The 225418-nt window shown below is 62.6% G+C and carries 221 protein-coding genes, 2 tRNA genes and 7 pseudogenes (2 of these 230 running past the window's edge); 114 read left to right on the plus strand and 116 right to left on the minus strand.

The annotated features are described in order from the left end of the window. The 4 genes from AC0L14_RS05855 to AC0L14_RS05870 form a co-directional block, all read right to left on the minus strand. Positions 1-183 carry the beginning of an SDR family oxidoreductase gene (locus tag AC0L14_RS05855; RefSeq protein ID WP_473748894.1) on the minus strand. 549 nt of this gene lie to the left of the window's left edge, so the window shows 183 of its 732 coding nt (coding positions 1-183); the start codon lies at positions 181-183; the stop codon falls past the left edge of the window. Between the two features lie 187 nt (positions 184-370). After that, positions 371-2743 carry an aldehyde dehydrogenase family protein gene (locus tag AC0L14_RS05860; RefSeq protein WP_473748895.1) on the minus strand — a complete coding sequence of 791 codons (2373 nt, stop codon included), beginning with the start codon at positions 2741-2743 and terminating at the stop codon, positions 371-373. A 232-nt stretch (positions 2744-2975) separates the two neighbouring features. Further along, the gene (gene deoC, locus AC0L14_RS05865; protein ID WP_473529317.1) at positions 2976-4040 is read right to left on the minus strand and encodes a deoxyribose-phosphate aldolase; all 1065 of its coding nucleotides are present in this window, start codon (positions 4038-4040) and stop codon (positions 2976-2978) included. A gap of 160 nt (positions 4041-4200) precedes the next feature. Then, the gene (locus tag AC0L14_RS05870) at positions 4201-5028 is read right to left on the minus strand and encodes a ferredoxin--NADP reductase (RefSeq protein ID WP_473529316.1); all 828 of its coding nucleotides are present in this window, start codon (positions 5026-5028) and stop codon (positions 4201-4203) included. 220 nt (positions 5029-5248) lie between these two features. Between AC0L14_RS05870 and AC0L14_RS05875 the strand changes: the two genes are divergently transcribed. The 9 genes from AC0L14_RS05875 (at position 5249) to AC0L14_RS05915 (ending at position 17287) form a co-directional block, all read left to right on the plus strand. Next, positions 5249-7333 carry a hydantoinase/oxoprolinase family protein gene (locus tag AC0L14_RS05875; RefSeq protein ID WP_473748896.1) on the plus strand — a complete coding sequence of 695 codons (2085 nt, stop codon included), beginning with the start codon at positions 5249-5251 and terminating at the stop codon, positions 7331-7333. A 1-nt stretch (position 7334) separates the two neighbouring features. Then, positions 7335-9080, plus strand: coding sequence for a hydantoinase B/oxoprolinase family protein (locus AC0L14_RS05880; RefSeq protein ID WP_473748897.1), 1746 nt, complete (start codon positions 7335-7337; stop codon positions 9078-9080). A gap of 211 nt (positions 9081-9291) precedes the next feature. After that, complete coding sequence (locus tag AC0L14_RS05885) at positions 9292-10419, plus strand: transporter substrate-binding protein (protein ID WP_473748898.1); 1128 nt, start codon at positions 9292-9294, stop codon at positions 10417-10419. Further along, complete coding sequence (locus AC0L14_RS05890; RefSeq protein WP_254022240.1) at positions 10416-11018, plus strand: ANTAR domain-containing response regulator; 603 nt, start codon at positions 10416-10418, stop codon at positions 11016-11018. Before AC0L14_RS05885 ends, AC0L14_RS05890 begins: the two co-directional genes overlap by 4 nt. Further along, complete coding sequence (locus tag AC0L14_RS05895; protein WP_473748899.1) at positions 10996-11904, plus strand: ABC transporter permease; 909 nt, start codon at positions 10996-10998, stop codon at positions 11902-11904. Before AC0L14_RS05890 ends, AC0L14_RS05895 begins: the two co-directional genes overlap by 23 nt. After that, positions 11901-12821, plus strand: a complete 921-nt coding sequence (locus AC0L14_RS05900) for an ABC transporter permease (protein ID WP_473748900.1) — start codon at positions 11901-11903, stop codon at positions 12819-12821. Before AC0L14_RS05895 ends, AC0L14_RS05900 begins: the two co-directional genes overlap by 4 nt. Positions 12822-12865: 44 nt before the next feature. After that, complete coding sequence (locus tag AC0L14_RS05905) at positions 12866-14509, plus strand: ABC transporter substrate-binding protein (RefSeq protein WP_473748901.1); 1644 nt, start codon at positions 12866-12868, stop codon at positions 14507-14509. Next, the gene (locus AC0L14_RS05910) at positions 14499-15443 is read left to right on the plus strand and encodes an acetamidase/formamidase family protein (RefSeq protein ID WP_473748902.1); all 945 of its coding nucleotides are present in this window, start codon (positions 14499-14501) and stop codon (positions 15441-15443) included. The genes AC0L14_RS05905 and AC0L14_RS05910 overlap by 11 nt, the downstream gene beginning before the upstream one ends. Beyond that, positions 15440-17287: an ABC transporter ATP-binding protein gene (locus AC0L14_RS05915; protein ID WP_473748903.1), complete on the plus strand. Its 1848-nt coding sequence runs from the start codon at positions 15440-15442 to the stop codon at positions 17285-17287. Before AC0L14_RS05910 ends, AC0L14_RS05915 begins: the two co-directional genes overlap by 4 nt. Before the next feature lie 117 nt (positions 17288-17404). Here AC0L14_RS05915 and AC0L14_RS05920 read toward each other — a convergent pair whose 3' ends face one another. The 7 genes from AC0L14_RS05920 to AC0L14_RS05950 form a co-directional block, all read right to left on the minus strand. Beyond that, positions 17405-18313 (minus strand): nitrilase-related carbon-nitrogen hydrolase, encoded by a 909-nt coding sequence (locus tag AC0L14_RS05920; protein ID WP_473748904.1) that lies wholly within the window; start codon positions 18311-18313, stop codon positions 17405-17407. 27 nt (positions 18314-18340) lie between these two features. Then, positions 18341-18688 (minus strand): RidA family protein, encoded by a 348-nt coding sequence (locus tag AC0L14_RS05925; protein ID WP_473748905.1) that lies wholly within the window; start codon positions 18686-18688, stop codon positions 18341-18343. 8 nt (positions 18689-18696) lie between these two features. Continuing rightward, positions 18697-19875 carry an NAD(P)/FAD-dependent oxidoreductase gene (locus AC0L14_RS05930; RefSeq protein ID WP_473748906.1) on the minus strand — a complete coding sequence of 393 codons (1179 nt, stop codon included), beginning with the start codon at positions 19873-19875 and terminating at the stop codon, positions 18697-18699. A 219-nt stretch (positions 19876-20094) separates the two neighbouring features. Beyond that, positions 20095-20382, minus strand: coding sequence for a GIY-YIG nuclease family protein (locus AC0L14_RS05935; protein ID WP_287350169.1), 288 nt, complete (start codon positions 20380-20382; stop codon positions 20095-20097). Positions 20383-20631: 249 nt separating this feature from the next. Continuing rightward, entirely contained in the window at positions 20632-21606 is a 975-nt protein-coding gene (locus tag AC0L14_RS05940; protein WP_473748907.1) for a D-2-hydroxyacid dehydrogenase, read from the minus strand. Beyond that, complete coding sequence (locus AC0L14_RS05945; RefSeq protein ID WP_473748908.1) at positions 21603-22400, minus strand: pyrroline-5-carboxylate reductase; 798 nt, start codon at positions 22398-22400, stop codon at positions 21603-21605. The genes AC0L14_RS05940 and AC0L14_RS05945 overlap by 4 nt, the downstream gene beginning before the upstream one ends. A 104-nt stretch (positions 22401-22504) precedes the next feature. Next, positions 22505-22999 carry a methyltransferase family protein gene (locus AC0L14_RS05950; protein WP_473748909.1) on the minus strand — a complete coding sequence of 165 codons (495 nt, stop codon included), beginning with the start codon at positions 22997-22999 and terminating at the stop codon, positions 22505-22507. A 130-nt stretch (positions 23000-23129) separates the two neighbouring features. On the opposite strand from AC0L14_RS05950, the gene AC0L14_RS05955 reads away from it, so the two are divergent. Together AC0L14_RS05955 and AC0L14_RS05960 are read left to right on the plus strand one after the other, a co-directional pair. Continuing rightward, complete coding sequence (locus AC0L14_RS05955) at positions 23130-23627, plus strand: MarR family winged helix-turn-helix transcriptional regulator (RefSeq protein ID WP_473748910.1); 498 nt, start codon at positions 23130-23132, stop codon at positions 23625-23627. Positions 23628-23833: 206 nt separating this feature from the next. Continuing rightward, positions 23834-24127 carry a hypothetical protein gene (locus tag AC0L14_RS05960; protein WP_473748911.1) on the plus strand — a complete coding sequence of 98 codons (294 nt, stop codon included), beginning with the start codon at positions 23834-23836 and terminating at the stop codon, positions 24125-24127. A 73-nt stretch (positions 24128-24200) separates the two neighbouring features. On the opposite strand, the gene AC0L14_RS05965 is transcribed toward AC0L14_RS05960, so the two are convergent. Then, on the minus strand, positions 24201-24434 hold the full coding sequence (locus tag AC0L14_RS05965) for a hypothetical protein (RefSeq protein WP_258121066.1): 234 nt from the start codon (positions 24432-24434) through the stop codon (positions 24201-24203). Positions 24435-24891: 457 nt separating this feature from the next. On the opposite strand from AC0L14_RS05965, the gene AC0L14_RS05970 reads away from it, so the two are divergent. Both AC0L14_RS05970 and AC0L14_RS05975 read left to right on the plus strand, forming a co-directional pair. After that, entirely contained in the window at positions 24892-25155 is a 264-nt protein-coding gene (locus AC0L14_RS05970; RefSeq protein WP_128169785.1) for a hypothetical protein, read from the plus strand. Between the two features lie 35 nt (positions 25156-25190). Then, positions 25191-26333: a M14 family metallopeptidase gene (locus AC0L14_RS05975; protein WP_473748912.1), complete on the plus strand. Its 1143-nt coding sequence runs from the start codon at positions 25191-25193 to the stop codon at positions 26331-26333. 680 nt (positions 26334-27013) lie between these two features. Here AC0L14_RS05975 and AC0L14_RS05980 read toward each other — a convergent pair. From AC0L14_RS05980 to AC0L14_RS06005, 6 genes are all read right to left on the minus strand, one after another. After that, complete coding sequence (locus tag AC0L14_RS05980; protein WP_473485625.1) at positions 27014-27469, minus strand: hypothetical protein; 456 nt, start codon at positions 27467-27469, stop codon at positions 27014-27016. Beyond that, on the minus strand, positions 27466-28080 hold the full coding sequence (locus AC0L14_RS05985; protein ID WP_244602598.1) for a hypothetical protein: 615 nt from the start codon (positions 28078-28080) through the stop codon (positions 27466-27468). Before AC0L14_RS05985 ends, AC0L14_RS05980 begins: the two co-directional genes overlap by 4 nt. A 719-nt stretch (positions 28081-28799) precedes the next feature. Then, positions 28800-29039, minus strand: a complete 240-nt coding sequence (locus tag AC0L14_RS05990) for a hypothetical protein (RefSeq protein WP_133254688.1) — start codon at positions 29037-29039, stop codon at positions 28800-28802. Further along, positions 29020-30114: a chymotrypsin family serine protease gene (locus AC0L14_RS05995; RefSeq protein ID WP_133254689.1), complete on the minus strand. Its 1095-nt coding sequence runs from the start codon at positions 30112-30114 to the stop codon at positions 29020-29022. The genes AC0L14_RS05990 and AC0L14_RS05995 overlap by 20 nt, the downstream gene beginning before the upstream one ends. Positions 30115-30145: 31 nt before the next feature. Then, a complete protein-coding gene (locus AC0L14_RS06000) occupies positions 30146-30559 on the minus strand; it encodes a hypothetical protein (RefSeq protein WP_123146086.1) in 414 nt (137 codons plus the stop codon). A gap of 430 nt (positions 30560-30989) precedes the next feature. After that, positions 30990-31556 (minus strand): NnrU family protein, encoded by a 567-nt coding sequence (locus AC0L14_RS06005; protein ID WP_352910979.1) that lies wholly within the window; start codon positions 31554-31556, stop codon positions 30990-30992. Between the two features lie 966 nt (positions 31557-32522). On the opposite strand from AC0L14_RS06005, the gene AC0L14_RS06010 reads away from it, so the two are divergent. Next, positions 32523-32816, plus strand: coding sequence for a GYD domain-containing protein (locus tag AC0L14_RS06010; protein WP_123146088.1), 294 nt, complete (start codon positions 32523-32525; stop codon positions 32814-32816). A 319-nt stretch (positions 32817-33135) separates the two neighbouring features. After that, positions 33136-33534: a VOC family protein gene (locus AC0L14_RS06015; protein ID WP_473748913.1), complete on the plus strand. Its 399-nt coding sequence runs from the start codon at positions 33136-33138 to the stop codon at positions 33532-33534. 288 nt (positions 33535-33822) lie between these two features. Here AC0L14_RS06015 and AC0L14_RS06020 read toward each other — a convergent pair whose 3' ends face one another. The 5 genes and pseudogenes from AC0L14_RS06020 to AC0L14_RS06040 form a co-directional block, all read right to left on the minus strand. Further along, a complete protein-coding gene (locus AC0L14_RS06020; protein WP_473527129.1) occupies positions 33823-34107 on the minus strand; it encodes a transposase in 285 nt (94 codons plus the stop codon). Between the two features lie 64 nt (positions 34108-34171). Next, positions 34172-34324 (minus strand): annotated as a pseudogene (locus AC0L14_RS06025) (IS6 family transposase); the annotation flags it as partial. Between the two features lie 181 nt (positions 34325-34505). Next, on the minus strand, positions 34506-36260 hold the full coding sequence (locus AC0L14_RS06030) for an adenylate/guanylate cyclase domain-containing protein (RefSeq protein WP_473748914.1): 1755 nt from the start codon (positions 36258-36260) through the stop codon (positions 34506-34508). 282 nt (positions 36261-36542) lie between these two features. Continuing rightward, a pseudogene (locus AC0L14_RS06035) lies at positions 36543-36878 on the minus strand (hypothetical protein); the annotation flags it as partial. A gap of 128 nt (positions 36879-37006) precedes the next feature. Next, on the minus strand, positions 37007-37501 hold the full coding sequence (locus AC0L14_RS06040; protein ID WP_473748915.1) for a methyltransferase family protein: 495 nt from the start codon (positions 37499-37501) through the stop codon (positions 37007-37009). Positions 37502-37715: 214 nt separating this feature from the next. Between AC0L14_RS06040 and AC0L14_RS06045 the strand changes: the two genes are divergently transcribed. Both AC0L14_RS06045 and AC0L14_RS06050 read left to right on the plus strand, forming a co-directional pair. Beyond that, on the plus strand, positions 37716-38135 hold the full coding sequence (locus tag AC0L14_RS06045; protein WP_473748916.1) for a MarR family winged helix-turn-helix transcriptional regulator: 420 nt from the start codon (positions 37716-37718) through the stop codon (positions 38133-38135). A gap of 206 nt (positions 38136-38341) precedes the next feature. Then, positions 38342-38650 carry a hypothetical protein gene (locus AC0L14_RS06050; protein ID WP_473748917.1) on the plus strand — a complete coding sequence of 103 codons (309 nt, stop codon included), beginning with the start codon at positions 38342-38344 and terminating at the stop codon, positions 38648-38650. Between the two features lie 73 nt (positions 38651-38723). On the opposite strand, the gene AC0L14_RS06055 is transcribed toward AC0L14_RS06050, so the two are convergent. The 7 genes from AC0L14_RS06055 to AC0L14_RS06085 all read right to left on the minus strand — a co-directional run bounded on the left by AC0L14_RS06055 (position 38724) and on the right by AC0L14_RS06085 (position 50107). Further along, entirely contained in the window at positions 38724-38957 is a 234-nt protein-coding gene (locus AC0L14_RS06055) for a hypothetical protein (protein WP_065009975.1), read from the minus strand. Between the two features lie 263 nt (positions 38958-39220). Then, the gene (locus tag AC0L14_RS06060; RefSeq protein ID WP_473748918.1) at positions 39221-42289 is read right to left on the minus strand and encodes a type III restriction-modification system endonuclease; all 3069 of its coding nucleotides are present in this window, start codon (positions 42287-42289) and stop codon (positions 39221-39223) included. 7 nt (positions 42290-42296) lie between these two features. Beyond that, a complete protein-coding gene (locus AC0L14_RS06065) occupies positions 42297-44315 on the minus strand; it encodes a site-specific DNA-methyltransferase (protein ID WP_473748919.1) in 2019 nt (672 codons plus the stop codon). A 10-nt stretch (positions 44316-44325) separates the two neighbouring features. Further along, positions 44326-45090, minus strand: coding sequence for a DUF4391 domain-containing protein (locus AC0L14_RS06070; RefSeq protein WP_473748920.1), 765 nt, complete (start codon positions 45088-45090; stop codon positions 44326-44328). Further along, on the minus strand, positions 45087-48359 hold the full coding sequence (locus AC0L14_RS06075; RefSeq protein WP_473748921.1) for a helicase-related protein: 3273 nt from the start codon (positions 48357-48359) through the stop codon (positions 45087-45089). The genes AC0L14_RS06070 and AC0L14_RS06075 overlap by 4 nt, the downstream gene beginning before the upstream one ends. 389 nt (positions 48360-48748) lie before the next feature. Beyond that, a tRNA-Arg gene (locus AC0L14_RS06080) sits at positions 48749-48825 on the minus strand. 394 nt (positions 48826-49219) lie between these two features. Further along, on the minus strand, positions 49220-50107 hold the full coding sequence (locus AC0L14_RS06085; RefSeq protein WP_473748922.1) for a D-alanyl-D-alanine carboxypeptidase family protein: 888 nt from the start codon (positions 50105-50107) through the stop codon (positions 49220-49222). Between the two features lie 410 nt (positions 50108-50517). Between AC0L14_RS06085 and AC0L14_RS06090 the strand changes: the two genes are divergently transcribed. Together AC0L14_RS06090 and AC0L14_RS06095 are read left to right on the plus strand one after the other, a co-directional pair. Next, positions 50518-51624, plus strand: coding sequence for a hypothetical protein (locus AC0L14_RS06090; protein WP_473748923.1), 1107 nt, complete (start codon positions 50518-50520; stop codon positions 51622-51624). Positions 51625-51982: 358 nt separating this feature from the next. Next, positions 51983-52603, plus strand: coding sequence for a nucleoside triphosphate hydrolase (locus AC0L14_RS06095; protein ID WP_473748924.1), 621 nt, complete (start codon positions 51983-51985; stop codon positions 52601-52603). Between the two features lie 26 nt (positions 52604-52629). Here the strand turns inward: AC0L14_RS06095 and AC0L14_RS06100 are convergent, their stop codons facing one another. The 4 genes from AC0L14_RS06100 to AC0L14_RS06115 form a co-directional block, all read right to left on the minus strand. Then, on the minus strand, positions 52630-53043 hold the full coding sequence (locus AC0L14_RS06100) for a hypothetical protein (RefSeq protein WP_473748925.1): 414 nt from the start codon (positions 53041-53043) through the stop codon (positions 52630-52632). Positions 53044-53118: 75 nt separating this feature from the next. Continuing rightward, positions 53119-53823, minus strand: a complete 705-nt coding sequence (locus AC0L14_RS06105; protein ID WP_473748926.1) for a glutathione S-transferase family protein — start codon at positions 53821-53823, stop codon at positions 53119-53121. A gap of 78 nt (positions 53824-53901) precedes the next feature. Beyond that, positions 53902-55110 carry a beta-ketoacyl-[acyl-carrier-protein] synthase family protein gene (locus tag AC0L14_RS06110; RefSeq protein WP_473748927.1) on the minus strand — a complete coding sequence of 403 codons (1209 nt, stop codon included), beginning with the start codon at positions 55108-55110 and terminating at the stop codon, positions 53902-53904. A gap of 4 nt (positions 55111-55114) precedes the next feature. Next, positions 55115-55369: an acyl carrier protein gene (locus tag AC0L14_RS06115; protein WP_010912831.1), complete on the minus strand. Its 255-nt coding sequence runs from the start codon at positions 55367-55369 to the stop codon at positions 55115-55117. A 203-nt stretch (positions 55370-55572) separates the two neighbouring features. Between AC0L14_RS06115 and AC0L14_RS06120 the strand changes: the two genes are divergently transcribed. The 4 genes from AC0L14_RS06120 to AC0L14_RS06135 all read left to right on the plus strand — a co-directional run bounded on the left by AC0L14_RS06120 (position 55573) and on the right by AC0L14_RS06135 (position 57455). After that, positions 55573-56415 carry an urease accessory protein UreD gene (locus tag AC0L14_RS06120; RefSeq protein ID WP_473749045.1) on the plus strand — a complete coding sequence of 281 codons (843 nt, stop codon included), beginning with the start codon at positions 55573-55575 and terminating at the stop codon, positions 56413-56415. Positions 56416-56458: 43 nt separating this feature from the next. Further along, the gene (locus AC0L14_RS06125; protein ID WP_023801505.1) at positions 56459-56761 is read left to right on the plus strand and encodes an urease subunit gamma; all 303 of its coding nucleotides are present in this window, start codon (positions 56459-56461) and stop codon (positions 56759-56761) included. Positions 56762-56771: 10 nt separating this feature from the next. Next, positions 56772-57029, plus strand: coding sequence for a DUF1272 domain-containing protein (locus AC0L14_RS06130; protein WP_473748928.1), 258 nt, complete (start codon positions 56772-56774; stop codon positions 57027-57029). Between the two features lie 120 nt (positions 57030-57149). After that, complete coding sequence (locus AC0L14_RS06135; protein WP_065011660.1) at positions 57150-57455, plus strand: urease subunit beta; 306 nt, start codon at positions 57150-57152, stop codon at positions 57453-57455. Positions 57456-57481: 26 nt separating this feature from the next. Here AC0L14_RS06135 and AC0L14_RS06140 read toward each other — a convergent pair whose 3' ends face one another. Next, positions 57482-57976, minus strand: a complete 495-nt coding sequence (locus AC0L14_RS06140; protein WP_473748929.1) for a hypothetical protein — start codon at positions 57974-57976, stop codon at positions 57482-57484. 126 nt (positions 57977-58102) lie between these two features. Continuing rightward, entirely contained in the window at positions 58103-58486 is a 384-nt protein-coding gene (locus AC0L14_RS06145; RefSeq protein ID WP_473748930.1) for a hypothetical protein, read from the minus strand. Positions 58487-58664: 178 nt separating this feature from the next. On the opposite strand from AC0L14_RS06145, the gene ureC reads away from it, so the two are divergent. From ureC to AC0L14_RS06175, 6 genes are all read left to right on the plus strand, one after another. After that, complete coding sequence (gene ureC, locus AC0L14_RS06150) at positions 58665-60377, plus strand: urease subunit alpha (protein ID WP_473748931.1); 1713 nt, start codon at positions 58665-58667, stop codon at positions 60375-60377. Between the two features lie 347 nt (positions 60378-60724). Further along, complete coding sequence (gene ureE, locus AC0L14_RS06155) at positions 60725-61303, plus strand: urease accessory protein UreE (RefSeq protein ID WP_473748932.1); 579 nt, start codon at positions 60725-60727, stop codon at positions 61301-61303. After that, positions 61296-61967 (plus strand): urease accessory protein UreF, encoded by a 672-nt coding sequence (locus AC0L14_RS06160; protein ID WP_473527021.1) that lies wholly within the window; start codon positions 61296-61298, stop codon positions 61965-61967. The genes ureE and AC0L14_RS06160 overlap by 8 nt, the downstream gene beginning before the upstream one ends. After that, the gene (locus AC0L14_RS06165; RefSeq protein WP_473748933.1) at positions 61964-62404 is read left to right on the plus strand and encodes a DUF3995 domain-containing protein; all 441 of its coding nucleotides are present in this window, start codon (positions 61964-61966) and stop codon (positions 62402-62404) included. The genes AC0L14_RS06160 and AC0L14_RS06165 overlap by 4 nt, the downstream gene beginning before the upstream one ends. Next, entirely contained in the window at positions 62401-63042 is a 642-nt protein-coding gene (gene ureG / locus AC0L14_RS06170; protein WP_473527023.1) for an urease accessory protein UreG, read from the plus strand. Before AC0L14_RS06165 ends, ureG begins: the two co-directional genes overlap by 4 nt. Positions 63043-63127: 85 nt before the next feature. After that, a complete protein-coding gene (locus tag AC0L14_RS06175; protein ID WP_123146120.1) occupies positions 63128-63895 on the plus strand; it encodes a class II aldolase and adducin N-terminal domain-containing protein in 768 nt (255 codons plus the stop codon). Positions 63896-64100: 205 nt separating this feature from the next. Here the strand turns inward: AC0L14_RS06175 and AC0L14_RS06180 are convergent, their stop codons facing one another. Then, the gene (locus tag AC0L14_RS06180) at positions 64101-64733 is read right to left on the minus strand and encodes an HAD family hydrolase (RefSeq protein WP_473748934.1); all 633 of its coding nucleotides are present in this window, start codon (positions 64731-64733) and stop codon (positions 64101-64103) included. 238 nt (positions 64734-64971) lie between these two features. Between AC0L14_RS06180 and AC0L14_RS06185 the strand changes: the two genes are divergently transcribed. After that, complete coding sequence (locus AC0L14_RS06185) at positions 64972-65928, plus strand: sugar-binding transcriptional regulator (RefSeq protein ID WP_473748935.1); 957 nt, start codon at positions 64972-64974, stop codon at positions 65926-65928. 21 nt (positions 65929-65949) lie between these two features. Here the strand turns inward: AC0L14_RS06185 and AC0L14_RS06190 are convergent, their stop codons facing one another. Then, entirely contained in the window at positions 65950-66135 is a 186-nt protein-coding gene (locus AC0L14_RS06190) for a hypothetical protein (protein ID WP_473638896.1), read from the minus strand. Positions 66136-66348: 213 nt separating this feature from the next. On the opposite strand from AC0L14_RS06190, the gene gcvA (AC0L14_RS06195) reads away from it, so the two are divergent. From gcvA (AC0L14_RS06195) to AC0L14_RS06235, 9 genes are all read left to right on the plus strand, one after another. Beyond that, on the plus strand, positions 66349-67257 hold the full coding sequence (gene gcvA, locus AC0L14_RS06195) for a transcriptional regulator GcvA (protein ID WP_473488385.1): 909 nt from the start codon (positions 66349-66351) through the stop codon (positions 67255-67257). Between the two features lie 189 nt (positions 67258-67446). Beyond that, positions 67447-68757 (plus strand): ABC transporter substrate-binding protein, encoded by a 1311-nt coding sequence (locus AC0L14_RS06200; RefSeq protein ID WP_473748936.1) that lies wholly within the window; start codon positions 67447-67449, stop codon positions 68755-68757. Between the two features lie 137 nt (positions 68758-68894). Continuing rightward, entirely contained in the window at positions 68895-69767 is an 873-nt protein-coding gene (locus AC0L14_RS06205) for a carbohydrate ABC transporter permease (RefSeq protein WP_123146126.1), read from the plus strand. A gap of 11 nt (positions 69768-69778) precedes the next feature. Next, positions 69779-70603, plus strand: a complete 825-nt coding sequence (locus AC0L14_RS06210) for a carbohydrate ABC transporter permease (RefSeq protein WP_473488388.1) — start codon at positions 69779-69781, stop codon at positions 70601-70603. A gap of 50 nt (positions 70604-70653) precedes the next feature. Then, the gene (locus tag AC0L14_RS06215; protein ID WP_473748937.1) at positions 70654-71658 is read left to right on the plus strand and encodes an ABC transporter ATP-binding protein; all 1005 of its coding nucleotides are present in this window, start codon (positions 70654-70656) and stop codon (positions 71656-71658) included. Beyond that, positions 71655-72425, plus strand: a complete 771-nt coding sequence (locus AC0L14_RS06220; protein WP_473748938.1) for an L-iditol 2-dehydrogenase — start codon at positions 71655-71657, stop codon at positions 72423-72425. The genes AC0L14_RS06215 and AC0L14_RS06220 overlap by 4 nt, the downstream gene beginning before the upstream one ends. A 71-nt stretch (positions 72426-72496) precedes the next feature. Then, positions 72497-73975, plus strand: a complete 1479-nt coding sequence (locus tag AC0L14_RS06225) for a mannitol dehydrogenase family protein (RefSeq protein WP_473748939.1) — start codon at positions 72497-72499, stop codon at positions 73973-73975. Continuing rightward, complete coding sequence (locus tag AC0L14_RS06230; RefSeq protein ID WP_473488392.1) at positions 73976-74659, plus strand: HAD-IA family hydrolase; 684 nt, start codon at positions 73976-73978, stop codon at positions 74657-74659. Continuing rightward, complete coding sequence (locus AC0L14_RS06235; protein ID WP_473527028.1) at positions 74656-76242, plus strand: FGGY-family carbohydrate kinase; 1587 nt, start codon at positions 74656-74658, stop codon at positions 76240-76242. Before AC0L14_RS06230 ends, AC0L14_RS06235 begins: the two co-directional genes overlap by 4 nt. Positions 76243-76273: 31 nt before the next feature. On the opposite strand, the gene AC0L14_RS06240 is transcribed toward AC0L14_RS06235, so the two are convergent. Next, on the minus strand, positions 76274-76852 hold the full coding sequence (locus tag AC0L14_RS06240) for a histidine phosphatase family protein (protein ID WP_473488394.1): 579 nt from the start codon (positions 76850-76852) through the stop codon (positions 76274-76276). Between the two features lie 303 nt (positions 76853-77155). On the opposite strand from AC0L14_RS06240, the gene AC0L14_RS06245 reads away from it, so the two are divergent. Next, positions 77156-78559 carry an MATE family efflux transporter gene (locus AC0L14_RS06245; RefSeq protein WP_123146133.1) on the plus strand — a complete coding sequence of 468 codons (1404 nt, stop codon included), beginning with the start codon at positions 77156-77158 and terminating at the stop codon, positions 78557-78559. 40 nt (positions 78560-78599) lie between these two features. Here AC0L14_RS06245 and AC0L14_RS06250 read toward each other — a convergent pair whose 3' ends face one another. The 3 genes and pseudogenes from AC0L14_RS06250 to AC0L14_RS06260 form a co-directional block, all read right to left on the minus strand. Continuing rightward, positions 78600-78965, minus strand: a complete 366-nt coding sequence (locus tag AC0L14_RS06250) for a hypothetical protein (protein ID WP_473488456.1) — start codon at positions 78963-78965, stop codon at positions 78600-78602. Positions 78966-79157: 192 nt separating this feature from the next. Next, positions 79158-79295, minus strand: a pseudogene (locus AC0L14_RS06255) (amino acid ABC transporter permease); the annotation flags it as partial. 602 nt (positions 79296-79897) lie between these two features. Further along, the gene (locus AC0L14_RS06260) at positions 79898-80185 is read right to left on the minus strand and encodes a hypothetical protein (protein ID WP_473527030.1); all 288 of its coding nucleotides are present in this window, start codon (positions 80183-80185) and stop codon (positions 79898-79900) included. A gap of 124 nt (positions 80186-80309) precedes the next feature. Here AC0L14_RS06260 and AC0L14_RS06265 point away from each other — a divergent pair, with 124 nt between their 5' ends. Further along, complete coding sequence (locus tag AC0L14_RS06265) at positions 80310-81854, plus strand: winged helix-turn-helix domain-containing protein (protein ID WP_473527031.1); 1545 nt, start codon at positions 80310-80312, stop codon at positions 81852-81854. Between the two features lie 159 nt (positions 81855-82013). Here the strand turns inward: AC0L14_RS06265 and AC0L14_RS06270 are convergent, their stop codons facing one another. The 4 genes from AC0L14_RS06270 to speB all read right to left on the minus strand — a co-directional run bounded on the left by AC0L14_RS06270 (position 82014) and on the right by speB (position 85302). Then, positions 82014-82661 carry an amino acid ABC transporter permease gene (locus tag AC0L14_RS06270; RefSeq protein ID WP_473488396.1) on the minus strand — a complete coding sequence of 216 codons (648 nt, stop codon included), beginning with the start codon at positions 82659-82661 and terminating at the stop codon, positions 82014-82016. Beyond that, the gene (locus AC0L14_RS06275) at positions 82658-83326 is read right to left on the minus strand and encodes an amino acid ABC transporter permease (protein WP_473488397.1); all 669 of its coding nucleotides are present in this window, start codon (positions 83324-83326) and stop codon (positions 82658-82660) included. The genes AC0L14_RS06270 and AC0L14_RS06275 overlap by 4 nt, the downstream gene beginning before the upstream one ends. Before the next feature lie 21 nt (positions 83327-83347). After that, positions 83348-84151 (minus strand): transporter substrate-binding domain-containing protein, encoded by an 804-nt coding sequence (locus tag AC0L14_RS06280; protein WP_254024590.1) that lies wholly within the window; start codon positions 84149-84151, stop codon positions 83348-83350. A gap of 89 nt (positions 84152-84240) precedes the next feature. Further along, a complete protein-coding gene (speB, locus tag AC0L14_RS06285) occupies positions 84241-85302 on the minus strand; it encodes an agmatinase (protein ID WP_473488398.1) in 1062 nt (353 codons plus the stop codon). Positions 85303-85537: 235 nt separating this feature from the next. On the opposite strand from speB, the gene gcvA (AC0L14_RS06290) reads away from it, so the two are divergent. From gcvA (AC0L14_RS06290) to AC0L14_RS06325, 8 genes are all read left to right on the plus strand, one after another. Next, a complete protein-coding gene (gene gcvA / locus AC0L14_RS06290) occupies positions 85538-86512 on the plus strand; it encodes a transcriptional regulator GcvA (protein ID WP_473748940.1) in 975 nt (324 codons plus the stop codon). Between the two features lie 137 nt (positions 86513-86649). Beyond that, complete coding sequence (gene pncB, locus AC0L14_RS06295) at positions 86650-87954, plus strand: nicotinate phosphoribosyltransferase (protein ID WP_473488399.1); 1305 nt, start codon at positions 86650-86652, stop codon at positions 87952-87954. Positions 87955-88156: 202 nt separating this feature from the next. Then, complete coding sequence (locus tag AC0L14_RS06300) at positions 88157-89647, plus strand: hypothetical protein (protein WP_473748941.1); 1491 nt, start codon at positions 88157-88159, stop codon at positions 89645-89647. A 168-nt stretch (positions 89648-89815) separates the two neighbouring features. After that, positions 89816-91120, plus strand: coding sequence for an ABC transporter substrate-binding protein (locus AC0L14_RS06305; RefSeq protein WP_287106027.1), 1305 nt, complete (start codon positions 89816-89818; stop codon positions 91118-91120). A 217-nt stretch (positions 91121-91337) separates the two neighbouring features. Then, a complete protein-coding gene (locus AC0L14_RS06310; protein ID WP_095491192.1) occupies positions 91338-92219 on the plus strand; it encodes a branched-chain amino acid ABC transporter permease in 882 nt (293 codons plus the stop codon). After that, complete coding sequence (locus AC0L14_RS06315) at positions 92216-93178, plus strand: branched-chain amino acid ABC transporter permease (RefSeq protein ID WP_473748942.1); 963 nt, start codon at positions 92216-92218, stop codon at positions 93176-93178. Before AC0L14_RS06310 ends, AC0L14_RS06315 begins: the two co-directional genes overlap by 4 nt. Next, positions 93175-93900 (plus strand): ABC transporter ATP-binding protein, encoded by a 726-nt coding sequence (locus AC0L14_RS06320; RefSeq protein ID WP_473488403.1) that lies wholly within the window; start codon positions 93175-93177, stop codon positions 93898-93900. Before AC0L14_RS06315 ends, AC0L14_RS06320 begins: the two co-directional genes overlap by 4 nt. Beyond that, entirely contained in the window at positions 93897-94616 is a 720-nt protein-coding gene (locus AC0L14_RS06325; protein ID WP_473748943.1) for an ABC transporter ATP-binding protein, read from the plus strand. Before AC0L14_RS06320 ends, AC0L14_RS06325 begins: the two co-directional genes overlap by 4 nt. On the opposite strand, the gene AC0L14_RS06330 is transcribed toward AC0L14_RS06325, so the two are convergent. Further along, a complete protein-coding gene (locus tag AC0L14_RS06330) occupies positions 94617-96047 on the minus strand; it encodes a sodium:proton antiporter (protein ID WP_473488405.1) in 1431 nt (476 codons plus the stop codon). Between the two features lie 41 nt (positions 96048-96088). Further along, positions 96089-96688 carry a bifunctional nicotinamidase/pyrazinamidase gene (pncA, locus tag AC0L14_RS06335; protein ID WP_473488406.1) on the minus strand — a complete coding sequence of 200 codons (600 nt, stop codon included), beginning with the start codon at positions 96686-96688 and terminating at the stop codon, positions 96089-96091. A gap of 313 nt (positions 96689-97001) precedes the next feature. Between pncA and AC0L14_RS06340 the strand changes: the two genes are divergently transcribed. From AC0L14_RS06340 to AC0L14_RS06365, 6 genes are read left to right on the plus strand one after another with little or no spacing between them, the layout of a single operon-like run. Next, entirely contained in the window at positions 97002-97865 is an 864-nt protein-coding gene (locus AC0L14_RS06340; RefSeq protein ID WP_473527036.1) for an FAD binding domain-containing protein, read from the plus strand. A 38-nt stretch (positions 97866-97903) separates the two neighbouring features. Continuing rightward, positions 97904-100843: a molybdopterin-dependent oxidoreductase gene (locus AC0L14_RS06345; protein WP_473749047.1), complete on the plus strand. Its 2940-nt coding sequence runs from the start codon at positions 97904-97906 to the stop codon at positions 100841-100843. Further along, a complete protein-coding gene (locus tag AC0L14_RS06350) occupies positions 100840-102381 on the plus strand; it encodes a 6-hydroxynicotinate reductase (protein ID WP_473748944.1) in 1542 nt (513 codons plus the stop codon). Before AC0L14_RS06345 ends, AC0L14_RS06350 begins: the two co-directional genes overlap by 4 nt. Continuing rightward, complete coding sequence (locus AC0L14_RS06355; RefSeq protein ID WP_473748945.1) at positions 102381-103262, plus strand: UPF0280 family protein; 882 nt, start codon at positions 102381-102383, stop codon at positions 103260-103262. The genes AC0L14_RS06350 and AC0L14_RS06355 overlap by 1 nt, the downstream gene beginning before the upstream one ends. Continuing rightward, positions 103255-103839, plus strand: a complete 585-nt coding sequence (locus AC0L14_RS06360) for an amino acid synthesis family protein (RefSeq protein WP_473748946.1) — start codon at positions 103255-103257, stop codon at positions 103837-103839. Before AC0L14_RS06355 ends, AC0L14_RS06360 begins: the two co-directional genes overlap by 8 nt. After that, a complete protein-coding gene (locus AC0L14_RS06365; protein WP_095491183.1) occupies positions 103836-104297 on the plus strand; it encodes a MarR family winged helix-turn-helix transcriptional regulator in 462 nt (153 codons plus the stop codon). Before AC0L14_RS06360 ends, AC0L14_RS06365 begins: the two co-directional genes overlap by 4 nt. Before the next feature lie 92 nt (positions 104298-104389). On the opposite strand, the gene AC0L14_RS06370 is transcribed toward AC0L14_RS06365, so the two are convergent. From AC0L14_RS06370 to AC0L14_RS06380, 3 genes are read right to left on the minus strand one after another with little or no spacing between them, the layout of a single operon-like run. After that, the gene (locus AC0L14_RS06370; RefSeq protein ID WP_473748947.1) at positions 104390-105358 is read right to left on the minus strand and encodes a substrate-binding domain-containing protein; all 969 of its coding nucleotides are present in this window, start codon (positions 105356-105358) and stop codon (positions 104390-104392) included. Beyond that, positions 105355-106683 carry an ABC transporter permease gene (locus AC0L14_RS06375; RefSeq protein WP_473748948.1) on the minus strand — a complete coding sequence of 443 codons (1329 nt, stop codon included), beginning with the start codon at positions 106681-106683 and terminating at the stop codon, positions 105355-105357. Before AC0L14_RS06375 ends, AC0L14_RS06370 begins: the two co-directional genes overlap by 4 nt. Next, positions 106680-108266: a sugar ABC transporter ATP-binding protein gene (locus tag AC0L14_RS06380; protein WP_473748949.1), complete on the minus strand. Its 1587-nt coding sequence runs from the start codon at positions 108264-108266 to the stop codon at positions 106680-106682. The genes AC0L14_RS06375 and AC0L14_RS06380 overlap by 4 nt, the downstream gene beginning before the upstream one ends. A 219-nt stretch (positions 108267-108485) precedes the next feature. Between AC0L14_RS06380 and AC0L14_RS06385 the strand changes: the two are divergent. Next, positions 108486-109478 (plus strand): annotated as a pseudogene (locus AC0L14_RS06385) (LacI family DNA-binding transcriptional regulator); the annotation flags it as partial. Positions 109479-109619: 141 nt separating this feature from the next. Here the strand turns inward: AC0L14_RS06385 and AC0L14_RS06390 are convergent. The 4 genes from AC0L14_RS06390 to AC0L14_RS06405 all read right to left on the minus strand — a co-directional run bounded on the left by AC0L14_RS06390 (position 109620) and on the right by AC0L14_RS06405 (position 113974). After that, positions 109620-110621: an LLM class flavin-dependent oxidoreductase gene (locus tag AC0L14_RS06390; protein WP_473748950.1), complete on the minus strand. Its 1002-nt coding sequence runs from the start codon at positions 110619-110621 to the stop codon at positions 109620-109622. A gap of 6 nt (positions 110622-110627) precedes the next feature. Beyond that, positions 110628-111455 (minus strand): arylamine N-acetyltransferase family protein, encoded by an 828-nt coding sequence (locus AC0L14_RS06395; RefSeq protein ID WP_473638873.1) that lies wholly within the window; start codon positions 111453-111455, stop codon positions 110628-110630. A gap of 38 nt (positions 111456-111493) precedes the next feature. Beyond that, a complete protein-coding gene (locus tag AC0L14_RS06400) occupies positions 111494-112690 on the minus strand; it encodes an AI-2E family transporter (RefSeq protein ID WP_473748951.1) in 1197 nt (398 codons plus the stop codon). Between the two features lie 222 nt (positions 112691-112912). Continuing rightward, a complete protein-coding gene (locus AC0L14_RS06405; protein WP_473749049.1) occupies positions 112913-113974 on the minus strand; it encodes an LLM class flavin-dependent oxidoreductase in 1062 nt (353 codons plus the stop codon). A gap of 231 nt (positions 113975-114205) precedes the next feature. Between AC0L14_RS06405 and AC0L14_RS06410 the strand changes: the two genes are divergently transcribed. Beyond that, entirely contained in the window at positions 114206-114634 is a 429-nt protein-coding gene (locus AC0L14_RS06410) for a DUF6481 family protein (RefSeq protein ID WP_023801556.1), read from the plus strand. A gap of 87 nt (positions 114635-114721) precedes the next feature. Here the strand turns inward: AC0L14_RS06410 and sugE are convergent, their stop codons facing one another. Next, positions 114722-115036, minus strand: a complete 315-nt coding sequence (gene sugE, locus AC0L14_RS06415; protein ID WP_123147326.1) for a quaternary ammonium compound efflux SMR transporter SugE — start codon at positions 115034-115036, stop codon at positions 114722-114724. 215 nt (positions 115037-115251) lie between these two features. Continuing rightward, positions 115252-115377, minus strand: coding sequence for a hypothetical protein (locus tag AC0L14_RS06420; protein WP_023801558.1), 126 nt, complete (start codon positions 115375-115377; stop codon positions 115252-115254). A gap of 212 nt (positions 115378-115589) precedes the next feature. On the opposite strand from AC0L14_RS06420, the gene AC0L14_RS06425 reads away from it, so the two are divergent. Beyond that, positions 115590-116420: a transglutaminase-like domain-containing protein gene (locus AC0L14_RS06425; protein WP_473748952.1), complete on the plus strand. Its 831-nt coding sequence runs from the start codon at positions 115590-115592 to the stop codon at positions 116418-116420. A gap of 99 nt (positions 116421-116519) precedes the next feature. Next, a complete protein-coding gene (locus AC0L14_RS06430) occupies positions 116520-116924 on the plus strand; it encodes a GFA family protein (RefSeq protein WP_123147327.1) in 405 nt (134 codons plus the stop codon). Positions 116925-116928: 4 nt separating this feature from the next. Here AC0L14_RS06430 and AC0L14_RS06435 read toward each other — a convergent pair whose 3' ends face one another. Further along, positions 116929-118188 (minus strand): DNA recombination protein RmuC, encoded by a 1260-nt coding sequence (locus AC0L14_RS06435; protein WP_123147328.1) that lies wholly within the window; start codon positions 118186-118188, stop codon positions 116929-116931. 105 nt (positions 118189-118293) lie between these two features. On the opposite strand from AC0L14_RS06435, the gene def reads away from it, so the two are divergent. From def to truA, 5 genes are all read left to right on the plus strand, one after another. Continuing rightward, entirely contained in the window at positions 118294-118824 is a 531-nt protein-coding gene (gene def / locus AC0L14_RS06440) for a peptide deformylase (protein WP_123146155.1), read from the plus strand. 94 nt (positions 118825-118918) lie between these two features. Next, positions 118919-119224, plus strand: coding sequence for a plasmid stabilization protein (locus AC0L14_RS06445; protein ID WP_473748953.1), 306 nt, complete (start codon positions 118919-118921; stop codon positions 119222-119224). Positions 119225-119255: 31 nt separating this feature from the next. Further along, positions 119256-120191 carry a methionyl-tRNA formyltransferase gene (gene fmt, locus AC0L14_RS06450; protein WP_473748954.1) on the plus strand — a complete coding sequence of 312 codons (936 nt, stop codon included), beginning with the start codon at positions 119256-119258 and terminating at the stop codon, positions 120189-120191. Then, the gene (locus AC0L14_RS06455; RefSeq protein ID WP_473488422.1) at positions 120188-120697 is read left to right on the plus strand and encodes a GNAT family N-acetyltransferase; all 510 of its coding nucleotides are present in this window, start codon (positions 120188-120190) and stop codon (positions 120695-120697) included. Before fmt ends, AC0L14_RS06455 begins: the two co-directional genes overlap by 4 nt. A 17-nt stretch (positions 120698-120714) precedes the next feature. Continuing rightward, a complete protein-coding gene (gene truA / locus AC0L14_RS06460; RefSeq protein ID WP_473748955.1) occupies positions 120715-121470 on the plus strand; it encodes a tRNA pseudouridine(38-40) synthase TruA in 756 nt (251 codons plus the stop codon). Here truA and AC0L14_RS06465 read toward each other — a convergent pair. The 6 genes from AC0L14_RS06465 to dapD form a co-directional block, all read right to left on the minus strand. Next, positions 121467-122060 (minus strand): transporter, encoded by a 594-nt coding sequence (locus AC0L14_RS06465; RefSeq protein ID WP_123146160.1) that lies wholly within the window; start codon positions 122058-122060, stop codon positions 121467-121469. The genes truA and AC0L14_RS06465 overlap by 4 nt on opposite strands. A 2-nt stretch (positions 122061-122062) precedes the next feature. Further along, a complete protein-coding gene (gene dapE, locus AC0L14_RS06470) occupies positions 122063-123262 on the minus strand; it encodes a succinyl-diaminopimelate desuccinylase (protein ID WP_473748956.1) in 1200 nt (399 codons plus the stop codon). Positions 123263-123494: 232 nt separating this feature from the next. Continuing rightward, entirely contained in the window at positions 123495-124664 is a 1170-nt protein-coding gene (locus tag AC0L14_RS06475) for a diguanylate cyclase domain-containing protein (protein WP_473748957.1), read from the minus strand. 84 nt (positions 124665-124748) lie between these two features. Further along, the gene (locus tag AC0L14_RS06480) at positions 124749-125471 is read right to left on the minus strand and encodes a hypothetical protein (protein WP_473748958.1); all 723 of its coding nucleotides are present in this window, start codon (positions 125469-125471) and stop codon (positions 124749-124751) included. A gap of 21 nt (positions 125472-125492) precedes the next feature. After that, a complete protein-coding gene (locus AC0L14_RS06485; RefSeq protein WP_473748959.1) occupies positions 125493-125894 on the minus strand; it encodes a DUF805 domain-containing protein in 402 nt (133 codons plus the stop codon). Next, the gene (gene dapD / locus AC0L14_RS06490) at positions 125891-126745 is read right to left on the minus strand and encodes a 2,3,4,5-tetrahydropyridine-2,6-dicarboxylate N-succinyltransferase (protein WP_473748960.1); all 855 of its coding nucleotides are present in this window, start codon (positions 126743-126745) and stop codon (positions 125891-125893) included. The genes AC0L14_RS06485 and dapD overlap by 4 nt, the downstream gene beginning before the upstream one ends. A gap of 159 nt (positions 126746-126904) precedes the next feature. Between dapD and AC0L14_RS06495 the strand changes: the two genes are divergently transcribed. Continuing rightward, a complete protein-coding gene (locus tag AC0L14_RS06495) occupies positions 126905-127744 on the plus strand; it encodes an LOG family protein (RefSeq protein ID WP_082982714.1) in 840 nt (279 codons plus the stop codon). Positions 127745-127784: 40 nt separating this feature from the next. On the opposite strand, the gene AC0L14_RS06500 is transcribed toward AC0L14_RS06495, so the two are convergent. After that, positions 127785-128492: a pyrimidine 5'-nucleotidase gene (locus AC0L14_RS06500; RefSeq protein ID WP_473748961.1), complete on the minus strand. Its 708-nt coding sequence runs from the start codon at positions 128490-128492 to the stop codon at positions 127785-127787. 161 nt (positions 128493-128653) lie between these two features. Between AC0L14_RS06500 and AC0L14_RS06505 the strand changes: the two genes are divergently transcribed. Beyond that, positions 128654-129415 carry a GGDEF domain-containing protein gene (locus tag AC0L14_RS06505; RefSeq protein WP_473748962.1) on the plus strand — a complete coding sequence of 254 codons (762 nt, stop codon included), beginning with the start codon at positions 128654-128656 and terminating at the stop codon, positions 129413-129415. A 247-nt stretch (positions 129416-129662) separates the two neighbouring features. Here AC0L14_RS06505 and phhA read toward each other — a convergent pair whose 3' ends face one another. After that, complete coding sequence (phhA, locus tag AC0L14_RS06510) at positions 129663-130499, minus strand: phenylalanine 4-monooxygenase (protein ID WP_473748963.1); 837 nt, start codon at positions 130497-130499, stop codon at positions 129663-129665. Positions 130500-130634: 135 nt separating this feature from the next. Here phhA and AC0L14_RS06515 point away from each other — a divergent pair, with 135 nt between their 5' ends. Together AC0L14_RS06515 and bchE are read left to right on the plus strand one after the other, a co-directional pair. Further along, complete coding sequence (locus tag AC0L14_RS06515) at positions 130635-131111, plus strand: Lrp/AsnC family transcriptional regulator (protein WP_029347288.1); 477 nt, start codon at positions 130635-130637, stop codon at positions 131109-131111. Between the two features lie 119 nt (positions 131112-131230). Further along, complete coding sequence (gene bchE / locus AC0L14_RS06520; RefSeq protein ID WP_473748964.1) at positions 131231-132778, plus strand: magnesium-protoporphyrin IX monomethyl ester anaerobic oxidative cyclase; 1548 nt, start codon at positions 131231-131233, stop codon at positions 132776-132778. A 34-nt stretch (positions 132779-132812) separates the two neighbouring features. On the opposite strand, the gene argB is transcribed toward bchE, so the two are convergent. Continuing rightward, positions 132813-133706 carry an acetylglutamate kinase gene (gene argB / locus AC0L14_RS06525; protein WP_095494100.1) on the minus strand — a complete coding sequence of 298 codons (894 nt, stop codon included), beginning with the start codon at positions 133704-133706 and terminating at the stop codon, positions 132813-132815. A 100-nt stretch (positions 133707-133806) separates the two neighbouring features. Further along, complete coding sequence (locus tag AC0L14_RS06530) at positions 133807-135303, minus strand: amidase (RefSeq protein ID WP_473748965.1); 1497 nt, start codon at positions 135301-135303, stop codon at positions 133807-133809. Between the two features lie 183 nt (positions 135304-135486). On the opposite strand from AC0L14_RS06530, the gene AC0L14_RS06535 reads away from it, so the two are divergent. From AC0L14_RS06535 to msrB, 4 genes are all read left to right on the plus strand, one after another. Then, on the plus strand, positions 135487-136026 hold the full coding sequence (locus AC0L14_RS06535; RefSeq protein ID WP_473488433.1) for a sigma-70 family RNA polymerase sigma factor: 540 nt from the start codon (positions 135487-135489) through the stop codon (positions 136024-136026). Beyond that, positions 136023-136721 carry an anti-sigma factor gene (locus AC0L14_RS06540; protein WP_473488460.1) on the plus strand — a complete coding sequence of 233 codons (699 nt, stop codon included), beginning with the start codon at positions 136023-136025 and terminating at the stop codon, positions 136719-136721. The genes AC0L14_RS06535 and AC0L14_RS06540 overlap by 4 nt, the downstream gene beginning before the upstream one ends. 219 nt (positions 136722-136940) lie before the next feature. Beyond that, on the plus strand, positions 136941-137498 hold the full coding sequence (locus tag AC0L14_RS06545; RefSeq protein ID WP_473638864.1) for a fasciclin domain-containing protein: 558 nt from the start codon (positions 136941-136943) through the stop codon (positions 137496-137498). Positions 137499-137714: 216 nt separating this feature from the next. Next, entirely contained in the window at positions 137715-138215 is a 501-nt protein-coding gene (gene msrB / locus AC0L14_RS06550) for a peptide-methionine (R)-S-oxide reductase MsrB (protein WP_095494149.1), read from the plus strand. Between the two features lie 144 nt (positions 138216-138359). Here the strand turns inward: msrB and AC0L14_RS06555 are convergent, their stop codons facing one another. After that, positions 138360-139892 (minus strand): DHA2 family efflux MFS transporter permease subunit, encoded by a 1533-nt coding sequence (locus AC0L14_RS06555; protein WP_473749050.1) that lies wholly within the window; start codon positions 139890-139892, stop codon positions 138360-138362. An 82-nt stretch (positions 139893-139974) separates the two neighbouring features. Beyond that, positions 139975-141156, minus strand: a complete 1182-nt coding sequence (locus AC0L14_RS06560) for an HlyD family secretion protein (RefSeq protein WP_473748966.1) — start codon at positions 141154-141156, stop codon at positions 139975-139977. Positions 141157-141317: 161 nt separating this feature from the next. Here AC0L14_RS06560 and AC0L14_RS06565 point away from each other — a divergent pair, with 161 nt between their 5' ends. Continuing rightward, complete coding sequence (locus AC0L14_RS06565) at positions 141318-142037, plus strand: TetR/AcrR family transcriptional regulator (protein ID WP_473488436.1); 720 nt, start codon at positions 141318-141320, stop codon at positions 142035-142037. 99 nt (positions 142038-142136) lie between these two features. On the opposite strand, the gene yihA is transcribed toward AC0L14_RS06565, so the two are convergent. From yihA to rpmH, 5 genes are all read right to left on the minus strand, one after another. Next, a complete protein-coding gene (gene yihA / locus AC0L14_RS06570) occupies positions 142137-142796 on the minus strand; it encodes a ribosome biogenesis GTP-binding protein YihA/YsxC (protein ID WP_473488437.1) in 660 nt (219 codons plus the stop codon). Continuing rightward, a complete protein-coding gene (locus AC0L14_RS06575; protein ID WP_473488438.1) occupies positions 142793-143431 on the minus strand; it encodes a CatB-related O-acetyltransferase in 639 nt (212 codons plus the stop codon). The genes yihA and AC0L14_RS06575 overlap by 4 nt, the downstream gene beginning before the upstream one ends. Before the next feature lie 202 nt (positions 143432-143633). Further along, entirely contained in the window at positions 143634-145448 is a 1815-nt protein-coding gene (gene yidC / locus AC0L14_RS06580; RefSeq protein WP_473488440.1) for a membrane protein insertase YidC, read from the minus strand. A gap of 13 nt (positions 145449-145461) precedes the next feature. Beyond that, positions 145462-145815 carry a ribonuclease P protein component gene (gene rnpA / locus AC0L14_RS06585; RefSeq protein WP_473488441.1) on the minus strand — a complete coding sequence of 118 codons (354 nt, stop codon included), beginning with the start codon at positions 145813-145815 and terminating at the stop codon, positions 145462-145464. Positions 145816-145831: 16 nt separating this feature from the next. Continuing rightward, the gene (rpmH, locus tag AC0L14_RS06590) at positions 145832-145966 is read right to left on the minus strand and encodes a 50S ribosomal protein L34 (RefSeq protein WP_008833937.1); all 135 of its coding nucleotides are present in this window, start codon (positions 145964-145966) and stop codon (positions 145832-145834) included. 112 nt (positions 145967-146078) lie between these two features. On the opposite strand from rpmH, the gene AC0L14_RS06595 reads away from it, so the two are divergent. From AC0L14_RS06595 to AC0L14_RS06620, 6 genes are all read left to right on the plus strand, one after another. Beyond that, a complete protein-coding gene (locus AC0L14_RS06595) occupies positions 146079-146264 on the plus strand; it encodes a hypothetical protein (protein WP_473488442.1) in 186 nt (61 codons plus the stop codon). Then, positions 146261-147745 carry an ATP-binding protein gene (locus AC0L14_RS06600; RefSeq protein WP_473488443.1) on the plus strand — a complete coding sequence of 495 codons (1485 nt, stop codon included), beginning with the start codon at positions 146261-146263 and terminating at the stop codon, positions 147743-147745. Before AC0L14_RS06595 ends, AC0L14_RS06600 begins: the two co-directional genes overlap by 4 nt. 151 nt (positions 147746-147896) lie before the next feature. Next, positions 147897-147973 (plus strand) — tRNA-Arg (locus AC0L14_RS06605). A gap of 424 nt (positions 147974-148397) precedes the next feature. Then, positions 148398-149216, plus strand: a complete 819-nt coding sequence (locus tag AC0L14_RS06610) for an oxidoreductase (protein ID WP_473527053.1) — start codon at positions 148398-148400, stop codon at positions 149214-149216. 240 nt (positions 149217-149456) lie between these two features. Further along, positions 149457-150047, plus strand: coding sequence for a TetR/AcrR family transcriptional regulator (locus AC0L14_RS06615; protein WP_473488484.1), 591 nt, complete (start codon positions 149457-149459; stop codon positions 150045-150047). A 221-nt stretch (positions 150048-150268) separates the two neighbouring features. Further along, complete coding sequence (locus AC0L14_RS06620; RefSeq protein WP_473749051.1) at positions 150269-151021, plus strand: alpha/beta hydrolase; 753 nt, start codon at positions 150269-150271, stop codon at positions 151019-151021. 272 nt (positions 151022-151293) lie between these two features. On the opposite strand, the pseudogene AC0L14_RS06625 reads toward AC0L14_RS06620, so the two are convergent. After that, positions 151294-151503: pseudogene (locus tag AC0L14_RS06625) on the minus strand (thioredoxin domain-containing protein); the annotation flags it as partial. Between the two features lie 45 nt (positions 151504-151548). Here AC0L14_RS06625 and AC0L14_RS06630 point away from each other — a divergent pair. Then, positions 151549-151911 carry a DUF1223 domain-containing protein gene (locus AC0L14_RS06630; protein WP_473488537.1) on the plus strand — a complete coding sequence of 121 codons (363 nt, stop codon included), beginning with the start codon at positions 151549-151551 and terminating at the stop codon, positions 151909-151911. Between the two features lie 247 nt (positions 151912-152158). On the opposite strand, the gene AC0L14_RS06635 is transcribed toward AC0L14_RS06630, so the two are convergent. Continuing rightward, positions 152159-153034, minus strand: a complete 876-nt coding sequence (locus tag AC0L14_RS06635; RefSeq protein ID WP_473488486.1) for a patatin-like phospholipase family protein — start codon at positions 153032-153034, stop codon at positions 152159-152161. Positions 153035-153047: 13 nt separating this feature from the next. After that, positions 153048-153509, minus strand: a complete 462-nt coding sequence (locus AC0L14_RS06640) for a GTP cyclohydrolase I (RefSeq protein WP_473748967.1) — start codon at positions 153507-153509, stop codon at positions 153048-153050. On the opposite strand from AC0L14_RS06640, the gene AC0L14_RS06645 reads away from it, so the two are divergent. The 10 genes from AC0L14_RS06645 (at position 153467) to AC0L14_RS06690 (ending at position 164183) form a co-directional block, all read left to right on the plus strand. Further along, positions 153467-153655 (plus strand): hypothetical protein, encoded by a 189-nt coding sequence (locus tag AC0L14_RS06645; protein ID WP_473749059.1) that lies wholly within the window; start codon positions 153467-153469, stop codon positions 153653-153655. The genes AC0L14_RS06640 and AC0L14_RS06645 overlap by 43 nt on opposite strands. Positions 153656-153725: 70 nt before the next feature. After that, positions 153726-154925, plus strand: coding sequence for an MFS transporter (locus tag AC0L14_RS06650; RefSeq protein WP_473488489.1), 1200 nt, complete (start codon positions 153726-153728; stop codon positions 154923-154925). A gap of 212 nt (positions 154926-155137) precedes the next feature. Beyond that, on the plus strand, positions 155138-155920 hold the full coding sequence (locus tag AC0L14_RS06655; protein WP_473748968.1) for a 3-hydroxybutyrate dehydrogenase: 783 nt from the start codon (positions 155138-155140) through the stop codon (positions 155918-155920). Between the two features lie 174 nt (positions 155921-156094). Next, on the plus strand, positions 156095-157195 hold the full coding sequence (locus AC0L14_RS06660) for a patatin-like phospholipase family protein (protein ID WP_473749052.1): 1101 nt from the start codon (positions 156095-156097) through the stop codon (positions 157193-157195). Positions 157196-157301: 106 nt separating this feature from the next. Further along, the gene (locus tag AC0L14_RS06665; RefSeq protein WP_473488540.1) at positions 157302-158636 is read left to right on the plus strand and encodes an NAD(P)/FAD-dependent oxidoreductase; all 1335 of its coding nucleotides are present in this window, start codon (positions 157302-157304) and stop codon (positions 158634-158636) included. 17 nt (positions 158637-158653) lie between these two features. Further along, positions 158654-160027, plus strand: a complete 1374-nt coding sequence (locus tag AC0L14_RS06670) for a cytochrome ubiquinol oxidase subunit I (protein ID WP_473488490.1) — start codon at positions 158654-158656, stop codon at positions 160025-160027. Between the two features lie 14 nt (positions 160028-160041). Continuing rightward, positions 160042-161040, plus strand: a complete 999-nt coding sequence (gene cydB, locus AC0L14_RS06675; RefSeq protein ID WP_473748969.1) for a cytochrome d ubiquinol oxidase subunit II — start codon at positions 160042-160044, stop codon at positions 161038-161040. 14 nt (positions 161041-161054) lie between these two features. Then, complete coding sequence (locus AC0L14_RS06680) at positions 161055-162380, plus strand: dihydrolipoyl dehydrogenase family protein (protein WP_473748970.1); 1326 nt, start codon at positions 161055-161057, stop codon at positions 162378-162380. Between the two features lie 138 nt (positions 162381-162518). Beyond that, on the plus strand, positions 162519-163226 hold the full coding sequence (locus tag AC0L14_RS06685) for a peroxiredoxin-like family protein (protein ID WP_473748971.1): 708 nt from the start codon (positions 162519-162521) through the stop codon (positions 163224-163226). A gap of 210 nt (positions 163227-163436) precedes the next feature. Then, the gene (locus AC0L14_RS06690; RefSeq protein ID WP_473488495.1) at positions 163437-164183 is read left to right on the plus strand and encodes a peroxiredoxin-like family protein; all 747 of its coding nucleotides are present in this window, start codon (positions 163437-163439) and stop codon (positions 164181-164183) included. Here the strand turns inward: AC0L14_RS06690 and AC0L14_RS06695 are convergent. Further along, positions 164125-165033, minus strand: coding sequence for a LysR family transcriptional regulator (locus AC0L14_RS06695; protein ID WP_473748972.1), 909 nt, complete (start codon positions 165031-165033; stop codon positions 164125-164127). The genes AC0L14_RS06690 and AC0L14_RS06695 overlap by 59 nt on opposite strands. 350 nt (positions 165034-165383) lie before the next feature. Between AC0L14_RS06695 and AC0L14_RS06700 the strand changes: the two genes are divergently transcribed. Further along, positions 165384-165800 carry a GNAT family N-acetyltransferase gene (locus tag AC0L14_RS06700; protein ID WP_473748973.1) on the plus strand — a complete coding sequence of 139 codons (417 nt, stop codon included), beginning with the start codon at positions 165384-165386 and terminating at the stop codon, positions 165798-165800. Positions 165801-165812: 12 nt separating this feature from the next. On the opposite strand, the pseudogene AC0L14_RS06705 reads toward AC0L14_RS06700, so the two are convergent. Next, a pseudogene (locus AC0L14_RS06705) lies at positions 165813-165970 on the minus strand (LysR substrate-binding domain-containing protein); the annotation flags it as partial. A 208-nt stretch (positions 165971-166178) separates the two neighbouring features. On the opposite strand from AC0L14_RS06705, the gene AC0L14_RS06710 reads away from it, so the two are divergent. Continuing rightward, on the plus strand, positions 166179-168050 hold the full coding sequence (locus AC0L14_RS06710; RefSeq protein WP_473748974.1) for a tetratricopeptide repeat protein: 1872 nt from the start codon (positions 166179-166181) through the stop codon (positions 168048-168050). Between the two features lie 346 nt (positions 168051-168396). Here the strand turns inward: AC0L14_RS06710 and AC0L14_RS06715 are convergent, their stop codons facing one another. After that, positions 168397-168819, minus strand: coding sequence for a RidA family protein (locus tag AC0L14_RS06715; protein WP_473488500.1), 423 nt, complete (start codon positions 168817-168819; stop codon positions 168397-168399). A 150-nt stretch (positions 168820-168969) separates the two neighbouring features. Between AC0L14_RS06715 and AC0L14_RS06720 the strand changes: the two genes are divergently transcribed. Together AC0L14_RS06720 and AC0L14_RS06725 are read left to right on the plus strand one after the other, a co-directional pair. Then, positions 168970-169872 (plus strand): LysR family transcriptional regulator, encoded by a 903-nt coding sequence (locus AC0L14_RS06720; RefSeq protein ID WP_473488501.1) that lies wholly within the window; start codon positions 168970-168972, stop codon positions 169870-169872. Positions 169873-170031: 159 nt separating this feature from the next. Next, a complete protein-coding gene (locus AC0L14_RS06725) occupies positions 170032-170562 on the plus strand; it encodes a dihydrofolate reductase family protein (protein ID WP_473488502.1) in 531 nt (176 codons plus the stop codon). A 52-nt stretch (positions 170563-170614) separates the two neighbouring features. Here AC0L14_RS06725 and AC0L14_RS06730 read toward each other — a convergent pair whose 3' ends face one another. Continuing rightward, on the minus strand, positions 170615-171499 hold the full coding sequence (locus AC0L14_RS06730; protein ID WP_473748975.1) for an alpha/beta fold hydrolase: 885 nt from the start codon (positions 171497-171499) through the stop codon (positions 170615-170617). Positions 171500-171698: 199 nt separating this feature from the next. Then, the gene (locus AC0L14_RS06735) at positions 171699-171950 is read right to left on the minus strand and encodes a DUF1127 domain-containing protein (protein ID WP_123147334.1); all 252 of its coding nucleotides are present in this window, start codon (positions 171948-171950) and stop codon (positions 171699-171701) included. 135 nt (positions 171951-172085) lie between these two features. Between AC0L14_RS06735 and AC0L14_RS06740 the strand changes: the two genes are divergently transcribed. Further along, the gene (locus AC0L14_RS06740) at positions 172086-173594 is read left to right on the plus strand and encodes a winged helix-turn-helix domain-containing tetratricopeptide repeat protein (RefSeq protein WP_473748976.1); all 1509 of its coding nucleotides are present in this window, start codon (positions 172086-172088) and stop codon (positions 173592-173594) included. Positions 173595-173639: 45 nt separating this feature from the next. Here AC0L14_RS06740 and AC0L14_RS06745 read toward each other — a convergent pair whose 3' ends face one another. After that, on the minus strand, positions 173640-174032 hold the full coding sequence (locus AC0L14_RS06745) for a GFA family protein (RefSeq protein WP_473748977.1): 393 nt from the start codon (positions 174030-174032) through the stop codon (positions 173640-173642). Positions 174033-174268: 236 nt separating this feature from the next. Here AC0L14_RS06745 and AC0L14_RS06750 point away from each other — a divergent pair, with 236 nt between their 5' ends. Further along, entirely contained in the window at positions 174269-174877 is a 609-nt protein-coding gene (locus AC0L14_RS06750) for an ArsR/SmtB family transcription factor (RefSeq protein ID WP_473748978.1), read from the plus strand. Then, positions 174868-175665, plus strand: a complete 798-nt coding sequence (locus AC0L14_RS06755) for an SRPBCC family protein (protein WP_473748979.1) — start codon at positions 174868-174870, stop codon at positions 175663-175665. Before AC0L14_RS06750 ends, AC0L14_RS06755 begins: the two co-directional genes overlap by 10 nt. A gap of 369 nt (positions 175666-176034) precedes the next feature. Here AC0L14_RS06755 and AC0L14_RS06760 read toward each other — a convergent pair whose 3' ends face one another. Beyond that, positions 176035-176520: a YbhB/YbcL family Raf kinase inhibitor-like protein gene (locus tag AC0L14_RS06760; protein ID WP_473748980.1), complete on the minus strand. Its 486-nt coding sequence runs from the start codon at positions 176518-176520 to the stop codon at positions 176035-176037. A 177-nt stretch (positions 176521-176697) separates the two neighbouring features. Between AC0L14_RS06760 and AC0L14_RS06765 the strand changes: the two genes are divergently transcribed. Continuing rightward, positions 176698-177369, plus strand: coding sequence for a hypothetical protein (locus tag AC0L14_RS06765; protein WP_473488510.1), 672 nt, complete (start codon positions 176698-176700; stop codon positions 177367-177369). An 89-nt stretch (positions 177370-177458) separates the two neighbouring features. Here the strand turns inward: AC0L14_RS06765 and AC0L14_RS06770 are convergent, their stop codons facing one another. After that, the gene (locus AC0L14_RS06770) at positions 177459-178286 is read right to left on the minus strand and encodes a nucleoside phosphorylase (RefSeq protein ID WP_473488511.1); all 828 of its coding nucleotides are present in this window, start codon (positions 178284-178286) and stop codon (positions 177459-177461) included. Between the two features lie 23 nt (positions 178287-178309). Next, complete coding sequence (locus AC0L14_RS06775) at positions 178310-178978, minus strand: ArsR/SmtB family transcription factor (RefSeq protein ID WP_473527072.1); 669 nt, start codon at positions 178976-178978, stop codon at positions 178310-178312. 37 nt (positions 178979-179015) lie between these two features. Here AC0L14_RS06775 and AC0L14_RS06780 point away from each other — a divergent pair, with 37 nt between their 5' ends. The 4 genes from AC0L14_RS06780 (at position 179016) to AC0L14_RS06795 (ending at position 182932) form a co-directional block, all read left to right on the plus strand. Beyond that, the gene (locus AC0L14_RS06780; protein ID WP_473488513.1) at positions 179016-179792 is read left to right on the plus strand and encodes an MBL fold metallo-hydrolase; all 777 of its coding nucleotides are present in this window, start codon (positions 179016-179018) and stop codon (positions 179790-179792) included. A 3-nt stretch (positions 179793-179795) separates the two neighbouring features. Continuing rightward, the gene (locus tag AC0L14_RS06785; protein WP_473488514.1) at positions 179796-181073 is read left to right on the plus strand and encodes an MFS transporter; all 1278 of its coding nucleotides are present in this window, start codon (positions 179796-179798) and stop codon (positions 181071-181073) included. A 190-nt stretch (positions 181074-181263) separates the two neighbouring features. After that, on the plus strand, positions 181264-181761 hold the full coding sequence (locus tag AC0L14_RS06790) for an EF-hand domain-containing protein (protein ID WP_473488515.1): 498 nt from the start codon (positions 181264-181266) through the stop codon (positions 181759-181761). Positions 181762-181810: 49 nt separating this feature from the next. Next, positions 181811-182932 (plus strand): cysteine desulfurase family protein, encoded by a 1122-nt coding sequence (locus AC0L14_RS06795; RefSeq protein ID WP_473488516.1) that lies wholly within the window; start codon positions 181811-181813, stop codon positions 182930-182932. Here the strand turns inward: AC0L14_RS06795 and secDF are convergent. After that, the gene (secDF, locus tag AC0L14_RS06800; protein WP_473488517.1) at positions 182927-185482 is read right to left on the minus strand and encodes a protein translocase subunit SecDF; all 2556 of its coding nucleotides are present in this window, start codon (positions 185480-185482) and stop codon (positions 182927-182929) included. The genes AC0L14_RS06795 and secDF overlap by 6 nt on opposite strands. 946 nt (positions 185483-186428) lie before the next feature. Here secDF and AC0L14_RS06805 point away from each other — a divergent pair. After that, positions 186429-187505 carry a D-alanine--D-alanine ligase family protein gene (locus AC0L14_RS06805; protein ID WP_473527073.1) on the plus strand — a complete coding sequence of 359 codons (1077 nt, stop codon included), beginning with the start codon at positions 186429-186431 and terminating at the stop codon, positions 187503-187505. Here the strand turns inward: AC0L14_RS06805 and AC0L14_RS06810 are convergent. Then, the gene (locus AC0L14_RS06810; RefSeq protein ID WP_473488519.1) at positions 187497-187865 is read right to left on the minus strand and encodes a hypothetical protein; all 369 of its coding nucleotides are present in this window, start codon (positions 187863-187865) and stop codon (positions 187497-187499) included. The genes AC0L14_RS06805 and AC0L14_RS06810 overlap by 9 nt on opposite strands. Positions 187866-187984: 119 nt before the next feature. Beyond that, positions 187985-188917: an NAD(P)-dependent oxidoreductase gene (locus tag AC0L14_RS06815; protein WP_473488520.1), complete on the minus strand. Its 933-nt coding sequence runs from the start codon at positions 188915-188917 to the stop codon at positions 187985-187987. A 137-nt stretch (positions 188918-189054) separates the two neighbouring features. Between AC0L14_RS06815 and AC0L14_RS06820 the strand changes: the two genes are divergently transcribed. Further along, positions 189055-189378: a winged helix-turn-helix transcriptional regulator gene (locus AC0L14_RS06820; protein ID WP_473488521.1), complete on the plus strand. Its 324-nt coding sequence runs from the start codon at positions 189055-189057 to the stop codon at positions 189376-189378. A 33-nt stretch (positions 189379-189411) separates the two neighbouring features. Here the strand turns inward: AC0L14_RS06820 and AC0L14_RS06825 are convergent, their stop codons facing one another. After that, complete coding sequence (locus AC0L14_RS06825; RefSeq protein WP_473488522.1) at positions 189412-190344, minus strand: polysaccharide deacetylase family protein; 933 nt, start codon at positions 190342-190344, stop codon at positions 189412-189414. 281 nt (positions 190345-190625) lie between these two features. Then, positions 190626-191765: a LacI family DNA-binding transcriptional regulator gene (locus AC0L14_RS06830; protein WP_473488523.1), complete on the minus strand. Its 1140-nt coding sequence runs from the start codon at positions 191763-191765 to the stop codon at positions 190626-190628. A 612-nt stretch (positions 191766-192377) separates the two neighbouring features. On the opposite strand from AC0L14_RS06830, the gene AC0L14_RS06835 reads away from it, so the two are divergent. From AC0L14_RS06835 to AC0L14_RS06845, 3 genes are all read left to right on the plus strand, one after another. Next, positions 192378-193340, plus strand: a complete 963-nt coding sequence (locus tag AC0L14_RS06835; protein ID WP_473488524.1) for a sugar-binding protein — start codon at positions 192378-192380, stop codon at positions 193338-193340. Between the two features lie 238 nt (positions 193341-193578). After that, positions 193579-195123 (plus strand): sugar ABC transporter ATP-binding protein, encoded by a 1545-nt coding sequence (locus AC0L14_RS06840; RefSeq protein ID WP_473748982.1) that lies wholly within the window; start codon positions 193579-193581, stop codon positions 195121-195123. A 24-nt stretch (positions 195124-195147) separates the two neighbouring features. Then, positions 195148-196143, plus strand: coding sequence for an ABC transporter permease (locus tag AC0L14_RS06845; RefSeq protein ID WP_095494041.1), 996 nt, complete (start codon positions 195148-195150; stop codon positions 196141-196143). 52 nt (positions 196144-196195) lie between these two features. Here the strand turns inward: AC0L14_RS06845 and phnN are convergent, their stop codons facing one another. The 9 genes from phnN to AC0L14_RS06890 form a co-directional block, all read right to left on the minus strand. Further along, a complete protein-coding gene (phnN, locus tag AC0L14_RS06850) occupies positions 196196-196825 on the minus strand; it encodes a phosphonate metabolism protein/1,5-bisphosphokinase (PRPP-forming) PhnN (RefSeq protein ID WP_473488526.1) in 630 nt (209 codons plus the stop codon). Further along, complete coding sequence (locus AC0L14_RS06855) at positions 196822-197961, minus strand: alpha-D-ribose 1-methylphosphonate 5-triphosphate diphosphatase (RefSeq protein ID WP_473488527.1); 1140 nt, start codon at positions 197959-197961, stop codon at positions 196822-196824. The genes phnN and AC0L14_RS06855 overlap by 4 nt, the downstream gene beginning before the upstream one ends. Positions 197962-198053: 92 nt before the next feature. Beyond that, positions 198054-198761, minus strand: a complete 708-nt coding sequence (locus AC0L14_RS06860; RefSeq protein ID WP_473748983.1) for a DUF1045 domain-containing protein — start codon at positions 198759-198761, stop codon at positions 198054-198056. A gap of 154 nt (positions 198762-198915) precedes the next feature. Next, on the minus strand, positions 198916-199728 hold the full coding sequence (gene iolB / locus AC0L14_RS06865; protein ID WP_473748984.1) for a 5-deoxy-glucuronate isomerase: 813 nt from the start codon (positions 199726-199728) through the stop codon (positions 198916-198918). Between the two features lie 4 nt (positions 199729-199732). Then, positions 199733-199951 (minus strand): DUF3329 domain-containing protein, encoded by a 219-nt coding sequence (locus AC0L14_RS06870; protein ID WP_473748985.1) that lies wholly within the window; start codon positions 199949-199951, stop codon positions 199733-199735. Positions 199952-199998: 47 nt separating this feature from the next. Continuing rightward, on the minus strand, positions 199999-200916 hold the full coding sequence (gene iolE / locus AC0L14_RS06875; protein ID WP_473748987.1) for a myo-inosose-2 dehydratase: 918 nt from the start codon (positions 200914-200916) through the stop codon (positions 199999-200001). 45 nt (positions 200917-200961) lie between these two features. Beyond that, positions 200962-202803: a 3D-(3,5/4)-trihydroxycyclohexane-1,2-dione acylhydrolase (decyclizing) gene (iolD, locus tag AC0L14_RS06880; protein WP_473748988.1), complete on the minus strand. Its 1842-nt coding sequence runs from the start codon at positions 202801-202803 to the stop codon at positions 200962-200964. Between the two features lie 35 nt (positions 202804-202838). Then, positions 202839-204773, minus strand: coding sequence for a bifunctional 5-dehydro-2-deoxygluconokinase/5-dehydro-2-deoxyphosphogluconate aldolase (locus AC0L14_RS06885; protein WP_473748989.1), 1935 nt, complete (start codon positions 204771-204773; stop codon positions 202839-202841). 224 nt (positions 204774-204997) lie between these two features. After that, entirely contained in the window at positions 204998-205726 is a 729-nt protein-coding gene (locus AC0L14_RS06890) for an SDR family oxidoreductase (protein WP_473748991.1), read from the minus strand. Between the two features lie 138 nt (positions 205727-205864). On the opposite strand from AC0L14_RS06890, the gene AC0L14_RS06895 reads away from it, so the two are divergent. Further along, on the plus strand, positions 205865-206755 hold the full coding sequence (locus AC0L14_RS06895) for an AraC family transcriptional regulator (protein ID WP_473748992.1): 891 nt from the start codon (positions 205865-205867) through the stop codon (positions 206753-206755). Here the strand turns inward: AC0L14_RS06895 and AC0L14_RS06900 are convergent. Next, positions 206752-207597: a MurR/RpiR family transcriptional regulator gene (locus AC0L14_RS06900; RefSeq protein WP_473748994.1), complete on the minus strand. Its 846-nt coding sequence runs from the start codon at positions 207595-207597 to the stop codon at positions 206752-206754. The two genes, AC0L14_RS06895 and AC0L14_RS06900, sit on opposite strands and share 4 nt — an antisense overlap. Before the next feature lie 156 nt (positions 207598-207753). On the opposite strand from AC0L14_RS06900, the gene AC0L14_RS06905 reads away from it, so the two are divergent. Further along, the gene (locus AC0L14_RS06905; protein ID WP_473748995.1) at positions 207754-208863 is read left to right on the plus strand and encodes a Gfo/Idh/MocA family protein; all 1110 of its coding nucleotides are present in this window, start codon (positions 207754-207756) and stop codon (positions 208861-208863) included. Between the two features lie 210 nt (positions 208864-209073). Here the strand turns inward: AC0L14_RS06905 and AC0L14_RS06910 are convergent, their stop codons facing one another. From AC0L14_RS06910 to AC0L14_RS06955, 10 genes and pseudogenes are all read right to left on the minus strand, one after another. After that, a complete protein-coding gene (locus AC0L14_RS06910; protein ID WP_473748996.1) occupies positions 209074-210165 on the minus strand; it encodes a 3-deoxy-7-phosphoheptulonate synthase in 1092 nt (363 codons plus the stop codon). A 302-nt stretch (positions 210166-210467) separates the two neighbouring features. Beyond that, on the minus strand, positions 210468-210890 hold the full coding sequence (locus AC0L14_RS06915; RefSeq protein ID WP_473748998.1) for a PIN domain-containing protein: 423 nt from the start codon (positions 210888-210890) through the stop codon (positions 210468-210470). After that, positions 210887-211171, minus strand: coding sequence for a type II toxin-antitoxin system prevent-host-death family antitoxin (locus AC0L14_RS06920; protein ID WP_473748999.1), 285 nt, complete (start codon positions 211169-211171; stop codon positions 210887-210889). The genes AC0L14_RS06915 and AC0L14_RS06920 overlap by 4 nt, the downstream gene beginning before the upstream one ends. Positions 211172-211232: 61 nt before the next feature. Further along, positions 211233-211332 (minus strand): annotated as a pseudogene (locus AC0L14_RS06925) (integrase); the annotation flags it as partial. A 21-nt stretch (positions 211333-211353) separates the two neighbouring features. Continuing rightward, positions 211354-212148: an SDR family oxidoreductase gene (locus AC0L14_RS06930; RefSeq protein ID WP_473749000.1), complete on the minus strand. Its 795-nt coding sequence runs from the start codon at positions 212146-212148 to the stop codon at positions 211354-211356. Positions 212149-212171: 23 nt separating this feature from the next. Beyond that, a complete protein-coding gene (gene iolG / locus AC0L14_RS06935; protein WP_473749001.1) occupies positions 212172-213173 on the minus strand; it encodes an inositol 2-dehydrogenase in 1002 nt (333 codons plus the stop codon). A 119-nt stretch (positions 213174-213292) separates the two neighbouring features. After that, entirely contained in the window at positions 213293-214060 is a 768-nt protein-coding gene (locus AC0L14_RS06940) for an ATP-binding cassette domain-containing protein (protein WP_292403122.1), read from the minus strand. Between the two features lie 2 nt (positions 214061-214062). Further along, positions 214063-215139 carry an ABC transporter permease gene (locus AC0L14_RS06945; RefSeq protein ID WP_473749003.1) on the minus strand — a complete coding sequence of 359 codons (1077 nt, stop codon included), beginning with the start codon at positions 215137-215139 and terminating at the stop codon, positions 214063-214065. Between the two features lie 184 nt (positions 215140-215323). Continuing rightward, positions 215324-216265 carry a sugar ABC transporter substrate-binding protein gene (locus AC0L14_RS06950; RefSeq protein WP_473484500.1) on the minus strand — a complete coding sequence of 314 codons (942 nt, stop codon included), beginning with the start codon at positions 216263-216265 and terminating at the stop codon, positions 215324-215326. A gap of 379 nt (positions 216266-216644) precedes the next feature. Next, complete coding sequence (locus AC0L14_RS06955) at positions 216645-217676, minus strand: LacI family DNA-binding transcriptional regulator (RefSeq protein WP_473484498.1); 1032 nt, start codon at positions 217674-217676, stop codon at positions 216645-216647. A gap of 171 nt (positions 217677-217847) precedes the next feature. Between AC0L14_RS06955 and AC0L14_RS06960 the strand changes: the two genes are divergently transcribed. From AC0L14_RS06960 to AC0L14_RS06970, 3 genes are read left to right on the plus strand one after another with little or no spacing between them, the layout of a single operon-like run. Next, positions 217848-218957, plus strand: coding sequence for a fatty acid desaturase family protein (locus AC0L14_RS06960; RefSeq protein WP_473749004.1), 1110 nt, complete (start codon positions 217848-217850; stop codon positions 218955-218957). Positions 218958-219009: 52 nt separating this feature from the next. Next, the gene (locus tag AC0L14_RS06965; RefSeq protein ID WP_292210939.1) at positions 219010-219324 is read left to right on the plus strand and encodes a Rieske (2Fe-2S) protein; all 315 of its coding nucleotides are present in this window, start codon (positions 219010-219012) and stop codon (positions 219322-219324) included. A gap of 5 nt (positions 219325-219329) precedes the next feature. Beyond that, complete coding sequence (locus AC0L14_RS06970; RefSeq protein WP_473637280.1) at positions 219330-220559, plus strand: NAD(P)/FAD-dependent oxidoreductase; 1230 nt, start codon at positions 219330-219332, stop codon at positions 220557-220559. Positions 220560-220674: 115 nt separating this feature from the next. Here the strand turns inward: AC0L14_RS06970 and AC0L14_RS06975 are convergent, their stop codons facing one another. Beyond that, the gene (locus tag AC0L14_RS06975; protein WP_473749005.1) at positions 220675-221109 is read right to left on the minus strand and encodes a DUF4437 domain-containing protein; all 435 of its coding nucleotides are present in this window, start codon (positions 221107-221109) and stop codon (positions 220675-220677) included. Positions 221110-221331: 222 nt separating this feature from the next. Between AC0L14_RS06975 and AC0L14_RS06980 the strand changes: the two genes are divergently transcribed. Together AC0L14_RS06980 and AC0L14_RS06985 are read left to right on the plus strand one after the other, a co-directional pair. Continuing rightward, positions 221332-221622 (plus strand): cupin domain-containing protein, encoded by a 291-nt coding sequence (locus AC0L14_RS06980; protein ID WP_473749054.1) that lies wholly within the window; start codon positions 221332-221334, stop codon positions 221620-221622. Beyond that, positions 221589-222188, plus strand: coding sequence for a helix-turn-helix domain-containing protein (locus AC0L14_RS06985; protein ID WP_473749006.1), 600 nt, complete (start codon positions 221589-221591; stop codon positions 222186-222188). Before AC0L14_RS06980 ends, AC0L14_RS06985 begins: the two co-directional genes overlap by 34 nt. Before the next feature lie 153 nt (positions 222189-222341). On the opposite strand, the gene AC0L14_RS06990 is transcribed toward AC0L14_RS06985, so the two are convergent. From AC0L14_RS06990 to AC0L14_RS07000, 3 genes are all read right to left on the minus strand, one after another. Next, on the minus strand, positions 222342-223301 hold the full coding sequence (locus tag AC0L14_RS06990) for a DUF1402 family protein (protein WP_473749055.1): 960 nt from the start codon (positions 223299-223301) through the stop codon (positions 222342-222344). 254 nt (positions 223302-223555) lie between these two features. After that, entirely contained in the window at positions 223556-224869 is a 1314-nt protein-coding gene (gene hslU, locus AC0L14_RS06995) for an ATP-dependent protease ATPase subunit HslU (RefSeq protein WP_473749007.1), read from the minus strand. A gap of 4 nt (positions 224870-224873) precedes the next feature. Beyond that, positions 224874-225418, minus strand: partial view of a DUF2585 domain-containing protein gene (locus tag AC0L14_RS07000; protein WP_473484481.1) — the 3' portion only. 55 nt of this gene lie beyond the right edge of the window; the window shows 545 of its 600 coding nt (coding positions 56-600); its start codon lies off the right edge, out of view; the stop codon is at positions 224874-224876.

A 225418-nucleotide genomic window follows, 5' to 3' on the forward strand; every position in this document is an offset into this window, starting at 1 on the left:
GTTCAGCACGTCGAGCTTGCGGGTCTTGATGCCAGCCGTCTTGCCGAGTTCGGCGAGCATCACCTCGTTGATGTCGGTGGCGTGGACGACAGCGCCCGCCCTGGCGAAAGCCAGCGCGCTCGCCCGGCCGATGCCCTGTGCCGCCGCCGTGACGACAACGATCTTGCCTGCCAGATCCGCCATGCTTTTCTCCTCTGTGGCCGCCCGGTTTTTACCGGCACGCGGCCAAGGCGCAATGTGCCAGATAGGCACTCCTATGCCGCCTGTATTGCTGTTCGCTTAGGAGCAAATGTTTTTTCTCGGTAAAGAACATCATTTCTGTCGTCAAGCCCGAACGCTTCTCGTCCGACGCCGCGCGCAAGGCGACCGCTCAGTCGCCGTAGGGCACCCAGACGTTCTTGACCTCGACGGCACGGCGCAGGAAGGCATCGCCTCCGGCCTCGGTCGACGCCCAGTCGAGGCTGCGGCCGTTGCCGGTCCAGACGCGCTTGAGATTGCCGACAGAGTCGGCTTCGGCCTTGGCGCAGGTCTCGGCATCGGCGAACAGCCAGAGCCCGTCGACATCGTCGTGCTTGGCCAGCACGCCGGCGAGCTCGGCGCTGCGGCCGGTGACGATGTTGATGGCGCCGGCCGGGACGTCGGAATATTCGATGACCTGGTAGAGATCGGTGGCAAGCAGCGGATATTTTTCCGACGGCACCGCGACGACGGTGTTGCCCATGGCGAGCGCCGGCGCCACCAGCGAGATCAGGCCGAGCAAAGGCGCATTGTCGGATGCCACTATGCCGATGACGCCGACTGGCTCGTGCAGCGCCAAGGTGACGGCGCGGGCCGGCGGCTGGTGGACGCGGCCCTCGAACTTGTCGGCCAGGCCGGCATAGAGGAATAGCCGCTCGATCGACTGCTCGACCTCTTCGCGCGCCGCCTTGGCGGTGGCGCCGGTCAGCTCTGTGAGGCGGGCGGCAAATTCGCCCGCGCGGCCGGACAGGTTCTCGGCCAGATAGTAGAGCACCTGGCTGTGGTTGTAGGCGGTCGCTTCCGGCCAGGCTTTGCAGGCACGTGCAGCAGCGACGGCGTCACGGATATCCTTGCGGCTGCCGAGACCGACCTCGCCGGCAAGCTTGCCCTTGGCGGTGGCGACGGCAAGCGAATAATTGCCGTCCGGCCTGACCTGCTTGCCGCCGATGAACAGTTTTGCCGTGCGATCGATAGTGTCGCCTTCGACCTGCTCGATAGGTTGGGCCGTAGCCGCTGCCGGCTTGACGACAGGGCCGAGCGGCAGTTTTGCCGAGAGATATTCGAACATGCCCTCGCGCCCGCCTTCGCGGCCAAAACCGCTTTCGCGATAGCCGCCGAAGCCGCAGGCGGCGTCGAACATGTTGGTGCCGTTGACCCAGACGACGCCGGCCTTCAACTGCGGCGCGACGTGCAGCGCGAGGTTGATGTTCTCGCTCCACACCGAAGCGGCCAGGCCGTAGCGCGTGTTGTTGGCGAGCTCGATCGCTTCCTCGGTGTTGCGGAACGTCATGGTCGCCAGCACCGGCCCGAACACCTCTTCCTGCGCCAGGATGTTGGCCGGCGAAACGCCTGTCGCCAGCGTTGGCAGGTGATAATAGCCGGAGGACGGCAGCGCCACGTCAGGCTGCCAGCAGACGGCGCCCTGCTTTGCGCCTGCGGCGACCAGCCCCTTGACGCGATCGAGCTGGGTCAAGTCGACCAGCGGGCCGATATCGGTGTTCTTGTCGAGCGGGCTGCCGACGCGCAGCCGGCTCATCCGCGTCTTGACCTTGGCGATGAAGGCTTCGGCGACGCCTTCCTGCACCAGCAGGCGCGAGCCGGCGCAGCAGACCTGGCCCTGGTTGAACCAGATGCCGTCGACCAGACCTTCGACGGCGCTGTCGAGATCGGCGTCCTCGAAGACGACGAAAGCCGACTTGCCGCCGAGCTCCAACGATAGTTTCTTGCCCGAGCCGGCCGTGGCCTTGCGGATGATCTTGCCGACCTCGGACGAGCCGGTGAAGGCGATCTTCTGGACGCCGGGATGATTGACGATGGCCGCACCCGCCTCCGGCCCGCCCTGTACGACGTTGACGACACCCTTCGGCACGCCGGCGCGCTCACAAATCTCGGCGAACAGGATGGCGGTGAGCGGCGTGAACTCGGCCGGCTTCAGCACCACCGTGCAGCCGGCGGCGAGCGCCGGCGCGATCTTCCAGGCCAGCATCAGCAGCGGGAAGTTCCACGGGATGATCTGGCCGACGACGCCGACGCCCTTCTGATCCGGGAAATCCTTGTCCAGCGCCTGCGCCCAGCCGGCATGGTGGATGAAATGGCGAATGGCCAGCGGCACGTCGATGTCGCGGCTTTCGCGGATCGGCTTGCCGTTGTCGATCGATTCCAGCACCGCGAACAGCCGCTGGTGGCGCTGCATGGCGCGGCCGATGGCATAGAGCACTTTGGCTCGGCTGTAGCCGGAGCTGGCGCTCCATTTCGGCAGCGCTTTTGTGGCGGCCGAAACCGCCGCGTCGATATCGGCAGCTCCGGCATCCGAGACCTTGGCCAGCAGTTTTCCCGAAGACGGGTCGCTGGTTTCGAAGGTCTTGCCGCCTGCGGCTGCTTTCCAGTCGCCGCCGATGAACAGCGCTTTGGAAAAGTCGCGCGCGGCAAGCCAGGCATCGGCCTCATTGCGGGCTTCCGGCGCCGGGCCATAGTCCATGGCATGATAGCGTTCGAGAATGTTCATGGGGCGCTCCAGATAGTCGTCTTGGTGAGCGTTCCGTCGCGCCCCCCTCTGTCCTGCCGGACATCTCCCCCACTTGGGGGGAGATCGGCCTTCATCTTTGATTTCGCCAACGGCCAACCTCGAAAAAAGAGGCGCTGTCGGCGAAACAGCCAATCTCCCCCCTCGTGGGGGAGATGTCCGGCAGGACAGAGGGGGGCGCCACGGAACTCGACGTTCAAGACCTTCATCCGCCTCACGCCATCGCGTGGCGATGATTGGCCGAATAGTGACCGGTCAGATGGTGTTCGAGCTGGCGTTCGATGTCGGTCAAAAGGCTCGATGCACCGAAGCGGAACAGGTCTGGCTCCAGCCACCGCCGGCCGAGCTCTTCCTTCATCAGCACCAGCCAGTCGAGCGAAGCCTTGGCGGTCGAAATGCCGCCGGCCGGCTTGAAGCCGATGAGATAGCCGGTTTCCTCGAAATAGGCGCGGATGGCGCGCACCATGGCAAGGCCGACCGGCAGCGTCGCGTTGACGCTTTCCTTGCCGGTCGAGGTCTTGATGAAGTCGGCGCCCGCCATCATCGCCACCATCGACGCCAGCATGACGTTGCGCAGCGTCGCGAGGTCACCGGTGCCGAGAATGACCTTGAGATGCGCCTCGCCGCATTCGGCGCGCATCGAGACGATCTCGTTATAGAGTTCCTGCCATTTCGCGGCGAAAACCAGGCCACGCGGAATGACGACGTCGATCTCGTCGGCGCCGTCCTTCACCGAGGCTTCGATCTCCTGCAGGCGCGTCGAAAGCGGGGTGAGGCCGTGCGGGAACGCAGTGGATACGGCGGCGACATGGATGCCGCTGCCGCGCAGCGCATCGACGGCGGTGGCGACGAAGGGGTGATAGACGCAGACCGCCGCCGGGCGGATCCTTTCACCTGTAATGCCGAGGCCTTCGACGATGTCGCGGCGGAACGGATTGACCGCCTTGGCGCAGAGCCGGCGGACGCGCTCTTCGGTGTCGTTCGAGTTGAGCGTCGTCAGGTCCATGCAGGCAACGGCGCGCAGCAGCCAGGCGGCCTGGTTGTCGGCCTTGATCGAGCGCCGCTTGGTCAGGCTGGCGACGCGCCGTTCCAGCGCAGAGCGGTTGACGCTGCGCATCGATTCCATGAAGCCGAGATCCAGCCTCATGCCTGGGTTGCGGGCAATGACGTGCGCTTGCGGCGTCGGCGCATTGGCGGCGGTGCGCGCCGGCAGCGGCGTGATTTTGGAAGGTCCCAATCTGTCGGCACTAAGATCTGCTTCGCGGATTGTGCTGCTCATCTCCTGCCCTTTCGTTCGACGACTTATGCCGAAGATAGACCGTGAAGCAGCGCTTCACGAGTCCTTCAGGCGGTCATAGCGGAAAAAGCCTGCGAAAGCAGCTGATTTTGACCGCATGGTCAAAATCAGAGTCTGAAGGCAGCGAACGCTGGACTGCGTCTCAGCCGACGAAGGCGCGCTCGACGACGAAGCTCGCCGGATGATGCAGCGAACCTTCCTCGAAGCCGAGGCTTTCGGCCAGTTCCTTGACGTCCCTGAGCATATGCATCGAGCCGCAGATCATGATGCGGTCGGTCTCGGGGTCGAGCTTGTCGATGCCGAGATCGGCATAGAATTTTCCCGAGCCGATCAGCGCGGTGATGCGGCCCATGCGCTCGGAGGTTTCGCGTGTCGTCGAATTGTAGAGCGTGACGCGGCCGCCGGTCAGCTCGCCGATCAGCGGATCGTTCTCCAGCTCTGCAACCAGCTCCTGGCCGTAGGTGAGTTCGGCATTGTCGCGGCAGGTGTGGGTCAGCACGACCTGCTCGAACTTCTCATAGGTATCAGGATCGCGCAGCAGGCTGGCGAACGGCGCGATGCCGGTGCCGGTCGAGATCATGAACAGGCGCTTGGCCGGGGTCAGCGCGTCGACCACCAGCGTGCCGGTCGACTTCTGCCGCATGATGACGGTGTCGCCGATCTCGATTTTTTGCAGCTGCGAGGTCAGCGGGCCGTCCGGTACCTTGATCGAGAAGAATTCCAGCTCGTCGTCCCAGGCAGGGCTGGCGATCGAATAGGCGCGGAACACCGGCTTCTCGGCATTGGGCAGGCCGATCATGACGAACTCGCCGGAGCGGAAGCGCAGCGACTGCGGCCGGGTGATGCGGAACGAAAACAGCCGGTCGGTATAGTGCTTCACCGAGACCACGGTTTCGGCATAGACATTGGCCGGTATAGGAAACTGCAGCGGCCGGGCGCCGGCGGTGTTGAGCGTTGATATGGTGTTCATCAAACCTAACCTTCTGGCCAACCCGAGGGCGCTGACGCCAAACCTTCTCCTGCGCGCCCGAACCGATCAGGTTCCGGCGTGCCGTTTGCACACTGCGAAGCGGTAAGCTCTTGTGTCCGGAATTTATTAGTATACAAATGATATTTGCGTCAAGACGCCAGCGTGAAACACCTTTCCAAACTGAGACATATCTGTAGTCCTGACATTTCGGGTTTCGACAATGGAAGAGAATTTTTCGGCGCAGACGCTGGATTCCTCGGGCAGCGTCGTCGCCGGCATCGATGTCGGCGGAACCTTTACCGACCTGCTTCTGATCGACGGCCGTGACGGTGGCCGGGTGCATATCGCCAAGACCCCGACCACGGTCGACAACCAAGCCTTCGGCGTCGTTTCGGCGCTCGGTGCCACCGGCTTCCCGGTCGACAGCATCGACCTCATCGTGCACGGCACGACCACCACCACCAACGCGGTGCTGGAACGCCGACTGGCCAAAACCGGCATGATCACCACGCGCGGCTTTCGCGACGTCATCGAGCTGGGTCGGCGAACGCGGCCGCAAGCCTATGGCATGACGGGGACCTTCGTCCCGATCATTCCGCGCAACCTGCGGCTCGAAGTGTCGGAGCGGGTCGAAGCCTCGGGCGGGGTGCGGATTCCGCTCGACGAAGCCGAGATGCGCGCGGCGGTTTCAGAATTGATCGCGGCCGGCTGCGAATCCCTCGTCATCCATTTCCTGCATTCCTACGCCAATCCGGCGCATGAGCGGCGCGCCGCCGAGATCGCCGCCGCGCTTTGGCCGAACGGCTACATCACGACGGGGCATGCGCTGCTGTCGGAAGCACGCGAATTCGAGCGCGGCGTCACCGCTTCAGTCAATGCCTCGGTGCAGCCGATCCTCGAGCGCTATGTCGAACGGCTGCGCAAGGAATTGGGATCAAAAGGCTACGCCCGCGACTTCCTGATCATGAACGGCAATGGCGGCATGATCTCGGCCCGCTTTGTCACAGGTGAATCGGCCAAGACCGTCATGTCCGGCCCGGCCTCCGGTGTCATCGCCGCCGCCTATACCGGAAAACGCGCCGGCTTCGAAAACCTGGTCACCTACGACATGGGCGGCACCTCGACCGACGTGGCGCTGATCCGCAATGCCGAACCGGCGGTGTCGAACGAGATCGAGATCGAATATGCAATGCCGATCCATGTGCCGATGGTGGCGGTGCACACGGTCGGCGCCGGCGGCGGTTCGATCGCCCGCGTCGATGCGGCGGGCCTGATCCAGATCGGCCCGGAAAGCGCCGGCGCCAATCCCGGCCCGATCTGCTACGGGCGCGGCGGCGTTGATCCGACCATCACCGATGCCAATCTGGTGCTCGGCCGGCTGGCGCCGAAAAAGCTGCTCGCGGTCGAAAATCCGGTCACCGTCGAGCACGTCACCGGCATCTTTGAGGACAGGATCGGGCGTCCCACCGGTCTGTCCGGGGTCGAGGCGGCGGGCGCCGTGCTGCGGCTCGGCAACATGAAGATGGCCGGCGCCATCCGCATGGTCTCGGTGTCGCGCGGCCATGACCCGCGCGATTTCGCGCTGTTCGCCTTCGGCGGCGCCGGGCCGCTGCATGCGACCGCACTGGCGCGCGAGCTCGGCCTGCCCAAGGTGCTGGTGCCGGCGCGGCCGGGCATCACCAATGCGCTCGGCTGCGTCGTCGCCGATCTCAGGCACGATTTCGTTAACACCGTCAACCAGCCGGTGGCGGGACTCGATGAAATCCAGCTTCACGTGATATTGGAACGGCACCGAAACGAAGGCGAAGAGCTGATCGGCAAGGAAGCGGTGAAACCGGAGACGATCCGCGTCACGCATTCCGCCGACATGCAGTTCGTCGGCCAGACACACATCATCAACGTGCCGCTGCCGTCGTCTTCGGTGACGCGCGCGGTACTGCAGCAGCTGTTCGAAAAAGCCTATTTTGCCCGCTTCAAGGTCGAGCTGCCGGAAATCCGCGCCAATCTGGTCAACCTCAACACCTCGGTGACCGGCGTGCGGCCGGCGATCGATCTGTCGCGTTTGATCGACCCGGCAGGGCGCGCCAGAACGCTTGATGAGGCGCGCCGCGAAATCCGGCCGGTCTGGTATGGCGGGCGCTGGCACGACACGCCGGTCTACAGCAGGGAAAAGCTGCCGCTCGACGCCGTCATCGAGGGGCCGGCGATCCTTGAACAGATGGACGCCACCACCGTGCTCGAGCCCGGCGACCGGGCGCGATCGGACACCGACGGCAACATCATCATCGACATTGGTGAGGCCTGAAATGGCAAAGCTCGACACCATCACGCTTTCGGTCATCCAGGCGGCGCTGCAGCAGGTCTGCGATGAGATGGACCTGACCTTTTCGCGCGCCGCGTTTTCGCCTGTTATCGCCGAGGCCAACGACCGCTCCGACGGCATTTATTCGGCGGTTGATGGTTCGCTGATCGCACAGGGCAGCCAGGGCCTGCCGGTATTCGTCGGCGTCATGCAGTATTCGACCAGAACGGTGATCGAAATGATCGCCGACGGCCGCTGCCTGCCGCCCGAACCTGGCGACATCTACATCGTCAACGACCCCTATCTCGGCGGCACCCATCTGATGGATGTGCGCTTCGCCATGCCGGTCTACAGGGATGGCAAGATTTTCTGTTGGCTGTCGAACACCGGTCACTGGCCCGATATCGGCGGCTCGGTGCCCGGCGGTTTTTCTGCCTCGGCAACGGCGGTCGAGCAGGAAGGCTTGCGGCTGCCGCCGGTGAAGCTGTTCAAGAAGGGCGTGCTCGATCCTGAGATCTACGCCATCATTTGCTCCAACATCAGGGTTGCCGACCAGCGCATCGGCGACATCCGCGCGCAAGCGGCGGCACTGCTGATCGGCCAGGATCGTCTGAATGGAATCCTGGATCGTTACGGTGATGAAACGGTCGTCGAGGCGATCGCCGAACTGCGCCGCCGCGCCGCCGAGCAGATGCGCGCCAACATATCAGCCATTCCCGATGGCATCTATCGCTCGCAGGCCTTCGTCGATTCCGACGGGGTGGTGAACGAGCCGCTGACCATCACGCTTGCGGTGGAGAAACAGGGCGACACGCTCAGCTTCGATTTTTCAGGCTCGTCAAAACCCTGCGCTGGGCCGATGAACAGCGTGCTGGCGACGACCTTGTCCTCGGTCTATCTCGCCATGCGTCACATTTTCCCGGATGTGCCGATCAGCGCCGGCGCCTTCGAGCCGCTGATCGTCAAACGGCCGGAAGGCACTTTTCTCGACGCCAAATATCCGCGACCGGTTTCCGGCTGTGCGGCCGAGGTCTCGCAGCGCATCGCCGAAGCGGTGTTCGCGGCGATGGTGCAGGCACTGCCGGACAAGGTGACGGCGGCTCCCGCCGGCTCCAGCGGCAATTTCGCGCTCGGCGGCAACGACCCGGCCCGTGGTCGCGACTATGTCATGTACCAGATCTCCGGCGGCGGCTATGGCGGCAACGCCGGCCACGACGGCCTGACCAATGGCTGCTCGACCATCGGCATTTCCAAATCGCCCCCGGTCGAAATCATGGAGCAGGCTTTTCCGGTGCTCTACCGCCAATATGCCCTGCGCGAAGGCTCGGGCGGCGCCGGCAAGCATCGCGGCGGTTTTGGCCTCGCCTATGAGGTCGAGATCCTGCGCGGCGACGCTCGCGCCTCCTTCGTCATGGACCATGGCCGCTTCGGCCCGCAGGGCGCGCTCGGCGGCAAGGACGGCGCGGTCAACACGGTGACCGTGTTCCGCGACGGCAAGGAACATGTGCCACCGCACCTGTCCAAGGAGCAGGACATCGCGCTGAAGGCCGGCGACCGCGTACGCGTCGGCACGCCGGGCGGCGGCGGCTATGGCGATCCCCTGGCGCGCGATCCGGAACTGGTGCTGAGGGATGTCAGGCTGGGGTACTATACGGCCGAGCAAGCCAGCGCGAAATTTGGCGTCGCCCTGTCGGCGGACGGGCTGGCGATCGACCGGGCGGCGACGGACGAGAAACGCGCCCACCGCTGAGATAGGACGAGTTCTCCGCGGGACCCCTTCGCGCAACCAGACGCAACGCGGTCGCTTTCCCCGCTCTCACTTTTCCCGCTTGACTGACCCGCCGTACCGAATACGCTAATGGGGAAAATACCGGCTCCGACCGCCGGACGGCAAAAATGCCTCGTATGCCTCGCCTTCCGCGGCGGCGGCTGCGGGGCATTGTTATTTTTGGGGATTTGCTTTGGGACGGCGTATCGAAATCGGCATCCTTTACTCGCGGTCGGGCAACTACCGCCTGCTGTCCGAATCCTGCCGTTCCGGTGCGATGACGGCCATCGCCGACATCAACGCCGATTCCGCCATCCCGATCGAATTCGTTCCGGTGGAGCGCGATCCGCAAGGCAACATCGATGGCTACGCGACGGGCTGCGCCGACATTCTCGCCAACAGCAGTGCGCGCCACATCATTGGCTGCATCACGTCGTGGAGCCGCAAGGAGGTCATTCCGATCCTCGAGCGCGCCGGCGGCACGCTCTGGTATGCCTGTCCCTATGAGGGCTTCGAAGCAAACGAGCATGTCGTCTACATGCACGCTTGCCCAAACCAGCATCTCGTTCCGCTGCTGGCCCATGTCGTGCCGCGCTTCGGCGCCAACGGCTTCCTGCTCGGCTCGAACTATATCTGGGGCTGGGAGACCAACCGTGTCGCCCGCGACCTGATCGCCGACGCCGGCGGCAAGGTTTTGGGCGAACGTTATCTGCCGCTCGGCGAGGTCGATGTCTCCAGGCTGATCGCCGAGATCCAGGCCACCCGGCCGGAGTTCATCCTGAACAACCTGATCGGCTCCTCGTCCTATGCCTTCATCGCGGCCTATGCCGAACTTGCCGAACGCGACCCGCATTTCAGGCCGGAGCGCTGCCCGATCCTGTCCTGCAATCTCACCGAATGCGAGTTGCCGGCGCTCAACGAGGCGGGCAATGGCCACCTTTCCGTCGGGCCGTACTTTCACGATATCTCGGCAGCGGATCGCCAGGGCGATTCGGCGCCCTCCATCATGCCTGCCTCGTCCTTCGAGGCGGCGGCCTACGCCTCGGTGCGGACGCTTGCCGATATCCTCGCCCGCAATCCCGGCGCACAATGGCCGGACCTTCCCCAGGCCTTTGCCGGAACCTCGTTTCGAACCCCGCTCGGCGACATCTCCATCGATCCGCAAACCCAGCACGCCACCTTGCCAGTGCAGATCGGGCGCATCGAGGGGACCGCATTCAAGACCGTCACGCTGACCAAGGGAGTCGCGCCCGATCCCTATCTGTCCCGCTATGACCGGACCGAGACGTTCGGCCGCCCACGCCTGAGGGTGGTGTCGTGAGCAAGGTCCCGCGCATCCCGAATCTCGGCGGCGCCAGGGCCTTTGTCCTGCATCGTCCGCATCCGACGGTGCAGGCGATCACGCGGCAATTGTCGGCCATCGGCCTCGAGACGGTCGGCTGCTGGCCGGAACTGCCGGCCGAGGCGCTGGCAGCGGATTTCGTCTTCTTCGATGCCGACCTCGGCTTCGACGAACAATTCCCATGGGCGCCGGGTGAGGCGCCGATGCCGCTGGTGGCGCTGATCGGCTCCGAAGCGCCAGGCCGCATCGAGTGGGCGCTGTCGCACAAGGCCGACGCCCAGTTGCTGAAGCCGGTCGGCAATGCCGGCGTCTACAGCGCCCTGTTGATCGCGCGGCAGAGTTTCGAGGCGCGCAAGCTTTTGGCAAACGAGATATCGTCGCTTCGCCTGCGCGTCGCGGAGCGCCAGACCATCGTGCGCGCGGTGGAGGCCTTGTCGAAAGGCGCCGAGGACGGCCGCGCCTATGCGCAGCTCCGGTCGCTGGCGATGAGCTGGCAGATCAGCGTCGAGGAGGCCGCGCGCAGGATCGTGGCGATGACGGAAGAAGAAGGCGGCGATGACCAGTCCCATCGCGCCTGATCTTCCGGCAACCGGGCGCATGCCGGCCAGGCCGCGCGCCGGCGTCTGGCGGCGCCTGGTCAAGCGTCCTCTGGCATTGATCGGCCTGGTGATCGTTGCCGTCGTCGTGGCTGGCGCCATCCTGGCGCCGTGGCTGACGGGCTACGATCCAAACGAGCAGATGTTCGACGGGCTGACGCTTGAAGGCGCGCCCTTGCCGCCGAACGCCAGCTTCTGGCTGGGCACGGATCTGCTCGGCCGCGATCTGCTGACCCGCATCCTTTTCGGCGCGCGCACTTCGCTGATCATCGGCATCGTCGCCAACGGCGTGGCGCTTCTGATCGGCACGCTGGTCGGCGTCACCGCGGGCTATTTCCGCGGCTGGATCGGCAGCGCGCTGATGCGCTTCACCGATCTGATGATGGCCTTTCCGGCGCTGCTGCTCGCCATCTGCCTGGCGGCGGTACTCCAGCCGAGCCTGTGGATCGTTGCCATGGTGATCGCACTGGTGAACTGGGTGCAGACCGCGCGGGTCATCTACACCGAGACCAGCTCGCTCGCCGAGCGCGAGTTCATCGACGCCGAGCGTACGATCGGTGCCAGCGCACCACGCATCCTGTTTCGCCATATCCTGCCGCATCTGCTGCCGACGATCATCGTCTGGGGCACGCTCGGTATCTCGACCACGGTGCTGCTCGAAGCAACGCTCAGCTATCTCGGCATCGGCGTGCAGCCGCCGACCGCATCCTGGGGCAACATCATTTTCGAGAACCAGACCTATTTCCAGGCAGCGCCCTGGCTGGTCTTCTTTCCGGGTGCGGCGATCCTGGCGCTGGCGCTGGCCTTCAACCTCATCGGCGATGCGCTGCGCGACATCCTCGATCCGACGCAAAGGGGTCGGGCATGATCGCCTATCTCGGCCGCCGCGTCATTCAGTCCGTGCTCATCCTGCTCGGCGTCTCGCTGATCACCTTTGCGCTGCTCTACCTGCTGCCCGCCGACCCCGTCCGCCAGATCGCCGGCCGCAGCGCCACACCCGAGACGGTCGAGAGCATCCGCCGGCAACTCGGTCTCGATCAGCCCTTCTTCATCCAGTACTGGCATTATCTGACCAGCCTGCTCAGCGGCGATCTCGGGCGCTCCTACATCCAGCGTTCCGAGGTCACGGAGCTTATCGTCTCGCGGCTGCCGGCAAGCCTGCTTTTGATGGTCGGCGCCATCCTTTGCGAGCTGGCGATCGGCCTGACGATGGGCCTGCTTGCCGCCGTCAGGCGCGGCACCGCCACCGACCAGACCCTGATGGTCGCGTCCTTTGTCGGCGTCTCGGCGCCGCAGTTCGTCGTCGGCCTGCTGCTCCTCTATGTGTTCGCCGTGCGGCTCGGCTGGTTTCCGATCGGCGGCTACGGCACCTGGCGCCATTTGGTGCTGCCCTCGCTGACCATGGGGATCCTCGGCGCCGGCTGGTACGCCCGCATGATGCGCTCGTCGATGATCGACGTGCTGCGCCAGGACTATATGCGGACCGCCCGCGCCAAGGGCCTTGCGCGCGGCGCCATCATCTTCCGCCACGCACTGCCCAACGCCATCCTGCCGGTCATCGCCATGATCGGCATCGACATCGGCATCTTCATGGGCGGCATCGTGGTGGTCGAAAGCGTGTTCGGCTGGCCCGGCATCGGCCAGCTTGCCTGGCAGGCCATCCAGCGCGTCGACATTCCGATCATCATGGGCGTCACCCTGGTTTCGGCCTTCGCCATCGTGCTCGGCAATCTCCTGGCCGACACCGTCGCACCGTTCATCGACCCGCGCATCAAGCTCAGATGAAAACCAAAAAAGAGACCGATAAAACCAGAGAAAGGGAACATGAGATGAAAAAAATCTTGACCTCCACCGTTGCGGCATCGGCGCTCGCGCTGATGCTCGGCATGACAAGCGTACGCGCCGAACACGCCGTCGATCCGAACGCCAAGCAGGGCGGCGCGATCACCATCACCTACAAGGACGACGTCGCCACGCTCGATCCGGCCATCGGCTATGACTGGCAGAACTGGTCTATGATCAAGAGCCTGTTCGACGGGCTGATGGACTACGAGCCGGGCACCACCAACCTGCGGCCCGACCTCGCCGAGAGCTACGAGATCGCGCCCGGCGGCAAGACCTTCACCTTCAAGTTGCGCCAAGGGGTGAAGTTCCACAATGGCCGCGAGATGACTGCTGACGACGTGAAATATTCGCTCGATCGCGTCACCAATCCGAAGACGCAGAGCCCGGGCGCCGGCTTCTTCGGCTCGATCAAGGGCCATGAGGATGTCGCTGCCGGCAAGGCGGAAAGCCTGGCGGGCGTCACCGTCGTCGATCCCTACACGATCAAGTTCGAACTGACCCGGCCCGATGCCACCTTCCTGCATGTCATGGCCATCAACTTCTCGCATGTCGTGCCGAAGGAGGAGGTCGAGAAATACGGCGCGGATTTTGGCAAGCATCCGGTCGGCACCGGGGCTTTCAAGTTCGCCGAATGGACGCTCGGCCAGCGCGTCGTCTTCGAGCGCAACCCGGATTACTGGCACAAGGGCCTGCCGCATCTCGACAAGATCACCTTCGAGATTGGGCAGGAGCCGATCGTGGCGCTGCTGCGGCTGCAGAAGGGCGAGATCGATATTCCCGGCGACATCATTCCGCCGGCTAAGTTCCAGGAGGTGATGGCCGATCCCGAGCAGAAGGCCCGCGTCGTCGAGGGCGGCCAGTTGCACACCGGCTACATCACCATGAACACCACAATGGCGCCCTTCGACAATGTGAAGGTGCGGCAAGCGGTCAACATGGCGATCAACAAGAACCGTATCGTCCAGTTGATCAACAACCGTGCGGTGCCGGCCAATCAGCCGCTGCCGCCGTCGATGCCCGGCTACGACAAGGAATTCAAGGGCTATCCCTATGACGTGGCCAAGGCCAAGGCTTTGCTTGCCGAGGCCGGCCATCCCGACGGTTTCGACACCCAGCTGTTCGCCATGAACACCGATCCCAACCCGCGCATCGCCCAGGCGATCCAGCAGGACCTGGCGGCCATCGGCATCAAGGCCAGCATCCAGTCGCTCGCGCAGGCCAATGTCATCGCCGCCGGCGGCGACAAGGCCGGCGCGCCGATGATCTGGTCCGGCGGCATGGCCTGGATCGCCGATTTCCCCGATCCGTCGAACTTCTACGGGCCGATTCTCGGCTGCGCCGGCGCGGTTCCGGGCGGCTGGAACTGGTCGTGGTATTGCAACAAGGATCTCGACGCCAAGGCGGCGGAGGCCGACTCGATCGTCGATCCGGCCAAATCAGGCGAACGTGCCAAGATGTGGAGCGCGATCTACCGCAAGATCATGGAAGACGCGCCCTGGGCGCCGGTCTTCAACGAGAAGCGTTTCACCATGAAATCGGCCCGGATGGGCGGCGCCGACAATCTCTATGTCGACCCCGTCCATATCCCGATCAACTATGACAATGTGTATGTGACCGATGTGCAATAACTGCGACTACACCATCCATGGGCGCCATCACCATTTCGGCTGGGACAATTCCTTTGTCCCGACTGAGCGGGTGGCGCCCGGTTCGACGATCGAGTTCCAGTGCCTCGATGCGTCGGGTGGCCAGCTGACGCTGGACAGCACTGTGGACGACGTCGCTTTGCTCGACTTCGCCAAGGTGAACCCCGTCACCGGGCCCATCTTCGTCGAAGGTGCCGAGCCGGGCGACGCACTGAAGATCACAATTGAGGCGTTCAAGCCGTCGGGCTTCGGTTGGACGGCGAACATTCCGGGGTTCGGCCTGCTCGCCGACGACTTCCCGGAACCAGCGCTGAACATCTGGAAATACGACGCCGCCTCGCTCGAACCGGCGCTGTTCGGCAGACAAGCCCGCGTGCCGCTGAAACCCTTTGCCGGCACCATCGGCAACGCGCCGGCTGAAATGGGCCTCCACTCGGTGGTGCCGCCAAGGCGTGTCGGCGGCAATCTCGACATCCGCGATCTCGCGGCCGGCACCACGCTTTATCTGCCGGTGGAGGTGGCCGGTGCGCTGTTTTCGGTCGGCGATACGCATGCCGCGCAGGGCGACGGCGAAGTGTGCGGCACGGCGATCGAAAGCCCGATGGATGTCGTGCTCAAGCTCGACCTGGTTAAAAATGCGCGGTTGAAGACACCGCGCTTCACCACGCCTGGCCCGGTGACGCGCCATCTCGATGCCAAGGGCTATGAGGTGACGACCGGCATCGGACCGGACCTGATGACGGGCGCCAGGCAAGCGGTCTCCCAGATGATCGACCTGCTTGCCGGCCGCTACGGAATGGACCCGGTCGAGGCCTACATGCTGGTATCGGTCTGCGGCGATCTCCGGATCAGCGAGATCGTCGACATGCCGAACTGGGTGGTGTCGTTCTACTTCCCGCGCTGCGTCTTCGAATGAGCAAAGGCGCAACCAGCAAGCGGGCCGGGGCTGCCGCTCCGGCTGTTTCGGCCACGGCCGGAGCGGTGCTGGAGATCTCCGGCCTGACCGTCAGCGTGCGTAGCGAAGACGGCGAGCGGCCGGTTGTGTCAGACCTATCGCTGACGCTCGCGCGCGGCGAGACGCTTTGCATTGCCGGCGAATCCGGCTCCGGCAAATCGATGACGGCGCTGGCGATCATGCAATTGCTGCCACAGCCTGCTGCCCGGATAGAATCCGGCACGATCCGGCTTCGTGCCAGAGATCAGGATGACACAGATCGGGGCGACATCGATCTGGCTTTGCTCGATGAGCGTCGGATGCGCCGCATTCGCGGCGACCGCATCGCGATGATCTTCCAGGAGCCGATGACCTCGCTCAATCCGGTGCTGTCGATCGGCCGGCAGCTGGTCGAGTCCATCGAGGCTCATACCGGTCTGTCCGGCGCCGAGGCGCGCCGGCACGCCATCGAGGCGCTGAAGGCTGTCCGCATCCCGGAAGCCGAAAGCCGGCTAAAACAGTTTCCGCACGAACTGTCCGGCGGCATGCGCCAGCGCGTGATGATCGCCATGGCGCTGGCGCTGAAACCGGATGTGCTGATCGCCGACGAACCGACGACGGCGCTCGACGTCACCGTGCAAGGCGAGGTGCTGGAACTGCTGCGCGATCTGCAGCGCGAACACGGCACCAGCATCATCCTCATCACCCACGACATGGGCGTGGTTGCCGAAATGGCCGATCGCGTCGTCATCATGCGGCACGGCCGCATGGTCGAGCAGGGAACCGCCACCGATATTTTTGCCCGCCCGCAAGCCGACTACACGCGCGAGCTGCTCGCTGCCGTGCCGCGCATTGGTACCGGTATCGGCCGCCAAAAATCCGCCGAACAAAAATCCATCGAAGCGGAAATGCCCGGAAGCGTGGCGGTGGTCAACGATCTGCATGTCCATTTCGACCTGCGCGGTGGCTTCTTCGGCCAAGTGAACCGCCGTGTCCACGCCGTCGAAGGCATCAGCTTTTCGATCGCGCCGCACGAGACGCTGGCGCTGGTCGGCGAATCCGGCTGCGGCAAGTCGACCACCGCCAAGGCGCTGGCGGGGCTTGTGCCCTACCACGGCGATATCGTGATCGGCGGGCGCAATCTGGCGGGCCTTGGCCGTGACCAGCGCAAGGCGGTTCGCCGCGACGTGCAGATGATTTTCCAGGATCCCTATGCCTCGCTTGACCCGCGCATGCGCGTCGGCGACCTCGTTGCCGAGCCGCTGTTGATCCATGGCATCGCCTCGAAGGAAGAGCGCAGCCAGCTTGTGGCGGCGCTGTTCGAGCGCGTCGGCCTGTCGGCCGACCAGATGGAGCTCTATCCACACGAATTCTCGGGCGGCCAGCGCCAGCGCATCTGCATCGCGCGCGCTCTGGCGCTCAGACCCAAACTCATCATCGCCGACGAGAGCGTTTCGGCGCTCGACGTGTCGGTGCAGGCCCGCGTGCTCGACCTCTTGAAGGAACTGCAGCGCGAATTCGGCATCGCCTATCTGTTCATCTCGCACGACATGGCGGTGGTCGAGAACATTTCCGATCGTGTCGCCGTCATGTATCTCGGCCAGATCGTCGAAATGGGCACCCGCGACCAAGTCTTCTCGAACCCGCGCCACCCCTACACGAAGCGCTTGATCGAGGCCGTGCCGGTGCCCGATCCGGCAAGGCGCCGGCCGCGTTTTGCGCGTCTCGACCAGGAGATCCCGAGCGCGACCCGAAAAATCGGCGAAGAGCCGCCGAAACTGGCCCTGAAGGATCTTGGCAACGGTCATCTCGTTGCTGTTTCCTAGAGCATTTTGCAGCCAAACGTCTTCGTTTGGCGTCCGACAAAATGCGTTAAAATAACGAGTTAGGGCGCCGTTTTGGTTCCACCAAAACGCAAAGCGCTCTAATGCCAGCAAGGACTGTCACCTCAAACCTGCGATCAGCCGATATTGGTCGGGCCGGCGATATCTGGCGAAGTCGAAATTCACCTTGCGGCAGACGGCGATCAGGTCGAGATCGGCGCGATGGACGATCACCTCATCGTCGAGCGACGTCGCCTGTGCCGCGATTTCGCCGGTTGGGGCAATGATGCAGGAGCCGCCGATCAAGGCCTGGCCGTCCTCGAGGCCGGCCTTGGCCGCTGCCGCGACCCAGACCGTGTTCTGATAGGCGCCGGCCTGCATCGGCAAATGATTGTGGAACATGCGCAGATGCGCCAGCGCCGGCGCCTCATCGAGCAGCAGCGGCGTGTTGTAGCCGATAAGGACGATTTCCGCGCCGTTGAGACAGAGCATACGGTAGGTCTCCGGCCAGCGCCGGTCGTTGCAGATGGCCATGCCGACGCGCACGCCGCGATAGACGAAGACCGGAAAACCGAGATTGCCGGGCTCGAAATACCGGCGTTCCAGATGCACGGTCGTGCCCGGTTCCGGCTCAGTCGATCCCGGCACATGGATTTTGCGATAGCGCCCGACAAGCTTGCCGTCCTGCCCGACCAGATCCATCGTGTTGAAGTGGACCCCGTCGACGCGCGTCAGCTCGGCATAGCCGAGCGCGAAGCCTATCTTGAGCCGCGCCGCGGCGTCGTAAAGGCGCTGCGTCTGCGGGCCCGGCATGGCGGGCTCGAAGAACGCCTCGATCTCGGCCTGGTCGTCGATCCGCCAACGCGGAAAGAAGGTCGTCAGCGCCAGTTCGGGAAACACCGCGATTTCCGCGCCGGCGGCCGCCGCTTTTTCCAGAAGCGCGACGAGCCGGTCCACTGTTTCGGGCCGTTGCGCGCCTTTCTGTATCGGGCCTGTCTGGCAGACTGCGATGGTCAGGTCTCGAGCCATGGCGTCGTCTCCCCAATAGATCGCAGTTCAGGCTGCGGCGGTCACCATGATCTCGACGCGGTAGCCGTCGCCGGCGAGCCGGGCCTCGACCGTCGCCCGCACCGGCATGGCGCTTTTGTCGATCCAGGCATCCCAGGCGGCGTTCATCTTGTCGAAATCGGCAATATCGCGCAGCCATACCGTGGCGCTCAGGATCCTGGACTTGTCGCTGCCGGCCTTCGCCAGATAGGTGTCGATCTTGGCGAGCACGTCGCGCGTCTGCTGCGTGGTGTCGCCCGACAGATCGTCGGCCGTCATGCCGGCCAGATAGACAATGCGATTGTGGCTGAGCACGCGGCAGAAGCGTGGGCCATTCTCGAAGCGTTCGATTGTCATGTCCTTCCTCACGATGCTTTTTCCTCAGGCGCGGATGTCGCCCCGATCCGGCCAGGCGCAAGATCGCCCGGCTCGATGCCTTGACGCAACAGATCATCCGGCAAGCGTCCGGTGCCGATCAGATCGCGACATGCCCTGGCCAGCGCCGGTGATGTCTTGATGCCGTAGCCGCCCTGGCCCGCCAGCCAGAAAAAGCCCTCGGCCTTGACGTCAAAGCCTACCACCGGCGAGGCGTCGCTGACAAAACTGCGCAGGCCCGCCCATTGGTGTTCTATCCGGCGCACGTCGATCGTCGTCGCGCGCTGCAGGCGATCGACGCCTACGGCGACATCGAAATCGTCGGGATAGGCGTCCATCGGCTCGCTCGGTGTGGCATCCGCCGGCGAGACGAAAATCCGGCCGGCGTCCGGCTTGAAGTAGAATTCCTCGCCGACATCGTTGACCAGCGGCCAGCCGGCAATGGAGACGCCATCCGGTGCCGCGACATGGAACGCAGTGCGTCGCTTCGGCACCAGGCCGATCGGGGCAATTTTGGCCAACGCAGCGATCCTGTCGGCCCAGGCGCCGGCCGCGTTGACGAGGATCGGCGCGGCGAATAGTCCCTGGCTCGTCTGCAGGATCCAGCGATCCTTGTGCCGCTCGATCGCCTCGACGCCTGCTTTGGTGACGATCCGGCCGCCAGGCTTGCGCGCATTGCGCAGGAAGCCCTGATGAAGTTCGTTGACGTCGATCTCGCGAGACCCCGGTTCGACGATCGCACCGGCGACATAATCTGCTCGCAGCACCGGCACGCGCGCCAACGCCTGTTCGGGGCTGACCCGATGGATCGACGGGACCAGTTGGCGGGCCCTTTCGAGTTCCTCTTCAAGCCGGCCCAGCTGATCCTGGCGCGCGATGGTCAGCATGCCACGCGGAAGCATCAAGGGATGATCGCAAAAGCCCTCGGGCGGCGCTTCGAGAAAAGACCGGCTGGCGATCGCCAGCCGTCGGATGATGGCGTTGCCGTAATTCTCGGTAAAGCTCGCGGCCGACCGGCCGGTGGAATGGTAGCCGCAATGGCTTTCGCGCTCGAGCAGGATGACCGACGAGACGGCCGCCAGTTCATAGGCCGCACTCGCTCCGGCAATGCCGCCGCCGATGATCGCGATATCGGCTTCCTGTATCGAGGCGCCGTCGGGAGACTTCATCGCTAGTTCCTCTGCACAGTGATTTTGACAGGTTGCGGCAGCGACCGTCGACAATTCCTCTCAGCCAATTTCAGTGGCAAATCGCAAACCTCTAGGATTGGCTGAAACATCCCTCTCTTCGTCATCCCAGGGCGGAGCAAGGAGCGAAGCGACGCGGCGCAGACCCTGGGATCCATGCCGTTCCCTGGCGGCAGTGCTCCAGCGGACCAGAACCGAACGCTACCACCCGGTCCCGCGAAAAAGCTCGAACCATTCAGGGTTGGTCTTCTCAATCAGCTCGATCTTCCATTGGCGTGGCCAGCGCTTCAGCGACTTCTCGCGCTGGATGGCATCGCGAATGTCGAAATATTCTTCGTACCAGACCAGACGCTGCACACCGTAGCGGCTGGTGAAGCGCGAGCCCTGGCCGGATTTGTGCTCCGGCATGCGGCGGCCAAGATCGTTGGTGACACCGATGTAGATCGTGCCGCGCTTCTGGCTCGCGGTCATATAGGCATAGCCGGTCATGGTGGAAGGGTAGCTGCCACCGTTGCGGATGCAAGCACCGTTCTGGTCCGCTGCATTCTTCGGCTGATGTCACGGAATGGATCCCAGGGTCTGCGCCGCGTCGCTGCGCTCCTTGCTCCGCCCTGGGATGACGAGGTGGCTTATGGCTAATCGCAAACCCTCGAGATTGGCAGGAGGAGATCGGTCGGCGGCAACCATCACAGCCTCCTTCAGGCTCAGTCAAAGAACCAAATCCTCTGTGCAGAGGAACTAGTAGCCGCGCATTGGATCGACAACGCCGAGCAGCTTTTCGCCGCGCCGATAGCGGCTGAGATTGTCTGAGAACATGTCAAGCGCTTTCTCCTCCCAGCCATCGTAGACCGACGAGCAATGCGGCGTGACGATCACGTTCTCATAGCTCCAAAGTGGATGATCCGCCGGCAGCGGCTCGGTCGAAAACACATCGAGCGCGGCGCCTTTGATGCGGCCGCCGTCGAGCGCCGACAGCAGTGCTGCCTCATCGACGACGCCGCCACGCGAAACGTCGATGAGCACCGCCGACGGCTTCATCGCGGCAAACGCCGCAGCGCCGATCAGCCCGCGCGTCGTCTCCAGCAGCGGCACGCAACAGGTGATGAAGTCGGCCCGGCCCCAAAGCCCCGGCAATGCCTCGATACCGTGAACCTCGTCGACATCGGCGGTTGGCCTCGGATGCGCACGCACGCCCAGCGTCGTGAGCTCCAAGGCCTTGGCGCGCCGGGCCAATGCCTGCCCGGTCCTGCCGAGGCCGAGCAGCAGCAAGGTCTTGCCCTGGATTGGCTCGACTGCCCCAGTGATCCATGTCCGCGCGCGCTGATGCCTGGCGAAATTTCGAAGACCCAGCGAGAAGGACAGCATCGCCCCCAGCGCGTACTCGGCCATCATGTCGGCCGCGACACCGGCGGCGTTCGTCACCGTCACCTTTTCGGGGTTCCAGCGACCCAGATGATCCGTCCCCGACCCGCCGACCGACACCCATTTCACCGTCGGGCTTTCCAGGAGAGCGGAACGCGGAAAGCGCGCTGTGCCGTCGAAGCGCATGGAGTAAACGATCTCGGCCTTGGTCTCTTCTATCAGGGCGGCCAGACCGGCGTAGCTGTCACAAGGATAGACCGACAGCCCCGGATGCTTGTCCCGCAACAGCTTCATCGCCATGGCTGGCGAGCTGGTGTGGAGGATTACGGCAGGACCAACGGTCATCGTCATGATGGAGGGCCGGTGCGCGGCGCTGCTCCTGCCGAGATACGCCGATGCACGCCATCCAGGCTTTCTGCGAAGGCGTCAAATACGTTCCGGGCCGTGAGCTCGCGCACAACCTGTTCGTTGATCCCGCCGCGTGTTGCATAGTCTTTCGCCAGATCCATGAAGCCGGTATCCGGCGCTGTTTCCGGTGCGTTGGCCAGCGCTTTGAAAATGGTGGCGATATAGTCGCGCGCCCGCGCGTCCGCGACGCCATGCTGTTTCAGCCAGCCATGGATCGTATCGAGATATTTGAAATAGCTGGCGAATGTCGCGGTAACGACGCTCAGCGCGTCGAACTCGCTCGGATCCTCGACCTCGATCACCTTTCCCAGCCGGCCGAACAATGCCGCCATGCGCGGATCGGGCGGACTGATGATCGTCGCTCCCTGCCTGTGAGCGATCATCGGCATGGGAAGTGCTTTTGTCACCTGCTCCACGGGAGCGATCAACGTGGCTATTTCCTCGCGCGACAGGATGGCGATCAAGCTTACGACGTGATGGTCCCGACGAAACTGCAATCCTGCAAGCACCTCATGGGCAATCTGCGGCCGAACCGCCAGCATGACAGTATCGCAATTGTCGAGGACGGCCTGATTATCGGGTGCAACGCGTACATCTGGATAGCGAAGCGCCAGGCCGGCAGCGATTTCTTGACTACGGGGCGACAGGAGCACCGATACGGAATTGTCTGCGGCGGATTTAAGTCCGGTGACAATCGCTGACGTGAGCGCGCCTGTGCCAATGAAGCCGAGTTTCATTTGAAATCCCTAAGCGTTGGTTCTGGATCGTCGCCAGCCGACAAAATAGTACCAGCTCGGCAGGACTTTGGGATCAGAGCACGCGATCGGCTTTCCTGCGACGTTCAGAGCCACCGCCGCACGCGATGCTTGTAGTCGCGATACGCATCGCCGAAACGCCGCTCGAGATAGGCCTCTTCGCGGGCGACGACGCCGTAGCGGATCAGGATTGCAAGCGGCAGCGTGAGGACAAGGATCCAGATATTCTGCGCGGCGACGCCCATGCCGCCATAGATGAGGAACATGCCGAGGTAGATCGGATTGCGCGTCCAGCCGTGGATGCCGGTCGTCACCAGCACGCGCGTCGGCTCATTCGTGGGCACCGGCGTCTCCGCGCGCAGGAAGTTGCGAATGCCCGCGGCGAAAAGCGCAAAACCGATCAGGATCAGGGAGCCGCCGGTGATCCAGGTGACCAGGTCATTCCTGGGGAACGGCAAGCGCAGCAGGCGATCCAGCACGAAGCCAATCAGGAAAGCAGCGAGAAACAGCAGCGGCGGTCTCGCGATGACACCTGCGGTTCCGCTGTCGGTTACTTTTTCCCCAGCCGGGTCCATTTCCATGTCTGCTCCCGCAAATGCCTCGGGCGACGATGCCGAGAGTCGCTATAGATGACAACTGAGGTGTCATTCTAGAAGTTGACAACAGCGGTGTCAAACACGGAAATTAGCCCGGACAAAGGGAACGGAAGCGATGGCGGCACGACACGGGACTGACCGAACGACGGGAGCCCCCATCGTTGACAGCAAGGTCGAGGCGATCACCGAGCTGATGCTCGAAGTGGCCCAGTGCTTCTTCAGGATACGGGCTCTCGGCCAGAAGACAGGGCTCATCACCAGTTGGGGCGGCGGTGCGTTCGGCTTCATGCGAAGCCTGGCGCTGCTTGGTCCGCTCACCGTGCCGCAGATCGCCCAGATGCGGCCCACCAGCCGTCAGCGCATGCAGCGGCTGGCGGATGAGCTTGCGGCTGAGGGGCTGGTCGAATTCATCGACAATCCAAAACACCGGCGCTCGAAGCTTGTGCAGCTGACGCGCAAAGGCGCCGTGCGCTACGGCGAGCTCAACGCCCAGCTGATAGCGATCGCCTCGACCATGGGCGTCGCTCTCGACGAAGCGGATATCCGCAAGACCGCCGGCATCGTGCGGCAGCTGAGCGACGATGTGAAAGTGCGCTCGGAGCGGCTGCCGTAGCGCTGACGCAAAGGCGGCGCGGCGCCATCGATGGGAATCCTGCTTGAGCGCCTCCCCGATCGCGTGCCGTTTCAGCCTGGATGCGCTTGGCTGTTGCCACTTCCGTCCGGGCCAGCCGGCGAACGATTGCCAACCGGAACCTCTGCGGAGCTGAGGCGTTCGAACCGCAGGAGCTGAGAGCTGCGCCACCGCAAAAGAGTACTGCAATGGCTCAGAAGATAACGACAGGCACAAACGACCGGCCACGCAACGAAACCATAGGCCAATCCGGCGAAGGCCTGCCCGGCAGCACGCCGCTTGAAGTCGACGAGACCGCCGTCCGGTTGCGAGGCAAACCTGCGCAACTTGCGGAAGATCAAGCCAATCCCGACGCGGCAGGCATTGCCGGCGCCGGCGAGCATATGTGTCACCGCTGCGCCGGGACAGGCATGATCGACGGCCGCACCTGCCCCGAATGCGGCGGAACCGGAAAGGTGACGACGCCGATAGGCGGCGGCTAAGGCGATCAGGGGGAGCGATCTCGCGGCAACCTCGATCACTGAAGAGCCAAGGGGCCGATGGCAATTGTGCGGATCAGATCGCCGGCACCCACTTCCAAAACACGCCCTCCATCCGTTCGGGATAGTGCTTGAACTCGCATTCGAAGCGCCATCCGTAAGTCTTGGCGGCCGCCAGCGCTGCCGGGCTGACCGGGTTCATGCCCGTTCCCGGCGCGAACCAGTCTTCCAGCAAGTCGTCAGGTATGTAGGCGCCGATCCTCAAAGGCAGCTTTTCGAGGACGACATCCATTTCCTCAGGTGCGGACAATGGCCTCTCCCTTCAAGAGCTATCAACGAACAAGTCATCTGAAACGATTGGGTTCCAGACAGGCAGAGTGGAAGGGAAACGTGATGGGCGACTGTCTCTCGATCTGCACATTTCAGGCCGCCCGCCGCCGCCGGTTGGTCGAACGCCGGCTAGCGTGTTCTCACAAGGTTGCAGATGGAGCTATGGGGCATACTTGACGACCGCTTGTGGGCGCCTTGCCGTCCGGCAGGACCGGGGCCGGAAGCAGACCGGCAACTTCTGGTGTCCGAAAAACGATAGCGGACATTCGGACGGCCGCGATGCGTGCGAACGGCGACCTTGTCGCTTATTGTCGTGAACGGTGTGGAGGTCTGCACAGCATGGCATGGGCTGACCGGCTTCGGGGGCGGCGTTGCAGCTCACTTCGGGAGAGGCTAAAGTCGAGACAGGCTGCATAATATGCCGAGGAGCACCTGATATGGCGGAGGGCGCGACGGTCCGCTGGCTGGTTCGTCTCACTCCAGTTGCGGGTCGCAAAGTCGACGATCTCCTGAAGGTTCCACTGAGCCTTGATGTCTGGGAACGGGAAGCTGACGCCGTCGTGGCGGTTGCCTCAGAGCAGACGATTGCCGAGCTCGAGCGCCGACGAATAGCTGGCGTCGAGCGCCTCCGCACGATCGCCGACCTGGAAAGTGGAGCACCCAGCTCCGATCACCTCGACGGGCAATCCGAGGGTCCTTGATCAGGCTCGCTTTATCGAAGGAAGGAGATGGTCGCATGAACCTGATCGCCAAGGTCACGTCTTCGGGACTGCAGAAGCCGCTTGGGGACGTTCTTCGAGTGCCGCTGGGCATCGACGTTTGGGAGGTCAAGGCGGATCACCTGATCCTTCGTGCAACCGAGGCTCAGCTGGACCGCCTGTCCAGCATGGGCTACCTCGTCGAGCAACTCGAGGATGTGGCGCGGCACCTGTCCACCTTCGCCAGCGCCGAGGCGGCGGAGCAGTATCATTCGGCAGCCAGCCTGGAGGAGGAGCTGCGGCAGCTTGCGGAAGCGAAGCCGGACATCGCCCAATTGATCGAGATCGGCCGAAGTATCGAGGGCCGGCCCATTCTTGCCTTGCGGATCGGGGACCGTCGCGGCGGTGTTCCCAAGGTTCTCTTCATGGGCTGCCACCACGCGCGCGAGTGGATCGCCGTGGAAGTGCCCTTCCTGCTCGCCAAGGAACTCGTCGAGCGGGCTGACGAGGCGCCGATCGCAGGTTGGCTTACGAGCGGAGAAGTCTGGGTCGCCCCGCTGGTCAACCCGGACGGCCATGAACACAGCCGGGCACAAGAGCGGCTTTGGCGCAAGAACCGCCGCAGGAACGACGACGGCTCGTTCGGCGTGGACCCGAACCGCAACTATGGCTACATGTGGGGCATTCTTGACGTGCCCACTTCCAGCCACGTGCCGAGCGACGAGACCTATGTCGGCCCGCGCGCTTTCTCCGAGCCGGAGACCCAGGCGGTCCGCGATCTCATAGGCTGCGAACGCTTCGCCGGCGTGATCACCTATCACAGCTACTCTCAGCTCATACTCTACCCCTGGGGCTACACGGAGAAGCCCATACCGGACGTTCAGCATCGGGAGCAGATGGTGGGGATGGCCCAGGAGATGCAAACCCTGATTAAGGGGGTGCATGGCAAGACCTATGTCCCGCAGCAGTCTTCCGAGCTCTACCCAACCGCGGGCGATACAACGGATTGGACCTACGGGACCTACGGCATACCGTCGTTCACGGTCGAACTCAGGCCGCGCACCTTCGAAGAAGGCGGGTTCATCCTGCCGCCAGACCAGATCCTGGCGACCTGGGAGGAGAACCGTCCGGCTGCATTCCGGTTCGTCGAACAGCTCCTGGCGGCGCCTGTGGCAGCATAGGAGGCGGAGGACGACCGGTCCCGGAATTCCGGAACGAGTTCGGAGGAACCGGTTGCGATCATCGAGCTAACCGAAGGAGAAACGCCGGTCTCCGAAGCCACGCGCGTTCCGCGTAAAACGCGCGCGATCAAGATGCTTGGGGTTCGGCCGGTGAGCCCATCTGGGCCGCATTTTCGGTTGCTGGCGAGAGACCGTCTGCCGCCCCTTGCACTGTTCGGCGGCGGCTTGATCGTCCCCGGGTGCTCGCCAGCGAGTTAAGCTTCAGGCCAAAGAAAGGCTCGGGGCACGACTCGCGCAAGGGAGCAAGGGTGGCCATCGCTATAAGCGATGGCTCGTTTGTCCGCACCCCGGTCATTCAGCGCTTTGCTCACGACCCTCTGCTTGCCACCCCTTCTACGACGTTCGCCACTGCTGAAGGCTAAGGCTGTTCAGGGTCAAGGGTTGCCTATCAGGGCCGGAGCGTCAGGGTCCTGATTGGGGTCGTAAGCTGAAATTCAAGCTGACACGATTTCGGACCAGCGCACAAAATGATGTGTACCGATCATGATACGTCACGTCGGCAAAGACCCTCACAAATCTGTCGACCTCGGCGCGCATCCGCTGCCTCGAGAGCCTTGCGGCGAAGCCTGACGATTGGTTGGCCGCCGACAAGGATGCCACGATCGCGCATCGGCGTCGGCTTATCCTGGCGGTACGGCCGTCACCTCGTCAGTGATCTTTGAATCAGATTTCGTCGCCCCGATAGCGCGGTCGCCGGTGAGAAGCGAAACGTGCTCGAAGACGACCGGTTTTGTCGGATAATCGCGGGAAACGGCAGCGAACAGGAGCTTGTCACGGGTTCGTTGCGTCTCCTTTTTGGCGAGGCGCCCGGCCTTGAGCCGCTGCACCACGATCTGGCTTTCGCCCACCCGAATATTGTCAGCCTGGAGCAGAACCCTCCGTGTGCCCACCAGGGCCTCGCGACTTAGATCAAGGTTTTCCCCCATCAACTCGCGCTGAGCCATGCGCAACATCTGCCGAGCCGCCGAACGGTAAACTGTGTTGTGCGGATGATCGACAGGGCCCTGCTCGGCCCACCTCAACTCGAATTGCTCGTCGAACTCGCTGGTGCGTGCCGCCGGCGCCGCCGCGTTCATCCATTTGAGCGTCGACCGGATGACCGAAAGGAAGCGCAGATAAGGCGCCCGGTCGGACCGTGATCGCAACCGCAACACATCCTCATAATAGAAGCGTCTCGGACATTTCTCGTAGCGTTCGATGGCCTCGACTGCGATGCCTTGGGATGAGTCGAACTCGCCAGAGAGTGGCGGATAGGCGGGCTAGTCTTCCGGATGAGTTCGTCCAGAGCGCTGATTGCCGCCTTGTCGACCAGGCTATCGAGAGGGTCCAAGTCGTTCATGGTCGTTGAGGCGCTGGCGACCATGCGCGGCTTGGGTTTGTCTTTGAGCTTTGCACGCTGCTTGGTGGTCTGGCTGGCGACCGAACCACTGAAGTCGATCTCGAGGTATTCCGACATCCGGGTCGGCGTCTCGGTGAGTATCAGCTTCACCAGGTGAGTCCTGACCTCGCCGGCGATTTCGTCGACGTCGGTTGGACTGAACCCGCGGCAGTTCAACGCCACGATCTTGCCGGCGCGGGTCATGACCTCGCGCACCAGGCGACCAGTCAGCTCGCGCCGCTTGCCGCCGTTGCGGGCGAAGTAGACGAGCGTCTGGGTTTTCCATCTCGAGGGCGCCTCAAGCAGCATGGCGCCCGACCTGTCAGACTGGAGGACCTCGGCGATTTCCTCTTCGACGTCGGCAAATCGCGTGTACGGACGGCCGTCTCTCTCCCGTACCGAGGTTAGTGGCACGGGGCGAAGCATGAGTGCATCTGGTGTCGACGAGTCAATCATATCCCCCTCAAGCCGGCATTATGCTGAGTTGGAAAAAGCGCAGGAAGGATTTTTTTGAAGAATTCGCGAAAATCTTTCGGCTAGCAATCAAACAGCGCCCGGCCCGGCTTGGACGGTCACTCAGCCTAGGATTGTCGCGACGAGGCTATCGCGGACGGCGGATGAGCGGGATATGAGCAAAGCCGTTATGGCGCTGTTCGTTGTTTGTTCGCTGAAGGTCGCATAAGATTGCAGAGAGGAATGCGTTCGGAACGGATCTAGCCGTAACGGACCTTTCCATTCGGCCAACCTCAATGACTGAAAACGGGCGAGTTGCAGACGTTCGGCATCAGCCGCCCGAACCCAGATAGCGGAGTGATATTGAGCAACACCCCATCTCGGCCTGTGATCGTCGCAATGCCGGCTGGGAGTAAGGGCGGCGCGCTAACGGTTCTAGGGAATCTATCTCGCGGGATTGCCACGTAAGTTTTGATCGGCCGCCGTGGGTCTCAGTGGTGCCGGATCGATAGCAATGTTCGGCCGACTACCCTTCAGGTCGCCCTCACGCCAATTCGACATGCCACCGAAAGAAACTATTGGTACGTGTTGGCTCGTGGTTCGATGTTGGCAATCACCTTGAAAGGGTGGGCTTCCTGCCGCGCTTCATCGAGCAGCTTCCCGAGCAACTCCCGCTCCACTTCCGTCACCCGCTCATCGACTTCGAACCGGACGGCTTGCTGGTCGCGCACTATTCCAACACCATGGACGCCGCACTTGCCGAGGTACTTGGCACTCAGCTTTGATTTGGCATCTTCAAGCGATTGCGGCAACATCCGCTCCGTCGACTAACTCGATCTCAAGTTCAGACAGCACATCACTTATTTGGTTTGCGACCCCATAATTTCCAGATGGAGGACCGGCAAAATACAATCCAACACCCCGCTTCTGGCCCAATTCGACCACTAATGAGCCACTGTCGCCGCCAAGCCCGAATGCCGGCGCGCCAGAGACGGATTCAATACGAATTTGATTCTGGAACAATCCTACAATGCTTGCATCACTGTGATCCATCCCAATCAAGGCGTCGTAGGCGATGTCGGTAACGATGCCTTCAGTATAGCCCGTCGTCCGCCCATGCTTGCAAACGCTCATCCCAACAGCTGTAACCGCTGTTCCATTGATGCTTCCGATTGTACATATCTCGGGCCGCCATTGGATATCGGGCGCAAACTTCGCGATCGCCCCGTCCACTCTGTTCGGCGCGCCTGACAGGTCGATGGGAGTAAATCGCACTAAGTCAGCCACATAGGCCTGGCTATCGCCCCCATCCGCTGGGCCAGGCTGATAAATATCGTCGCCCGGATAGCCTTTGTTCACGTTGGCTAAGACGTGATTGTTGCTAAGAATATAAACTTGCTGTGCACTATCGCCTTGTCGACGCGAGCGACAAAAGTAACCGAGTGTCCCTGCAGTGATATCACGGTGGGCCACGCTTATGCCTGCAACGAGAGGCCTCTGTTTCCCTTTCCGTGAGTCAGAACACGTCGGAGCAGCCGACGCTGAAGCAGCCTGTCCCGCTGCCGTTTTGGGTCTGCGCGCCAATGCAAATGCAGGAGCGGATTCAATAATGTCGGTGGGGATACCATCAATTGTTTCGGGAATCCGATCCCTGGGGGACAACAGGCTCGGCGCGATTTTCTGAACAACGTGAACACGCACAACCATATCGTCTGTCGTAGCCTGCCCGTTCACAAACTTGTGCCCTATACCGACTGCGTGGACATTGAGGCGCGCTCCGGCCACCGCCTCATCCACACTCATCGTTTGAACACGTGCAACAACCTTGCTCCGAAAACCCAGCGGAAGATAACGTGCGCTTAAAGACTGTTTAGCCTCGAGTACGTCCATCTAAGCTATCCTTATTCGGGCACGGCTTTGTTTAGAACTGACAACGCGCCGGCGGCGCGGCGGTTTCAGGCTTCGCCCTAAATGGTATCGACCATAGGAAATCTGTCTGAACGTAGAAGGGCTTGCTGTCTTTCTCGAATTTCTTCCCGCGCCAGAGGATGCGTACGCTTCGACAGCCCGGCAACGCGGCGTCGAGGCTACGCAATTCTTCCTCCATTTCCGCCTTGAGCGCGGCGGTGAAGGCGCGGGCATCCATCGACAGACCCAGATCGGCGTAATATTCGGCCCGGCGACGATCGAAATCCTTCGGCAAGTCATCGTCCGGATTGCGGTGACGATCGGCGCCAACCACCCAGATCTCCTTGGCTCGGATGCGCTCGCGCAACGCCTGCAGGACGCAAAGCTCGTAATCGATCAGGTTGATCCGTCTGCCGCCCGCAATCATGAAACCCCGCCATTTAGCCGGAACCACGCCGTCAACTGGAACGCCGTCCCCGATGCTGAGCAACCGGCGGCCCTCGCGTCGCGCCCGACGAATCCATGCCAACGCATTCAAAACGGGCCGGTGCGCCGCATTGTTCGAACGGACCCACCTCGGCGAGAGAAGCGACGGAGGACATCTGAGCCATCCCGGGGACGCATTCGCTCCAGTAATTGTATCCCGTACCGCTCGTGTTTGCAGCGTCGCGCGCGGTTGGCAAAGCAACGCGCGATCCGAGCCGAATTACCGCAATGTTGCTGGCTGGAGCCGTCTATGGATCAAAATTCTGATGTGCCGACCTTTGTTTCCCTGTGGCGTCTGCGAGGCGCTCGATCCGCGGCAACTGGTGGGATTCCCCAGGACATCCTCGAAGGCGCGCCGTCGCTGCGGACGTTCAAGCGAAGGGCGAGACTCCGAACAGCCAGCCGTGCAGCCAGAGCCCGAACAATGCGAAAGCCACCAAGCCGATGCCCACAGCAATCAGGTCGCTACGCGGTCGCACGACCGCGGGTGCCGGATCGCCGCGTGGAATGACGGCAATGAGATCGACAATCGCGTAAACCAGAAATGCTCCGAAGACTAGGAGCGAGGCAAGGTCGCCATTGGCCAGGAGGTGGCCGATGGCCCAAAGGATGATGCCCACCAGCATCGGGTGCTTCAGCCGATGCTTGATTGAACCCGTGGGCAAGTAAGCGGCTGCCAGAAAGACGAATGCGGCGAGCACCAACACCGACGCGACATGGCGGCCCCAAGAGGGCGGCTCGTAGATCTCAGGCGCATTGGGCCGATAAAGACTCCAGCCCCAGACGATCAGCACGAAGCCGATGATCGATAGGAGCGAATAAAGTCCCTTCCAGCGCCGCTCGTTTGTGGCGATTTGCTCATCACGAAAGCTGCCGGCGGCGATCCGAACAGAATGGATTCCGAAGAAGATCACGAGGCCGAAAACCAGTACTAGCATAACACCTCCGAGGTTCGGCGCGTCGGCGGGAAGGAAGGCTTGCTTACGCTCTCGCTCGAGTTGCCGGCTGCATATGCGCAAAACGGATCCTGCGAACGAGATGGTCAGAGTAATATATCAGGGACCCGCAATCTTGGAATGGGCAAAGCTGCCGATTGGCACGCCACCGCACGTTTGGCACCTGCCAGTCGCCGCCTTCGCGCGGCACCACTCGGCCGTCGGTCTTCAAAGTCTCGCTCTTGGCGTTGATTCGGCTGTGCGCCACCTTTCGGGTCCTTCGCCCAATACGGGATCAGACCCCACCGCGCCGACACAAACATGGTCGTACCGCGCACCAACTCATCGACAACGATCATCGGATATGTCAGCCGGGTGCGCCGTTCTAGACCGGAAACTGGTTCGACAGCCGGTCGACCTTGTCCGGATCAGCGAAGGAAAACTTCGCCACCATCTCTGCGATAGAGCGCTTTACATGAATCCGGCCACACATCGGGCGAAGATTGTTGCCCGAAAATCGAGACTCGAGCTTCTGGACTCAGGACAGCGACAGACACCGCTATGACAATCGTTCTGGCTGGTGGCGAAAGCGTGCTGTAAGTCTTGTCCTCCAAGTGGCCGTCGATCTCAGCTACAGTCCCTCGACGGTCTTCCTACACTTGGGCCGGCTGCGAGGAGTTGGACGACGTCGCAGGGATGGCTTCGCCGAACTGCTGGACCACGGCTCGATCGAGATCACATTCGCATCACAATGGCGACGAGGCCATCCTCCAGGCCAAACGTGATCCTTCTTCAACGGCCTGCTAGGGCCTTCCGCCCACTGTTCCCGAGCCAAGGCGTCATAAGGGAGCCATTCTTGCAATCGGCCTTAGCAATGGGACGCAGTTCGCGTGACGTGCTATGCTTTGAGGCGGGAGATACGGCGGTCGCCGAAGCGCCCGCACGCCTCCCTGTCTATGGGAGGATAATATGGCTTACTATGTGCTGCTCACCAACTTCACGGATCAGGGGGCAAAGACAGTCAAGGACACCGTAAAGCGTGCTGAAGCATTCAAGGAGATGGCGGCCAAAAGCGGGGTCAAAGTGCATTCGCTTTACTGGACGCTCGGTCAGCACGACGTGGTCGCGATTACCGAAGCCGACGATGATATAGCCGCGACCGCGCTCAGCTTATCAATAGCTTCGCTCGGCAACGTCCGAACGCAGACCCTAAGGGCGTTCGACGCCAACGATATGGCAAAGGTCATTGCCAAGATGGGCTGAAAAAAGAAGCGACAATAAAGATCGCGCCGACCGTTGGCGCAGGCAAACGGCCGACGCGACCGCGCCGATCCACAGTTCCGGGTTTCAGGCACGTGACCTGTGGGCGCGGGCTTCGGAAGAGATGGTTTACGTGGTTTGTGACTCAGTGCTTCCGGGAGGCTTCCCTGGAATGTCTGAGCCGGCGGCGACCGTGTCCTCGACGTCGGCGATCTCACCGTCTTGGCCGTGGCGCCGGGTAGGCGATGCAGCGAGAGCGTTCATCGTTCTTCATCGTTCAATGGAGGGGTGAGGAGGACCGGGCGGGACCAAGGAGAATCATATGTTCAGCCATGTAAAATTCGCCCATCTGCCAGTGCGCGACCAGGATCGCGCGATCGCATTCTATCGCGACAAGGTAGGGCTTAAGGTCGCGACGGATGCTCCCTATCGGGACGGTCTCCGCTGGATCGAGCTGGCCGTCGGGGAGTCGCCCACCCATCTGCTTTTCACAGAGCGGCCCGACGACACGCCCGGCGAGACGCCGAGTGCAATTCTAATTACACCCGATGTCGGGGCGGCCTATGAACGGCTGACAGAGCGCGGCGTGGAGTTCACGCAACCGCCGTCGCCGGCACCTTGGGAGCCAGGCGCCACCTACAGCGGGGGCTCGACGGCGCTTCCATGCACGCGGCGAGCGGTGAGCGAACCTTTTCGAGTTGACCCCCGACCTCCTGGTTAAGCCGGTCCCAACTTGCCTGGGACGGCCATTCCGGGTGAGTCGGACGGACGCGCGACATAGAACGGTCTGCTGCCGCCGCCTGGATCGGGCTGAGCACCCACGAACACAGGCTGTGCAGGAAGGGGAGGGCTGCTGCGGTTGTCCGCAATAGACGTCTTCTGTTCATTTGACCCCGTCCTTAGCCCGAAGGCCCGTGTTCGATGGCCCGGAGGTAAGCTACCGCCGCCTCGGCACATCCGCAATGATCAGGTGTCTGGATTCCGCTTATCCCTCCGCTCCAGGGTCTCCTCAAGGTATCGCGCGGCTCCGGCTCAGTGGGCCCCGAAATAATCGCGAGCGAGGCTTGCATCGCGGCGCCGCGCTTATAGGCCTGGGCCCGTCATCGCGACCGATGATGCCTATCGGGATGAACTCCATCGCAGCGGATTTGTCGGCCCCTTTCGGCTGGGGCGCGACAGCTGGCAGGCGGCCCTGCCCGACCTCGGGACGCCAAATGAACAGCATGTTGGCGTTCATGTTGCGCCGGCGCGCCGCTTCGGCCACCGACGTGCCAGGCACCAGCGTCTCCGCCACGATCCGGGACTGGTTTTGTTGCAACGGCTGACTTGGGACGCAGGGAGAAGTGGTGCGCTGTTGGTCAGGCGGCGAGAATGGCGAACTGCTCGGCCAGGGATGGATTGGGATTGTAGGTGTACCTCGCCTGGTGCTTGCGCATCATGTGAACCATCTCGATACCGGACAGGATGATGCCGGCGGTGACGGTCGGCTTGAAGCCGAGCATCGGTCGAATTGAAAGACGGGTGACTGGATGCCGGCGTTGGCGACGAGAGCTCGCGGTTCTGTGCCGCATTGCCGGCGCATTCGATCGCGGCCTGTTCGAGGCGACAGGTGTGCGTTTCGAGAACGTCACCTGGACTCCGGGCCATGGTTCCGGCTGCTGCCACATCTGCCTGGTGGACCGGAATATCTGATCAGATCGCGATGCCGGCGTTGCGCAGCCCCTCCATCAGCCGACCGAGCTGACCGGGATCCCGATAGGGGAGTATCTGACCGAGGCGTTCGACGGAAAAATTCGGATTGACCCGCTGCGTCTCCTGCCAGTAGCGGCGCGCTTCGTCGTGGCGTCCGGTGAGGCCATAGAGGCAGGCGAGATAGAAGCGCGTCATGTCCGTCCGCGGCGCCAGCGCCAGCCGCCGCTTGAACGCGATCTCGGCTTCGTCCAAGCGGCCAAGCGCCAGGAGGGCCCTTCCCATTAGGTGCAGGGACATGTCGAACTGGGGATCGAGCCGATGGGCCCGGGTAAAAAGCGCAACCGCATCTTCATGCTGCCCCTGGAAATCCCTCACGCTGCCAAGTACGCTGAAGGCCTGTGCGGAATTGGGGTCGAGAGCGATGGCGCGCTCCGCTTCATGCTCCGCCTCGTCCAGGCGCCGCATCCAGGAAAGGCAGATCGCAAGCGCGACATGGCCTTGCGGCTCGGTGTCGTCGGTTTCGATCGCCTTGTGCGCCAGTTCCCGCGCCTTGGTCAGGTTGTCCTCGGTCGCGCCGTTCCACTGGTTGGCGTAGTCGGCGAAGGTGACCATGGCGAGCCCCGAATAGCCGAGAGCCAGCCCCGGATCTATCGCCAGTGCGCGCTCCAGCATCTTGCGCGCTTCCACCGATGCCTCGGGACGAAATTGCAAGGCGGTCTGGCGGGCGCGGACGATCAGATCGTAGACCTCCGGATCGACCTTGCCGTGCTTGCCGCGCCGCGCCTCCTCGCCGGTGGTAAGCTTCACCTCGAGCGCGCTGACGATGGTGCGGGTCACCTCGTCCTGAACCGCGAAGATGTCTTCGAGACCGCGATCGTAGCGCTCCGCCCAGAGATGGCCGCCCGTCGTTCCGTCGATCATCTGGGCGTTGATGCGGATACGGTTGGCGGCCCGACGCACGCTTCCCTCCAGCACGTAGCGGACGCCGAGCTCGCGGCTCACCTTGCGCACGTCCGGCGCCTGGCCCTTGTAGGCGAAGGAGGAATTCCTGGCGATGACGAACAGGCCCGAGACCTTCGAAAGGTCGGTGATGATGTCCTCGGTGATCCCGTCGGCAAAATAGCCCTGCTCGGGATCGCCCGACATGTTGTCGAACGGCAGCACCGCAATCGACGGCTTGCCGAGCGGCGGCTGCAATCCACCGACTGCATCGGCGGGCGCGGCTGTCTTCGGCGACCAGGTCCAGATGTGCAGCGCGCGCTCGATGTTCTTGACCTCGCGATTGCCGCCGTCGACGAAATCGATGCCCAGGCGGCCGCGCATATGCTCGTGGATACCATCTGAAATCACCACGCCCCCCGGATCGGCGAGCCCCTCGATGCGGGTGGCCACGTTGACGCCGTCGCCATAAAGATCGCTGCCCTCGACCATTACATCGCCGAGATGGACACCAATGCGCAGCACGATGCGCCGTTCCGCGGGAACGTCGGCATTCGCCGCGGCCATGACCTGCTGCACTTCGATCGCACATTCGACGGCGCCAATGGCACTGCCGAACTCGGCCAGTATCGCATCGCCGATCGTCTTAAAGACACGGCCCTGATGGCGGGCGACGAGCGGCTCCACCATATCGCTCCACCGGAGCTTCAGCTCCGTCAGCGTGCTTGCTTCATCCCACTCCATGAGCCGACTGTAGCCGACGACGTCAGCCGCCAGAATGGCGGCAAGCCGACGTTGAATGCGTTCGTTACTCATATGCCTAACATTCGCTGAGAACGTATTAGCAGATAGGTACGCATGGCCTTCAAGTCCACTCGGTTTGACAGATCCGAGACCAGAAACGGCAGCGTCGCCTTACTTAGTGTGAAGGCTGGCGTCGTAGGTCACGCCATGGCCTAAACATCGTGCCGACCCTGCCAATCACGGTCAAGGCGCACAGCCCCCGAGGAGGCCTATCGGCCCGAAGCTGCGATTGGCCAAGTTGGCGAACATCACAGCTCTGCCCGGGCGAGAACAAGTACTGTTCCCGTAGACACGCTAAGTCGAACAGAACACTCTTATCGGGAGCACAATCCTGGCAGTCGCGAGCGCGTCCCGGGAGGCTTCGCCCCCTCCGACCACGTCACAGGTCGCCGATGCCATCATCGAAGCCGTCGAACGAAACAAGAGGCTCAAGGTCCGGCCGGCGCTGTTTCGGATCTTGTTTGCCTCGCGCGACAGGGTGGCGATCAAGCTGACGACGTGATGATCCCGACGAAACCGCAATCCTGTGAGCACGTCATGCGCAATCTGCGGCCGAACCGCCAGCATGATCGTATCGCAACTGTCGAGGACGGCCTGATTATCCGGTGCAACGCGCTGACGTGAGCGCGCCTGTGCCGATGAAGCCGAGTTTCATTGGGTTTCCTGTGCCGTTGGTTCTGGATCGTCGTCAGCCGACAAAATAGTACCAGCTCGGCAGAACTTTGGGATCAGAGCACGCGATCGGCTTTCCTGCGACGTCAGAGCCACCGCCGCACGCTTTGCTTGTAGTCGCGATAGGCATCGCCGAAGCGCCGCTCGAGATAGGCCTCCTCGCGGGCGACGACGCCGTAGCGGATCAGGATTGCCAGCGGCAGCGTGAGGACAAGGATCCAAATATTCTGCGCGGCGACGCCGATGCCGCCATAGACGAGGAACATGCCGAAGTAGATCGGATTGCGCGTCCAGCCGTGGATGCCGGTCGCCACCAGCACGCGCGTCGGCTCATTCGTGGGCACCGGCGTCTCCGCGCGCATGAAGTTGCGAATGCCCGCGGCGAAAAGCGCAAAACCGATCAGGATCAGGGAGCCGCCGGTGATCCAGGTGACCAGGTCATTCCTGGGAATCGGGAACGGCAAGCGCAGCAGGCGATCCAGCACGAAGCCAATCAGGAAAGCAGCGAGAAAGAGCAGCGGCGGTCTCGCGATGACACCTGCGGTTCCGGTGTCGGTTTGCCCAGCCTGGTCCATTGCCATGTCTGCTCCCGCAGATGCTGATGGCGACGAATCCCAGAGTCGCCTAGAGACGACAACTAAGGTGTCATTCTAGAAGTTGACAACAGAGGTGTCAATCGCAGAGATTGGCACGGAAAAAGGGAAACAAAAAGATGGCGTCGGCACGACACGGGACCGACCGAACGAAGGGAGCTGACCCATCGTTGACGGCAAGGCCGAGGCGATCACCGAGCTGATGCTCGAAGTGGCCCAGTGCTTCTTCAGAATACGGGCTCTCGGCCAGAAGACCGGGCTCATCACCAGTTGGGGCGGCGGTGCGTTCGGCTTCATGCGAAGCCTGGCGCTGCTTGGTCCGTTCACCGTGCCGCAGATCGCCCAGATGCGACCCACCAGCCGTCAGCGCATGCAGCGGCTGGCGGATGAGCTTGCCGCCGAGGGGCTCGTCGAATTCATAGACAATCCAAAACACCGGCGCTCGAAGCTCGTGCAGCTGACGCGCAAAGGCGCCGCGCGCTACGGCGAGCTGAACGCCCAGCTGATGGCGATCGCCTCGACCATGGGCGTCGCTCTCGACGAAGCGGATATCCGCAAGACCGCCGGCATCGTGCGGCAGCTGAGCGACGATGTGAAAGTGCGCTCGGAGCGGCTGCCGTAGCGCTGACGCAAAGGCGGCGCGGCGCCATCGATGGGAATCCTGCTTGAGCGCCTCCCCGATCGCGTGCCGTTTCAGCCTGGATGCGCTTGGCTGTTGCCACTTCCGTCCGGGCCAGCCGGCGAACGATTGCCAACCGGAACCTCTGCGGAGCTGAGGCGTTCGAACCGCAGGAGCTGAGAGCTGCGCCACCGCAAAAGAGTACTGCAATGGCTCAGAAGATAACGACAGGCACAAACGACCGGCCGCGCAACGAAACCATCGGCCAATCCGGCGAACCCGACGACAGCAGCAGGTCGCTTGAAGTCGACGAAACCGCGGTCGCCCGGTTGCGAGGCAAGCTGCAAGGCAAACCTGCGCAACTTGCGGAAGATCAAGCCAATGCCGACGCGGCAGGCATTGCCGGCGCCGGCGAGCATATGTGTCACCGTTGCGCCGGGACAGGCATGATCGACGGCCGCACCTGCCCCGAATGCGGCGGAACCGGAAAGGTGACGACGCCGATAGGCGGCGGCTAAGGCGATCAGGGGGAGCGATCTCGCGGCAACCTCGATCACTGAAGAGCCAAGGGGCCGATGGCAATTGTGCGGATCAGATCGCCGGCACCCACTTCCAAAACACGCCCTCCATCCGTTCGGGATAGTGCTTGAACTCGCATTCGAAGCGCCATCCGTAAGTCTTGGCGGCCGCCAGCGCTTCCTTGCTGACCGGATTCATGCCCGTTCCCGGCGCGAACCAGTCTTCCAGCAAGTCGTCGGGCACGTAGGCGCCGATCCTCAAAGGCAGCTTTTCGAGGACGACATCCATTTCCTCAGGTGCGGACAATGGCTTCTCCTTCAAGATCTAACCACGAACAAGTCATTCGAAGCCGATTGGGTTCCAGACTATCGGTGAGATTGAAGGCGGGAGTGGATTCGACGTCGAGCTTTGCCAGATGTGGCTGAAATAGGAAGGTCGGCAGGTCGCAAGTTTGGCGAACCCGACAGCGATTCGAACCTCTCCTTCGGAGCGCTGCGCTCAAATCCAGCTGAGCTATGGGTGCCTCCTGAGAGGCAAGAAATTGGCGGCAGCGTCTTACGAGCGTGCTACTAGGCGGCAGCTGCCCTCACTACGTCCATTAGCTTTTCATAGCTCAAGACGACGTCGTACTTCACTCGGTCCTGTGATATGCGACGATTGATCTCGTCGAAAAACTTCCTGGCACACTCAATCTTCGTTTTCTCGATTTCACGCAGCGTCATTGTGGACATTGACCCCTTGGTTTCCGCGACGAAATAGATGTGCTTGACGCCACCCTTCTTAAAGGAGATCGCCCAGTCCGGGTTGTAATCACCGACTGGCGTAGGAATTAGAAAACCACGAGGGAGTTTGGCGTAAACGACCACCTCAGTGCTGGTCTCCAGTTCTTGGACGAACCGCCGTTCGATGTCGGAGTCGGGGATCACGTAGTCGTAGACGTGGCGCTTCAACTTGGAACTTGCCCGTGAGAAATCTTGACCGGTCTGGTTTGCGGTGAAGATGTCGACATCATAGCGGTCAGCAATTTGGTCATACGCAAGGCGCTCGATGATCATCGTTGCCTTCTGCTCGGACACCAATCGCGACGCTTCCGAAATGAAGTGTTCAGGATTTTGATGGAACTGAGCAAATACACTTGCCTCCATGCCCGAGAGGATTGCTGCTGTCGTCCTTCGTGTCAGCTGAGTGTTCTCAGAAATCTTGCCGACCAGGTCGTACTTTACCCGGGAAGAGGATGGACCTCCTTCATAGGTAGCCTGCGTCTCCTCTTCAAATCCGGTTCCGTGCGATAGTTGCTCCGATGTGAGAGCAGTTTGCTGCATACCGGCTCGGACGATGTACTGCAGTCGTGTTACCCGGAGTTGCCTGTCAAGCGTACTCACACATTTCCTAACGAGCTCATCGGAGTCGAACTCTACCCGGTAAACCGCTTTCCGATTGATCCGAGCCCAGAGCTCCTGGAATTCCTTTTTCTCGAAATTTTCATTGAGCGGGTTCGTCTTTGGCTTCCTGCCGTCATCGACTTTGGGCAGCTGTGCGTCGCTGAAAACACTGTCGATGAGCTGGAAGATCTGATCTGCATGGGGCTTCAGTTCGTCCGGCAACGCCGCGAGTGCCCCTGCTTCCTTCGCGGCGTGGTAGTCGCTAGCGACTTGATCAGCATCGTCCGTGTAGTCGTTTTTAACGAGATATCTGTAGATTTGCTTCGCCATGGCCGGCGTGATCTCGACCGGCCCTGCCTCGGTCGCGATGGTCTTGCCGTTGAAATAGGCTTCAGTGGCCTGCCGGGGGCGGGACGACAACGTCTCCGAGATTTCCTTCTGGAGACCGCTCACGAAGTCCTTGTAACTCTCGCTGGCGACGACGGTGAGGATGTTGATGTCGTGAACCACCGCCGGTTGGTCCATGCGGTCGCCATGCTGGTTGACCGACAGTCGCAAGCCGCGCCCTACCTCCTGGCGACGTGAGATCATGTTGTCGCTTTGCTTCAACATGCACATGACGAAGACGTTTGGATTGTCCCAGCCTTCACGAAGCGCGGAGTGCGAAAAGATGAAGCGGACCTCTCTCTTTGCCCGCTGCTCGGCACTGTCCGATGGCCCCGGAAGGGTGAGTAGGCTCTCCTTGTCTTTCAGGATCAGGTCGTAGGCGTCGACATCGTCTGAATCGGTGGCCCGTGCGCCAACCTCCGGGTCCTTTAGACGGTTCGTCTTCTTGTCGATCGAAAAATAGCCGTTGTGAGTCTTGGCCACCTCGATCGCGGCGAGGTGTTTCCGGAATGCCTCATTGTCGATCGCCAGTTCCGAGAGATACTCGGCCTTCAGAAGCTCGTACTCTTCCTCAAAAACACGTGCATACTCGCCTTTCTCGTCGGCCTGGTCATAGTCGCGGTACTTCTCCACCTCGTCGATGAAGAACAGGGACAGCACCTTGATTCCTTGGGCGAAGAGCTGCTCTTCCTTGTCGAAGTGGGCCTTGATCGTCTCGCGGATCTGGATGCGGCGGATGTCGCGCTCGGACACGTCGCCCGTGGCCTCGCCAGCAGTCAAGACAACACCGTTGGTGAACTCGACCGTGTCGTTGTTGTAGTCGATTTGCGAGATGGTGAAGCCCCGGTACTGATCGAGCTCGCCGGAGAGCGTGAAGAGATCGTCGCGGAACTCCAGCCGCCGCAGCTGGCGTTTGATCTCGCCAGACTTCAGCTTCACCTCCAGCTCGACACGGGCGACGGGCGCCTTTTTCGAGATGTCGATCCCTTCGAAGTAGAGATAGGCGTTCGTGCCAGCCAGGCCGCGCGTCTGGATTCCACGCACAGCGATCTTCTTCACCAGCTTCTGATTGTAGGCATCCAGCGCGTCGAGGCGATGCACACGGTTGTGTTGCGTCTTGTGGGTCGCCGAATAGCGCAGAATCATAAGCGGCTTGAACTTCGGCAGGGACTCCATGGTGGCCTTGCCTTCCATCTTCTGCGGTTCGTCAAGGATCACGATCGGCCGGTTGCTGGCGATGACGTCGATCGGGCGGCGAGACTGGAAATCGTCCAGCTCGTCATAAATCCGGCGGTTGTCGGAACCTCGAGCGGCGAAGGCCTGGACGTTGATGACCATGACGTTGATGCCGGCGTCGGACGAAAAGCTTTCCAGCTCGTGCAGGTGCTTCGAGTTATAGATAAAGAACCGCGCCTTCTTACCGTAGTTTTCGGTGAAGTGCTCGGCGGTGATCTGCAGCGATTTGTAAACGCCCTCGCGGATCGCGATGCTGGGCACCATAATGATGAACTTCGACCAGCCGTAGCGCTTGTTCATTTCGAACATGGTCTTGATGTAACAATAGGTCTTGCCTGTGCCCGTTTCCATCTCGACGTCGAGGTTGAACTTGCAGCCCGCGCTCGTCACCAATGCGTCGGACATGGGCAGGTTCTGCCGCCGCTGAACCTCCTTGATGTTGGCCAGCACCTGAAGGTCGGGCAGCGCGATGTCGGCGTTCCTGAAGCCTTCTTCGAAGGCGCTCGTCTGCGCCTCAATACCGGGATCTACCCGGTAGATGATGCCGCTCACCATCGGCTGACCGGCAAAACAATCCACGACGGAGTCGACGGCATTGGTCTGATACGGCTGGATCTTGAACTTGAGTTTCATGGCCCCCTCAGATCGACTTGACGTCGGTGCCGGGGGAGAGCTGACGGAAGACCTGGCCGACATTTATCTTCACCGCGTCCGACACAAAGCCATTGTCGCGGAAGACAACGCGCAGCGGCTCGCGACCCGCAAGCTCCTTCACCAACTCCTCGGTCACCCCCGCGTCGAAGCAGGCGATAAGCGCGTTTTTGTCCACGAAGAACACAGTCTTCCCTTTCACTGTTTCGCGCCGAATCGGCAGGGTCAACTCCACGCCCCAATCGACCAGCACCTGGAAGAGAAGGTCTTCGGCCGTGCGGTCCGGCTTGATGTTGTCGACGGCGTGGAGCAGATCCCTCTGGTCGACCTCATCCGGACGGTAGTACACGTCCTGCATGTTCGACGTGTCGATTTTCAGGACGCGGAAGCCGACATCCTTGTTCCAGTCAGCGTGGCACCTGCCTTCGAGCAGCTTTGCTCCCGCACGCCGAATACGCTCCTTGCTTATTTCCGCAATATTTAACGGCTTACCAATGCTGTTGAGAAACTTGATGGCCCTCTGGATCGTTTGCTTGGCTGCAGGGCTAGTGGCTGTTTCTACTTTCAACTCTTCCGGCATTTGAATCATTATGAACTTTCGCGCTCCTCCGTCACGCGAGTTCAACTCAAGCACAGCATGTGCTGTAGAACTCGAACCAGCAAAGAAGTCGAGTACAGTTGCATCCCTTGATCCCTGGAGACAGTATGCGATTGTCTCGGCAAGAATCGAATGGTCCTTTGGGTTATTGAAAATAACATCACCAAAAAGACTTTTTAGCACCCCAGATGCTGCTCGCCCATCCTTATAGAGTACGGGCGTCTTAACAATTGAATCGACGTCACTAAGATAGCTTTTCTTAAGCGGAATGGTCGTTTCATCCGACCCGAAGAGAACTTCATCGTTCCGAATCCGCTCCAGCATGACAGGCTCCGTTGCCCCCCAACCCCTCGAAGGTTTCTTCACAGGCTTCTTTGCTATGGGATGGAAAATCTCATAGTCAGGAATACTCGTACTAGCGGAAGATATATCCGCACCAAAAAACAGTCCGCGATCATCGGACCTAAAAAAGTGAGCCAGTTTCTTCGTGGGATCATCCTCATCCAAGCCCGCGTAAAACCTTCTCATTTCCAGCTCTATGGATGGATGGTCGTCACCAAGCCGGGCCCGGAGGGAGTCATATTTCTCCAGAATCGGTTCGATCCCTTCTTTTCTCTCCCGCCATTTGCCCTTAGCCGAAAGGGACGATTTATCTTTGGCATACACCAGCATGTATTCAGCACTGTCTGAGAAAAATGTTGAGTCGTTCTTGCGACCCTTCTCCCAGGTTAGGATAGATATCCGATTATCTTCTCCGAAGATTTCGCCCATTATCGCGAGAAGATTCTTGACTTCCTCCGGACCAATTGACGCCAGAATAATCCCATCATCAGCCAGGAGATTTCGCGCAAGGCGAAGCCGCGCGTAAATCATGCTCATCCAGTCTGAGTGGAAGCGCCCATTGCTTTCCAAGTTCGTAACGAGACGATTCCCCACATCGTCGGTCTGCAAGGAGCGCTTCAGGAACTCATCAGTGCTCGAAGCGAAATCATCATCATAGATGAAATCTGAACCGGTGTTATAGGGGGGGTCGATATAGATGAGCTTTATGCTGCCGAGGTAGGTCTCTTGTATGAGCTTTAATGCCTCCAGGTTGTCACCTTCGATGAACAAATTCTGTGTATGGTCGAAAGCCCCACTTTCGGCGACTTGAGGCCGCAGCGTTTTTGCAATCGGTGCGCTCGAAGTAATTAGCGCTTCTCGTTTGCCAGGCCAGCTGATTTGGTATCGCTCTTGCGGCCCTTCTACGACATAGTCACTCAACTCCTGGCGTAGCTGGTCGAAGTCTACGGTAAGCCGAATCTTTCCGCTCTCATCTGCACCCTCGGTGACGCAGCCCGGGAAAAGCGCGCGGATTTTCGCGACGTTCTCCTGCGACAAGTCGGGGCTGTGCATCTTTAGGTTTTCCATACGTATCCTCTTACTTGTCCATCACCGCGCCGAGGGGATCGCCCGCAGTCAGCCGCTCCAGTTCCTGCTTCGCCGCGCGGAGCTCGGCATTGATCATCACGCGCTTGTTGAATTGCTTCTCGCGGGCGAGCCGCGCTTTGATTCGCTCCACCTCCCGTGTTTTGGCTCGGATCGCCTCCATCAGCACGATCCGGTCCGCGATGGGCACAGGGGGGACTTCCGGCGTGTGCGTGAACGCTGCTTGCGCCGCCTCGCCAAAGCCGGTCGCAGCCATGTCGCTCCGCTGACTCGTCTGTTCAGAAAGAATCGCCCCGAGTACCCCCTCGTATACCGCCCCGAGATTGAGGGCCACCGGAAACGGCGCCCGCGGAGCGTCTTCCGGCGCCCAATCAGTAGCGAAATACTCGCTGATCACCCATTTCGCGCTGTCGACTTCGCTCGGCCGCTTGAACGCCGCGGTGGCCTTGCGCTTGCCGCCGTAGGTGAGCTCGAAAATAATGGGAAAGGGTATGGCCTTGTCAATCGCGCGCAGGACGTCCTCGTGGAGCTTACCGGTCTTAAGCGTAAGACCGACAACCTGGATCTCCGTCACCGATTTAGTGGCGCTCAAGTTGATCGTCTCCGGCGCTAGCTTGAACAGCCAGACGATCTGATCGACCTCACACACGAACAGGTCCTTGAGCGCGGTGTTCGCGCCCGCGTGCTCATAAATTTTGTTCTTCGGCACCACACGGCCGAAGGCGGCGCTCTTGGGATAGTCGAAGAACGCCGTCATGCAGCGCCTCCTTCGATCACCAGGAAACCGATCAGGCCAAAGTCATCAAGCCCTGCGATGGTGTGGGTCAACGCCGTCGTGCGGCCGCCGCTGAACAGGCTGTCGAGGTCCTTTTGCTCCTTCACCTCGATCATGGAGCGGATCGCCGTGCTGAGGAGACCCGAATAGTGCTCCATCTTCCGGCCATCCCCGGTGCGGTCACTAAAGGTGCGGCAAACCTCCTGCGCTGGCAATTCGCGACCCTTGCAGCTCGACCGGATCAGATCGAGCAGGCGTTTCACCTCGGTATGGTCGGCGATGATCTCCCCGTCATCGGCGATGTAGACCAGATAGAACGGGTGGAGCCGGTTTTGCTGGTTGATGTTGACGGTGTTGTGGATGTTCCTCAGCGCAAAGATCACGCCGGCGCGGAGCCCCAGCTCCGGCTGAGCGGGAACGACGGCATGCATGCCGTTCGGAAGGTCGTGGAGTTCACCGTGCTGCTTGACGTAGTTCAGCAGGTCCATCCGGAAATCGTTCAGACCGAGGTCGGTGATGGAGATGCCTGTCTTCACGTCCTCAAGTTCGATGACCTCTTCCTGTAAGCGCTTGAGCTGCTCCTTACGATAGGCGATGTCGCCGCTCTTGGCCGTCAGGACATTGTCGTCACCGGTTCCGACCATATCCGCGATCACCATCCGGTTCTCGACGCGCTCTTTCAGATTGATGTACTCGTCCAGCGAAATATCGGGCCAGTAGTTAATCAGTTGGACTTGTAAGTTGGGTGAGCCGATACGGTCGATGCGCCCGTAGCGCTGAATGATCCGCACTGGGTTCCAGTGGATGTCGTAGTTGATCAGGTAGTCGCAGTCCTGAAGGTTCTGGCCCTCGGAGATGCAGTCGGTGCCGATCAGGATGTCGATCTCGCCGGGTTCGTTCGGCAGGACGATGTCCTTCTCCTTGGATCGGGGCGAAAAAAGGGTCAGCACGCCCTGGAAGTCGTAGCTTTTCTTCAGGGTGGTCTTTGGCGTGTCGGACCCTGTCACCTTACCTGTATGCAGGCCCAACTGCTGAGCGAAGGGCGCCAGATTGGCGAAGAGATAGTTCGCTGTGTCAGCGAACGCCGTGAAGATCAGCACCTTCATGTTGCCGGGATTCATCGGCTGCTCGACCTTGCGATTAATGACATCTTTCAGGTGCTGGAGCTTGGCATCGTCGTCAGGCCCGACTTTGTCCATAGACGCAACCAGGTCCTCGATCAGAGCGAGGTCGGCCCGAAGATCGTGCTTCCAGGAGGGCAAATCCATGTCGGCCAGACTGATCCGGACCTTCTTTCCAACTGTGAATTCGTCGAGGCCCTCAAGATCTTCATCCTCGGCGTCCAGCGCTTCGACATCCGCGAGGTAATCGGTGACACTCTGTGAACCTCCGGACCGCTCAAACTCGCCGATCGCGCCCAGTGTCCGGGATATGTTTCCGGCGAGCGAGCGTAGCGTGAGCCGGAACGCCTCGACCGAGCTCTCCAGGCGTTTAAGGAGGTTGGTCGTCATCAGCGCCTGAAGGCTGCGCTCTCGGTCTGCCTGCCGCAACTTTCCCCTGCCACCCTCGACTTGGGTGTCGTAGATTTCCTCATATTTTCGAAGTCGACTTGGGAGAATGTAGCTGATGGGCGCATATACTGCGAGTTTCAGCACGGAAAGCTGCGCAAAGATGTCATTCAGGCTCATCACGTCGCCGCGGTGTGTGATTGGGCAATGGAACGACAGGGGTTTTCGCCTTTGGGGGAACTTGCCGATGTCTTTGGTGTCGTAGAAGGTCTCGATGTGCTTACGTGACCGCGCGATTGTCACGGCATCAAGGAGTTCGAAGAAGTCGAAGTCGAGCGCCTTAAGGATCGTTGCCGCGTTCCGCTCCTCTGGAGGGAGCATGGTCCAAGCGTTGAATGCCTTCTGCGCTCGCCGGAAAATTTCCTCGATGCTCGTGTCAGTTTTCAGGTTCCGGCTTAGGCCCTCGGACTGTCCCTCGTAAGCTAGAGCGAGCTGGTTTCGAAGGTCCGTGAAGCGGTTATTGACCGGAGTCGCGGAAAGCATGAGAACTTTGGTTTTCACGCCTGCGCGGATGACCCTGTTCATCAGCTTCTGGTATCGGGTCTCCCGGTCCTTGTAGATGTCATTGTTGCGGAAATTATGGGACTCGTCGATAACGACGAGATCATAATTCCCCCAATTCACGCGGTTCAGCGGAATGCCAAATGACTCACCGGACGTTCTGGAGAGGTCCGTGTGGCAAAGGACGTCGTAGTTGAACCGGTCTTTCGCAAATATGTTGGTCGTGAGGTTGGTGTTATAGTTTCGCCAATTGTCAGCGAGTTTTTTGGGGCAAAGCACCAAGACGGCACGATTGCGAAGCTCATAATATTTGACGACCGCGAGCGCGGTGAACGTTTTCCCTAGGCCGACGCTATCAGCCAGAATGCAGCCGTTGTATGTCTCCAGCTTGTTGATGATGCCGGTTGCCGCATCCTTTTGGTAGTTGAACAATTTATTCCAGACGAGACTATCTCGATACCCCGTGAGGTCATTGGGCAGAACGTCGTCGTCGATATCCTCCAAAAAGTTCTGGAAAATATTGTACAGCATCATGAAGTAAATGCGTTCAGGCGAGTTCTCTTGGTAGACCGACTCGATGTGGTCGCAGATCGCTTCCGTGACGTCTTTAACCTTTTCCGGATCTGACCAGATCTGGTTGAAGAGCTGGAGATACATCTGCGCGTGACTCGGATCATCTGATCTGGTCACGAAATTCGAAACGGCATCACCCTTCTGGTATCCGAGGTCGACGGCGGTGAAACCGCTGATCGGCATATATGCGGTGCCCGCGGCGTCATTTGCAATGTGCATGAACTGCTGCATCGGAGCTTTGGTGGTGTTCGACCGGAACGTCGCCTTATTGCGGATCCAGGCTGCGCATTCGCGCGCCACCGCTCTTTGGGTCAGCTTGTTGCGGAGCTGGATTTCAAACTCTGTCCCATATATACCGCTCTCCCGTCGTCCCCTTGGTATGAAGAATTCCCGCCGTTCCTTGCGTAGGCGGTCAGCAACCTCTGTCGGGACAAAGGTCGGCGCGGTAAAGATGAATTGGAAGCTCTCAACCTTGGAAAGCTCGGATTTCAGCGCCTCGAATGCATAGATAGAGAAGCAGGACGCCGCAATTTTTAGCCGCGAGCCGCGTTCGACGGTGCGCTTCAGATCGTCCCCGAGTCGCTCCGAGATGTTGTCGATGATCTTCATGTCGATTACCGGCGCCAAGTAACGACGACCTGGTCCCCCTTCGCCCTGCCTTTTGCCAGCCTCAGCTGGCAATCGCATCTATACGAACGGATCGGCGGACTAACAAGGAACTCTGTCGACTGCTCCGTTGCCGGTTCAACTACAAGCCTCCTCCGCTTGAGCCAAGCGCAGCTAACCTCCCATGGAAGAAGCGAGCGATCAACGAGCCAACTTGCAATCTCATCAGGCCGATAGAAACGCGCTTTCCCTTGCCTGGCGGGCTCGGGAGTTGATCCCGTTTTCACGCACGCGCCATTGGCAAGCTCTTCTTGATCGACCGAATCTTGCTTGCCAGCCATGCAGACCTGGAACCACTCGAGAACCCTTTCCAGAATGGGTCCAGATGTTATTGGCGCACCCGACAGGATTCGAACCTGTGACCTCTGCCTTCGGAGGGCAGCGCTCTATCCAGCTGAGCTACGGGTGCCTTCAGGATCGATAATCCGGAAAACGAACCAGCCGGTAAACCGGCCAGCCACGGCTTCTTAGCGGAAGCCGGCGCGGGCTTCAACGGGCAAGTGGCCGGCGGCAGGGCTGCGAACTCGGAATAACGCATTTTCCGGATTGCTCATTCCACAGAGGTCCACGATCTGGAGCCTGCCGTGACCCTCGAAGGTGCGAGAAGCAAGCCCGAGGGCCGGCAAACCTGCGGTTTTATCGGACCTATGAAGAATGGCGCCAAAGCCTGAAATGCAAAACCCGCCTCGGCGGGCGGGCGCAAATCAGCACTATGAATAAATTCCTAGCATAGTTGCCGTCACCTGTCAAGTTGAAACCACCGATCAAGAGCTCGCCCCCCATCACTGCCGAACATCCGCCCCTCACTGCTCCCCGGCATACAGCAGCCGCGTCGTCGTGTTTGACGCCGGCGACAGGTTGCGCTGGATCAGCGCCTCGACGTGGTCGTTGCGCTGGCGCGCGCTGTCGGCGCCCATCACCACGAGGATGAGCCGGCGGCCGTCGGCGTCGTAAGAGGTGACGATGTTGAAGCCTGAGGCTCTGATGTAACCGGTTTTGATGCCGTTGACGCCGCGGACGCGGCCGAGCATGTCGTTGTGGCCGCGCACCAGCCTGCCCCGGAACATGAAGTCGCTTTCGGAGAAATAATGGAAATGCTGCGGGAAGCGGGCGCGCAGCGCCATGCCGAGCACCGCCATGTCGCGCGCCGTCGTCAGCTGGCCGGCGTCCGGCAGGCCCGACGCGTTGCGGAAGACGGTGCTGCGCATGCCGATCTGGCGCGCTTTGGCAGTCATCATCGCGGCAAACGCCTGTTCGCTGCCGCCGAGATATTCGGCGACGGCGACCGCCACGTCATTGGCCGATTTGACGGTGATCGCGCGGATCGCCGATTCGACATCGATCGTCTCGCCACGCCTGAAGCGCAGCTTGGTCGGCGGCTGCCTGGCGGCGTTGTCCGAGACCGGGATCAGCGTCGTCTTGCTGATGCGGCCCTGCTCCAGCGCCTCGAACAGCAGGTAGAGCGTCATCATCTTGGTCAGCGACGCCGGATAGCGCGGCGCCGTCGAGTTGGCCTCGAACAGCGTCTTGCCGCTGCTGCCGTCGATGACAACAGCCGCATATTTCTGCGCCGGCGCCGGCACCGCCAGCATGGTCTCCGTCGGCGTCGTCGCGCAGCCGGCGACGAGCACCAGCAGGGCAAACGCCGCGACAAATCTTGTGATGAACGGAAAGAGGTGCGCTTTGGACAAGATAGGTCTGTTCTGAAGGTAAGCGGTTGCTGAAACGAGTGGGAAACTAGCGTAACCCAATGGCGCCGTCTATTTCGTTAACACCGGTCATTCACCACGCTCCTGGCGTTGGCGCCGCCCCTCACCTGCCTGCCGGCATCCTCTCCCCGTAGAACGGGGAGAGGGGCGCTGTCATCGACGGTTTCGCCAATCACCGGCGTTTGCATAGCCGCCGGCGTTGCGGCCAGCCCCTTCTCCCCGTCACTATACGGGGAGAAGTGCCCGGCAGGGCAATGAGGGGCAGCGCCGCCAGCCGGCAATGATCGCTCCCACAGGGTGCTCCGCTGTCTCTGATGCGAAATACCGGGACTGAGCTTGCGCAACCGGCACCGAGCGGGTTTGCTGGCGCCGGCAGAATCAGCAGGTGCGCCATGGATACGCTCACGATCAAGGCAAAGGGCATTTCGGTAACGGTCGATCTCACCGTCGGCCATCTCGCCGACATGACCGTCGATATCGGCGGGCGCCGGCTAAAACCGCTGCATCGCGCGCCGTGGATCGACGAGCCGCGCGAGACGCTGCCGCAGGACCTGCCCGCCGGCACCGTTCGCCTGTCCGGCGATTTTCTCTGCGCGCCGTTTTCACGCAGCGATGTCGAGGAAGCACCTTTGCATGGCTGGCCGGCCAACAGCCCCTGGAATGTCGTCGCCTCCGAGGCGACGGTCGATGGCTGGCGGGCCGTTTTCCGGCTGCAGCATAAGGTTATGGGCGCCACGGTCGACAAGATACTCACCCTGCGCGACGACCATCCCTTTCTCTATCAGGAACACGTCTTTTCCGGCGGTTCGGGCGCGATTTCCGTCGCCCATCATCCGATGACGGTGATGAAGGATGGCGGCAAGCTCGCCTTTTCGCCGAAGCGGTTTGCTGCAACGCCGGACGATCCGCTGGAGCCCGATCCGGCCCGCGGCCGTTTCCTGCTCGCCTATCCCGCGCGTTCCGCCGACCTGACGCGTTTTCCCGCCGCTGGTGGCGGCACGCTCGACCTGACCGGCTATCGCATGGACCAGAGCCGAGAGGATTTCGTCACGCTGGTCGAGGCCGATCATGGCGGGCCGGGCTGGACCGCACTGGCGCGAAAGGCGGAAGCCGATCTGGTGCTGGTGTTGAAGAACCCGGCCGAACTGCCGGTCACCATGCTGTGGGTCAGCAATGGCGGGCGCGACTACGCGCCGTGGAGCGGCCGCCATCGCGGCGTGCTCGGCATCGAGGACGGCCGCACGGCGCTCGGCCATGCCGCGTCGCTGGGTGACAACTGGCTGAAGCAAGAAGGGGTGGCGACCGCCTTTACCCTTGGCGAAGGCCGCAATGTCTCGTTCCGCCACGTCATCGGGGCACTGCCCTTATCCGGCGGCGAGCCGCCGCACGACATCGCTACCGCGCAGGGGCATATGCGCCTCACGGCTGCTGACGGTTCGACGCGGGAAGTACCTTTCGACGGCGATTTCCTGCGGATTGGCAGGTCCGTGCCTGTCTGATTGGGCTGTGCGCAGGGCAATTGCTCATGCGGGCGTTGGCGCTGCCCCTCACCTGCCTGCCGGCATCCTCTCCCCGTATAGTGACGGGGAGAGGGGCGCTCTCGTCGACGGTTTCGCCAATCACCAGCGTTATAGCGAGGACGCCAACGTTGCGGCCAGCTTTTTCTCCCCGTCACTATACGGGGAGAAATGCCCGGCAGGGCAATGAGGGGCGGCACCAGCCTCGACAATTGGTGGTCTTCAACACAAGTAGCAAGCGCTACTGAAGCGACCACCCGGAACAACACCAGTGCAGATTTGAATTTCCCGCGGATTATCGCCAAGATGCGATCCAAAACACCCAGCCAGAAAGGCTCCGATGTCCGAGACTGCTCATCTCGCCGCCACCATCTTCAAGCGCGCCGGCAAGGCGCCGCGCTTTGTCGTTGCCATCGCCGGTCCTCCGGGCGCCGGCAAGTCGACGCTGTCAGCCCGCCTGCATGAACTGCTGCCGGAAGGTGCGGCCGAAATCGTCCCCATGGATGGCTTCCATTACGACGATGCCGTGCTCGAGCAGCGCGGCCTGCGCGCGCGAAAGGGCGCTCCGGAGACCTTTGACTTTGCCGGTTTCGAAACCTTGCTGAAGCGCATCCGCGCGGCCGAGCCCGACATCGCCATTCCGGTGTTCGACCGCAGCATTGAGCTCTCTCGCGCGGCCGCTTCGATCATCGCCGCCGACACCAAGTTCATCCTGGTCGAAGGCAATTATCTCTTGCTTGACGAGGAACCCTGGTCGCGGCTGGCGCCGCTGTTCGATTTCTCGATCTTCGTCGATGTGCCGCGCGCCGAGCTCGAGCGCCGGCTGTTGGAGCGATGGCATGAGCATGGCCGCTCCGACGAGGACGCCCGCGCCTGGATCGCCTACAACGACATGCCCAACATCGACCGCGTGCTTGCCCGCCGCCGCCCTGCCGATCTGGTGATCGGCGATCACGCCTGATTTGCCGGACAGCCCGCGCCGGAACCTTAGGACTTTCCGGCCGTTATGTCAGATACGGCAATGATGCTGACATGAGGAAACTGTCCAATGGCAACTCCGATGGCAACCAACGCAAGAAAGCCTGCGCCCCGCAAGGGCAGGGCAACTCGATCAAAGGCAACTGAATCAAAGGCAACTGAATCGAAGACGGGCGCTGGCCCAGCCGTCGCCGCCCGCTCCAAGGATGCGGCAAAGCCCACCTTTGGCAAGGCAGCACCGAAGAAAGTGACACCGACCGCAGCTAAGGCCACGGCAAAACCCGCCAAGCCGAGGAAATCGGCAAGCGGTGGCAGCTCCATGGCAGACAGTGCAATGCGCACGGTCAAAACGACGGCCAATGTCGCAGCGGGTGCGGTTGTCGCCACCGCCAGGAGCGCTGCATCCCTTGCCGCTTCCGTCATGGGCAAGGGCGGCTCAAAACCCAAAACCAAGGCAAAATAGGCCCAGCCGCTTCTCGGCGCCTGTGGCCTGTTGAGCTAGCCCCGGGCGGGGATACTAAGCCCCTTTTGCACCGCCGGCCGGGCAAGGCCGCGTTCCAGCCATGCCGCGACATTGCGAAAGTCGTCGAAGCCGACAAGTTCCCTTGCTTCGTAAAAACCAATCAAATTGCGCACCCAGCCCAGCATCGAGACATCGGCGATGGTGTAATCGTCGTCCATGATCCAGCTGCGGCCTTTCAGCCTCGTCTCGAGCACACCGATCAGCCGCCGCGATTCGTCGCGATAGCGCGCCAGCGGCCGCTTGTCGGCGATCTCGCGTCCGGCGAATTTGTGGAAGAAGCCGACTTGCCCGAACATCGGCCCGATCGAGGCCATCTGGAAGAACACCCACTGGATCGTTTCGTAACGCCGCACCGGGTCGGCCGGAATCAGCTTGCCGGTCTTGTCTGAGAGGTAGAGCAGGATGGCGCCGGATTCGAACAGCCCGATCGGCTTGCCGCCAGGGCCGTCCGGATCGATCATCGCCGGGATCTTGCCGTTGGGGTTCAGCGAGAGGAATTCAGGTGTCCAGCTTTCGTTCTTGCCGATGTTCACCGCATGCGCCTCGTATGGCAGGCCGAGTTCCTCCAGCGCGATCGACACCTTCACCCCGTTCGGCGTCGGGAACGAATAGAGCTGGATGCGGTCGGGATGGCTGGCCGGCCAGCGCGTGGCGATCGGAAAGGCGGACAGGTCGGTCATCGAAACTCCTGGGCGGGATTTTTCGCGCGGAAGCGCGTGGCAAAGAAGTCTCGCCGTATCTGGATGATCCGGTTGCCGTCAGACCGCCTTGAACGCCAGCACCGCATTGGTGCCGCCGAAGGCGAAGCCGTTGCTGATCGCCGCGCGCACCTTGCGCTCGCGCGCAACATTCGGCGTGATGTCGAGATCGCAATCGGCGTCGGTTTCGCGAAAATTGGCCGTCGGCGGCACGATGCCTTCGCGGATCGCCATCACGCAGGCGATCAGCTCCAGCGCCCCCGACGCGCCAAGGCAGTGGGCGTGCATCGATTTGGTCGACGAGATCGAAAGCCTGGAGGCGTGATCGCCGAAGACGCGCTTGATCGCCGCCGTCTCGATCTGGTCGTTGGCCTTGGTGCCGGTGCCATGCGCATTGATATAGTCGATGTCTTCCGGGTTGAGCCTGGCATCGACGAGGCAGAAGCGCATCGCTGCCTCCGGCCCTTCGATGGTCGGCGCGACGATGTCGGACGCATCGCCGGAAAGGCCGGCGCCGGCAATTTCGGCAAGAATCGTGGCGCCGCGCGCCATGGCATGCTCGTAGGTTTCCAGCACAACCATGCCGGCGCCTTCGCCGAGCACCAGGCCCTGGCGATCGGCCGAAAACGGCCGGCAGGTGTCGGGCGCCAGCACCCGCAGCGCCTCCCAGCCTTTCAGGATGCCCCAGACCAGCGGCGCATCGGTGCCGCCGGCGAGCATGACGTCGGCGCGGCCGAGCCTGATCTGGTCGACCGCCGAAGCAATGGCGTGGTTGGACGAGGAGCAGGCCGAGGTGATGCCGAAAACCGGTCCGCGCAGGCCGAGATTCATGCTGACGTGGCCGGCCGCAGCGCCCGGCATGACTTTCGGCACGGTGAAGATGCCGGTGCGGTTCTTGCCTTCGAGCAGGATGGCGCGATAGCTCTCTTCGATCGCCTCCCAGCCGCAGACGCCGACGCCGACGATGGCGCCCGCCCGGTAAGTGTTGGCTGCGTGCGAGTTCAGTCCGGCTTGTTGCGCGGCCTCCCGCGCGGCGATCGTCGCCAAAAGGCTGAAGCGGTCCATCGACACGACCTGCTTGCGGTCGATGCCGTGATCGGGAAGCGTCCTGATTTCGCAGCCGACCCTGATTTTCAGGTCATGCAGCTCCGAATTGACGATCGGGCCGATGGCCGAGCGGCCGGCGCGCATCTCGCCCCAGATCGCGGGCACATTGGTGCCGAGCCCGCATAAGCCGCCGATCCCGGTAATGACGACGCGCTTGTGCATTCAGTCAGGCTTTTTTCGCGATCAGCGCGCGAACCGCCTCGACCATGTCGCCGACGTTCTTCAGGTTGCTCCAGGCATCGACCGTGTTCATCTCGATCTCGATGCCATACTGTTCCTCGAGGTCGAAGATGATCTCCGTCAGTTCCAGCGAATGGATGCCAAGTGAGGTCAGTTCGGTGCTGGTGGTGATTTCTTCGCCACCGGGCTCGGCATGAGCTTTGATCTTCTCGATGATGTCCGTTGCCAGCTGGTCAGCCATTCGGTTCCTTCCCCAACCCTTGTCGTTTCTCGACGCCAACTGATCGGCGCCTCTTTTTCCCCAGGCTCAAATCGTCATCATCGCCTTTTATCCCGCCAGGCGCTGTGTGACCGTACCAAGACGGCTCCTCTATAGAAACCGAAACGTTGTCAAGCAACAAGCTATATGTCGACAAAGCCGGCGGTGTGGTTATCGTTAGCGCCATGGATATGATCGAACGTGGCCTGACCTTTGTTCCGTCGGCCCAGCGCGTCGCCGGAACGGCGCAGCTTGCATGTGACAAGAATGGCGGCCGCACGCGTCTTCGGCGGCTTTATCAGGATGGTTCCGCCAAGATCCGCATGCCGGCCGTCTCGGCCGATCCGCTCGAAGCCGTCCTGATCAACACCGCCGGCGGGCTGACCGGCGGCGACCGCCTCGGCTGGGAGGTCGATGTCGGCGCCGGCGCCTCCGCCACCATAACCACCCAGGCCTGCGAGAAAATCTACCGCGCCGCATCCGATCGCGCCGAGGTGCGGGTGAAGCTGACGGTCGGCGCCGGCGGCCGCATCGCCTGGCTGCCGCAGGAAACCATCGTCTTTGATCGATCGGCCTTTGCCCGCAGGCTCGACCTGGAGCTCGCCGCCGGTGCCGAGGCGCTGGTGCTCGAGGCGACCGTCTTCGGCCGCCTCGCCATGGGCGAACGCGCGACGCACGGCAGCTTCCACGACCGCTGGCGCATCAGCCAGGACGGAGCGCTTGTTCATGCCGAGGATTTCCGCATCGGGCCCGGCATTGCGGCCATTCTGGGCCGTTCCGCAGTGGCCGGCGGCGCCATCGCCATGGCGACGGTGCTGATGATCTCGCCGCGGGTGGAGGCTTTGCTCGATCCGGCCCGGGACATCATCGGCGGCCAGGGCGATGCCAGCGTCTGGAGCGTGAAGAAATCTGGCAAGCTTCTTGCGAGGCTGTTTGCCGAGGACGGCTACCAGCTCCGCAAGCGGCTGGTTCCGCTCGTCGAATTGCTCAACGGACGGGCGGGTCTGCCCAAATTATGGTCACTCTGATTCCGATTATGCCATTGCAATTTACGCCATCTTAGGGAAACGCATGAACCTGACGCCAAGGGAGAAGGACAAGCTGCTGATCGCCATGGCGGCGATTGTGGCGCGCAAGCGGCTCGAACGCGGCGTCAAGCTCAACCACCCGGAGGCGATCGCGCTGATCACCGACTTCGTCGTCGAGGGCGCCCGCGACGGCCGCCAGGTCGCCGAGCTGATGGAGGCCGGCGCCCATGTCGTCACCCGCGCGCAGGTGATGGAGGGCATCGCCGAGATGATCCACGACGTCCAGGTCGAGGCGACGTTTCCCGACGGCACCAAGCTGGTGACCGTGCACGAACCGATACGGTGAGGAGAAGAAAATGCTTGAACTGCGCCCCAACTGCGAATGCTGCGACAAGGACCTGCCGCCTGAGGCGACGGATGCGCTGATCTGCACCTTCGAGTGTACCTTCTGCGCCGATTGCGCGGCAAACGTGCTGGGCGGCATCTGCCCGAATTGCGGCGGCAATTTTTCAGCGCGCCCGATCCGGCCGGCAGCGATGCTGAACAAACATCCCGCCTCGACAAAGCGCGTCCTCAAGGCCGAAGGCTGCGGCCCGGCCCGCAACGCCGCGTGACGGCACGATCCTGACAGCGAAAGGCATATCGATGGTCCCCGCAACGATCAAACGCACGTCCCATTCGGCGATCCTGCTTCTCGCCGCCGGTCTCGTCTTCGGCGTCTTGTGAAGCTGGCGATGATCCCGGGCGAAATCATCACGGCAGGCGGCGAGATCGAACTCAACAAGGGCCAGCCGACCGTCACCATGAAAGTGGCCAACAGCGGCGACCGGCCGATCCAGGTCGGCAGCCATTACCACTTCTTCGAGACCAATGAGGGGTTGAAATTCGATCGCGACAAGGCGCGGGGCATGCGCCTCGACATCGCCGCCGGCACGGCGATGCGCTTCGAGCCCGGCCAGGAGCGCGACGTCACTTTGGTGCCGCTCGGCGGCAAGCGCGAGGTCTACGGGTTTCAGCAGAAGATCATGGGCGCGCTGTGAGATCGAAGGCGTCGAGCAGTTTCGGCTCAGCTGGGCGGCTTGGCCGCCGCGTAGATGACGACCTTTCCAGTATCATCGAATTCCACGGCGAGAACGTCTTCGGTCAGCACGCGTCGAGAGTCGATGGCGTTGAACAGCAATGCGTTCGCCTCGATCTCCTCGCGCAGTTCCGCAATGTCGTCCTGATGCTGTTTGACCTTGCTTTCTATCGCCGGCGGCAGACCGCCTTCCGTGCGCGCGGCGTCGGTAAGGAACACGATATCGACTTTGTCGAGCTTGGATGTTTTGCGCACCGTACCGATGTTTTCACGCGTCCGGTCGATCGCCGTGGCGACTTTGCCGGCTTCCACAGCCGTGTTGGTCTCTTCCTGGCCGACCTCCGAGCCGATGATCTTGTTGACCGTATCCGGGCCTTCGAGGCCCTGCGCATTCAGCGCGGCCTGGGGAACGCTCGCCGCGAGAAACGCAGTGGCGGCAATCCTATGCAGCCATCTGGTGTCGGGGAAGGTGGTGATCGCCATCGCTCGCTCTCAGAGCCTCTTTCGAGGCTCGCTTCTACGCCAAAAAGTCGAAACGTATTCTGCCCTGCGAAGGTTCCCTCCCCGATGCGGCAGGCCGACCTTGTGCCGGCCCGCCACAGCGCATCGTCAGCTCGCTTTCTTGGTGATCAAGGTCAGCGAGCCGTTGGCGTCCATGCTGGCGGCGATCACTTGCGCCGAGGTGAGTCCTTTGGCTTCGAGCGCGGATTTGACCTGGGGGGTCGCGTCAATCGAGCTGCGCAATTTCTGCAGGCCGTCCTCGCCGCGCTTGGCGATCACTTCGTTGACCTTCGTCTGCGTTTCCTCCGGCAGTTCCTCGATGTCGACGACGTTGACGGTCTGAATCGCCGGCGCTTCCGGCTGGGCGCCGGGTGCCGCGGGAGCGGGCGAAGCCGGCGGCTCGCCGGGTTGCGGCGCCGGCTGTTGCTGGGCGCTGGCAGCGGTCGCGAGCAGGAGGGTGGCGGCGGCTGCGAGACTTATCGTTTTGCGCATGGATCTTCCTTTCCATCGATTGGCGAACGGTCGTTTTGGGGTGACCCGACCACCTCAAACGTTAAATGGGATCGGAAGGTGTCGCTCAGCGGGTCATTGCGTGACCATAGGATGGCGACAATGTGGGGCCGGGCTTCGACCGGCTGTGTTTTGGGCCGTATTTCGGGAGCAATTGCTGATGGCTAGAATCACCCGCGCCGCCTATGCCCAGATGTACGGCCCGACCGTCGGCGACAAGGTGCGGCTTGCCGATACCGAACTGTTCATCGAGGTCGAAAAGGATTTCACCCTTCATGGCGAAGAGGTGAAATTCGGCGGCGGCAAGGTCATCCGCGACGGCATGGGCCAGAGCCAGGTATCCCGCGCCCAAGGCGCGGTCGACACCGTCATCACCAATGCGCTGGTCGTCGATGCATCAGACGGCGTTTTCAAGGCCGATATCGGCCTCAAGGACGGACGCATCGCCGCGATCGGCAAGGCCGGCAATCCGGACATGCAAAATGGCGTCACCATCATCATCGGTCCCGGCACCGAGATCATCGCCGGCGAAGGCAAGATCCTGACTGCCGGCGGCTTCGACGCGCATATCCACTTCATCTGCTCGCAGCAGATCGAGGAGGCGCTGATGTCAGGCATCACCACCATGCTCGGCGGCGGCACCGGACCGGCGCATGGCACGCTGGCGACGACCTGCACGCCTGGGCCGTGGCATCTGGCGCGCATGATCCAGTCCTTCGACGCCTTCCCGATGAACATCGGCCTGTCGGGCAAGGGCAACGCGTCATTGCCGGCCGCGCTTGAAGAGATGGTGCTGGGCGGCGCCTGCTCGCTGAAGTTGCACGAGGACTGGGGCACGACGCCCGCGGCAATCGACTGCTGCCTGTCGGTCGCCGACAACTACGACGTGCAGGTGATGATCCACACCGACACGCTGAACGAATCCGGCTTTGTCGAAAACACGGTGGCGGCGATCAAGGGCCGCACCATCCACGCCTTCCACACCGAAGGCGCCGGCGGCGGCCATGCGCCTGACATCATCAAGGTTTGCGGGCTGCCCAACGTCATCCCGTCCTCGACCAATCCGACCCGGCCCTACACGGTCAACACGCTAGCCGAGCATCTCGACATGCTGATGGTCTGCCATCATCTGTCGCCGTCGATCCCCGAAGACATCGCCTTTGCCGAAAGCCGCATCCGCAAGGAGACCATCGCCGCCGAAGACATTTTGCACGACATCGGCGCCTTCTCGATCATCTCGTCCGACAGCCAGGCGATGGGCCGCGTCGGCGAAGTGGCGATCCGCACCTGGCAGACCGCCGACAAGATGAAGCGCCAGCGCGGTTCGCTGCCGCAGGAAACCGGCGACAACGACAATTTCCGCGTCCGCCGCTATATCGCCAAATACACGATCAACCCGGCCATCGCGCATGGCCTGTCGAACGAGATCGGCTCGGTGACGGTCGGCAAGCGCGCCGACCTGGTGCTGTGGAACCCGGCCTTCTTCGGCGTCAAGCCCGACATGGTGCTGATCGGCGGCATGATCGCCGCCGCCCCGATGGGCGATCCCAACGCCTCGATCCCGACGCCGCAGCCGATGCACTACCGGCCGATGTTCGGCGCCTATGGCAAGGCGATGACCAACTCGTCGGTGACTTTTGTCTCACGGGCGGCGCTCGATGCCGGCCTGCACGGCAGGCTCGGCGTCGACAAGCAGATGATCGCCGTCGAGAACACCCGCGGCGGCATCGGCAAGCATTCGATGGTGCTCAACGACGCCACCCCGCACGTCGAGGTCGACCCCGAAACCTACGAGGTCCGCGCCGACGGCGAATTGCTCACCTGCGAACCGGCCACGGTGCTGCCGATGGCGCAGAGGTACTTTTTGTTTTGACACCGACCATCGCCTTGGCGGCATCGTTGCCTCAGAGCGTTACGACGGTGCAGAACCTTTGAAGGCCGAGGGACAGCGCCCCCCTCTGTCCTGCCGGACATCTCCCCCACAAGGGGGGAGATCGGCAGCTTGGGCGCACCGCTCGCTTCTGCGACAGTGGCGGTTCGCGAAGGCGGTGGTGACGGCTGATCTCCCCCCAAGTGGGGGAGATGTCCGGCAGGACAGAGGGGGGCGCGAAGGATCACTACAGATCAGCATTTATCCTGCGGCTCTTCGACACGATTGTTTGAGCACCATTGGGGCGGCGGACGCGATAGGCTACGCTTGTTGGGAAAGGCAGGTTTCAAATGAAGCTCGACATCCGCACCGACTTCACCAAATTCCCGCGTGCCGTCTCGATCCTCACCGCCGGCCAAGCGGGAGCGGTCACGCCGTATGATCGTGCGGTGCTGGCCCATGACGAGCGGCATCTGCGCCGCCGCGCCATCGAAACGGCCCGTAGCGATAGAGTGCTGGTTGACCTGCCCGAGCCGGTTGCCTTGAACGATGGCGACAGGCTGGTGCTGGAGGATGGCCGCCATATCGAGATCATTGCGGCCGAGGAACCGCTCTACGATATCCGTGCCAGCGGCCCTGTCCATCTGGCCGAGCTTGCCTGGCATATCGGCAACCGGCATCTTGCCGCCGCCATCGAGGCTAACCGCATCCTCATCCTGCGCGACCATGTCATCAAGGCGATGCTGGAAGGGCTGGGTGCGACCGTGAGCGACGTTTCCGAGCCGTTCAAGCCGGTGCGCGGCGCCTATTCCGGCCACGGCGGGCATGGCCACGCTCATGCCGAGGCGCATGCACACAGCCACGCCGAAGCGCATTCCGAAACCCAGAGCGAGTCGCACTCGCACAGCCACTCGCACGACCATGACTGACCAGCCTTCCAACATCGCTTTGTTGCGGCTGATGGCGTGGCTGTCGCCTGCCTTCCCGGTCGGCGGTTTTTCCTACAGCCATGGTCTCGAACAAGCCGTGCATGCCGGGCTGGTCGCCGACAGCGAAAGCCTCGTCGCATGGCTGGAGACGCTGGTCGAGATGGGCTCGGGCTGGAACGATGCCGTGCTGTTTGCCGAAAGCTGGCGGCGCGCCCGCCAAGCCGGCGATCTCGCCGAAATCGCCGCACTCGCCGAGGCTTTGGCCGGCTCGCGAGAGCGCCATGCCGAGACCATGCTGCAGGGCGCCGCCTTCCTGAAGGCGGCATCGGCATGGCCGTGTCAGGTGCTGGACCGTCTGCCGGCCGAGTGCGCCTATTGCGTCGCCGTCGGCGCCGTTTCTGGCGGCAACGCCATTGCCCTGCAGGATGCGCTGTCGGCCTTCCTGCAGGCCTTCTTCTCCAACCTCGTCCAGGCTGCGATCCGACTCGGCGTCGTCGGCCAGACGGGCGCCACCGCGCTGCTTGCCGGCTTCGAACCGCTGGCGCTCAACGTCGCCGCCCGTGCTGCCGGCTCGACGCTGGATGATCTCGGCGGCTGCGCGTTCGTCTCGGATGTCATGGCGATGAAGCACGAGACGCAATATTCGCGGCTGTTCCGTTCATGATCATTCTCGCCTTCGCGCTCTCGCTCGTCCTGCTGCTGATCACCGCGCTGCATGTCTATTGGGGTATTGGCGGGATCTGGCCGGGTAGGGACGCTGCCTCCTGTGCCCGCGCGGTGGTCGGCTTTCGCGGCGTCGACGAGATGCCGGCGCCCTTCGCCAGCTTCGCCGTCGCCGCCTGCCTCGGCCTGGCGACACTGTGGCCGATGGCGCTTGAAGGCGTGTTTGCCACGCTCTTTCCCAAGGCCGGGCTTGTCGCGACAGCGCTGCTCATCGCACTCGTCTTCCTGGGGCGCGGCATTGCCGGCTTCACGCCCTGGTGGCGCCGGCTGGCGCCCGAACAGCCTTTCGCGCGGCTTGATGTCAGCTACTATTCGCCGCTCTGCCTGGTTGTAGGGCTCGGCTTCGCCTTCCTTGCCATCACGGAGTTCCCTAGATGACACAAGCCAATGGTCCTCTTCGCATCGGCATCGGCGGCCCCGTCGGCTCCGGCAAGACGACGCTCACCGAAAAGCTCTGCAAGGCGCTGCGCGACGAGTTCTCCATCGCCGTCGTCACCAATGACATCTACACCAGGGAAGACGCCATAATGCTGGCCCGGCTTCAGGCGCTGCCCGAGGATCGCATCATCGGCGTCGAAACCGGCGGCTGCCCGCACACCGCCATCCGCGAGGACGCCTCGATCAATCTGCAGGCGATCGCCGAGATGACCAAGAAATTCCCGGATCTCGATATCGTCTTCATAGAATCGGGCGGCGACAATCTTGCCGCCACCTTTTCCCCCGACCTCGCCGATCTGACGCTCTACGTCATCTCGGTCTGCCAAGGCGAGGAAATCCCGCGCAAGGGTGGGCCGGCGATCACCCGGTCCGATTTCCTGGTCATCAACAAGAGCGATCTCGCCCCTTATGTGAACGTCAATCTCGACGTCATGGAGAGCGACGCCGCCCGCATGCGCGGCAAGCGGCCGTTCGGCTTCACCGATCTGTCGCGCGGCAAGGGTCTGCAGGAGGTGATCGATTTCATCGTCGAGCATGGCGGGCTAAGCGTCGACGCCGCCAGAAGCACTGCGGCGTGAGGCAAAGCGCTCGTCTGCACCAAACGAAACCGGTTGCGCGCATCTGCGGCGCGCGGCATCCTCGCTTCTTTCACGGAGGTTTTCGATGAGCATCGCCCGCCTGCAGAAGGAAATGCTGACTAACCTGCCCTTCTACGAGGAGCGCGTCGATCTGGCTTGCGCCTTCCGCTGGACGGCGCGGCTCAACATGCATGAAGCCGTGGCCAATCATTTCTCGCTGGCCGTCAACGATGACGGCTCGCAATTCCTGATGAATCCCAACCAGGTGCATTTCTCGCGCATCAAGGCGAGTGACCTGCTGCTGATCGACGCCAACGACCCCGATACGCTCTCCGGCCCGAATGCACCTGACCCGACGGCATGGGGCCTGCATGGCGCCATCCATCGCAACGTGCGTCATGCGCGCTGCGTCATGCATGTGCACTCGATCCACGCCACGGTGCTCGCTTCGCTCGCCGACTCGACGCTGCCGCCGATCGACCAGAACTCGGCGATCTTCTTCAACCGCCACGTCGTCGACGGCCACTATGGCGGGCTCGCCTTCGAGGAAGAGGGCGAACGCTGCTCGCAACTGCTTGCCGATCCGAAGGTCAAGGTGATGGTCATGGGCAACCATGGCGTGCTGGTCATCGGCGATACCGTTGCCGACACCTTCAACCGCATGTTCTATTTCGAACGCGCCGCCGAGACCTACATCAAGGCGCTGTGGACCGGCCGTCCGCTGCGGGTCCTGTCGGACGAAATCGCCGAGAAGGCAGCAACGGAGCAGGAAGATTATCCCGGCCAAGCCGAGCGGCACCTTTCCGAATTGAAGGCGATCCTCGACGAGCAGGAGCCGGTTTACCGGAACTGAGAGCCCCTTCTCCCCGTCACTATACGGGGAGAAGGTGCCGGCAGGCGGATGAGGGGCGGCGCAAGCGCCCGAAAGTGTGGGACGAAGTCAAAACTCGGCCTGACTGTGATCTCTCGGAAAAGCGCCTTCCTTGTCAATCTCGGCGCCGCCCCTCATCGCCCTGCCGGGCACTTCTCCCCGTATAGTGACGGGGAGAAGGACGCTCTTAAAGCCCGAGTTCAGTCCGCAATTCGTCGGCACTGTTGATAATGATCGCGCCGGGCGGCCCTGCCATGGGCGCCTCCGGCCAGAAGATCGTCGTCATCCCCGCCGCCAGCCCTGCCGTGGCGCCGGTCACGCTGTCCTCGACGGCCATGGCATCCGCTGGATCGACACCGGCCAGCCATGCGCCGCGCAAAAAAGGTTCGGCATGCGGCTTGCCTTCGCGCACGTCGTTGCGGCTGATCGTCTTCATGCCGGGATAGAAAAGACCGACCATGCGCAGATTGGCGTCGACGACCAGCCGGTCGGAATTGGACACCACCGCTTGCGCCACGCCAAGCGCACGCAGCTCGTTGTAGATCTCGATGGCGCCGGGGCGCGGCTTCAGCGTCTCGGCCATCGGCAGGTAGTGGTCATATTTGCGCACGATCCAGTCGTCGAAGGCCAGGTCGAGGCCGAACTCGTCGCGCAGCATCTCGTAGACTGGCCATGCGGCGATGCCGAGCACGCGCTCATGCAGGTTGGCCGGCGCCGCGATGCCGACGCTGTGCAGCGCCGCTATCAGCGCCGCCTCGTGCAATGGTTCGCTATCGACCAGCGTTCCGTCCATGTCCCAGAAAACCGCTTTCGGCGTCATGCGAGGCTCCTTTGTCCGAATCCCTTAAAGGGTTTGCCTCGGGAGATAAACCGCCGCGCCTGACTGCACCGACATTGCGGGCTATAATCATCCACTCGAAACACTGCAGGCACCTCGGGAGATTACCTAGGCAATTGCTCTGGCAACAGGCAATTGCTTACAAACGCATTCCCCGGTAAAACTAAGGCGCTCCCGCTCGGTGCTAGTGCTCGGTGCTCGGGGGCAGGGAGGCAGCAAGTTGAATTCCCGGCAGGACAGCGGCAGCAACAGGCTGGACGACGCGGCGCGCGCCGGCTGGCTCTATTATGTCGCCGGCAACACGCAGGACCAGATTGCCTCGACGCTCGGCATCTCACGGCAGACGGCGCAGCGGCTGGTGTCGCTGGCGGTGTCGGAAGGGCTGATCAAGGTGCGTGTCGACCACCCGATCGCCAATTGCCTCGACCTCGCGGCCCGGCTGAAATCGCGCTTCGCGCTCGATCTGGTCGAGGTGGTGCCAAGCGATCCCGCTTCCTCCTCGATCATCGGCGTCGCCGTGGCGGCGGCCGCCGAGATCGAGAGACGGCTGCGCTCGTCGACGCCGATCGTCATGGCGATCGGTACCGGCCGCACGCTGAAGGCGGCAATCGAGCAGCTGCCGCCGATGGAATGCCCGCAGCACAAGGTGGTGTCGCTGACCGGCAACATCTCGCCCGACGGTTCGGCCGCCTTCTACAACGTCATCTTCACCATGGCCGACAGGGTCAAGGCGCGCTCGTTCCCGATGCCGCTGCCGGTCATCGCCTCCTCGCCGCAGGAGCGCGAGATGCTGCTCAGCCAGCCGATGATCCAACCGACGCTGGCGCTTGCCGCAGAAGCCGACGTCACCTTCGTCGGCATCGGCGATCTCGGCCCCAAGGCGCCGCTTTACGAGGACGGCTTCATTTCGGAGAGTGAATTGAAAGCGCTGCAAAAGGCCGGCGGCGTCGCCGAAATCGTCGGCTGGGTGTTCGATCGCGAAGGCCGGATGATCGAGGGCATCACCAATGACAGGGTGTCGTCGGCATCATTGCCGTCGCGTGAAAAGTCGCTGGTGATCGCGCTCGCCATGGGCGAGCGGAAACTGCCGGGCATCCTTGCGGCTGTCAACCGGCGGCTGGTCAACGGCCTCATCACCGACGAACGGACCGCCGCCGCCTTGCTGGCCACCAGCTGATTTGCGATAAGTCCAGCAAGGCTATTTGCGCCGGCCACAAGGATCGTTGCCGTCAAGAAAACCCATGTCGCGCTGTAGATGCGGCGGCAATTCCCTGATGTCGAGATAGGCCCGTTTCCTGGGTCCGTGCCGTGCCAATCCGCGCGCCAGCCGCAAAAACCAGCCTCGGCCTGGCGTCAGAAATAGCTTTTCCTGTACCGTGGTCATGATCGTCAGCCTTCGTTATGCCTGGCGCATGACCCGAAAATCGATATCGATTTTCGGAAAGGATCATGCGCAAAATCAAAAGTGCTACAGCGTCCTTTGCGCGTCCAAAAGGACGCGCGGCGCTGTAGACGAGAGTGATCGTCGACCTCAAATATCGGCTGGATCGGGCCTTGCTGCCAATCAAACGTCGATCACGGCCCATAAGGAGGGCTTATGCCTGAACTCAAGTCACGGCAGGTCTCCCAGCTCCCGCCGCTTCAGGCGATCCGGGTGTTCGAGGCGGTGGCGCGGCATCTTTCCTTCACCAAGGCCGCCGGCGAGCTCGGCATGACGCAGGCGGCGGCGAGCTATCAGATCAAGCTTCTGGAGGAGCGCGTCGGGGCGCCTTTGTTCCTGCGCCGGCCAAGGCAGATCGTGTTGACCGAGGCGGGGCAACGCATGGCGCCTGCGGTCAGCGAGGCATTCGCCCTGTTGGGTGGAGCCTATGCCGCGGCGCGCAGCGGCGCCGATGGGGTGCTCTGCGTCTCGACGCTGCTGACCTTTGCCTCGAACTGGCTGGCGCAGCATCTCGGCTCGTTCCAGGTCGCGCATCCATCGCTGGCCGTGCGTCTCGATACATCGAACCGCCTCGTCGATTTCGCCCGCGAGGACATCGACATCGCCATCCGTTCGGGCGGCGGAAACTGGCCGGGCGTGGAGGTGCACAAGCTTTTCAATGCGGACTTCACGCCGATGCTGAGCCCGAAACTCGCGGCGACCATCGGCGGGGTGAAGGAGCCTGCCGATCTGTTGCGCCTGCCGATCCTCGACCCCGGCGACATCTGGTGGCGGGACTGGTTTATTGCCGCCGGCCTGCCGGTCGAGGAACTCGCCAAGCGCCCCGGCACCAGCATGGGGGCGCAGGCCTACGAGGCGAACGCCGCGATTGCCGGGCAGGGCGTGGCGATCGTGACGGCCGCTCTCTTCAAGGCCGAGCTTGCCGATGGCCGCCTGATCCAGCCTTTCGATCTGGTCGGCGACGACGGCCACGCCTATTGGCTGGTCTATCCTCAGGCGCGGCGCAACGTGCCGAAGATCCGCGCTTTTCGCGAATGGATCCTGGCCGAGATTGCCGGCCAATAGGTCGTTCCACGCGGATGCCGAGATCCATCGCAACCGTCTTCAAAATACCCCGAACGCGTCTGGAACCGGATGCCGCACGAGGCTGCGTGCTGCGCTGCAGCAACGAATCCGGCTTGACATAAATCACGCGAGGTGAGTAATTGCTCATAGCCAAGGCAAATGCTCAGCTTGGTCTATGGGAGGAATTTGATGAAACTTCGCACGCTCACCCTGGGTCTGTTGTCGGCCAGCACCCTCGCGTTCGCCGCGCATGCCGAATCCATCACCATCGCCACCGTCAACAATGGCGATATGGTCCGCATGCAGACGCTGACCGACGACTTCACCGCCAAGAACCCCGACATCCAGCTCCAGTGGGTCACGCTCGAGGAGAACGTGCTGCGCGAGCGCGTCACCACCGACATCGCCACCAAAGGCGGCCAGTACGACGTGATGACCATCGGCACCTACGAGGTTCCGATCTGGGCCAAGCAGAGCTGGTTGCTGCCGCTCGACAAGCTCGGCGACGACTATGACGTCAAGGACATCATCCCGGCCATCGCCAACGGCCTCTCGGTCGATGGCAAGCTTTATGCGGCACCGTTCTACGGCGAAAGCTCCTTCGTCATGTACCGCAAGGACCTGATGGAGAAGGCCGGGTTGACGATGCCCGACGCGCCGACCTGGGACTTCATCAAGCAGGCCGCCGAGAAGATGACCGATCGCGCCAATGGCGTGAACGGCGTCTGCCTGCGCGGCAAGGCCGGCTGGGGCGAGAACATGGCTTTCCTGACCGCCATGTCGAACTCCTTCGGCGCACGCTGGTTCGATGAGAACTGGAAGCCGCAGTTCGATCAGCCCGAGTGGAAGAACACGCTGCAGTTCTATGTCGACCTGATGAAGGCCAATGGCCCCGAGGGCGCATCTTCGAACGGCTTCAATGAAAACCTGGCGCTGTTCCAGCAGGGCAAGTGCGGCATGTGGATCGACGCCACCGTCGCTGCCTCCTTCGTCTCAGACCCGAAGAGCTCAACTGTCGCCGACAAGGTCGGCTATGCGCTGGCGCCCGACAATGGCTTGGGCAAGCGCGGCAACTGGCTGTGGGCCTGGTCGCTGGCCATTCCCGCCGGCACGCAGAAGGCTGACGCGGCTCAGAAGTTCGTGTCCTGGGCAACCAGCAAGGACTATCTCGAGCTCGTCGCCTCGAAGGAAGGCTGGGCCAATGTTCCGCCCGGAACGCGCACCTCGCTCTACGCCAACCCCGAATACCAGAAGGCCGCCCCGTTCGCCAAGATGACGCTGGACTCGATCAATGCCGCCGATCCGACGCATCCGACCGTCAAGCCGGTGCCTTATGTCGGTGTCCAGTTCGTCGCCATCCCTGAGTTCCAGGGCCTTGGCACCACCGTCGGCCAGCTGTTTTCAGCGGCGCTCGCCGGCCAGACCAGTGTCGACGACGCCTTGAAGCAGGCCCAGGACGCTGCCACCGCAACGATGACCGAGGGCGGTTATATCCAGTAGGCTCCTCCCGGTGCCGAACGCCGGTTGCCCATCATGGCCGGCAGGGGCCGCCCGAATCCCAGTTCGGGCGGCCACCTTCAAACTCTGAAAATTTGGCAAACTCTGAAAATTTGGCTGACCTTTGAAGGGTGACCGTCATGGCTACTCAGCAGACCCGTTCGCTTGCCCGCTTCATGATCGCGCCATCCGTGGTGCTGCTGTTCGTCTGGATGATCGTGCCGCTGGCATTCACCCTGTGGTTCTCCTTCCAGCAGTACAACCCGCTCAACCCGATCCGCGACGGGTTCGTCGGCTTCTCGAACTACGCGCTTTTTTATTCCAATCCGGCATTCCTGCAGTCGATCCTCAACACGCTTATCCTCGTGGCCAGCGTGCTTTTGATCACGGTGATCGGCGGCATCCTGCTGGCGCTGCTGATCGATCAGCCGATGTGGGGACAGGGCATCGTCCGCATTCTCGTCATCTCGCCGTTCTTCGTCATGCCGCCGGTGGCCGCGCTGGTCTGGAAGAACATGATCATGCATCCGCAATACGGCGTCTTTGCCGACATTGCGCGCTTCTTCGGCGGGCAGCCGATTGACTGGTTTGGCCAATATCCCATGCCGGCGATCATCATCATCGTCGCCTGGCAGTGGCTGCCGTTTGCGACACTGATCCTCTTGACGTCCCTGCAGTCGCTCGACGCCGAGCAGAAGGAAGCCGCCGAGATGGACGGGGCCGGCTTCATCAGCCGCTTCATCTATTTGACGCTGCCGCACATGTCGCGCGCCATCACCGTCGTCATCCTGATCCAGACGATCTTCCTTTTGTCGGTCTATGCCGAGATCCTCGTCACCACCAATGGCGGCCCGGGTTACGCCTCCACAAACCTGCCCTTCCTCGTTTACCAGAAGGCGTTGCTGGAGTTCAAAATCGGCCAGGCATCCGCCGGCGGTATCCTCGCCGTCATTCTCGCCAACATCGTCGCCTTCTTCGCCATGCGCGCGGTCGGCAAGAACCTGGACAAATAAGGGAGGAAACGATGGCACGTGCAGTCAGCACCCAGCACAAGACGATCGCGACCGCGGCCGCCTGGATCGTCGCACTGCTGATCTTCTTCCCGATCCTCTATACGATCATCACGTCGTTCAAGTCGGAGCAGGAGGCCATCCAGGGCTTCAACCTGTTTCCGTCGGGAACCATGGAGAGCTATACCGCGGTCGAGGCGCAGCGCGGTTACTTCAAGTTCTTCCTCAACTCGGTGTTCCTGTCGGTCGGCTCGACCATCCTTGCCTTGCTCGTCGCCATACCGGCGGCCTGGTCGATGGCGTTCTCGCCGGGCAAGTGGACCAAGGACATCCTGATGTGGATGCTTTCCACCAAGATGATGCCGGCGGTTGCCGTGCTGTTCCCGATCTACCTGATCTTCCGCGACACAGGATTGCTCGACAGCCGCATCGGCCTGATGATCATGCTGATGCTGATCAACCTGCCGATCGTGGTGTGGATGCTCTACACCTATTTTCGCGAAATCCCGGGCGAGATCCTGGAAGCGGCGCGCATGGATGGCGCATCGCTCTGGAACGAGATCGTCTATGTGCTGACGCCGATGGCGGTGCCGGGCATCGCCTCGACGATGCTGCTCAACATCATCCTGGCATGGAACGAGGCGTTCTGGACGATCCGGCTGACCACCACCGAGGCCGCCCCGCTCACCGCCTTCATCAGTTCCTTCTCAAGCCCTCAAGGGTTGTTCTGGGCCAAGCTTTCGGCCGCCTCGACCCTGGCGATCGCGCCGATCCTGATCATGGGTTGGTTCAGCCAGAAGCAGTTGGTGCGCGGCCTGACCTTTGGCGCCGTGAAGTAGCACCGCCGCAAGCGATGTACGACGGACAATAACCCCTCGGGGAGGAAACCATGGGAAACATCACGCTCAAGCACGTCTCGAAGTCGTTCGGGTCGACGGTCATCATTCCGGGCATCGACCTGGTCATCGAGAACGGCGAGTTCGTCGTCTTCGTCGGCCCGTCGGGCTGCGGCAAGTCCACGCTGCTGCGGCTGATCGCCGGGCTGGAGGACACTACCGCCGGCACCATCAACATCGACGGCCGCGACGTCACCGGCGAGGCGCCGGCCAAGCGCAAGCTGGCCATGGTGTTCCAGTCCTATGCGCTCTACCCGCACATGACCGTGGCCAAGAACATCGCCTTTCCGCTGAAGATGGCGGGGGAGGACCAGGCGACCATCGATCGGAAGGTCAAGGACGCGGCGCGCATCCTGAACCTCACCAACTATCTCGATCGCCGCCCCGGCCAGCTCTCCGGCGGTCAGCGCCAGCGCGTCGCCATCGGCCGCGCCATCGTGCGCCAGCCTTCGGCTTTCCTGTTCGACGAACCTCTGTCCAATCTCGACGCTGCGCTGCGCGGCACCATGCGACTGGAGATCAGCGAACTGCATCATCAGCTCAAGACGACGATGATCTACGTCACCCACGACCAGGTCGAGGCGATGACCATGGCCGACAAGATCGTCGTGCTCAACGCCGGCAACATCGAACAGGTCGGCTCGCCGATGGAGCTCTACAAGACGCCGAAGAACCTGTTCGTCGCCGGCTTCATCGGCTCGCCCAGGATGAACCTGATCGAAGGCGCGCCGGCGGCCAAACATGGCGCCAAGACCGTCGGCATTCGCCCCGAACATATGAACATCTCGACGACTTCAGGCGAATGGAAAGCCACGGTCGGCGTCGCCGAGCATCTCGGCTCCGACACGTTTCTGCACGTTCAAGCCGACGGTGTCGGGCCGCTGACGGTGCGCGCCGACGGCGAACTGGCCGCCCATCACGGCGACACGATCTATCTGACGCCGGACAAGACCAAGCTGCACCGCTTCGGCGCCGACGGAAAGGCGATGATGCAATGAGGCTCGAGGGTAAATCGGCGCTGATCACTGGATCGGCGCGCGGCATCGGCAGGGCGTTCGCCGAAGCCTATGTCCGCGAGGGCGCCACGGTCGCGATCGGCGACATCAATCTCGAAGCTGCGGAAAAGACCGCTTCGGAGATCGGCGGCAACGCCTACGCCGTGAAACTGGACGTCACCGACCTCGCTTCGATCGAGGCGGCGGTCAAGGCGGTCGAGACAAGGGCCGGCGGGCTGGACATTCTGATCAACAACGCCGCTCTGTTCGACCTGGCGCCGATCGTCGAGATCAGCAAGGCGAGCTACGACAGATTGTTTTCCGTCAATGTCGCCGGCACGCTGTTCATGCTGCAGGCCGCCGCCCGCTCGATGATCGCGGCTGGCCGGGGCGGCAAGATTATCAACATGGCGAGCCAGGCCGGCCGCCGCGGCGAGGCGTTGGTTGCCGTCTACTGTGCCACCAAGGCCGCCGTCATCTCGCTCACCCAGTCGGCCGGGCTGGACCTGATTAAGCACCGCATCAACGTCAACGCCATCGCGCCCGGCGTCGTCGACGGCGAGCACTGGGACCATGTCGATGCCCTGTTCGCCAAATACGAGAACCGGCCGAAGGGCGAGAAGAAGAGGCTGGTTGGCGAAGCCGTGCCCTATGGCCGCATGGGCACGGCGCAAGACCTCACCGGCATGGCGGTGTTCCTGGCCAGCGACGACGCCGAATACATCGTCGCCCAGACCTACAATGTCGATGGCGGCCAGTGGATGAGTTGAGGGGGCGAAGGCGCTCTTCTCCCCGTCTCCTCCACCGGGGGGAAGAGCCGTCCCGCTAAAGGGTAAAGCAGATGACCGTGAAACTCTCATCTTCCATCCTCGCCAAGCTTCCGCCCAAGGTCGCCGGCCCGAAATATAATCGCGCGGCGCTCAAGGCCGGTATCGTCCATTTCGGGGTCGGCAACTTCCATCGCTCGCATCAGGCCGTCTATCTCGACGACCTGTTCAATGCGGGCCTCGGCCACGACTGGGCAATTGTCGGCGCCGGCGTCTTCGAGGGCGAAAAGGTCGGCCGCAGCAAATTGCAGGAACAGGACTGGCTGACCACCGTGGTCGAGCAGGATTCTGGCCACATGAGCGCCCGCGTCACCGGTGTCATGATCGACTTCCTGATGCCGGGCGACGCGGCCGCAATCATAGAACGGCTTGCCGATCCGGCGATAAGGATCGTTTCGCTAACCATCACCGAGGGCGGCTACTTCATCGATCCGGCGTCCGGCGTGTTCAACCCGACCCATCCCGACATTGTCGCCGATGCTGAGCCCGGGGCGACGCCCAAAACCGTGTTCGGCATCATTCTTGCCGGGCTGTTGCGCCGACGCAAAGACGGCATCGTGCCCTTCACAATCATGTCCTGCGACAACATCCCCCACAACGGCCATGTCACCGCCGATGGCGTCATCGGGCTCGCCCGGCTGATCGACGAGAATCTGGCGAAATGGGTGAGCGAGAACGTCGCCTTTCCCAACGGCATGGTCGACCGCATCACGCCGGCCACCACTGACCGTGAGCGTGGCATCCTGTCGAGCGAGTTCGGCCTCGAAGACAACTGGCCGGTGTTCTGCGAGCCCTTCAGGCAATGGGTGCTGGAGGACCATTTCACCGACGGCCGCCCGGCGCTGGAAAAGGTCGGCGTACAGTTCGTCAGCGATGTCGCGCCCTATGAGCTGATGAAGATCCGCATCCTCAATGGCGGTCATGCGACCATCGCCTATCCGGCCGGGCTGATGGACATCCATTTCGTCCACGAGGCGATGCAGGAGCCGCTGGTGCGCGGCTTTCTCGACAGACTGGAGCACGACGAGATCATCCCGACCGTGCCGCCGGTGCCGGACACCGTGCTGGAGGATTATTACCAGCTCATCGAGCACCGCTTTTCCAATCCGAAGATTGGCGACACCATCCGCAGGCTTTGCCTCGACGGCTCCAACCGGCAGCCGAAATTCATCATCCCGACCATCGCCGACCGGCTGAAGGCCGGCAAGGGCGTCGCCGGCCTGGCGCTTGAATCGGCACTTTGGTGCCGCTACTGCTTCGGCACGACCGATAGCGGCGCCGTCATCGAACCCAACGATCCGAGCTGGGACCGGCTGCAGACCACAGCCAGGGCGGCAAAGGATGCGCCTGCCGCCTGGCTGGCCATGGAAGACATCTATGGCGATGTTGGCCGCTCGGCGGCGTTCGTCGAGGCCTTTGCCAATGCGCTCAAGGCGCTCTGGGGCGATGGCGCGCGTACGACGCTGACGCGCTACCTCGCCGGCAATCTCTGAATGGCGCCTGAACTGGTCATTTTCGACTGCGACGGCGTGCTGGTCGACAGCGAGGGGCTGTCCGTTTCGGCATTGCTCGGCATGATCGCGCTCGCCGGCGGCAGTGTCAGCGAGGACGCCGCCTATGAGCATTTCCTCGGCAAGAGCATGAAAAGCGTTCGCGAAATCCTCGACCGCGACTTCGGACTTGATATCACCGACCAGCATCTGAGCGAGATGCGCGTCGGGCTGATGCGCAAATTTCGCGACGAGCTGAGGCCTATCCCCGGCATCGGGCAGGTCCTGCCGAGGCTCGCCATGCCATGCTGCGTCGCCTCCTCCGGCACGCTGGATCGCATCCGCTATGCGCTCGACGTCACCGGGCTGCTCGGGCTGCTCGAGCCGCATCTGTTCAGCGCCGCCATGGTGGCGCGGGGCAAGCCGGCGCCGGACCTTTTTCTCCACGCAGCCGCCAACATGGGAGCGATCCCGCAAAATTGTCTCGTCGTCGAGGACAGCCCCGTCGGCGTCGCGGCGGCACGGGCGGCGGGCATGCGCGTCCTTGCCTTCACCGGCGGTTCGCATGCCGGCAACCCGGCACTGAAAGCGCGGCTTGCGTCGAGTGAACCGGACTTTATATTCGCTGACATGCTGCAACTGCCCGATCTGATTGCAGGCCTGGGAGCGAGAGTAAGAACACCTTGACGAACAGTTTCGTTTGCGCGGTCGATGTCGGCACCGGGAGCGCCCGTGCAGGCATTCTCGACACCGGAGGCACCTTGCTCGGCCGCGCCGAGCACCCGATCGTCATGAACCGGCCGAAGGCCGACCACGCCGAACACGATTCGCAGGATATCTGGTCGGCGGTCTGCATTGCCGTGCGCGCCGCTCGCGAAAAGGCCGGCGTGGCAGCGGAGGGTATCGTCGGCATCGCCTTCGATGCCACCTGCTCGCTGGTGGTGCGGGACAGGGATGGTGGCCAGCTCAGCGTGTCGGTGTCAGGCGAAAGGCGCTGGGACACCATCGTCTGGCTCGATCACCGCGCCATTGCCGAGGCCGATGAATGCACCGAAAGCGGCCACGCCGTGCTCGACTATATTGGCGGCGTGATGTCGCCGGAAATGGAGACGCCGAAGCTGATGTGGCTGAAGCGCAACCTGCCCGGAACATGGAACGAAGCCGGCTATCTATTCGACCTCACCGACTTTCTCAGTTGGAAGGCGACCGGTTCGCTCGCCCGCTCGCAATGTACGCTGACCGCCAAATGGACCTATCTGGCGCATGAAGAGACCGGCTGGCGGCACGACTTCTTTCAAGCCGTCGGGCTCGGCGACCTTTTCGAGCATGGCAATCTGCCTGACAAGGCCAGCCCGGTCGGCGCCGATATCGGCCGTCTCAGCGCGGAAGCTGCGGCTGAGCTCGGCCTGACAGAAAAATGCCGGGTCGGCGCCGGCGTCATCGACGCCTATGCCGGCGCGCTCGGCGTGCTCGGCGGTTTTGCCGGCGACGAAACCAACATCGGCCGGCATCTGGCGCTGATCGCCGGCACCTCGAGCTGCGTCATGGCGATGTCGCCCGACCCGCAACCCTTTGCCGGCGTCTGGGGCCCGTATTATGGCGCGGCCCTACCCCGGCTTTGGCTGTCGGAAGGCGGCCAATCGGCCACCGGCGCGCTGCTCGATCATATCATCCGCTGGCATGGCGCCGGCGGGGAACCGGACGCCGCCATGCACGCCAGGATCGCCCGGCGCGTTGCCGAGTTGCGCGCCGTCGAGGGCGAGAACCTTGCGGCAAGGCTGCATGTGCTGCCGGATTTCCACGGCAACCGCTCGCCGCTCGCCGATCCGCATGCGGTCGGCGTCATAAGCGGGCTGACGCTGGAGTCCTCGTTCGACAGCCTGTGCAAGCTCTATTGGCGCACCGCCGTAAGCATCGCGCTCGGCGTGCGCCATGTGCTGGAAGCACTGAACGAGAACGGCTATCTGATCGACACGCTGCATGTCACCGGCGGTCACACCAAAAACCCGCTGCTGATGGAGCTTTATGCTGACGCCACCGGCTGTACGGTGGTCGAGCCGCTGGCCGACGAGGCGGTGCTGCTCGGCACCGGCATGATCGCGGCCACCGCCGCCGGGCATTTTCCTGATCTCAACGCCGCTTGCCTCGCCATGCAGCAGGGCGGCAGGAAGCGGGCGTCGAATCCGGCCGCCGCCAGCCGGTTTGATCGCGACTACCGCGTGTTTTTGGAGATGCACCGGCAGAGACAGGCGCTGGACGAAATCAGGTAGGCGCGGCGCGAACAACCCTGCAATGCGTCTGCTATCTCTGGTTCCATCGCCGGATAATTGGTTCGCCAAGGTCGTGCTCGTAGCCGAGAACGCTTGTGCTGGCGGTATCCAGCACAAACAAGGCGCCATCTTGCGGCGGCAGGCCGAGCCAGCGCGCGGCCAGCACCCGCAGGAAGTGAGAGCTTGAAAACACCAGGACATTGCCGTGGACGTCACGCAACTCGCTGACGATCCGATCCGCCCTCGCGCCGACATCCTCTGCCGTCTCGCCGTCAGGGCAGCCGTCGCGAAACAGACGCCAGCCGGGGCGCTCGATGAGGATCTGCTTTGTGGTCAGTCCCTCGTAAGCGCCGTAATCCCATTCCGCCAGATCGGCCTTTTTCGCGCCGGCCGAACCGAAGCCGGCCAGCGTGCAAGTCTTGAAGGCGCGCTGAGACGGGCTCGACCAGACAGCCTGGAACGAAAGGCCCTGTAACCGCTCAGCGACCCGCCCGGCGGCCTCCTCACCGGCAGGCGTCAGCGGTATGTCGGTCAGGCCGGTATGCTTCCCGGAGGCACTCCATTCCGTCTCGCCATGCCGAACCATATAGATTTCGGGAAACGCGCTCATCCGCATACCTTTCGATGGAATCCGATATGATGCCCGCTCTTCAGATCGGCCAACGACGCAACCATAACGGCTTGCGCTCTCTCCAAACAGACGGGCCAAACAGGCGGGCCAGACAGGCGGAGTTGAGACCGTACGCCCTTGCTGGCTCAACTCTTACTCTGAGTCAGCCTCTTGCCATAGCTGCCCCTTTCGTAGACAAGCCGTGCTGTTAATGCGGAATCCGGACCGATCACGGCCATTTTCCGCGCTGAGACGCGGCTTCCGGCTTTTTGGCCGACGCGCCGCAATCGGATAGGCGAAAAAATGTCTGCGATCGAAGCCGGCGCCCGCGCGCCGGAAAACCTTTGGCGTCAGGAAATCAAGGCGACCCTGGCGCTCGCCTGGCCGATGGTGCTCACCAATCTCGGCCAGACCGCGATGACCGCGACCGACGTCATGATGATGGGGCGGCTGGGTCCGGACACGCTGGCCAGCGGCGCGCTCGGCGCCAACCTCTATTTCATGCCGCTGATCTTCGGGCTCGGCCTGATGCTGGCGACCTCGCCGATGATCGCTACGGAACTCGGCCGCCGTCGCCATTCCGTGCGCGATCTGCGCCGCACCGTGCGGCAGGGCCTGTGGCTGGCGATCCTCATCTCAATCCCGATCTGGATATTTCTCTGGTACGGCGAGGCCGTGTTGCTGGCCATGGGTCAGGAACCGGCGCTGGCACATCAGGCCGGCATCTACCTGCGCTGGCTCGAATGGGCGGTGCTGCCCTTCTACGGCTATATCGTCCTGCGCTCGTTCATCTCGGCGCTGGAGCGGCCGGGTTGGGCGCTGGTCATCGTCTTCGTTGCCGTCGCCTGCAATGTTTTCTTTAACTGGGTGTTCATGTTCGGCAATCTCGGCGCCCCTTCGATGGGCATCGCCGGCTCGGGCCTCGCCACTACGCTGTCCAGCACGCTGATGTTCGCCGGCATGGCGGCTGTGGTGACGCTTGAGCCGAAGTTTCGCCGCTATCAGCTGTTCGGGCGCTTCTGGCGGGCCGACTGGCCGCGCTTCAAGGGCTTGCTGCGGCTCGGTCTGCCGATCGCCGGCCTCCTCGCTTTCGAGGTGACGATCTTCAACGCGGCAGCCCTTCTCATGGGCCTGATCGACGCGGCCTCGCTCGCCGCGCATGCCATCGCCATCCAGATCGCCTCGATCAGCTTCATGGTACCGCTCGGCCTCAACCAGGCGGCTACGGTGCGCGTCGGGCTCGCCCATGGCGCCGGCAATTCGGAAGGTGTTTCCCGCGCCGGCTGGACCGCTTTTGTCATCGGCGTCTCGTTCATGGCGCTGATGGGGCTGGTGATGATCCTGTGGCCTCAGCTGCTGATCAGCGCCTTCATCGATCTTGGTGACCCGGCCAATGCCACAGTGATCGGGCTTGCGGTGTCGTTCCTGGCCTTTGCCGCGCTGTTCCAGATTTTCGACGGCGCACAGGCCGTGGCGGCCGGCATGCTGCGCGGCCTGCACGACACCAAGATGCCGATGATCTATGCCGCGATCGGCTATTGGGGCATCGGCCTGCCGCTCGGCGTGCTGCTCGCCTTCTATTCCGGGCTCGACGGCGTCGGCATCTGGATCGGCCTGTCGTTGGGGCTGGCGGTGGTGGCGGCGCTGCTTCTGGCGCGCTGGCTGCGGCGGGATCGTATCGCGCCGCCGCTCTCCTTTGGGCATTGATGAAAGCGGCTTCCTCACGAGGAGGGCGGGGTCGTGAGGTCTATGGATATTTCGTCTGATTTGCACTCGCGGCCTGTGGGCTTAAGTCGCTTTGCAACTCCTTTGGCAGTGGAAGGCTTGAGCACCGCAAGTGCACCGCGCGAGCGAACAATTTTCGTTGCTTCTGCTGGTGCTCCTTGATGGCTGCTGCGAGCCCCAATCCGTACGGGCCAAGAAAGACGCCGGTTCCCCAGCCCGGCTGCTTTTTTTCGCGAGCGTCGTAGTCCGAAGCCTCCATGCGGGCTTGCTGGCATTCCGGCGACGCCCATTTCCGGTCTTGCTTCGAAAGCGACGCTCCATAGTCGACCGGAGAGGTCGCGCATCCAGCCGCTGTCGCGGCCAACGCGACGAATATTACAATTCTCATCCCCAAGCCCTTGATAAAGCATTGTGAGAGTACACAGAACTCTTCTTCCAACAAGGAGATAGCTCCGAAGAGGCAGCCGGAAACACGGGTATCGTCACCAATCGTTCTTCACAACGCGGAACCGGATAATCCCCAATGACTGCTTTTGACCCAAAAGATGGCATTCGAAACGCTAAGCGCAGAGGCAGCTTGCTAGTTTGTAGTCGCCCGTCGTTCAAGCGAGCGTGCATATTGCGTCAGCGGGAAGCACATGACGAAGAAGATCAAGGCGACCAGCCCATAGACGGTGAACGGCTCGAAGGTCGCGTTGTTGATCGCGTTCGATGTCCTGCTGGCCAGGCCCCGAAAATCGTTTGATAATCAGCGTTTTCGGGGTTCTCTGAGACAACAACGACCGGGCGCATGGCTGGACCCATCGAGGGCGACTTGGCGTTTATACCCAGACTTAGACCAAGGTTTGTTAGAATCAGGTGATGCCGGCCTGCAAATAGCGGCTTTCTGCGCGACCAAGCCGATCTAGCGGGTGATAGGGAGGACACAGGAGTCACCAAGCTCATTCGACCCCCCTTTCACCAGGTTTCCCGTCGAAGGCACTGGCGCTTGGGCATCCAAACGCCCTCTTTCTTTCGGACGCTTGCGCCCTGTCTTCCCACTGGGGAAGGTGATAGCGCATGCGGGCCTCGCGGGGTTGGAAGGTCGCGATCCGAAGTACTTCCATTAAGATATCTTTAAAGTCCGACACGGCTCATCTCTTTGTTGGAAAGATTAAGCCTCGGCTGGCCCAAACGAGTTTGCCGTCGAGGTCGAATAGCATGCGGTTATGCGTATGAAGCGGGCTGTTAAACGATGCCTTGAGCAGCCTTGGTGACGCGGCGTGGAATCCTCGTCTGCGGGGGGTCCGGTCCCTCGAACCGTCACTGTTGAACTTCATTTCAGTGGTATATGTTGAGTGATACCCTGCATGAGTCCGGATCGACGAAGAGCGGAGTGTACGCGACTGTATCCTTCTCCGGCTCGCGGGTGACCGGGCCGAAACTGCGGGCCGGTCCAATGAACGCTAAGGTTCTCGCGAGTGTAGCGCTATCGACGCGGCTGGCGTAGGTTTCCTGTTCCGGATTGTTGGATCGAACGCCGAGATATGCTGGGTTTGCTACCGGCTGATCGGCGAGTGCCGAGGTGGCGAGAAGCGAGAACCCGACCAGTGCTGTCAGTGTCGACATGATTACTCTCCTAAAGCGGAAGCCATCTTCCGATGCCTGGAGAATGAAGAACCGGCCGATCGCAGGCGTGGGGAAAGCTACGAAAAATTCCGAAATTCGAAGGTAGATTGTGTAAATTCTAGCCATGGCTGGGGAAGCGCTAAGGTTCGGACCATTTGTATTTGATCGCCGCCGGAGGCTCCTCTTGGCGCGCGGGCTGCCGACACCGATGGGAGCACGCGCACTTGCACTCCTGGAGGTGCTGCTCGAAGCAGGCGGCGGTGTGGTGACCCGCGCGGAACTAATGGACGCGGCCTGGCCAGCGACAAGCATCGAGGAAAGCAACCTCACCGTTCAGATTGCCGCTCTCCGGAGGAGTCTGAGCGAAGCGAGCGACGGCATGGAGTGGATCAAGACCGTGCCGCGCGTCGGCTACCGGTTTGCAGGATCGATCCATGACGATGAAGATGGGATGGAGCCTCAACCGCAGGGCGATGCAGCACGACGATCCGCACAGGGCCATTTGTCGGTTGCCGTCCTCCCGTTCAGAAACCTCGGCAACGACCCTGAGCAGGTGCCTTTTTCCGAGGGCTTGTCGGAAGACCTGATTACCGACTTATCGAAAGTACCGGGCATGACCGTGATCGCGCGGCATTCATCCTTTGCCTATCGAGGAAAGCAAATCGACCTCCGCGCGATCGGAGCGGAGTTGGGCGTCGCATACATTGTCGAGGGAAGCGTCCGCCGCGCCGGGGGACGCGTGCGTATCAATGCCGAGCTCACTAAAGTGGCTGAGATAACGCAAGTTTGGGCTGATCGTTTCGACGGCGACCTCGATGATGTCTTCAAGCTTCAGGATGACGTAGTCGGACGAATCGTCGCCGCACTTGCAGGGGCGCTTCCTCGTGGGCGACTCTCAGTGGGGCCGCGTGCAACAAGCATCGACGCGTACGACCATTTTGTTCGTGGTCGAGCATTGGTCATGCAATCGACGAAGGGCAACGAAGCGGCTCGGCCGCTGCTCCGGGCGGCAATTGAAAAAGACCCCGGCTTTGCCGCGGCACATGCATGGCTTGCAATGAGCCACTGTGCGGCTTGGGCGATGTGGGGAGAGGATCTGGAGCGTCACCGTGCGACAGCTCTGAAGGCTGCCGATCGCGCGGGAGCCCTCGACACGGAAAATGCAGATGCCCGGATGATATTGGGCTACATCCATGCTTATGAGGGAGATCTTTCCCGTGGTGACATGGAGTTCGGCGAAGCCCTGCGTCTCAATCCCAATCATGCTGACGCATGGGCCTTGCAGGCGGATCTACGTGTCTTCCAAGGAAGGGCGAGTGAAGGGGTCGAAAGCGTCAAGAGGGCCTTCCGGCTCAACCCATATCCCCCGCGAGTCTATTTTTGGGTGCTGGGCTTCGCCAACTATGCCGCGCGCCGATATGGGGAAGCGATCGAGGCGATCGAGGCATTGAAGCACGAAGCAACGTATCGAACGGGCTCCCAGCGTGTTCTGGCGGCCAGCTTGGCGCAACTTGGTCGTCTCGATGAAGCGAAGGCGGAGGCTGCACTGTTTCTTTCCGACAACCCTAATTTTAAGGCTCGACGCTGGGCTGACATACATCCGTTTCAAAATCCCGCTGACCGGGAGCACTTTGTCGAAGGGTATATCAACGCCGGTCTCCCGAACTGAAGAAGCTTCCCAGGCCGCGCCGCTCAACGGCGCGTGCCACCCGTTGCGGACGTTCGAAGTTCAACTCGCGAACGACCTCCTTGGGTCAGAACCGGACGTTGGTGAACGGCAGTTCTGACCCAAAGGAGACATTCGAGCGCTGACCGCAGAGGCAGATCCCTAGTTTGTAGCCGTCGCGCGTTCAAGCCTGCGTGCATATTGCGTCAGCGGAAAGCACATGACGAAGAAGATCAAGGCGACCAGCCCATAGACGGTGAACGGCTCGAAGGTCGCGTTGTTGATCGCGTTGGATGTCCTGACCAGTTCCTCGAAACCGATGATCGAGGTCAGCGCGGTCGACTTGATCAGCTGCACCAGGAAACCGACGGTCGGGGCGCGGGTGATCGAAAACGCTTGCGGCAGGATGATCAGCCTCAGTTCCTGCAGATAGTGAAGGCCGAGACTGGCGCCGGCGTCCCACTGGCCGCGCGGCAGCGCATCGACACCGCTGCGCCAGATTTCGGCGAGATAGGCACTGGCGAAGAAGGTAAGGCCAAGTGCTGCGGCGGTCCAAGGTTCGATGCGCAAGCCCAGCATCGGCAGGCCGAAGAACATCAGGAAGAGCTGCATGAGCAGCGGCGTTCCCTGGAAAAGCGCGATGTAGCCCGACGCAAGCCGCCGCGCCCATTTATTCTTGGCGATCCTGAAGAACAGCACGAGCATGCCGACCACACCGCCGCCGACGAAGGCCGCCAGCGACAGAAGCACCGTCCAGCGCGCGGCGAGCAGAAGGTTGCGGACGATATCCCAAAAGGTAAATTCGATCATGACACGCCGGCTCCCAGAGCGTGGCGGCCGCCGCTGACCAGCAGCCGGCGCAGCCCCACGGAAAGAACGAGATAGACGATCGTCACCACGAAATAGGTCTCGAAAGCACGGAAGGTGCGCGCCTGCAGCATGTCGGCCTCGTAGGTCAGTTCGCGCACCGCGATCTGCGACACCACGGCCGACTCCAGCATCATGATGATGATCTGGCTGGTCAGCGCCGGATAGATCACCTTGAGCGCCTGCGGCAGCACGATCTTGACGAACACCTGGCGCAGCCTGAGCCCAAGCGCAAGGGCTGCTTCCGTCTGCCCGCGCGGCACGGCGTCGAGCCCGGCGCCGACGATCTCGATCGTGTAGGCCGCCATGTTGAGCGTCATTGCCAGCATGGCGGCCAGCAGCGGATCGAGCCTCACGCCGATGCTGGGCAACCCGAAGAAGATGAAGAACAACTGCACCAGGAACGGCGTGTTCCTGATAATTTCGACATAGACGCCGATTGCCCGCTTGAGCAGCAAGGGGCCGTTTCGCCGCCCTGCCGCGCCGAGGATGCTGAGGAACGTTCCCGCGAGCGTGGTCACGGCGATCAAAAGGATCGTCATGGCCGCCCCGCGCGCGATCGCACCTATCGCATCGGCAAGCCAGCCGAAGTCGAGGCTGTAGCCCATGATAGGTCCTTACCCCGGAGATCAATCCTTGAGGTTGTCGGGATTGAGCGGTGTTTTGAGCCAGGCTTTCGAGCTTTCGTCCAGCTTGCCGTCGGCCAGCATCTTGGCGACCGCGTCGTTGACCGCCTGCTTCAGGCGGTCCTCGTTCTTGTTGAGGCCGATATGTGAGGGCGAGGTGAGAAGCTGGAACTTCTGTTCAGGCTTCAGTGCCTCCTGGCGGGCGAGCACCTGGGCGCCGACATCGTTGCCGACGACCATCAGCTGGGTCTGACCCGAGATGAAGGCCTGGATGACGGAGTTGTAGTTGTCGAAACGGCGGATGTCGGCCGAGGCGGGTGCTGCCTCGGTCAGTGACGTATCTTCCAGCGTGCCGCGGTTGACGGCGATCGACTTGTCGGCGAGGTCGTCCTTGCCTTCGACCTTGAGCGCGGCCGGGCCGATGACGGCGATATAATAGGGTGCGTAGGCGGCGGCGAAATCGATCACCTGCTCACGCTCCTTGGAATAGCCGACGCTCATCAGGATATCGACGCGCTTGTCGGTAAGATACGGAATGCGGTTCTGGCCGGTCACGCTGACCAAATTGAGTTTGACTTTGAGCTGGTCGGCGATGAACTGCGCCACGTCGATGTCATAGCCCTTGATGCTCATGTCGGCACTGGCCGAGGAGAAGGGCGGAAAGTCGGAGAAAATGCCGACATTGATGGCGCCGGCCTTGGTGATGTCGTCGAGCGCGTCGGCATTGGCGGCCTGGGTGGCAAGACCAAGGCCGGCGAGCATCAGCACGGCTGCGATGGATGATTTGAGCTTCATGTGAAGTGTCATTTTCGTTCCCCTGCTGGAAGCTTGTTTTGTTTGAATGCGGCCGCCGGCTCCAGCGCGGCGGTCGCCTTGGAACTTCATGGTCTGATGCGTCAGGCTCCCTTGCCTGAGATCGCCGGGCTGAACACCATCAGGCTGAGGATCTCGAACAGCACCTGCGCGCCGGCATGGGCCGTGTTGGTGGTTGCGTCGTATTGCGGCGCCACCTCGACGACGTCGCCGCCGACGATGTTGAGCCCTTTGAGGCCGCGCAGGAGTTCAAGCACTTCCCGCGTCGTCAGCCCGCCGACTTCCGGCGTGCCGGTGCCCGGCGCGAAGGCCGGGTCGATGCTGTCGATGTCGAAGGAGACATAGGTCGGGCCATCGCCGACGATCTGGCGCGCCTTCGCGATGATGGCAGGGATGCCGAGGCCGGTCACCTCTTCGGCATGGACCACGGTCATGCCGGATTCGTAGGTGAACTCCCATAGATACTCGGCCGAGCCGCGAATGCCGATCTGGATGGTGCGCGACGGGTCGAGCACGCCGTCCAACACCGCGTTGCGGAACGGCCCGCCATGGTGGAATTTGGTCATGTCGAACAAGCCGCTGGTGTCGCAGTGGGCGTCGATATGGATCATGCCGACCGGCGCTTTTTTGCCGACAGCCTTCAGGATCGGATGGCTGATCGAATGATCGCCGCCGACCGAAAGCGGGATGACGCCGGCATCGACGATCTGGTTGGTGCGGCGCTCGATGTCGTCATGGCTGGTCTCCAGCCGGTAGCGGCTCTGGAACGGCACGTCGCCGATGTCGGCCACCTTCAGCTCATGCGTCGGTGCGCATTCCAGTACATGGTTGTAGGGGCCGATGCGCTCGATGGCGCGCAGCGCCCTTGGCCCGAAGCGGGCACCCGGCCGGTTGGTGACGCCGAGGTCCATCGGCACGCCGATCATCGCCACCTGCAGGTCGCCGAAATCAGGATTGTCGGCGGCAATTTCCCGGTAGGGCGCGGCGAGGAAGGTCGGGATGCCGGAATAGGGCGCCAGCCGTGTGCCGCTCTTGGAGAAGATCTTGTCGGCGACGCGCCGGAATTTCGGGTCGAACATCTCGCCGCCATGGCTCTCGCCATATTTGCGGCGCAACGCTTCGAGCTTGCCGCGATCATAACCCATGTCGGTCCTCCATGGCTGGTGCGGAGCGGCCATCAATGACGGTCGCCATCCTGCCGGCTGCCTGCGGATTTCACGTCTTGATGCTGTTCGACCCAAAGTGTCTTGCAGCTGCATTGAAAAATCAATTGATATTGTTAGGGTCTTTGCTGTGAGAAAATCTCACATTAATGTTGAGCACGATCTTATCCGAAAACCGGGTCCCCACTTTTCGGGATCGTGCTCCTTTGAGGCCCCGATGGCCAAGCGTCTACCTCCCCTGAATCCTTTGCGGGCCTTCGAGGCGACGGCGCGCCACGCCTCGCTGACCAAGGCCGCGGCTGAGCTCAACGTCACCCATGGCGCCATCAGCCACCAGATCAAGGCGCTCGAACAGTCGCTTGGCGTCAAGCTGTTCGAGCGCGCTGGTCAGCGGGTGAAGCTGACGCCGCACGGCGCCGAATTGCTGCCGGCGGTGTCGACCGCCTTCGACGGTATCGCCGCCGCCACGCAGCGCATGACGAGGCCGGCGAGCACCGGCGCCCTCTCGGTGTCCTGCGTGCCGGCGCTGCTGCTGTTGTGGATGATCCCGCGGCTCGGCAGCTTCACCTCGCAATATCCCGACATCAGGCTGACGCTGATTCCGTCCAATGACGCCAAGGACATCCGCGCACCGCATATCGACGTCTGCGTGCACTATGGCGACGGCAGCTGGACCGATTGCTGGATGCGCAAATGGTCGGGCCTCGAACTGTTCCCGGTGGTCAGCCCGACGCTGATCAACAATCGTCCGGTCCGCACCGTGCGCGATCTCGCCGATCATGTCTTCCTGCATGGCGACGACGGCCGTGAGTGGCACACCTGGCTGGCCGCCGCCGATGCGCTGGATCTGGAGCGCGGCCGCCGCCATCATCTCGGCGATGCTCGCATGGCGACCGAGGCGGCGGTTCATGGCCATGGCGTGGCGCTTGGCGATACGGTGACCGCAAGCGGACTGCTCGCCAGGGGACTGCTTGTCGCGCCGTTCAGCCTGTCGGTGCCGGCGGTCGACGATTTCTACGTCGTCTGCCGCAACGAGATGAGGTCGACGCCGATCGTGCAGCTGTTCATTGACTGGCTGTTTGCCGAGAAGGAACAGGCCGACAGCCGCGCCGATGCGCCGGTGGCGGGCCGCATCGGCATCCGCAGGAAGCGCCCGGCGCTGCGAGTGATCGGCGCCAAGACCGCGTCCTGAGGCTGCAATTGCCGGAGCCGCGCGCTTGCCGCAGGTTTTCTTTTTGTCGGGCCAGCCCGCAAAGCGGGAGGCGCATTCAAAAATTCAATGCTAAGAGGCATTCCGCAGGGAGCCAGCAGTGAAGGCGGCATCGAGACATGACTAAGACCGATATAGCGCGGCGCGTCTACAACCACACCTGGAAGCTCGACCCGATCGTCCGCAGCCTGCTTGACACCGATTTCTACAAGCTGCTGATGCTGCAGATGATCTGGGGCATGTATCCCGAGGTCGATGCCACCTTCTCACTGATCAACCGCACCACCTCGGTTCGCCTTGCCGAGGAGATCGACGAGGTGGAACTGCGTGATCAGCTCAACCATGCCCGCACCTTGCGCTTCTCGAAGAAAGAGATGATCTGGCTCGGCGGCAACACCTTCTATGGCCGCAAGCAGATTTTCGAACCGGAATTCCTCGCCTGGCTCGAAAATTTCCAGCTGCCCGAATACGAGCTTTCCAAGCGCGATGGCCAGTACGAATTGAGGTTCAGCGGCCCGTGGATGTACACGACGCTGTGGGAGATTCCGGCGCTGGCAATTATCAATGAACTTCGATCTCGCGCGGCCATGCGGGCGTTCGGGCCCTTCGCGCTCGACGTGCTCTATGCCCGCGCCAAGGCCAAGATGTGGGCCAAGACCGAGCGGCTGAAAGCGCTGCCCGATATCCGGATTTCGGATTTCGGCACCCGCCGCCGCCATTCCTTCCTGTGGCAGCGCTGGTGCGTCGAAGCGCTCAAGGAAGGTATCGGCGAGGCTTTCACCGGTACGTCCAACGTGCTGCTCGCCATGGACAACGACCTGGAAGCGCTCGGCACCAACGCGCATGAACTGCCGATGGTGTTCGCCGCGCTCGCCAATTCGGAAAAGGAATTGAAACAGTCGCCCTACAAGGTGCTGCAGGACTGGCAGCGCTACTATGGCGGCAATTTGCTGATCGTGCTGCCGGACACCTTCGGCACCGCGGCGTTCCTGCGTGATGCGCCGGAGTGGATCGCCGACTGGACCGGTTTCCGCCCCGACAGCGCGCCGCCGATCGAGGGCGGCGAGAAGATCCTTTCCTGGTGGCGCGAAAAGGGCAAGGACCCCAGGCAGAAGCTGCTCATCTTCTCCGACGGGCTCGAGGTCGAGACCATCGAGGAAACCTACCGCCATTTCCACGGCAAGGTGCGCATGTCCTTCGGCTGGGGCACCAACCTGACCAATGATTTCGAGGGCTGCGCGCCGACCAACACCAACCGGCTCGACGCCATCTCACTGGTCTGCAAGGTCACAGAGGCCAATGGCCGCCCGGCGGTAAAGCTCTCCGATAATCCAGCCAAGGCCACCGGTGACGAGAAAGAGATCGAGCGGTATCTGCGTTTATTTGGCGAGAAAGACCGCGTGGAGCAGCTGGTCAAGGTGTGAAGGCTGCGAATGGTTTCGCGTCGCCAAAAGGGAAATCTCGGATAGCGTGAGTTCCCGCCCACCCCCCTCTGTCCTGCCGGACATCTCCCCCGCAAGGCCCGCAAGGGGGGAGATCGGCAGTTCGTTCGAACGGCGCCCTTCCTGCAACGTCGAAGATTGGCGAAAGCCGACATGCCAGCCAATCTCCCCCTTTGCGGGGGAGATGTCCGGCAGGACAGAGGGGGGTGCGAAGGATCACTGCGGGCGAGCATATTCTTTCTGGACGGGAGCTTTCATCTGTTCGGATTTCATCGCATCGCCCACCCCCGCCTTCGCCCATGCCTCCGATCGCGGCCACGTCCTGCTTCTGCCCACCGGCTACTACGTCGCCGGCGGTGCGCTCGCGGTCGCCGCCAGTTTCCTTGTCCTGGCACTGCTGCCCTCAGACTTTCCTGCCCGCTTCTGGCGGCGGCGTCTGCCGCTGTTCGCGTTCGGCGACGGCGCACGGGCAACCGTCAGCCTGATATCCTTTGCCGGCTTCGCGATTCTCGTTGCGGCCGGCCTGTTCGGCAGCCGCGATCCGCTTTCCAACCCGCTGCCCCTGACCGTCTGGACGCTGCTCTGGGTTGGGCTGGTTCTGCTGCAGGGGCTGCTCGGCAATCTCTGGTCATGGCTGAACCCCTGGTACGGGCCTTGGCGTGTCATTTCCAGCCTGTTCGGCGCGCGCGAGACATGGCGCCCGCCCCGGTGGCTCGGCTACTGGCCGGCCGTCGTGCTGTTCTTCGCATTCGCCTGGTTCGAGCTGATCGACCCGGCGCCCGACGATCCGGCGCGGCTCGCCCGGGCCGCCGGCCTCTATTGGCTGCTGAGTTTTGCCGCCATGCTGATGTTCGGCTACCGCGACTGGAGCCGGCGCGGTGAGTTCCTGACCGTCTTTTTCGCCATGGTTGCGCGATTCGCCCTCCTTGAGCGCAATGAAGTCGAGCGCAATGAAGGCAAGCGCAATGAAGGCGGGCGCAATGAAGGCGGTCGACTCAGTCTGTGCTGGCCGGGCGCCAAGCTCAGCGATGCCGCGCCGCTGTCGCTCAGCGGCATTGCTTTCCTGCTGCTTGCGCTGTCGTCGGTCTCCTTCGACGGCCTGTCCAAAACCTTCTTTTGGCTCGGCCTGTTCGGGCTCAATCCGCTGGAGTTTCCAGGCCGCACGGCGGTGATCGGCGTCGGCACCTTCGGGCTCGTGCTGACGTTCGTCCTGCTTGCGGCCGCGTTCATCCTTGCAATTGTCCTCGGCCAGCGTCTTGCCGGCAGCCCGCATTCCCTCGGTCAGGCTGCAGGGCTGCTGGTCTGGTCGATCGTGCCGATCGCGCTCGCCTATCATGTTGCGCACTATCTGACGGCGCTGCTCGTCGACGGCCAATACGCCATGGCTGCGCTTTCCGACCCATTTGCGCTGGGCTGGGACCTGTTCGGCACCGCCGACATGCGGGTCGAAGCCGGCACGGCCGCCGGCGCCGGCTCGGCATGGTGGCTGTGGAATTTTCAGGCCGGCGTCATCATCGCCGGCCACATGCTCGCCGTGCTCGTCGCGCATGGCCTCGCCTGGCGCTTGCATCCGGTTCCCGCCCGCGCCGCGCTCAGCCAGTTTCCGCTCACCGTGCTGATGATCGCCTATACGGTCTTAGGCCTGTGGCTGCTTGCCACGCCGGCTGCCGGATGAGACAAAAGCCCACTTCGACGGCGTCGATTGATCCCTCGGGAAAGCCCGCTTGCCACATCAGGGCTTTGGTGATTTAGTTTGTACACATGCAATTTCGGCGCTCTTATCAAGAGTGGCCCGCCTCGCTACAGCCATTGGTCAAAACTCAAAAAAACAAGGGGAACTGCCGTGACTGACAAGAATGGGTTTTTCGATCTCTCCAAGACCGGTCTCACCCGCCGCACGGCGCTCAAGGGGTTGGCCGCGGGCGCCGGTCTCGCCGTCGCGCCCGGGTTCGTGCGCTACAGCCAGGCGCAGAGCTCGGCGCCGATAAAGATCGGCTTCCAGTGCCACCGCACCGGCATCGGCGCTGCCTATGGCCGCTGGTACGACAGGACCACCGCCGCCGCGGTCAAGGCGATCAACGAAGCCGGCGGCATCAACGGCCGGCCGGTCGAGGTGATCATCGAGGATGACGGCACCGATCCCGGCCGCGGCGCCGAAGTGGTCGGCAAGTTCGCCACCCAGCACAAGACCGACATCGTCTACGGCACGCTGTTTTCGCATGTCGTCATCGGCTCGGCGCCCGCCGCCGGCGAGGCCAAGATGCCCTATTTTGTCGTCAGCGAAGGCCACCACGTCGCCTCGACCAAGCTCAACCGCTACGTCTTCCAGCCCGGCATCACCGACGTGAAGAGCCAGATCCAGGCGATGGCGCCGTGGATCGCGGCGAATGCCGGCAAGAAGGTGACGCAGATATTCCCCGATTTCGCCTTCGGCTATGACCATCGCGACTACCTGCCGCCGGCGCTGAAGGCGCAGGGCGCCGAGGTCATCGCCCAGATCGCCATCCCGCCGACGGAATCGTCCTTCACCAAATACTTTCCGCAAATCCCGGCCGAAACCGAGGTGATCTACCACGTCATGGTCGGCCCGGCGGTGCTCACCTTCGTCAAGGAACTCGGCGAATTCTACGGCTCCAACCGGCCGCAGCTGTTCGGCTTCATCGATTCGCTCGAAGCCACCGACATCAACAGTCCAGGCCTCGAATTCCTCGACGGCAGCCATTTCTGGGAGGGCTCGCCGCGCTACGCGCAGCCCGATGATTCCGCCGCGCAGAAGGCCTATCGCGCCGCCGTCGGCATCGACGACAATGGTGCTGCCGTCGGCGATCCGAAGGACGTCTCCACCGCCGCCCACATGTTCGGCTGCTGGGAAACGCTCTATGTCGTCAAGAAGGCGATGGAGGATGCCGGCTACAAGGGTCCGGAAGACCGCGCCAAGCTGGTCGAGGCGACCGAGGCCTTGACCGAGTTCGCCGAAGGCCCCGAGCATCCGCAGGGGCCGAAGACCTTCAACGGCAAGATCCACCAGTGTTTTGGCATCCAGAACATCTCCAAGGTCGAAGGCGGCCGGCTGAACGTCGTCCACAAGACCAAGATCGAGGACGGCCTCTACGAGCCGGAAGGGGATTACACGACCCAGCCGCTGTGAGCTTGGTTCTTTAAGCACAGTGCGCTTCGCCCCACCCCCCTCTGTCCTGCCGGACATCTCCCCCTCAAGGGGGGAGATTAGCAATTCGTACGAAGGCGGCCACTCACTGTCTTTGGTGATTGGCGAAAGCAGTCATGACAGCCGATCTCCCCCCTTGAGGGGGAGATGGCCGGCAGGCCAGAGGGGGGTGCTTCGCGCATCCGCCGGTGCTTAACCGATGCACTTCGGACCTCATCTTCTCCTCGCCGCCCTCGAAGGCCTCGTCACCTCGGCGGTGCTGGCGCTGACGGCGCTTGGCCTGTCGCTGGTATTCGGCGTCATGCGTGTCGTCAATGTTGCCCATGGCGAGCTCTTCATGCTGGGTGCGGTGCTTGCCTGGGCGATCTCCACGGCGATATCGGGCCATCCGGCGCTCGGTTTTCTGGCGGCGCTGGTGCTGGCGCCGTTGATCGTCGGCCTGATCGCGCTGGTCGCCGAACGGCTGGTGCTGCGCCGGCTGAATTACAATCCGGAAGCCACCATCGTCGCAACCATCGGCATGCTCTACATCATCCAGCAACTGGCGCTGACCTTCTACGGTCCGGAGGCACGGCCGGTTGAGGCGCCCTTCAGCTACCGCATCCTTTTGCCGTGGTTCGGCTATTCCGGCTACAAGCTGTCGATCATCGCCGCGTCCGCGCTTCTGCTTGTCGCGACGTGGTTCGTGCTGACGCGTACGAAAATCGGCCTTGTCATGCGCGCCACGCAATATGACAGCGAGACGGCGCAGGCCTTCGGCATTCCGGTCGACCGCGTCTATGCCGGTGTCTTCGCGCTCGGCGCCATGCTGGCGGCGGTGGCCGCGGTGCTGATCGTGCCGATCAGCCAGGCGCATTATCTGATGGGGCAGGACCCGCTGCTGCTATCCTTCATCGTCGTCATAATCGGCGGGCTCGGCTCGCTGCGCGGCACCGTCGTCGCCGCCGTGCTCATCGGCCTGTCGGACGGCATCATCTCGGTGTTCTTCTCGCCGACGCTGGCCAAGATCATCGCCACGCTGCTGGTTGCGATGGTGCTGGTGTTCCGGCCGCAAGGTCTGTTCGGGACGGCATCGCGATGAAGGAGGCTTCACCGGCAAAAGCCTATGCGTTGCATCTGGGCGTCATCGCCCTGCTGTTCGCCCTAAGCTTCGTCCTGCCGGAATACCATCACGGCTTGCTCGCCCGCATCATGGTGCTGGCGGTCTTCGCCATGGGCTACAACATGCTGTTCGGTTATGTCGGGCTGCTCAGCCTCGGCCACGCCATGTTCTTTTCGGCCGGGCTCTATGGCGCCGGCCTTGCCGTCATCCATCTCGGCTGGAGCGTGCCGGCCGCCTTCGCCGCCGGGCTTGCCTGCGGTGCGCTTCTTGCGCTGGTGATCGGTCTGCTGGCGCTGCGCACTTCCGGCGTTGCCTTCATGATCGTCACCATGATGTTCGCGCAGGTGTTCTATCTCATAATCCTCTATCTCGCCTCCTGGACCGGCGGCGATCAGGGCCTGGTCGTGCCACAGTCGGCGCGTGTGCTTGTTTTGGGCAGCACGTCGCTCGGCCTCACCAATCCGACCGTGCGCTACATGAGCGCACTCGTCCTGTTCTCGATCGTGCTGCTGGTGACGCTCGCCGTCGTCCGCTCCAGGTATGGCCGTGTGCTGGTCGCCATCCGCGAAAACGAGGAGCGGACCAAAATGCTCGGCTACGACACGTTTTCCAACAAGCTTGCCGCGGTCCTCGTCTCCGGCACAATCTGCGCGGCTTCGGGCGCCGCCTACGCGCTGCTGTTCGGTTATGTCGGCTCGACCTTCGCCTCGGCGCAATATTCCATCCTGCCGCTGCTCTGGGTGCTGCTCGGTGGTGCTGCCACCACGCTCGGTCCATTGATCGGCACGCTGTTCATGTACTATGTCGTCGACGTCACCAGCGGCTACACCTCGGCCTATCTGCTGATCGTCGGCATCGCCCTCATCCTGCTGGTGCTGTTCTTCCCCAGGGGCATCCTCGGCACCATCCGCCAGCGCTGGCTCGGATGGCTGCCATGATGCCGCTGCTGACGACCAAGGGCCTGTCCCGCAATTTCGGCGGCCTGCGCGCCGTCGACGGCGTCGACTTCGCCCTCATGCCGGGCGAGATTCGCGCCGTCATCGGCCCCAATGGCGCCGGCAAGACCACCTTCATCAGTCTGGTCAGCGGTCGCATCCAGCCGTCGTCGGGCATGATCGTCTTCGACGGCGCCGACATTACCAACCTGCCGGCCTACGCCAGGGTCCGCCTTGGCATCGCCTATACCTTCCAGATCACCAGCGTCTTTGCCAATCTCACCGCCTACGACAACGTCGCGCTGCCGGTGCAGCGCACGCTGACCGATGGCCGCTCGAAAGGTGCCGTACATGTCGGCGTCATGACGGCGCTTGAGCGCACCGGCCTTGCCGACCGCGCCCACATGCCGGCCGGGCAATTGTCCTATGGCCATCAGCGCCTGCTCGAAGTGGCGATGGGGCTGGCGCTAAAGCCGCGCCTGCTGATCCTCGACGAGCCGACGCAGGGGCTGGCCGACAGCGAGATCGACAATTTCATCGGGCTGGTGCGCGAGATCGCCAAAAGCGCCACCGTGCTTCTAATCGAACACAACATGCCGGTGGTCATGCAGCTTGTCGACCGCATCACCGTCTTCAACGCCGGCAAGATCTTGGCCGAAGGCACGCCCGAGCAGGTCCGCGCCAATGGCGAGGTGCAGGACGCCTACCTGGGGACGACCCCATGACTCAACCACGGGCTGAAGCTCTGACCATCTCCGGGCTCGACTGCTTCTACGGCGAGGTCCAGGTGCTCTACGGCCTCGACCTCGTGCTGCACAAGGGCGAGGTGCTTTGCCTGTTCGGCCGCAACGGCGCCGGCAAGACGACGGCGCTGAAGGCGATCATGGGCCTCGTTCCCTCACGCGCCGGCTCGATCAGGCTCGACGGCAAGGAGTTGACCGGCCTGCCGGCGCATGACGTGCCGAAGGCGGGCGTCGCCTATGTGCCGCAGGGCCGGCGGCTGTTCGCCGAGATGACGGTGGCGGAAAACATCGAGATCGGCCTGATGGCGCGCGGCAAGGGCAAGACGACGCGCGAAAACGTGCTCGACCTTTTCCCGCTGCTGCGCCAGCGGCTGAGACAACGCTCCGGCACGCTGTCAGGCGGCGAGCAGCAGATGCTGGCCATGGCGCGGGCCCTGTGCCTCGAGCCGCAGGTGCTTCTGCTCGACGAGCCGACCGAAGGGCTGATGCCGTCGATGATCGCCAGGATCCGCGAGACGGTGTCGAAGCTGCGCGACCTTGGTGTCTCGACGATCCTGGTCGAGCAGCGCGTCGATGCCGTGCTGTCCGTCGCCGACCGTGTCTCGTTCATCGAGAACGGCCGCAACCGCGAGACCGTCGATGTCGAGGAGCTCCGCGCCGATCCGTCGGCGGTCCGCCGCTATGTCGGCGTCGGCTGATCAGCCAAGGAACAGAAAACCCGCGATCAGGAATATCGGGATCAGCACCGCGCCCGACCACGCCATGTAGCCGAAGAAGCCCGGCATTTTCACGCCGCGATGCCTGGCAATGGCGTAGACCATGAAGTTCGGTGCATTGCCGATATAGGTGTTGGCGCCCATGAACACTGCGCCGGTCGAGATCGCCGCCAGCGTCGAGGCGAAGGTGGTCATTAGATGCTGCGGATCGCCGCCGGCGAGCTCGAAGAACACCAGATAGGTCGGCGCATTGTCGAGGAAGGACGACAGCGCTCCGGTCATCCAGAAATAGACAAGGTCGTTTGGCTCGCCCGTGGGCGAACTGACAAGCGAGACCAGCGGCGCCAGCGCGCCGTCGGCACCGGCCCTGAGAATGGCGATGACCGGCACGATGCAGATGAAGATGCCGGCGAACAGTTTCGCCACCTCGGCGATCGGCTCCCAGTGGAAGTTGTTCGCCTGCCTGTGACTCTTGCGCGAGACGCCGAGCGAAAGGAAGGCAAGCGCCAGGATGATCGCGTCGCGCACGAGGTTCTGCAATTCAAGGCTCACGCCCTGGACGGAGAAAGCCACGCCTGGCTTCCAGGTCGCGGAAAGCAGGATCGCGCCGATCACTCCGGCCAGCAGCGGGACGTTGGGCAGGCCTCGAATGCGCACCTTCGTGTCCGGTGTCGGATCTTTGATCTTCGGCGCACCAGCCTCGCGGTGATGCAGGATGATGTCCATGGCCAGGAAGACCGCGAGCACCAGGCCGCCGACGAACAGTGTCTCCTGATAGAGGTTGGTGGTGGTCCAGAAGAAATCGATGCCGCGCAGGAAGCCGACGAACAGCGGCGGGTCGCCGAGCGGCGTTAGCGAGCCGCCGATGTTGGACACCAGGAAAATGAAGAAGATGACGACATGGGCGTTGAACCGCCGGTTGTCGTTGGCGCGCAGGATCGGCCGGATCAGGATCATCGAGGCGCCGGTCGTGCCGATGACCGAGGCGAGCATCGCCCCGATCAGCAGCAGTCCGGCATTCACCAGCGGCGTGCCGTGAATGTTGCCGGCGACGAGGATGCCGCCCGAAATGGTGAACAGCGCAAACAGAAGAATGATGAACGACATATATTCGGTGAGCAGCGCATGCAGCACCGCCTCCGTGGCCGAAGGCATGCCGAATGCAACCGCCAGCGGCACGACCGCAAGGGCGGCCCAGAAGAAGGTGATCTTGCCGTAGTTATGCTCCCAGACATGGTGGAAGAGCAAAGGCCCAGTGGCGATCGACAGAAGCAGGCCAGCAAAGGGCAGCGCCCACCACAGCGACATTGTTTCGCCCGGCAACTCGTGGGCCTCGGCTGCGAGCGCTATTCCTGGAAACAGGGTTGCGACTGCCACCACAGCGCCCGCCGTCAAAGCCGCCGCAAACCGCATAAAGCCCCCTCTGGAAGTGTGTCGAATGCGATTGGTGATGTTCAAGCCAGCGTCACGCCGGCATCGCGCATTCGGTTCAGCATCGTCTCGACGGAGCCATTGAGATCGATGCCGCGGCAGGCGTCGAGCCGCACTGTTGTGTGAAAGCCGTGCTTGACCGCGTCGAGCGCCGAGAAGGCGACGCAATAATCGGTCGCCAGGCCGACCAGGGTCAACGTGTCGATGCCGCGCTCCTGGAGATAGCCGGCAAGGCCAGTCGGCGTCGCATGGTCGTTCTCGAAGAAAGCCGAATAACTGTCGATCTCCGGGCGGAAGCCCTTGCGGATCACCAGTTCGGCCTTGGTCCAGGCAAGGCCCGAATGGAAATCCGAACCCAGGCTGCCCTGGATGCAGTGGTCCGGCCACAGCGTCTGCTGGCCGTAAGGCATGCCAATCGTTTCGAACGGCTGCTTGCCGGGATGACTGGAGGCAAAGCTCGAATGGCCGGCGGGATGCCAGTCCTGCGTCAGCACGACATGCTCGGTCCGCCGGATCAGATCGTTGACCAGTGGCACGATCTCGTCGCCGCCGGTCACCGCCAGCGCGCCGCCTGGGCAGAAATCGTTCTGCAGGTCGATGATAACAAGCGCTTCGTCGGCCATGGAGCCTCCCTCTTGTTTGTCCCGGAGGCATGAAGTCTGCCGAAACGTGGAATCCGGTGTTCGAACCCACCGAAAAATGCCGCTGACGCAACGGATGCAGAAACTTGACCAGATGGCCGGCTGCGTCAACTCCAACGGCGTAACAAATGCGTGCCGTCGCGCCGATGCCGGCGCTGGCGCAAAACTCTGGCTTTGACAATTCCTGCCGGCTTGATATCATTTGCATACGAATGAATTTGACCGGTTCGGACGCCGGAAAGGCTCCGTCGGGAAGCCCCTTTCGAGGAGGCCCATTTTTCTGGGAAGGCAAAGCGTGATCCGTTACGCGAAACCCACCACCATAGACGAGGCGCTCGCTTTGCTTGGCGAGGCTCCGTGGCGCATTCTTGCCGGCGGCACCGATTTCTATCCGACGCAAGGAGCCACGCCTTTCCGCGAAAATGTCCTCGACATCAACGGTCTCGCGATGCTGCGCGGTATCGCCGAAACCGAGGTCCATTGGGTTATCGGTGCGCGCACGACCTGGACCGATCTTGTCCGTCATCCGCTGCCGGCGGCTTTCGATGCGCTGAAGCAGGCGGCGCGAGAAGTCGGCTCCGTGCAGATCCAGAACGTCGCCTCCATCGCCGGCAATCTCTGCAATGCCTCTCCGGCCGCCGACGGCGTGCCGGCGCTGCTCGTCCTCGACGCCGAGGTCGAACTGCGCACGGTTGCGATGGTCCGCCATCTGCCGCTGGAAAAATTCATCCTGGGAAACCGCCGCACAGAACTGCAGCCGGGCGAAATGGTCACCGCCATCCGCGTGCCGAAAAACGCGGCCACCGGCACGTCGGCTTTCGTGAAGCTCGGCGCGCGTCGCTATCTCGTCATTTCGATAGCCATGGCGGCGGCCCGCTTGACCATTGAGGATGGCCTCGTCGGCAACGCTGCCGTCGCCGTCGGGTCCTGTTCGGTTGTCGCCAAGCGTCTCTCGGGCGTCGAAGCAGCCTTGCGCGGCCTCCCGGTTGACCACGCCCTCGCCACTGCGATCCAGTCTGCACCGATGGACGAGTTGTCGCCGATCGGCGATGTGCGCGGCAGCGCCGAATACCGGCTGGACGCCGCGCGCGAGATTGTCGCCCGCGCCGTTCTCGGTGCCGCGGGTCACGCGTTGAATGACAAGGCGGTGGCCGCATGAGCAAAGCGCAGCCTGGCATGACCAAAGCTCAGCCTGGCATGAGCATGGCTCAGCCTGGCATGAGCATGGAACGCGTCGACATCATCTTCGAGGTCAACGGCGCCGCCGTTTCTGTCTGCGTGCCGCCGGTTCGCCGTCTCTCTTCGGTGCTGCGCGACGAATTGCGCCTGACCGGCACCAAGATCGGCTGCGACGCCGGCGACTGCGGCGCCTGCACGGTGCTCGTCGACGGCGAACCCGTCTGCGCCTGCCTCATGTCAGCGGCTTCTGCCGCTGGTACCGTGGTGACGACGGTCGAGGGTCTCGCAAACGGCAGATTGTCGGCGCTGCAAGCCTCGTTCCTCGATCATGGCGCGGCGCAGTGCGGCATCTGCACCCCCGGCCTGCTAATCGCGGCGACAGCACTTCTGGAGAGGACGCCCAACCCAACCGAGGCCGAAACCCAGGATGCGCTGGGCGGCGTCCTCTGCCGCTGCACCGGCTACCGCAAGATCATCGCTGCGGTGATGAATGCTGGACGTTTCGCGAGCGAACTCTCGAACGACGGCGCTGCCCCTCATCCGCCTGCCGGCACCTTCTCCCCGCATTGTGAAGGGGAGAAGGGACAAGCTCCAGCGCCGGCGTCCCCCTCTCCCCGTCTTTCACGGGGAGAGGGGGAGGGTGACGGGCAGCACCAACGTCAGCGGCTGGATCTCGACCTTGACCGCAAAATGCCAATCTCAGGCCACGCCGTCGGTTCCTCTCCGATCAGGCTCGACGGCCTGCCGAAAGTTACCGGCGGCGAAAAATTCGGCGGCGATTCCTTCCCGGCCGACGCGCTGGCGGTGCTGGTGGTTCGCTCGCCGCATTATCACGCCCGCTTCGCCTTCGGCGATCTCGACGCCTGGGTGAAAGTCCATCCCGGCATCGTCGGCGTCTTCACCGCTGCCGACATTCCGGGAAAGAACTGCTTCGGCGTCATTGCGCCTTTTGCCGACCAGCCGGCGCTGGCTGAAGGTTTTTCGCGCTTTCGTGGCGAGGCGGTGGCGCTGGTTGCCGGCGAGCGCGAGGCCATCCTCGATCTCGATCTTTCGGATTTTCCTGTTCGTTGGACCGAGATGCCGCACCTTCTGCAGCCTTGCGAGGCGCAGGCCGGCGGCGTGCAGCTGATCCACGAGAACCGGCCGACAAACCTGCTCACATCAGGCTTTGTCGAGCGCGGCGACCCGGAGGCCGCCCTTGCCGGCGCTGCCTTCATCGTTTCGGGCGCCATCGACACGTCCTATGTCGAGCACGCTTACATCGAGCCTGAGGCCGGCTATGCCTATATGGACGACGGTACGCTCGTCGTCGTCGCCTGCACGCAGGCGCCCTACATGGACCGCGACGACGTGGCCAAGGTGCTTGGCCTTGCCGTCGACAAGGTGCGGATCGTGCCGACCGCCACCGGCGGCGGTTTTGGCTCCAAGCTCGACGTTTCGTTGCAGCCGCTGATCGGTCTGGTCGCGATCAAGACCGGGCGGCCGGCGGCACTCGCTTATACCCGTCATGAATCGATGATCTCGACCACCAAGCGTCATCCCGCCGAGATGACGGCGACCATCGGCGCCGATGCCGATGGCCGCATCACCGGCATGGTCTTTGCCGGCGATTTCAACACCGGCGCCTATGCGAGCTGGGGACCGACCGTCGCCAACCGCGTACCGGTGCATGCCTCCGGTCCCTATGCGACGCCGAACTATCGCGCAGAGGGCCGCGCCATTCACACAAATGGCCCGATCTCCGGCGCCTTCCGCGGTTTCGGCGTGCCGCAGGCGACGATCATGCAGGAAACGCTCTACGACGAGCTGGCCGAAAAGCTTGGGCTGGATCGGCTCGATTTTCGCGTTAGGAACTGCCTTCGTAACGGCTCCGAAACGGTTACCGGCCAGAAGCTGGAAGCGGGCGTCGGCATTGCCGAGTGCCTTGAAGCGCTGCGGCCGCATTGGATGCGTGCGCTTGTCGATGCCGATACATTCAACAGTGCCAATGACAGCAGGAGACGCGGGGTCGGTGTCGCCTCCTGCTGGTATGGCTGTGGCAACACCTCGCTGCCCAATCCGTCGACCATCAGGGTCGGCATCTCCGCCTCTGGCGATGTCGTCCTGCATCAGGGCGCAGTCGATATCGGGCAAGGCTCGAACACGGTCATCACCCAGATCTGCGCCGACGCGCTTGGCTTGCCGCTGGAAAAATTCCGGCTGAAAAGCGCCGACACGGCGATCACGCCGGACGCCGGCAAGACGTCCGCCTCGCGCCACACCTTCGTGACCGGCAAGGCCGCCGAAAAAGCCGGCCGCGCCTTGCGCGAGACTATGCTGCGCTTCGCCAATGTGTCGGAGAAAGCCGCGATCGCTCTCGATGGCACAAGCCTGGTCATCCGCGAGGGCGAAGCGACGCGGCATATCGATTTGTCCACGCTGAAGGCCGATGCCGATGGCTTCGTGTTCCGCGCCGAGGAAAGCTATGATCCGCCGACGCTGCCGCTCGACGCCAAGGGTCAGGGCAAGCCCTATGCCGTTTACGGCTACGGCGCGCAGATCGCCGAACTGGAGGTCGACCTCAAGCTCGGCACGGTGAAGCTGATCAAGATCACCGCAGCGCATGATGTCGGCAAGGCGATCAATCCGCTGCTCGCCGAGGGCCAGATCGAGGGCGGCATCGCGCAAGGCATCGGCATGGCGCTGATGGAGGAGTACATCCCCGGCCGCACCGAGAATTTGCACGATTACCTGATCCCGACGATAGGCGACGTGCCGCCGATCGAGACCATCCTGATCGAAGTTCCGGATCCGGAAGGACCCTTTGGCGCCAAGGGTCTGGGCGAACATGTGCTGATCCCGACGGCGCCGGCGATCCTCAATGCCATCCGCCATGCCACCGGCGTCCTGGTCACCAAAATTCCGGCGACGCCGAGCCGCATCCGCGCCGCGATTCGCGACAAGGAGGCACGCCGATGAGCGAGCTTGCCGAACGCTTCGAGACGCATGACCCCGGCGAGAAGCAAGTGGCGGAGAAGATCCGCTGCGATGCCTGCCCGGTCATGTGCTACATATCAGATGGCCGCACCGGCGCCTGTGATCGCTACGGCAACGTCGGCGGCAGGATCGTGCGGATGGATCCGCTGACCATCCTCGACCACGCGACCGAGGCCGGCGGCGCGGTCGTGCCGTTTGTCGCCGAGGGCGAAGAATGGGACGGCGAACTGGTCAACACCGGCCGTCGCTTCGTCACCGCGATCGGCGCCGGCACCACCTATCCCGACTACAAGCCGGCGCCTTTCATCGTTAGCCAGGAGGTCGAAGGCGTCGATCTCGTCACCGTCGTCACCGAGGGCATCTTCTCCTACTGCGGCGTCAAGGTGAAGATCGATACCGACCGTCATATCGGCCCCGAAACGGCGACGGTCCGCTCGGCAGGCGAGGCGATCGGCCATGTCACGACAGGCGAATATGGTTCGCAGATGCTGTCGCTGGGCGGCGTGCATCATCTGACCGGCGGTTCGAAAGCCGAAGGCCGTGCCACCTGCGATGCGCTGCTCAATCTATGCAACCGCAAGCCGGTCGAACTCACCATCGACGGCGGTGCCACGGTCATCGTCGAAGCCGCCAAGCCGCCGGTCATCGACGGCAAGCTCGAACATCGCATGCGCGTCGGCTGCGGCTCTGCCACCATCGGCATGTTCGCCACCCAGTGGCGCGGCCTGGTCGACGAGGTGGTGGTGGTCGACGATCACATCACCGGCGTCGTCTCCGAGCATCAGGCGGGCAAGGTGCTCGGCTGGCAGGACACGGGGATAAAAATCGTCGGCCGCCGTTCGACGCCGGGCCGCTATTTCAAGGTGTCAGAGCCGGGCCTCGGCTGGGGCGGCACCAGCATTTCCGATCCGCTGTCGATCCTTGGCGAATGGAATGCGAAGAAGGGCGCGCGTCCCGGCCTGTCGCTGCTGATGGTCTCGACCACCGGCGAGCAGTTCGCCTATTACGAGCTCGACGACGCGTTGAAGCCGGTGCAGAAATCATTCCCCGAGCGGCTGCAGAAATCCGTCGGCCTGATCGAGGAGAATTGCGAGCCGGCGCTGTGCACCGTGCTGTTCGTCGGCGGCGCCGGCGGCTCGCTGCGCGCCGGCGTCACCGAGAACCCGGTCAATCTGACCCGCTCGGTGCAGGGCCTGACGACTTATGTGACGGTCGGCGGCGCGCCGGTCTATGTCTGGCCGGGCGGCGGCATCACGCTGATGGTCGATGTCACCCGCGTGCCGGAAGGCGCCTTCGGCTATGTGCCGACGCCGGCGCTGGTGGCGCCGATCGAGTTCACCCTGCGCCGCGACGATTATATCAGGCTCGGCGGCTACGAAGCCGAGATCCGCAGCGTTGACGACATTCTGGCCAAAGGCGGCGAGTATCTCAACCCGCGCCACGGCACGGCTGCGCCGGCCCGCAATCCGTGGCCGCCGCTGGCGCAGTTGCGGCGTGCAGCGGGCAACGGAGCCAAGTGATGAACGGGCCGCAGGCACATTGGCTTGAGGACGGCAGGCGGCTGCATCTCAATCATGGCCCGATCGACCTGATCATCGAGGCATTCGGCAATGCGGACGAATGCCGCGCCGCCTATGGCCAGGCGGTGGCGCGGTTTCAAACAATCCTGCAGGAGCTCGTCGACGAACTGCCAGAACTGCGCCGCCCGGCCTCGTCGCGACCACGTGCTTTCGCTGGCCCGACGGCGCGACGCATGGAGGCGGCGGTTGTTCCGCTGGCGAAACAATTCATCACGCCGATGGCTGCGGTCGCCGGTTCGGTAGCCGACGAAATGCTTGGTGCGCTGCTGGCCGGGCGCCGGCTCGATCGCGCCTACGTCAACAATGGCGGCGACAGCGCGATCCATCTCGGCAACGGCGGGTCCATGACCCTCGCCATTGCCGGGACGGGCCATGGACTGGCAGACCGGATCACGATCCGCGCCGAAGACGGGATCCGCGGCATCGCGACAAGCGGCTGGCGCGGCCGTTCCTTTTCGCTCGGCATCGCCGACGCTGTTACCGTACTGGCGCGGACCGGTGCTGAAGCCGATGCCGCCGCGACCCTGATCGCCAATGCCGTCGACCTGCCCGGGCATCCTGCCATCGAGCGTGTGCCGGCGCGCGATCTGGCGCCCGACAGCGACCTTGGCGATCGATTGGTCACCCAAGCCGTCGGCGCGCTTTCATCAGGCGAAATAGCCGCCGCGCTCGACAGTGGGATCGCTGTCGCCGAAGATTTTCGGCGACATGGCTTGATTGCCGCTTCAGCCTTGTTCCTTGCCGATCAGGCACGGATCGCCGGTCCCATGGCGCTCGTTGCGCCCAACGAGAAATCAAGGAAGGAAATTGCCCATGCCTGAGTTTGCGATCCGCAAGGTTGCGGTGCTGACCGAAGAGATATTTCACGAGGGCGGGCCGGTGGCGAAGGTGCCGCGCCGCCGCGCCGCGGCCATGGCGGTGGTGAAGAACCCGTTCGCCGGCCGTTACGTGGAAGACCTCCAGAGCGCCATGGACGACCTGAAGCCGCTCGGGCTGCTGCTCTCCGACAAGCTCATTGCCGCATTGGGCGGCGACGTGAAGCAGATCGACGGCTTCGGCAAGGGCGCCATCGTCGGCATAGCCGGCGAGCTGGAGCATGGCGCGCTGTGGCATGTGCCTGGCGGCTATGCCATGCGCGAGCGGCTCGGCGACGCCAAGGCGATCGTGCCATCGGCAAAGAAGGTCGGCGCGTTCGGCTCGCGGCTCGACGTGCCGCTCGGCCATATCAACGCCGCCTATGTGCGCAGTCATTTCGATGCCATGGAGCTCGGCATTAGCGACGGGCCTCGTCCCGACGAGATCCTGTTCTGCCTCGCCATGACCTGCGGCCCGCGCGTGCACGACCGCATGGGCGGACTCGCGGCAAAAGACATCAAGGCGTGGGACGGACTGCGGTGAGTGCCGAAGACATCAAGCTCAAGCTGGTCGAGGCAGAGGAGCCTGACGAAAACGATTACCGCTTGCAGGAGCAGGTCGGCTTCATCCTGCGCAAGGCGCACCAGCGCCATGTCTCGATCTTCGCCGCGCACATTGCCGACCTGACACCGCCGCAATTCGCCGCCCTGGCCAAATTGCACGATGTCGGCGAGACCTCGCAGAACCAGCTTGGCAGCCTGATCGCCATGGACGCCGCGACGGTGAAAGGTGTCATCGACCGGCTCAAGGCGCGCGGCCTGGTCGAGCTTTCCAAGCATGAGGTCGACAAACGGCGCCTGCTGGTCAATCTGACCGCTGAAGGCCGCAATGCCGTCGAGCGGCTGATCCCGATCGCCCGCGAGATCACCGAGGAAACGCTGGCGCCGCTTTCGGCCAAGGAGGCCGCGATTTTCATGAGGCTTTTGGCCAAGCTGGCGTGAGCGCGGCCTTGGTCAGCGCTGCCCCTCACCTGCCTGCCGGCATCCTCTCCCCCGTAGAACGGGGAGAGGGCGCCGTCATCGACGACTTCGTCTCAGAGGCCGTTGTCCTTCAGGATCTGGGCGGCATTTTCCTTGGTGATCTTCTGCGTCGGCAGCGTGATGGTCTTTTCGACCTTCTCGCCGTTCAGAAACTTGATCGCCTGCCGCAGCCCTTCGGCACCCGGTGTCACATAGGTGAACGTCGCCGTCAGCTCACCATTGGCAACAAGCTGCACGCCTTCATTGGGCAGGCCGTCGATGCCGATGAACTTGATGTCCTTCTCGCGGCCGACATCCTTGGCGGCAAGATAGGCGCCGTAGGCCATCGGATCGTTGTGACCATAGACGAGGTCGATCTTCTCGTTGTTGCGCAGTGCCGTGGCCATGATGTTGTAGGCCTGGTCCTGTTTCCAGTCGCCCGACTGCTGGTCGAGCAAATATTTTATGCCCGGCTCCTTGTCAGTGAATTCATGGAAGCCGTCATGGCGGTCATGTGCCGGCTGAGTACCCATTCCGCCCCAGATCTCGACGACATTGCCGGCGGCCTTGCCCTTGCCGCCGAGCAATTCGACGGCGTATTCACCGGCAGCCCGGCCGATCAGCTTGTTGTCGCCGCCGACGAACTGCGTGTAGTCCTTGGTCTCGACGTTGCGGTCGAGCACGAAGACCGGGATCTTGGCGTCGATCGCCTGCTGCACGACGCCGGTCAACCCAGCGGATTCCTTCGGTGACACCAGCAGCGCGTCGACTTCCTGGCGGATCAGGTTTTCGACATCGGCGACCTGCTTTTCCGTCTTGTCCTCGCCGTCGGTGACGATCAGCTCGACTTCCGGATTTTTGGCGGCCTCAGCCAGAATGTCCTTGTTGAACTGGGCGCGCCAGGGCTCGATGGTCGTCACCTGCGAGAAGCCGATCTTCCACTTCTTGTCCTGCGCGTAGGCGTTGCCGCTGGCCAAAAGCGCGGTCGTGGTCAGCAGTGCCGCGGTGACAGCGGCGAGCTTCAACAATTCACGTCGTTTCATTTCTTGTTTCCTCCAAGATTTAGAGACGGGGTCTCTTTTGACGGCCGCTTTGCTGCGGTCGTTTCCTTGTGCGCCTGCCCGCCCCAGAGAGGCGCAAATACCAGGCGCAGATAGAAGAGAAGATCAACGGCATTGCGCTCCTGGACGAGCACGGTGCCGATGATGATCATCCCCTTCAGTACGAGCTGAAGGTTCGAATTGATGTTGTGCAATTGCAGGATATTCGAGAGCAGTCCGAAGATCAGCACGCCGCAGAATGTGCCGATGAGGCTGCCGCGCCCGCCCATCAGGCTGGTGCCGCCGATGACCACGGCGGCGATGGCATCGAGCTCCAGCCCGGCGCCGGCATCCGGCTTGCCTTGCCTGTATTGCGCGACATAGAGCACGGCCGCCACGCCGGCCAGCAGCCCGGACATGGCGTAGGTGGCGATCTTGACGCGGCCGGCGGCGATGCCGGACAGCCGTGCCGCCTCTTCGTTGCCGCCGATTGCATAGACGTAGCGGCCGAACGGGGTGAAGCGCAGCACCGCGCCGTAGATCAGGATCGCTCCGAGGAAGAACAGGCCCGGCATCGGAATCACGCCGAAGACCAGCGAGCGCAGCATCTCGAAATCGGCGGTGGCGTTCGACCCGGTGTAGACCGGCAGCACCGCATTGTTCTGGCCGGCGGTCAGCCGGGCGATGCCGAGCGCCGTCACCATCATCGCCAGCGTGACGATGAAAGGCTGCAGCCGCCCGGCAACGATGATGAAGCCGTTGAGTGCGCCGAACAGCAGGCCGACGCAAGGCGCCACCAGCAACACGCCGACCACGCCGAACTTTGAGCCAACCTGCGGCAGCAGGTACCACAGCACGAGACTGCAGAGGATCACCCCGACGATGCCGGGCGTGACCAGCCCACGAACGCTGTCCAGCCTGATGGCGTGGGTGGCCTGCGGGCCGGCGCGGGATTTTTCGATGTTCAGGAAGATGAAGCGGGTGACCAGAATGCCGAGGCAAAGGGCGACCACCGCAACTGTCGGCACCCCCAGCACCACCGCCGGCGTGACGCCCGGAACCGTCAGCAGCATGGCGCAGACCACGGTGCAGATCGCCATCAGCGAGCCGACGGAAAGATCGATGCCGCCGGTGATGATCACCGCCGTCATGCCGGTGGCGATCAGGCCGGTGGTCGACACCTGGCGCAGCACATCGAGCAGATTGCCGTAGGACAGGAAGATGTTGTTGCCCTTGGAGCTGATCGGCGAGCCCAGCACGCCGATCAGGAAGATGGCGATCAGGCCCCAATAGAGCTTCGTCCGGGACAGGATGTTCAAGATGCTCATGCGGCAGGCCTCGTCATGGTCCGGCGCGGCGCCGCGAGCCGCATAATGGCCTCCTCGCTGGCTTGCGCGCGCGAGAGGATCCCCGTCTGGCGACCATCGGCCATGACCAGGATGCGATCGGAAAGATGCAGCAGCTCCGGCAATTCCGAGCTGATGACGGCAATGGCGAGCCCGTCTCGCGCCAGCTTGAAGATGAGATCGTAGATCTCGCGCTTGGCGCCGACATCGATGCCGCGTGTCGGCTCGTCCAGCAACAGCACCCGCGGCCGCGTTGCCAGCCATTTGCCGATGACGACCTTCTGCTGGTTGCCGCCGGACAGTGTGCCGGCCGGCTGCTCGATGGTCCCGCAGCGAATGCCGAGCGCCTTGACCGCTTGCCGCGCCAGGCCTTGCTCGGCGGCCCGCGAGCGAAGGCCGAACCGCGCCAGCGCGCCGACCAGCGGCAGCGCGACATTGTCGGTAATCGAGGCCTGAAGATGCAGGCCTTGCGTCTTGCGGTCCTCGGTCACCAGAGCGATGCCGAGCCGGCGGGCGTCGCGCGGTGATCGGATTTCCACCGGCTCGCCATCGAGCCGGATTTCGCCGTCGGCACGTCCGCCGCTGGAGCCGAAGATGGTCTCCAGGATTTCGGTGCGTCCCGAGCCCAGCAGCCCGCCTATCCCCAGAATTTCCCCGGCGGCAAGATCGAAGCCGACGGCGTCGAGCGCGGTGCGCCAGCCGTGGCGGTCTGGTTTCGACAGCGACAGGCCGCTTACGGAGAGGACGACCCTGCCGCTGGGGCCACGCTCTTCCTGGGAAGAGGCAAGCAGGTTTCGCCCGACCATCGCCGAAATGATGGTGTCTTCGTCGAGCTTTGCCATCGCCTCGGTCAGCACATGGCGTCCATCGCGAAACACGGTGACCCGGCTGGCCAGCTGCATGACCTCGTCGATGCGGTGCGAGATGTAGACGATCGCTACGCCGCTTTCGGCGAGCTGGCGGATGATCCGGAACAGCCTTTGGCATTCGGCCGGCGAAAGCGCCGAAGTCGGCTCGTCCATGATCAGGATGCGCGCCGACATCGACAGTGCCTTGGCGATCTCGACCAGCTGCTGCTCGCCGACGCGCAAGCTGCCGACCCGCGCTTCCGGATTGAGCTCGATACCGAGCCTATGCAGCAGGGCGCCGGCGGCATGGCTGCTTGCCTTGCGGTCGACGATAAGTCCGGCGATCAGCTTCTCGCGCCCCAGGAAGATATTATCCGCAACGCTGAGCTCGGGGACGAGATTGAGCTCCTGGTGGATAATGGCGATGCCGGCATGCTCGGCGTCGCGGACCCCGGCGAAACGGACCGGATGGGCATCGACGTTCACCGTTCCGTCGTAATCCGTATAGATGCCGGAGAGGATTTTCATCAGCGTCGACTTGCCGGCGCCGTTTTCCCCCATCAGCGCATGGACCTCGCCGCGCCGCAGGTCGAAGCCGACATCGACAAGTGCGGCGATGCCGCCGAAGGTCTTGGAGATGTGCTCGGCGTTCAGAACGATGGCCGGGTCGGCGTCAGCCGCAACATCTCCGGACGTGCTGGAATTGCCAGGCTCCATGACAAGAACGGCCTCCCTTCCGTCGTCGTCGAATGTCCCAAACGCTAATCTAAACGTTTCGATCATGTCAAGCCGGTATCTGATGAGACGGGATTGATGCATTTCAATTCTTGCGCAAATCTGCGAGATTCCGTAGGTATTGCAGCCAGAGGGCGGTGAAACGTTTCGAAAATGATGGCGTCAAGGCGAAAAAAGCAGCGAAAGTCCACGGCCCCGACCATGCTGCACGTGGCTGAAGTGGCGCGTGTTTCGGTCGCCACCGTCTCGGCGCTGATCAACGGCACCGCGACCGTCAGTCCCGAGCTCAGCCAGCGCATCGAACAGGCGATCCGAGACATCGGCTACAAGCGCAACGCGATTGCCCGCAGCCTGAAGATGGGTACGACCCGCACCATCGGGCTTACCGTTCCCCACATCACCAATCCGTTCTTCACCGATGTCGTTTCGGTTATCCAGCAGGCATTCGACCGCGCCGGCTATGCGGTTATGCTGTGCTGCACGGACGAGGATCTGAACACGCAGGATGACCAGATCAGGCTGCTGCTCGACCGGATGGTCGACGGGCTGATCGTTGCGCGCGTTGGCGACGGCGCGATCCTGAAGAGAATTGTCGACGACGCCAACGTGCCGGTGGTGCTGCTCGACCGCGTTTGCGAAGGCGTCGATACCGACACCGTCGTTCTCGACAACCAGCGCGCGGTGTTCGACGCCATCAGCTATCTGATCGATCTCGGCCACCGGCGGATCGGCTACATCTCCGGCTCGTTCGACATCTCGCCCATGCATGAACGCATGACAGGGTATCGCGAGGCACTCCAGGCCGCCGGTCTGCCGGTTGAGAATGAGCTCGTCCGTTTCGGCAATTTCCATGAAGTCGACGGCTACAACGCGACGATGCAGCTGCTTTCGCTGCACGACCGCCCGAGCGCGATCTTCTCGGCCAACAACCCGATGGTGATCGGCACCATGAAGGCGATCCGCGATATCGGGCTGTCCTGCCCCGAGGATATTTCGGTCGCCTGCTTCGACGATTTTCCATGGTCGGACGTGTTCCAGCCGCAACTGACCACGGTCGCACAACCGGTCAAGGCGATCGGCGAGCAGGCGGCCAATCTGCTGCTCGACCGGCTCGCCGGAAACAGGGACGCGCCGCCGCGCAAGCTGGCGCTCAAGGGACGCCTTATGATCCGCAATTCATGCCGGCCACTGGGGGGCGCCCTTGGGGGCGATCGCACAAAGCGTCAGCGCCTGATGCATGTCGCCCAAAAGCATGCCCTCGGGCTTGAGCCAGGGCTTGAGCCGAGGGTGTGCAGCGGTTTTGGGATAACGACATGCATCAAATAAGAAAGACCATCAGGCCGCTTCCGACAGCGATTTGTGAATGTCGGCCAGGATCTCGAACGACCGCACCCGCGCTGCGTGGTCGAAAATCTGCGCGGTGACCATCAGCTCGTCGGCGCCGGTGCGCTGCACGAACGCCTCGATGCCTTGCCTGACTGTTTCCGGGGCGCCGACGACGGCGCAGGACAGCGCCTGGCCAAGCATGGTTTTGGCCATCGGGTCGAGGTCGCGCTCATATCCCTCGACCGGCGGCGGCAGTCGGCCGGGCCGGCCGGTGCGCAGATTGACGAAGGCCTGCTGCAGCGAAGTGAACAACAGCCGCGCCTCGGCGTCGGAGGGTGCAGCGAACACATTGAGACCGAGCATGACATAGGGCTTGTCGAGCTGTTCCGACGGCTGGAAGCGCGAGCGGTAGACTTCCAGCGCATGGTCGAGTTCGGCCGGTGCGAAATGCGAGGCGAAGGCGTAGGGCACGCCAAGCATGGCCGCGAGCTGCGCGCCATAGAGGCTCGAGCCCAGGATCCAGATCGGCACCTGCTCGCCCTCGCCGGGCACGGCTCGGATACGCTGACCGTCTTCGGCCGGCTGGAAATAGCCCATCAGCTCGACGACATCCTGCGGAAAACTGTCGGCGCCGGCCTCGAGGTTGCGGCGCAGCGCGCGCGCCGTGCCCATGTCAGTGCCCGGCGCCCGGCCGAGGCCGAGGTCGATACGGCCGGGATGCAACGCCGCCAGCGTGCCGAACTGCTCGGCGATGACCAGCGGCGAATGGTTGGGCAGCATGATGCCGCCGGCGCCGACGCGTATCGTCTTGGTGCCGCCGGCGACATGGGCGATGACGACCGATGTGGCCGCACTTGCGATGCCCGGCATATTGTGATGCTCGGCCAGCCAGTAGCGCTTGTAGCCCAGCCGCTCGGCATGGCGAGCGAGATCGAGCGAATTGGCGAGCGATTGCGAAGCGTTGCTGCCTTCGACGATCGGCGACAGGTCGAGAACGGAAAGAGCGGTCATGGCGTCTTAGGCCTCCAGGATTTTCTTTTGTCGCGCCATGGCCTCGAAGGCTGCACGGTCGGGGATGGCGATTTCGAGCGGGCCTTCCAGCACGTCGGCGAGTTCGGCGGCTGTCGCTATCTCGATCTGCTCGGTACGGCCGCCGAGATGATGCGTCGACAGCCGGTTGTTGCGGAGCGCATAACGGCGGCCCGGCAAGGCTCGTGCCGCGATTACGGAGGAAAGGAAGTGCGAGGTTGGGTGGGTCGATAGGAAATGGTTGCTGACCGAATAGTCGACCTCATAGTTCTGCTGCATGTCGAAGCGGTAAATTGTCCGCCAATCGCCGCCGACATTGGCCTGCAGCCGAAAATGATCGCCTGTCGCAATCATGCGGAATGTCTCATGTGGGGTCTTTTGCTCGAGACCCGGTCGAAGCAGGAGCGGCGCTGTCAGCGTCAGTCCGCCGAAGCCGACATCGGCAATGTAGGTTCGGCCGTCGAGTTCGACGCGCAGCAACATATGGCTCCGTGCGGTTATGGCATCATCGGGCTGGCCCCAAAGAACGCGTGCGGCAAGGCCGCTGACGACGAAGCCAAGCGCCTTCAGCACATGCATGAAAATGAGATTGTGCTCGAAGCAATAGCCGCCGCGACCCCGAGCGACGATCTTTTCCTGCAGCGAGGCGAGATCGAGACGAACCGGATGGCCTAGAAACGGATCGAGATTTTCGAACGAGATTGCCTGCGGGTGTAAGAGATGGAGCGACTTCAGCGTTTCCAGCGAAGTGTCCCTCAAGCCGGTGTATCCGATGCGGGCGAAATAGGCGTCGATGTCGAAGGAGATGTCGGTCATGGAAGGGAGCCCGGCTTTGACCGGCTCGATATAGGCATTCAATCCGGGCGCCGCAAACGCCGCGCGCCGGTTTGCGCTGCAGCACTGTCCATCTCCTCGATGAGTTCTTCTTCAACCACCGCCGTATGCTGCGCCGCCAGGAAATTGCCGACGTGGCCGAGGCCGTCGAAATGATCGCAGAACACCTTGATGACGACCAGCAGCGGCACCGCCATCAGCGCGCCGACGAAACCCCACAGCCAGGACCAGAAGGCAATTGCAATGAGGATCGCCACGGCGTTGATCTCTAGGCGCCGGCCGACCACCGTCGGCGTCACGAATTGGCCTTCGACGGTATCGCACAACAGCACGAAGGCCGGCGCCAGCAGCGCGTAGGAGATGCTGTCGAAGCTGATCAGCGCGATGATCGTGACAAGAGTGATCGTAATCAGCGCCCCGATATAGGGCAGGAAATTAAGCAGAGCCGCTGCTGCGCCCCAGACCTGCGGGTTGGGCACGCCGAGGGCCCAGAGGCCGAGTCCGATGACCACGCCCAGGCATGTATTGATGACGGCGACGGTAAGCAGGTAGTGCGAGATTTCACGTTCGACATCATAGACGACGCGCAGTGCCCGCTTCTTTTCGCTGAGACTGGGGAAGGATTCGACGATCTTCTCATAGAACATCGTGCCGGAGGCGAGCAGGAAGAGCGACAGGACGAAGACGATGATGAGGCTGGTGCCCGCCGACAGCAAATTGCTGGCGGCTTGTGGGAGAAGGCCTGATTGCGCCATGGCTACCCGCTGGACGCCCGGCCCTTGGGAGGTCTGCGTCAGTCCCTCTATCTGCCGCGAAATCTCCATGATCCTTTCGAAAGGACGCCGCAGTTGCGCGAGACGTTCGGTCAGCTGCTGGCCAATCACCGAGGTGTTATTGATGAGGTCGATGACCGGGCCGCTGAGCAGATAGCCGGCCACGGCAAGGATGCTGACCGACAGCACCACCAGCAGTGTCGCCGATATCACATCGGGCATGCCGTGTTTGCGCAGGAAGCGGACGATCGGCGTCAACGTCAGCGCCAGCAGGAAGGCCAGGATGACCGGCATGAAGAAGGCACGGGCGAAGGAGAGCGCGTAGATCGCCATAAGGATGAAGATGCCAACGAGCAGCGAACGCATCAGATGCATGTCCGCACGCGCCTCGACGCGCGGATCCGGGCTCTTTGCGGCGCCCGAAGCGGCGGGTTCGGCTTTCATTCTGGCCCTCGGCGGCACACTGCGATTGGTGTACGCTGTTGGCGGAAACGTCTTTGCGGCTTCAAGGTTCCGTTAGAGCGACGTGCGTCCGCTTGGACGCACAAAGTACGCTCTAACACTTTTGAATCTACGCCTCGTGCTTTCCGAAAATCGATTCCGATTGCGGGCCGATGCGTTAGCCGGCGCTGACGATGACCTTAGCCCTACGATCTTGCCGGCGAATCAGGCGGCTGGCGCAGCCACGGCGGGAATGGCCTTCGCCGTTTCCTTGCGTACGATCGGCGCCACCTTGGTGCCGTAGAGTTCGATCGCCTTCATGACCGTGGCGTGCGCCATGGTGCCGATTGCCATTTGCAGCAGGAAGCGGTCGTTGCCAAATATCTTGTGCTGGGCAACGATCTTTTCGGCCACCTGTTCTGGATTGCCGACGAACAGCGCGCCGCTCGGGCCGCGCGACTGGTCGAAATGTGCTCTCGACGTCGGACCCCAGCCGCGCTCGCGGCCGATGCGGTTCATCACCTCGGCCTGCGGCCCATAAAAATCGTCAGCCGCCTGGTCGGTGGTCTCGGCGATGAACCCGTGGACATTGAGGCTGGTGGCGAGATCAGCCGGATCGTTGCCGGCCCGTTTGGCCGCCTCCCTGTAGATGTCGAACAGCGGCGCGAACCGCGCCGGCTCGCCGCCGATGATAGCCAGCGCCAGCGGCAGGCCGAGTGCGCCGGCCCGCGCGGCGGACTGCGGCGTGCCGCCAATCGCGATCCAGATCGGCAATCTGTCCTGGAACGGGCGGGGGTAGACGCCGCGATCGTTGATCGGAGCGCGCAGCCTGCCCGACCAGGTCACCTTGACGCTGTCGCGTACCGCAAGCAGCAGGTCGAGCTTTTCGGCAAAGAGCTCATCATAATCTTCGAGATTGTAGCCGAACAGCGGAAAGGATTCGATGAACGAGCCGCGCCCGGCCATGATCTCGGCCCGGCCGCCTGACAGAAGGTCGAGCGTCGCGAACTGCTGGAAGACACGAACCGGATCGTCAGAGGAAAGCACGGTGACCGCGCTGGTCAGCTTTATACGCCTGGTGCGTTCGGCCGCTGCGGCCAGGGCCACGACCGGCGCTGAAGCCGCATAATCGGGACGGTGATGCTCGCCCAGTCCAAACACGTCGAGGCCGACCTGGTCGGCCAGCTCGATCTCCTCGATCAGGTTGCGCAGCCGCTCATGCGCACCGATGGCACCGGGACCCGGCTCCGGGCTGACGTCGGCGAAGGTGTAGAGACCGAGTTCCATCATCTGTCATCCTGGCGTTTTGTTTTTCGCGCTACAGGTAGCGACCAGTCCGCCGCGCCGCCAGAGGGCCGGATGGTGAACAGTGCATGTCCGGTTCAGCCGAATTCAGCCGAAAAGGCGTCTCCCGGCTGCAACAGCTCAGAATTTCATGGCTGGCATACCGTTTTGGCGCTTGAACTCTGGGTTTTCACGCGTATGTAAGCCTCGCAAATTGACTCCAGGGAAGTGGACTTGGCTATCTATAGGGAAAAAGACGTTTTCGAGCGGCGCAATGCCGCGAACGAGGCAAAGAAGGCGCTTCTCGAGCGCTTCAAGGCAAAGCCGGCAGCAGACGATCCAGCGGTGCTGGCACGACAGGCCGAACGCAAGGCAATCCTCGAAGCTCGTGCGATACGCGAGGCCGAAAAGGCCAGGCTGAAGCAGGAAAAGCTGGCGCGCGAAGCTGCCGAAAAGGCCGAGCGCGAAGCTGCTGCCGAAGCAGCGCGTATTGCTGCGGAAGAAGCGGCGCAGGCGGAAGCGAAGATCCGGGAAGCCGAAGAGAACGAGCGCATCGCTCGTTTGCTTGCCGACGAGGCCGAGCGCAAGGCCAAGCGCGACGCGCGCTATGCGGCGCGCAAGCAGCGCACCGGCAGGACGCCTCCGGGCTTTTCAGCTCGCTAGCTCTCCTACAGCGCGATTTCACGAATCAAATTCAGGGCCGCCTTGCAGCGGCCCTGAAGGCGTTTGTGCTGCGGCCTTGCTGCAAAACTAGGCCGCGAGTTTCAATCCCATGATGCCGCAGACGATGAGTGCGATGCAGGCCAGCCTGATCGCGGTCGCAGGCTCGCCGAGCAGCCAGATGCCAAGCAGCGCCGTGCCGACGGTGCCGATGCCGGTCCACACAGCATAGGCCGTGCCGACCGGCAGCATCTTCAGTGCCAGTCCGAGCAAGGCAAGACTGACGACCATCGAGACAACCGTCAGGACAGTCGGCAGCGGCTTCGAAAAGCCATCAGTGTATTTGAGGCCGATCGCCCAGCCGATCTCGAACAGGCCAGCGAAGAAGAGAAGAATCCACGACATCGGAACGCTCCATTGGATTGCGGGTCGTCCCGGTCTTTTCGGAAAGCGCGAAGTCGTCTTCGCTGCATTGATCGCGAAGTCGCCTTCGCTGCATTGATATGGAAATTTCGGGTGCCCAATCAACAGCAGCGCCGACGGCATTTCAGGACCAATCGCTGGATGTCGATTGGTCCTGAAATGCCGTCGGTCATGACCTTGCGCCGAAACGCCGAGGCTTACTTGTCCTTGAGTTTGGTCGCCTTGACGGGCGGCGCTTTCAGGGTCGGGGCAGCGGCGGGTTTCTTTGCGTCCTTCTTCGGCTTGCGGGCTTCTTTGCCCGCCTTCATCGCACCTTTAGCCATGATTCGTTTCCTCCGATTGTGGCAAGCGAAATGAACCAAGAGAAACGTCCGACCGCAAGAGGCATAATCTGGCGCGCGTGCGTCAGCCGGCGGCCGTCAACCGTTTCTAATTCGCTCGTAAACCGCGCTGGTCCGTGCGATGATCTTTTTTGCACTGCAGCACAGCCCGTGCCTTCGCCGGGTGATGATCCGGCAGGCCGGTCAGGACGACAATGCGAATCCATATCGGCTGCGAGATGAGCTTCGATTTTCCGCAGGAAACGCCGCTGATCGCGATGCTCAACGTCCACTATTCCCGCGCATCCGATCTCGATCGGCCGGATTTCCTGACCTCGAACCCGCCGGTACCGATCGAGAGCTACCGCGACAGTTTCGGCAATTGGTGCAACCGTCTTGTTGCCCCGCCCGGGCGCTTTACCTTCGGCACGGACGCGGTGATCCGCGATCCCGGAACCTTCGAGATCGGCGATCTGGTGGCGTGGCAGCACGAGGTGCGCGACCTGCCGTCGGAGACATTGCTGTTCCTGCTGCCCAGCCGCTATTGCGAGAGCGACGTGCTGGCGAGCGAGGCGTGGCGGCTGTTCGGCCACACACCGCTCGGCATTCCACGCGTGCAGGCGGTCTGCGATTTCGTCCACAACCACATTATCTTCAATTACGGCAATGCGCGGCCGACGCGCACCGCGGCAGAGGCCTATCGTGAGAAAAGCGGCGTCTGTCGCGACTTCGCCCATCTCGCCGTCGCCTTCTGTCGCGCCTTGAACATCCCGACGCGCTACTGCACCGGCTACATCAGCGACATCGGCCTGCCGAAACCGTGGTCGGACATGGATTTCGCCGCCTGGATGGAGGTCTATCTCGGCGGCCGCTGGCATGCCTTCGATCCGCGCAACAATGCGCCGCGCATCGGCCGTATCCTGATCGCCTCCGGCCGCGACGCAGCCGATGTGCCGCTGACCCATATTTTCGGGCCGGGCACGCTGGCCGGCTTCAAGGTCTGGACGGAAGAGGTCATCGAACAGGCGTCGGCGCAGCAGTCTTGAACCGCCGGATGCTTCGCGCGTTGTGAATGCCTGTGGAACTGCGGCGGCTGCGCCGTTAAGCTCGAACGCGTCGAGGCGCAGCCGAAGGGAGGAGCGAAGATGAAAATCGACGGCGGGTGCCATTGCGGCGCTATCACCTACGAAGCGGAGGTCGATCCGGAAAAGACCAGTATTTGCCACTGCATCGATTGTCAGCAGCTGACGGGCACGGCCTTCCGCGTGACCGTGCCGGCGCCGGAGGACCACTACCGGATCACCAAGGGCACGCCGAAGATCTACATCAAGATCGCATCGAGCGGCGCCAGGCGCGCCCAGGCCTTTTGCGGCGAGTGCGGTTCGCACCTCTATGCCACGTCGGTCGGCGACGGGCCGAAAGTCTACGGCATCAGAGTCGGCACGGCGCGGCAGCGCGAACAACTGATCCCGAGAAAACAGATATGGCACCGCTCGGCGCTGCACTGGCTGCCGGAGTTCGAAGGCATGACGACCGTCGAGGAGCAATAGCCTCTCAGTCGTCGCCTTCGACGACCCTTAGTCTCAGCTGACCGGTCTTGGAGTCGGCGACGCGCGCACCCGCTTCGGCCTTCGCGCTGGCCCCCGATCCGGCGTCGCCCTCCGTCGGCTGCGCGCCGAACTCCAGTGCCTCGATCTTCTGGCCGCGCTTGGTCACCTTCGACGTCGAGACGAGGATATCGTCGATATCCTTGGCCGACTGGCCGAAATGGCTCTGCAGCTTGCGCACCCGTTCGTCGAGGCGCGAGACATCCTCCATCAGCCGGATGACTTCGCCCTGGATCAGATGCGCCTGTTCGCGCATGCGGGCGTCCTTGAGGATCGCCTGGATGACCTGGATCGACAGCATCAGCAGCGACGGCGAGACGATGACGATTCGGGCACGGTGCGCCTTGTGGACAATCCCCTCGAAATTCTCGTGGATCTCCGCGAACACCGATTCCGACGGCACGAACATGAAGGCGGTGTCCTGCGTCTCGCCCTGGATCAGGTATTTTTCTGAAATATCGCGGACGTGCACCTCGATGTCGCGCCGAAACGCTTGGGCTGCGACCTTCTGCAAATCGACGCCTTCGGCGGCACGGATGGCGTTCCAGGCTTCCAGCGGAAACTTGGCGTCGATGGCAAGTGCGGGCGCGCCATTCGGCATCTTCACCAGGCAGTCGGGCCGGCTGCCGTTCGACAAGGTCGCCTGGAATTCGTAGGCACCGTGCGGCAGGCCGTCGGCGACGATAGCCTCCATGCGAGACTGGCCGAAGGCGCCGCGCGTCTGCTTGTTGGAGAGGATCGCCTGAAGCTGAACGACCTGGCCGGCGAGCGACTGGATGTTGCCCTGCGCCGTATCGATGACCGCCAGCCGCTCCTGCAGTCTGGCGAGGCTCTCATGCGTCGATTTCGTCTGCTCGGTCATGGTCTGGCCGAGACGGCCGGTCATCGCGTCGAGGCGTTGACCGATCGATTGTGTGAGTTCGGCCTGCCGCGCCCCGAACACTTCGGCGATCGCGCCGATGCGGCCCTGCATCTCGGCCTGGCTTTGCAAAATGCCGGCCATCCGCGCCTCCGCGTCACGGGCGTGGTCGGCGGCTTCGGCGGCAGCCACCGCACGCGCCTTGGCCGAGCGCCAGAGCGCGACGACGAGCGCCACGAACAGGCCCAGAAACAGGATCGCGCCGAATGCCAGTGCGTGACCGAGCGTGATCGTGGTGGCGCCGAGCCGGGCGATTGGTTCGGACAGGATGGTGGTCAGGTCATTCATATGGGGCAGCATAGATGATTCGGCCTGACGGCACAGATCAAAACGTGAACGGCGCTGCAAATGCCCAGGTTGACGCTTTTCGTGCGAGGTCTTAGGTGAGACGCCATGTCGATCAAGCCGCTCATCATCCTTCCCGATCCCGTCCTGCGCCAGGTTTCGAAACCGGTCGAGCGCGTCGACGCCGCTTTGCGCAAACTGGCCGACGATATGCTGGACACCATGTATGATGCGCCGGGCATCGGTCTGGCGGCGATCCAGGTCGGCGAGCCGCTGCGCATGCTGGTGATCGACCTCGCCAAGGAAGACGAGCCGCCGGCGCCGCATGTCTTCATCAATCCCGAGATTCTTGAGAGCGCCGATCAGCGCTCTGTCTACGAGGAAGGTTGCCTGTCGATCCCGGATTACTATGCCGAGGTCGAGCGCCCCGCCGCTGTGCGGGTGAAATATCTCGATCGCGACGGCAAGCTGCAGGAGATCGAGGCCGAAGGGTTGATGGCGACTTGCCTGCAGCACGAAATCGACCATCTCAACGGCGTTCTGTTCATCGACCACATCTCGAAGCTGAAGCGCGACATGGTGGTGAAGAAGTTCAAGAAGCTCGCGAGGGACAAGACGCCGGGCAAGTTGGTGGGATAGGGCGATACTCGCGCAGTTTGATGCTGAACCTTTCGAAGATATTGGCGGGACAGCGCCCCTCTGCCCTGTTCCAGATCAGGAAATGGAGACGCCGATGAGCGACATGCTGATCAGAAATATTCCCGAACCCTTGAAGCGGGAAATCGAGCAGGCGACGCGTAAGAGCGGCCAGAGCGTCTCGGGCAAGGCGATCGCTCTTCTGCGCGAAGGCATGGTCGCCGAAAGGCAAGCCAGGCTGGAGCCGGGTCGTTCGGCATGGGACGCTATTCGCGCGACTTTCGCTGCTGAAAACGCAATTGGCGATGAATTCGCCAAGCTCATGAACGAAATCGAAGCAGAAAGGAAACGCGACTTCGGTCGCCGACCCGCAAAGTTCGCGACTTCGACTGAGCCGACTTAGCGGCCAGACCTAGACCGGACCCGGAACAAAAATGCCCCTGCGCGTCATCTTCATGGGTACGCCCGAATTCTCCGTGCCGACGCTGCGGGCGATCGCAGATGCCGGGCATGAGATAGAAGCCGTCTACACCCAGCCACCGCGCGCCGCCGGTCGCCGTGGGCTGGAACTGACGCGGTCGCCGGTGCAGCGCGAGGCGGAGCGGCTGGGCCTCGAGGTGCGGACGCCGGTGTCGCTGAAAAGCGAAGGCGAGCAGCAGGCGTTCCGCGCCTTGCGGGCCGATGTCGCCGTCGTCGTCGCCTATGGATTGCTGTTGCCTAAACCGATTCTCGAGGCGCCGCGGCTCGGCTGCCTCAATGGTCACGCGTCGCTGTTGCCACGCTGGCGCGGCGCCGCCCCTATCCAGCGCGCCATCATGGCCGGCGATATTGAGACAGGCATGATGGTGATGCGGATGGAAGAGGGCCTGGACACCGGCCCGGTGGCGATGGTCGAAAAATGCGCCATCGGCCCCGATATGACGGCCGGCGAACTGCACGATCGGTTGATGCACGTTGGTGCCGCGCTGATGGCGGAAGCGCTGGCACGAATGGAACGGGATGCCCTGACATTTACCGCACAGGCGACGGAGGGGGTGACCTACGCCAAAAAGATCGATAAAGCGGAGACGCGCGTGGACTGGACGCGGCCTGCTGGCGAAGTCCACGATCATATTCGCGGCCTGTCGCCCTTTCCCGGCGCATGGTGCGAGACCGAAATTGGCGGCCGCCTGGAGCGGCTGAAACTGCTTCGCTCGACGCTTTCGGATGGCGCCGGCGAGCCGGGAGGAATTCTCGACGACCGGCTGACGGTCGCCTGCGGGTCAGGCGCGATCAGGCTGGTCGAAGTTCAACGTGCGGGCGGAAGGCCCATTGCCGCGCAGGAATTTCTGCGCGGGGCCAAGCTCGAAGAAGGAATGAAATTCTCATGAGCATGATGTCGATACGCGCGGCAACGCCGCGGGACCGCGAGGCGATCCGCCTCGTCGAGGAACACGCCTTCGGCCAGCAGGCGGAGGCCGGACTGGTCGACGCGCTGGTCAGCGGCGGCGATGCCATCGTCGAACTGGTGGCGGAAGAAGATGGACAGGTGGTCGGCCATATCCTGTTTTCGAGGCTTTTCGTGCAGAACGGCGGCAAGAGCTTTCCGGCGGTGGCGCTGGCGCCTCTGGCGGTCGAGCCGTCATTCCATGGCACTGGCATCGGCGGTGCGCTGGTCCGCGAGGCGCATATCCGGCTGAAGGACGCCGGCGAGGTGCTGGCGGTTGTGCTTGGCGATCCCGCTTATTATGGCCGCTTCGGCTACAGTCATGCGCGCGCCGAAAGGTTCGAAAGCGAGTATCAGGGCGAAGCCCTGCAGGCGCTGGCCTGGGGCGAGGCGCCTGAGACCGGCAAGCTGGTCTATGCTTCGGCTTTTAGCTCCGCGCTCGCCGCCTAACCTCATCCTGCTTAGGAATGCCGCGTTTTCGCCTCGACATCGAATATGACGGCAGCCTCTATGCCGGCTGGCAGCGCCAGGCAGACCAACCTTCGGTGCAGCAGGCGATCGAACAGGCGATCGAGAAATTCTGCGGCGAACGGGTCTCGCTGCGCGGCGCCGGCCGCACCGATGCCGGCGTCCATGCGACCGGTCAGGTGGCGCATGTCGATCTCGTCAAGGCATGGCCTGATGACAAGGTGCGCGATGCCGTCAATGCCCACCTGCAAACGGCCAAGGCGCGCATCGCCGTCCTCAAGGCGGCCGTCGTGCCTGATAGCTTCGATGCGCGTTTCTCGGCGATCGGCCGCCACTATCTCTACCGCATCGTCAACCGGCGCGCGCCGGCGGCACTCGACAAGGGCAAGATCTGGTGGGTGCCGAAGCGGCTCGACGCCGAGGCCATGCACAAGGCGGCAAAGGTGCTGCTGGGGCGGCATGATTTCACCACGTTCCGCTCGACCCAATGTCAGGCCGACAACCCGGTGCGGACGCTCGATCGGCTGGATGTCAGTCGGCTGGGGGACGTGATCGAAGTGCGAGCCTCGGCGCGCTCGTTCCTGCACAATCAGGTGCGCTCGATGGTCGGTTCGCTGAAGCGCGTCGGCGAAGGCGGCTGGACAATTGCCGACCTGAAGGCGGCGCTCGGCGCGCGCGACCGTGCAGCCTGTGGCCAGGTGGCGCCGCCCGACGGCCTTTTTCTCGTTGGGGTAGATTATCCGAAAGTCGACTAATTCGGCGCACCGATGCCGAGCAACGCCTGCAGGCCGAACAGAATGACCAGCGACGCCACGAACATGCCGGCGAAGACGGCGGTGCCGACAGCCGCGCCCCTGCCGATGGCGACGTTTGTCATCCGCCAGGTCAGGATCATCGACAACGCAAACAAAAGCAGCGACGCCAGTACGGCGAACTCGTTGGTGGACGGCAGGAAAAGCCTGATCAACGCCGCTGGCAGCATCAGCCAGGCGATGATCGCCGACGCCCAGTTGCTGGCGACGACATAGTGGACAAAGCGTCCGCCAATGCCGGCGCGCGGCGCGACCAGGGCAAGGCCAACGAGCGGCAACACCCAGGCGCCGATGTCGACCGTCGCCAGACGGATCAGCATGCTGAAGCGCCCCGCGAATGCATTCGGATCGCCGATCTCGTTGGCAAGGCCGACCCAGCCGACGATCAGCGCCGGTGCCGCGACGATGATGGCGAAGAAGGAATTCCAGAAACCGTCGGCCGAAAGGTCGAGCTGGCGCAGCCCGTCGGCCTTGCCGAGCATCAGTCGCCAGGCGCCGGTCAGCGAAGCATAGGTTTCATCTGACGAAAGCATGATTACGGTATGCCTCGCTCGAACCAATCTTCGATAAAACGCTGATAGATCTGCGTCAGCGTCTCGAGGTCGGCAAGCGCGACGCGTTCATCGACCATGTGCATGGTCTTGCCGACCAGCCCGAACTCGACCACCGGACAATAGTCCTTGATGAAGCGCGCGTCGGAGGTGCCGCCGGAGGTGGAAAGCGCCGGCTTCCTGCCGATCACCGCCTTGACCGAACCGCTGAGCGCTTCGATCAGCCGGTCGTCTCGGGTGAGGAAGACGTGACTCGGCCGGTCGCGCCAGACAAGTTCGTAATCGACTAGGGTCGTCTTGCCGGCCCGGTATTTCTTGCGCTTCGCCGCCTTATCGAGACGGTTGTGGATTTCTGCCTGGATGGTCTCGGCGGTCCATGTGTCGTTGAAGCGGATGTTGAAGGTGGCGGTTGCCTTTGCCGGAATGACATTGGTGGCTGGATTGCCGACGTCGATCGAGGTCACCTCCAGATTGGTCGGCTGGAAGTCCTTGGTGCCGCTATCGAAGACGGGGTGCAGCAAGGCGTCGACCAGCGTCATCAGCCCACGCACCGGATTGTCGGCAAGCTGCGGGTAGGCAGCGTGGCCCTGGCGGCCGTTGACGATGATGCTGCCGGACAAAGAGCCGCGCCGGCCGATCTTGATCATATCGCCCAACGTGTCGGGATTGGTCGGCTCGCCGACGATAGACGCGTCCCATTTCTCGCCCTTGGCGGCCGCCCATTCGAGCAGCTTTATCGTGCCGTTGATGGCCGGCCCTTCTTCGTCGCCGGTGATCAGCAGCGAGACCGAGCCTTTCAGGCCGCCTTTCGAACCGAGATGGCGCGCCACCGCGGCGATAAAGCAGGCGATGCCGCCCTTCATGTCGACGGCACCGCGGCCGAACATCTCGCCTTTGGCGATCTCGGCGGCGAAAGGCGGATGCGTCCATGAGGCCTCGTCGCCGACCGGCACCACGTCGGTATGCCCGGCGAACATCAGGTGCGCACCGTTGCCGGAGCGCCGTGCATAGAGATTTTCGATATCGGGTGTGCCGTCCTCGGAAAATACCGGCCGCTCGACGGAAAAGCCGAGTGGTTTCAACATTGTTTCCAGTGTGCTCAGTGCCCCGCCCTCAATGGGCGTCACCGAGGGGCAGCGGATGAGGGCGGCGAGATTTCCAGCAGGATCGGTCGGCAACGTCATGGGCAAAAGCGATAGTCGAAAGCGCAAGGCCTGTCACGGCCAGACATAAGGGCCAGCCATCCCGCCGACATTATGGTTCTCATGGCGTATAGTCGAAGGCCGAACGCATGTCGCCCAAAAGCATGCGCTCGGGCTTAAAGCGCGTCGCACGAATCGCTTCAGACGCAACGCGCTTTTAGGCTGGATATTGGATGGACGGAGGCGACAAAAGGCCCAATGATCACTAGGATCGTCAGTTCGCGGCCCGCACATGCGCCCAGTAACGGCCCTTGCCGGTGCGCTTGGCTTCGTAGAGCGCGTGATCGGAACAGGTGAGGAGGAGTTCCGGCTCGCCGCCGTCGGCAGGCGCAAAGGCGCTTCCAATGCTCAACCCGATGGGTATTGCGGTGCCCACGCCAAGGTCGAACGGCACCGAAATCTTCTCAATGGCCCGCTTTGCCAGGTAGGTGGCTTCAATCTCGGATGTGTCGGGTAGCAGGATGACGAATTCGTCACCGCCGATGCGAAAGACCACATCCCCCGCTCGGAAAGCGCGTTTCAATCGTTCGGCCACCTTGCGCAGCAGCATGTCGCCGACCGCGTGGCCGAAGCGGTCATTGACGTGTTTGAAGCCGTCGAGATCCATGCTGAGCACGGCAAACTGCCTGCCGCCGTTTGCGGCCGGCGCCGCAAGCTCGCTGCACATGCCGCGCAGTTTCTCCTGGAGGAAGATGCGGTTCGGCAGGCCGGTCAGGGCGTCCTTGATCGCCAGATCGCGATTGTCCAGTTCGGCGCGGATCATGCGGGCGTTGATCGCATGATTTTGAAGCAACACGATGGTGACGCCGGCCACATAAAACGGCACTTGAAATCCGACGATAGACATTCCGGGCGCCGGAGAAAACAGCGCGCCAACCAGGAAAGGCAGGCCTACGGCCAGCATAACGAATATGGCGTAGCGCGGAGTCGCTGCGTTGCGCGACGACACCACGCCGACGACGCCTGCGACATTCAGGGCAGCCAAAACGGCGAGCGCCATATGCCCGCTGACGACGCAGCCATAGCAGCCGAGGCCGAAAATCACCGACCACGGGCCCCCGGCGGCCATGAGGCCTGCCAGCGGCCCCGTTCCCCCACGCTTGCGGGCCCGCTCACATTCCCGCATCAGCAGGAAGCGGACGGCAAACAGGATGAGGTCGGCCGCGATCCAGGCGTAAGGCCACCGGTCGCCAGTGACGACCGCGGCGCTGACTGCCAGCACCAGGACGCTGATGGTGCCGAACAGGACAGCGAATTTGCGGTCGAAGGCGGTATCGAGAAGCCGCGCACGGACAGCTTCCGGTTCCGCTCTCATCGGCGAAGAAAACCAGGCGAACAGCCGCGCGCCGGCACTTCGCTTTCCGCGCGTTTTCGGGTTGGCCAAGGGTTCGTCGTGTGCCAGTCGAGCGCTCCGTGCCGGGCGACACAGTCTCCACGGGCATGCTGGACCAAGGTGATTAAGATTAGCTTAGGTACCTGGACGAGCCGACCGCAACGAACCGTCGATCAGGGTGATCTTTTGCCAGATCTTCCGCGACAGGTTGGAGCTCAGGGTTTCGATGTCGTTGACACCATCGACGACCACATTGTCGATGACCGACTGGGCGAACAGCGCGGCGATCTTGCCGGTGATCGACAGCATTTCGGAGCAATAGTCGAGGTAGCGGGCGAGATCGGCACGGTCGGTTATGCGTGCCGGTGAATGCGATGTCGGCTTGAAATCGGTTGAAAGCGCTGCCGGATCTTTGGTCAGCTGATGCATGTCGATGACATGGATCAGCGATCGCAAGCCGTGAAGCTTACGAAACACCTGCTTGCGCTTGATGCGCTCCTCGGTTCGGATCAGGGCCAGGAAGCCGAGCATCGCGAGGATGATCATGTTGATCAGGGATTCGATGCCTTGCACCGACTGGATGGCATCGTGGGTGCCCGAGATACGGCCGAGCGGCAGGATGGTGCCGACGAACAGGAACGTCAGCGCGCCGGCGGCAATGGCGGCGATGACGACGCCGCGCAGCCACCAGATCGGCGCTTCCAGCGCCTTCGCCGCCTTGGCCAGATCACGCGACAGCGACACGAGTTCGATGGCGACGCCACGCAAGCCTGCATCGGGAAAACGCTCGGAGACGCGTTTTTCCAGTCGCTCGGCAGTTTCGATGATCAGTTTCGAATCAAGCGTGCGGTAGCGCATGGCTAGATACCCGACCGGCGCTCAGGATTCGGCCGGCGCATTGGTGCGTTTGCCGTAGCGATTGGGTCCGGGATCGCTTTTGAAGAAGGCCAAAATAATTAGGAGAATGGCGCCGACGATGAGAGAGATCAATGCGTAGTAGGTAGGCTTGCCGAAATCATGGAACCGCTTCGCCGTTAGCGCAAACGTCGACCATGTCGAGACAACCACGGCGATCCACCAGGCGAGCGCCCAGTACTGACTTGCGGCAGTGCCTAGCGGCGTTCGCGAGAACTGGTAGAGCAGGAAAAGCTGAACCAGGAGCGGCAAAAGACCGGCCAAAACGTAGGCACTTGGGTTCACTCGCCCGGAAAGGCTGAAGAAAAGCCATAGAAATCGAGGTCTGTCGAGCAAGCGGGTGCGTCCGTTTTTGCGAAGGATCAATCGCGAAGCAGTTCGTTGATCGAGGTTTTGGAGCGGGTCCTGGCATCGACGCGCTTGACGATGACGGCGCAGTAGAGGCTCGGACCGGGCTCGCCATTGGGCAACGGCTTGCCGGGCATCGAGCCGGCGACGACGACGGAATTGGCCGGCACTTCGCCGTAGAAGACCTCACCGGTGGCGCGGTCGACGATCTTGGTCGACTGACCGATGAAGACGCCCATGCCGAGCACCGAGCCCTCGCGCACGATGCAGCCTTCGACCACCTCGGAGCGTGCGCCGATGAAGCAATTATCCTCGATGATGGTGGGGCCGGCCTGCATCGGCTCCAGCACGCCGCCGATGCCGACGCCGCCCGACAGATGCACATTCTTGCCGATCTGGGCGCAGGAGCCGACCGAGGCCCATGTGTCGACCATGGTGCCGCTGTCGACGTAGGCGCCGACATTGACGAAGGACGGCATCAGCACGGCACCTGACGCGACATAGGCGGAGCGCCGCACGATCGACGACGGCACGGCGCGGAAACCTGCCTTCTCGAAATCGATGGCGCTCCAGCCGTCGAATTTCGACGGCACCTTGTCCCACCACACGGCCTGGCCGGGACCACCCTTGACGATCTCCATCGGGTTGAGCCGGAACGACAGCAGCACCGCTTTCTTCAGCCACTGGTTGACATGCCATTTGCCGTCGGCCTGCCGCTCGGCAACGCGGGCGATACCCCGATCGAGCAGATCGAGCGCCGACTGGATGGCGTCGCGCGTCGCGCCGCGGGTTGCCGTCGAAATCGTCTCGCGTTCCTCGAAGGCTTCTTCGACGGTGTTTTCGAGACTCGCCAGATCGGGCTTCGACATGAATTCGCTCCATTACCAAGCTGTTAAGGGGCCGCACCCTAACCTGTTTTGAAAGTCGCCGGACCCTATGTGAAGGCTTGGTGAGGGTCAATCGCGGCTGCGTCACGGGACGGCGCCAGTGAATAATTGGGCAAGTGAATAATTGGACGGGTAGGTAATATGACTCCTATGGAAAAGGCGGGGTGGACACCGCTGCCGCATTCGGACGAGGATCTGGAGCGGTCGAAAAGCGTGCCGGACACGCCGCAGACGCGTGCCGAGACCTACCGGCTGGCCTGGAACGATCCCGACTTCATGACGCGGCGCGAATTGCGCGCGGTCAGACTGCAGCTCGAACTGTTGAAGCCGGAGATGATCCTGGCCGAGCGCGGCATCCGCTCGACCGTCATCCTGTTCGGCGGGGCGCGCATCCCCGAGCCGGACGGTGAAGCCTGGGCAGCCAAAAACGAGACGCAGAAGAAGAACCTTGAGAAAAACAGTAAATATTACGAGGAAGCGCGAAAATTCGCCCGCCTCTGCTCGCAGCAGTCGGCCACCTCTTATTATCGCGAATTTGTCGTGGTGACAGGCGGCGGACCCGGCGTCATGGAAGCCGGCAATCGCGGCGCCGACGATGTCGGCGCACCGTCGATCGGCCTCAACATCGTGTTGCCGCACGAGCAGGCGCCGAATGCCTATGTGACGCCGGAGCTCTGTTTCAACTTCCACTATTTCGCTGTCCGCAAGATGCACTTTGTCATGCGCGCCAAGGCTGTCGCGGTGTTTCCGGGCGGCTTCGGCACGATGGACGAATTCTTCGAGACGCTGACCCTGATCCAGACCGGCCGCATGGAGCGCGTGCCGGTGATCCTGTTCGGCAAGGCGTTCTGGAAAAGGGCGATCGACCTCGATTTCCTCGCCGAGCAAGGCACGATCACCCCCGGCGACCAGGACATCATCGATTTCGTCGACACCGCCGACGAGGCCTGGGGGATCATCAGCCGCTTCTACAAGCTTTAGGCGGCGGGCTGTATCGATCCGGCTGCACGAAGCAACTGCCTCAAGCGGTGACGTCGACGATCGCGGTGAGGAATTCGGCAAGGTCGTCGGTGACGAAATCCACATCGTCCTCGTTGGCCGGGTCACGTTCCCAGATCTCCGAGAAGGTCGGCTCGAAGTTGCGCGGCACGACCAGCACCGTGGTCATGCCCAGCGATTTCGGCACGGACAGGTTGCGGGCCAGATCCTCGAACATCACCGCATTGTGGCCGGTGACGGCGTGGAGTTCCGCAAACTTCTCGTAGGTTCGGCGCGCCGGCTTGGGGTTCAGCCCGGCAGCGACGATATCGAAGATGTCGTCGAAATGGTCAAGGATGCCGAGCTGGCGCGCGGTGCGTTCGGCATGCCTGCGGTCGCCATTGGTGAAGATGAACTTGCGGCCGGGAAGCTGGCGGATGGCGGTGCCGAGAACGGGATCGGGAACCAGCCAGGAATAGTCGATATCATGGACCTTCTCGAGAAAATCGTCGGGATCGATGCCGTGGCGCGCCATCAGACCGTTCAGCGTCGTGCCGTATTCCCGGTAGAGTTCCTTCTGCAGCCTGCGTGCATCGTCGCGTGGCAGCGTCAGCAGTTCTCCGACATAGGCGGTCATCTTCACGTCGATCTGCGAGAACAGGTTCGAATGATGCGGATAGAGCGTGTTGTCGAGGTCGAACACCCAGTCGGTGACATGGGCAAAGCGGGCGGGATCCGGAAGCGTGGTCATGCAATCCTTATGGCACGAAACAATGCTTTTGGCAGAGGCTTTATCCACAACTTATGCGCGTTGCGAATGGCGAAAATGGCGCCATGATTCAAATTTTAGGCATCGCCGAAACGTGGCATTCAGGGCTTGCTGGCACAGAGACGGTTCAGGGGGAACCAGCGATGAGCCGCATATTTCTGAAGTCTGCCGCCGTCGCTTTCGCCTCCGTCGCGGTCTCGCTTTTGTTGACGCTGATCATCGTCCCGGCAATCGGCTTCCCGTTCAACCGCACGATCTGGCTGACATCCACGGTCTGCCCGCTCGCGCTTGCCTGGACCGCTAGCGCCTACACCTTCTGGCAGGGTGAGAGGTTGAAAAGCGCCCATCGCGACCTCGCCCGCGCTCATGCACAGCTCGCCGCAGCGCATCGGCGCCTGTCGGAAAAGGCGAGCCGCGACGACATGACCGGCATGCTCAACCGCGAGAGCTTCTTTGCAGCGCTCGAGGCCTCCCGGCGTAAATCCGATCGCGGTGCGTTGCTGATCATCGATGCCGACCACTTCAAGATCATCAATGACAGCTACGGCCATCTGACCGGCGACGAGGCGTTGCTCCTCATTGCAAGCGCGATCGAGCGCGGCGTGCGCAGCGGCGACGTGATCGGCCGCATCGGCGGCGAGGAATTCGGTGCGTTTCTGGTCGGCGCCACCGAACAGGAAGCCAAACGCGTCGCCGAACGCATTCGCGGTGAAGTCGAGCTGATCCGCTTCCGTCCCGTCGATGAGCGGGTCATACCCCTCACCGTCAGCATCGGCGGTGTCACCTGCGGCGAGGATGCCGGCGTATCGGATCTAATGCGTGCCGCCGACCACCGCCTTTACCAGGCCAAGCATCGCGGCCGCAATCTGGCCATCCTGGACAGGGACATTTCCGAAGCGGCCTGAGCGGTCCCGCTCATTGAGAAATCCTAACGCTGTTTGGGCGCAGCCGGGCCGCTTACACGGCTTAAGCAAAGTGTGCAGCTAGGTCTTGGCACGGAATTGGCATTGGCCTGCCGGCTGGGCGACCACCTCGGCAAGGTGATCGGCGTGTAGAAGGCCGGCTCAGCCGGCCTGCCGAGGGATCGTGGCCACAGTGCGCCACCAATAACGCCGGCGCCGATCGGCTGGAGCGTCCGAGCCTGCCCAGCATCTAAAGTTTCGCCGGGTCGAGCGGCGGCTTGCCCTTGTGGCGTCCGATGATCGCTGCCATTTCGGCGACGTTTTGGAAGGCATCGCGCAAAACGTCGAAGGACGGCAACACGAAATAGGCGCGCTGGAACTTGTCGATCTCGTAGCTGGTGCGCATCACTGTTTCCAGATCGAAGGGGACATGGTGCGCGTCATTGCTTTCAATCGCGAATTGAAGTTCCGCAAAGGACGACATCAGCCCGGCGCCGAAAGCCTTCAGCGGTTGGCCTGCTTCCTGTATCAGCCCGTATTCGACAGTGTACCAGTAGAGGCGGCTGATCATCTCGTCGCCGCCGAGCGCGATCAGATGCTCGGCCTTCTCGCCATACATCTGCATGAAATCGGCAAAGACCGGCTGCGTCAGCGCCGGCACATGGCCGAAGAAGTCGTGGAACATATCCGGCTCGACGATGTAGTCGAGCTCTTGTTTCGTCCGCAGCCAGTTGGTCACCGGGAAGCGGCGGTTGGCGAGGTGGACGAAGAAGGCTGGCGCGGGAATGAGGCCCGGCACGGCGACGATTTCCCAACCGGTAAGCTTGCGCAGCTTTTCGCTGACGACACCGAAATCCGGAATCTTGTCGAGCAGACCCAGCGTGGCGACGCCGTCGAGATAGGACCGGTGTGCCAACTTTTTAGTCAGCTTCGTCTGGCGGTCGCACAGTGTACGCCACACCGCCTGCTCGTCAGCAGTGTAGTTGTAGCTCTGCTCAACGGTGAAATCGGCACGGCAGACCGAATAGTCGCCGCGAAGGCCTTGTGCCGCGCATTCGCGGGCGTAATCGGCAACGCTCATCGTCATGGCTGTTCTCCCTGGAAATCACGATTAACATTATAAAAGTTTAGCCGGGTCCGGTGAGGCAAATCCGCTTTGATGATGGCCCGAACAGGCGATTTGAGGTAAAAGCCACCACAGAAAAGCTGCAGGAGAGTGAAAGTGCCTCAGTTTGACGATTTTGAGATCAAGATGCTCGATATCTTGCAGCGTGATGGGCGCAAGCCGGTGTCCGAACTGGCCCAGGAGATCGGCCTTTCGACGACGCCATGCGCGCGCCGCTTCGAGGCTCTTCAGAGCGCCGGCATCATCAAGGGCTTTGCCGCTGTGCTCAGCCGCCGCGCCATCGGCCTGATGGTCGAAGTGTTCATTCAGGTGCGCTTGGTAACCCACAGCGACGGTTCGCCCGAAACCTTCATCGCCGCCGTGCAGCGCATGGACGAGGTGTCGTCCTGCTGGACGATGACCGGCGACTACGATTTCCTGCTGCATGTGATGGTGCCGTCGGTCGATGAGCTCAACGCCTTTGTCATGCACCGGCTGATGCGGCTCGACGGCGTGCGCGATGTCCACACGCAGCTCGTGCTGCAGAACATCAAGGGGCCGGGCCACGTACCGCTTGGGCACCTCAGGCGATGAGTCTATATCTCGCCGTCTGCATTTCTGCGGAAAAGCTGCACGGAAACTGCTGAACCGGGCCAGCTGCAGGCCCAGATCGCCGACCAGGATGACCGGACCGCCATCGCAAAAGGTCCTTCATGAAAATCGTCCTGATCAATCCGCCGCATACCGCAATCGGCAGCCGCGTGCCCGACGACCATTTGCCGCCGCTCGGCCTGCTGGCACTGGGCGGCCCCCTGATCGACGCCGGCCATGACGTGCGGCTCGTCGATGCCGAGTTCGGACCGATGCCGCTTGCCGCGGCTGTGCAAGATGCGTTGAGCGATCATCCCGATTGCATTCTGATCGGCCATTCCGGTTCGACCTCGGCGCACCCGACAGCCTTGGAGATTGCACGAATGGTCAAGCACCGCGGCCCGGCGACGATGGTGATCTATGGCGGTGTGTTCCCGACCTATCACTGGCGCGACATCCTTGCCGAAACGGATGTCTTCGACTTCATCGTGCGCGGCGAAGGCGAGGCGACCATCGTAGCCCTGGTCGAGGCGCTGGACAGGCGCCGGCCGCTGTCTGACGTGGCGGGCATCGCCTTTCGCGACGATTTGCGCCGTCCCTTTGCCACCAAGCCGGCAGGCACCATCGCCGACCTTGATGAATACCGCGTCGGCTGGGACCTGATCGATGTCAGTCGTTACAGTTATTGGGGCGGCAAGCGCGCGGTGGTCATGCAGTTTTCCCGAGGCTGCCCGCATCTGTGCAACTATTGCGGCCAGCGCGGCTTCTGGACGCGATGGCGGCATCGCGACCCCGTGAAATTCGCGCAGGAGATCGCCTGGCTGCACCGCGAGCACGGCGTCGAGCTGATCAACCTTGCCGACGAGAACCCGACCTCGTCCAAAAAAGCCTGGCGCGCCTTTCTCGATGCGATGATTGCGCAGAACGTGCCGGTGCTGATCGTCGGCTCAACCCGCGCCGACGACATCGTTCGCGATGCCGACAGCCTGTATCTCTACCGCAAGGCAGGGGTCATCCGTTGGCTGCTGGGCATGGAAAACACCGACGAGCAGACGCTTGCGTTGATCCGCAAGGGCGGCAGCACTTCATCCGACCGCGAGGCGATCCGGCTGCTGCGCCTCAATGGCATCCTGTCGATGGCGACCTGGGTGGCCGGTTTCGAGGACGAGCGTTTTCGCGATCTCTGGCGCGGTTTTCGCCAGCTCATCGCTTATGACCCGGATCAGATCCAGGCGCTCTATGTCACGCCGCACCGCTGGACGCCGTTCTTCCGGATCGCCAGAGACCGCAAGGTGGTCCAGTTGGACGCCCGCCTGTGGGACTACAAGCATCAGGTGCTGCAGATGACCCGGCTCAAGCCGTGGATGCTGTTCTTCAGCGTCAAACTGATCGAACTGGCGGTGCAGTCCCGGCCCAAGGCCCTGGCGCGCATCCTGTTCCACAAGGATCCAGAGCAACGGCATTCGATGCGCTGGTATACGAAAATCGGCCGCCGCGTCTGGTTCCGTGAAGTCTGGGGCTTTCTCGCGCGGGATCGCCGTCTTGAGGACGGGCCGACGCTGGCCGCGTTCTGGGGTGCACCGCAGGACGAGGAAGAGCAATCGATGACGTTCGTACATCAGGTCCGCAAGCCTGCCGAACCCGCCATCGGGATTTCGCCGAGCGCCTGAGCCCAACAATGCCCGGCAAGCTGTCAGCCTGCGCTCAAGGCACGATCAGCGTGCCGGCGCCGTGTTCGGTAAACAGTTCGAGCAGCACGGAATGCGGCGTCTTGCCGTTGAGGATGACGACGCCCTCGACGCCGCGCTCGATCGCCTCGATGCAGGTCTCGACCTTGGGGATCATGCCGCCCGACACCGTGCCGTCCTTGATCAAGGCCTTGGCCTCGGCCACGGTCAGCTCATCGATGAGCTTCTTGTTCTTGTCGAGCACGCCGGGCACGTCGGTGAGGAACAGAAGGCGTGTCGCCTGGCAGGCACCGGCAATCGCGCCGGCGAAGGTGTCGGCATTGATGTTGTAGGTGTGGCCGTCGCGGCCCGGCGCCACCGGCGCCAGCACCGGGATCATTTCGGACCGCGCCAGAAGGTCGAGCAGCGTGCGGTCGACCTCGATCGGCTCGCCGACGAAGCCGAGATCGAGCACGCGCTCGATATTGGAGTCCGGGTCGATCATGGTCTTGCGCGCCTTTTCGGCGAAAACCATATTGCCGTCCTTGCCGCACAGGCCGATCGCCCATTCGCCCTCGGCATTGATCAGCGCGACGATCTCCTTGTTGATCGAGCCGGCCAGCACCATCTCGACGATCTCGACCGTCTTCTGGTCGGTGACGCGCAGGCCGCCCTCGAACTTCGATTCGATGCCCATCTTGCTCAGCATGGCGCCGATCTGCGGCCCGCCGCCATGGACGACGATCGGGTTGACGCCGGATTGTTTCAGCAGCGCGATGTCGCGGGCGAAGGCCTTGCCGAGTGCAATGTCGCCCATGGCATGGCCGCCATATTTCACCACGACCGTCTTGTTTTCGTAGCGCTGCATATAGGGCAGCGCCCTCGAAAGCAGAGCGGCCTGCATTTCGGCGGTGGCGGCGAGGTCCGTCATCGGCATGGTTCCCAGCTTGGCATGAACGGCGGCGTCTTAGCGGGAATTGGAGCAGGGGGCAAACGGCTTTGCTGTCACATCAGGTGAAATCGGCCCGCTTTTATGCCGGCAACTGCAGCGGCGCCCGCCGCTCCTGCCATCCCGAAATCTTTTCCATTTGCGCGGCGAAGGACAACAAGGTCTCCTCGTCGCCGGGTCGGCCGGCGGCCTGGATGCCGAGCGGCAGGCCGGCATCGGTGACATGGACAGGCAGCGCGATCGACGGCTGGCCGCTGACGTTCTGGATCGCCGGCCAGTGGGTGAACCATAGGCTCTTGTCCATCAACTGGCCGAACAGCGGCTTGAATTTCAGCAGACGGGCAAGCCGCAGCCTGTCGAGCACGTCCTCTATGAACGCATCGGCGCCCTTCGGGTCCATGGCGCCGCAGGCGAGCGGCGGATGGGCGATAACAGGCATCAGCACGGCATCGTACGGCGCGGTCTCGGTGATCAGGCGGCGCGACGTGGCGTGCAGCCGCTGCAGGCCGGCGTAGATCTCGCCGGCCGAGACGATCTCGCCGAAGCGGCTCATCAGACGCGTGGCGCGCTCGACGTCGCCCGAAACGGAGCGGCCGACGCGCAAGACTTCAATGCGCATCGCGCCGGCGACTGCCGCAGCCACCGTCCTGGCGAAGTCGGCGATGAAGTCGCGGCCGATATAGGACAGATCGATCTCCTCGATCGTGTGGCCGCCTTCGCGCGCCAATGCCACAGCCGTGTCCAGCGCCGTCAGCGTCTCGGCCGATATCGGCAGGCCGAGCGGCGATTTCCGATAGACGGCCAGTTTCAGCTTGCCGGGGTCGCGCACTGCTGCTGCGGCAAAAGTTCCCCTCGGCGGCGGCGCCGCATAGGGTGACAGCGGATCGGGTCCATGCGTCAGGTCGAGCAGCAAGGCCGAATCCCGGACCGAGCGGGCAACGGCGTGGTCGACGACCAGACCGTACCAGCTTTCGGTGACGAGCGGCGACAGCGGCACACGGCCGCGCGAGGTTTTCAGCCCGACCAGCCCGGTGCAGGCGGCGGGAACACGGATCGAGCCACCGCCATCCGAAGCATGTGCCACCGGCACGACGCCGGCCGCGACCAGCGCCGCCGCACCCCCGGACGAGCCGCCGCTGGTATGGGCCGTATTCCACGGATTGCGGGTGATGCCGAAAGCGGTGGATTCGGTCATCAGCCTCAGCCCATGTTCGGGCGAGGTGCTGGTGGCGATCGGGACAAGGCCGGCGGCCAGATGGCGTTCGGTCATCACCGAGTCGAAATCGGCAACGAAAGCCGGAATGCGGCTGCCGCCGTGCGTCGGCACGCCTTTCATGGCGATGCCGAGATCCTTCAGGGCAAAGGGCACACCGGCCAGTGGCAGCTTGCGGTCGATGGTTTTCGCCCGCGTCCGCGCCGCCTCGTAAAGCGGCTCGGCGATGGCATTGATGTCCGGGCGAGTGGCCTCGGCCCGCGCGATCGCCGCATCGATGAGCTCCTGCGGCGAGATTTCTCCCTTGCGCACCAGGCCGGCCAGGCCGATTGCGTCATGTTCCCACAAGGCCTGTTCGACGGACATTCTTGCTTCCCCCAAATATTGGCAAGCTAGAGCATTGGACCCAAAAGTGGAAACCGGTTTTGAGAAAATCCGATGCTCAAACAAAATCGGCTCTTTTCTTGGCAATCGAAGTTCACGACGCTCTCGCTGCCCAGAACGCTTCCGCCGTTGCAAATAGATTGCAATCGCCTAATTTGACAGCCGATGACGCCGCAGGATATCAGCAATCTGATTGTCCGGACTTCGATGAAGGACCGGGCTGCGTTCGATCTGCTCTACCGGCAGACCAGCGCGAAACTTTTTGGCGTCTGCCTTCGTGTATTGAAGGACCGGGGAGAGGCAGAAGAGGCGCTGCAAGAGGTCTTCGTCAAGATATGGACGAAGGCGGATCGTTTCGCCGTCTCGGATCTAAGCCCGATTTCCTGGCTGGTGGCCATTGCGCGCAATCATGCGATCGACCGGATAAGGGCGCGGCGAGAGCCTGCCGCCTACATCGATGCCGCGCTGGACGTGGCCGATCCGGCGCCGGGACCGGAGGCTGCGGCTGTTGCGGGCGGTGAATCCGAGCGCATCTATCGTTGTCTCGATGAATTGGAAAAGGACCGGGCGGCGGCCGTCCGGGGCGCCTATCTGGACGGCGAAAGCTATGCCGAACTGGCCGCACGCCATGGCGTGCCGCTGAACACGATGCGGACCTGGCTGCGGCGCAGCCTGTTGAAGCTCAGAGAGTGTCTGGAAAGATGACGCCGGCAGAGGATAGCGGACCGGAACCTGGGGGCGACGACCTGTTCGCCGCCGAATACGCTCTTGGCGTGCTTGACGCGGACGAACGCGAGATCGCGTCACGCCGCATCGACGCGGACGCCGCTTTCGCGCGCCTTGTCGATGCCTGGGAGGCGCATCTTTCGCCGATGGCCGCCGCCTATCCGGAGACAGAGCCCCCGATCAGGGTCAAGGAGGCATTGGATCGCCGGCTGTTCGTTGCAGGGCCTCGCGCCGGTCTGTGGTCGAGCCTTGCCTTCTGGCGCGGCCTTGCCGCCGCTGCTGTCGCGGCGCTGGCGATCTATGTCGCCGTGCCGTACTTCAATCCGCCGGTCGAGCAGCCGCGGCTCATCGCCTCGCTGGCTGCCGACGGCAGCGACGTCAAATACCTTGCCGTCTATGACGCCGCCCATCGCGAGGTTGGCTTGTCGCACGTCTCCGGCGAGCGCGCCGCCGGCAAGGATTTCGAGCTGTGGATGATCGAGGGCAAGAACGCGCCGGTCTCGATGGGCGTCATCCCGGCCGGTCAGACCGCGCGTATGACCATCTCCCCGGCCGTGCAGGAAAAACTTGCGCAGGGCGCCGTTCTTGCGGTCAGCCTTGAACCGGCCGGCGGTTCGCCGACCGGCCAGCCGACCGGCCCTGTGGTCGCTGCGGGCGATCTGAAGAGCATCTGATCGCCTCTGTCTGCCGACTTTTCGAGAAGATTTTAAATCTATCGCCTGTGGTGACGTTAGCTTGGAAGCATGCAGGCTGTAAGGGTCCTGCCCTGAAAATCATGCTCGCCGTTATAAAAAATAAAATTTTCTCCTGAACGGGCGAAACTCGGGCATTTATCCCCCGTATCTCCTTGCGCCCCAAAAGAGGGGAAGAAATAAACTGAGGAGATAGAAATAATGCGTAAGTTCGCCACCCTTTTGCTTGCCGGAACGGTCGCCGTCTCCGCGCTCGCCACCGCGGCCTATGCCGAAAATCCGATGGTCGGCGGCGCCGCCATGTATGCCACCAAGAACATCGTCGAGAACGCCGTCAATTCGAAGGATCACACGACGCTGGTCGCGGCCGTCAAGGCCGGCGGTCTCGTCGACACGCTGCAAAGTGCCGGTCCCTTCACCGTGTTCGCGCCGACCAACGAGGCCTTTGCAGCACTTCCGGCCGGCACCGTCGACACGCTGCTCAAGCCCGAAAACAAGGACAAGCTGGTCAAGATCCTGACCTGCCACGTCATCGGTGCCAAGGCGATGGCCGCCGACGTCGCCAAGATGGCCATGGACGATGGTGGCGCGCACAAGGTCAAGACGGTTGGCGGCTGCGAGCTGACGCTCAAGGCCGACGACGGCAAGGTCACCGCGACCGACGAGAACGGCAATGTCGCCAATGTGACGGTCGCCGATGTCGAGCAGTCGAACGGCGTCATCCACGTCATCGACAAGGTTCTCCTGCCGAAGATGTAACGAAGGGGTCGTCGCCAGCGAAGATATGGCTGAGGCACGATGCCGAGTGCGCGGGTTCCGCTTGCGTGACCCGCGCAATCGGCAACCGTACACTCCGCGCCGTCCGCTGTAGGCGTGGGGCAGGTGCGGAGTGCCCGTTGTCGGGAGCTGGCCGTCACCAGCTTTTGATTTCCATGTGACGGCCGAATTTGGCAAAGGGACAGAGGAGGAATGGTGATGATCCGGCGCGATTTTCTTTGGAGCGGTGCCGCTGTGGCATTGTTGGCAGGCACGGCAGCAGCGCTGCGCATGGGCCGGCCGCAGGACGCACACGCGACCGAAACCTTCGAGGTCACCAAGACCGAGGCCGAGTGGCGCGCCATCCTGTCCGATGCGGCTTTCAATGTGCTGCGCAAGGAAGGCACCGAATATCCCGGCACCAGCCCGCTGCTCAACGAACACCGCAAGGGCATCTTCGCCTGCGCCGGCTGCGACCTGCCGCTCTATTCCTCCGAGACGAAGTTCGATTCCGGCACCGGCTGGCCGAGCTTCTGGCAGGAGATTCCCAACGCCGTCGGCATGACCGTGGACAGGTCCCTCGGCATGACCCGTACCGAGGTGCATTGCCGCCGCTGCGGCGGTCATCTCGGGCATGTCTTCGACGACGGCCCGCCGCCGACCGGCTTGCGTCATTGCATCAACGGCGTCGCCTTGACCTTCAAGCCGGCCACCGCCTGACCTAAAGCGCTCGCGTTTGACCGGCCTCACGCGACGCGCTTTAGGCTGTTGTCTTATGCATGTCGTTATCGCAAAACCGCTGTGCACTTTTGCGCGACATGCATTAGAGCGCCGCGCGTCCTTTGGACGCGCAAAGTTGCGCTATCAGTGTCCGCCACCTCCGCCCGCCGGTTCTGCCGGTTTGCGGATGACCATGGTGAAGATCGCCAGCGTGGCGAACAGCGCCGTCAAGAGATAGAACACGTCCATGAAGGACAGCAGCGAAGCCTGCTGCTGGACCATAGCAGACAGTTTGGAGATCGCCGCCTTGGACGCGTCCAGGCCGGCATTCTGCTGGAAGTCGAGCGTCATGTTCTGCAGCTTGGTCTGCGCCTCGGCACTGCCCCATTGCACATGCTCGGCCAGCCTTGCGTAGTGGAAGGCGTTGCGATCGATCAGCACGGTGTTGATGACGGCAAGGCCGACAGCGCCGCCGAGATTGCGGGTGAGGTTGAACAGGCCGGATGCATTCTTCAGCCGGTCAGGCGGCAGCGTTCCCAGCGCAATGTTGTTGATCGGCACCATGCACAGCATCATCGAGGCGCCGCGCAGGATCTGCGGCACCAAAAGCTCCCAGAAATCCCAGTCGGCGGTCAGATAGGTCATGCGCCAGGTGCCGGCTGCGAAGCCGAAGAAGCCGATCATCATCATCAGCCGCGGATCCATCTTGCGCGACAGGATGCCGGAAATCGGCGCGGTCGCGAACATCGCCAGCCCGCTGACGAACAGCGCCTCGCCGATCATCAGGGAATCGTAGCCGCGGATACGCCCGAGGTACACCGGATAGAGATAGGTCAGGCCGTAGAGGCCGATGCCGATGACGAACGAGAACAGCGAGCCGAAAGCGAAGTTGACATTGGCGAAGGCTTTCAGGTCGACGATCGGCTCCTCTGCGGTGAAGGCGCGCCAGAAGAACAGCACCGCGCCGGCCGTCATCAGGATGGCGCAGACGAACACGGCCTGGTCCTGAAGCCAGTCGTTGTTGGGACCTTCCTCGAGCACATATTCCAGCGAGCCGAGGAAGGCCGCCATGCCGGCAAGGCCCCACCAGTCGAACTTGCGGAACAGGCTGAGATTGGGCTTGTCGAAGTCGATCAGCGACCACGCCGCGGCGGTCACCAGGATGCCGGGCACCACATTGATCAGGAACAGCCAGTGCCAGGACGTGGCATGGCTGATGTAGCCGCCGACGGTCGGGCCGATGGTCGGCGCCAGCGTCGCCACCAGGCCGATCATCGGCGACACCATGGCGCGACGCGACGGCGGGAAGATGGTGAAGGCGGCAGCGAAGACGCTTGGAATCATGCCGCCGCCGATGAAGCCCTGGATGGCGCGGTAGACAATCATCTGGTCGATGTTGGTGGCGGTCGCCGCCAGCGCGCTGGCCGCGGTGAAGCCAGCCGCGGAGACGGTGAACAGCACGCGCGTCGACAGCATCCGGCTGAGAAAACCGGACAGCGGGATCATGATGACTTCGGCGATCAGATAGGCGGTCTGCACCCACGGGATTTCGTCGGAACTGGCGCTCAAACCCGCCTGGATCTCGGCCAGCGAGGCTGAGACGATCTGGATGTCGAGGATCGCCATGAACATCCCGAACACCATCGCCAGGAAGGCGATGATGCGGCGTGTGGGAATGGTATCAGGCGTAGCCGGCCTCGCCGGCGGCGATCCTGCTGTCAAGGTTGCGGTTGCCACGGCATTGCTCCCAAGCGGCCGCTTAGTTCGACGCGGCCGGTGCGGTGCGGCTGTCGACGGCGACGACGACGCTGAGGCCGGCGCGCAGCTTGCCTGTCTTCAGCACAGCCGCCGGCACGTCGATGCGAACCGGGACGCGCTGCACGACCTTGGTGAAATTGCCAGTGGCGTTTTCCGGCGGCAGCAGCGAGAACACCGCGCCGGATGCCGGCGCCAGCGACGAGACGGTGCCTTCGAAATCCTGGCCGTCGATCGCGTCGACCGAAATCCTGACCTTTTCGCCAGGCACCAGGCGGGCAAGCTGGGTCTCCTTGAAATTGGCGACGATGTAGAGCTTGTCCATCGGCACGATGACGGCGAGCTTCTGTCCGGGGCTGATCAGGTCGCCTTGCTCGACCGAGCGGTTGCCGACGACACCGTCATAGGGCGCGCGCAGCACGGTGAAGGACAGGTCCCGCGCGGCCTTGTCCCGGGCCAGCTGCAGCGACGCCAGCGTGCTTGCCGTCTCCGCGCGCTGCGCCTGGAGCACGCCGATATTGGCCTCAGCCGCCGCGATCTGGGCGTCGGCGCCTACAAGGGCGGCATTGGCCTGCTCGACCGCGGTCTGGGCATCATCCAGTTGAGCCTGGGTGCCGACATGTGTCTTGAGCAATTGGGCGGCGCGCGCTTGAACACGCGTCGCATTGGCGGCGGCGGCCTGGTCTGCGGTCTTCTGCGCCTGCGCCTGCTCAAGCGATGCGCGCGCCGCCTCGGTCTGGGCGTCGATGCGGTCGAGCGTTTTGCTCAAGGTGGCGATCTGCGCCTCGGCCTGGGCGACCGCTATTTTATAGTCGCCATTGTCGACGACCAGCAACGGGTCGCCGGCCTTGACCTGCTGGTTCTCGGTCACCTTGACCTGATCGACATAGCCGGAAATTTTCGGCGAGATGAACGCCATGTCTGCCTGGACATAGGCGTCGTCGGTTGAGATCATGAAGCGCCCGTCGGTCCAGTAATCGTAGCCATACCAGGCGCCTGCGCCCAGCAAGCCAAGCGCGATGATCGGCAACAGAAAGGAGCGTGCCGAACGCTTCTTTTTCGCCGGCGCCTCGGCCGGAGGCCTTATTGCGGGCTCAGTCGGTGGGTTCGGCGCTTCGATTGCTGGCGCAACCTTGGCGTTGGGGAATGGACGGACTTCGGCGGTGGGGGTCGCGTTCGAGGACATGGGATCTCTCTTGGCATTCTCTCTGGAAACTGGGCATCTCTCTGAAAAATTAGTCATACTGAACCGTTCGGTTCGATGCGAACGTTGACTTAGCGCGGAGAGAGGCCCATATCAAGGGCGATCGAACCGATCGGTTCGAATATTTTTCGAGGTGTGACGTTATGACCGAACCCGACAAGGACCAGTGCGAGCTGCTGGATGGCCTGCGTCGCGGCCGCCCGGCGGCGGGACAGGACCCGGTCAAGCGCAGCCAGATCATCGAAGGCGCGCGTCGTGTCTTCATCGACAAGGGCTTTGAAGCGGCGTCGATGAACGACATCACCCGCGAGGCCGGCGTTTCCAAGGGCACGATCTATGTCTACTTCGCCAATAAGGAAGAGCTGTTCGAAGCGCTGATCGAGGAAGAACGCGGCACGATCTTCAAGAACATGTACGATATGCTCGACCGCGCCGACGACCTTCGCGAGACGCTGGTGAAGTTCGGCAAGGTGCTGTCCCTCAAGATCACCTCGGCCAAGGTCATCCAGGCGCAGCGCACGGTAATCGGCGCGTCGGACAGGATTCCCGAACTTGGCGCGCGCTTTTACGAACGCGGCCCGAAACGCGGCCATGACAAGGTCGTTGCTTTTCTCAATGCCGCCATCGAGCGCGGCCTGCTCAAGATCGACGATGTCGATCTTGCCGCCTATCAGTTTACCGAACTGTGCCTGGCGGGCCTTTTCCGTCAGTGCATATTCGCCTACCGCACCAAAGCCCCGAGCCAGGATGAAATCGACCACATCGTCAGGTCGGGCGTCGGCATGTTCTTGAAGGCTTACGGCACCGAAAGGCTTGCCGCGGAAGAAAGCACCCAGACGATTGCCCTAGAGGCAAAGTCTTAAAGCGCGTCGCGTTTTGACCGGCCTCACGCGACGCGCTTTAGGTTGTTGTTTATGCATGTCGTTATCGCAAAACCGCTGCACACTTTTGCGCGACATGCATTAGCCGCCATTGGCCGCCAGCACGATCGTCGCGCGCAATTCCTCGAGGCCCTCGTTCTTTTCCGACGACGTGGCGAGAACGAACGGAAACGCGGCCGGCCGCTTCTTGATCTTCTGCAGTGTCTCTTCGGTCAGCCTCGTCAAACCGGCCACCTTGATCTTGTCGGTCTTGGTCAGCACGATCTGGTAGGACACCGCCGCCTTGTCGAGCAGCGACAGCACTTCGTCGTCCTTGGCCTTGATGCCATGGCGGGCGTCGATCAACACGTAGACCCGCTTCAGCGTGACGCGGCCCTTGAGATAGTCGAAGACGAGTTTCGTCCAGTCGTCGACCTTCTCCTTGGGCGCGGTGGCGTAGCCGTAGCCCGGCATGTCGACCAGCGCCATCGGCGGCAGATCGGCGCCTTCGCCGGAAAATCCGCCCGGAACGAAATAGTTGAGTTCCTGCGTCCGCCCCGGCGTATTTGATGTGCGCGCCAGTCCCTTCTGATTGACCAGCGCGTTGATCAGCGACGATTTGCCGACATTCGAGCGGCCGGCAAAGGCGATCTCAGGCGGCCCTTCAGGTGGCAGGAATTTCATTGCCGGCACGCCGCGGATGAAGATCCACGGCCGCGTGAATAGCTCTATGCCGATCACGGTCTTGTTCAACGCGTTCAAACCGCTGCCTCCAGAAGAGAAATATCGGCGCCACGAATGGCATTGAGATTGTGGCTGATCTTTTCCACCGGCCAATCCCACCACGCGGCCGCCAAAAGCCGCCGGATGGTCCTGTCGTCGAAGCGCATCTTCACCGCCTTGGCCGCATTGCCGGCGACGATCGCATAGGGTGGCACGTCATGCGTCACCACCGATTTTGCCGCAACGATGGCGCCATGGCCGATCGTCACGCCGGGCAGGATCGCCGCTTCCATGCCGATCCATACATCATTGCCGACCACTGTGTCGCCGCGCAATTCTCTCGACCAGGTTGCCGGGTCGAAACCCTCTTCCCAGCCATGACCGAAGATGTTGAACGGATAGGTCGAAAAGCCGGACATGGCATGGTTGGCGCCGTTCATGATGAAGCGCGTGCCCTCGGCGATGGCGCAGAACTTGCCAATGATCAGCCGGTCGCCGATGAATGGATAATGATGCAGCACGCACCGCCCGGCGAATTTGTCCGGCCCGTCCGGATCGTCATAATAGGTGAAGTCGCCGATCTCGATATTCGGCGCCGTGACCAGTCCCTTCAGGAAGCCGACGCGGGTATGCATCGGGATCGGGTGCTTGATGTTGGGGTTGGGTCCTATCATAGATGGCTCCATCGACGAAAAAACAGGCAGGTCAAAAATAGCGCGATCCGCCCGGCAGCACCAACCGCGTGCGCAGCGGATCATCCGCGGCGGCGTCTACCGCCGGGCCGACTGGTTTCGCCGTTCGCCGGCGGCTCGGCTTGTGCGAAAAAAGCCCCGTTCGAACCGGGGCTTTCCTGGATTCGCAAAAAGGGAGCGCCGGCTATTCCGCCGGTGACGGTTTCTTCCGGAACAGCGCGACCAGATTGTCCCACAACTCGATCTTGGCGCCCTGTCGCTTCATGATCACGCCTTGCTGAATGATCGAAAGCAGATTGTTCCAGGCCCAGTAGATGACGAGGCCGGCCGGAAAACCCGCCATCATGAAAGTGAAGACCACCGGCATCCAGGTGAAGATCATGGCCTGCGTCGGGTCGGGCGGCGTCGGGTTCATGCGCATCTGCAGGAACATGGTCACGCCCATGATCAGCGGCCAGACGCCGATCATCAACATATCCGGTAGCGCGATCGGAATGAGGCCGAATAGGTTGAAGATCGAGGTCGGGTCGGGCGCCGCCAGATCCTGGATCCAGCCGAAGAACGGTGCGTGCCGCATCTCGATGGTGATGTAGAGCACCTTGTAGAGCGCAAAGAAGACCGGAATCTGCAGCGCCACCGGCCAGCAGCCGGCGAGCGGATTGATCTTCTCGGTCTTGTAGAGCTCCATCATCGCCTGTTGCTGCTTCATTTTGTCGTCCGCGTATTTCTCGCGGATCTCAAGCATCTTGGGCTGCACCTTCTTCATGTTCGCCATCGACGCGTAGGACTTGTTGGCGAGCGGGAAGAAGAGCGCCTTGACGACGACGGTAGTGGCCAGGATAGCCACGCCGAAATTGCCGAAGAATTTGTAGAGCGTGTCGATCAGATAGAACATCGGCTTGGTGATCCAGATGAACCATCCCCAGTCGATCAAACGGTCGAACAGCCTGATGTTGCGGTCTTCTGCATAGGCGTTGACCTTGGCGACTTCCTTGGCGCCGGCGAAGATTTCGGTCTCGACCGTCGCCGACTGGCCGGCATCAACGGTGATCGGGTCGGTGAGGAAGTCGGCCTGGTAGCGCGGGCGGCCGTCCTCGAAATAGGCGTAACGCGGCTGGAACGGCTGCTTCTCCGTCGGAACCAGCGTCACCGCCCAGTATTTGTCGGTGATGCCCAGCCAGCCATCGGTCGACTTGCCCGGCGTAAACTGCTTGTCCTCCTCGACCGCCGCATATTTGTGTTCCTGCAGGCCTTCCGTGCCGGTGACGCCGATCAGCCCCTCATGCAGCACATAGATGCTGGCAACGGCAGGCTTGTCGAAGCGGGTAACACGACCGTAATTCGACAGGGTAACGGCGGCCGACCCCGAATTCTGCACCGTGTCCGACACCGTGAACATGTAGTCGCTGTCGACGGAGAAGGTGCGCTTGAAGGTCAGGCCCTTGTCGTTGGTGAAGCTCAGCGTGACCGGGGTCGCCGGCGTCAGCGTCGTATTGCCGTCGACGGTCCACACGGTTTCCGGGCCCGGCACCGTGCCGGTCTTGTCGCTGCCGACAAAGCCGATCTCGGCATAGTAGCCCGTAGGCAGCGCTGCCGGGTTGAGCAGTTCGATCTCGGGCGAGTTCTTGTCGACCGTCAGCGTGTAGTGCTTGAGCTTGAGGTCGTCGAGACGAGCGCCGGTGAGGTTGATCGAGCCCTCCAGGCTCGGCGTGTCGATCCTGACGCGCTTGGTCGACGCCAGCGCCTGCTCGCGGCCGGCCGGCGTCGTGCCTTCGGTTCCCGGTGCGCTAGGAATGGCACCTTGCTTCGGCACCGGCGTTTCGCTGCCACCCGGACTGGTGCCTTGGGCCGCCTTCTTCTGCTCCGCTAGCCGCTGCTCTTCGATACGGGCCGCCTCGCGTTGCGCCTCGCTGTGCGGCAGCACGTAAAAATACTGCCAAAGCGACAGGATCAGCACCGACAGCGCGATGGTGATGAAGAAGTTCCGGTTGTTTTCCATCGAAAGCCTTGGCCTATCGTGTTCCGCGCAGTCGGCGGGAGAGTTCGGCCTTCAACTGGCCGAACGGAATGGTAAGCACATCTTCGCGCCCGACGATGACATAGTCATTGCCAGGCTTCATGTCACCCGCGGCATGCGTGCGCACGGCTTCTCTCAGTCGCCGCCGGATGCGGTTGCGGGCGACTGCGTTGCCGACTTTCTTGGTGACCGTGTAGCCGACGCGAGGCGCCTCTGCGTCGCTGCGGTCCAGAACCTCGACGAGAAAAAGCCGCCCGCGGCGCTTTTCGCCACGCCGGACGGCCAGGAATTCCGCGCGCTTCAGAAGCCGCTTGGGATGTGCTCCCACTGGCTTGCCGGTTGCGGGCAACGATCTCGTCTTCCGTTCAGGCGCTTAGCCGCTTGCGACCGCGGTTGCGGCGGGCTGCGACGACGCCACGACCACCTTTGGTGGCCATGCGGGCACGGAAACCGTGCCGGCGTTTGCGGACGAGTTTGGACGGTTGGTAGGTACGCTTCATTTGTTTTAATACCGCGGGGTGCGGCCCTTCTTGATTCTGTCACTCTGTAACAGGAGCTTTGCCCGGCCGGTTTTGGCGCGATCGAAACCGCGCCGGGACGAATGGCCCGAGCGTGAGCGGGCTTATAGAAAGAAGGGTTTTGGAAGTCAATCCGGCGCCGACATCCGGCACCGTCAGTCCGATGGCTGAAGTCTGGGCGGCCTTATCCCGTATTGGGACGAAGGATGAAATTGGCAAAAAAGCCGAAAATAGCCTAATCTCGCTCGATCAAGTGATCGTGAAGAAAAAAGCAGCATGAGTGAAATCCTATCCGATGAAAGGACCGATCGGGCGACGACCGCCGCCCGGAGGGTGCCGTTGTCGCGAGGATTGTCGACCAAGCTCCTGCTGCTCACCATCGTCTTCGTGCTCCTGGCCGAGGTCCTTATCTTTCTGCCCTGGATCGCCAGCTACCGGATGAGTTGGCTGAAGGAAAGGCTGAGCACCGCTGCGGCCGTCTCGATCGTGCTGGTGCAGGGAGAGCCCGCCTCGCTGTCCCGCGCCGCCCAGAACGATGTGCTGATGGCGATCGGCGCAAAGGCGATCGCCGTGCGCGACGGGGGTGTCTCGCGGCTTCTGGTCGTGGCTGAGATGCCGCCGCAGGTCGACGAGCATATCGACATCGCCAATGTCGGCCTGGTCGCGGGCATGACCGGCGCTTTGGACACGCTGTTTTTCGGCGGCGAGCGGATGCTGCGCGTTTTCGGCCCGGTCGGCGACAGCGACAAGGAATTCGAGCTGATCATGCCCGACTACAGCCTGCGCAATGCCATGCTCATCTATTCGCGCAACGTCGCCTTCGTCTCGCTGCTGATCTCGTTGTTCACCGCCATGCTGGTCTATGCAGCCATAGACCTGATCATGATCGGCCCGATCCGGACGATGACGCGCTCGATGCTGGCCTTTTCCGAGGCGCCGGACGACCCCGGGCGGATCATCCACCCTGCCGCCCGCGCCGACGAGATCGGCGTTGCAGAGCGCGAGCTCTCGCAGATGCAGGAGCGGCTGCAAAAGATGCTCTCCGAGCAGAAACATCTCGCCGACCTTGGCCTCGCCGTGTCGAAGATCAACCATGATATGCGCAACATCCTGGCGTCGGCGCAGCTGATGTCGGACCGTCTGCGCCAGGTCAAGGACCCGACCGTGCAGGCCTTCGCGCCGAAACTGCTGCGGGCGCTCGATCGTGCCGTATCCTATTCGGAAGGTGTGCTCGCCTATGGCCGCACCCAGGAGCCGCCGCCCTCGCGCCGCAGGCTCAGGCTGCGCCAGCTGGTCGACGACGTCCACGGCCTGCTCGACACCGAAGGCGGCATCGAATTCGTCAACGCCGTCGATCTGGCTTTCGAGGTGGATGCCGATTCCGATCAGCTTTTTCGCGTGCTCACCAATCTTTGCCGCAACGCCGTGCAGGCGATGGCGGCGGACGCGGAAAGTGCGGTGGTACGCCGGCTGGAGGTGTCGGCCGAGCGCGTCGGCAGCGTCAGCCGCATCACGGTCACCGACACCGGCCCCGGCCTGCCGCCGAAGGCGCGCGAGAACCTGTTCGCGGCGTTTCGCGGCTCGGCCCGCAGCGGCGGCACCGGCCTTGGCCTGGCGATCGCCTATGAATTGATCCGCGCCCATGGCGGCACGGTGGAGCTTGTCGAAAGCAGAGGCGGCCGCACCGCATTCGCGGTTACCATTCCGGACCAGCCGGTCCGGCTCGACCAGGCCCGCAACGGCCTGCGCCGCCCGGCCTGATCCTTGCCCCGCCCGATCCTCGTCAAGGCACAACAGCAAAACTTTTGCCGGATCGGCTTGCTTTTCGGAAATTCAGTCGCTAGGGAACACGTCACATCGCGGCCGGTCGTCAAGGATCGGATCGCGGGCCATGCAAAGCATGGCCTGTTGCGCGCCCGTAGCTCAGCTGGATAGAGCACCAGACTACGAATCTGGGGGTCAGGAGTTCGAATCTCTTCGGGCGCGCCAATAATCTCAAAAGCTTAGCCAAGTTGCACCGTTTCAAATCAGCAAACTGAAACGGTTTTTGAAACGGTTTTGTAGTTTCGGATAGTGCAGCGCGCGATTGAGCGGGCGCAGCGAAAGATCGGCAACGCCTCTGTGTGAACAGTTCACGTCCTGACCGCTCAAGGGCCGAAAGCTGCCTGCCTGCGGCCATCGACGATCAGCGTCGCCAGATAGCCCTCTAGGACCTCGACCACGGTCGCTGGATCGCAGATGCAATCCACTTCGAGCTCGAAGGCCGGCCCATGCGAGACCGCTTACCGTTACCGCCCGGCCCCCTGTGGTCCTCGTCTCGCCCTCCATGAGAGTACGAACATAATTTAATCCTTGCCTTGCGACCGCCCAACGCCTATTGTCGTATGAACGTAATTCAAAACTTCAGGAGCTTATGATGACAACAACTCCGCAGGTTGCGCTCGTAACAGGCGCCACCTCAGGCATCGGCAAGGCCACAGCGATCGCCTTGGCCGCCGCAGGTTTCCAGGTGATCGGAACCGGCCGCAACACCGCAAAACACACCGCGCCCGCCGGGGTGAGCTACCTGGACCTCGACGTGACCCGCGACGAATCGGTCGCCTTAGCGGTCAAGCAGGTGATCGACCGGTTCGGGCACATCGACGTCCTGGTCAACAACGCCGGCGTTGGCACAACCGGCGCAGCCGAGGAGTTCTCGATCACCCAGACGCAGGACATCTTCGACATTAACGTCTACGGCGTCATGCGGACGACCAAGGCGGTCCTGCCGCACATGCGCGTCCAAGGCCGCGGACGCATCATCAATGTCTCCTCCCTCAGCGGGTTCGTCCCCAGCCCGTTCATGGCCCTCTACGTCTCGACCAAGCACGCGGTCGAGGGCTACTCCCAGTCGCTGGACCACGAGGTTCGCGATTACGGCGTCCGGGTCCTGCTCGTCGAGCCCGGCCCGATCAACACTCCGTTCGCAGGCCACAGCGTGGAGGCCGATACCGCCATGCCGCTCTACGCGGCGGGACGGCGCAACTACGACGAGCTGCTGGAGAAGAACCTCAGCAGCGGCGACGACCCCGCCGTCGTCGCCAAGGTGATCGTCGCGGCGGCCACCGACCGGAACCCGAAACTACGGCGCACCGCCGGTACGACCGCCCGGATCATCAACGCGGTGCACCGCGTCGCCCCGGCGCGGATCTTCGACCGCGTCATCCGCAGATTCAACCGGATGCCGAGCTGATCGCTGCCGAGATCCACTAACCAGTCATTCGCAGGTCTACCGAGGAGAGTCATGCAGCAGCAGAGCCAGCAGACGGCCCGCCACCACGCACCGTACATCACCAACGGCGGGCTCCCCGAGCCCCACGACTCGAAAGTGCAGACCGCGAGGATCAACGTCCCGGCTCTCCTTGCCAACGCTGCACACTGACCTGGCCATAGTAGTATCCGGAGCGCAAGCCCGGCTGAGGTAGAGGAACGCATGGTGCGTTACACGAAAGAACACAAGCAGGAGACAAGGCAGCGGATCATTGCGACGGCCGGTCGACGGCTCAAGCGGGACGGTATCGACGGCTCCGGAGTCGCGACGCTCATGAAGGACGCGGACCTGACCAACGGCGCCTTCTACGCCCACTTCGAATCCAAGGACAGCCTCGTCGCGGAGGCGGTCACCGACCAACTGCACACACTGCACGCGAACATCGTCGAGCTGGCGGAGCCCGGCCCGGCCGGGCTCGAACAGCTCGTGCGCTGGTACCTGTCGGCCCACCACCGGGACAATCCCGGCGACGGCTGCCCCAACGCCGCCCTGCTCGACGAGATCGGGCGCAGCGCGGACGCAATCAGGCAGGCGTACACCGACGGCGTGCTGGTCGTCATCGACGGCCTCGCCGCCCGCATGGCACCCGAAGATCCGCCCTCGGCCCGCGTGAAGGCGCTCAGCCTCCTCGGCCTGATGGCCGGGACGCTACAACTCTCCCGCGCCCTGACCGACCGACAGCTCTCCGACGACCTCCTCGAGCAGGGCCTCCGCAACGCCCTGGCCCTGGTGGACGCCGAGCTCCGACCATGACCTTCATTTCTGCGATTACCCCCCCGGCACTCCCGGCGACGTCGCCCTCCATCAGATAGGAACACGATGACCGAGCAACCCTTCAACCCACAGCTGCGAGCCGCGCGGTTCCTTCCCGCACCATCATCAACGCCCGAACGCTTCCCGCGCTCCGTGTCCTCACCAAGCTCACCGGGATCACTCGGCGGCCGGACGCGCAGGTCGTATCCGTGAACGCCGATGTGTCAGTACACGTCTTCCGCCCGGCTTCGGCCCGGCCTCGGACTCCGGCACTGTTGTGGATCCACGGCGGCGGAATGGTGCTCGGCGACGCGGCGCAGGACAGCGGCTTCTGCCGCCGGATCGCCGATCAGCTCAACATCGTCGTCGTCTCGGTGGAGTACCGGCTCGCGCCCGAGCACCCGTTTCCGGCGCCGCTGGAAGACTGCTACACCGCGCTGCAATGGCTCGCCCGCCAACCCGACATCGACCCCGCACGCATCGCCATCGGTGGCGCCAGCGCCGGCGGTGGTCTGGCCGCCGCGTTGGCGCTGCTGGCGAAGGAACGCGGCGAGATCCGTCCGGTTCTGCAACTGCTGTCCTACCCAATGCTGGATGACCGGACCACCACCCGCACCGACATCGACCCGCGGCGGCTCCGCCTCTGGAGCCCGGCAAGCAACCGGTTCGGCTGGCGCGCCTACCTCGGCCCCGCCACCGCGGACGGCAACGTGCCCCCGCTGGCCGCGCCGGCCCGCTACGACGACCTCTCCGGCCTGCCGCCCGCATGGATCGGCGTCGGCACCAACGACCTGTTCCACGACGAGAACGTCACCTACGCCCGGCGGCTGCAGCAGGCGGGCGTCGCCAGCACCCTGCACGTAGTGCCCGGCGCCTACCACAACTTCGACGCCATCGAAGCGAAAGCCGCCATCTCCCGGGCCTTCGTCAAGGCCCAGACGACGGCACTGGACGAAGCACTCAACGGCGGCTGAACGGACGTACACGACAGGTCAGCCTCGCGCGCCTACCTCGCGCGGCTGAAGGAACGCACGACCGGGCGCGACATGCCGGCCAGCCCGGGGACGTACCGCGCGAGCCGACCGCCCTGCGCCGCTGGGGCCTGCAGGCGCCCGCCGAGTGGTCGTCGGCGGTCGGCCCAGGTGCTCATCGTCCACGGCGACAGCGACCGGCTGGTGCCGCCCGCGAACGCCAGAATCGGGGTCCCTCGGCGACGTTGGCACACACTGGTGCGGCTGAGCCCGTAGAGGTGGCGCAAGCCGAAAGCACGGTGCGAGGCCCGCTTCGGGTCGGATGCGGCGAGAAGATCGGGGGCCGGGTGGTAACGGAAATAGAGCTGCGCCCGCTCGACCGGCGTAATGACCACCGCCAGGCATTCAACGCCTTTCTCACGCAGGGCCGGCTTGAGTTGCGCCATCACCGCGACATGGCGCCGGCAGAACGGACAGCGTAGGCCTCAGCCGCTGCACGGCGTAGCCCTATCCGCTCCGGGCGGATCAGCATTGTCGGCAATCGCCTCTCCGAGGTAGAGGGTCTGCTCGGGGACGCGCGCTCCAACGAAGGGCCGGACGTGAGATTGGCTGATGGCTACGTGACGATCGGGCGCGGGAAAGCCCCTGCAGGCAGCACAGACGTATGGTTGGTTCGCTACGACCCGAAGGTGATCGAGGTGCCGGTCGCACGTGGCGAGAACAAGGGTCACAGACTGCCCCATTCTCACGTCGTCCGCGATCTGGTGAAGCTGGGCCAGTGGAGCGGGGGAGAGGCCACGCTGGCGGTGCCGACTCGCGCCGGCTCGCTGCGCACGGCGATATTGGTGCAGGAGAAGAACGGCGGCCCTATCATCGCAGCCAGTACCGACTGACGTTCTGTGAAATTGTCGCAATGATTGACAGGGCAGATAGTTAAATAAAAGCAGATAGTTATCGGGGGAATGATCTCGTGTCAAAGCCACACAGGGAGGCTGTCCCCCTCGTCGATTTCCGTTCCCGCGATGGGCGGCCTCAAGATCTCTTGAGGCGCCCTTTTGCCGACGGCATTGGCGGGTCTATGCCACGACCCATCCACTAGCCGCGCATCATCTACTGCTGTGAAATGTCGGCAACGGCGAGCTAACTCGTGTGCTTGTGGGACATCAATTGATGCGCAATGATGCGCGGACGATCGAGGCCTCCATCGGCGAGCCAAGCGTCGGTGCTTGCTGCAGCTTCCTCGATCAACTCGTTCGTATGAGAGAAATCATAGGGCGATCCGACTAGCGGACACAGTGGTGGCACGACAAAATAATCAATGCGGTCGTCAAGCCCTTGCAATTCGGTCATCAACTGCCGTGCAATCAGCAAGGTCAGTGCATGCAGCGCGTTTGCAACCGCCCCGACGGGGGGCTTGTCGAGCGCGCAGGCAAAACCGGTGGGCATGACGATCAGGCGCTGCGCGCCGTGATCGACTGCTACCTTGATCGGCGTGTTGCTCGATACCGCGCCGTCGGCAAGATAGAGATCATTGAATTGCACCGGTGCGAAGGCCGCCGGTATTGCGACACTCGCCATGATGGCTTGCGCGGCTGAACCTTTCGACAGCACGACGGTTCCGCCCGACAGTATGTCGGTCGCGACGACGTAGGCCGGGATGCTTGCGTCCTCGAGGTTGCGGTAGGGGAGATGACGGTCGACGAGCCCCTGAAGCGCGTCCGACGCGACAAGGAAATCCCGCCGACGCAAGAATCCGACCATCGTCCGCCATGTCAGCGGAAACACGTCGTTCCGACGCAATCCGCGCCAGATCGTCTCCAACTGCCGGACTCCTTCAATCGTTGGGTTGCCCGCGTAGTAGGCGCCGTTCAGCGCGCCGACGCTTGAGCCGACAACCATATCCGCTGAAATGTCGAGGCGCGCGAGCGAACGCAACATACCGACTTGAATGGCGCCAAAGCTGCCCCCGCCTGCAAGGACAAACGCCGTTTTGCGTCGAGCGCCATCGCTGGGCATGGGTACGGCCCCCTTAGCCTATGCGCGAGCTATGCGCACGGACCCCGCGTAACGTCATCCAGCCATGCTCGGCCTCGATGAAGACAGCGATTCTGTCTGGCTGCACGGCGTCGTCGATTGCGAGAGCGGTATCGTACATCAGGCGCTCCTGTATCTGCAAGCGCCGCGCGCAGCGGGGCAATCGAGTGAAGTCGCGCGTGGAATTCAGTCGCCAACTCCTTGGGCGCCGCCGTCTTACAAGCTCGCGTTGACGACCAAGGATGGGGCGCAGAGGGAGCTGATGTAAGTCGCCAAGCAACCTGTTTTGCCTGCATACGATAGGTTTTTGGTATGGAAACGAAAGACACAGAGCATTTCTCTTTGTGCGCCTGGCCAGTGACACTCCCGTCATACCCCGCCCCATACGTTGGGCCCCACGGAGGAGAACTGGACATGGCCTATGAAGTGATTGCGTCCCACACCTGGCTTGAGCCATTGCTCCTCGCCCTTGTCCTGCTCGGCTCCACTGCAGCGTTCGCCGAATTCGGTCTGCTCACCCGTTGGCAGAACAACGGCAAGGTGCCGGCCATCCTTTACTCGACCGATATCCTGCCGGCTGCCATGGACGAGCACACGACGTGAACCGGCGGCCTTTCGCGCCGCCACCAGTCCGCTCAGGTACGGAACGTCGAATCGTTCCCGGAGAATATGAATGACCAGCGTCGAACAGACTGCCCCTGCCACGCTACGCATGGTCGCCGCTGACAGTTGGCGATTCGGACTCATAGCTCTCATCGCTTTCCTTACGCTTGTCGATCTCTTCGCCACGCAGGCGATATTGCCGTCGCTGGTGATAAAGTTCGGGGTAAGCCGCGCGACGATGGGCTTTGCGGTCAACGCGAGCACGTTCGGCATGGCCATTGCCGGCATCGTCGTTGCGCTGTTCGGCCGCAACGTCGATCGGCGCAACGGGATCTGGATAAGCCTTGCGGTGCTCGCCATTCCGACGACGCTGCTTTCGATGACCGACGACATCACGACATTTGCCCTGCTGCGGGTCGCGCAAGGGCTCTGTATGTCGACCGCCTTCACGCTGACCGTGGCCTATCTCGCCGAGCATTTTTCGCCAGCGCAGGCGACCGGCGCGCTCGCCGCATACGTCACCGGAAATGTCGCCAGCAATTTCTTCGGCCGTATCATGTCGGCGGCGGTCGCCGATACGTTCGGCATCTCGACCAACTTCCTGACCTTCGCGGCTCTCAACATTGCGGGCGCATTGCTTGTCGCGCTGACGCTTAGGAAGACGGAACGGATGATGGCGACCGGCGGCGCGATGCCTGGTATGCACGCTTGGACCACGCATTTCAGAGATCGCCAGCTGCTCCATTCTTTCGCGATCGGCTTCCTCATCCTGTTCGTTTTCATCGGCACGTTCACCTATGTCAACTTCCAGCTCACCGCCCAGCCGATCAGCCTGTCGCCGATGGCGCTCGGCCTCGTCTATTTCGTGTTCCTGCCATCGATGATCACGACGCCGCTGGCCGGCCGCGTCGCCAGGCGCTTCGGCCCGAAGAGCGGCATAGCGCTGACGCTTGCCCTGGCGATCGCAGGGCTTGCCGCGCTGCTGTCGACCAGCCTGTCCGTCGTGCTTGCCGGCATGGCGCTGGTCGCGGTCGGCACGTTCCTCGCCCAGGCGATTGCAACAGGCCATGTCGGCCGCACTGCCAAGCGCGACAAGGCAGCGGCAAGCGGGATCTACCTCGCCTCCTACTATGCTGGTGGTCTCGTCGGCGGTTTTGTCCTCGGCCAGGTCTTCGACCGGTTGGGATGGACTGCGTGCGTGGCGGTTCTCGTCGCAGCCCTGATCTCCGCGATGGCACTCGCACGCGTGCTGACGGCCCCGAACAACTAGTCAGCGGGATCGCCTGCGGCGGCGATCGACAGCGGCCTTTGTTCCGCGGTTCGGCCGTAACCTTGCTGCCCAGAGGCCACGTTGCGAGATCGCTATCATTTCAATGTCCAAACGGCATTTCCGATCCTTTGGCAGGCCGGCCACACTGCTTTTCTGAAACGAGCTACCGGAAGGAACCGGCTGCAGTTGCCTAGAGAGCCAGGAGAACCATGATGCTTCGCGGAAAAACAGCACTTGTGACGGGTTCGACCAGCGGCATAGGCCAAGGCATTGCAGAGGCATTCGCGGCCAAAGGCTGCAATATCGTCCTTAATGGCTTCGGCGACACCAAGGAAATCGAGAAACTGCGGGATGGCATCGCAAGCGAACACCACGTGACAGTCCGTTACGACGGCGCCGACATGAGCAAGGGAGACGCCATCACGGCCATGATGGACAAGGCGATCGCCGAGTTCGGGGCGGTCGACATCCTGGTCAACAATGCCGGCATCCAGCACGTTGCGCCGATCGATGAATTCCCCGTCGAGAAATGGGAAGCCGTTGTCGCAATCGACATGATGGCGTCGTTCTACACGATCCGACGCGCGCTCAGTGGAATGAAGGAACGCAAATGTGGCCGCGTCATCAATGTCGCATCCGCGCATGCGCTGGTCGCCTCGCCCTTCAAGTCGGCTTACGTTGCTGCCAAGCACGGCGTCGCCGGCCTGACCAAGACGGTCGCACTGGAGGTTGCCGAGCAAGGAATCACCGTCAACGCAGTGTGCCCTGGCTACGTGCTGACGCCGCTCGTCGAAAAGCAGATCCCCGACACCTCCAAGGCGCGCGGCATCACCGAAGAGCAAGTGGTGAAGGACGTATTGCTCGCTGCGCAGCCGACCAAGAAATTCGTCACCGTAGAGCAGGTCGCTGCGCTTTGCTTGTTCCTGGCATCGGAGGAAGCAGCGTCGATCACGGGCGCGATCCTGCCGATCGAGGGCGGCTGGACTGCACATTGAGGCGCCCCTGCGCGTTCCTCGGACGCGCAGCAAGACGCCCCAGCAAATTGAATCTGCACTCGATCTTGCCGGCAGAGCGATCCGCTCTTCGGGATCGTACGCAAGCAAGCAAGGACAGCAGCGATGAACAAGATGACCCGAAATCCCCCCGAGGCGAAGGTCACCGTGCTGCCGATGGCCGACCACGCGGCGAAGCCGCAGACGGTCTTGGTGCTGCAAGGCGGCGGCGCGCTCGGCGCCTATCAGGCCGGCGTCTACCAGGCTCTGGTCGAGGGCGGCATCAATCCGGACTGGGTGATCGGCACCTCGATCGGCGCCATCAACGCCGTGCTGATTGCAGGCAACAAGCCCGAAGATCGTCTGCCGCGGCTGCAGGAATTCTGGGATCAGGTCGGCAAGGGCAGTCCGCTCGACCTGATGTGGTCGGCGCCTTTCCTTGGCAACGCCTTTGCCAACATGAATACCATCGTACGCGGCATTCCGGGCTTCTTTGAGCCCAATCCGACCGCGCTGTTCGGCGTCAACCACGCGGCGGGTGTCGAGCGCGCGTCTTACTACACGACCGATCCGCTGAAGAAGACCCTGACCCGGCTGGTCGACTTCGACTACCTCAACGAGAAGCACACACGGCTGACCGTCGGCGCCGTCAACGTCAACACCAGCCAGCTTAAATACTTCGACACGCGCGAAATGGACCTCGGTCCGGCGCACGTCATGGCGTCGGGGGCGCTGCCCCCGGCCTTCCCGGCGGTCTGCATCGATGGCGAGCCCTATTGGGATGGCGGCGTCTATTCGAACACGCCCATCGAAGTCGTGCTCGACGAGCGGCCGCGCCGCGACTCGCTCATCTTCGCCGTCAACATGTGGCAGCCCTCCGGCTCCGAGCCGCAGACCATCTGGCAGGTGATGGGCCGCCTGAAGGACCTGCAATATGCCAGCCGCGGCAAGAGCCACGTCGCCCGCCAGGAACAACTACATCGGCTGCGCCACGTCGTGCGCGAGCTAGTCAAGCACATTCCCGAATCCGAGCGCGACGATCCGATGGTCAAGGAACTCGCCTCCTATGGATGCAGCACAATCATGCACCTAGTGCGGCTCTTGTCGCCGCGGCTCGACGGCGAGGATCACACCAAGGACATCGACTTCACCCGCTCCGGCATCCGTTCGCGCTGGCAAGCCGGCTACGCGCATGCCGAGCGCGTGCTGTCAGAAAAACCGTGGGAGTGCGACGTCGACATGCTGCAGGGCGTCGTGATCCACGAATCGAACGAATGAAAACCATCCGGTTTCCCGATCCCCGCGAGGAGCTATTGCAATGCATGCCGTGACATCGATGACGCCACCAATCGCAGTCGTGCCAGGCACGGCGCCGGAGAAGGACATGTTCGCCGGCATCCCGGAAACGCCGTCCCACAAGGATGCCTCGCTGCATCGGGTGCTGATCGTCGGCGGCGGCGCGGCCGGATTGGAGCTTGCCACGCGGCTCGGCCAGAAATTTGGCAAACGACGGCGTGCCTCGATCACGCTTGTTGACCGCAACCGCACCCATATCTGGAAGCCGTTGCTGCATGAGGTCGCATCAGGCTCGCTCAATGCGACAAGCGATTCAGTGGAATACATCGCCCATGCGCATGGCCATCACTATCGCTATCGCATCGGCGAGGTAGTCGGTATCGACCGCAGTAAGCGCCAGGTGCTTGTCGCGCCCAGCCTCGATGAGGACGGCAGGCAGGTCATTCCGCCGCGAGTGCTCGGCTACGATACGCTGGTGATGGCGGTGGGCAGCGTCTGCAATGATTTCGGAACCCCCGGCGCCGCCATGAATGCGATCGCGCTCGACAGCGCCGAGCAGGCGGCCCGCTTCAACCGCCGCATGATCGACGCGTGCCTTCGCGCCAATGCGCAATACGAGCCGCTGTCGCCGGGTCAGCTGCACTGCGCCATCATCGGCGCCGGGGCGACCGGCGTCGAGCTTGCCGCCGAGCTGCACAAGTCGATGCGGGAAATCGCGTCGCACAACCTCGACAACATCGATTTCGAGAAACTGATCCGGATCACCGTGATCGAAGCGGGACCACGCATCCTCCCGGCTTTGCCGGAGCACCTGTCGCGCGACTCCGCACAGCTGCTTGTCAACCTTGGGATTCAGATACGCTGCGGTGTGCGAGTAACCGAAGTGACGCCGGACGGAGTGAAGCTTGGCGACAAGCTGTTTCTCCCGGCCGAGCTCGTTGTCTGGTCAGCCGGCATCAAGGCACCGGACTTCCTGAAAAATCTCGACGGCCTCGAACCCGATCGCATAAACCGCCTGGTCGTGCACGAGACGCTGCAGGTGAAGGGCGACGAGAATCTCTTTGCTATCGGCGATTGCGCGAATTGCGTCCTACCCGGTGAGGAAACGCCGCTACCACCACGCGCACAGACCGCCCACCAGCAGGCCGATCACCTCGTCAAGGTTGTCGCCGCGCGGCTGAACGGACGACCGCTGCCGGCCTTCCACTACCGCGACTTCGGCTCGCTGGTCTCACTCGCCGACTACCGTACCTTCGGCAATGTCGTTGGTGGGCTCAAGATCGAGGGGCTGATCGCCAGGCTGATGTACCGGGCGCTCTACAAGATGCATCTGCAGGCGATCCACGGCACCTTCAAAACCGGACTCGACACCATCGCTGCGATCGTGGCTGGCCGTACCAAGCCACGCGTCAAACTGCACTGAGCCGACGGGAGCGCGACATGGAATTTGATGCCGTCCTGCTCTCTCGTCTGCAATTCGCGTTCACGATCGCGTTTCACATCCTGTTCCCGACGCTGACGATCGGACTTGGGGCTTTCCTCGTCCTGATCGAGGGCCTGTGGCTCAAGACCGGCGATCGAATCTACGAACTGCTCTACAAATTCTGGACGAGAGTGTTCGCGCTGACCTTCGGCATGGGCGTGGTCACCGGCGTCGTGCTCTCCTATGAGGTTGGGACGAACTGGAGCCGGTTCGCCGACGTCACCGGCAACGTTCTCGGACCGTTGTTCATCTACGAGGTGCTTTCGGCGTTCTTCCTCGAGGCCGGGTTCGTCGGCATCATGCTGTTCGGCTGGAACCGGGTCGGTCCGCGCATGCATTTCTTTGCGACGGCCATGGTGTCGTTCGGTACGCTCGTTTCCGCATTCTGGATCATCGCAGCGAACTCGTTCATGCAGACCCCGGCTGGCTTCCACATCGAAGGCGGCCGGCTGTTCGTCGACAGCTGGTTCGACGTCGTCTTCAACCCATCACTGCCGACCCGGTTCCTCCATATGGTGCTGGCATCCTATGTGACGGCGATGTTCGTCGTGGCCGGCATCTCGGCGCTGCACCTCCTCATGGACCGGCCACCGAAGGTGGCGCGCCGCGCTCATTCGATTGCAGTCGCCGCGCTCGCGATCCTCGTTCCCTTGCAAATCTTCGTCGGCGACGCCAGCGGTCTGGTCGCGGAGAAGCATCAGCCGGCCAAGATTGCGGCGTTCGAGGGCCGCTGGGAGACGATGGCCGGCGCACCTCTGCTACTGTTTGCCTGGCCGGACCAAGGCGCAGAAGCCAACCATTTCGAAATCGGCATCCCCAGGCTCGCGAGCCTCATCCTGACGCACAGCCTCGACGGCGAGGTTCGCGGCCTCAAGGAGTTCGCCCCGCAGGACCGGCCGCACGTCCTCACGGCATTCTGGGCTTTCCGGGTGATGGTTGGCATCGGGGTGCTAATGCTCGCCGTCGCCGGCTGGAACCTGTTGTGGTGGTGGAAAGGCCGGCTTCACGAGAGCGGGCTCTTGCTCACCGTTCATGTGGCGATGATCCCGCTCGGCTTTGTGGCGACGCTGGCCGGATGGACCGCAGCCGAAGTCGGGCGCCAGCCCTGGGTTGTCTACGGCGTGCTTCGAACGCTCGACGCGGCTTCGCGGCTGCCGGTCGCATCGGTAGCGACGTCGCTGGTGCTGTTCTTCGTGGTCTACAACGTGCTGCTTGCCGCCTACGCCTATTTCCTCACCCGGCTCGTCTGGCATGGCCCGGACGACCGGGTCGAGCTGCCGTCCGCAACCGAGCCGACTATCGCCAAGCGCGCCATGATGCCGGCTGAGTAGGGAGGGACGTTCAAATGGATCCCGCATTCATATCGGCATCGGTCGTCGTCTTCGCGCTGTTCATGTACGTGCTGCTCGACGGTTTCGATCTCGGCGTCGGCATCCTGTTCTTCCTCGATCCAGAAGGCGAGAACCGCGACCACATGATGGGCTCGCTGACACCGTTCTGGGACGGCAACGAGACGTGGCTGGTGTTCGGCGGCGTTGCACTATTCGGCGCGTTTCCCGTCGCCTATGCGATACTGCTGCCGGCCCTTTATCTGCCTGCGATGCTGATGCTGTTTGCACTGGTCTTTCGTGGCGTCGCTTTCGAGTATCGCTTCAAGTCCGGCACTTCGCGGCGCTGGTGGGATCTATCCTTCAGCGCCGGTGCAGCACTTGCGGCATTCGTGCAGGGCGTGATGCTCGGCACTGTCGTCGGCGGATTCGAAGTTGACGGACGCGTTTTTGCCGGCGGCGCTTTCGACTGGCTGTCGCCTTTCACGCTGATGTGCGGATTGGGCCTTGTCGCGGGCTATGCGCTCTACGGCGCGACATGGCTCATCATGAAGACGGAGGGACCAGTGCAGGCGCGGGCACGGCGCAATGCACTCCATTTGCTGCCGGTCTTCATTGCCTTTCTGGTGCTCGTCAGCATCTGGACGCCCTTCATGCATCCAATGGTCGCCGCACGCTGGTTCACTTTGCCGAACCTTTTCTATCTGGTGCCGGTGCCGCTGCTGACGGCGATGGCGCTGCTTCAACTGTGGCGCGGGCTGGTGACCGGCGCGGAGCGAACCCCGTTCCTGTGCATGGTCGCCATCTTCAGCCTGAGCTTCGTCGGCCTAGGCACAAGCCTCTACCCACACATCGTGCCGTACAGCATGACCATCTGGGAAGCCGCCGCCGCGCCTCGCTCACAAATGTTCCTGCTGGCTGGAATCGCTGTCATGCTGCCGATCGTGCTGGTCTACACCGGCTACAATTACTGGGTGTTCCGCGGCAAGCTCGGCAAATCGGTCGCCTATCATTGAGCCCGGAGGACCTGATGAAGACCGAAAAATACGATGTCGTGATCCTTGGCGGCGGCAATGCCGGCATGGGCGTCACGGTGGCGACACGGGCAGCCGGGCTCTCGGTGGCGATGGTCGAAGCGCGGGATCTCGGCGGCACCTGTCCCAATCGCGGCTGCAGCCACGCGCTGCACGAGATCGAGAGGGCGTGCGAGCACCGGATCACGGTTGCCGCCCCGCGCCTCGACTGGGCCGCATTGATCGATCGCGAGCAGGCGATGGTCCGCGACATTCCCGATCGCCTGGCCGGCGTGATGGCGATGCGCGGCGTCGACGTCATCCACGGCGAGGCAGCATTCGTCGGCAGCAATGCCGTCCGGGTCGGCGAGCGCCAGCTTGACGCCGCCAGCATCGTGATTGCCACCGGCTCAAGGCCAAGGGAGCTGTGCTTTCCCGGCGCTGAATTGATGACGACCTCAGATGACGTGCTGAGCGACCGTGCGTTGCCAAGCGATGTCGTGTTCATCGGCGGCGGCGTCATCGCCTTCGATCTCGGCCACGTCTACGCCCGCGCCGGCGTCAGGGTCACTATCCTCGAGGCGCTGCCGCAAATGCTCGGCGGTTTCGACCCCGACGCGGTGGACCAGATCCGCAGCGAAAGCGAGCGCATCGGCATGCCCTTGCTAACGCTCGCCCTAGTGAAACGGATCGACCGAGTCGGCGAACGCCTGCGCGTGCTGTTCGCCAACGACAACTCCGAGCATACCATCGAAGCCGATCGCGTCGTCAATTGCGCAGGGCGAATCGCCAACACTGACGGTCTTGATCTCGCCGCGGGGCACGTCGCACACCGTGACGGCCGTATCGAAATCGACGCGTTCCTGCGCTCGCGCTCGAACCCTGCCGTTCATGTCTGCGGGGATGCCGTGTGGAACTCACCCCAGCTTTCGCCGATCGCTACCTATGAGGGCCGGATTGTCGGCCGCAACATCGTCGAAGGCGCGAAGCACCAGCCTGACTACGGCCAGATTCCATCCTCGGTCTACACCGTGCCGGCGGTGGCCAGTGTCGGCCTTACCGAGGCCAAGGCCGCCGAGGGCGGACTGAGAATCAAGGTGCAGGTCAATGACATGCGTGGCTGGCTGTCGGCCAGGACTTATGCCGAGACCGTGGCGTGGTCGAAGATCATCGTTGGGGTTGAGAGCGACCATATCCTCGGCGCCCACGTTGTCGGACATGCCGGCGAGGAGTTGATCCACATCTTTGCACTCGCCATGCGGCACGGCATCACCGCGACCGATCTCGCCGACAATCTCTACGGTTTCCCGACATTCTCGTCGGACAACAAGAACATGATGTGAGCCAGTCCACGGTGGACATCACCAGCTGCGACCGCGGAGGAACGGAATGCGTTTGGATCATGATTATCATGAGAAAAGGGGTTGTTCGACAGAGCGTCCTCGGGGCTATTCGGCACCGAGAAATGCGGAACTTTGCATATGGCTGCAGTTGAACAAGTCATGACATTCGAACAGGCGGTGCAGGCGGCGATCGATCTCGACGCGCCGCTCAGCGAACGGCTTGCGGTGATCGCTGCGGCAATACGAAGGCTCGACGCCAGCTACGCAGACGCGGCCGACCGCATGGTGATGCGGCTGCAGGACAAGGGGGCAGGCGCCACGGCGCCTAGGCCCGGCGATGCCATGCCGGCCTTTCTGCTCCCTGACGAGGACGGCAGATTGGTAAGCCTGGCCGACGTCCTCGCGAATGGGCCGGTGGCGATCACTTTCCTGCGTGGGCATTGGTGCCCCTTCTGCCGGTTGAACGCGATCGGTATCGTCGAGGTGCAGCAGGAGATCGCTGCCATGGGCGGCCAGGTCGTGGCGATCACGCCGGAGCGGCGAAAGTTCTCAACGGCGCTGAAGAACCGGGTCGGGGCTGAGTTCCCGTTTCTGACCGACATGGACAATGGCTATGCACTTTCGCTCGATCTGGCGATCGGGATCGGCGTGGAAATGCAGCAACTGCTTGGCGCCGGCGGTGACGACTTGCCGAGTTACCAGGACAACGCCGCCTGGCTTCTGCCGATCCCCGCCACTTTCATTGTCGGCGCTGATGGCATCATCACAGCGCGTTATGTCGATCCCGACTACCAGCAGCGCATGGAGATCGAGGACCTGGTGTCCGCGCTCGAGCGCGCTCGCTGACTGCGAGAGGCCGACCGAACGTTGACCAAGTCGAGCGTCGTCCTGGGCGGGGTGGCGGCGATTTCTGGCATCTGAGTGACCCGCATTACTTTGACTCATCGTTTCCATGCGAAAAAGGCATCGTCTCGCGAACCTTTCATGAATCTACGGCATGGACGTTGGCTGGCAGTAGGCTACACTGCGCAGAACTGCGAATTTGGAGTTGCCGTCATGGCTGCCAATGAATTGGTCGTGAAGCTCGAAGAGGCCGTCCAGGCTGCGATCGCGCTTGATGCGCCGCTGAACGAGCGGATGGCGGTGATCGCCAATGCAGTGCGCTCGCTCAGCACCACCTTCGCTGAAGCGGTCGACCGGATGGTGCAGCGCCTGCAGGACCAGCGTGCGGGCGCGATGGCACCGGCGCCCGGCGATGTAATGCCGCCGTTTCTGCTCCCCGACGAGAACGGCAGGCTGGTCGGCTTAGCCGAAATCCTGCAAAAAGGACCCGCAGCGATTTCTTTCCAGCGCGGACACTGGTGCCCTTATTGCCGGTTGAATGCGATCGGCATGGCTGAAGTCGAGAAGGAAATCACTGAATTAGACGGCCAGTTCGTGGCGATTGTGCCCGAGCGGCGCAAATTCACGACGACGTTGAAAGAGGAGGCGGCTGCATCCTTTCCCTTCCTCACCGACATGGACAATGGCTATGCGCTGTCGCTGAACCTGGCGATCTGGGTCGGGACGGAAATGGAAACGCTGATCGGGGGCGCCGGCTGGGATGTGCCCAGCTATCAGGGCAATGCCGCCTGGTTCCTGCCGATTCCGGCAACCTTCATTGTCGGCACCGACGGCATCATCACAGCGCGCTACCTTGATCCCGACTATCGCCAGCGAATGGAAATTGACGACCTGCTTGCGGCTATCGAGCAGGCTCGCGAACCCCAAAGGTTGACCAGTCGGTTGCGCGCAACAGGTTGAGCAGCGTCGTGGCGACAGGCGCACGCTGCCGGCCCGCTACGCTATAGGCGGCCACGGTTCGGGAAATATCGATATCGCGCAATTTGAGCCTGCGAACGTTGGGTGAGCGTGGCGCAGTCATCGAAACAAAGCCTACCCCAGCGTTGGCCTCCAGCAGCGCCAACAGGTCATGGTCCGTTTCGACTTCATGTGCCGCTTCATGCGCCAACCCATTGGCCTTCAAGGTGCGGGACAGGTCTTCGCTCGTCTCCCAATCGACCCGGCTCAGTATCGGCTCACCAACTAATTGACTCAGCGCGACATCGGCTTCGTTGCGTCTGCCGAGCGGGTGCTCTGAATTGACCACCAACTCGATCTCCTCATCGAACAACGGCCACGTGTCGATCCTGTCCCAGGCCTGCCCGAGCGGGCCGGCGATCGCCAGCTCGGCGTCGCCATTTTTGAGCGCCTCGACCACGATCGTCGGAGCGCCGCGGCTGATCTTGAGGTGAACACCTGGGTAGGCACGAAAGAGCTCGCTAAATGGCGATATCATCAGCGCTATGTTGATGCTGTTGGAGATCGTAACGTTAAGTGGCGCAACATCGCTGCTTTTGACAGCCTTGGCGAGTGACTTCGCAGAACTCGCCGCGTCGTAGCATTGCTGCAGGAATGGCAGCATGCGGCGACCGAGCTCGGTCAGATGCGAATGCTGACGCTCACGTCGGATGAGCTCGCCACCAAGCTCATCTTCCAGATTCTTGATGCCGCGCGTCAGCGCCGGCTGAGTGACGTTGCACTCCTCAGCAGCCCGCGTAAAATTGAGCGTGCTGGAGAGCGCCAGGAAATAGCGAACCTGCTGCATTTCCATTCGTGGTGGCCCTTAACGCGACGTGAGGTTGGTCACGTATTAAGACGTATTCTCGAGTCGATCAATGGACGCGCGGTTCGAAGGACGGTTAGCACGGCGTTGTGCCCAAAAGCGGTAGGGAGAGAGAACATCTGACACCGCTACAGATGAGGAGCTTAAAGCTGTGGCAAATGACGTGGTGGCTCACGGCGGGATGCGTAGACTCTGGAGCTAGGCCGGGTGGTGGGTATGCTGATCAGACCATTCTCTGACAAGGACGCGTCTGCGGTGCGAGACCTCTTTGTCACTGTCAACAGACTGCTCGCGCCGCAGCATTTGGCTGCGCAATTCGAAGCCTACATCGCCTATCCTTGCGCGAGGAAATCGAACGCATCTGCCAATATTACGATGAGCGAGAGGGAGGCTTCTGGGTCGCCGAACATAGCGGCGCGGTCATCGGCATGTTTGGCCTGGAAACCGCTGTAACGGGAGTAATGGAAGTGCGACGAATGTATGTTTGCCCCCATTTCCGTAGACGCGGAATTGCCCGAGCGATGCTGAAATATGCCGAAGAAGAATGCCGAAGACGCAGTGCCGTCAAAATCGTGTTGAGCACCTCAGAACTGCAGTCAGCGGCGCTGAATCTCTACCTTGTGAATGACTATCGGCTCACGGACGAAAGGGTCGCCGCGACCCCGAGTAGCAAGACGATTGGCGGTGGGATTCGACGATATCATCTCACGAAGTGTCTGTCGGCGACGGGCCATCAAACTGATGACAACCGGTAGCCCCGGCGGCTCCGCGGCGGAATTCTGGCGGCGGCTTGGATAATAGAGATGATAGCCTGGAAAGGGCGGCACCAGTCCTCAAGCACCTGCTGAAGCCGTCCTTCAGCAAGGAAGGGGCGCAGCGCGTGGTCGGGCAGGCAGGCAAGACCCAGGCCGTTCAATGCGGCGTCGCCCTCCGCCAGTGCGACGACGGACGGCTCCGGACGAAGCAGATGATGGCGGACGAAGGCCAGAACGGGATAGGCCACAAATCGTCACGCATTTGTGAGCTGTGTTGATAAGCCTATCCGGGATTGTGGGTCTAGTCTTGGGGCGTGCGTCGCCTTAAGTGTCAGCAGTTATAGTCCGCGCAGGGCCCGCCGCTCAGGAATAATGCTGATGGAACGCAAGCTCGCGGCAATCATGGCCGCCGATATCGTCGGCTACAGCCTGCTGATGGCTGAAAACGAGGCTTCCACCTACGCGAAGCTGCGCGCTGTTTTTGATGAGCTCATTGACCCGACCACTGCTCGCCATGGCGGGCGCATCGTCAAGACGGCGGGAGACGGCTTTCTCGCCATGTTTCCCAGCGTCAACGAAGCGGTTGATGCGGCGCTGGCCATCCAGGAAGGCTTCGACAAGGGCCCGTTCGAGCTGCGCATCGGCATCAATCTTGGCGATGTCATCGAAGACGACGGCGACGTATACGGCGACGGCGTCAATGTGGCCGCCCGTCTTGAGGCCATGTGCGATCCGGGGCAGATATTCGTCAGCGGCGCCGTGGTGATGGCGGCCGACCGCAACAGCGCGGACAGGTTCGTCCGCATCGGCCGCAGGCGGGCCAAGAACATTCCCGAACTTCTCGACGTCTACCGCGTAAGGCGCGCGGGCTCTCCGTGGTCGCCATGGCGGCAGGTGCCGCAGGTGCTGCGCAGCACCGCCGCCCGCTGGTCTTATGGCGCGGCCGCCATAGCCCTCATCCTCATCGGCACCCAAATCCAGCCGCTCCCCCTGGCAGCTATGGTCAGCCGCATCCCGGCGGTCTTGTCGATGGACCAGAGCCGCGCCGACCCCCGGCCGTCAGTGGCGGTCATGCCTTTTGCCGCGATGAGCGGCAGCGGCGAGCAATCGTATTTCGCGGACGGACTGACCGAGGATGTGACGACAGCCCTTGCCCGCAATTCAGAGATGCAGGTAATCGCGCGCGATTCCACCTACGCCGTGCATGGGCAGGGTACGGACGTGCGCAAGCTCGGGGCGAAGCTCGGCGTTGATTATGTGGTTGAAGGCAGCGCCCGCCGTGAAGGCGACCAGCTTCGCGTGTCGGCGCAGCTGATCGATGTAAAGACAGGCGCGCATCTTTGGTCGCGCAGTTTCGACCGGCAGGTCGCCGACGTGTTCACCGTCCAGAGCGAGCTGACCACTGAAATCGTCGCGCAGATCGCGCCCTATATCGGCAGGAGCGAGGCGGCGGCGGCAGCGGAACGCCCGACCGACAATCTGCAGGCCTATGACCTCGTGCTGCAGGCCCGCAACCGCTACCGGCACGGCGCCGATGACCCGCAGGACATTCTGGAGGCGCGGGGCCTCTACCAGCGCGCCCTTGAAATGGACCCGTCCTATGCGGCCGCCCGCGCAGGCCTCGCGCTGACCTTTATCGCCAGCGTGGCGCAGAGCGGTGACGGCCGGGCAAACGCGCCGGAACTCCATCTTGGGCTTAGCGAAGCCCGGCAGGCGGTCCGTCTCGATCCCAATCTTGGCCTTGGCTATCAGGTCATCAGCTTCGGGCTTGCCCTGCAGGGCGACTATTCAGGCGGCTTGCAGGCCGCACGGCGCGCTGTGGAGCTCAACCCTAACGATCCCGACAGCATGATGGCGCTTGCAAAGGCGCAGGTTCGCTTCGGGGAATATGATGATGCCGTCGCCAACGCAGAGCGGGCCCGCCGCCTTCATCCTATGGCGCCCGAGTACTATGCCTATGTGCACGGGCAGGCGCTCTACGCGGCTGACCGCCGCGATGAGGCTTCCGCCGTCATAGAGGAATGCCTGGTCCGGGCGCCGCGCGATGCAAACTGCCTTCTGATTCAGGCCGCTTTGCAGGCCGGGGGCGGAGAGGTCGAGGCAGCCCAGCAGACGATGGCAAAGCTGGTCGAGGCGCACCCGGCATTCTCGCTGGAAGCAGAGCGCGCTTACCGCCGGTTCGGTGACAGGCCGCTGATGGAAGAGTTCCTGCAGGACCTCGCACAGGCCAAGGCTCCTGAAACCGGCTGAGAGTTTTTACAGAGCGACTTCAATCACATAGCGGTGCCCAGTTTCATCCTCTCCGGCGCGCCAATTTTGCCATTTCCACCACGCCAACACCGAAAATTGCCGCCCATTGCCGCTGGAACTACGTCCGCGCGAGGAGCGCGAAATAGCCAAGAGGCGAGAGAGCGTAGTAACGGCGGTGATCGGTGGTGAAAACGTTCGAATCGTTTGCGGCCGAATGACGTATTTTGGCCCAAGGCAAAGCATATTGATCGTTGGACGGACATCGCGAGCCCGTGCCGGGGCGCGCCGCGCTGCCGTTTCCGCCGTCCGGGTGCAATCGCCAATACAGAAACTGCAGGGCGAGCGATCAGCGCTTGTCCGCCGGATGACTGCTCGTCGTCGAAGGGATGCGGGCGATGACCTTGATCTCGAAATCGAAGCCGGCAAGCCAATTGACGCCCACTGCCGTCCAGTTCGGGTAGGGAGGTCCGCCGATCTCTTCCGCCCGGACGGCCAGCACCGTTTCGATCTGTTCGTCCGGGTTGGTGTGGAAGGTGGTGACATCGACGACGTCGTCGAAGCTGCACCCGGCGGCGGCCAAGACCGCGCGCAGATTGGCGAAGGCCCGCCGAACCTGATCCTCGAATACGGGCTCGGGCGAGCCGTCCTCACGGCTCCCGACCTGACCCGACACGAAGAGAAGATCGCCGGAGCGAATGGCTGCGGAATAGCGGTGGATATCGTATAACGCGTGGCGGTTGGCCGGATAGATGGCGTCACGTGCAGGCATTTCGTGTTCCTTTCTGTCTTGATAACGGGAGCGGACCGGCAGCGGGCCGGAGCCGGGGTATCTCCGAGTTGAAACAAGCAGGAGATAGGGCAATCGCATTGCGCGCATTAGCCGTTGAAATCGGCATGCGATGATGCAAAATTCCCATCAATGCCCCGCCCGTCGCTCAACGATCTCACCGCCTTCGTGGCCGTTGCCACACACCGCAGCTTCCGCCGCGCAGCGGACGAGATCGGCACGGCACCTTCCACATTGAGCCATGCGATGCGTGCGCTCGAGGAACGCATGGGCGTGCGCCTTTTGAACCGCACCACACGCAGCGTCTCACCGACAGAAGCCGGGTTCCGGTTGCTCGACCGCCTTCAGCCGGCGCTCGCCTCGCTGGACGAGGCGCTCGACAGCGTCGCGGGGTTCCGGGGCAATGTCGCGGGCACGGTCCGCATCAACGCACCGCGATTGGTGGCCGGGCTTCTCGTTCGCTGGGTTCTTCCGCAGATGGCGGAGCGCCATCCGGACGTGACCGTGGACATCGTCGTCGAGGGGCGGCTCATCGACATCGTGTCCAGCGGGTTCGATGCCGGCGTGCGCCTCCTCGGATCTGTCCCCAAGGACATGATCGCCGTGCCGTTTGCACGCCCGTTGACGTTCATCTGTGTCGCCTCGCCCGCCTATCTCGATCGCTTCGGCGACCCGGGAACGCCCGAGGAATTGCAACGCCACCGTTGCATCGGCCATCGTATGCCCAGCGGCAAATTCTATCGATGGGAGTTCGAACGCGCCGGCCAGGAACTCGTGATCGACGCAAACGGCTCCATCGTCCTCGATGACGAGGAACTGATGGTCGAAGCCGCAATAGAGGGTCTGGGCGTCGCCTATGTGGCGGATTGGGCCGCCGAAGCGGCCATATCCAATGGCCGGCTGCGTAAGGTCCTGACCGCATGGATGCCCGCTCCGGAAGGGGTCGCGCTCTACTATCCCGGACATCGAGCCGTGCCGCCGGCACTGCGGGCTTTTCTCGATGTCGTGAAGGACTTGCGAAAGAAAGAACCTTAACTGGATCAAAGAAGCAGCAATCCGGGCAATCGTAGTGCAGAAGGAGATCCGGCATGATTTCTCGCTTCTGTCGATCGCCATCAGTCGATCTAGCTTACAACCGATTGCATAACGCAGTCAGAACCGCGCGGATGTGCCGCGTGAGGAAAGGAGGCGGGTATGGCTAAGCTCGTTTTCGGAATGAACCAGTCCCTGGACGGCTACGTCGACCATATGGCGTTTGCGCCAGGCCCCACGCTCTTCCGCCACTTCATCGAGGAGGCTCAGAGGCAGGCGGGCAGTGTGTACGGTCGCAAAATGTATGAGGTCATGCGTTACTGGGACGACGATCATCCTGAATGGGATGCAGAGCGACACGCCTTCGCGGCGGCGTGGCGGAACCAGCCGAAATGGGTCGTTTCGCGCTCGTTGAAGTCGGTTGGCCCCAACGCCACGCTTGTTGGGGATGATCTTGAAGGCGCGATCCGCGAGCTGAAGGCCGAGCGCGACGGGGAGATCGAAGTTGCTGGCCCGGACTTGGCGCGAAGCCTCACCGAACTTGGCCTGATCGATGAGTATCGAATCTACCTGCACCCCGTCGTGCTTGGCCACGGCAAGCCATATTTCGCCGGCCCCCGGCCGCCGCTCCGCCTTATGACTAATGATCGGATTGGCGAGGACGTGATCAGGTTGACCTACGTTCCTGCTTGATCTCGCGGCCCGCCGGATGGAATCGCCGCTGAAGTCTGTTTTTGCGTTGCGCCTAAAGCGACGGGAACTGCGTGGGTTTCTCCTGTGTTCGCTTGATGAACTCCATCATGAGGGAAAGTGCTGGTTCGGCATGCGTCTCAAGCAGGAAATGCCCGCCGTCGAAAATATGCGCCTCCATACGAGGCAGATCCTGCATCCAGGACAGCGTTTCGGCGATATCGAAATAGGGCTCGTGACGGCCCCACAGCATGAGCGCCGGCGGTTGCCATTTCTTGAGATAGCCGGCGATCGCATCGAAACGCGCGGCGTGGCTCTTATGATCGGCGATGAGCGCGCGGTGGGTCTCCATGCGGCGGGGAAGATTCATCACGTTCCAGTCCTCGACCCAGGGTTCGCCTTTGATCGTGGCGGCGACCTCCTCTGGCAGGCCGCCGGTATATTGCTCGCGCGTGAATTCAAAGGTCAGGTCGGGGGTCGCGGCCGCTTCGTTCTCTTTTGTTGGTTCTGACCAGAATTTTAACACAGCATCCCACACGGGACCGAAGCCGGTTCGATGCGCGTTTGCGTTCTGGATGATGAGGCCCGAAACCAGCTCGGGCGCTTGCATGGCGATCTGCAGGCCCACAGCGGTGCCCCAGTCATGGATGTAGATGAAGCGGCGTCCGATCGCGAGGTGGGTCAGCAATTCGGAAATTGCCTCGCTGATCGCGGCGAAGGAGGGTGTCGGCGGGACGTCGGACTGGCCATGGCCCGGGAGGTCGGGCGCGATGACATAGGCTGCGCCTGCCAGTCCCGGAATCACGTCGCGGAATGTACGTGCGGAGCTGGGAAACCCATGCAGGAGGAGCAAAGCGGGGTAGGATCGATCGCCCGCAGTGACGTAGGCAAGCTCGGTTCCACCGGAAAGACGCATTCGGCGTTGGGCGGGCAGGCTCATGTCAAGATTCCGTTTTGCTGTCTGGAATGGAGCTCAACTCAAACGAGCGGCGCGAGTTCCGGATGTTGCCGAAGAGCGTGTGGCCGGTCTTCCTCATGTTCGCCTATTTGTCAGTGTCCGCGCAGCGACCGGCGCGAGCGAGTACTGCACCAAGGACGAGGATAACGGTATCGGCTTCGCGACCTTGCGGCGACGAGGATTATCGCCGCCAGAAGGGCTTGGCGATCTCTGCCTCGACCTGCCGTCTCGTCAGACCGATATCGTCGATCAAATGAGGATTGTCCCTCGACATTTGCTCAAGTTCCCAGCGAAAGCGCTTCCGCTCGTCCCAGGCCGCGATAATGCTTCGCAGGGTCGCTAGGCTGTAATGCCGACGCGACATTTCCGCCGGTTCCACGGGCGTTCCCGGCCGCGCTGCCTGATGCGGGGCCGATGCAAGGATATCGTTCATAGCAACCTCCATCGGTTTGAAGGTCCGGGGACCCTCGGCCTGAAAGAGGATGAATTCTGCAGGATACGAACAGCGTCGTAATTAAGCTCTCCCAAATAGTTCTCAAAACTTCCAAACCGGCTATAGATACGCCGCATGCAGGGATCGCGCTTTGCCTTTGGTCCGTTCGTGCTTGATTCCGGTGCGGGAACGCTGCTTCGCAACGATGTCCCCGTTGCCGTTGGTTACCGCGGGCTAAAGCTGCTTGCGGCACTCATTGGACGGCCCGTCGAAATCTTGAGCAAAGCCGAGTTGATGGACGCGGCGTGGCCGGGCACGGCCGTCGAGGAAGGCAACCTCACGGTCCAGATCGCGCTGCTGCGGAAGCTGCTTGGCCCGGCTGCCGACGGCGGCGAATGGATCGCCACGGTTCCGCGCGTCGGCTACCGCTTCACGGGGGCCGTCGAACAGCTCGGTGGCGCGAAGCGAAAACCTTTGCCGCTGCCCGGCAAGCCATCGATAGCCGTGCTGCCCTTCGTCAATGTCAGCAACGATCCCGAGCAGGAATCCTTCGCGGATGGGTTGACCGAAGACCTGATCACCGACCTGTCCAGGATCTCCAGCCTGTTCGTCATCGCACGCAACTCGGCCTTTGCCTACAAAGGAAGGGCGATGGACGTGCGCGATATCGCACAGGACCTTGGCGTGCGCTACCTGTTGGAGGGGAGCGCACGACGCGCTGCGGGGCGCGTGCGCATCAACGCACAGCTGGTCGACGCGGTCGGTGGCGACCATCTGTGGGCGGAACGCTTCGATCGCAGCCTGGAAGATATCTTTGCCGTTCAGGACGAGGTCACCGGTAAGATCGTGGAGGCGTTGCTCGGCAGGCTGCGCGCACCGCCGCCGCGCAATCGGCCCAAAAATCTCGAGGCTTACGATCTCTGCGTGCGGGCGCGCAAGCTGATGGATGATTCGCCGCAGACGGCGCGCGAGGCGCATCTGATGCTCACCCGCGCGGTTTCGCTCGATCCGGAATATGCCGAGGCCTATCGCTGGCTCGCCATGAACCACTGGATGGGATGGGTGCATTCCGGCGGACCAACCGAAACGTCCCGTAGCGTTGCTTTGGAACTGGCGCGCAAAGCCGTGGCGATCGACCCCAACGATGCCGGCTGCCGCTGGGTTTTGGCTTACCTGCTTGCCTATGAGCGCAGCTTCGCCGAGGCGGATGCGGAATTCGCCAAGGCGATCGAGCTCGACCCGAACGAGGCCGATGCCTGGGCGGCATTATCCGACATCGCGGTCCTGGCCGGACGGGTCGAAGAAGGCCTTGAGCACATTCGCAAGGCGTTCCGGCTGAACCCGTTTCCGGCAAGTTGGTACTATCTGGCGCTCGGCCAGGCGCAATATGCGGCCGGCGAATACGAAGCCGCTGTCGAGACACTGCGCAGGGACGAGACTTATCGTACAAGCTCACGCCGTTTCCTGGCGGCAAGCCTTGCCCAACTGGGCCGGCTCGACGAGGCGCGCGCAGAGGCCGAACTGTTCCTCGTCGGCAACCCGCATTTCACCACCCGCCACTGGGCCACGACGGAGCCATTCCGCGACGCTGCGACGCTCGAGCATTTCATTGATGGCTTCCGTAAGGCCGGTCTTCCGGAGTGACGTTGCCGGCGTGACCTCCCAAACGCTTTCGCACCGTTCGGGCGACTATTCCTCAAAGCGACTCGTTGCGTCACGATCGCGCTCGTATCGTCTCGTGAGCGGAAACGGCGGCAACCAGGACTCGCGACGGATGATCCAGCTTTCGTAGGTTGGCATCAGTTGGTCAGGGGCGTCCAGGGATCCCAGGTTCACTTCGACTTCGTCTGCGGTGCGTCCGAAAATGGTCGAGCCGCAGCGGGGACAGAAAAACCGCCCGGCGTAGTCGCGTGTCTCGCCTTCGATCGTCACCGCATCTTGGGGGAACACCGCGGAAGCGTGAAAAAGGGCCCCATGATGCTTGCGGCAGTCGAGACAATGACAAATGCCGACCCGGTATGGGAGTCCCGACGCCACAATTCGGACGTTGCCGCACAGGCAACCGCCAGTGAATCGGTCCATGCTGCATCTCCTCCAAAATCAAGCGGTCGCAATGGCTACAACGAAGGGCACTGTCATTGCAATTGTCCGGCTGCGGGCGGGGGATGCGTCGTCTTCGGTAGTGGCGACAGATAGGTCGCTCGCTGCAGCCGCATGCCGTTGGAGTGTCGGCTTATCGGGACGAAGCGGTCCTTTCGCTCTTGACAAATATACTCGTCAACGGCATTGACAGGAAAGCTTGTCAATGTGAGGGCTGCATGCTCGATATCGAAGTCATACATCGGCCAAGCGCGGCCGCCGCCGCGTTGGAGCCCGTGCGGAGTCAGCTCCTCTCGGAACTGCGGGAGCCGGCCTCGGCCGCCACCCTCGCCACACGGCTCGGTCTCAAGCGGCAGAAGATCAATTACCACCTGCATGCTCTGGAGGAGCACGGGCTTGTCCAAGTTGCAGACACGCGGAAGTGGGGTGGCCTGACGGAGCGGCTCATGGTGGCGAGCGCCACAAGCTATGTCGTCTCGACGAGCGCACTGGGTCCCGTCGGCGCCGATCCGGACCGCACCCCGGACCGCCTGTCGGCAAGCTACCTCATCGCGCTCGGCGCTCGGCTGGTGCGGGAGATCGGGGCCCTCCAGCGCGCCGCAACGGATGCCGGCAAGCGCCTGGCGACCTTGGCGATCGATACAGAAATCCGCTTCCGCTCCGCCGCCGACCGCGCCTCGTTCACGCGTGAACTGACTGAGACCATCACCACGCTGGCGGCACGCTATCACGACGAAACCGCGCCGCAGGGACGGTCCCATCGCCTTGTCGTGACGGCGCATCCTTCACCAGCCAATCCGCAAGGAAAGGACGTTCAATGCCAGTGAAAAAAGATACTGCCGGCAATCGCTCGGTCGAGGCGCAAGTGGATGTCCCCGGTACAGCGCAGGACGTCTGGAACGCGATCGCAACGGGACCTGGAATATCTCAATGGTTCGTGCCGAGCGATCTCGAAGGCCGCATCGGAGGAACCACCGTTTCGCATTTCGCTGCCGATGGAAGCATGGATGCCGTTGCCACCATCACAGCTTGGGAGCCGCCCAAGCGGTTTGTCGCAGAAGCACCGGGTGAGCCGGGAACGGTAGCGACGGAATGGATTGTCGAGGCAAAGTCCGGCGGGCTTTGCACCGTTCGCGTTGTCCATCGCTGGTTCGCGACTTCTGATGATTGGGATGATCAGTTCGAGGCCCACAGCCACGGATGGATCTCCTTCTTCCGCCTGCTCCTCCTCTACCTCACGAATTTTCCCGGGCAGCACGGCTCGGCTTTTCAGCTCTTGGTCCCGTCCTCTGAACCTTTAGCTGATGCATGGCGAAAGCTGGTTGAACCCTTGGGCCTGGCGAATGCGACTGAACAACGGCGCGTGGCTTCGGACGCGCAGGCATTCGAGGGCGTCGTCGAACGAACAGGGCCGCAAGACCATCCCGAGCTGGTGGTGCGGCTGGACCAGCCCGCGCCGGGCTTCGCGCACCTCTTCGCCTTGCCGATGGGCGGGATGACATACCTGTCCGTGCGGTTTTTCCTCTTTGGCGACGATGCAGCGAGCATTGCAAAACGGGAGGAGCCACGGTGGCGAACCTTGCTCGAAAAACATTTCCCAACTTCCGCGGAGTAGGAGCCGGTCACGCAACCGTCTGGTCTACGCGCAATATAGGAGCGCGCGGTTTTCAATCTCCCCCGCGTTCTCAATCTCCCGCGTTCTCAATCTCCATTGCGAGGCGTTTTGCCTAGGGCAAAGGGCTGAGCCTCGTGCTCGACCGCGGTTGCTCTCAGTCCGTCCCCCCCAAACCGCTGCGCACTTTTGGGCGACATGCATTTAGGCCGCCTTCGGTTGGGTACAGGCTAAAGTGGACTTACGTGGGCGGGAGCCAGCCGCCACGTTTCATTGGCGTCGCTGCAGCCGCTAATCAGGGGGCTCGAGCGCCCTATGGTTAGCGTCACGAATTTTGCCCGACGACGCCGGCAACTGACGCCGCCGCCAGCATCATCCCGGTCGCTCGTAGCGGGCGTGGAGCTCCGCCTGGTCCAGCACGTGCCCTTTGATCGCGCGCTCGAACGTCTTCCAGTCGAGTCCAGGCTCCAGATCCATGGTGCGGTCAAGCGCGAAAAGCCGAATGCGGTAGCGATAGGTGCGGCCAACGGTGCCCGATGGCCCGTCATAGCCGATATTGCCCAGTCCGTTGCTGCCTTGCAGCACGTGCATCGGCTCCTCTGGCTCGCGTGCATGCTTGAAACCGCTGGGCAGATCTTCGGCGTCCGCCGGAATCTTATAGACGAGCCAATGGACCCACGGCTCGTGCGTGGCTGGCGTCACCCCCTCAAAAAGGAGCGCGAGCTCGCGCGTGCCGTCCGGGAGACCACGCCAGCTGAAGGGTGGCGAGGTGTTGTAGCCGTCCTTGGTGAATTTCACTGGAACGGCCTCGTTCTCACCGAACGCATCGCTCCCTACCCGCATGGTGACAGCCTCCACTGTCTCCGGGTTTTCCGGTCCAACGCATTCTCAGCCACGCAAGTTCCGGTCTTCACCTCGCGCGCTGGCTTGTGTGCGGCGGGTGCTGCAGGTTGTTGTTCCGGGCCGGGAGCTCGGAACTGCCAGCTGAGGCAGGCGTTTCGCCTGGGACAGGCGGAGCTGTGCGGAACCTCGAACATGGCGCGAAAACCGGCAAGAGAGCAGATCGTGGCAGCGTTGCTCGACCGCTCGGGCCGCACCTACTGCTCGGAACTGGGAATCGATATCCAGAAAAACACGCCTTCACCGCTCTTCCGCTGGCTCTGCGCATCAATTCTCTTCAGCACCCGCATCAGCGCGAAGCTTGCACTCATGGCGGCGAAAGCTCTGTCCGATCAGGGCTGGACCACCCCGCGCAGAATGGCGGAGGCGACCTGGGCCGATCGGACGCGCGTGCTGAACCATGCAGGGTACGCCCGCTACGACGAGAGCACGTCGCGGATGCTGGGCGACACCGCGCACCTGCTTCTGAGCAAATACGGCGGCGACCTTCGGGCGTTGCGCGGGCTCGCGCGAAACGATCCGGCGACGGAACGACAACTGCTGAAGGAATTCAAAGGTATCGGTGATGTGGGGGCCGACATCTTCTGCCGCGAGGTGCAGGTCGCGTGGCCCGAGCTTTATCCTTATGCCGACACGAAGGCGCTTGCTGCAGCGGTGCAACTGGGGTTGGGAAACGATGCTCGCGCTCTGGCGGGGCTGGTCGATCGGCGTGACTTCCCGCGTCTCTTGGCGGCACTGATCAGGACAAGCCTCGGCAAGGATTACGAGGGAGTGATCGAGGCCGCCTTGGCACGGCCGACGGTATGACCATGCCGACCGGGACCTGCGGATAGATGTTTGGTCAGGGCGTATACGCCTCAGAAGGATGGTCGCTGGGCTCGCTATATCCCGCTTGCTTATGCGTGCAGTTCGGCTTCGATGGAGGACAGCCAAACCCGTGCAACTGTGGCGATGACCGTGAGCGTCGCTTTTGTTCCGTTCGCCTCGCCCTTCTCAAAATCTCCCTCGGTTTGCGCCATGGCGTTCGTCACATGCGCAAAGCACACGACGGGGTGGTGTGTTGCAGCGGCAAACGCATACAAAGCCGCGGCTTCCATCTCGACGGCGAGGGCGCCCAGATCCCGCGCAGATGCGATCGCGGTCTCGGTTTCGCGATAAGGAGCATCGGTCGTCCAGGTTGAGCCCCGGCGGGCGACAATGCCGGAAAGCCCCGACAAGGCGTCTTCAATGCGAGCGATAAGCCTCGCGTCTGGCGCCTCCGCGAAGATTGCCGGCGGCAGATAATGATAACTCGTCCCCTCGTCCCGGAGAGCGCGGTCGATCAGAACAAAGTATGGCGTGGGTCCGTTGTCGGTGATCTGGCCGGCGGATGTGATGCTGACGAGCAGCCGGCAGCCGGCCGCAAAAAGCTGCTCGGCAACGAGCACCGCAAAGGAGGCGCCCACCGCGCAGCCGATGATGCCGACCTCTCCGACGCCGTCGAGATCGAAGGCAAGAAGTTCGGTGTGGTAACACGCCCACCCCTCGTGTGCGCGGCTCTGTCCCGCAAGTTTGAGGTGCCGCACCACGTCGCCGTCGGGATCGAGGACACACACCGGAGGGACAGCGGCGAGCGGCAGTCGCTTCTGCCGGCGCGCCTCGCGCAACAGCGCCTCCGGCCGGAACACGGAAGGAGAAGCATGATCCTTGTGGTTCACGATCAGCCATGCGGGCTTCTGATCCATGGGATTCGCCCCAGTGTTCTGCTTCAGGCGGCCGTTTCGACCGGCAGGCCGGCGGCCTTCCATTCGGGATAGCCGTCCTCGAGCCGACGGACGAGATAGCCCCGCTCTCGCAAGGCGGCGACTGCTTCGAACGACAGAACGCAATAGGGGCCGCGGCAATAGGCGATCACTTCCCGATCTGCCTCTAGCTCGCCTAAGCGACGCTCCAGCTCGGCCAGCGGGATGTTGAGGGCGCCTGGAAGATGTCCGACCGCAAACTCGTCCTCTGGCCGCACGTCGAGAACCGTGACCATGCCGTCATGCAGCCTCGAGACGAGATCGTCTCGCGACACCGGTTCCATTGCATCGCGAGCGCGGAAGTAGTCGGCCATGACGCGGCCGATTTCGGCCACGTTTCGCTCGCCGACCCGGCCGAGCGCCTTGATCAGCGCCACCACCTCGGCGTCGCCGGCGAGGCTATAGAGCACGTGCTTGCCGCGGCGCTCCGTCTCGACGAGACGCGTCCGCCGCAGGATCTGCAGGTGGCGCGACGTGTTGGCGAAGCTCAGATGGGCTCGCGCGGAGAGGTCCTCGACACTGCGCACACCTTGCGCCAGGTGCTCCAGAAGCTCGAGCCGGTGCGGATGGCCGAGTGCCTGAGCCACTTCGGCAAGGCTCGTGTAGATCGCCTGTTTCGGTCCGGTGCTTGACACGGCTTCTCCTCAGTGAAACATTCAGCGGAATGATTGAATGTTTCTAGCCCTTTGCAACGAGGAGCGCAAGACCATGATCCTTCGCCAGTTCCTTCACACCGATCCGGTCGGCGTCTCCTACCTGTTCGGTTGCGGCGGCAAAGCAGCTGCGGCCGTCGTCGATCCGGCCTGCGACATCGAGTTCTACCTGCGTGCCGCCGAAGACGCCGGCATGCGCATCCATTTCGTCGTCGACACGCATGTTCATGCCGACCATCTCTCTGCCGGCCGCGCGCTCGCCGAAGCGGCGGGCGCCGCCTACGTGCTCTCGGCGGAGGCGGATGTTGCGTTCCCGTTCAAAGGCGTGCGCGACGGAGAGGTCCTCTCGCTCGGCAACGTCACCGCAACCGTCCTGCACACGCCGGGTCACACGCCGGAGCACATCTGCCTTCTCGTCAGCGACCGCACGCGTGCCGACGAGCCGTGGTTCGTGCTGACCGGCCACACGCTGATGGCCGGCGATCTCGGTCGCACCGAACTCGCCGTCAGCGCCGAGCAAGGCGCAAAGGATCTGTTTCGCAGCGCCGGTCGGCTCAAGGCTCTTCCCGATCATGTCGAGGTGCTCCCCGGCGCCTATGCTGGCTCGGTCTGCGGCCGGCGCCTGAGCGGCAAGCCGTGGTCGACCATCGGTTTCGAGAAACGCCACAACGAGGCCCTCCGGATCGAGGACGAAGCCGCGTTCATTCGCTTCATGCTCGCCGAGATTCCGCCGGCTCCGCCGGAGGCCGCGGCGCTCCGGGCCGCCAATTCCGCCCTGGCTGCGGCGGCGGCCTGAGCCATGGACGAAGCGGCATCGGTTCCAGGCAAGGCGGGTTCACCTGTCAGGCTCGGCCTCAGGGAGAACTGGCCGCAATTCGCGCTGCTCGTCGTGATCAACGCCTTTGTCGGCGGCATGGTCGGAATAGAACGAACGGTGGTGCCGCTGATCGGATCGGAGGAGTTCCATGTCACGTCGACGACGCTGATCGTCTCCTTCATCGTCAGCTTCGGCGTCGTCAAGGCGCTGGCCAATCTGGTCTCGGGCCAGCTTGCCGACGCGTGGGGCCGCAAGCGCGTGCTCGTTTTGGGATGGCTGGTCGGCCTGCCGGTGCCGTTCATGATCATCTGGGCGCCGACCTGGGAATGGGTGATTGCGGCCAACGCATTGCTCGGCGTCAACCAGGGGCTCGCCTGGTCGATGACGGTGATCATGAAAGTCGATCTCGTCGGGCCGAAGTCGCGCGGCCTTGCCGTCGGCCTCAACGAGTTCGCCGGCTATCTCGCCGTTGGGGTGACGGCGTTCCTCACTGGCTATCTCGCCTCGCAATACGGACTTCGGCCAGTGCCGATCTATCTCGGCATCGGCTATGCCGTCCTCGGTGCCGTACTGTCGATCCTGCTCGTGCGCGACACGCGCGGCCACGTTCGGCTGGAGGCCTCATCCCACGCGCAGCAGTCCGCGCCGATCAGCTTTAGGCAGGTCTTCGCGCTCACCTCGTTCGGGGATCGCAACCTGTTTGCCGCCTCGCAGGCCGGTCTCGTCAACAATCTCAACGACGGCATGAGCTGGGGCATTTTCCCGTTGTTCTTCGCGTCCTTCGGCCTCGGTGTCGAGCGCATCGGCATCCTCAAGGCGATCTATCCCGCGACATGGGGTGTCTTGCAGATCGCCACGGGTCCGTTGAGCGATCGCTGGGGGCGCAGAGGCCTGATCGTCGCCGGCATGTGGGTTCAGGCCGCCGGTCTGTTTCTCACCGCAGCGACGCGCCAGTTCGAGTGGTGGATCGTCGGCAGCCTTCTGCTCGGCCTCGGCACGGCGATGGTCTACCCGAGCTTGATCGCAGCCGTCTCCGATGCCTCGCATCCGACCTGGCGCGCCCGCTCACTCAGCGTCTACCGGTTCTGGCGGGATCTCGGCTACGCGATCGGGGCGCTCTCCGCCGGCCTCATCGCCGACAGCTTCGGGCTGTCATGGGCGATCACATCGATCGCCGCGCTGACGTTTCTCTCAGGGTTGGTCGTGGCTGTTGTGATGAGCGAGACCGAGCCCCATCCGTCCTCGAGGAGGGCAACATGACAGCGGCGGCAGATCGCTGCCCGAGCAATTGATCCGGCGCAAATTCGCCACGCCTTTGGCTTACATTGAAATTTGACCGCGACCGGCGGTTTGCCGGCAGTAGGGAAAGAGCTGAAAGCATCTCCGGCCGCAGAGCCGCCAGCGAGTTGGAACGAGCTCTGCCGAGCCCCATGAGAGGAAGGAGCATATTATGACGTTGATTGCACTGATGCGCGCGGCCACGCTCGCCGCCACTGTCGCCGCCGGTGCGACGGCTACAGCCGCCGCGCAAACAACCGCAGCCGATCCCCACGATACGACAGTCGCGCAGGCGGCGCCGTCTCCCGAGCCTGGAGGTATGGCGGGACAAGACCAAGGTGCACAGCCCGCTCAACCCGGCATGATGCCTCCCGGCATGATGGGCCAGGGCATGATGGGCCAAGGCATGGGCCGGGGCATGATGTGCCAAGGCATGGGTCAGGGCATGATGGGCGAGATGATGCAGCCCGGCATGATGGGCGCAATGCCGATGATGCGCATGCGCGGGCACATGATGAAGATCATGTTCGCCATTGCCGACACGGACGGTGACAGCGCACTTTCCTTCGAAGAGATCACCGCCATCCATAAGCGAATCTTCGACAAGGTGGACGCAAACAAGGACGGCAAAGTGACATCCGAAGAGGTTCAGGCATTCATGCGGGAATAGCCGCGCAAGCTGATCGCCGGGCGACAAACCGCGAAGGAGGCTCCCGGGCATGACATCGATCTACCTCGACTACAACGCCAGCACGCCGATCGATCCTTCGGTCACGGCTGCCATGCGGCCATATCTTGAAGAGGCTTTCGGCAATCCGTCGAGCGGCCATTGGGCGAGCATGCCGGCGAAGGCTGCGCTGGAGAAGGCCCGCTGCCAGGTTGCGGCGCTGCTCGACTGCGCACCCGACGAGATCGTGTTCACAAGTGGCGGCAGCGAGGCCAACAACCTGGCGATCAAGGGCACGTTCTTCGCCCTGCGGGACAAGGGCGAGCACATCGTCAGCACCACGGTCGAGCATCCGGCCGTTCTCGCTCCTTGCCGGTTCCTCGAGCAACAGCTCGGCGCGGCAGTGACCTATGTGCCGGTTGACAGCACGGGCCGGGTCGATCCCGAGGATGTGCGTCGTGCCATTACGCCGCGCACCATCCTGATCAGCGTCATGCACGCCAACAACGAGGTTGGCACGATCCAGCCGATCGAGGAGATCGGTGCCATTGCGCGGGAGCATGGCGTCCGGTTTCACACCGACGCTGCGCAGTCGGTCGGCAAGATTCCAACCAAGGTCGACACGCTTGGCGTCGATCTGCTGACCATCGCCGGCCACAAGCTTTACGCGCCGAAGGGTGTCGGTGCGCTCTATGTCCGAAGCGGGCTCAGGCTCGAGCCGCTGATCCATGGCGCCGGGCACGAACATGGCCGTCGCGCAGGCACCGAGAGCGCCTTGCTGGCGGTCGGCCTCGGCGCCGCCTGTGCGCTCGCCGGCGACCTGGAGCCGATGGCACGCGTCCGCGTGCTGCGTGATCGCTTTTGGGACGCGCTGCAGGAGAGTTTTGGCGACCGTGTCGCGCTCAACGGGCACCCTCAGCATCGCCTTCCCAACACGCTCAGCGTTTCATTCGTCGGCATGATCGGTGCCGAGGTGCTTTCGCGTCTCGACGGCGTCGCGGTGTCGACCGGTTCGGCCTGTCACGCCGGCCGGGTCGAGCTCTCCCCGGTGCTCACGGCCATGGGCGTGCCCGAGAAGCTCGGCATGGGCGCCGTTCGCTTCAGTCTTGGTCGAGCCACGACCAGCGCCGAAACCGACGCTGTCGTGGATCAGCTTCGAGCCGTCACATCATAAGGCCTGTCGCGCCGGCGGTTCTTTCGCCGCTGCGGTTTCCTCTGGGCTGAGGGCGCCCGGCCGGAGCTTGAACAGGATCAGCAGCGGCCCGGCGACGAAGATGGAGGAATAGGTGCCGGCGAGGATGCCGAAGATCATCGCGACCGTGAAGGACTGGATGACCTCGCCGCCCCAGATCGAAAGCGCCGCCAACGCAAACAGCGTGGTCACGCCGGTCAGGACCGTTCGCGCCAGTGTCTGGTTCATCGACAGGTCGAGCAGTTCGGCAATCGGCATCCTTTTATAGCGGCGCAGATTCTCGCGGACCCGATCATAGACAACAACCGTATCGTTGATGGAATAGCCGACGATGGTCAGGATCGCGGCTATCGAGGTCAAATTGAACTCTATGCCCGCGACGACGTAGAAGCCGACCATCAGGATCACGTCGTGGAACGTCGAAATGATGGCGCCGAGTCCGAACTGCCACTCGAACCTGATCCAGATGTAGACGAGCATCGCCAGCAGCGAGGCGAGCACGCCCATTGTGCCGTTGAACGCGAGTTCGGAGGACACTGTCGGACCGACAACCTCGATGCGGCGGAACTCGTAGTCGGTCTCGAGTGCGCTCCTCACTTTCTCAACGGCGGACTGTTCGGCAATGTCGCCGCCCCCCTGGGTGCCGATGCGGATCAGCACGTCCCGGGTCGACCCGAACTCCTGCACCTGCACCTCACCCAGTTCGAGGCCCGTCAGCCGCTCACGGATGTCGCCGATATCGGCCTGCTGGCCCTTTGCCTGCACCTCGATGCTCGAACCGCCGCGGAAGTCGATGCCGTAGTTCATGCCGACAGTGAAGAACAGCGCAGCCGAAGCGATCGACAATAGCAAGGACAGCGTGAAGGCGTACTTTCGGAATGCCATGAACGGCACCCGCGTGTCGTCGGGCACCAGGCGCATGACACCGCTGGGCATCGCTTTCGGGCGCTGCCGGCGAAGCCAGAATGCGACCAGCCAGCGCGTCAGCGTGAAGGCCGTGAACACGGTGGTGACGATGCCGATGGCGAGGGTGACGGCAAACCCCTTGATCGGCCCTGAGCCGAGGAAGAACAGGATGACGGCGGCGATCAGCGTCGTCACATTGGCATCGACGACGGTCGCCAGCGCCTGTTTGAACCCGGAATCCATCGACTGCACGATCGAGCGCCCTTGGCGGTTCTCTTCGCGGACGCGCTCGAAGATGATGACGTTGGAATCGACCGCCATGCCCATCGTCAGCACGATGCCGGCGATGCCAGGCAGCGTCAGCGTTGCCCCAAGAACCGACAGGACGGCGATGATCAGTGCGACGTTGGCCAGGAGCGCGACATTCGCGATCAGTCCCAGTCGCCCATAGGCGAACAGCATGAAGCCGACGACGAGGAACCCGGCGATGATCGACGCGAACTGGCCCGCCTCGATCGAATCGCTGCCGAGGCTCGGACCGACGGTGCGTTCCTCGACAATGGTGAGGTCGGCAGGCAGTGCGCCGGCGCGCAGCAGGACCGCAAGGTCGTTCGCGCTCTCCACCGTGAAACTGCCGGATATCTGCCCGGTGCCGCCCAGGATTGGTTCGCGGATCTGAGGCGCGGAGATCACCTCGTTGTCGAGGATGATCGCGAACAGGCGCCCGACATTGGCCTGAGTAGCCTGACCGAAGCGGGTGGCGCCGCGGCTGTCGAAGCGAAACGAGACCACCGGCTCGTTGGTGCGCTGGTCGAAGGTTGCCTGCGCGTCGACGAGGTTTTCGCCGGAGACGATGATCCGGTTCTCGATCAGATGGGGAACCCGCGGCTCGTCAGTCGAATACATCACCGTCGAGCCCGCCGGCGGGCGGCCGGAGATCGCCTCCTCGACCGGGATCGACTGGTCGACCATCTGGAAGGTCAGCTTCGCCGTCTGTCCGAGAATATCCTTCAGCCGCTGCGGATCCTGCAGGCCCGGCACCTGGACCATGATGCGCTCTGATCCCTGTCGCTGGATGATCGGCTCGGTCGTGCCGAGTTCGTTGACGCGTCGGCCAACCACCTCGATCGATTGAGTCAGCGCCGCGGCGATCCGGTAGTCGACCCCGGCTTCGGTCAGCGTAAAACGCAGCAGGCCCGGTTCCGGCTCGGCCATCTCCATCTCGGTCACCGAGCCGCTCATGAAAAGGCCGGTCGAGATCGGCTGTGTCAATCTTTCGAGTGCGGTCTTCGCAGCTTCGATCTGGCCTTGGTCGCGAATGCGGACCTGGATGGAATTGGCGGTGCCGGCAAGCCCGGTATAGCCGATCTGGGCATCGCGCAGCGATGTGCGGACCTCGTCGCGTGCCGATTCGAGGCGTTCGTTGGCGAGGTCCTGCCGATCGATCTGGAGCAGGATGTGCGAGCCGCCCTGCAGGTCTAGGCCCAGCGTCAGTTGCTGCTTTGGCAGCCAATTCGGCAGCGATGCCAGAGTGGAGGCGGGAACCAGATTGGGAGCTGCGTACAGGATACCGGCTAGGACCGTCAGCCAGATGAGAATGGTCTTCCAGCGCGAAAAATGCAGCATGTTCTTGTCCGTTCAGCCCATATCGGGCGGAAACCGCCTCCGACAAGAGCTTTGGCGTTCCGATCGGCGAGCAACTCGGCGAGAGCCCGAACGAAACGCGATGTGAAAGTTTTGGGAGTCGGGGGCCGCGGTCGCGCGGCCAGGATCATGCCGGGAGAAGCGGAGGCGCGCGCGCATCGAAGGCGCGGATCGGCGACAGTTTGGGCCGGTCTTCAGACCCTATTCCAAACGATGCGGCTGACGCGGTTTCGAGCGGCAGGCGCAAATCCGGGATTATGCAAAAGGGCTTGCCGTTTCCCGCAATGGCAGGCGTTCCCGTTTTGAAACGGGAAGTCTCAGCACCAAGGTGGCGCGCAATGCCACGGGCAATGATGATAGTCGGGTGTGTGACTGGTTTGGACGCAGCGAGCCTCATTTGCTCTTTGGCCTGTCCGACCTGGTCGGCTGTTGCCGCAGGAATGGTCCAGATCAGAAAGAGTAACGAAGCGAGCAGCCGCAGGCCAGCACCCGCGCTGAGCAGAACGCCGGGCCTTGTGCTAGCCTGTCTTGGACCGCTTCGTCTCATCTCACCGGTACGGCTCTCATAACACTGCGACTAATACGCTTTCGCCTTCGTTGCCTCAGTAAGCGGCAGGCCGCACTCTTTGTCTAACTACAGCACTTGCATTGCGAATTGAAGCGCACCTTTCACGGACTCAAAGGCGTTGGCCGATGCGCTTCCTTTTCGACGAGGAGCACAAAGGAGGAGGCCGCTCCAGAGCACCACTCGATGTAGCTTGGAGTAGGCGCGTACACTCCTATACGAATAACCAACGAGAAGAATGCCCCGAACAGGGCTCATCTGCCTAGCTTTCCTGGCTTTCTCGGGGAACGTTCAGGCTGCGCGCCGGGACGCGGCCTAACGTGCCACTGCCGGTATTCCTGCCAGACCATTTTGGAGACGCTCATGGCCGACACCTCGAAAAGACTGCGTATTGCCGTGCTCTTTGGCGGACGCTCCGCCGAGCATGACGTTTCGGTGCTGTCGGCAACCAACATCATGCGTGCGCTGGAACCCGCGAAATACGATGCCGTTCCCGTCTTCGTCACCGGCGAAGGACAATGGCTGCTGAGCAGCTTCGAGAATGGCACGCTGGCGAAACCATCGAGCGGTACCGAAGTCTGCCTCGTGCCGGGCGGGCAGGGACGGATGATGGCGATCCCGACCCGTGGCGCGGCCCACGAACTGCCTGACGTCGACATCCTGTTTCCCGCCCTTCACGGCCTCCACGGCGAGGACGGCTCCGTGCAGGGGCTGGCGGAAGTGGCGCGCGTGCCGCTCGCCGGCTGCGGCATTCTCGGTTCGGCCGCAGCCCTCGACAAGGACATTGCCAAGCGGCTGCTGAGTGAGGCGGGCTTGCCCGCAGCGCGGTCCGTCACAATCCACCACGGCGGCGCGCCGGCCTTTGCGGAACTGCAGAGCGCGCTTGGGCTTCCGCTTTTTATCAAACCGGCCCGGCAGGGCTCCTCTGTCGGCGTCAGCAAGGTTTCGGCTGAAAAAGACTATGAGGCAGCGCTGACAGAAGGCTTTAGGCACGACCGCAAGCTGCTGGCCGAAGAATTCATTCGAGGCCGCGAGATCGAGTGCAGCGTGCTGGAGGATACGGAAGGCGGCCTCTTCGTTTCCCGTCCCGGCGAGATCGTGCCGGCACAGAGCCACGGTTTCTACAGCTACGACGCCAAATATATCGACGAGCACGGCGCAGCGCTGAAAGTCCCGGCCGAACTGCCGCAGGAGATCGAAGGCAGTATCCGCGCGATGGCGGCAAAGGCCTTCCGTGCGGTCGGCTGCGACGGCATGGCCCGCGTTGATTTCTTCGTGACGCCGGACATGCGCGTCCTCATCAACGAGCTCAACACCATTCCCGGTTTCACCGATATCAGCATGTATTCCAAGGCGATGGCGGCAAGCGGCGTCAGCTATTCCGAGATCATCGATCGGCTGGTGGCGCACGGGCTGGCACGCGCTGGTCGATCAGCTTGACCGTGCCAACGGCCCAAAAAAGCCGATGATACGCGTTATTCGCTTCTGGCCAGAGTCGAGGAAGGCTATGTCCAAACCCTCAGGGAAGGACGATCCATCAGGCACCACAAACTTCCACGCAAAGCGTGCGATCCCATGATGAACATCCACGTCACTTGTCCGTAGGATGCGGGCACCGGGATGCTTGGCCAGAACTCTTGCGATGTGCGCGAGCAGTTCTTCCGCGCCAGTCGCATGGACTGTAGGATCCGTGTATGTCGCGCCATCGCTCCAGATCGGTAACAGCAACGCCCGCCGCTGCTCGGCGTTCTGATCGGACCAAGCAGCACAATACGAATCGATGAGAAGCGTCAAAGGCATTCTATTCCCCTAATGTAGGCCACTGGTCTGACTCGGCCGACGCTCGGACAACAAAGCCCGAACCCGTCGGCCGACGGCAAAGCGTGGTCCGCCTCAATAAGGCCGGAGACCAAATCCGCTCAGCCAGCCAGAAGGGATCCCTCGCGCGGTCCGGATCGGAGAGATCTCTTATCCGGACTTTCCAGAAATTGCGATAACGCCGCGAAATCATCATGTAGGTGGCCAGCTGCAATCGCCCGTTGGAAGATTGCGTCGTAACTGTCGACCACGGAGCGGTCGATCTTGCGCGCCTCCATCAGCTCCAGGAGATGCTGGAATGCGCCGTAATGCGGGGAGATCGACGAGAGCGTCTCGTCGTCGCTGGCAAACCGGCCAGCATTCGTCCGGTTGATGAGGTCGGCGACAAGCCCGTCAACAACAGGCGCTGTTGCGGTCCACTGCCGTCCCAACTCGCCCAGGTCGATCTCTTCGGCCTGACACACGGCGATCGCATGCAGCGTGCCGAACAGCGCGCCCCACATGAGAGCAAGCAACGCGCTATCAATTGCGTTCGCACGTCCCGGCTCTTCCCCGATATGCTGTACATTGCCGCCCAAGGCACGAAACATCTCCTCGTTCGCGTCGAAAGCCTGCCTTGGCCCCGAGATCAGTATCGTCCCGGCATCAGTGCCGATGAAATCCGGCGTGGCCATGATCGCGCCATCGAGATAGCTGGCTCCGTGCGCAGCAAACCATTCAGCGGCTTCGCGTGCGCCATGCGGCGTTCCCGAAGTGAGTTCCACGACCAGCTTGCCGCGAATGGCTGAAGCAACGGCATCGTCGTGCAGAACTGCAGCGGTTGCCTGGTAGTCGCTTACGTTCACAATGATAATTTCAGCCGCATTGACAGCTTCCAGGACGGACCCCGCGACAGTGGCGCCGAGCGCGGCCAGCGGTTCGGCCTTCTGTTTCGTCCTGTTCCAGACCGTCGTCCGATATCCCGACCGGAGCAGGGCGCGGGCGAGCGCCGATCCCATACGACCCGTCCCCACAACGCTGATTGAAAGCTTCATTGCAACACTCCATACCAATAGATGCCAATAGGCGCGCGGCCATGGTTTTGCCGTCAAGGGCAGAGGTATGTCGGAGTGAATGGCGCGCACAATACGCACCTGGAGGTAAGTGGTTACCCAAAGGTAAGGAGAGCATCATGAATAAGCCGACGGGCAATTGCGGCTTCGCAATCGCGATCAAGGCGATCGAAGGGAAGTGGAAAGTGGATATTCTTTGCGAGCTTGGAACGGCATCTCGCAGGTTCGGCCGGTTGAGGCAGTCGATTCCGGCGATCAGTGAAAAGATGCTAACGCAGCAATTACGCGAACTGGAGGCTGACGGGCTTGTGAACCGAGAAGTCTATCCGGGATCGCCGACTAAGGTCGTCTATTCGTTGACGGAAAGCGGAGCGGCGCTCAATGCTGGAGCAGAGGCGTTATGCCGTTGGGGTGAGCAATTCCCTTCCCGCACCGATGCTTGAGGATGCCGTTCGCCGCGCGAGTTGGACGTTGGTTCATGGCGCTTCGCCGTCGGCCGGAAACAGCGACAACCAATACCGGGCGATATCGTTGCGGCGCATGAAGACGGCCTCCGGCCTGGACAGAACCGTCTCGATTATGCCTTCCAGTGCCGCAGCCCGGTTGGGCTGGCCGGTCCATCGCGCATGGACGGCTATCGTCATCATGCGCGCGCCTTCTTCCCTGGCTTCCCTGATCAGGAAGTCCAGATAGGCTTCGACGTTGTCGACGAAGTCCTTCGGCGTCACATAGCCGGGGCTGACCAGATAGCGGCTGTCGTTCAAGGTCTTGGAATAGGGGACGACCAGAAGGCGCCCGTTCTGTGCCGGCACGAAATAGGGCAGGTCGTCGTTGCACGGATCCGAATCGTACAGGAAGCCGCCTTCCTCGATCAGGATGTCGCGCGTGTTGACGCTGGGAAAGGAACGGCTGTTCCAGCCGATCGGCCGCTCGCCGAGCATCTCGATGAACAGCGCGACGGCGCGCTGCAGATGGCCGCGCTCCTCGTCACGGCTCAGGGTCCATTGTTCGGTCCAGCGCAGGCCATGGCCGAGCAGATCGTGACCCGATTGGCGCAGCCATGCCGTCACCTCCGGGTTGCGCCGCAGCGCCTCGGCACAGCTCGAGATCGTGGCGTGGACACCGTGTCGCTCGAGCAGTCTGGCGATGCGCCAGATGCCGACGCGGCTGCCATACTCGAAATGCGTTTCGGTGCCGAGATCGCGGATGCCGGCCGGCGCCGACAACGGATATTCGCCCCAGCCATCGCTATGGTCGTCGCCCTCAAACAGCGAATATTCCGACCCTTCCTCGTAGCAGACCACGAGATTGACTGCGATCAGACGTCCATCCGGCCAGATGATCTGCGGCGGCCGCCGGCCGTAACCGACGAAATCGCGCAGCGGGCCATGGCGATGCTGGAGCTTCATGGCAGTATAACTCCTGGCGGGTTGCCGATCCGGGTCAGCGAGGAAATCGGGCTCGAGGGCCGGCGCGGAACGGCGACCCAGATCAGATTTACCCTTGGATCCAGGATTTCGCCACAACCAGACTGCAGCAAACCGTATGTCAAACCGCAGAACTCGGGATACAAGAATCCCGATCCACCATGCCAGGCGACAATTTCGGGGCCAACCGCCCTTTGCGGGGCGCTTGTCTGGCCTGGAGCGGCATCAGTACGGCGTATGCATTGATGGAAGTCTGGAGGTGCTCAGCGGGCTGTCAGTCCGTGTGTGCGCCCAGGCGCCACAGCACTGACCGATTCCCGCTCGACCAGCGGGCATTCAAGCTTGGTAATGGGGTAGCGGCCGCGGCCGGGCGGTGCAGGGACTTCCAATTGCTCGATCGCCCATTGCCCCATCGCCATATGCGGCAGGATCGACGTCGTCAAAGGCGGGAACAGATGCCGGGCAATTTCCTCGTCGTCATAGCCGATCACCGAAATATCTCCAGGGATGTGCAGGCCGGCTTCTTTCAGCGCTTCGTAGCAGCCGATCGCGGTGCGGTCGTTCTGGCAGAAGATGGCGGTTGGGCGGTCCTTGAGCGCCAGAAGCTTGACGGTCGCAGCGTAGCCGGCGCTCGCCGACCAGTCGCCCTCGACCACCAGCTCCGCATCGAACGGGATGTCGGCCGTCGCCAGCGCCCGGCGGTAGCCCTTCAACCGATCCTGCGCCGCATGCATCCACGGCTCGCCGGTGATGGTGGCGATACGGCGGTGGCCATGGCTGATCAGGTGGCGGGTGGAGCTCTGCCCGCCGGCGATTTCGCTCGGCACCACGGCGGGGAAGGCGTAGTCGGCGGTATAGCAATTGAGCAGGATGACAGGGATATCGAGGTCGTAGAGATAGTCGGGCGCGGCGATCTCGCGCGTGAAGATGGTCATGTAGATCAGCGCCGAAATGCCTCGCTTGGTCAGTGCCGCAATCGCGCGCGGCTCCATGACGGAATCACCCAAAGTCTGAGCGACCAGCACGACGTTCCCGGCATTCCACGAGGCCTGGCGCGCCCCTTCTATGGCGACGACCGCTTCGGGACTGGTCGCCAGTTGATCGACCGCGAAGCCGATCACCCCGTCCAGACCTTCGAACGAGGCGATAGGGCTGCGAAGAGCAGAGAAGGCTGGTGGCGCATAGCCGAGACCCCGCGCGGCCTCGATCACCCTTTCGCGGGTCTGCTGCGAGAGCCTTATGCCCGGCGTGTTGTTGAGGACGAACGAAACCGTTGCCTGCGAGCAGCCGGCGGCCCTGGCGATATCGGTCATGGTGACGCGACCCTTGGGATTCTTAGCCGATGGCTTTCGGCGCCGGGAGGCTTCAAGGGCAGGATCGCGCAGATCCGTCGGTTCGCTCATGGCATTGTGTTCCAAATTCCCGGCTTGGCTAGCCAGAGGTCGTCCTGGACGTCATTAAGGACGGTAGGGCGGCCGACGACGCTTAACGTTTATAAAACAGGCACTCGATTAATCACTATTATCATCCTGGCAGCCGAATGGCTAGCAGCGCGGAGAGAGCGATACGCGGTTTCTGGAAGATCGATTTCTGGGAATGTGATCCGATTTCAAGGCCGTTAGATGGCTTCGGAAGCCTCCCTTTCTCACCACACGGCAGGCAGACCATTCGCCAGCGGCACCAGGTTTCCAACCAGAGACTAATACTATTTACTAATAGGCGTGAGCGTTCTATTGTCAATTCGTCATGCCCGGCTCGGGACTGAACGGGCCATGACGGGAAGCAGGCGCGTGGCGCGGCATCCGCGGCTCTTGGGCCGGCAAAGCAACACCACGCAATTACGGAAATGTCAGACAAATCCGACTATACGAACAGCCAATGAGTCTCTAAAGTCCAAAATCGCGGCTGGAATGGCGCCGTTCTTTCGCTGCCAGCACCCCTTGAGGAGGAGGCGTCCAGCCGCATTCGACAAGTTCAGATCAGCGAAAATGACTGAATCAAATGGGAGGTTGAACATGAAATCTGCGATACGAAATGCGTCCGTCGCTGCCGCGGCCTTGGCTCTCGGCCTGTCCATCACGGCGATTGCCCGTGCCCAGGATAAACCGACGCTGGCCTTCGTCGTCAACGGCGCTTCCGATTTCTGGAAGGCGGCCGAAGCCGGCGTCAAGAAGGCCCAGGCCGAACTGCCCGACTACAATCTCGAGCTCAAATATCCGGAGCAGTCATCGGTCGCCATCCAGCAGCGGCTGATGGACGATCTGGTGACGGCCGGCGTCAAGGCGATCATGGTTTCGGCCGTCGATCCCAAGACGTCTACCGACGGGCTCAACAAGATCGCCTCGGAGACGGCGCTGTTCACCACCGACAGCGACGCGCCGCAGACCAAGCGGGTCGCCTATATCGGCTCGTCCAACATCGATGCCGGCAAGCAGGCGGCCGAGATCGCCAAGAAGGCGATGCCCGACGGCGGCAAATGCCTCGGCTTCGTCGGCCTGCTCGGCGCCGATAATGCCAAGGAGCGCATCGAAGGCATGAAGGAAGGGCTCGCCGGCACCAAGATCGAGCTGATCGACGTTCGTGGCGACGACATCGACCAGGCCCGCGCCAAGAAGAACGTCGAGGACGCGCTGGTCGCCAGCCCCGACGTCACCTGCATGGTCGGCTTCTATTCCTACAACACGCCGCGCATCTATGAAGCGCTGCGCGACGCCGGCAAGCTCGGCCAGATCACGGTCGTCGGCTTCGACGACGATCCGATCACGCTGGGCGGCGTCAAGGAAGGCACTGTTGCCGCCACCGTCGTGCAGCAGCCCTTCGAATGGGCCTATCAGGGCATGAAGCTGATGGCCGCATATCTCAAGGGCGACAAGTCGGGCGTTCCCGCCGACGGATTGATCATCGTGCCGACCAAGATCATCGGCAAGGACGACGTCGACGACTATGCCGCCAATCTGAAGGCGATGTCCGGCAACTGATGGAGGCAGGTGGCAACAGCTTGTCGGTGTTTGCGCTGCCCCTCATCCGCCTGCCGGCACCTTCTCCCCGTGTGGCGACGGGGACTTGGCCGCAGCGCTGGCGACCCCCTCTCCCCGTTCTTCACGGGGAGGGTAAGGGTGAGGGGCAGCGCCAAACCTTCAGCGGATTGTCCTGCTTATTGTTGACGGGCCTGCACAGGCCCGTCAGTCTTTAGCCCGCCAACTGCTGTCAGGCGTGATGAATTATTCCGACGCATCCATCGGCGCATCCACGACCGCCCCGTTCCTCAGTCTCGAGGGCGTGCGCAAGACCTATCCCGGCGTGGTCGCGCTGGACGGGTTTTCGATGGAGGTCAGGCCCGGCGAGGTCATCGGCCTCGTCGGCGAAAACGGCGCCGGCAAGTCGACGCTGATGAAGATCCTCGGCGGCGTGACCACCCCTGACACCGGCACGATCACCGTCGACGGCATCGCCCATGACGGGCTGACCGTCGAAGCCAGCATCGGTTCCGGCATCGCCTTCGTTCATCAGGAACTCAACCTGTTCGAGAACCTCGACGTTGCCGCCAACATCTATTTCGGCCGCGAGCCTTTGCGCGCCGGTCCGCTTAGGCTTGTCGACCGCGCCAGGCTGCGCGCGCTGTCGGCGCCGCTGCTCAAACGCCTGGGCGCCAATTTTTCGGCCGACACGCCGGTATCGACGCTATCGCTTGCCCAGCAGCAGATGGTCGAAATCGCCAAGGCGCTGTCGATCGAGGCAAGGTTGGTGATCCTCGACGAGCCGACGTCGAGCCTGCCACTTGCCGAAACCGACAAGCTGCTCGATGTCATCAAGGCGCTGAAGGCGGAGGGCATCAGCGTCATCTTCATCTCGCACCGTCTTCACGAGGTTGAGCGGGTCGCCGATCGCGTCGTCGTGCTGAGGGACGGTATGCTTGCCGGCACGCTGGCGAAGAACGCCATCAATCACGACCAGATGGTCAAACTGATGATCGGCCGCATGCTGAAGGAGAGGGAGAAGGCGGCAGAATCGGCGCGCCCGCCCGGCACCGTCGCCCTGTCGGCCAAAGCCATTCGCAGCAGCGCCTATCCCGACCGACCGGTCGATCTCGGCGTCAGGCATGGCGAAATTCTTGGCCTGGCGGGTCTTGTCGGCTCCGGCCGGACCGAACTGGCGCGCGTGCTTTTCGGCATCGAGAAGAGCCTTGGCGGTGCGCTCCAGCTTGATGGAAAGGATCTGGTTCTTGGTTCGGCCGCCGACGCCGTCTCCAACGGGATTTTCCTCGTCCCCGAGGATCGCAAGCTGACCGGAATTCTGCTCGACCTGTCGATTGCCCAGAATATTTCGCTCCCCAATCTTTCGGCGCATGCCCGGCGGTTCCTGGTTTCTGCCAGCGCCGAAGCCGTCACCGCCGAGAAGCAGAAGCGCAATCTCGGCGTCAAAGCGCCCTCGGTGGCGACGCGCACCGGCACGCTGTCCGGCGGCAACCAGCAAAAAGTCGTGCTGGCCAAATGGCTGGCCATGAACCCCAGGGTGATGATCCTCGACGAGCCGACGCGCGGCATCGACATCGGCGCCAAGGCCGAGATCTACGGGCTGATGCGGGCGCTGGCCGATGCCGGCGTCGCCGTGCTGATGATCTCCAGCGACATGGAGGAGGTGATCGGCGTCTCCGACCGCATCGCCGTTATGCATGAGGGCCAGATCTCAGGCATTCTCGACAAGGAACAGTTCAGCCAGGAAAACGTGCTGCTGCTGGCCGTGGGCAAGCAGCCGAAATAATTCGAGGGCATTGGGGAGAAGACGATGAGCAAGAAAGATCTCGGCCTGCTGATCCTGATCCTCGTGGTGGGGGCGGTGGTGGCGATCATCAATCCGCGCTTCCTGCTGCCGATCAACCTCGCCAACACCTCGAACCTGATTGGGCTGTTCGGCATACTGGCGATCGGCCAAGCTTTCGTCATCATCACCGGCGGCATCGAATTGTCGGTCGGCTCGGTGGTCGCGCTGCTCGGCGTCCTGTTCGTCGATTTCATCGCCACGCGGGGCATGGCATGGCCGGTCGCGCTGCCGCTGATCCTCGTGCTCGGCGGCATCATCGGGCTGGCACATGGCTGGCTGATCACGCGGCTCAAATTGCAGCCTTTCGTGGTGACGCTGTGTGGCCTCTTGATCTATCGCGGCGTCGCGCGGTTCTACACTGCCGACGGCACGGCGGGCTTTGCCTTCGGACAGAACTTTCCGGAACTCGAGTTCCTGACCGCCGGGCGATCCTATGGCGTGCCGAACAGCTTCATCGCGCTGATCGTCATCGCCATCGTGATGTGGGTGGTGCTGCACCGTTCGGTGTTCGGCCGCTACCTCTACGCCATCGGCAAGAACGAGGAGGCGGCGAAATATTCCGGCATCCGCACCGGCCGCGTCGTCATGGCCGCCTATGTCATCTGCGGCGTGCTGACGGCGCTGTCGGCGATCTATTTCGCGATGTACACGCGCTCGATCTCGCCGGCCAGCCACGGCCAGTTCTACGAACTCTACGCCATTGCCGCAGCCGTGCTAGGCGGCTTCTCGCTGCGCGGCGGCGAGGGCTCGCTGATCGGCGTCATCCTCGGAACGGTCCTGCTGCAGGAACTCCAAAACCTCGTCAACCTGCTCGGCATCCCCTCCTCGCTCAATTTCGCGGTGATGGGCGGGGTAATCCTCATCGGCGTATTGGTCGACCAGCAATGGGGCGTGTACCGGGAGCGGCGGCTGATGCTGGAGGCAACCCGCAAGGGCACGGCTGGTGCGGCAGCGGAATAACCGCACCGCCTCTTCCTTCTCCCACAAGTTAGCGGAGAAGGTACGGGGCAGCTTAGATTAAGCCCGACATGTCGGAGAAGGCCATCGCCTTGCGCAGCACGTCGGCAAAGCGCTCGCCGGCCGCTTCGCGCGGGCCGCTATTGTCGATCGAGGTGACGCCTGGTCCGGACAACGCCACATTGGCGCTACGCGCCAGCCGCGCCAGCACTTCGCCGCGCGACTCGCGGCCGCGCATCGCCAGCCGCTCGGCCAGGATTCCCGGCGATGCGGTGATCTCGACGATCGCCAGATTGGCATAACGATCACGCAGCGCCGGGATGATGGCGCGGGAGACATTGGCGATGGCGACGCGGCCGTTGGCGACCGACCGGTCGACTTCAGCCGGGATGCCGTAGCGCAAGCCATGCGCCTCCCAGGAGATGGCGAAGGCGCCATCCGCTTCCGCCTCGACAAAGGCCGCATCGGCAAGCGTGTCGTGATCCTCGCTTGCCGTGTCGCTCGGCCGGGTGATGACCCGGCGGACGAACTCCAGCCGCGTCCCGTCGGCAAACAGCGACCGGGCATAGCCGATCACCGTGTCCTTGCCGGCGCCGCTCGGGCCGACGACGGCGACGAAGACCCCGTCGCGGATCGGAAACGCCGCGGCCGACAATTCACGCTCGATCGACGCCGGCGCCATCATGCGACCCGGCGTCCCTGCCGCCAGACGGTGCGGACAACCGGGACATGGTCGTCGAGACGTACCCGAACCACATCGGCGCGCCGGCCCTGTTCGATGACGCCGCGGTCGGCGAGGCCGACTGCCTCGGCCGGGTTCTTCGAGACCATGGCGACCGCTTGAGGCAGGGAAATGCCGTCGACTACGTCGCCGAGGAAAAACGCCGACTGGATCAGGCTGAAGGGAATGTAATCGGACGACAATATGTCGAGCAGGCCTTCGCCGGCGAGCGTGCGGGCCGAAACATTGCCCGAATGCGAGGCGCCGCGCATGACGTTCGGGGCGCCCATCAGCACCCCGAGCCCTGCCGCCTTCGAAGCTTTTGCGGCCTCTTTGGTGGTCGGGAATTCGGCGACGCGGACGCCTTGTTCGATCGCCTCGCCGACATGGCCGGTCGTGGCGTCGTCATGGCTGGCCAGCACGATGCCGCGCTGATGGCAGGCAGCAGCGATGAAGGCGCGGTTCGGCCCAGAATTCGTCCCCGACTCCGCCATCCGCTTCTCACAGAATTGCTGGAATTCGCGATCCGTCAGCTTCAGCTTGCGCTGGTAGTAATAGGCATAGGTTTCCAAATCGACGAACTGGCGCTGTCCCGGCGCATGGTCCATCAGCGACGCCAGCTTGATCCTGTCATCGCCGTCAAAATGCGCGAAGGCTGCGAGGCAATCCGGCGCCGAAACCTCGCAGCGCAGATGGATGAAATGGTCGGCCCGCAGCCGGTCCTGCTGGACGCTGTCCTCGATCGCATCGGCCAGCTTGCGCATGTCGGCCGAATTCATGTCGGCGTCGTCGTCCATGCCGACGCGCAAGGCATCGAGCACGGTGGTGATGCCGGCGGTCGCCACTTGCGCGTCGTGAGCGAGCACCGCGGCGATCGGGTTCCAGCGCACTTTCGGCCGCGGCGCGTAATGGCCTTCGAGGTGGTCGGTGTGAAGCTCGACCAGCCCGGGAATGATGAAATCGCCGCCCATGTCCTCGCCGCTCCGGCCGGCGCCGGCGTCGATCCCGGCGATCAAGCCGTCGCGCAGCACGATCGACCCTTCGATGATCTCGTCGGCAAGCACGATGCGGGCATTGTTGAGAACGGTCTCGGCGGTCATTTCAGGCAGTCCTTGGAGCATTTTGCAGCCGATTGGAATCACCGATTGGGTGAATTGGCGTCGCACAAATGCGGTTAAAACAAATAGCCATTTCAGGCAGTTTTTCTGGCCGGGCGGCGCCCGAGCGCGTGATGGGAAAGCACCATGAACGGGGCGCCAGGTTCGGTTTCGACAAACAGGGTCAGTGCGTCCACCGGCAGCGGGCGTTGCAGGACCTGCGCAAACAGGCTGTCGATTGCTGCGCGAAGACGAGGGCTTTCCTGTGACGAGACACGGCCGGACAGCGTCATATGGAACCGGAAGGTCCCGAAGACGTAGGGGTAGCCCCACTGGCAGAGATTGCGGAATTCAGCCGGCTTCAGCGAGTCAGGGCTGCGCCGTTCGATCTCAGCCTCGCTCAGCGGCGCGCGAAAACGGTCGAAGTCGCGCACCACGTCGTCGGCGAAGCGGTTGAGCGCCGGCAGCGGTGCTTCCGGCACCAGCGCGAAGAAGCCGTCGATCTGGCTGACGACCAGCCGTGGGATCGTCACCACCGGCGTCGTCTCGGCGAAATCGTCCAGCGCCGCGCGAAGCGAGGCCTCCGTCTCGTTCGGGGCCAGCCGGAAGGGCGCCTTCAGCGTCGCATGGAAGCCGTAGCGGCGCGCCGAAGCGGTATGAAAGGCGACTTCCGCCGCCGACAGCTTGCCTACGGCCTCGACCGGCCTTGTGGCGGCGCCGAATGGGTCGCGGCCGAGCCAATTGGCGGCGATCCGCGCCAGCGGTTCGTCCTGCCGGGGGGTGAAATAGATAGCGTAGCGCATCGAAAGTCCTCGTCAACTCCCGCTGCCATAGGCGATTTGCATGACGAAATGACGAAGCTGATGATCGCTCCTGATAACAAAGTTGTTCAGGCGGGTCATTAGCCGACGATTTTTTCGCTTTGGGCCAGTTTGCCGACCCGAAAGAGCCGCGCGATCAGCTCTTCATCAGCCATTCGTGCTCGGGCGCGTTGTGGAACTTCCACGTCCGCTTCGGTCCGGCCATGACGTTGAGATAGTAGAGGTCATAGCCATGGCAGGCGGCGCAAGGGTGATAGCCTTTTGGCACCAGCACGACGTCGCCGTCCTCGATCGCCATCGCCTCATCGAGCGAACGAGCGCCATTCCTGTCGGCATCCGTGTAGACGCGCTGGAAGGCGAAGCCCTGTGGCGGGCTGAGCCGGTGATAGTAGGTCTCCTCGAGATAGGACTCATCAGGCAGATTGTCCTGGTCATGCTTGTGCGGCGGGTAGCTCGACGTATGGCCACCCGGCGTGATGACCTCGACCACCAGCAATGAATCGGCCGGCTTGCCTTCCGGCAGGATGTTGGTGACATAGCGCGTGTTGGTGCCTTTGCCGCGAACCTCCTGGCCGAGATCCTTCGGCGCGATGACGCGGACGGGCAGGCCGCCGCCAAGCCCAGGCGCCGAGCAGACGGCGAGTTCGAGATCGGTGTCGGCAGTCACCGACCAGTCAGAGCCCTGCGGCACATAGACCGACCAGGGCTTGCCTTCGAAGGGCGACATGCGTTCGCCGAGCAGGCCGAGATCCTTGGCGCCCGCCCTAGCCTTGCCCTTGCCGGTGACGAACACCAGGCAGACTTCACGATCCGCTGTCTGCCCGGAGGCTGTTTCGCCTGGCCGCAACCGATGCAGATCGAAACCGACATAGGTCCAGCCGGCGCTTTGCGGCGTCACATGGGCGACGCGGCCATGGCCCTTATCGGCTTTGACGAGCAGTTTCGACATGGCATCATTCCTTCGGTTCGGTGTCGGCCGAAGCCTTGTCCCCGTCGGCCGGCTTGTAGAGATAAAAGAACTGCCAGACGGCATAGCCGGCGAAGCCGAGCGCGATCGTGCCCCAGAACGGTGCGCCGGTGGCAAACTCGACCACCGCCCAGGCCAGGCAGACCGCGACGATGGCAACGCGCCGCCACAGAGGCCGGAAGAACGGATGCTCAGAGTCCTTCATCGGATCAATCCGGGCATCGGATCAGCCATTCGCCGGGAATACTGTATTCAAGCATTGGGGAAGCCCTGTGTTTCAACCGTGTAGCCTGCGGCCGTCATCACCCGCATCAATTCCTTGTAGCCGACTTGCGCCATCTTGAGCGGCGGATTCTTTCTTGGGTCCTGCTCGGCCTCGACCACGAACCAGCCTTCATAACCATAGTTCGCCAGCCTTTCCACAATGGCGCCAAAATCCAGCGAGCCATCTCCCGGTACCGTGAAGGCGCCGAGCGCCACGGCATCGAGGAAGGATTGCTTCTGGCGGTCGAGTTTCTCGATCACCTCCATGCGCACGTCCTTCACATGCACGTGGTTGATGCGCCGGTGATGGTTGTCGATGGCGCGCAGCACGTCACCGCCGGCAAAAGCCAGATGTCCGGCATCGAGCAGCAAGGGAATGCCTTCGCCGGAGTAGCGCATGAACGCATCGAGTTCGGGCTCCGTCTCGACCACCGCCGCCATATGGTGGTGGTAGGAGAGCGGCATGCCTTGCTCCGCGCACCATTCGCCAAACTGCGTGAGACGCTGCGCATAGGCCTTCATCTCGTCGTCCGAAAGCCTGGGCTTGGTGGCGAGCGGCTTCGAGCGATCGCCCTGGATGGAGCGGCCGACCTCGCCATAGACGATACAAGGTGCGTTCACCGCCTTGAACAGATCGATCATCGGCTGGATGCGATCCTTGTTCTTGGCCATGTCTTCATCGACCAGCGTACCGGAGAACCAGCCGCCGCAAAGCGTGACGTCGGCCTCCTTCAGGATCGGCAGCATGATTTTTGGATCGCTGGGAAAACGGCGGCCCATTTCCATGCCGGTGAAGCCCGCCGAGCGCGACTGCGCCAGGCATTCCTCCAGCGACACGTCATCGCTGAGTTCCGCAAGATCGTCGTTCCACCATGCAATGGGGGACATGCCCAGTTTGGCTCTCAAGTCGTTACTCCAGTTCAGGCCTTAGGATCAGCTTCACAGACGGGCTCAAGGCCGCCCGCTCAGCGCTTCCTCGTATTTCTTGCGCGCCGCGTTCACTTGCGGGCGCACCGAGACTTCCGGCACGGCAACATCCCACCAGCTTCCACCGGCTTCGGTCGAAACCAGCGGATCGGTGTCGATGACCAGCACGGTTGTCCTTGTATTTTTCTTCGCTTGCATCAGCGCCGTTTCCAGCCCGGCGATCGACGAAACTTTTTCAGCGATCGCGCCCAGGCTCGATGCATGCGCGGCGAAGTCGATATCGGGCAGAACCTCGTGGCGGGCGTCCTTCAGCAGATTGTTGAAGTTGGCGCCGCCGGTCGCCATCTGCAGCCGGTTGATGCAGCCATAGCCTCTGTTATCGAGCAGCACGATGGTCAGCTTGTGGCCGAGCATCACAGACGTAGCAATCTCGGAGTTGAGCATCAGATAGGAGCCGTCGCCGATCATGACGACGACTTCCTCGTCGGGCTTGGCCATCTTGACGCCGAGCCCGCCTGCGATCTCGTAGCCCATGGTCGAGAAGCCGTATTCGGCATGGTAGGAGCCGGGCGCGCCCGCCTGCCAGAGCTTGTGCAATTCGCCCGGCAGGCCGCCGGCAGCATGAAGCAATATCACGCCGGAACCCATGCCGCGCTGAACGGCGCCGATCACCTGCGCGTCGGACGGATAGGCGGCATTGGTCGACGCCGTCACCTTGCCGGCATCGGCCTGCCAGTCCTTCTTGCCCCTGGCCGCATTGTCGGTCCAGGCAGGAGGCGCCTTCCAGCCCTCCAGCGCCGCACCGAGCTCGGCGAGCCCTTCCGCCGCATCAGTGACGAGCGGCAGCGCCTGGTGCTTTCCCGCATCGAAAGGCTGAACGTTCAGCCCGATGATGGTTTTGCCGGAATTCTTGAACAGCGCCCAGGAACCGGTGGTGAAATCCTGCAGCCTGGTGCCGACGGCAAGCACCACGTCGGCTTCTTCGGCCAGCCTGTTGGCCGCCGAGGTACCGGTGACGCCGACCGCTGCCATGTTGAGCGGATGATCGTCCGGCAGCGATGATTTGCCGCCCTGTGTCTCACAGACGGGCATGCCGGCGTCCTGCACCAGCTTAGCCAATTCACCCGATGCCTGCGAATAAAGCACGCCACCGCCGGCAATCACCAATGGCTTCTTCGCACCCTTCAGCGCCGCCACCGCGGCTGCCAGTTCTTGGCGGTCCGGGCGCGGCCGGCGCTGATGCCAGACCCGTTCGGCAAAGAAGCTTTCGGGGTAATCATAGGCCTCGGCCTGCACGTCCTGGCAGAGCGACAGCGTCACCGGCCCGCATTCAGCCGGATCGGTCAGCACCTGCATGGCGCGGCTGAGCGCCGGGATGATCTGCTCGGGCCGGGTGATGCGGTCGAAATAGCGCGACACCGGTCGGAAGCAGTCATTGACCGTCGCCGTGCCGTCGGAGAAATCCTCGGCCTGCTGCAGCACAGGGTCGGGGATGCGATTAGCGAAGACGTCGCCAGGGAGAAACAGGACGGGCAACCTGTTTACATGCGCAAGTGCTGCCGCCGTCACCATGTTGAGGGCGCCGGGGCCGATCGAACTGGTCGCCGCCATGAAGCGGCGCCGGAAATTGGCCTTGGCATAGCCGATCGCCGCATGCGCCATCGCCTGCTCATTATGGGCGCGGAAGGTCGGCAATTCGTCACGCACCTGATAGAGCGCTTCGCCGACGCCGGCGACATTGCCGTGGCCGAAGATCGCCCAGACGCCGCCGAAGATCGGCATTTTTTTGCCGTCGATCTCGGTCATCTGGCGAGCAAGAAAGCGGGTCAGCGCCTGCGCCATCGTCAGGCGGATCGTCTTGGTCATCTTGTTTTCCTCCGCAGTCCTTATGCCGCGCCTTCTTATGCTGCTTTGCGGCCGCGCGCGGCAAGCCATGCCTCGGTCAGTCTCTCGAAGCGTGATGCCATGTCGGCCACCGCCTCCTCATCCGACATCTTGCCGGCAAGCCATTGTTCGGCTGCGTTGATGAAGATGGTGCGGCCGACGGCGAAGCCCTTGACGATGGGCGCTTTGGCGGTGGCGGCAAAGGCGGCTTCCAGCTCGTCCTGCGGCGCTTCCAGGCCGAGCAGCACAATGCCGCGGCACCATGGATCGTTCTTCAGGATCACCGCCTCGATCTTGGCCCAAGCGCCGGCCGAAGCCTGCGGTTCGAGCTTCCACCAGTCGGGCTTGATGCCAAGCGCATAGAGTTCTTCCAGCGCGCGCGGGATCGTCGTGTCGTCGAGTTCGCCGTGCTTGCCGGCAATGATCTCGATGAGAAGTTCTCTGCCCACTTTCCGCGCGGCCTCGAACAGGCTTTTGAGCTTCTGCTGCTGTTCGGTTTTCAGCGGCTCCGGGTCGTCGGGGTGATAGAAGCACAGGCACTTGATGCAATGGTCGACCGGCCACTCGATCAACTGCGAGCCGATGTCCTGCGAGAATTCGAAACGAAGCGGCCGAGATCCCGGCAGCTCGACCGGCCGGCCAAGCCAGGCGAAGGAATGGCGGGCGAATTCGAACATCGCCTCGCGGCCGTATTTCTCGTCGAGCAGCATGCCATAGCCGGCGCGGCCGGCAGCAACCCTCGCCGCCGCCTTGACCGTCAGCACCTTGAAATCATGGATGCGCGACGGGTCGGCACCGGCCTTCGCCGCGATATCGTCGAGTTGGATACGGTGGTCGCAAGCCAGCGCCATCAGCGAGGGAATGTCGCGCCTGCGCGTCGTCGCCCAATGGATATGGTTGATCGCCGCGTCCTTGCGCAGCGCCAGATGCCTGCTGCCGTTCTTCAGGAAGAACTGCAATTCCTCGAAGGTCGGGTATTCCGGCGCGCAGAGCAGCCGCGACACGGCGAAAGCGCCGCAGGCATTGGCCCAGGTCGCCGCCGTCTCCAGGCTTTCGCCGCCGAGCCAGCCGCGCAGGAAGCCCGACATGAAGGCGTCGCCGGCGCCGAGCACATTGTAGACCTCGATCGGAAAGCCCTTGCCGACAATGCCGTCTTCGAGATCGTCGCTGATCGGCCCGTCATAAACGATGCAGCCCATGGCGCCGCGCTTCAAGACGATGGTGGCCTTGGACAGCGAGCGGATCGTCATCAGCGCACTCAGGCAATCGTCAGTGCCGGAGGCGATCATGATCTCTTCTTCGGTGCCGACGATGAGGTCGCAGTCGGGCAGCACTGTCTTCAGCTGGGCGGAGACCCGGTCGGATTTTACGTAGCGTTCGAACCCTTCGGCATGGCCGGCAAGGCCCCAGAGATTCGGCCGATAGTCGATGTCGAACACCACCTTGCCGCCCTTGGCCTTGATAGTGCGGATCGCCTTGCGCTGTGCGGCATCGCTGTTGGGGCGCGAAAAATGTGTGCCGGTGACGACGATGGCACGCGCCGAGGCGATGAACGCTTCGTCGATGTCGTCTTCCGCAAGCGCCATGTCGGCGCAGTCAGTGCGGTAGAAAATCATCGGCGAGACGCCTTCGTCCTCGACCGACAGCAGCACCAGCGCCGTCAGCCGGTCCGGGTCGGTCCTGAGGCCGGCCACGGAAACGCCTTCGCGCGTCAGCTGCTCGCGGATGAAGCGGCCCATCTGCTCGTCGCCGACGCGGGTGAGCAGCGCCGAGCGCAAGCCGAGCCTCGCCGTGCCGACCGAAATGTTGGCCGGACAGCCGCCGACCGACTTGGCAAAGGAGGTGATGTCCTCCAGGCGCGAGCCGATCTGCTGGCCATAGAGATCGACGGAGGCGCGGCCAATGGTGATAACGTCGAGCGGCGCATGTTTCGCGTCCACGGCTTCGCCCATTCGAACCTCCCATCAGCCTTGTTGTCTTGGGTAACACGCGCGAGCGGCAGCGTGGCGCCGGCAATATGAAATAATAATTCCAATCCATAGTCAATATGGAACACGTATTCCTTTGCTGAAAAGTGCCGCGCAAGGCATGTACGGTGAAACTTTCAAATCAGAAGAAAGTCGTCGAGTATCTGCCACCAGAGCGCCCCGCGGATGTCAACACGGAGCTGCTCCCTTCACCAAGGAAGCGGGCCATCGTCGTTGAAGTACCCGGCGGTCGGACCATCGACGCCCAGGGTCGCCAGGTGAACGACGATCTCGGCCGCCTGCTGCACCGTGCGGTGACCTTTATATCCGTTGAGATCGGTGGCGGTGTAGCCGGGCGCCGCGGCGTTGACCTTGATGCCTTGCGGCGCGAGCTCCCTGGCAAACGCCACGGTGACGGCATTCAAGGCCGTCTTGGAGCTGCCGTAGCCCATCATATTGACAGCGTGGTTCGCGGTGGTGGGATCGAGCGCCCGGCCGATCGACCCGGTGGAACTGCTCACCATCACGATGCGGGCAGCCGGCGCTGCAATCAGCAGCGGCAAGAAGGCCTGCGTCACGCGGATTGGGCCGAAGACATTGACGTCATAAGTGGGCTGGATGTCGGCGATCCGCTGCTGGCTCGGCGGCAGGTCGTAATTGACGGCGATGCCGGCGTTGTTCACGAGCACGTCGAGGCAGGGGCTTTCCGCACTGACAACTCTAGCGGCAGCCGCGACGCTTTCGTCCTGTGTAACATCCAACTCAAGCCACTGGACATCCAGGCCTTCGGCGCGCAGGGCTTGCACTGCTGCCATGCCGCGTTTGGCGTCCCTGGCGCCAAGCCAGACCTTAAAGCCCATCGTCGCCAGTCGCCGGGCGATTTCGTGGCCTATACCCTTGTTGGCGCCGGTCACCAGCGCGTTTTTCGACGTCGTCATTTTGGGAACCTCCTTCTATCCATGTCGAAGACTGAAGATGGCGCGGCGCAGGGAACGCCGCGCGCCGGAAACTCTCCAGCTCTTGCCTAATCCTCTCACGCTGTTGCGCGGCCGGCGCGAATGCGCGATGCTGGCGCAATGAGCGAGGCGCTGCAGGAGTTGATCGAGATCGCCGTCCGCCATGCGCGCGGGCGACGAACACCAACGGCGATCCCCCGCGTTTCGATCGGCCGCAGTGAGGTCACCACGGCACCATTGCCAGGCGTTTGGGGGGCGGGGATCTTATTCGTATTGCAGGGCGCGAAGACGGTTCTGATCGGCGACCGGGCTCTTCGTTACAATCGCGCCAGCTATTTCATCTACACTGTCGACACGCCCACCATCAGCCAGATAGTCGAAGCGAGCGCCGCGCGCCCCTACCTGGCCATTGGCTTGACCCTTGACCTGCAGGCTGTCGCCGCGCTCCTCGTCGAGCTCGGGCCGGCGCTTGGCGGCGACAGTTTCTCCACCTCTCCCGTTGATGATGAGATGCTCGATGCGTTGCGTCGAATGATGCGGCTGCTTGACCGGCCAGCGGAGATTCCTGTGCTGGCGACCATGCTCGAACGCGAGATGTTGTTTCGGCTCCTGCAGGGCCCGCAAGGTGGAAAGCTTCGCGAGCTGGCGCGCGCCGATGGCCATCTGTCGCGGATTGGCCAGGCGATTGCCTGGATCCGGGAGCACTGCCATCAGCCAATCCGGGTCGGAGATCTGGCCGAAATTGCCCATATGAGCAACGCTGCGTTCTACCGCCACTTCAAGGCGGCGACGGCCATGAGCCCGATCCAGTATCAAAAACAAATCCGGCTGCTGGAGGCCCGCCATCTGCTGGTTGCCCAACCGGGCAACGTGGCACAGGTCGCCTTTGCCGTTGGCTACGAGAGTGCTTCACAGTTCAGCCGGGAGTATGCCCGTCAGTTCGGGTCGCCACCCGCACGCGACGCAGCGCGGCTTGTGGCGGGAGGCGAAGCAGCCGTAGAGGTTATTTAGGTCTTGCGCTTGCGGCCGGCATCACGCCGCTTCTCGCCAACCGCGACAGTCAGCGCCATGGCCAGCGCCATCGTCGCCGACAGCGAGCGGAAGCCGGCGAAATCGGCCTCGGCGACCTCGAACCAGACCTTGGCGAACTGGGCGAGCGGCGAGAACGAGCTGTCGGTGATCGCCACGATCGGCACGCCTTGCTCCGAGATGACGCGCGCCTCCTCGATGGCCGCCGGGGCATAGGGCGAGAAGCTGATGGCGATGACGGCATCCCGGGGCGAGGCAAAGCCGATCATCTCGGCGTTGAGGCCGGCGGCCGATTCGATCAGCTGGTTGCGGATCTTGAGCTTGCCCAGCGCATAGGCGATGTAGGAGGCGACCGGATAGGAGCGACGCTTGGCCAGCACATAGACGGTCTCCGCTTTGGCCAGCAAGGCGATCGCATCTTCGAAATGCTCTTCGTTCAACCTGCCTGAAATATCGTTGAGCGAGGTGCTGGCCGCGGCGACGAAGCCGTCGAAGATCGCCCGGTGACCGGCGCCTTCCTCGGCCTTGGCGCGCAATGCCGCCAGCCTTTCGTCATAGGACGAATTGCGCTCACGCAGGCGCTCGCGAAACACCAGCTGCAGGCTGGTGAAGCCGTCGAAGCCGAGCTGCTGGGCGAAGCGGATCAGGGTCGACGGCTGGACGCCGGCGGAGGCAGCGATGCTGGCGGCGGTGCCGAAGGCAATATCGTCGGGATTGTCGAGCGCATAGGCAGCGATCTGCGCGATACGCTTGGGCAGGCTATGGCGCCGTTCCAGGATCGTCGTACGCAGCGTCTCGAAATCGCGGGGCACCCGTTCGTCCATCGTCGCTCCGCCTAGGCCCATCAGTCGATGCCGTGTGTGCCCCATCATAGCGAGCCTGTGCAAGAAGGCCATAAAAAATGAGGCATGCGTTCCATTTCTGGATAAAATGGACTAATTCATCCACACAAAATCTTCCTGGCGACGGAGACAAGGGAAATGGTCGGAGTAGGCCTTATCGGCACAGGCTTCATGGGCAAGTGTCACGCCATCGCCTGGAACGCGGTCGGAACCGTCTTTCCCGACGTGGCCAAGCCAAGGCTGGTCCGTCTCGGCGAGGTCGACGAGGGTCTTGCCAAGCGCCGTGCCACCGAATTCGGCTTTGCCAAGGCCTCCGGTGACTGGCGCGCCGTCGTCAACGACCCGGAAGTCGATGTCGTCTCGCTGACCACGCCAAACCAGTTCCACCCGGAAATGGCCATCGCCATCCTTGAGGCCGGCAAGCACCTGTGGTGCGAAAAACCGATGGCGCCGGGCTTTGCGGAGGCGCAAGCCATGGCGGCGGCGGCGCAAAAGTCCGGCAAGGTGGCGGCTCTCGGCTACAATTACATCCAGAATCCCGCAATCCGCCATATCGGTGCGCTGCTCGACGAGAAGATCATCGGCGAGGTCAATCATCTGCGCATCGAGATGGACGAGGATTTCATGGCCGACCCGGAAGCGCTGTTCTTCTGGAAGCACGAGGCAGCGTCCGGTTACGGCGCGCTCGACGACTTCGCCGTGCATCCGCTGTCGCTGATCGCGGTGCTGTTCGGCCGCGTCGCCCGCGTCATGTGCGACATGGCAAAACCCTATGCCGATCGCCGCGTCGCGTCGGGCGGGCGCCGCGCGGTCGAGACCTACGACATTGCCAGCGTGCTGATGCATCTCGAAAACGGCATTGCCGGCACGCTGCTGGTCAGCCGTTCGGCCTGGGGCCGCAAAGGCCGGATCGCCGTCCAAATCTTCGGCTCGAAGGGCTCGATCCTGTACGACCAGGAGCGGATGAACGAGTTCCAGCTCTATCTCACAGCCGACCGCCCAACCGAGCAGGGCTACCGGACCATCCTGGTGGCGCCGCACCACAAGCCCTACGATGCCTTCCTGCCGGCGCCCGGCCACGGGCTTGGCTTCAACGACCTCAAGATCATCGAATGCCGAGAACTGCTGACCAGGCTGGCCGGCAAACCGGCGCGGATCATCGATTTCGACGAGGGCCTGGAGATCGAGCGCACCGTGCATGCCATGGCACGCTCGTTCAAGGAGCAGCGCTGGGTGGATGTGAGGTAACGCCGACGTTGGCTCCCCTTCTCCCCTTGTGGGAGAAGGTGGCCGAGCGAAGCTCGGTCGGATGAGGGGTGTTGGACAGATCGCTATTTTGAAGTCCTAAGAGCTTAAAATCATTCGATATCTTAACACAGCGTTCCTTCGAACACCCCTCATCCGTCTCGGCGCTGCGCGCCGATCCACCTTCTCCCACAAGGGGAGAAGGGGAAAGCTTCAAGCCGCTCCCGGGCGGCTGGCGACCAGGGCCCGGCGCGCTGCCCGGCGCCGCTCGACGGCGTCGGCAAGGCTGTGCAGCACCGTCTCGGTGGTTGCCCAGTCGATGCAGCCATCGGTGATGCTCTGGCCGTAGACGAGCGGCTTGCCGGGCACGACATCCTGTCGGCCGGCAACGAGGTTGCTCTCGATCATGACACCGATGATGCGCTCGTCGCCTGCCGCGACCTGGCCCGCCACGTCAGCCGCTACCTTCGGTTGGTTCTCCTGCTTCTTGTTGCTGTTGGCGTGGCTGACATCGATCATCAGCCGGGGCGCGACACCGATCCGGGCGAGTTCCGCACTGGCGGCGGCGACGCTTGCCGCGTCATAATTGGGCTGAATGCCGCCGCGCAGGATGACGTGGCAGTCCTCGTTGCCGGTGGTCGTCGCGATGGCGCTGCGCCCGCCCTTCGTCACCGCCATGAAATGATGCGGCTCGGCGGCGGATTTCACCGCCTCGGCGGCGATCCGCAAATTGCCGTCGGTGCCGTTCTTGAAGCCGACCGGGCAGGACAGGCCTGATGCGAGTTCCCGATGGATCTGGCTCTCGGTCGTGCGCGCGCCGATCGCGCCCCAGGCGACGAGATCGGCAATGTATTGCGGGGTGGCCATGTCGAGGAATTCGGTCGCTGCCGGCAGGCCGAGATTGTTGACGGCGGAGAGCACATTGCGCGCCATCCGCAGGCCCTTGTCGATGTTGAAGCTGCCGTCCAGGTCGGGATCGTTGATCAGGCCTTTCCAGCCGACCGTCGTGCGCGGTTTCTCGAAATAGACGCGCATCACGATTTCCAGCCGGTCCGACAGGCTCTCGCGCAGCGTCGCCAGGCGGCTGGCATAGTCCACGGCAGCGGCCGGATCGTGGATCGAACAGGGGCCGGCGACAACGATCAGCCGATCGTCAGTGCCGGTCAGCACGGCGTGGATAGCGTTGCGTGACGCGGTCACGGTGCGCGTCGCCGTCAGCGTGCGCGGTATCTCCCGCATCACCTGGTCCGGCGTACTCAATTCCCTTATTTCCTTGACCCGAAGATCATCTGTGGTCGTCAACACGGCTCTCTGCTCCTGATTGGGAGACCTGCCGGCTGAAACAAAAAAAGCCGCCAGGTCTGGCGGCTGTTCGGATTTTGATGCTGCAATCTTCAGATCGAGCGCAATCCTCCCGCCGCCAGCGAGCTAAAGTCGCTAAAGTACCAGAACGAGGCGGTCGAGTTGATCATGCGCGTCCTATAGCCGAAGCCGAGGCGCTTGTCACGTCTGATAAGGCTACTGATAATGGCGTGAACACCGGCGGGTTTGGTGGGGCATGAAATAGACTGCTTATCTTCAAGGCCCAACATGCTGCGCTGAGCGGTTCATGCAGTCCAGGGATTGAAGAGTTCGATCCCAAAGCCTTCGAAATCGTTCGTATTACGCGTTGCCAAGGTGAGCTCCTGCGCAATCGCGGTGGCTGCAATCAGGCCATCCATCGACGACAGACCGCGACCGCGGCGCTTCGCAAGGCCCATCAGGTCCCCCCAGGCCAAGGCAACCGGTTCGTCCACAGGAAGAACCCTCTGTTCGAAGCGCTGCGGCAGGTCTTGAGCGAGCCATTGGGCCAGAGCCTCGCGTTTCCGGCCCTCATCCATGAGGGCGACGCCGCGTCGGATCTCGGCGATCGACACGACGCTAATGAATGAGCGGTCCTCATCAAGCCCGTCCAGCCAGTCCAGAACGCGTGCGTCCGGCACCGGCCTTGTCACCTCGGACAGGACATTCGTATCGAGCAGTAGCCTCACAGCGGCAGATCACGCGGTTCGTCGCGCTGACGCTCAAGGTTGAGATCGGCGCCGCGCAGCGGCGACTCCAGCAGGAACTCCGCAAGCGTACCCTTGCGCGCGGTCTTCCGTTGCCATTCCTCGGCCGAGACGACAACCACGCTTGGTTTGCCGTTTCTGGTGATCGTCTGCGGCGATGACTGCGCGCGTTCGATAACCTCCGAGAGCCGGGCTTTTGCCCCAGCGACCGTCCAATTGGTATCCTCTTTGGGCGCAGCCAGCATTTCGACCTCCATGACCATTCTGACCATCTTGACTATATGGGGATGGCGATACGGCGGCAACAGGGAAGGAGAGGGTTTTTCAGAGCCCGGGTGCCTTGGTGAGTTTGGTCGAACCGATCGCGCCGGCGTTGATATATTCGGGTCATCTCGGCCGACGCATGGCCGAGCTGCTTCTGGACGATGAGGCTACTCGGCTGATCCTACTCTGGCGACGATCCGGCGATGTTCTGGTCGTAGTCGACCAGCGACCCGGTCATGACGCCCGACTGCGGGCTGACCATATAGCTGATCAGCCGGGCGAGCTGGTCCGGCTTCACCAATTGGCCCATCGGCTGCGCGGCCTCGGCCTTTTCCAGCCAATTGTCAGGTGCATCGTGCCATTTCTTCTGCACGATCGCCTCGCCCTCGGTGTCCATCCAGCCGGGCAGCACCGCGTTGCAGCGGATGCGGTTGCTGCGGTACGCATTGGCGACATTCTTGGTCAGCGTCGCCAATGCGCCCTTGCTCGACGAATAGGGCGCCAGGAACGACTGGCCGCAATGCGCGGACATCGACAGGACATTGACGATCGAGCCAGGCGCCTTGCGGGCGAGCAGCTGCGCCACCACGCCCTGCATCAGGAAGAAGGGACCGCGCACATTGGTCGCGAAGATCGTGTCGAAAAGCTCTTCACTCGTCTCGACCAGCGAACCGCGCGCCGAGGTGGCGGCGGCGTTGACCAGCGCGTTGATGGTGCCGAAATGAGCGATCGCCGTTTCGACGGCCCGCTTGCAGTCGGCCACTTTGGAAACATCGGCGCCGATGAAGATGGCGTCGACGCCGTTTTTCCCAAGTGCGGCGATAGCCCTATCGCCTTTCTCCTGGGAACGACCGACCAGCGCCAGCGCGCGGCAGCCCTCGTCGGCCAGCGCCTCGGCGACGGCGAAGCCGATGCCTTGCGCGCCGCCGGTGACGATGGCGCGTGTTTCGGAATTGCGACCGGCTGAACCGTTCATCGCCTTGCTCCTGTGCTTGATACTTAGATTGTCTTGTCGAGGCGGACGGTCTTGCCTTCCCTAGCCGATTTCAGTGCTGCGTCCGCCAGCCTCAGCGCGACGAGCCCGTCCTTGCCGCTCGGCGCCGCTTTGTTGCCGGATGTCGTCGCGGCGATGAAGGCAGCGATCTCGTTGGCATAGGCGTCGAGGTAGCGGGTCATGAAGAAGTCGTGCAGCGGCGGGCGCGTATAGCCTTTCTCATTGGCCAGTTCGATCGACACCGGCCGCTGGTTCTCGGCCGCGATCATGCCTTTCGAGCCGTGCACCTCGATGCGCTGGTCGTAGCCATAGGTGGCCCGCCGCGAATTGGAGATGATGCACTGCTTGCCGGAGGCGGTTTCGAGGATGACGCTGACGCTGTCGAAGTCGCCGGCCTCGCCGATTTTTTTGTCGACCAGCACTGAGGCGTGGGCGCTGACCGCCACCGGCTCCTCGCCGAGCAGGAAGCGCGCCATGTCGAAATCATGGATGGTCATATCGCGAAAAATGCCGCCCGAGCGGCCGATATAGTCGAGCGGCGGCGGGCCGGGATCTCGCGACGTGATGGTGACCATCTCGACCGTACCGATGGCGCCATCGTCGATCGCCTTGCGCACGGCGGCGAAATGCGGATCGAAGCGGCGGTTGAAGCCGACCATCAAAGTGGCGCCGGCTTTGTCGACCACTTCAAGGCATTCTTCCACTCTGCCGGCGTCCAGGTCGATCGGCTTCTCGCAGAAGATCGCCTTGCCGGCCTTGGCGAACCGCTCGATCAGATCGGCATGGGTGTCGGTCGGCGTGCAGATGATGACCGCGTCGACATCTCCGGCTTTTTCGATCGCCTCGATGGTGCGCACTTCCGCGCCATAGGCTGACGCCAGATCCGTCGCCGCCTTCTCAAAGGCGTCCGCCACGGCGACCAATTTGGCCTGCGGATTGGAGCCCACGGCGCGGGCGTGGACCTTGCCGATACGACCGGCACCGAGAAGAGCGAAGCGGAGAGGCATGGGAATTTCCTTTGAGGATGGTTCGAAAAGAAGTGTGTCGCGCCTGGCCTCAGGCACAGAGCCGCTGGCGATTTTCGGATCGCGGCAGTTCGGCGGCGAGCCGATGATCCGGCGCCGCCTTAGGCCGCAAGTTCCGCCTCCCCGGTCTTGGCGCCGGTGATGTATGAGACAATGTCGTTGCCGTCGGTGTCCTGCTTGCGCAGATTGGCGACGATGCGGCCGCGCCGGAAGACGACGATGCGGTCGCAAAGGTCGAACACCTGGCGCATGTTGTGGCTGATCAGGATCAGCGGCTCGCCATTGGCTTTCAACGTGCGGATGATGTTTTCGACCTGCATCGTCTCCTGCACACCGAGGGCTGCCGTCGGCTCGTCCATGATGATGAGCTTGGAAGCGAACGTCGCCGTTCTGGCGATCGCCACGCACTGGCGCTGGCCGCCCGACATGTGGCGGATGGTGTTGGAAAGGTTGGGAATCTTGACCGCCGTGCGGACCAACGCTGCCTCGGTCGCCTTGCGCATGAACTTGCGATCGAGGATCGAGAAAGGCCCGAGATTGAAAAGCACCTTTTCGCGGCCGAGAAACAGGTTCGACGGCACGTCGAGATCATCGGCAAGCGCCAGGTTCTGGAACACGGTTTCGATGCCGGCCTCGCGCGCCGCAATCGGACCGGCGAAGTTCACTTCGTTGCCGTCGAACCAGATCTTGCCGCTGGTGCGCTGCTCGACCGCCGTGATCTGGCGCACGAAGGTCGATTTGCCGGCGCCATTGTCACCCATGATGGCGACATGCTCGCCCTTGCGCAGTTCGAAGTTCGCGCTTTCGAGCGCATGCACGCCGCCATAGTATTTGGTCAGGTTTTCGGTCTTCAGGACGATGTCCGACATGATCAAGCCCTCATTGCCCGCAGGCGCTGGCGCCACTGGTCGAGAACAACTGCGCCGATGATGATCACGCCCTTGACCATCTCCTGGTAGTAGGCGTCGAGGCGCAGGAAGGTGAAGCCGGAGATGATGACGCCGAAGATCAGCGCACCGATCACCGTTCCGATGATCGAGCCGCGGCCGCCCGACAGCGAGACGCCGCCGATGACAGCCATCGCGATGGCGTCCAACTCGTACATCACGCCCATGCCGGCCTGAGCGGTGAGGTTCTTGGAGCTTAGCACCACGGCGGCGAGCGAGGCGAGGATGCCAGCAATGACGAAGACCAGGATCTTGTGGTTTTGGACATTTATGCCGGACATGCGGGCGGCGTCCTCGTTGGAGCCGATGGCATAACAGTGCTTGCCGTACCTGGTGTATGACAGGATCAGCTGGAACAGAATCGCCAGCGATATGAAGATGATGACCGGCATCAGCCCCTTGCCGATCGCGGCGAAACTTTCGGTGGGAAACGAGATCGGCTGCCCCTTGGACCACCATTTCGCGATGCCGCGCGCCGTGACCATCATGCCGAGCGTGGCGATGAACGGCGGAATGCGCGTGTAGGCGATCAACGAGCCGTTGACCAGGCCGGCCAGCAGGCCGCAGCCGATCGCGACGAGCACCGGCACGATCACCGGCAGGTCAGTCCAGCCCTGCTCGATGAACATCGCCTTGGGGTTAGGGTTGCCGTTGACCGTCGCCACCTGGGCGAAACTCATGGCAATCATCGCCGTGGCGCCGACGATCGAACCCGAAGAAAGGTCGATGCCGCCGGAAATGATCACCTGCGTCACGCCGATGGCGATGATGCCGACGATCGACACCTGCAGGATGATGATCTGCAGGCGCGCTTCGTTGAAGATCGTATCGACGTTGGCGCGGGTGTTGAACAGGAAGCTGTCGCCAAGAAAGACGCGGCCGATCAGCTCGAAGGCGCCGACCAGGATGATGAGCGCCAGGAAAACGTTGAATTCGGCAGGCCATGTGCGCTTCTTCGCATCATAGCTCAGTCCGCCGACGCCATGGGTTGTCTGTGCCAAATCTTGCTTCCTCCGTCAGCAGTCGCCCTCCCGCCTGTCTACGGCGATGAGAGAAAAAGGAGCGGCGCCGTCCCTTTGTTTTGAGCATCGGATTTCCCGATGCTCTTGTTTCGAACATCGGATTTCCTAAAAACCGGTCCGATGCTCTGACGCGCCGCTCCCTATCGAAAAACGGTCCTCTGCCTCAGTTCTTCTGCAGGAACTTGTCGATGTTTGCCGGCGTGACCAGCTGGAACGGGATGTAGACCTTCTGTTCAACCGCCTCGCCCTTGGAAAGCTTGAGCGCTGCGTCCAGCGCCCCGGCACCTTGACCGGCCGCATCCTGGAACACGGTCACGTCGAGATCGCCCGCCTGCATAGCGGCAAGCGCGTCCTGGGTGGCGTCCACGCCGCCGACGACAACCGACTTCATGTCAATGTTGGCAGCCTTCATGGCCTGGATGGCACCGATGGCGCTTTCGTCATTGTTGGCGATCACACCATCGAACGGCGTGCCGGTCGACAGCCAGTTGGTCATCAGATTCTGCGCTTCCTCGCGTTTCCAGTTCGACGTCTGCTTGTCGATGATCTTGATGAAGCTGCATTCCGGAGTGGCGATCACGTCGTCAATGTCCTTGGTGCGCTGCACCGCGGCCTGGTTCGACAGCTCGCCCATGATCACGTAGACATTGGCCTCGGTCTTACCGGCCTCTTTGAACAGGCGGCAGACCTCCTGGGTCTCGAGAGTGCCTGACTCAACCTCGTTCGAGGCGACGAAAGCCTGGTTGTCCGGCAGCGTGTCGACATTGACCGGCTCGCGGTTAACGTAGACCAACGGAACCTTGGCCGCAGCCGCGGCGTCCGACATCGCCTGGGTGGCCGAGGTGTCGACCGGATTGACGATGATCGCGTCAACGCCCGAGGCGACGAAGTTCTTGATCTGGTCGAGCTGCTTGGCGACGTCGTTCTGCGCGTCCTCGACCTGCAGCTCCACGCCGTCCATGCCCTTGGCCTGCTCGATCATGCCGTTGCGCAGCACGGTGAGGAAATTATCGTCGAACAGCGCCATCGACACGCCGATCTTGGCCGCGAGGGCGGACGAACTCATCAGCGCCGAAAACACGACGCCCAAAAGCAGTTTCTTCATTTTATTTCTCCTCCACAGAATTGGTGTCCGGCTGCACCGATCTACCCGGAATCCCCGATCTTCCGGGGAATCTCTCCCGATTGCCATCTCCGTTCCTGATGGCGATTTCCGCGTTGACTGGAGCGCCAAGCCCTCCGTTGAAACAGATGTTCCGGAACGAAAGAACCAAAATACCTATCTGGTGAAATATTTATTCCATTCTGCGTGCGGGCGTCAAGGAGATTCCGAAAGCGGATGCCGGATTTTCGGATAACGCGGCTGAGGGCCGGCAAATCTTCTGCAAGAATCCATCAGGTTGATGGTTCACATCATTGCCGACGCATCGTGGTGCCCGATCTGAACCTGGATCCCTGTCTGAGCCCAGACGTTTTGCCCGAACCTAGATGTTTTCCGGTAGATAGATATCGAAGGGCAGGAAGGTCTGGCCCGGCGCATTGGCAGCGCCTGCCTCGATGGCATGCGCCATCAGCCCGACAAGCTCGCGGCATAGTGCTGCCAGCGGCGTCGAAATCACCATGGTCAGGATGTTGTCGGCGAGCGCCGCGCGCGACTCGGCATTGATCTCGTTGCAGACGACCACCGGCATATTTACGGGCCTCGCTGCCCTGAGCGCCGAGACCGCGCCTTCCATGCCGCCGCCGGCGACGTAGCAGCCGGCAAGATCCGGGTACCGCGCCAGAAGATCGATCATCGCATCATGGGTCACCTGGTTGGCCTCCAGATTGACCAGCGTCTCCAGCACCGTGAATTCCGGCGCATGCTCGCGGAAGAATGATCTGAAGCCGATCTCGCGTAGCTCATGGCCATGGAAGCGATGGCTGCCGACAAAAAGGGCGACCTTGCCGGGTTTCCTCGCCGCCCTGGCGATCATCCAGGCCGCGGTGCGGCCGACCTTGCGGTTGTCGAGGCCGACATAGCCTTCGCGGATGCCGGCGGCAAAGTCGGATAGCAGGGAGAAGACGGGTTGCCCCCTTGCCTTCAGGGTCTCGACGGCTGCCGTCAGCGTCGGATGGTCCGGACCGACAAGGGCGACGGCCCTGGATTTCGCCGCCAGCTTGCGCATCTGGGCAGCGATCTCGTCGGGCGCCAGCGAACTGGCGAAGTCGATGGTTGCGACGCCGCGGAAGCGCTGCGATTGCGACACCGCCAGTTCGAGCTCCCGCGCGAAATCGCTGTAGAAGACATCATTGCCCCTCAGCAGCAGGAAGCCGAGCCGATATTCCGGCAGTTCCTGGCGCATCCGCTGCTTGATCAGTCCGGCGGCGTGATAGCCGATATCGGTTGCAGCCTCATAGACACGGCGTGCGGTTTCCTCGCGCACCGGCAGGCGATTGTTTAGCACCCGGTCGACGGTGGCGACGCTGACGCCGGAGGCGCGCGCCAGATCGGTGATGGTCGGCCGTTTTGCCATGGCTGTCTCTCCGCTTGCCAAAGTTTACATCATTCTGATGGGAAATGATAGAAACTATCTTTGTGACATTGAGCCTATCATGGCTTGGCGTTATTTCTAGCCTACGATGCTTACGACCGCGGCCCGGTCATTGGCCGGGGCGGATCGCAGGACGCTGGTGGAGGCACTCCGATGGACGCAACGATGGACGCAGCACCGTCTCGGCGAGACTACAGCCTGCTCGGCCGCGACGCGAAGCTTGCCGTCGAGACCGGGCTGGCCGCGGCCGAGTGGTATCACACCGACGTGCCCCGCAAGCAGATGAAGGAGCTGATGCAGCGCTCCGACGGGCCAGCGATCCGCGACACCACCATCTGGCTCGGCGCCCTGATCCTGAGCGGCGCGGGCGGCGCCTGGTTCTGGGGCACATGGTGGTGCGTGCCGTTCTTCTTCGTCTATGGCGTCCTCTACGGCTCTTCTACCGATTCACGCTGGCACGAATGCGGTCACGGCACCGCGTTCAGGACGCAGTGGATGAATGATGCGATCTATCAGATCGCCTGCTTCATGATCATGCGCAATCCGGTGACCTGGCGCTGGAGCCATACGCGGCATCACACCGATACGATCATCGTCGGCCGCGATCCGGAAATCGCGGTGATGCGCCCACCGGACCTGTTGCGCGTCGTGCTCAATTTCTTCGGCATTGTCGATGCCTGGCATGCCATGAGCGACATGGTTCGCAATGCGGCCGGCATCATCAGCCCGGCGGAAAAGACCTTCATTCCCGAGCAGGAGCAGCCGAAGGCGATCCGCATTGCCCGCATCTGGACCGCGGTCTATGCCGCGACCATCGCGCTGGCACTTTATAGCGGCTCGTTCCTGCCCTTGATGCTGGTCGGGCTGCCCCGGTTTTACGGCGCCTGGCATCACGTCATGACTGGCCTGCTGCAGCATGGCGGCCTCGCCGAAAATGTCATCGACCACCGCCTCAACAGCCGCACCGTCTACATGAACCCGATCAGCCGCTTCATCTACTGGAACATGAACTACCATGTCGAGCATCACATGTTTCCGATGGTGCCTTATCATGCGCTGCCGAGGCTGCATGAGCTGATCAGGCACGATCTGCCGGCGCCGACGCCGTCGATCCTGGCCGGCTATCGCGAGATGATACCTGCCTTTCTGCGCCAGCTGCGGAATGAGGACTATTTCCTCAAGCGCGCGCTGCCGCCGACCGCGAAGCCCTATCGTGAGGAATTCCACAACGATAACGATGCTGTCGCGGCAGCAGCGGAATGAGATGCGCCCGTACCGGGCAAGTTGACCAAGCAAAATTCTGCCGGGAGGACCAATGAGCGACTGGGTCGAGGCCTGTGACGCCGAAGACATCGACGAAGAGGACGTGATGCGGTTCGACCATGGCGGCCGCACCTTCGCCATCTATCGCAGCCCCGACGACGAATATTTCGCAACGGACGGTCTTTGCACGCATGAGAAGGTGCATCTGGCCGACGGGCTGGTGATGGACGACATCATCGAATGCCCGAAGCACAATGGCCGTTTCAGCTACAAGACCGGGGCGGCCAGGGGCGCGCCGGTCTGCGTCAATCTCAGGACATATCCGGTCAAGCTCGACGCCGGCAAAATCCTCATTCAGATCGGGTGACGGTGATGACGAAGGGGATGGTGATCATCGGTGCCGGCGAATGCGGCGGGCGGGCTGCCTTGGCGCTGCGCGATCTCTTCTATGACGGGCCGGTGACGCTTGTCGGGGACGAACCGCATCTGCCCTATGAGCGGCCGCCGCTGTCGAAAGACGCGATGGCCAGCGATGTGCCCGTGATCAAAGCGATCGCCAGCGATGAGATCCTGGCCGAGAGATCGATCCGGCATATCCATTCGGTTCAGGCGGTCGCGATCGACCGCGCGGCGCATGGCGTGCGCCTGTCGGACGGCTCGATCCTGCCATACGACAAGCTCTTGCTGGCAACCGGATCGGTGCCGCGCAAGTTGCCGATGCCGGGGCTTGGCGCGCGCTGTGTCTATCTCCGGACCTTCAACGACGCGCTGGCCATTCGCGCTCATCTCAGCGCCGGAAACCGCATTGCCATCGTTGGCGGCGGCTTCATTGGCCTCGAGCTTGCCGCCGCGGCACGCAGGCTGGGGGCCACGGTCACTATCATTGAGGCGCAGCCGCGCATCCTGACTCGCGGCGTGCCGGCCGAGATCGCCAAAATCATCCACGAGGCGCATGAAGCCGAAGGCGTCAAAATCCTGTGCGGCGACGGGATCGCTGCGATCGCCGACGACGGCGCCCAGGTGCGCATCGCGCTTGCCGGCGGGCAGGACATCGTCGCCGATCTGGCGGTGATAGGCATCGGCGCCGTGCCGGTGACCGGACTTGCCGCGGAGGCGGGGCTGACGATCGATAACGGCATAGCTGTCGATGCCGCGCTTCGCACCAGCGATCCGGACATCTTCGCCGCCGGCGATTGCTGCTCGTTTCCGGTTGCCGTCTATGGCGGCCGGCGCGTGCGGCTGGAAGCCTGGCGCAACGCGCAGGAGCAGGGCGCGCTTGCGGCCAGGAACATGCTCGGCGCCGGTGAGGCCCACGCGGCGGTGCCATGGTTCTGGTCGGATCAGTACGGCTTGACCTTGCAGATATCTGGGCTCTCGGACGAGGGCAGCAAGGTCGTGCGTCGCGATCTCGACGACGGCGCCTTCATCCTGTTCCATTTGGCGCAGGACGGCAGGCTCGTCGCAGCGAGCGGCATCGGCCCGGGCAACGCGGTCGCCCGCGACATAAGGCTGGCCGAGATGCTGATCGCAAGAAGGGCAAAGCCGGCGCCTGAGGCGCTCGGTTCGCAAACGATCAAGCTGAAGTCGCTGCTGGCGGCATGAGCCGGTGCGGGTTCCGGAACTGGCGGAACGCTAGTCGTTCTAGTGGTGACAACCCGACGCTTGGTAGCCATTGGGCCTCTGCCCGTCCAGGTCACACTGCATAGTTGTTGCCCAGCTACCGGCTCTTGAAAAAAGTGGAATAAGGCTCGGTGTTGATAAGAAGGATCACGCACTGCTCTTCGGACATGCAGGCATCGGCATGCATCTGGTCTGCCTTCTGGGTCCAATATGATCCGGGCCGCAGTTCGATGCCTTTGCCCTCGCCCGTTTCGGGCACCCAGTGGCTCCAGGTGCCCTCGATGACAACGCCCTGATAGTCTGCCGTATGTGCATGTATGGGTGCTTGCCATCCCCCGGGGACTTTCAGCAGCGTTCCGGCCGGACCCACATCGCGCTTGCCCCATAAGGGACCCAGTCGGTGGGGCTGGCCAGGCATTTCCTCATAATACGGCACCTTCTCAACGGGCAGGTATGTATTCTCCAGCGCGCAAGTCTGAGACGGCAGGATAATAACTGCGGCTATCGCCGCCACGAGCTTTGGAAAAAGCACCGACATCTCCCTCAATGTTGCCACGTTGCCACGAAACTATTGGTAGCAGGGAAGAAGCCTATTGTGGAATGCCGGACGAACAATGATATTGCGTCCGAGATGTATACTCGATCATCCAATTCTGCCGATCCTGTCCATCTTCTCGGACAATTCCTGCGTGACCTCAGGCCAGCGGAGGCGAGTTACTGCCGGGCCGAGGTAACGCGGCCTTGAGGCATCGGCCTGCAATTCCAAAAAGGAATTCGCTTCCATTTCGTGGCCGAAGGCACCTGTTGGGTGCTTGTCGAGGGGTCTGAACCGGAGCGGCTGGACAAGGGCGACGTCGTGCTCCTTCCGCATGGCACCAAACATGTCATCGCCGACGACCCTGACGGTGCGGTGACCGATCTCGCGCTCCTGGGCCCAAGACAGATATCCGACACAAGCTATTCCCTCAACACCGGCGGCGGGGTGCCCGATCCCTCATTTTCTGCTGCACCGTGGATTTCGAGGAACCGCTGGCCGATCGACTGATTGGGTCCATGCCCGCAAAACTTGTGCTTCGCGAGGGACCGAACCGTACCCGGTCACTCGGCATGCTGCTGGAGGTAATGGCGGCGGAGATGACGGAAGAAAGCGTAGGCTCGGCCACGATAATGGCCCGTGTGGCCGATGCAGCCATCAGCATCATTGTTCGCGATTGGGCTGGGGATAGCGATGACCATCGCCGAGGCTGGCTCGCTGCGCTGCGCGATCGAGGACTTGGCCCCGCCCTGCTCGGCATCCATACGAGGCCGGGGGAAAGCTGGTCTCTGGCCCGACTGGCGAGAACTGCGGCCATGTCGCGGTCCACCTTCGCAGAACGTTTTTCACTTGTCCTCGGGATATCGCCGGCCCGCTATGTGCTCGAATTCCGAATGCGCGAAGCAAAACGCCTGCTCCTTGACCCGAGCCTGACGATCCCAGCCATCGCCACGCGCCTGGGGTATGCTTCCGAAGCCGCTTTCAGCCGTGCCTTCAAGCGGACCACAGGAAACCCTCCCGGACAAGTTAGGCGCTTACGAACCGCTTCCGAAGCGGGGCGCGAACCCCGAGCCTAAGTGCGCGGATGCAAGGGATTGCATCAAGGGCAATAGGCTCTTTGGCCGAGTGCGTCGTCCACTTGCATTTGCGCTCTCGTATCGGCTCTCGCCAACAGCAGCTCAACCCCAGGGCGGCTGTGGTCGTCAGGCACCAAGAGTCGGATTTCACCACTAAAACAACGCCTTCAGCTCCGGCAATTTGTGGTTGACCAGCCAGCCATAGTAATTTTCCTCGGGCAGCTTCTCCGGTTCGCCCGCGTCGCGGCGCCTGTCGTTCTCGGCCTTCAGCGCATGGGCGCGCTGTTCCGGATTGCCGACATTGTAGAGTGTCGATGTGATGCCGGGATTGCCCGATATGTCGAAGCCGGCAATGCTCTGGTAGGCATCGATCGATTTCCGGATCGTCGCTGCGACATAATCCAGTGTTAGGTCCGGATCCATGATGGTTTTGTAGACCGCGTTCGGATCGCCGACGTCGAGCTTCGGCAGGCCGGAAACCTGGTGCACGAGATCGCTCATCTGCAACGCGGTCAGCGGATTGAGCTGACCAAGGCCGAAGGTCTGGCCGGCATAATAGGGCTGGAAGAAGGTGGCGCCGAAGCGGTCGTCGGGGAAGATCTCGCCGCCGACAGTCTTGCCGCGAAAGGACTGGTTCCACACCTGCTCGCGGCATTCCCAGAGCGTGTAACTATCCGTTTTGCCGGCGCATTCCTGGAATTGCGGCCGCTGCACGAAATCGGTGATGTCCTCGCCTTCATAGGCGAAGGACAGCTTGCTCGAGAGATAGGAGATCGCCTTGACGTAGTAGGTCTGCAGCCGGTCATAGGCGTCGACATTGTAGGTGTGCTCGCCGACGATGGCGCCGACGATATGCATCGGGTCGATGCCATAGGTCGCCGCCGCTTGGCTGATCTTGCCGCGAAGACCGGCGTCGTGCTGCAGCAGCGCATAGACCTTGCTGTATTTTGCCTGGAAGGTGGTGTTGGTGGCCTGGGTGCGCCGGTTTGAGGCGCCCGGTATGTTGGGCTGCTCGGCATGACTGTTGCCCGGCGGCACCATCGTCGCCGCTTCGGCGGCGAACATGGCTGTCGCCAGCGTCAGCCCGAGAATGACGAGGATCAGTTTTTTCATGCGCGCCGCCTGCAACAGCGCATAACCCCCGGAATCGATTTTCGGGGTCATGCGCAAAACCAACTGAATAACGCCCCTTGCACGCCCAACTGATGCGCGGCGCTGTAGTTGCCGGGCAAACTAGGTAAAGCTGGATGGGGAGTCGAGAGCCCTTGCGCCTGGCAAGACAAAAGCTGGCCGGATGCTTCCATTTGGCCACACGTTTCAGAATTTGCCGGCTCGCCCGGCCCATTTCTTGTAGGATGGATCGCCTGCTACAGGATGAAACGCGACAAATCCGTGTTTCTGGACAGGTCGCCGACATGCTTTTGCACATAGGCGGCGTCGATGGTCACCGCCGTGCCATGGCGGTCCGGCGCGTCATAGGAGATCTCGTCCAGCACCCGCTCCATCACCGTCTGAAGCCGCCTGGCGCCGATGTTCTCGACGCTGGCGTTGAGATCGACGGCGATGCCGGCCAGCGAATCGATGGCGTCGTCGGTGAAAACGAGATCGACGCCCTCGGTCTTCATCAGCGCGATGTACTGCTTGATCAGGCTGGCCTCGGTCTCGGTCAGGATGCGGACGAAATCGTCCTTCTCCAGCGCACGCAGCTCGACGCGGATCGGCAGACGGCCCTGCAGTTCGGGCAGCAGGTCGGACGGCTTGGCAACGTGGAACGCACCCGATGCGATGAACAGGATGTGGTCCGTCTTCACCGGCCCGTATTTGGTCGCGACCGTAGTGCCTTCGACAAGCGGCAGCAAGTCGCGCTGCACGCCTTCGCGGGAAACACCGGCGCCCATGCCGCCTTCGCGCGAGGCGATCTTGTCAATCTCGTCGAGGAAGACGATGCCGTCGTTTTCGGTCGATTCGAGCGCCCTGCGCACCACCTCGTCCTGGTCGAGCAGCTTGTCGGACTCGTCGCCGACCAGCACTGTGTAGGATTCCTTCACCGTCGTCTTGCGCGTCTTGGTCTTCTGGCCGCCCATCGCTTTCGACAGCATGTCGTTGATGTTCAACACGCCGATATTGGCGCCCGGCATGCCCGGGATCTCGAAGCCGGGCATGCCGCCAGTGCCGGTATCGCTCACCTCGATCTCGATCTCCTTGTCGTCGAGCTCGCCGTCGCGCAGCTTCTTGCGGAAACTGTCGCGCGTGGCCGGGCTCGCCGTCTTGCCGACGAGCGCTTCCAGCACACGTTCCTCGGCATTGATATGGGCGCGCGCCTTGACATCCTCGCGCATTTTCTCGCGCACCAACCCGATAGCGATCTCGACCAGGTCGCGGATGATCTGCTCGACGTCGCGGCCGACATAGCCGACCTCGGTGAATTTGGTCGCCTCGACCTTGACGAACGGCGCACCGGCAAGGCGTGCCAGGCGGCGCGAGATCTCGGTCTTGCCGACGCCGGTCGGGCCGATCATCAGGATGTTCTTCGGCATCACCTCTTCACGCATCTGGCCTTCGAGCTGCTGGCGGCGCCAGCGGTTGCGCAAGGCGATGGCCACGGCGCGCTTGGCGTCCTTCTGGCCGATGATGAAGCGATCGAGTTCCGAAACGATCTCGCGGGGCGAAAATGTGCTCATATTCCTAAATTCCACTTTGCCACTGCCGGATGGACTCGAACGGATGCAGCAGCATGATCACGTTGAGTGTCAGATTGTCCCGGATGATGTAGCCAACACCGAATTCGAAGATGACGGACAGGGTCACGATCACCCATATAGGAAGCCTGCGCGCCATCACAAATCCCAGCACCATCGCCAGCGTGTCCGCCACCGAATTGATGATGCTGTCGCCGTAATAGTCGAGCGAGATCGTGCCGGCGCGGTAGCGCTCGATGATCAAAGGGCTGTTCTCGAGAAGTTCCCAGCCGCCCTCTATGACGACCGCAAATGCCAGCCTGAGCCCGATCGGCGAGCGCGGGAACAGAAACCAGGCCAGCGCATAGAACAGGAAGCCGTGGATGAGGTGCGAGAATGTGTACCAGTCGGAAATATGCTGGGAATTCTCCGAACTCTGCACGATGCCGTGCCACAGCTTGACATAGCCGCATGTGCAGATCGGCGTTCGGCCCATGCCGTAAAGGGCTCCGGCCTGGAATATGATCAGGCCGAGGACGAGCAGAAGCCCCA

It is taken from the genome of Mesorhizobium sp. WSM4841, from assembly GCF_055811515.1.

Coding starts and splice junctions, on each gene's coding strand:
- AC0L14_RS05860 (WP_473748895.1), bottom strand. CDS start 2,743: ATGAACATTCTCGAACGCTATCATGCCATGGACTATGGCCCGGCGCCG.
- deoC (WP_473529317.1), bottom strand. CDS start 4,040: ATGAGCAGCACAATCCGCGAAGCAGATCTTAGTGCCGACAGATTGGGA.
- AC0L14_RS05870 (WP_473529316.1), bottom strand. CDS start 5,028: ATGAACACCATATCAACGCTCAACACCGCCGGCGCCCGGCCGCTGCAG.
- AC0L14_RS05875 (WP_473748896.1), top strand. CDS start 5,249: ATGGAAGAGAATTTTTCGGCGCAGACGCTGGATTCCTCGGGCAGCGTC.
- AC0L14_RS05880 (WP_473748897.1), top strand. CDS start 7,335: ATGGCAAAGCTCGACACCATCACGCTTTCGGTCATCCAGGCGGCGCTG.
- AC0L14_RS05895 (WP_473748899.1), top strand. CDS start 10,996: ATGACCAGTCCCATCGCGCCTGATCTTCCGGCAACCGGGCGCATGCCG.
- AC0L14_RS05900 (WP_473748900.1), top strand. CDS start 11,901: ATGATCGCCTATCTCGGCCGCCGCGTCATTCAGTCCGTGCTCATCCTG.
- AC0L14_RS05905 (WP_473748901.1), top strand. CDS start 12,866: ATGAAAAAAATCTTGACCTCCACCGTTGCGGCATCGGCGCTCGCGCTG.
- AC0L14_RS05910 (WP_473748902.1), top strand. CDS start 14,499: ATGTGCAATAACTGCGACTACACCATCCATGGGCGCCATCACCATTTC.
- AC0L14_RS05915 (WP_473748903.1), top strand. CDS start 15,440: ATGAGCAAAGGCGCAACCAGCAAGCGGGCCGGGGCTGCCGCTCCGGCT.
- AC0L14_RS05920 (WP_473748904.1), bottom strand. CDS start 18,313: ATGGCTCGAGACCTGACCATCGCAGTCTGCCAGACAGGCCCGATACAG.
- AC0L14_RS05925 (WP_473748905.1), bottom strand. CDS start 18,688: ATGACAATCGAACGCTTCGAGAATGGCCCACGCTTCTGCCGCGTGCTC.
- AC0L14_RS05930 (WP_473748906.1), bottom strand. CDS start 19,875: ATGAAGTCTCCCGACGGCGCCTCGATACAGGAAGCCGATATCGCGATC.
- AC0L14_RS05935 (WP_287350169.1), bottom strand. CDS start 20,382: ATGACCGGCTATGCCTATATGACCGCGAGCCAGAAGCGCGGCACGATC.
- AC0L14_RS05940 (WP_473748907.1), bottom strand. CDS start 21,606: ATGACGATGACCGTTGGTCCTGCCGTAATCCTCCACACCAGCTCGCCA.
- AC0L14_RS05945 (WP_473748908.1), bottom strand. CDS start 22,400: ATGAAACTCGGCTTCATTGGCACAGGCGCGCTCACGTCAGCGATTGTC.
- AC0L14_RS05950 (WP_473748909.1), bottom strand. CDS start 22,999: ATGGAAATGGACCCGGCTGGGGAAAAAGTAACCGACAGCGGAACCGCA.
- AC0L14_RS05955 (WP_473748910.1), top strand. CDS start 23,130: ATGGCGGCACGACACGGGACTGACCGAACGACGGGAGCCCCCATCGTT.
- AC0L14_RS05960 (WP_473748911.1), top strand. CDS start 23,834: ATGGCTCAGAAGATAACGACAGGCACAAACGACCGGCCACGCAACGAA.
- AC0L14_RS05970 (WP_128169785.1), top strand. CDS start 24,892: ATGGCGGAGGGCGCGACGGTCCGCTGGCTGGTTCGTCTCACTCCAGTT.
- AC0L14_RS05975 (WP_473748912.1), top strand. CDS start 25,191: ATGAACCTGATCGCCAAGGTCACGTCTTCGGGACTGCAGAAGCCGCTT.
- AC0L14_RS05980 (WP_473485625.1), bottom strand. CDS start 27,469: ATGAACGCGGCGGCGCCGGCGGCACGCACCAGCGAGTTCGACGAGCAA.
- AC0L14_RS05985 (WP_244602598.1), bottom strand. CDS start 28,080: ATGCTGCTTGAGGCGCCCTCGAGATGGAAAACCCAGACGCTCGTCTAC.
- AC0L14_RS05990 (WP_133254688.1), bottom strand. CDS start 29,039: ATGTTGCCGCAATCGCTTGAAGATGCCAAATCAAAGCTGAGTGCCAAG.
- AC0L14_RS05995 (WP_133254689.1), bottom strand. CDS start 30,114: ATGGACGTACTCGAGGCTAAACAGTCTTTAAGCGCACGTTATCTTCCG.
- AC0L14_RS06000 (WP_123146086.1), bottom strand. CDS start 30,559: ATGATTGCGGGCGGCAGACGGATCAACCTGATCGATTACGAGCTTTGC.
- AC0L14_RS06005 (WP_352910979.1), bottom strand. CDS start 31,556: ATGCTAGTACTGGTTTTCGGCCTCGTGATCTTCTTCGGAATCCATTCT.
- AC0L14_RS06010 (WP_123146088.1), top strand. CDS start 32,523: ATGGCTTACTATGTGCTGCTCACCAACTTCACGGATCAGGGGGCAAAG.
- AC0L14_RS06015 (WP_473748913.1), top strand. CDS start 33,136: ATGTTCAGCCATGTAAAATTCGCCCATCTGCCAGTGCGCGACCAGGAT.
- AC0L14_RS06030 (WP_473748914.1), bottom strand. CDS start 36,260: ATGAGTAACGAACGCATTCAACGTCGGCTTGCCGCCATTCTGGCGGCT.
- AC0L14_RS06040 (WP_473748915.1), bottom strand. CDS start 37,501: ATGGCAATGGACCAGGCTGGGCAAACCGACACCGGAACCGCAGGTGTC.
- AC0L14_RS06045 (WP_473748916.1), top strand. CDS start 37,716: ATGCTCGAAGTGGCCCAGTGCTTCTTCAGAATACGGGCTCTCGGCCAG.
- AC0L14_RS06050 (WP_473748917.1), top strand. CDS start 38,342: ATGGCTCAGAAGATAACGACAGGCACAAACGACCGGCCGCGCAACGAA.
- AC0L14_RS06060 (WP_473748918.1), bottom strand. CDS start 42,289: ATGAAACTCAAGTTCAAGATCCAGCCGTATCAGACCAATGCCGTCGAC.
- AC0L14_RS06065 (WP_473748919.1), bottom strand. CDS start 44,315: ATGGAAAACCTAAAGATGCACAGCCCCGACTTGTCGCAGGAGAACGTC.
- AC0L14_RS06070 (WP_473748920.1), bottom strand. CDS start 45,090: ATGACGGCGTTCTTCGACTATCCCAAGAGCGCCGCCTTCGGCCGTGTG.
- AC0L14_RS06075 (WP_473748921.1), bottom strand. CDS start 48,359: ATGAAGATCATCGACAACATCTCGGAGCGACTCGGGGACGATCTGAAG.
- AC0L14_RS06090 (WP_473748923.1), top strand. CDS start 50,518: ATGGATACGCTCACGATCAAGGCAAAGGGCATTTCGGTAACGGTCGAT.
- AC0L14_RS06095 (WP_473748924.1), top strand. CDS start 51,983: ATGTCCGAGACTGCTCATCTCGCCGCCACCATCTTCAAGCGCGCCGGC.
- AC0L14_RS06100 (WP_473748925.1), bottom strand. CDS start 53,043: ATGACGGAAGCGGCAAGGGATGCAGCGCTCCTGGCGGTGGCGACAACC.
- AC0L14_RS06105 (WP_473748926.1), bottom strand. CDS start 53,823: ATGACCGACCTGTCCGCCTTTCCGATCGCCACGCGCTGGCCGGCCAGC.
- AC0L14_RS06110 (WP_473748927.1), bottom strand. CDS start 55,110: ATGCACAAGCGCGTCGTCATTACCGGGATCGGCGGCTTATGCGGGCTC.
- AC0L14_RS06115 (WP_010912831.1), bottom strand. CDS start 55,369: ATGGCTGACCAGCTGGCAACGGACATCATCGAGAAGATCAAAGCTCAT.
- AC0L14_RS06120 (WP_473749045.1), top strand. CDS start 55,573: ATGGATATGATCGAACGTGGCCTGACCTTTGTTCCGTCGGCCCAGCGC.
- AC0L14_RS06125 (WP_023801505.1), top strand. CDS start 56,459: ATGAACCTGACGCCAAGGGAGAAGGACAAGCTGCTGATCGCCATGGCG.
- AC0L14_RS06130 (WP_473748928.1), top strand. CDS start 56,772: ATGCTTGAACTGCGCCCCAACTGCGAATGCTGCGACAAGGACCTGCCG.
- AC0L14_RS06135 (WP_065011660.1), top strand. CDS start 57,150: ATGATCCCGGGCGAAATCATCACGGCAGGCGGCGAGATCGAACTCAAC.
- AC0L14_RS06140 (WP_473748929.1), bottom strand. CDS start 57,976: ATGGCGATCACCACCTTCCCCGACACCAGATGGCTGCATAGGATTGCC.
- AC0L14_RS06145 (WP_473748930.1), bottom strand. CDS start 58,486: ATGCGCAAAACGATAAGTCTCGCAGCCGCCGCCACCCTCCTGCTCGCG.
- ureC (WP_473748931.1), top strand. CDS start 58,665: ATGGCTAGAATCACCCGCGCCGCCTATGCCCAGATGTACGGCCCGACC.
- ureE (WP_473748932.1), top strand. CDS start 60,725: ATGAAGCTCGACATCCGCACCGACTTCACCAAATTCCCGCGTGCCGTC.
- AC0L14_RS06160 (WP_473527021.1), top strand. CDS start 61,296: ATGACTGACCAGCCTTCCAACATCGCTTTGTTGCGGCTGATGGCGTGG.
- AC0L14_RS06165 (WP_473748933.1), top strand. CDS start 61,964: ATGATCATTCTCGCCTTCGCGCTCTCGCTCGTCCTGCTGCTGATCACC.
- ureG (WP_473527023.1), top strand. CDS start 62,401: ATGACACAAGCCAATGGTCCTCTTCGCATCGGCATCGGCGGCCCCGTC.
- AC0L14_RS06175 (WP_123146120.1), top strand. CDS start 63,128: ATGAGCATCGCCCGCCTGCAGAAGGAAATGCTGACTAACCTGCCCTTC.
- AC0L14_RS06180 (WP_473748934.1), bottom strand. CDS start 64,733: ATGACGCCGAAAGCGGTTTTCTGGGACATGGACGGAACGCTGGTCGAT.
- AC0L14_RS06190 (WP_473638896.1), bottom strand. CDS start 66,135: ATGACCACGGTACAGGAAAAGCTATTTCTGACGCCAGGCCGAGGCTGG.
- gcvA (WP_473488385.1), top strand. CDS start 66,349: ATGCCTGAACTCAAGTCACGGCAGGTCTCCCAGCTCCCGCCGCTTCAG.
- AC0L14_RS06200 (WP_473748936.1), top strand. CDS start 67,447: ATGAAACTTCGCACGCTCACCCTGGGTCTGTTGTCGGCCAGCACCCTC.
- AC0L14_RS06205 (WP_123146126.1), top strand. CDS start 68,895: ATGGCTACTCAGCAGACCCGTTCGCTTGCCCGCTTCATGATCGCGCCA.
- AC0L14_RS06210 (WP_473488388.1), top strand. CDS start 69,779: ATGGCACGTGCAGTCAGCACCCAGCACAAGACGATCGCGACCGCGGCC.
- AC0L14_RS06215 (WP_473748937.1), top strand. CDS start 70,654: ATGGGAAACATCACGCTCAAGCACGTCTCGAAGTCGTTCGGGTCGACG.
- AC0L14_RS06220 (WP_473748938.1), top strand. CDS start 71,655: ATGAGGCTCGAGGGTAAATCGGCGCTGATCACTGGATCGGCGCGCGGC.
- AC0L14_RS06225 (WP_473748939.1), top strand. CDS start 72,497: ATGACCGTGAAACTCTCATCTTCCATCCTCGCCAAGCTTCCGCCCAAG.
- AC0L14_RS06230 (WP_473488392.1), top strand. CDS start 73,976: ATGGCGCCTGAACTGGTCATTTTCGACTGCGACGGCGTGCTGGTCGAC.
- AC0L14_RS06240 (WP_473488394.1), bottom strand. CDS start 76,852: ATGAGCGCGTTTCCCGAAATCTATATGGTTCGGCATGGCGAGACGGAA.
- AC0L14_RS06245 (WP_123146133.1), top strand. CDS start 77,156: ATGTCTGCGATCGAAGCCGGCGCCCGCGCGCCGGAAAACCTTTGGCGT.
- AC0L14_RS06250 (WP_473488456.1), bottom strand. CDS start 78,965: ATGAGAATTGTAATATTCGTCGCGTTGGCCGCGACAGCGGCTGGATGC.
- AC0L14_RS06260 (WP_473527030.1), bottom strand. CDS start 80,185: ATGTCGACACTGACAGCACTGGTCGGGTTCTCGCTTCTCGCCACCTCG.
- AC0L14_RS06265 (WP_473527031.1), top strand. CDS start 80,310: ATGGCTGGGGAAGCGCTAAGGTTCGGACCATTTGTATTTGATCGCCGC.
- AC0L14_RS06270 (WP_473488396.1), bottom strand. CDS start 82,661: ATGATCGAATTTACCTTTTGGGATATCGTCCGCAACCTTCTGCTCGCC.
- AC0L14_RS06275 (WP_473488397.1), bottom strand. CDS start 83,326: ATGGGCTACAGCCTCGACTTCGGCTGGCTTGCCGATGCGATAGGTGCG.
- AC0L14_RS06280 (WP_254024590.1), bottom strand. CDS start 84,151: ATGACACTTCACATGAAGCTCAAATCATCCATCGCAGCCGTGCTGATG.
- speB (WP_473488398.1), bottom strand. CDS start 85,302: ATGGGTTATGATCGCGGCAAGCTCGAAGCGTTGCGCCGCAAATATGGC.
- gcvA (WP_473748940.1), top strand. CDS start 85,538: ATGGCCAAGCGTCTACCTCCCCTGAATCCTTTGCGGGCCTTCGAGGCG.
- pncB (WP_473488399.1), top strand. CDS start 86,650: ATGACTAAGACCGATATAGCGCGGCGCGTCTACAACCACACCTGGAAG.
- AC0L14_RS06300 (WP_473748941.1), top strand. CDS start 88,157: ATGTCCGGCAGGACAGAGGGGGGTGCGAAGGATCACTGCGGGCGAGCA.
- AC0L14_RS06310 (WP_095491192.1), top strand. CDS start 91,338: ATGCACTTCGGACCTCATCTTCTCCTCGCCGCCCTCGAAGGCCTCGTC.
- AC0L14_RS06315 (WP_473748942.1), top strand. CDS start 92,216: ATGAAGGAGGCTTCACCGGCAAAAGCCTATGCGTTGCATCTGGGCGTC.
- AC0L14_RS06320 (WP_473488403.1), top strand. CDS start 93,175: ATGATGCCGCTGCTGACGACCAAGGGCCTGTCCCGCAATTTCGGCGGC.
- AC0L14_RS06325 (WP_473748943.1), top strand. CDS start 93,897: ATGACTCAACCACGGGCTGAAGCTCTGACCATCTCCGGGCTCGACTGC.
- AC0L14_RS06330 (WP_473488405.1), bottom strand. CDS start 96,047: ATGCGGTTTGCGGCGGCTTTGACGGCGGGCGCTGTGGTGGCAGTCGCA.
- pncA (WP_473488406.1), bottom strand. CDS start 96,688: ATGGCCGACGAAGCGCTTGTTATCATCGACCTGCAGAACGATTTCTGC.
- AC0L14_RS06345 (WP_473749047.1), top strand. CDS start 97,904: ATGAGCATGGCTCAGCCTGGCATGAGCATGGAACGCGTCGACATCATC.
- AC0L14_RS06350 (WP_473748944.1), top strand. CDS start 100,840: ATGAGCGAGCTTGCCGAACGCTTCGAGACGCATGACCCCGGCGAGAAG.
- AC0L14_RS06355 (WP_473748945.1), top strand. CDS start 102,381: ATGAACGGGCCGCAGGCACATTGGCTTGAGGACGGCAGGCGGCTGCAT.
- AC0L14_RS06360 (WP_473748946.1), top strand. CDS start 103,255: ATGCCTGAGTTTGCGATCCGCAAGGTTGCGGTGCTGACCGAAGAGATA.
- AC0L14_RS06370 (WP_473748947.1), bottom strand. CDS start 105,358: ATGAAACGACGTGAATTGTTGAAGCTCGCCGCTGTCACCGCGGCACTG.
- AC0L14_RS06375 (WP_473748948.1), bottom strand. CDS start 106,683: ATGAGCATCTTGAACATCCTGTCCCGGACGAAGCTCTATTGGGGCCTG.
- AC0L14_RS06380 (WP_473748949.1), bottom strand. CDS start 108,266: ATGGAGCCTGGCAATTCCAGCACGTCCGGAGATGTTGCGGCTGACGCC.
- AC0L14_RS06390 (WP_473748950.1), bottom strand. CDS start 110,621: ATGACCGCTCTTTCCGTTCTCGACCTGTCGCCGATCGTCGAAGGCAGC.
- AC0L14_RS06395 (WP_473638873.1), bottom strand. CDS start 111,455: ATGACCGACATCTCCTTCGACATCGACGCCTATTTCGCCCGCATCGGA.
- AC0L14_RS06400 (WP_473748951.1), bottom strand. CDS start 112,690: ATGAAAGCCGAACCCGCCGCTTCGGGCGCCGCAAAGAGCCCGGATCCG.
- AC0L14_RS06405 (WP_473749049.1), bottom strand. CDS start 113,974: ATGGAACTCGGTCTCTACACCTTCGCCGACGTCAGCCCGGAGCCGGGT.
- sugE (WP_123147326.1), bottom strand. CDS start 115,036: ATGTCGTGGATTCTTCTCTTCTTCGCTGGCCTGTTCGAGATCGGCTGG.
- AC0L14_RS06420 (WP_023801558.1), bottom strand. CDS start 115,377: ATGGCTAAAGGTGCGATGAAGGCGGGCAAAGAAGCCCGCAAGCCGAAG.
- AC0L14_RS06425 (WP_473748952.1), top strand. CDS start 115,590: ATGCGAATCCATATCGGCTGCGAGATGAGCTTCGATTTTCCGCAGGAA.
- AC0L14_RS06430 (WP_123147327.1), top strand. CDS start 116,520: ATGAAAATCGACGGCGGGTGCCATTGCGGCGCTATCACCTACGAAGCG.
- AC0L14_RS06435 (WP_123147328.1), bottom strand. CDS start 118,188: ATGAATGACCTGACCACCATCCTGTCCGAACCAATCGCCCGGCTCGGC.
- def (WP_123146155.1), top strand. CDS start 118,294: ATGTCGATCAAGCCGCTCATCATCCTTCCCGATCCCGTCCTGCGCCAG.
- AC0L14_RS06445 (WP_473748953.1), top strand. CDS start 118,919: ATGAGCGACATGCTGATCAGAAATATTCCCGAACCCTTGAAGCGGGAA.
- fmt (WP_473748954.1), top strand. CDS start 119,256: ATGCCCCTGCGCGTCATCTTCATGGGTACGCCCGAATTCTCCGTGCCG.
- AC0L14_RS06455 (WP_473488422.1), top strand. CDS start 120,188: ATGAGCATGATGTCGATACGCGCGGCAACGCCGCGGGACCGCGAGGCG.
- truA (WP_473748955.1), top strand. CDS start 120,715: ATGCCGCGTTTTCGCCTCGACATCGAATATGACGGCAGCCTCTATGCC.
- AC0L14_RS06465 (WP_123146160.1), bottom strand. CDS start 122,060: ATGCTTTCGTCAGATGAAACCTATGCTTCGCTGACCGGCGCCTGGCGA.
- dapE (WP_473748956.1), bottom strand. CDS start 123,262: ATGACGTTGCCGACCGATCCTGCTGGAAATCTCGCCGCCCTCATCCGC.
- AC0L14_RS06480 (WP_473748958.1), bottom strand. CDS start 125,471: ATGCGCTACCGCACGCTTGATTCGAAACTGATCATCGAAACTGCCGAG.
- dapD (WP_473748960.1), bottom strand. CDS start 126,745: ATGTCGAAGCCCGATCTGGCGAGTCTCGAAAACACCGTCGAAGAAGCC.
- AC0L14_RS06495 (WP_082982714.1), top strand. CDS start 126,905: ATGACTCCTATGGAAAAGGCGGGGTGGACACCGCTGCCGCATTCGGAC.
- AC0L14_RS06500 (WP_473748961.1), bottom strand. CDS start 128,492: ATGACCACGCTTCCGGATCCCGCCCGCTTTGCCCATGTCACCGACTGG.
- AC0L14_RS06505 (WP_473748962.1), top strand. CDS start 128,654: ATGAGCCGCATATTTCTGAAGTCTGCCGCCGTCGCTTTCGCCTCCGTC.
- phhA (WP_473748963.1), bottom strand. CDS start 130,499: ATGACGATGAGCGTTGCCGATTACGCCCGCGAATGCGCGGCACAAGGC.
- bchE (WP_473748964.1), top strand. CDS start 131,231: ATGAAAATCGTCCTGATCAATCCGCCGCATACCGCAATCGGCAGCCGC.
- argB (WP_095494100.1), bottom strand. CDS start 133,706: ATGACGGACCTCGCCGCCACCGCCGAAATGCAGGCCGCTCTGCTTTCG.
- AC0L14_RS06530 (WP_473748965.1), bottom strand. CDS start 135,303: ATGTCCGTCGAACAGGCCTTGTGGGAACATGACGCAATCGGCCTGGCC.
- AC0L14_RS06535 (WP_473488433.1), top strand. CDS start 135,487: ATGACGCCGCAGGATATCAGCAATCTGATTGTCCGGACTTCGATGAAG.
- AC0L14_RS06540 (WP_473488460.1), top strand. CDS start 136,023: ATGACGCCGGCAGAGGATAGCGGACCGGAACCTGGGGGCGACGACCTG.
- AC0L14_RS06545 (WP_473638864.1), top strand. CDS start 136,941: ATGCGTAAGTTCGCCACCCTTTTGCTTGCCGGAACGGTCGCCGTCTCC.
- msrB (WP_095494149.1), top strand. CDS start 137,715: ATGATCCGGCGCGATTTTCTTTGGAGCGGTGCCGCTGTGGCATTGTTG.
- AC0L14_RS06560 (WP_473748966.1), bottom strand. CDS start 141,156: ATGTCCTCGAACGCGACCCCCACCGCCGAAGTCCGTCCATTCCCCAAC.
- AC0L14_RS06565 (WP_473488436.1), top strand. CDS start 141,318: ATGACCGAACCCGACAAGGACCAGTGCGAGCTGCTGGATGGCCTGCGT.
- AC0L14_RS06575 (WP_473488438.1), bottom strand. CDS start 143,431: ATGATAGGACCCAACCCCAACATCAAGCACCCGATCCCGATGCATACC.
- yidC (WP_473488440.1), bottom strand. CDS start 145,448: ATGGAAAACAACCGGAACTTCTTCATCACCATCGCGCTGTCGGTGCTG.
- rpmH (WP_008833937.1), bottom strand. CDS start 145,966: ATGAAGCGTACCTACCAACCGTCCAAACTCGTCCGCAAACGCCGGCAC.
- AC0L14_RS06600 (WP_473488443.1), top strand. CDS start 146,261: ATGAGTGAAATCCTATCCGATGAAAGGACCGATCGGGCGACGACCGCC.
- AC0L14_RS06610 (WP_473527053.1), top strand. CDS start 148,398: ATGATGACAACAACTCCGCAGGTTGCGCTCGTAACAGGCGCCACCTCA.
- AC0L14_RS06615 (WP_473488484.1), top strand. CDS start 149,457: ATGGTGCGTTACACGAAAGAACACAAGCAGGAGACAAGGCAGCGGATC.
- AC0L14_RS06635 (WP_473488486.1), bottom strand. CDS start 153,034: ATGCCCAGCGATGGCGCTCGACGCAAAACGGCGTTTGTCCTTGCAGGC.
- AC0L14_RS06645 (WP_473749059.1), top strand. CDS start 153,467: ATGGCCTATGAAGTGATTGCGTCCCACACCTGGCTTGAGCCATTGCTC.
- AC0L14_RS06640 (WP_473748967.1), bottom strand. CDS start 153,509: ATGGCTCAAGCCAGGTGTGGGACGCAATCACTTCATAGGCCATGTCCA.
- AC0L14_RS06650 (WP_473488489.1), top strand. CDS start 153,726: ATGACCAGCGTCGAACAGACTGCCCCTGCCACGCTACGCATGGTCGCC.
- AC0L14_RS06655 (WP_473748968.1), top strand. CDS start 155,138: ATGCTTCGCGGAAAAACAGCACTTGTGACGGGTTCGACCAGCGGCATA.
- AC0L14_RS06660 (WP_473749052.1), top strand. CDS start 156,095: ATGGCCGACCACGCGGCGAAGCCGCAGACGGTCTTGGTGCTGCAAGGC.
- AC0L14_RS06665 (WP_473488540.1), top strand. CDS start 157,302: ATGTTCGCCGGCATCCCGGAAACGCCGTCCCACAAGGATGCCTCGCTG.
- AC0L14_RS06670 (WP_473488490.1), top strand. CDS start 158,654: ATGGAATTTGATGCCGTCCTGCTCTCTCGTCTGCAATTCGCGTTCACG.
- cydB (WP_473748969.1), top strand. CDS start 160,042: ATGGATCCCGCATTCATATCGGCATCGGTCGTCGTCTTCGCGCTGTTC.
- AC0L14_RS06680 (WP_473748970.1), top strand. CDS start 161,055: ATGAAGACCGAAAAATACGATGTCGTGATCCTTGGCGGCGGCAATGCC.
- AC0L14_RS06685 (WP_473748971.1), top strand. CDS start 162,519: ATGGCTGCAGTTGAACAAGTCATGACATTCGAACAGGCGGTGCAGGCG.
- AC0L14_RS06690 (WP_473488495.1), top strand. CDS start 163,437: ATGGCTGCCAATGAATTGGTCGTGAAGCTCGAAGAGGCCGTCCAGGCT.
- AC0L14_RS06695 (WP_473748972.1), bottom strand. CDS start 165,033: ATGGAAATGCAGCAGGTTCGCTATTTCCTGGCGCTCTCCAGCACGCTC.
- AC0L14_RS06710 (WP_473748974.1), top strand. CDS start 166,179: ATGGAACGCAAGCTCGCGGCAATCATGGCCGCCGATATCGTCGGCTAC.
- AC0L14_RS06715 (WP_473488500.1), bottom strand. CDS start 168,819: ATGCCTGCACGTGACGCCATCTATCCGGCCAACCGCCACGCGTTATAC.
- AC0L14_RS06720 (WP_473488501.1), top strand. CDS start 168,970: ATGCCCCGCCCGTCGCTCAACGATCTCACCGCCTTCGTGGCCGTTGCC.
- AC0L14_RS06725 (WP_473488502.1), top strand. CDS start 170,032: ATGGCTAAGCTCGTTTTCGGAATGAACCAGTCCCTGGACGGCTACGTC.
- AC0L14_RS06730 (WP_473748975.1), bottom strand. CDS start 171,499: ATGAGCCTGCCCGCCCAACGCCGAATGCGTCTTTCCGGTGGAACCGAG.
- AC0L14_RS06735 (WP_123147334.1), bottom strand. CDS start 171,950: ATGAACGATATCCTTGCATCGGCCCCGCATCAGGCAGCGCGGCCGGGA.
- AC0L14_RS06740 (WP_473748976.1), top strand. CDS start 172,086: ATGCAGGGATCGCGCTTTGCCTTTGGTCCGTTCGTGCTTGATTCCGGT.
- AC0L14_RS06745 (WP_473748977.1), bottom strand. CDS start 174,032: ATGGACCGATTCACTGGCGGTTGCCTGTGCGGCAACGTCCGAATTGTG.
- AC0L14_RS06750 (WP_473748978.1), top strand. CDS start 174,269: ATGCTCGATATCGAAGTCATACATCGGCCAAGCGCGGCCGCCGCCGCG.
- AC0L14_RS06755 (WP_473748979.1), top strand. CDS start 174,868: ATGCCAGTGAAAAAAGATACTGCCGGCAATCGCTCGGTCGAGGCGCAA.
- AC0L14_RS06765 (WP_473488510.1), top strand. CDS start 176,698: ATGGCGCGAAAACCGGCAAGAGAGCAGATCGTGGCAGCGTTGCTCGAC.
- AC0L14_RS06770 (WP_473488511.1), bottom strand. CDS start 178,286: ATGGATCAGAAGCCCGCATGGCTGATCGTGAACCACAAGGATCATGCT.
- AC0L14_RS06780 (WP_473488513.1), top strand. CDS start 179,016: ATGTTTCTAGCCCTTTGCAACGAGGAGCGCAAGACCATGATCCTTCGC.
- AC0L14_RS06785 (WP_473488514.1), top strand. CDS start 179,796: ATGGACGAAGCGGCATCGGTTCCAGGCAAGGCGGGTTCACCTGTCAGG.
- AC0L14_RS06790 (WP_473488515.1), top strand. CDS start 181,264: ATGACGTTGATTGCACTGATGCGCGCGGCCACGCTCGCCGCCACTGTC.
- AC0L14_RS06795 (WP_473488516.1), top strand. CDS start 181,811: ATGACATCGATCTACCTCGACTACAACGCCAGCACGCCGATCGATCCT.
- secDF (WP_473488517.1), bottom strand. CDS start 185,482: ATGCTGCATTTTTCGCGCTGGAAGACCATTCTCATCTGGCTGACGGTC.
- AC0L14_RS06805 (WP_473527073.1), top strand. CDS start 186,429: ATGGCCGACACCTCGAAAAGACTGCGTATTGCCGTGCTCTTTGGCGGA.
- AC0L14_RS06810 (WP_473488519.1), bottom strand. CDS start 187,865: ATGCCTTTGACGCTTCTCATCGATTCGTATTGTGCTGCTTGGTCCGAT.
- AC0L14_RS06815 (WP_473488520.1), bottom strand. CDS start 188,917: ATGAAGCTTTCAATCAGCGTTGTGGGGACGGGTCGTATGGGATCGGCG.
- AC0L14_RS06820 (WP_473488521.1), top strand. CDS start 189,055: ATGAATAAGCCGACGGGCAATTGCGGCTTCGCAATCGCGATCAAGGCG.
- AC0L14_RS06825 (WP_473488522.1), bottom strand. CDS start 190,344: ATGAAGCTCCAGCATCGCCATGGCCCGCTGCGCGATTTCGTCGGTTAC.
- AC0L14_RS06830 (WP_473488523.1), bottom strand. CDS start 191,765: ATGAGCGAACCGACGGATCTGCGCGATCCTGCCCTTGAAGCCTCCCGG.
- AC0L14_RS06835 (WP_473488524.1), top strand. CDS start 192,378: ATGAAATCTGCGATACGAAATGCGTCCGTCGCTGCCGCGGCCTTGGCT.
- AC0L14_RS06840 (WP_473748982.1), top strand. CDS start 193,579: ATGAATTATTCCGACGCATCCATCGGCGCATCCACGACCGCCCCGTTC.
- AC0L14_RS06845 (WP_095494041.1), top strand. CDS start 195,148: ATGAGCAAGAAAGATCTCGGCCTGCTGATCCTGATCCTCGTGGTGGGG.
- phnN (WP_473488526.1), bottom strand. CDS start 196,825: ATGATGGCGCCGGCGTCGATCGAGCGTGAATTGTCGGCCGCGGCGTTT.
- AC0L14_RS06855 (WP_473488527.1), bottom strand. CDS start 197,961: ATGACCGCCGAGACCGTTCTCAACAATGCCCGCATCGTGCTTGCCGAC.
- AC0L14_RS06860 (WP_473748983.1), bottom strand. CDS start 198,761: ATGCGCTACGCTATCTATTTCACCCCCCGGCAGGACGAACCGCTGGCG.
- iolB (WP_473748984.1), bottom strand. CDS start 199,728: ATGTCGAAACTGCTCGTCAAAGCCGATAAGGGCCATGGCCGCGTCGCC.
- AC0L14_RS06870 (WP_473748985.1), bottom strand. CDS start 199,951: ATGAAGGACTCTGAGCATCCGTTCTTCCGGCCTCTGTGGCGGCGCGTT.
- iolD (WP_473748988.1), bottom strand. CDS start 202,803: ATGACCAAGACGATCCGCCTGACGATGGCGCAGGCGCTGACCCGCTTT.
- AC0L14_RS06885 (WP_473748989.1), bottom strand. CDS start 204,773: ATGGGCGAAGCCGTGGACGCGAAACATGCGCCGCTCGACGTTATCACC.
- AC0L14_RS06890 (WP_473748991.1), bottom strand. CDS start 205,726: ATGACGACGTCGAAAAACGCGCTGGTGACCGGCGCCAACAAGGGTATA.
- AC0L14_RS06895 (WP_473748992.1), top strand. CDS start 205,865: ATGAGCGAGGCGCTGCAGGAGTTGATCGAGATCGCCGTCCGCCATGCG.
- AC0L14_RS06900 (WP_473748994.1), bottom strand. CDS start 207,597: ATGGACGAACGGGTGCCCCGCGATTTCGAGACGCTGCGTACGACGATC.
- AC0L14_RS06905 (WP_473748995.1), top strand. CDS start 207,754: ATGGTCGGAGTAGGCCTTATCGGCACAGGCTTCATGGGCAAGTGTCAC.
- AC0L14_RS06920 (WP_473748999.1), bottom strand. CDS start 211,171: ATGGTCATGGAGGTCGAAATGCTGGCTGCGCCCAAAGAGGATACCAAT.
- AC0L14_RS06930 (WP_473749000.1), bottom strand. CDS start 212,148: ATGAACGGTTCAGCCGGTCGCAATTCCGAAACACGCGCCATCGTCACC.
- iolG (WP_473749001.1), bottom strand. CDS start 213,173: ATGCCTCTCCGCTTCGCTCTTCTCGGTGCCGGTCGTATCGGCAAGGTC.
- AC0L14_RS06940 (WP_292403122.1), bottom strand. CDS start 214,060: ATGTCGGACATCGTCCTGAAGACCGAAAACCTGACCAAATACTATGGC.
- AC0L14_RS06950 (WP_473484500.1), bottom strand. CDS start 216,265: ATGAAGAAACTGCTTTTGGGCGTCGTGTTTTCGGCGCTGATGAGTTCG.
- AC0L14_RS06955 (WP_473484498.1), bottom strand. CDS start 217,676: ATGGCAAAACGGCCGACCATCACCGATCTGGCGCGCGCCTCCGGCGTC.
- AC0L14_RS06960 (WP_473749004.1), top strand. CDS start 217,848: ATGGACGCAACGATGGACGCAGCACCGTCTCGGCGAGACTACAGCCTG.
- AC0L14_RS06965 (WP_292210939.1), top strand. CDS start 219,010: ATGAGCGACTGGGTCGAGGCCTGTGACGCCGAAGACATCGACGAAGAG.
- AC0L14_RS06970 (WP_473637280.1), top strand. CDS start 219,330: ATGACGAAGGGGATGGTGATCATCGGTGCCGGCGAATGCGGCGGGCGG.
- AC0L14_RS06990 (WP_473749055.1), bottom strand. CDS start 223,301: ATGAAAAAACTGATCCTCGTCATTCTCGGGCTGACGCTGGCGACAGCC.
- hslU (WP_473749007.1), bottom strand. CDS start 224,869: ATGAGCACATTTTCGCCCCGCGAGATCGTTTCGGAACTCGATCGCTTC.